The organism is Nocardia sp. NPDC003183 (genome assembly GCF_053590715.1).
Genome location: NZ_JBSFTG010000007.1, coordinates 1 through 227,105 on the forward strand (window position 1 = coordinate 1; position 227,105 = coordinate 227,105).

A 227,105-nucleotide genomic window follows, 5' to 3' on the forward strand; every position below is an offset into this window, starting at 1 on the left:
ATCAGGTGCCGTTGCGTAGGCGACGAAGGAGCAAGCAACGGCACCTGATCGACGGGACCGGCGGGGCCGCGAACTCGAGCGCGCCAGCGCTCCAAAAATAGAGCTCTCAATCGCCGACGGTGATGGCCTGTGCTTCCTCGATCGAGTGGGGGGCCGGGTCGTGGTCGTCGATGTGGGCCAGGGCGCCGCGGCCGATGTAGAGGACCGCGACCGCGGCGGCCGTGCAGACCGCGCCGAGCCAGAACGGCAGCGACATGTTGTGCTCGCCGAGCTTGCCCGCCACCCACGGGGCGGCCGCACCGCCACCGAATCGGACGAAGCTGTACGCCGCCGACGCGGTCGAGCGCTCGACCGGCGCCGAGATCATCACGGCCTCGGTGATCAGCGTGTTGTTCACGCCGAGGAACGCACCGGCGATCACCACACCGACGATCAGCACGACCTTGTGTTCGGTGAACATCCCCATCACGGCCAGGTCGATCGCGAACAGGCCCAGCGACAAGGCCATCATCGGCAGCGAACCGAAGCGCGCCTGCAGTTTCGGGGCGAGGAACACCGAGGACAGGGCGAGCAGGATGCCCCAGCCGCAGAAGATGAAGCCGATCGCGTAGGTGCCCATGTCCAGCGGGAACGGGGTGAACGCGAGCAGGGTGAAGAAGCCGAAGTTGTAGAGCAGCGCGGTGATGCTCACGGTGAGCAATCCTCTGTGCCGCAGGGCTTTGAACGGCGCGGTGATCGAGGTGGGGTGCGCGGCCTTCGGCGTTTCGGGCAGCAGCACGACGATCGCGATGAAGGCGACGGCCATCAGCACCGAGACTCCGAAGAACGGTCCGCGCCAGCTGATTCCACCGAGCACGCCACCCAGCAGCGGGCCGGTCGCGATGCCGATGCCGAGCGCGGCCTCGTAGAGAATGATCGCCTTGGCGACGCCGCCGGTGGCCGCGCCGACGATGGTGGCCAGCGCCGTCGCGATGAACAGGGCGTTGCCCAGACCCCAGCCCGCGCGGAAGCCGATGATCTCGCCGATGCTGCCGGACATGCCCGCCAGCGCGGCGAACACGATGATGATCGCCAGCCCGGACAGCAGCGTCTTCTTCGCGCCGAAGCGGCTCGAGATCACGCCGGTGACCAGCATGGCGACGCCGGTGACGGCCATGTAGCTGGTGAACAGCAACGACACCTGGGACGGCGTCGCGTTCAGCTGTTCGCCGATGGGCTTGAGAATGGGATCGACCAGGCCGATGCCCATGAACGCGATGACGCTCGCGAAAGCGACGGCCCACACGGCTTTGGGCTGGGAGTTGGTGGTTGCGGCGTTGTCGTCGCGAGTCAGCTGGGGGGTGCTCACTGGCGCTCCTGTTTGCATCACTGATGACCGCGGGCAACCGAGCGAAGGGCTGTCAGCAGGTCGTTCATGTCGGTATCGAGGCGGATCAGCCGATCGAGATCGAAATCGGCCAGTCCGGGTGCCATGGCGGCGGCGAACGCGCGTCTGGCCTCGGTGAGGCGGGACCGGCCGGCCGGGGTGAGCTCGATGAGCACTGCCCGGGAGTCGTGCGGGTCTTTGGTGCGGGATGCGAAGCCGTCGGTGACGAGTCGACCGATCAGCGCCGTTGCCGCCGGTTGGGAACATCTGTCGATCCGGGCGAAATCGCTGACCCGCAGCCCGCCGTGCTCGTCGAGCACGGAAAGGGCCCGCAGGACCGCACGGGGCAGGTCGTCGTTGCTGATCGCCCCGGCCAGTCGGGTGAGCCGACCAGCGGTGACCAACAGGTCGACCACGATGTCGTCTGCCGATGGCTGCGCTGTCTGCTTCACAGGAGATTATATTACATAAGCTAATTATCTAAATCCAGACCGGTCCGCGCCCAAGCTCGGTGAAATGGCGCACAGCATGCCGAAAGCCCTGGTCGCGGAGCTGCGACCAGGGCTTTCGATGAATACAGCTAGGCCGCGACCGGACGACGCCCGGTGCCGAACAGCTCGGCGGTGGCGTGCGCCCGCTTGAAATAGAGGTGGGCGTCGTGTTCCCAGGTGATGGCGATGCCGCCGTGCAACTGGATGGTCTCGGCCGCCACCGTGGAGAAGGTCTCGGTGCAGTGCTTGCGCGCGACCCACACGTCCTCCGCGGCCGACGGACTGTCCTCGGCCACCGCGAGTGCGGCGGCCAGCGCCGCCGATTCGGCCGACTCGACCAGCACGTACATATCGGCCATCCGGTGCTTGAGCGCCTGGAAGCTGCCGATCGGACGACCGAACTGCACGCGCGAGGCCGTGTACTCCACCGTCATCTCGAGGCAGCGCCTGGCCGCGCCGACCTGCTCGGCGGCCAGTGCCGCCCAGGCGATCTCGCGCAGCCGGCGGCGCAGCGCGGCGGGGTCGCCGGTGCCGATCCGGGTGGCGGGGGCATCGGTGATGGTGATGGTGGCGAGCTTGCGCGTGGGATCGAGCGCGGGGGTCGCGGTGACAGCCACGCCGGGGGCGTCCGCTGTCGTCTCGAACAGTCCGTCATCGGTCAGCACCAACAGCAGGTCGGCCTGAGCGCCGTGCAGCACGTAATGGGCCGCGCCACTGAGCTTTCCGCCGGTCGCGCTGACCCCGGCCGCATCCCACCCGGTGGCGTCCGCCCAGCACAGGGCCGCCGTGCGTGACCCATCCGCCAGATCGGGCAACAGCCGGGCGCACGACTGCTCGTCACCGGCCAGCAGAATCGCCTGCACCCCGAGCACCGCTGACCCGAGCATCGGCACACCGCTCAGCGTCCGCCCCAATTCGCCGACGACCATGAGCGATTCGACGAGCCCGGCGCCCGCGCCACCCCACTCCTCCGGTACCGCGAGCGCGGCGACCCCGACCTGCTCGCACAGCATCCGCCACAACTTCGGGTCGTACCCGAGGTCGGTGTCCATCGCGGTACGCAGCGCGGCCGACGTGGCGTGCTTGCCGAGCAGGGCCCGCACGGAGGTCCGGAATTCGAGTAGTTCATTCGATGACATGGGGTTCCTCGTAAGGCTCGGTGATGGCGGCGGCGGTGGGAGAGCGTCGGCTGCGGTTCGGCGGGACTCGGCTGCCACCGCGACACAGACCCGCGCGGCATTCGGCCGGTGTCGTCGGTGGCATCGCGGGTCTCAGCTCGTTGCGGCCGCAGGTTCGGCGGCGCGTAGCGCGTCGGCGATTCTGCCGCGATGGAAGTCGGCGGTGCCCCACGCAGTTCGAAGGGCCGCGACCTTGGTCAGCCACAGCGACAGGTCGAATTCCGCGGTGTAGCCGATGGCCCCGTGCACCTGAAGCCCGGCACGCGCGGCACGATGGGCGGCGTCGCCGCAGGTCACCAGGGCTGCCGAGACATCGCGAGCGCGGTCGTCCGAATCCAGTGTGAGGGCCGCGCGGTACACCAGCGGCTCGGCCAGATCCAAGGCGATCAGCACGTCGGCGAGTTGCTGTTTCACCGCCTGGAATTCACCGATCGCACGACCGAACTGCTTGCGCTGCTTCGCGTAAGAGGTGGTCTGCTCGAGAATCGAGCGGCCCGCACCGAGGAGCTGTGCGGCACAGGCGAGAACACCGATGTCGAAGGCGTAGTCGATGGCGGCTTCGGCCTCGGGGCCCTCGGCGATCACTTCCTCGGCCCGCACGCGAAACAGCTTGCGGGCGGGGTCGATCGAGGTCACCGAATCCGTCGGCGCGACGCCGAGTGTCAGTCGGCCGTCGGCGGCGACGAGGACCGGCTCGGCGATGTCGGCGTCGAGGGCGATGCCGCGCTGCGCCTCGAAGGTGATGGTGCCGAGCGCCTCGCCGCTCGCGAGCGCGGGCAACCATCGCTGGGCGGGTGCGTCGTCCGGAAGACGTTGCAGCAGAGCGGGAATCACGGCGGCGGACTCGATCACGGGCCCGGGCGCGGCGCCGCGGCCCAGTTCGATCAGCGCGACCACGAGATCGACGGTGGTGGCGTCCGCCCCGTCGTACTTCTCGTCGACGATCAGACCGAAGACGCCCATGTCGGCGATCTGCCGCAGCAGGGCGCGCCCCTTGGTGGTGTCACCGTCGGCCCAGGCACGCACCGCTGCGGGCACCTGTCCGGCATCGAGAATCTTGCGCAGTTCGGCGGCGAAGTCGAGCTGTTCGGTACTGAGCGCGAATCTCATCGCAGACCTCCTGTGTTCGCAAGGGCGATTCGGCCCGAGAAATTGACGTTCATCGCTTGCTCTCGCGGGGCAGTCCGAGGATGCGTTCGGCGATGATGTTGCGCTGGATCTCGTTGGTGCCCGCGTAGATCGGGCCCGAGAGCGAGAACAGATAGCCGTCGGTCCAGGTGCTGCGCTGCTCGGCGGCTGAGCCGAGCAGGTCCAGCGCCGTCTCGTGCATCGCGATGTCGAGCTCGGACCAGTACACCTTGGTGATCGACGACTCCGCGCCGAGCTGGCCGCCGTCGGTGAGGCGGGTGACGGTGCCGAAGGTGTGCAGGCGGTAGGACTCGGCGCCGAGCCAGGCGTCGACCACCGAGTTCCTGGCCGCGGTGTCGCTCGGGTCGGCGGTCTCGCGCCACAGGTCGATGAGGCGCTGCGCGGTGGCGCTGAACCGGCCGGGGCTGCGCAGCGAGAGGCCACGTTCGTTCGACGAGGTCGCCATCGCGACCCGCCAGCCCTCGTTCACGCCGCCGATCACGTCGTGGTCGGGCACGAAGACGTCGTCGAGGAAGATCTCGGCGAAGCCGGGTTCGCCGTCGAGCTGGGGGATCGGCCGCACGCTCACGCCCTCGGCGGTGAGCGGGAACATCACGTAGGTGAGTCCGTGGTGGCGCTGTGCCTCGGGATCGCTGCGGAACAGGCCGAACGCCCAATCGGCGAACGACGCACGCGAACTCCACGTCTTCTGGCCGTTGAGCAGCCAGCCGCCCTCGGTGCGCCGTGCGGTGGAGCGCAGGCTCGCGAGGTCGCTGCCCGACTCGGGTTCCGACCAGGCCTGCGCCCAGATGTCGTCACCGCGCGCCATGCGCGGCAGGATCCGCGCGAGCTGTTCGGGGGTGCCGTGCTCGAACAGCGTCGGCGCGAGCAGGAAGATGCCGTTCTGCGCGACCCGACCCGGTGCGCCCGCGGCGTAATACTCCTGCTCGAACAGCACCCACTCGAGGATCGACGCGTCACGCCCGCCGAACTCGCGCGGCCACGAGACCGCGGACAGCCGGGCCTGCGCCAGCTTCGCTTCCCATTCCCGATGCGCGGCGAAGCCTTCCGCGGTATCCATCGACGGCAACGGCTCCGCCGGTACGTTGGCGGCGAGGAACTCGCGCACCTCCAGCTGGAATTCCCGGGCAGCCGGGTCGATCTCGAGATCCACTTACTTCGTCCCGTTCTGTTCGGTAGAGGTGGCGGTGGCCTTCATCGAGCGGGCGTTCATCCCGCCGAGTGAATCGGCGCCGACCTCGGCGTTGTGCGCGTGTGCGAAATGATGCAGCCCGAAGACCGAGTCCATGCCGGAGCGCATGCCCATCAGATCCTCGGCCTGGTTGACAGCCTTCTTGGTGAGCGCGAGCCCGAATTGCGGCATGGCGGAGATCTTCTCCGCGAGCCCCATCACCTCGGCCTCCAGCTGCTCGCGCGGCACGACCCGGTTGACCATGCCCCACTCTTTGGCCTGGGCCGCCCCGAACCGGTCGCCGGTGAACAGGAACTCCTTGGCCGCGCGCGGCCCCATCACCCACGGATGCGCGAAGTACTCCACACCCGGAATGCCCATCCGGACCACCGGATCGGAGAAGAACGCGTCATCGGAGCAGACGATCAGGTCGCACACCCAGGCCAGCATCAGCCCGCCCGCGATGCACGCGCCCTGCACCATCGCCACCATCGGCTTGGGGATCTCCCGCCAGCGCCTGCACATGCCGAGATACACCTCGGACTCGCGCGCGAAGCGCTGGTCGCCACCGGGGCGATCGAGGTGGTCCCACCACAGCGCGGCCTTGTTCTCGTAGTGCACGTCGTGGTCGCGGCCCGGGGTACCGATGTCGTGGCCTGCGCTGAAGTGCTTTCCGTTGCCCGCCAGCACGATCACCTTGACCTCGGGATCCTCGACCGCGCGCACGAAGGCGGCATCGAGGGCATAGGTCATCTTCGAGTTCTGCGCATTGCGGAAATCGGGCCGGTTCATGGTGACGACGGCGACCGATCCGCGCACCGCGTAGGTGACGACCTCGGTCTCGGTTTCGGAACTCACGACTTCTCCTCACGTAGCTCACGCTTGAGCACTTTGCCCGCGGCGCTGTAGGGCAGCTGGTCGCGGAACTCGACAAGCCTGGGCACTTTGAAGTTCGCCAACTTGCCTGCGGCGAAGGCGATGACCTCGTCGGCGGTCAGCGTCGATCCGGCCTTGCGGACGACGACGGCCTTGCCGACCTCGCCCATCCGCTCGTCGGGCACGCCGATCACCGCCGACTCGGCGACGCCGTCGAGCCGGGCCAGGGTCTGTTCGATCTCGGCGGGGTACACGTTGAACCCGCCGGTGATGTACATGTCCTTGAGCCGGTCGGTGATCTTCAGATAGCCGCGCTCGTCGACGATGCCGATGTCGCCGGTGTGCAGCCAGCCGTCGGCGTCGATGGCCTCGGCGGTGGCCTCGGGGTCGTCGAGGTAGCCGAGCATCACGTTCGGTCCGCGCAGCAGCACCTCACCGGCGTCGGACAGGCGCAGTTCGAAGTCGGCGATCGGCCCGCCGCAGGTGTTGGCGATGGTGGCCGCGTCGTCGGACGGACGGCACATGGTGCCGAAACCGGCCGTTTCGGACAGGCCGTAGGCGGTGATCACCACCTCGAACGCGAGATCGTCGCGCATTCGCTCGATCAGCACCACCGGCACGGTCGCCGCGCCGGTCACCGCCACCCGCAGCGAGCTCAGGTCACGCTCGGTGCGCTGGGGATGCTCGAGGATGGTCTGGTAGATCGTCGGTGGCCCGGTGAGCACGGTGATCCGCGCGGACTCGATGAGCGCGAGCGCGGCGGGCACGTCGAAGGTGGCCTGCGGCACGATCGTGGCCCCGGTGACCAGGCACGCGAGAATGCCCGCCTTGTAACCGAAGTTGTGGAAGAACGGCGGGATCACCAGGTAGCGGTCGCCCGCGCGCAGGGTCGAGCACTCGACCCAGCCGCGCACCACCCCCAGCGCCTGCCGGTGCGCGACGAGGGTGCCCTTGCTGCGGCCGGTGGTGCCGGAGGTGAACAGGATGTCGGAGATGTCGTCGGGGGAGACCTGGGCCGCCCGCTCCTCGCCGATTTCTTCGGACACCGTCGCGGCCTGTGCGAGCAGCTCGTCCCACGTCACCGTCGTGCGTGCGGGCTCGGCCGTGGCCGGAGCCGCCTCGCTCTCGATCGGAATGACGACGACGGTCCCGATACCCAGTTCCGGCGCCGCCGCCGCGAGTTCCGCCGCCCGATCGCGACCGAGGAACGGACCGGCGACGAACAAGGCCTTCGCGTCGACGCGGGCCAGCACGTCGACGGCCTCGGCCGCCACGTAGCGGGTGTTCAGCGGCACCAGCGCGGCCCCGGCGGAGTGCGCGGCCAGGGCGGCGATCACCCAGTGATAGGTGTTCGGCGCCCACATCGCGACCCGGTCGCCGGGGGAGATGCCACGGGCGATCAGGGCGCGGGCGGCCACCCGGACCTGGTCGAGTAGCTCGGTCCAGTCCAGGCGGATCGCGCCGTCGATCAGGGCAGGCTCGTGCGGATGCGCCGCTGCGATGTGGCGCAGCGCCTGCGGAGTGGTTTGTGCAGGGGGTGTCACGGGGTCCTCACCGTTGTGCGGTTCGCTGTTCTTCCGAAGCAGCTAACAAAGCAAGTGCTTGGTAGGTTATCCTACCGAGGTGGGCGTGATCCAGACCTCAGATTCCGATACCGCGACTTCCGACGCGGAGTTTCGCGCGGAAATACGCGATTGGCTCGCCGAAAATCTTTCGGGCGAGTTCGCTGACCTGCGCGGCACCGGTGGACCCGGCCGCGAACACGAATTCTTCGACGAGCGGCTGGCCTGGGACCGCCACCTCGCCGCGGCGGGCTGGACCTGCCTCGGCTGGCCGGTCGAATACGGCGGTCGCGGCGCCAGTGTGCGTCAGCAGGTGATCTTCCACGAGGAATACGCCAAGGCCGACGCGCCGGCGCGGGTCTCGCACGTGGGCGAGGAACTGCTCGGCCCCACCGTGCTGGCCTTCGGCACCGAGGAGCAGAAGAAGCGCTTCCTGCCGGGCGTGCGTTCGGTCGGCGAACTGTGGTGCCAGGGCTATTCCGAGCCCGGCGCCGGTTCCGACCTGGCCGCCGTCTCGACCACCGCGCGCCTGGACGGCGACAAGTGGGTGATCAACGGCCAGAAGATCTGGACCTCGCTCGCGCACGTCGCCGACTGGTGCTTCGTCATCGCCCGCACCGAGCGCGGCTCGAGCCGTCACAAGGGCCTGTCCTATCTGCTGGTCCCGATGAACCAGCCGGGCATCGAAGTGCGGCCGATCGAACAGCTCACCGGCACCTCCGAGTTCAACGAGGTCTTCTTCGACGATGCCGTCACCGACGCGGACCTGGTGGTCGGCGCGCCGGGCGACGGCTGGCGAATCGCGATGGGCACGCTCACCTTCGAGCGCGGCATCTCCACCCTCGGCCAGCAGATCCGCTTCGCGCGCGAGCTCGCCGACATCGAAGACCTGGCCCGGCGCACCGGCGCCGCCGACGACCCGCTGATCGCCGATCGCCTCGATCGCGCCTGGGTGGGACTGCGGGTGCTGCGCGCGCACGCGCTGCGCACCATGAGCGAGGACCACGACGACGCGGGCGGCGCCTCGGTGTCGAAGTTGCTGTGGGCCAACTGGCATCGCGACCTCGGCGAACTGGCGATGGCCGTCCAAGGCGCGACGGGCCTGCTCACCGGCCCCGACGACATGACCGCATGGCAGCGGCTGTACCTGTTCAGCCGCGCCGACACGATCTATGGAGGTTCGAACGAAGTGCAGCGCAACATCATCGCCGAGCGTGTGCTCGGTCTCCCGCGAGAGGCACGCCCGTGACCGAGCAGACCTATTCGGGCGCGAACAAGTCCCTGTCGATCGCGCCGGCTTCGATCCCCGGACACGGCCTGCTCGCGGGCCGGACGGCCGTGATCACCGCCGCCGCGGGCACCGGCATCGGCTCGGCGACCGCGCGCAGGCTCCTCGAAGAGGGCGCCGACGTGGTCGTCTCCGACTGGCACGAGCGCCGGTTGACCGAGACCGCCGAGCTGCTGGCCAAGGAGTTCCCCGAGCGCCGGGTCGGTGCCGTGGTCTGCGATGTCCGCGACACCGCGCAGGTGAATCAGCTGCTGGCCGACGCGGCCGCCGAACTCGGCCGGATCGACATCATGGTCAACAACGCGGGCCTCGGCGGTGAGACCCCGGTGGTCGACATGACCGACGAGCAGTGGGACCAGGTTCTCGACATCACCCTCACCGGCACCTTCCGCTGCACCCGTGCGGCGCTGGGGTACTTCCGCGGCGCGGGCCACGGTGGCGTGATCGTGAACAACGCCTCCGTCCTCGGCTGGCGTGCCCAGCACGGCCAGGCGCACTACGCCGCCGCCAAGGCGGGGGTGATGGCGCTGACCAGGTGCAGCGCGGTCGAAGCCGCCGAATTCGGGGTGCGGATCAACGCCGTCGCGCCGAGCATCGCCCGCCACCCGTTCCTGGACAAGGTGAGCTCGACCGAGTTGCTCGACTCGCTCAGCGAGCGCGAGGCCTTCGGTCGCGCCGCCGAACCGTGGGAAGTAGCGGCGACGATCGCCATGCTGGCCAGTGACTACACCTCGTATCTGACCGGCGAGGTTGTCTCGGTGAGCAGCCAGCGCGCATGATCGCCGTGGCGGGTTCTCCGAAACCAAGCAAGTGCTTGGTTGTACGATGACGGGTGTGACCGCACCCGACACCGTGAAACGCACCCGCCGCGCCGAACTCCTCGACCTCGCCGCCGACCTGTTCGCCGAACGTGGACTGCGCGCCACGACGGTGCGCGATATCGCCGACTCGGCGGGCATCTTGTCGGGCAGCCTGTATCACCATTTCGACTCCAAGGAATCGATGGTCGACGAGATCCTGCGCGGATTCCTCGACGACCTGTTCGGTCGCTACCGCGAGATCGCGGGCGCGAGCATGAGCTCGCGAGACACCCTGGAGTCCTTGGTGATCGCGTCCTACGAGTCGTTCGACCGCCATCACGCCGCCGTCGCGATCTACCAGGCCGAGGCCAAGAACCTGCGCGACGCCGAGCGGTTCGGCTATATCCGCGACTTCAACACCGAGTTCCGCGACCTATGGCACCGCGTGCTCGCCGCCGGCGTGGCCGACGGCAGCTTCCGGCCCGAACTCGACGTGGAACTGGCCTTCCGCTTCCTGCGCGACACCGTGTGGGTCGCGGTCCGCTGGTACACCCCCGGTGGCCCGATCACCGTGCAAAACCTTGCCCAGCAATATCTCACCATCGTGCTCGACGGGCTGACCCTGCCCGGGAGCACCGCGAAATAGGAGTTCCATCATGACCGCATCCGCCGAGCGCCGCCCCTATGCCCCGTTGCGGGAGGCCTATGTGATCGATGCGGTGCGTACCGCGGTCGGCAAGCGCGGTGGCGCGCTGGCCGAGGTGCATTCCGCCGATCTCGGCGCGGCCGCGCTGCGTGGGCTCGTCGAGCGCACGGGCATCGACCCGGCCGTCGTCGACGACGTGATCGTCGGTTGTGTCGACAACCTCGGCCCGCAGGCGGGCAATATCGGCCGCACCATGTGGCTGGTCGCGGGATACCCCGAAGAGGTCCCCGGCGTCACCGTCGACCGGCAGTGCGGTTCCAGCCAGCAGGCGATCAACTTCGGCGCGCAGGCCATCATGAGCGGCACCGCCGAGGTCATCGTGGCAGGCGGCGTGCAGAACATGAGCGCCATCCCGATCGGCGCCGCCATGCTCGCGGCCAAGCCCTACGGCTTCGAGTCCTCGTTCATCGGCGCCAAGGGCTGGGACTCGCGCTACGGCACCGGCGAGGTCTCCCAGTTCAAGGGCGCCGAGATGATCGCCGAGAAGTGGGGCATCAGCCGCGAGGACATGGAGCGCTGGGCGCTGCAGAGTCATCAGCGCGCCAAGACCGCCATCACCGAGGGCCGCTTCGACAACGAGATCGTGCCGGTCGGCGACTTCACCGTCGATCAGGGTCCGCGCGAGACCAGCCTGGAGAAGATGGCGTCGCTGCAGCCGCTGTCGGAGGGCAGCCCGCTCACCGCGGCGGTGGCCAGCCAGATCTCCGACGGCGCCAGCGCCACCCTGCTCGCCTCGGAATGGGCGGTCAAGGAATACGGCCTCACCCCGCGCGCCCGCATCCATCACGTCAGCGCGCGCGGCGCCGACCCGATCTTCATGCTCAGCGCGCCGATCCCGGCCACCCAGTGGGCGCTGGAGAAGACCGGCCTCACCATCGACGACATCGACGTCATCGAGATCAACGAGGCCTTCGCCCCCGTGGTGCTGGCCTGGATCAAGGAGATCGGCGCCGATCCCGCGAAGGTGAACGTCAACGGTGGGGCCATCGCGCTCGGCCACCCGCTCGGCGCGACCGGCGCCAAGCTGTTCGCCACGCTGCTCAACGAGCTCGAGCGGGTGAACGGCCGCTACGGCCTGCTCACCATCTGTGAAGGCGGCGGCACGGCTAACGTCACGATCATCGAGCGTCTCGACGCCGACAAGAAGTAGCTCCGCCGTTCGAAAAATGGTGGTCCTCGGCGGGTTTCGCCGGGGACCACTCTTCGTTCGCCACCATTGGGTCGCCACATCCCAGCGCCGCAGCGCGGCGGGCACGTCCGGCCCCGGCGGGGGTGATTCATCCCACCTATGATGGCCTGGTGAAGGTGCTCGGTGCATGCCCGCTCGATTGCCCCGACGCGTGCTCGTGGGTGGTGACCGTCGAGGACGGGGTGGCCACGGGGCTGCGCGGGAACAAGGACCATCCGGTCACGCGCGGTGCGCTGTGCGTGAAGGTGAACCGGTATCTCGAGCAGGTCGGCGCGCCGGGCAGACTCCGGTATCCGATGCGCCGGGTGGGGCCGAAGGGGTCGGGCCAGTTCGAGCGGATCAGCTGGGACGATGCGCTCGACGAGATCGCCACGCGCGTCACCGGCATCATCGACGAATTCGGTGGTGAGGCGGTCTGGCCGTTCCACGGCACCGGCAGCCTGGGCTATATCCAAGGGCTGGAAGGCTTTCCGGGGCGCAGGATGTTCAACCTGCTCGGGGCGTCGCATCACGCGCCGACCATCTGCTCGGTCGCGGGCGGCACCGGCCTGCGCTACACCCTCGGCACCTCCGGCGGCATGGACCCCGAGGACTTCGCGCAGTCGAAACTGATCCTGCTGTGGGGCACCAACCCGCTCACCTCCGGCCATCATCTGTGGAAGTTCGTGCAGGACAGCGGCGCGTACCTGGTGTCGATCGACCCGGTGCGCACCAAGACCTCCGAACGCTGCGACGAGCACATCGCCCCGCTGCCCGGCACCGACGCGGCGCTGGCGCTCGGCCTGCTGCACGTGATCGTCTCGCTCGGCGCGCAGGACGAGGAGTTCATCGCCGAACACACCGAGGGCTGGCCCGAATTCCGGGACCGCATCACCGAATTCACGCCGGAACGCACCGCGGCGATCACGGGCGTTCCCGAAGATCAGATCGTCGCGCTCGGTGCGCGGATCGCGCGCACCAGGCCGACCGCGATCCGCGCCTCCCAGGGCATGCAGCGCCACGCCGGCGGCGGGATGGCCCTGCGCGTGCTCGCCTGCCTGCCCGGTGTCACCGGCGACTGGGCGATACCCGGTGGGGGACTGCACTATTCGACCAGCGGGCACTTCCGGCTCGACGAAGCCGCGCTGACCCGCGACGACCTGCTGGCGCACCCGGTCCGCACACTCTCGATGACCAGACTCGGCGAAGCCCTGCTCGAGACCGATGAGCCGCCGGTGAAGGCACTGTTCGTGATCGGGGCCAATCCGGTCGGCTCGAATCCCGACCAGCGTCGCGTGATCGAGGGGCTGTCGCGCGAGGACCTGTTCACCGTGGTCCTCGAGCACTTCGGCACCGACACCGTCGACTACGCCGACATCGTGCTCCCCGCCACGATGCAACCCGAGCACCTCGACGTGCTCGCCGGCTACGGCCACCTCTACCTGATCTGGAACGAGCCCGCCGTCGAGCCGCCGGGCGAATGCCTGTCCACGACAGAGACTTTCCGCAGACTCTCGCATCGGCTGGGTCTGACCGAACCGGCGCTGTACGACTCCGACGAAGAATTGGCCGGCCAGCTGCTGAAGGGCTACGACCTCGACCGGCTCAGGGCCGAGGGATTCCTCAAGGTGCAGGCCGGTCCGGTGCCCGCCGGCAAGCTCCAGTTCGTTTCCGCCAGAGCGGAATCGGCGGGTCACGACCCGCTGCCGGACTACACACCCCCCGCCGATTCAGGCGACGGCCTGGTGCTGATCTCCGCCGCCTCGCACTACTTCCTGAACAGTTCCTTCGGCTCCAACCCGGAATTGCGGCGTCGCGCAGGCGAATCCAGCATCACCCTGCACCCCGGCGACGCCGCCGCGCGGGGCATCGCCGACGGCGCCGCGGTGGTCGTCTCCAACGATCGCGGCTCCTTCGAGGCCGTCGCCGAGGTATCGGACCGGGTGCGGCCCGGAGTCGCAGGCACCACCAAGGGCCGCTGGGCGAAGTTCACCGGCGGTGCCACCGTGAACGCCACGATCGCCGAACGAGATTCGGACTACGGCGGTGGCGCGGTGTTCCACGACAACCGCGTCGAGGTGCGCCCCCGCTGATCGCCGCGTTCAGAACTCGACGGCGTCGCGGATCAGCGGACAGGTCATGCAGTGGCCGCCGCCGCGGCCGCGGCCGAGTTCGGCGCCGACGATGGTGATCACCTCGACGCCTTCCTTGCGCAGGGCCGCGTTGGTGTGGGTGTTGCGGTCGTAGGCGAACACGACGCCGGGTTCGACCGCGACCAGGTTGTTGCCGCTGTCCCACTGCTGGCGTTCGTTGGCGTAGTAGCCGCCGCCGGTCTCCACCACCCGCAGCTTCGGCAGGTTCAGCGATGCGGCCACCACGTCGAGGAACGGCGCGGTCTCCTCGGTCACCTCGACACCGGGTGCGCGGTCGCTGGGCCGCAGGGAGAACGGGTGGATGTTGTAGACGATGTCGGGATACACCGTCACCAGGTCGCGGTCGGCGAAGGTGAACACGGTGTCGAGGTGCATGGCCGAGCGCAGCTTCGGCATCCCCGCCACGATCACGCGCTCGGCGGCACCGGCGGCGAACAGCGACGCGGCGACCTGGGTGATCGCCTGCCGGGACGTCCGTTCGCTCATCCCGACCAGCACCACCCCGTTGCCGACCGGCATCACATCGCCGCCCTCGAAAGTGGCCAGCCCCCAATCCTGTTCGGGATCTCCCCACCAGACCTTCGCGCCGGTGAAGTCGGGATGGAACGCGTAGATCGCCGCCATCAGCAGCGTCTCGTCGTGCCGGGCGGGCCAGTACAGCGGATTGAGGGTGACGCCGCCGTAGAGCCAGCAGGTGGTGTCGCGGGTGTAGAGCGTGTTCGGCAGCGGCGGCATCAGATACTCACGGACCCCGGCCTGCTCGCGCGCCAGCGCCAGGTAACCGGAACGGAATTCGGCGGGCAGGTCCGCGGTCGCGAGTCCGCCGATGAGGTAGGTCGCCAGGGTCCGGTCGTCCACCGAGTCCAGGTAGGCCCTGGTGTCGTCGATCAGCCCGAGCCCGACTTCGTTGGCCACGATCTTGCGGTCGAGAATCCAGTCCTTCGCGCCGGGCACGGCGAGGGTCTCGGCGAGCAGATTGTGCAGCTCGACCACCTCGACGCCACGGTCGCGCATCTTCGTCATGAAATCGAAGTGGTCGCGCTTGGCGTTCTGCACCCACAGCACGTCGTCGAAGAGCAGGTCGTCGCAGTTGGTCGGGGTGAGCCGTTCGTGCGCCAGGCCGGGCGCGCAGACCAGCACCTTGCGCAGTGTGCCGACTTCGGAATGGACGCCGAACGCGGTGGCGGGGGTTCCGGTCATTTCTGCTCCTCGAAAGATCGGGCGGACTCAGATCGAGATGGCGCCGGTCGCCAGGCCGACGATGCCGACAACGGCGCCGAGGGCGACGGCGCCGAACAGGACCGCCTCCCAGAGCGAGAAGATCCGCTTGCCCGCCTCGCGACGGGTCAGGGCGAACAGGATGGTGCCGGGCGCGTAGATGATGCACGACAGCACCAGGAATTCGAGGCCGGCCGCGACGAGCATGAACGCGGTGTAGAAGGTGGCGACGAACGCGATGACGAGCTCTTTGGTGCGGTCGCCCGGCTGGATCCGCTCGTAGGTCTCCCTGGTGTAGGCCAGCTTGAGCGCGTAGGCCGCGGCCAGCAGGTACGGCACCAGCGACAGCGAACTGCACAGCTTGAGGGTGAAGGTGAACGCGTCGTCGGAGAACAGCGTGGTGACCAGCACGATCTGGATCAGCACGGTGGTGAAGATCAGCGCGACCACCGGCACATTCGCGGCGTTGACCCGAGCCAGGAACGACGGCATGTCCCGGTCCTTCGCCGCCACGAACAGCACCTCCGCGGCCATCAGCGTCCAGGCCAGGTAGGCGCCGAGGACCGAGATGATCAGTCCGATACTGATGAACCAGGCACCCCAGGTACCGACAGCGGATTCGAAGACCGGCGACATCGACGGCTGCTGCGCCACGGCGAGTTCGTCACGCGGCATGATGCCGAACGACACCATGGTCACCGACGCGAAAATAGCCAGCACGCTGAGGAAGCCGAGCACGGTGGCGCGACCGATGTCCTCGCGCTTGCGCGCGTACCTGGAGTACACGCTCGCACCCTCGATGCCGAGGAACACGAACACTGTCACCAACATGGTCGAACGCACCTGTTCGACCAGCGATTCGGAATACGCGTCGCCGCCCCAGAAGTTGTCCGCGAAGACACCGGGGTCGAAGTAGAACAGCAGCACCACGATGAACACCAGGATCGGCACCAGCTTGGCCACGGTGACGATCTGGTTGATGGTGGCGGCTTCCTGGATCCCGCGCAGCACCATGAAATGGAACGCCCAGATGCACACCGTCGACAGCAGGACCGCGGGAACGGTGTTGCCCTCACCGAAGATGGGCAGCACCTGCCCGAGGGTGGACTTGATCAGCACCCAGTAGCTGACATTGCCGACACAGGCGCTGGCCCAGTACCCGAACGCGGAGAAGAAACCGAGGTACTCACCGAAGCCGGCCTTCGCGTAGGCGTAGACACCGGCGTCGAGGTCTGGTTTGCGCACGGCCAGCGTCTGGAAGACGAACGCCAGCATCAGCATTCCGGTGCCGGCGATCGTCCAGGCGATGATCGCGCCGAATCCGCCGGTGGCCTGGCCGAAGTTGCGCGGCAGCGAGAAGACGCCCGCACCGACCATGGAGCCGACCACCATCGCCGACAAGGTCAGCAGCGGCATCTTCTTGGTCGCGGTCTGTTCCGAGGCTGTCATCGCGCTACTCCTGCGGGTCGGTGTGGCGATGGGGCGGACACGGGCCGAAGGGCGCGGCGAGGAGGGTGGCAATCATCGCGCATACCGGCACCGTAGAGTCGTGGACCTGCCGTGAGAACTCGGCGTCCATGCGACCTCCCGGTGCGATGTCGATGTCCGGCAAACTTTAGGCGACCGGGCACCGTCGGGAGCGGGTTCGAGCGCGTGTCGCGACCACGAGACGCCCTGAACCGAAAATGCACCGGACCCGATGCGCACCTCGTGAGTGCGGCATCGGGTCCGGTGCTCGATCGCCCCCGTGGGACCGACGGTTGGCTCAGGGCCGTCGATCGGGGCGAGTTCGTGGCGGGAGCCGGGTACGGCTCCGGGTCAGTGGGCTTCGGCGGCGGACTCGACGGTGAGCGCCGAGACCGCCTCGATCCGGACGATGGCGTCGGCGACGATCCCGTCGATCAGCTCCGCCACCGTCGGCAGGCTGTCGATGATGCCGGTGACCTGGCCCGCGGGCAGCACGCCCGCGTCGGTGCGACCCTCGACGAGACCGGCCTTGGTCAGCATCGCCGAGTTCGCCGCCATCACGACCTGAGACCAGCTGAGGTCCTTGGTCTTTCGCATGGCCAGACCGTCACGCATCAGCGTCGACCATTTCATGCCGGTCATGCTCTTGAACTTGGCCGCGTTCGACACCGCCGCCGACAGGCCGCGCCAGCCGCCGGAGTGCTCGAGCTTGGTCACCAGTTCGGTGTTGAGCATCCGATGCGGCATGCCGTCGACCTTCACCGACACCACCGTGTCCCCGAGGCCGCGCGCCAGGTACTCCTGCTTCACGGCCTCGGGAACGGTGCTCTCCTGGGTGAGCAGGAAGCGGGTGCCCATCGCGACACCGGCCGCGCCGTAGGACAGCGCGGCGGCCAGGCCGCGACCGTCGAAGAAGCCACCCGCCGCGATCACCGGGATATCGACCGCGTCGAGCACCGACGGCAGCAGCAGCGTGGTGGCGACCGGGCCGGTGTGCCCACCGCCCTCACCGCCCTGCACGATCACCGCGTCGGCGCCCCAGGACGCCACCTTCACCGCGTGCTTGGCGGCACCGATCGACGGAACTACCACGACACCGGCGTCTTTGAGCCGGGCGATGAGTTCCTTCTTCGGCGCGAGCGCGAAGGACGCGACGCGTACCTGCTCGCGGATGAGCAGCTCGATGCGCTCGCCCGCGTCGGTGGCGTCGGCGCGGATGTTCACGCCGAAGGGTTTGTCGGTGAGCGACTTGGTCTTGGCGACCGCCGCCTCGAGCTCCTCGAACGTCATCGTCGCCGAGGCGAGAATGCCGAGTCCGCCCGCGTTGGCGGTGGCCGCGACCAGTCGGGGGCCGGCGACCCAACCCATGCCGGTCTGTACGACCGGGTGCTCGATGCCGACCAGCTCGGTCAGCGGAGTCCGCAAGCGCGCGCTCATGCCGCTACTTCCTTCTCCCGGAAACCCTTGGGATCGAGCACGGTTCGGATGATCCGCAGCTCTTCCTCGGTCGGCAGCCTGGTCTCGCCTGCCGAACCCAGCTCGGCGATCTCGAAGGAGGTGTTCTCCGCGACCTCGGCCGCGCTCACGCCCGGGTGCAGCGACAGCGCGCGCAGGGTGTGGTCGGGACCGTTGAAGTCGAACACGCCCAGGTTGGTCACCACCCGGTGCAGATGATGGAAGCGGTACGCGGGATTCTCGGGATCGATTCTGTCGTAACCGATTCCGGAGATGATGTCGACCTTCTCGACGAACACCCGGTTGTTGTGGCGGGGCACGAAGTAGCTGGTCGCGTGGTTGATGGTGTTGCCTGGCGCGCCACGCACACCGAACATCTGCCTGGTCGGCTGCTGGAGCGGACCGAAGGCCGACAGGTTCTGGTTGCCGAACCGGTCGATCTGGTTGGCGCCCATCACCACATGGCGACGGCCCGAGGCGACCACGTCGAACACCCGGGAGAACGGAATCCAGCCCTCGACAGGGGCTTTGGCCCCGATCGCCGGTACCTCGGCGAAGAACAGCGCCTCGCCGTCGGACAGCAGCAGGTCGGGTTCGAAGGTGAGCCGGGCCAGCCGGGCGCCGATGGTGGTGACTGTCGACATCGGGCTGGCCATGATCTCACCGGCCCCGCGGAAGATCTCCGCGGCGGCGACGACGCAGACCTCAGCACGAGTAATTGTCATAGCTTCTGCTCCTCAGCGAACGCGGCTACCGCGGACTGGTATTCCTCTTCGGAGACATCCAGGTAGCGGGCCTTGAACTCGGCCCACGACTCCGGCGTCTTCGCGGCCGCCACATAGTGCTTCTGAAACTTCTCGTCGCGCCCGTAGCTGCCGGAGAAGGTGAAGTGCGCGCCACCGGGTGACTCCACCACACCGTCGACCAGCATGCGGTTGAGGATGATCGACTGTTGCGGAACGGCTTTCACCAGTTCCTCGGTCTCGACGATGCGATCCACCGAGACGTAGCGACGCTCCGCCGCCAGGCAGTACAGATCGTCGAAGTACGGGTCGACGCCCGTGTAGGCGGCGTTGCCGTGCTTGTCGGCCAGATCCAGGTGCACGAACGACGCGTCGAGATTCAACGCCGGCATCGCGACCAGGGTCTCGACGCGACCGTCGGCGGCGGGATACGGCGACGCGACGGTCTTCAGCTCGCCCTCCCAGAAGTCGAGCACCGCCGATCCGAGCCCGGCCCGGATCGGCAGGAAGGGCAGTCGCGCGGCGGCCGCTTGCAGCCCGCACTTCACCATCCCCTCGTCCATCTCGCGCACGGTGATCGCGCCCTCGGTGCGCGCCTTCGCGAACCACGGGTCGTAGAACGGCGCCGAATCCAGCGACACGAATCCGTAGTACGCCTTGCGGACCTTGCCCGCCGAACACAGCAGACCCAGGTCGGGGCCGCCGTAGGTGACCACGGTCAGGTCGGTGACGTCGGAGCGCAGCAGGGCGCGCACCAGCGCCATCGGCTTGCGTCGTGAACCCCAGCCGCCGATCCCGATGGTCATGCCGCTGCGCAGCTCACCGACCACCTCGTCGAGGGTCATTCTCTTGTCGCGCATGGCTTTCAGCTCTCCTTCTTCTGCGCGGCGAGATCGTCGTCGAAGCGCGCCCTGATCTCGTCGGCGACACCGGCGAGGTTGAGCTCCATCGTGAAGCCCTGCTCGTAGCGGTAGGAACGGTGCACGTCCTGCACGTCGATGCCGTTGAGCGCGCGTTTGGCGGCGCGGATCACGCGGCCGTCCTTGTTCGCGATGTTCTTCGCCACGTCCATCGCGGCGGCGTCGAGTTCGGCGCGCGGCACCACCTTGTACACCGAGCCGAAGTGGTGCAGCTGCTGGGCGGTGAGCTTGCCCGCGGTGTAGAACATGGTGCGCATCAGGTGCTGGGGGACCAGCCGGGACAGGTGCGTGGCGGCGCCGAGCGCGCCACGGTCCACTTCGGGCAGGCCGAAGGTGGCGTCGTCGGAGGCGACGATGACGTCGGAGTTGCCGACCAGGCCGATGCCGCCGCCGAGGCAGAAGCCGTTCACTGCGGTGACCACGGGCACCTCGCAGTCGTAGACCGCGGCGAAGGCGTCGAAACAGCCGTGGTTGGCGCGGATCAGCGCGGTATGGCCGACGTCGGCGTTCATCTCCTTGATGTCGACGCCCGCGTTGAACCCGCGGCCCTCCGCGCGCAGCACGACCACCCGGGTCTCCTGGTTGCGGCCCGCTGCCCGGACGGCGTCGGCCAGTGCGAACCAGCCGTCCGAGGGCAGGGCGTTGACCGGCGGGTAGTCGACTGTGACGACCTCTACCCCGTCGGCTTCGGTGTGACGGTTTATCCCCATCGCGATGTCTCCTCGTGCGCGCCCCGGCGAACCCGAGACAAAGCAAGCAATTGCTTGGTAGGTTAACACGGTGGCTGTAGAAATCGACCTTTCCGAGCAGATCGTTCTGGTGACGGGTGGCGTCCGAGGTGTCGGCGCCGGAATCAGCCGGGCCTTCCTCGCCGCGGGCGCGACGGTGCTGACCTGCGCACGCAGACCGGCCGACGAGCCGATCACGGTAGGGGACCGCGGCACCGAACACCTCACCTGCGATGTGCGCGATGTCGACGCGGTGCCGGCGATGTTCGCCGAGATCGTCGCCAGGCACGGCCGGATCGACCATGTGGTGAACAACGCGGGTGGTGCGCCGTTCGCGATGGCCGACGCCGCGAGCCCCAAATTCCACGCCAAGATCGTGGAGCTGAACCTCCTCGCGCCGCTGCTGATCTCGCAGCAGGCGAACGCGTTGATGCAGAAGCAGGACGCGGGCGGCTCGATCGTGATGATCACCAGCGTCAGCGGCCACCGCCCCTCACCCGGCACCGCCGCCTACGGCGCGGCCAAGGCGGGCCTGGACAACCTGGTCTCCTCACTGGCCGTCGAATGGGCCCCGAAGGTCCGGCTCAACTCCGTCGTCGTCGGTCCGGTGGAAACCGAACTCAGCCACCTGCACTATGGCGACGCCGACGGAGTCGCCGCCGTCGCGAAGACCGTCCCCCTCGGCCGCCTGGCCAACCCCGCCGACGTCGGCAACGCCGCGCTGTTCCTGGCCTCCCCCCTGGCCGCCCACATCAGCGGCGCCGCCCTGCTCGTCCACGGCGGCGGCGAACGCCCCGCCTTCCTGGACGCCGCCAACACGAACAACTAGCCGCCGATGCGAACCCGCAGTAGTCATCCCGTCCAGCGACTGAACATTCCCCACCTGCCGCAACCAACGCCACCCACCCAACCCAACCACCACGATTTTCGGCCGCCTCGCATCCGAAGGGCGAGACGGAACGCCGAAGGCGCAGTATCGCCCTTCGGATGTGAGGCCCTCAGGGCCGAAAATCCCGCGGCGCCAGCCGCCAATAAACACAGGAGCTACACATGACTGACCAGGTGATCTGCGCAGGCCGCATCGTAATCGTCACCGGCGCAGGCCGCGGAATCGGCCGCGCCCACGCCCTGGCCTTCGCCGCGGCGGGCGCCCGCGTGGTGGTCAACGATGTCGGCACCGCGCTCGACGGCGCAGCCACCACGGAAACCCCCGCTCAGCAGGTCGTCGACGAGATCGTCGCGGCCGGTGGCGAGGCCGTCGCCAACTACGACGACGTCGCCGACTGGGAAGGCGCCCGCCGCCTGATCCGTCAGGCCGTCGACACCTTCGGCGGCCTCGACGTGCTGGTCAACAACGCGGGCTTCGTGCGTGACCGCATGCTGGTGAACCTCGGCGAGGACGAGTGGGACGCTGTCGTACGCGTGCACCTCAAGGGCCACTTCGCCACCATGCGGCACGCGGCCGAGTACTGGCGGGGCGAGTCGAAGGCGGGCCGCCCGGTGGACGCCCGCGTGATCAACACCAGCTCCGGCGCCGGTCTGCAGGGCAGCGTCGGCCAGGGCAACTACGGCGCCGCCAAGGCGGGTATCGCGGGTCTCACACTGACCGCGTCGGCCGAGTTCGGGCGCTACGGCGTGACCGTGAACGCCATCGCTCCCGCCGCCCGCACCCGGATGACCGAGACGGTCTTCGCCGACACCATGTCCGCCCCCGATGCGGGCTTCGACGCGATGGCTCCGGAGAACGTCTCACCGCTGGTGGTGTGGCTCGGCAGCACCGAATCCGCCGGGGTGACCGGCCGGATGTTCGAGGTGGAAGGCGGAAAGGTGGCGCTGGCGCAGGGCTGGATGCACGGCACTCCGGTCGATCGCGGCGCTCGCTGGAACCCCGCCGAACTGGGTCCGGTTGTCAAGGAACTGATCGAGAAGAGCACCCCGCCGGAGCCTGTGTACGGTGCATAGCAAACTTTGAGGCGTGCGGCCGGGGAAATGTCCCCGGCCTGCACTTATGGCATGTCACACACGTCCAGGGGGCTGGACGACTCTTGCTCTCTTCTGCGGTCCCGGGACCGTGGGTTTACTATGGGCTACTGTTCGTCGATCCCGGAATGTGTCGCGACCGGGGGTAATTCTGCGCTGAATAACTAAGGGGATGATCTAGCGCATGGCCATTGGTCGCATGTTGCGCGTGTTTGCCGCTGCGAGTGTGCTGGCCGGCTGTGCGTTGTTAGGGCCCGCGGTCGCCATGGCCGCCCCGGAAAAGCCGCCGACGCCTGCCGCGCAGGCCCCCGGCAGCGGAAGCTCGGGGCAGGGCAACGGCAGCGGTGGCAACGGCGGTCAGAGCACTCCGACTCCCAAGCCCGATGAGCTCAGCCTGCCCGGTCAGGGGCAGAACCAAGGCAACGGCAACGGTCAGGCGACCAACCCGGCTCCCGGTACCGACCCGGTTGCTCCGCAGGCGGGCGCCCCGGTCGCCGGTGAAGGCGAATGGACCCCGCTCACCATCCCCGGCCAGTCCAGCGCTGACGTTCCCAAGAAAGAAGTCGCGGGCCCGCTCTCCGGATCGGCCGCCGCGGGTTCGGCCGCGGCAGGCGCGGGTTCGGCCGCCGCGGGCGTGGTCCTCGGTACCGGTTCCGCGGGGCTCGGAGTGCTGCTCGGTACCGGTTCGGCAGGTCTCGGGGTGGTTCTCGGTACCGGTTCCGCTGGCGTGGCCGCCGTCCTCGGCACCGGCTCGGCAGGCGCCGCCGCAGTGCTCGGCACGGGTTCGGCCGGTGCCGCGGCGGTACTCGGCACGGGTTCGGCCGGTGCCGCGGCGGTACTCGGTACCGGCTCGGCCGCAGTCGGCTCGGCCGCCGCGGGTACCGGTTCGGCCGCCCTCGGCGCGGGCTCTGCTGTCCTCGGAACAGGTTCTGCCGCAGTGGGTTCCGCTGCCGCCGGTTCCGCCGCAGTAGGTTCCGCGGGTGCGGGCTCGGCCGCTGTCGGTTCCGCCGCTGTCGGTTCGGCGGCGGTCGGCTCGGCCTCGCCCCTGCTGTTGTTGCTGATCCCGATCCCTTCGGTCCCGGCCGTTCCGGCGCTTCCGTCGATCGCGATCCCACCCACTCCCGCGGTCCCCGGTGTCCCGAATATCGCTGTGGCAGTACCCATTCCAGCCGCCGCACCACCGGCGGCCGAGGCTCCGGCCCCCGCCGCACCACCCGCCGCGGCGGCACCGGCACCGGCGGCCAAGCCGAACCACGAGTTCAAGCCGACCAGTGACAACAGCGGCCTGCCCGAACCCGAACTCCTGTCGGTGATCGGCGGCCTGATAGCGCTCACACTGGCCGGAACCGGTTCGGGCGCAGTGAGTTTCCAAGGTGCCGCGGCAGCCCAAGCGCGGGTGAACGCGGCGCGTGCCGAGTTCTTCGGACCGAGGTCGTGAGGGGATCTTCGATGAGTAAGAGCAAGACCCAGAGCACCTCCCGGTCCTATCGCCGCGTCGCCGCCGCCGTCGACGCGGTGTGCGCGGTGGCCGCCGACTCCGACGCCACCAGCCTCGACGAGGTGGTCCATGCCATCTCGCTGGAGCGCAAACGCGAAATCGAGATCACCAGCGCGAACCTCGGCCCCGGCGTGTGCGGTCAGCGCCGGTTCTACCCCGAACGCGACATCATCGTGCTCGCCGACGCTCTCCCGAGTCGCGATCACACCCTCGCCCACGAACTCGGCCACATCGTCTTCGACCACGAGGGCGCGCCCGCGGTGGAGACGACCCTCGAGGTCAGCGACGATCTGATCGCCTACATGCTCAGCCAGCGCGCCCACGCGCAGATCGTCGACGACGGCGCCGACGATCTCGCCGAATGGGAAGCCGAGACCTTCGCGGCCATGCTCATGACGCGCCTGCGCGTATTCAGCAACCGGGGCGCAGGCGTCTCGGTCCTTCGATTCGATGAGGCACTCGGATGACACTCTGGTTGACAGCCCTGCTGGTCTGGGTTGCCGCGGGTGCGCGAGTGGGTCGCGTGCTGGTGAAGCCCGCGACGACCGCCCGCGTGGCCATCGTCGTCGCGGTCGCCGCCGTGGCACTCGCGGTCACCGTCGCCATACCCGAGATGGCTGTTGCCATCGACAACCTGATGAAGGGCGGTGTGCACAGCGGCTGGCTGTCCACCGGTCTCGTGATCTCCGCCTGGATCCTGTTCACCACGGCCACCTCGGTGGTGGCCTCGGCGGCGTGGCCGGTGGTCTCGCGGCGCAACCTGCGCCAGGTCGCGATGGTCGTGTACGGCGTCGGCGCGGTGGCCATCGCGATCACCCTGGCGTGGTCGTTCACCTTCGGCTGGATCGCCGTCGCGCTCGGCGCGGTGTTCATCGTCACCACCGGTCTGCGCAACCTGGACTGGACGATCCTCGGTCGTGGCATCGCCATCTACATCACGGGCACCGCGATGGTCGCGGTGCTCGCGGTCGCCAATGTGGGCCGCGCGTTCCAGAATGCCGCGCCGACGCCGCCCAACGAACCGCTGTGGGGCTGGGCCGCGTGGGAGATCGCGGCGCTGCTGATCGCGCTCGGTGCCGTGTCGATCGTGATCGAGCTGTGGTGGCGGGCCAAGCTCCTGCTGCGCAAGATCCGTCCGCTGCACCAGTTGATGGTCGGCCGGTTCCCCGAGGTGGTCGCGCCCGAACAGAACGCCACCTCGGCCCAGCTCAAGGCTTCCGATCACATGGCACAGGTGATGGACGCGCTGTATCTGCTCTCCGGCAGCGGCATCGTGATCCCGGCGGCCGGTGAGCCGCCGAGTTCGGTGCCGCAACGGGCCGCGGTGGTGGCCGAGTGGGCGCGAAATCCGTTGGGGGACTTGTTCGTCGACGCGCGATGGATCGCACCGCCGCCCGGCATCAGCCCCCGCGGCTGGGTGCTGGCGCTGTCGAATCAGTACGAGTACGCGGTGGCCGACGCGAAGACGGCACCGCAGAACGCCGCTTCCTCGACCTAGGTCGGATACGCAGAAAACGGGCCTGAGCTGGTGATTTACACCGTCTCAGGCCCGTTGTCTGCGTATCCGACCTATTTACGGCCGTACCCAGGACACCATCAGGTGCGTCAGGCCGGCCGCTGCGTGGATCCTATTCTGTTCCGTCCGGAGGAATTTCGGGCAAGCCTTCGCTGGCCCGTAGCTTCTCCGCCATCGAGGTGAGCAGATTCTGTGATTCTTCGGACAGGTCGAATGCCCTACTCGACAGTCGACGAAGTCCATAACCCTGCAGCTGCGCGAGCAGCTCCAGGTCGTGATCGATCTTGGCCGCGTAGATATCGTTGAAGAAGTAGTCAGGCTTGACCTTGAAGAACTTCGCCAGGGCGGCCACCGTCTCGTCGGACGGATTCGTTCGTTGTCCCGACCGCAACTGCGAGAGATACGGCTTCGAGATCGGATGCCCGGAGGCAGTCAGCGCAGCCGCAACCTCTGCGTTGGTGTGCGGCTTGCGCCCCGGGGGATGCACGGTTTCGAACAGCTTGTTCAGCCGCGCCGCGAAATCAGCCATTGTGAGCCGCCCAATTCCCTTCACTGTACTAACAGTCGTTATCTCGGATACGTATCATTGATATTAGCGGCTCAGTAACTGAAAACCTACGCCTGATTGGGGATTTCTCTACGATTTCCGACGCTCACCTGCGTGCAGGGGCGGCGGCGGTCGCGTTTGCGGGTCGCGCCAACGACTCTTGTGGAGCGCTGGGGTGCCCGGGTTCGTGCCCGTCGCGGGGTTCTTCCACCATGCCCTCATGATAGCCCAAAGATAGCTGACATCTCATGATCCCCCTGCCCCCCGTGACTTTGTGGCGTACGACACGTTCCGGGCGCCCTGGGATGAATGTTCAACCTGGGCGCCCGGTTTCGGTAAGGGCCAGTCTACAGGCGCTCGATGATGGTGCCCGTCGCCAGTGCGCCGCCGGCGCACATCAGCACCATGGCAGTGCCCTGACCTGTGCGTTCGAGTTCGTGTAACGCGGTCGTGATCAATCGGGAGCCGGTAGAGCCCACAGGATGCCCGATTGCGATCGCGCCGCCGTTGACATTTACCCGTTCCATGTCAGGTTGATGTACGGCAGCCCACGAAAGTGCGACCGACGCGAATGCTTCGTTGATCTCGAATAGATCGATATCGCCAATCGTCATTCCGGAGCGCTCGAGCAGTCGGGTGCACGCCTGCACCGGACCGTCCAGATGGAACTCCGGTTCGGCGCCGACGAGTACCTGGGTGTGAATCCGGGCGCGCGGACGCAAACCCTTTCGGCGCGCGACGGTTTCGTCCATCAGCAGCACGGCGGCGGCGCCGTCGGAGATCTGCGACGAGGTGCCCGCGGTGTGGATGCCGTCGGCCACGACCGGTTTCAGCGCCGCCAGCCCTTCGCGGGTGGTCGCCCGCAGGCCCTGGTCGCGGGCGACCTCCACCTTTTCGCCGGTGGCCACGCCCTCGCCATCGAGTACCGGCGCCGAGACCGGAAGTACCTCGCGGTCGTAGCGGCCCTCGGCCCACGCCTTGGCCGCCAATTGCTGGGAGCGCAAACCGAATTCGTCGATATCGGACCGGGTGATCCCGCGCCTGCGGGCGATGCGCTCGGCGGCGCCGAACTGGTCGGGCAGATCGATCGACCACGACGCGGGCCGTCGCGGCCCCGCCTCGGTGCCGACATTGGCGCCGAGCGGCACCCGGCTCATCGCCTCGACGCCGCACGCGACGCCGACGTCGATCGCGCCGGTGGCGATGAGGCCCGCGATGAGGTGGTTGGCCTGCTGGGCCGAGCCGCACTGGGCGTCGATCGTGGTCGCGCCGGTCTGCCACGGCAGGCCCGCGTGCAGCCAGGCGACGCGGGTGACGTTGTTGGATTGCTCGCCCGCCTGGGTGACGCAGCCGCCGATCACCTGCTCGACCTCGGCCGGGTCGAGACCCGCCCGGTCGAGTAGTCCGCGCTGGGCCAGGCCGAGCAATTCGGCGGCGTGCAGTCCCGAAAGTTGCCCTCGACGTTTGCCGATGGGGGTCCGCACGGCCTCGACGATCACGGGTGTGCCCATGTGATTCTCCCTTATAACTGCAACAGGTTCTGATCTTGAGCTCAGGGTAAAACCGCGAGGTTCTTCCGTCGCGGCGACCGCTATGCTTGAATGATTATAGAACGTGTTTCAGTTTGTCGAAGGAGACATCTGGTGGTAGATCCGAGCACCGCACACGCCGGCCCCGTGACGGGTGCCCGGCCGAACCTGCCGGACGGGTTCGACGTTACCGACCCGGCGATCTACGCCGAGCGGATTCCGGCCGAGGAGTTCGCCGAACTGCGTCGTACGGCCCCGATCTGGTGGAACCCGCAGTCGCCCGAGGTGGGCGGGTTCCATGACGACGGCTTCTGGGTGGTGAGTAAGCACGCCGACGTCAAAGAGGTGTCGCGCCGCAGCGATGTGTTCTCCACCTTCGAGAACACCGCGATCCCGCGCTTCAACGACGACATCCAGCGCGAGCAGATCGAACTGCAGCGCTTCGTCCTGTTGAACAAGGACGCCCCCGAGCACACCAAGTTGCGCAAGTTGATCGCCAAGGGCTTCACCCCGCGCGCGATCAACGGCCTGCGCGCCGAACTCTCGGCCCGTGCCGAGGGCATTGTGAAGCGAGCCCTCGAGTCCGGCAGCGGTGACTTCGTCACCCAGGTGGCGTGTGAGCTGCCGCTGCAGGCGATCGCCGAACTGATCGGTGTGCCGCAGGAGGACCGGATGAAGGTCTTCGACTGGTCCAACGACATGACCAGCTACGACGATCCCGACAGCACCGCCGATCCGGTCGCCGCGTCGATGGAGATCCTCGGCTACGCCTACCAGATGGCCGAAGCCAGGAAGGCCTGTCCGGCCGACGATCTGGTGACCACGCTGATCGAGGCCGACGTCGACGGCGAGCACCTCACGCCGGAGGAATTCGGCTTCTTCGTGATCGTTCTGGCCGTCGCCGGCAACGAGACGACCCGCAACGCCATCACCCACGGCATGATCGCCTTCATGGAGAACCCCGACCAGTGGGAGTTGTTCAAGAAGGAGCGCCCCGCCACCGCGGCGGACGAGATCATCCGCTGGGCCACCCCGGTGACCTCCTTCCAGCGCACCGCGCTCGAGGACACCGAACTCGGCGGCGTGCAGATCAAGAAGGGCCAGCGGCTCGTGATGCTGTACCGCTCGGCAAACTTCGACGAGGACGTGTTCGAGAACCCGGAGACGTTCGACATCACCCGCGCCGACAACCAGCACCTGGCCTTCGGCGGCACCGGCGCCCACTTCTGCGTCGGCGCGAACCTGGCTCGGCTCGAGGTCGATCTGATCTTCAACGCGATTGCTGATCATCTGCCCGATATCACGCAAATCGGTGATCCGAAGCGGCTGCGTTCGGGTTGGCTCAATGGGATCAAGGAGCTGCCGGTCGATTACAAGCCCGCCGGCTGCCCCGTCGCGCACTGAGTCGCTGACAACGAGAACAGCCCGAGACCGAAAGGTCCCGGGCTGTTCTCGCGTTTACTGCTAGACGACGGGACGCGTGGTCGCGACCGCGCGGTCCACTTCCCAGAACGCGCGCAAAGCGGCGATCTTCCCGTCGGCATCGACCTTGTAGGTGAACACGCCCTCGGCGTCGATGACGTGGCCGGCCATGGTGGTGCGGATCAGGCCGGTGAAGGCGATTTCGTTCCCGCAGGCGAAGGAGTCCTCGAAGCGGAATTCGATGGATTCGGTCAGGGCGATGGCCTTGTCCCAGAAGGCGCCGATGGCCTCGTGGCCGCGGTGGCCGACGCCCTCCGGATCGAAACCCGAAGGACCGACGGGATCTTCGACGATGCCGTCCTCGGCGAACAGGGCGACCCAGGCCGCCCGGTCCTTCGCCCTGACCGCGGCCTGAGATGCCAGGCCCGCGGCACGGGCGGTGCGTTCGATGGTGGTCATGGCTGCACCTTCGCGATGATGGGGTCGGCGATGTACTTCTCGGCGAACTTGCGCAGCGAGTCCTGCTTGGCCGCCAGTTCGCCGTCGAACCCGATGCCGTCGGCCAGCCACGGCACCACGATGTTGTCGGTGACGCCCGCGTCGGCCAGGTCCTGATAGCCGTCGCGGCCGAACTTGTCGATGCAGACGGACTGGATCTCGAAGGGCTCCTCGGACCGGCCGTATTCGGCACGCAGATCGCGCAGCGTGCCGATGGTGGTGACCAGGTCGTCGAACTTCATCATCGCCGAGGTCCAGCCGTCACCGATGCGGGCGGCCCGGCGCAGCGCCGGGCCGGTGTGCCCGCCGATGTAGAACGGCACCCGCTCGCTCGGCGCCGGGCTCATCTGCAACTGGTCGAAATCGAAGAACTCGCCGTGGAATTCGACCATGCCGCCGTCGAGGACGAGCCGGATGACCTCGATCATCTCGTCGACTCTGGCGCCGCGACGCGCGTACGGGACACCGCACCATTCGAATTCCTCAGGTGCCCAGCCGATCCCGACGCCGAACCCGAACCGGTTGCCCGACAGGTTGGCGATCGAGCCGACCTGTCGGGCCAGCAGCAGCGGATTGCGCGAGCCGAGCTTGAGGACATTGGTGTAGAAGCGCAGGTTCGTGGTGACCGCGGCCATGGACGCGGCGGCGATCAGCGGATCCACCCACGGAGTCTCCGGCCCCCAGAAGCGGCTGCCGTCCGGGGTGTACGGGTAGTCGGCGGCCTGTGACTTCATGTAGAACAGCGAATCGGGCAGGCCGATGGAGGTGAACCCGCATTCTTCGGCCGTCTTGGCCAGCTCGGTGAGCTGATCCAAGGGGCTCAGTGCGACACCGAGGGTGAATTTCATGCCGGACGCTCGCTTCCCACGACCCACATCGAAAAGTACTGGGAGCCACCGCCGTACGCATGACCGAGGGCCTTGCGCGCGTTCGGCACCTGGTACGCGCCCGCGCGGCCCATCACCTGCTTGGCCGCTTCGGCGAACCGGATCAGGCCGGAGGCGCCGATCGGGTTGGACGAGAGGACGCCGCCCGACGGGTTCACCGGAATGCGCCCGCCGATCTCCGTCTCACCCTTGTCGGTGAGCTTCCAGCCGTCGCCCTCGGCCGCGAAGCCGAGATTCTCGAGCCACATCGGCTCGAACCAGGAGAACGGCACGTAGATCTCGGCGACGTCGATCTCTTCCAGGGGATCGGTGATCCCGGCCGATTTCCACAGGGCCGTGGCCGCGTCCCGGCCCGCCTGCGGATTCACCTGGTCGCGACCGGAGAAGGTGGTCGGCTCGGTGCGCATCGCGGTGCCGTGTACCCAGGCCACCTTCTTGCCCTCGGCTTCGACCACCGCGGCGGCCTCGGCATCGCCGATCACCACGGCGCACGCGCCGTCCGACGACGGGCAGGTCTCGTCGAAACGGATGGGATCCCAGAGCATTTGGGAGGCCAGCACCGACTCGAGGGTGATGTCGGGCTGATGCAGGTGTGCGAGCGGGTTCTTCGCGCCGTTGCGTCGATCCTTCACCGCCACCATCGCGCCGATGTGCAGTGGCGCGTTCGAGCGACGGATGTAGGAGCGCACGTGGGGGGCGAAGTAGCCGCCCGCGCCCGCGCCGACCGGCATGGTGAACGGCACCGGAATCGACAACGCCCACATGGCATTCGACTCCGACTGCTTCTCCCAGGCGATGGCGAGGACGCGCTTGTGCACCCCACCCTGCACCAGGTTGGCGGCGACGACGCCGGTCGAGCCGCCGACCGAGCCCGCGGTGTGCACGCGGATCAACGGCTTGCCCGCCGCACCGAGCGCCTCGGCCATGTACAGCTCGGGCATCATGACGCCCTCGAAGAAGTCGGGGGCCTTGCCGACGACGACAGCGTCGATGTCGGCGATGGTCAGACCCGCGTCATCGAGTGCGCGATCGATGGCCTCACGACACATGCCCGACATGGACACGTCCGTACGTTTTGTCACGTGATGGGTTTGGCCGGTGCCGAGCACCGCTGCGGGGAAGCTCACTTGACCTCCATGACGGCGACCAGATTCTGTTGCAGCGCAGGGCCGCTGGTCGCATGAGCGAGGGTCCGGTTCGCGGTGCCGGACATGATGGCTTGGGCGGCGCTGCCGATTCGTTCGAGACCCGCGGCGAACATCGGATTGGCGGCGAGGGCGCCGCCGGAGGGATTGATCCGGGTGTCCGCGGACAGCCCGATCGCTTCCGCGAGGATCAACTGCTGGTGACTGAACGGCGCGTGCAGCTCGGCGACGTCGAAGGTGGTGTTGCCGCCGGTCGCCACCGCGGCCGCCTTGGTGGTGGAGGGGGAGCGGGTCAGGTCGCGACCGCCGAGCGCCTGGGCGTCGATGTTGTGCGCGATTCCGGTGATCCACGCGGGCCGCTCGCAGAGCTCGCGCGCACGGTCGCCGACCGCGAGCACGATCGCGGCCGCGCCGTCGGTGATCGGCGCGATGTCGTGGGCGCGCAGCGGGTCGGCTACGTAGGGTGCGCCGAGGTCACCGCCCGCGACCGCCGCCATGTCCTGCTCGGTCCACCGGCCGGAGTCCAGGCCGGCACGTGCCTGCAGACCCGCGATCGAGACCGCGTCGGGCCACATCGGTGCGACCAGGTAGGGGTCGAGCTGCATGGTCAGCACCTGGCGCAGCGTGCCTGCCGACGACTTGCCGAAGCCGTACACGAGTGCGGTCTGCGCCTGTCCGGAACGCAGCTTCACCCACGCTTCGTAGAGGGCCCACGCGGCGTCCATCTCCACGTGCGATTCGTTGATCGGCGGGACGGCGCCGATCGCATCGATCGCCGAGATGAACGAGAACGCGCGTCCGGCGAGGAAGTCGGAGGACCCCGAGCACCAGAAGTCGATATCGGACTTGGTGATGCCGAGATCGGCGTAGAGCTGCTGGAAGCACGGCACGAGCATCTCGACGCCGTTGGTGGTGCCGTGGGTTTCGGGTACGTGTGGTGCGTGGGCGAAGCCCACCACCGCGATCTCGGGCAGGCTCGCGTCGCTGCCGGAGGATGCTGATGTGGTCAACGTCGCCTCTCTAGAGGTGGTGCTGGTAGGACTCGTAGGGAGCGTCGGGCTCCCCGGTGGGCCGGAAGTGGTCGATATTGGCCAGCGTGTGGCCCCACTCCTCGCGGGGTTTCCACACCGCCTCGACCTGCATGCCCATCCGCACCTCGTCGGCCTCGCAGCCGAGGATCAGGTGCAGGACCGGGATGTCGGCGCCGTCGAGGAGCACATAGGCGGCCACGTACGGCGGCTTGATCCGCTGGCCGAGGAACGGCACGTTGACGATGCAGAAGGTGGTCACCGTGCCCTTGTCGGACAGCTCGACCAGATCGTCGGTGGGTCTGCCGTCGGTCGGGTTGGCGCCGCGCGGCGGGAAGTACACCCGACCGCCCGCTTCGGAGCGGCCGCCGATGAGCTTGCCTTCGGCCAGCCCGCGCAGATAGACGCTCTCCTGCGGAGAGGCCGTGTGCTTGTAGTCGAGGTCGACGGGCGTGGTCAGGATGGTGATCGGTGTTTGTTCGGAGTAGTCGGCGGGGCTGGTGCGCTCGCCGGGTTCGAAGCAGGCGATGTCCTGGATGCGGCCGGAACGCTCGTCGGCCCAGCGGGCACTGACCCGCATTCCGGTGCTGAGTTGTCCTGGGTCGGTCACGTCCAGGGCATGCAGCAACGCCGTGTCGGCGCCGTCGAGCTGGATCAGCGCCCATGCGAACGGTCGGTCGAACGGCTGGCCGGGCAACGGCTCGGACACCCACGTCCAGGACGTGACGGTGCCGGTCGCCGCGACCTCGACCAGTTCGGCCAGCGCCGCGCTGGTGTGTGGATCGTATTCGGGCGGTGGCACGAGTATTCGCCCGTCGCTGCCGCGCGCGCCGAGTATCCGGCGTTCGCGCAGTCCGGTCAGAAATGCGCCGATGATGGGTCCGACGGACCTGGTGTAGTCGAATCGCACCCTCAGGGGTGCACTCAATACTTCCACTGCGGTATTCCCCTGGGTCACGATATCGAGTAGAACAGGTTCTTATTCTGCTCGCAAGGATTCGCCGAAAGGGCGCCGATCATGAAATTCGGATTGCAACTCGGATACTGGGGCGCGCAGCCGCCCGCCAACGCAGGCGAGCTGGTGGTCGCGGCCGAGGAAACCGGCTTCGACGCGGTGTTCGCGGCCGAGTCGTGGGGCTCGGACGCCTTCACCCCGCTGGCCTGGTGGGGGTCGTCCACCGAGCGTGTGCGGCTGGGCACCTCGGTCGCGCAAATGTCGGCCCGCACTCCCGCGGCGGCCGCGATGCACGCGCTCACGCTGGATCACCTCAGCGGCGGCCGGGCCGTTCTCGGCCTCGGCGTCTCCGGACCGCAGGTGGTGGAGGGCTGGTACGGACAGCCCTTCGCGCAGCCGCTGCGGCGCACGCGCGAGTACGTCGACATCGTGCGCAAGGTGCTGGCCCGCGAGGCGCCGGTGACGTCGGACGGCAAGCACTACGGCCTGCCCTACACAGGTCCCGCAGCGACCGGGCTCGGCAAACCGCTCAAGCCGATCGTGCATCCGCTGCGCGCCGATCTGCCGATCTGGCTGGGTGCGGAGGGTCCGAAGAACGTCGCACAGACCGCTGAGATCGCCGACGGCTGGCTCGCGATCTACTACGCGCCCCGACTGGCCGGGATGTACAACGAGTGGCTCGACGAGGGCTTCGCGCGGCCGGGCGCGCGCCGTTCGCGCGACGACTTCGAGATCGCGGCGAGTGCGCAGGTGGTGATCACCGACGATCCGGCCGGCGAGATCGAGCGGATGCGCTGGGTGAGCGCGCTCTACATCGGCGGCATGGGCGCGCCCGAGCTGAACTTCCACGCTCAGGTGTACAAGCGGATGGGCTACGCCGCCGAGGTCGACGAGATCTCCGCACTGTTCCAGGCGGGACGCAAGGCCGAGGCCGCGGCGGCGGTGCCCGACGAGCTGATCACCGACACCGCGATCTTCGGCGACGAGGCCCATGTCCGCTCCCGGTTGAAGGAATGGGAGGACGCGGGCGTGACGATGATGCTGATCTCGGTCTCGGATGCCGAACAAATGCGTCGGCTCCAACCCCTTGTCACCATGTAGAACACGTTCTAAATTCGAGGGGTGAGCCAGCAGACAACGGAAGTCCTCGGACTGTGGAATATCGCCGAGGCCGATCCCGAACGGATCGCCCTCGTCGACCCGGACGGTAGAGAGATCAGCTATCGAGAATTGGCCACCCTCGCCAACCGGTACGCCAACGGGCTACGCGGCATCGGATTGCGCACCGGCGACGTGGTGGTCAGCATGCTGCACAACGGGGTCGAGGCCATCGCCGCGTACTTCGCCGCCTACCAAGCCGGTTTCTATATCGTCGCGGTGAACTGGCACCTCACCGCGCCGGAGATCGCCTACATCCTCGGCGACAGCGAGGCGTCGGCGTTCCTGGCCAGCGAGCGGTTCGCCGACACCGCGGCCGAGGCCGCCGACCTCGCGGAACTGTCCGCCGACGCCCGTTTCTCGGCGGGCACCATCCCCGGCTTCCGGCCGGTGTCCTGGCTCGGCGCCGCCGACACCGGTCGTCCGGACGAGCGGTCCATCGGCGCGCCGATGCTCTACACCTCGGGCACCACCGGTCGGCCCAAGGGCGTTCGCCGCCCGCTGACCGGCGCGGATCCCGATGTCGTTCCCGCGGCGAACCAGGCCTACTTCAGCCTGTTCGGCCTCGGTCCCTACGACGATCACGTGCACATCTGCGGTTCGCCGCTCTATCACACGGCCGTGCTGAACAACTCGACGATCTCGATCCAGATGGGGCACAAGCTCGTGCTGATGGATCGCTGGGACGCCGAGGGCATGCTCGCGCTGATCGAGAAGTACAAGGTCACCCACAGTCACATGGTGCCCACCCAGTTCAACCGGCTGCTGGCCCTGCCCGACGAGGTGCGGGCCCGCTACGACATGTCCTCGCTGCGCAGCATGATCCACGGTGCGGCGCCGTGCCCGCCGGACACCAAGCGACGCATGCTCGAGTGGTGGGGACCGGTCGTCACCGAGTACTACGCCGCGACCGAAGGCGGCGGCACGGTGATCACCGGCGCCGAGTGGCTGGAAAAGCCGGGCTCGGTGGGCAAGGCGTGGCCGTGGTCGGTGGTGAAGGTGCTCGACGAGCAGGACGGCACCGAACTGCCCGCGGGCAAAGAGGGCCTGATCTACATGAAGATGGGCGCATCCAGCTTCGAGTACCACAAGGCCAAGGAGAAGACCGAGGAGTCGCGCGTCGGTGAGATGTTCACCGTCGGCGACATCGGCTACTTCGACGCCGACGGTTATCTGTTCCTCTGCGACCGGCGTTCGGATCTGATCCTGTCCGGTGGGGTGAACATCTACCCGGCCGAGATCGAGGGCGTGCTGATGAGCCACCCGAAGATCGCCGATGTGGCGGTTCTCGGTGTGCCCGACCCGGATTGGGGTCAGCAGGTGAAGGCGTTCGTGCAACCGGTGCCCGGCACCGAGGGCAGCGACGAACTCACCACCGACATCCTCGAATTCGCCGCGAGCCAGCTCGCGAAGTACAAGCTGCCCCGCACGGTGGAATACCGTGCGGAGCTGCCCCGCGATCCCAACGGGAAGCTGTACAAGCGCCGCCTGCTCTGAATTTCGTTCCCGCTCAGACGGGCTCGCGCCACTCCGGCTCGAGCCCGAAGAGCGGGAACAGGCGCTGGGTGTCGAGGAAGAAGTTGAGGCCGGCGATGGTGTCGCCCTCGAGTTCGAGCACCGTGATCGACCACGGCACCCAGACGCCGGGCTCCTCGCTCGGCTTGTAGTGGCCGAAGGCGGGCGAACCGTTGGCGCCGACCAGCGGCACCATCCGCGAATTGCGGCACGCGCTGCCCGTGCTGAGCATGAACGCGGCCACGTTCTCCGGGCCCGAGATCCAGAGATCGAACGGCGGCATCGACAGCGCCACATCGGCTTTGAGCAGGGTGGTGAGCGCGTCCATGTCGTAGGCCTCGAACGCCTTGACGAAATCGTCGATCAGTTTGCGCTGATCCGGATCGGTCTCGTCGAAGCTGTCGGACACGGTCGGCTGCACCTTCGACATGGTGGCCCTGGCCCGCTGCAGCGCGCTGTTCACCGACGCCGGCGACATCATCAGCGCCTCGGCGGTCTCACCCGCGGAGAAGCGCAGCACCTCACGCATGATCAGGATCGCGCGCTGAGTGGCGGGCAGGTGCTGGCAGGCCGCGACGAAGGCCAGGCGCAGCGTGTCCCTGGTGGAGGCGTGGTCGGCCGGGTCTGCGCCGAAGGCCAGCGCGTTCGGGATCGGCTCGATCCACACGTAGTCGGGCTGGGGCATGGGCAGCGGTGAATCCGGGCGGCCCGGCCCGTTGAGATCCATCGGTCTGGCACGACTCTGGGGACGGTCGAGCATGTCCAGACAGATATTGGTGGCGATCTTGTAGAGCCACGAGCGCAGGCTCGCGCGGCCCTCGAAGGAATCGTAGGAGCGCCAGGCGCGGGTAAAGGTTTCCTGCACTGCGTCTTCGGCCTCGAAAGAGGACCCGAGCATCCGGTAGGCATACGCGCACAACTCGCGCCGATGCGTCTCGAATTCGGCGAGTACAGCGGGATCGGGGCCGGTGGTGGCGGTTGTGGCGTCGCTCATAGTTTCACGATGCCACAGGGGTCCGACAGCCGACAGAGGCGAAAACGGACTATCGCGATTTCGCGAACTTCGCGCCGCTGCGATGAATCCGCGTCGACCGCCACGTCTACATGTTCGAGACCGCAACGACGCCCCGAAAGGCTGAATCCCATGAGCAACAAGATGATCTTCATCAACCTCCCCGTCGCCGACCTCGACCGCTCGAAGAGCTTCTACGAGGCGCTGGGCTGGAAGGTCAACGAGGATTTCACCGATCAGAACGCGTCGTGCATCGTCATCGACGACAACATCTGCCTGATGCTGCTGACCAAGCCGTTCTTCTCGACCTTCAGCACGCGTCCGATCGCCGACACCATCAACACCGCCGCCGCCGGGTACGCGCTGTCGCTGGCCAGCGCCGAGGAGGTCGACGCGCTGACCGGCGCCGCAGTCGCCGCGGGCGCCACCGAGCAGACCAACGAGGACAAGCGCGCCCAGGAGGCCCAGGTCGGCATGCACGGCCGCACCTTCCTCGACCCCGACGGCCACCAGTGGGAGCCGTTCTACATGAACTACCCGGGCGCGTAGGCCCCACCGCCATCAGGCCGCCGGGCACCGAGCCCGGCGCCCGGCGGCGTGTCAGGAGCCGGTGAAGTTCGGCTTGCGCTTCTCGGCGAAGGCTCGCGGCCCTTCCTTGGCGTCGGCTGATCGGAACACCTCGATGCCGATCTTCGCCTCGATGGGAAACGCCTCGTTCTCCGGGATGGCCTCGGTTTCACGCAGGGTGCGCAGCATCGCCTGGACGGCGAGCGGGCCGTTGTCGGCGATCTGGCCCGCCAGTGCCATGGCCTTGTCGAGGGCGGTTCCGTCGGGGACGACGTGTCCGATCAGGCCGATCTCCTTGGCCTCGGCAGCGGTGATGTGCCGACCGGTCAGCAGCAGATCAGCGGCCACCGTGTACGGGATCTGCCGGGCCAGCCGCACCGCGGAACCACCCAGTGGGAACAGGCCCCAGCGGGCCTCGGAAACGCCGAACTTCGCGCTTTCCCCGGCCACGCGCAGGTCGGTGCCCTGCAGGATCTCGGTGCCACCGGCGATAGCGGGGCCCTCGACGGCCGCGATCAGCGGCTTGGCCAGTCGCCGTCCCTTCAGCAGCGCGGGGAGGTAGGCGGGGTCCCAGCTGCCGGAGGAGGCGGTGTCCCCGGGATGCTGCGAGCTCATCGCCTTCAGATCCATTCCCGCGCAGAAGGCCCCGCCCGCACCGGTGAGGATCGCGACGCGGATGTCGGGATCGCTGTCCACCTGGTCCCAGGCGTCGCGCATGATCGCCATCATCTCGCCGGAGAGGGCGTTGCGCGCCTCGGGGCGGTTCATGGTGACGATGAGGACATGGTCGCGTTTCTCGACCAGGCAGTGGGCCATTTTCGTACTCCTGACAAGTTGAGTCTTGTCAGAAACAGTAACACGTTCTATTTTTGTCCTTGTGAGCTACAACATAGCCGATCTCGTCGAACATGCCGTCGACTTGATGCCCGACCGGATCGTGCTGGTCGGCGAACATCGAGAGTCGACCTACGCCGAACTGGAGGAGCGGGCCAACAAGTTGGCCCACTACCTGCTGGAACAGGGTGTGCGTCCCGGCGACAAAGTCGGAATCTATTCCAGGAACACCGTCGAGGCCGTCGAAGCGATGGTTGCCGTCTTCAAGGCGCGGGCGGTGATGATCAACGTCAACTTCCGCTACGTCGAGAACGAGTTACTGCACATCTTCGACAACTCCGACATGGTCGCGCTGATCCACGAGCGCCGCTACACCGACAAGGTGGCGGCGGTTCGGGAGAAGGTGCCCGCCCTGAAGACGGTGATCGTCGTCGAGGACGGCACCGATGGGCCCACCGGCGCGGACACTGTGGAGTACGAAGCGGCCTTGGCCGATTCGTCGGGTGAACGTGACTTCGGGGAGCGCTCGCCCGACGACATCTACATGCTCTACACCGGCGGCACCACCGGCCTGCCCAAGGGCGTGATGTGGCGGCACGAGGATGTCTGGCGGGTGCTCGGCGCCGGCATCAACTTCGTCACCGGCGAGTACACCAAGGACGAGTGGGAGCTGGCCAAGGTCGGCGCGGCCAACCCGCAGATGGTGCGCTTCCCGATTCCGCCGATGATCCACGGCGGCTCGCAGTGGGCCACCTTCCACAGCCTGTTCGGCGGTGGCAAGGCCGTGATGATTCCCGAGTTCAGCGGGCACGGAGTGTGGCAGGCCGTCGACAAGCACGGCATCAACCTGATCTTCATCACCGGCGACGCGATGGCGCGCCCGATGCTCGACGCGCTGGCCGAAGGCAACCCGGAAACCGGTGAGCCCTACGATCTTTCGACCCTGTACGTGCTGGCCAGCAGTGCGGCGCTGTTCTCGCCGTCGCTCAAGGACAAGTTCCTCGAGGTGCTGCCCAACCGGATGATCTCCGACTCCATCGGTTCCTCGGAGACCGGTTTCGGTGGACTCTCCCTGGTCGCCAAGGGTGCCACCCACACCGGTGGTCCCCGGGTGAAGATCGACGCGGCCACCCAGGTGCTCGACGAGGAAGGCAATCCGGTCGAACCGGGTTCCGGCGTCGTCGGCCTGCTGGCGCGCAGCGGGCACATCCCGCTCGGTTACTACAAGGACGAGGTCAAGTCGGCCGCGACGTTCAAGGAGTTCAACGGCGTTCGCTTCGCGATCCCCGGCGACTACGCGCGCGTCGAGGAGGACGGCTCGGTCACCATGCTCGGCCGTGGTTCGGTGAGCATCAACAGCGGTGGCGAGAAGATCTACCCCGAAGAGGTGGAGGGCGCCCTCAAGGCGCACCCCGAGATCTTCGACGCGCTGGTGGTCGGGGTCGAGGACGCCCGCTGGGGCCAGCGAGTGGTCGCCGTCGTCCAGTGTCGTGGCGAGAACCGCCCCACCCTGGCCGACCTGAAACCGGTACTGGCCCAGGAGATCGCGTCGTACAAGCAGCCACGCAGCCTGTGGTTCGTCGACGAGATCAAGCGCTCGCCCGCGGGCAAGCCGGACTACCGCTGGGCCAAGTCGCAGACCGATGAGCGGCCTGCGGACGAGCACGCGGAGGCGGGCTCGGCGTAGTACCCGCACGATACGAACAAGCCCGCCCGGCATCGTCGCCGGGCGGGCTTTCGTCGTGTTCGGAATCGGTGGTGGGGAAACGGGTTCCGGTCAGCGGTTGCCGAGTTCGGAGAGTTGGTAGGCCAGCTTGGCGCGCACCGCGGGGATGCGGGTGAGCAGGCGGAAGGCGGTGTTGCGGGCGGTGCGTGCCGGGGCGGACTGGAGGGTCGCCATCGAGGTCATGCGGTGGGTGAAGGCGACGACGTCGAGGGCGATGGGCCTGCGGGTGGTTTCGTAGGTGTCGAGAATCGAATCCGGTTCGCCTGCGTCGACTTTCGCCAGCAGAGAGCCCAGGAGCGCCGCGTCCTGGATGCCGGTGTTCATGCCCTGGCCGCCTGCGGGGCTGTGGACGTGGGCGGCGTCGCCCGCGAGGAGGACGCGGCCTGCGCGGTACTGGTCGGCTACGCGGTGGTGGACCCGGAATCGGGAGCTCCACAGCACCTCGTCCACGTGGATCTCGCCCGCTGGGCCGCGGGTGTTCAGCAAGGTCTGGATATCGGTGCGGGTGGGGTGTTCCGGGGCGTCGTCGACGGTGGCGACGACGCGGTAGCGGTTGTGCGCGTCGTCGGGGAGGGGCGCGACCACGGTGACGCCTTCGGGGGAGAGGTGCAGCGACACTTCCGAACGCGGGGTAGGCCAGCTCATGCGGACGTCGGCGAGGACGAAGGATGCGGGGTAGGTATCGCCCGTGAAGCCGATGCCCACTTGCTCGCGCACGACGCTGTGCATGCCGTCGGCGCCGATGACATAGTCGGCCTCGATCTCGCCGCGCTGGTCGTTCTCGTCGACGTATTCGACAGTGACGCTGTCGTTCTCGTCGCTGATCCGGGTGACGGTGAGCGGCCGGTGTACCGTGCCGCCCAGCTCGTGCAGCCGGTCCAGGAGCACCTGCTCGGTGACGTCCTGCGGCACCATCAGCGTGTACGGGAAGGCGGTGGGGAGATCGCCGAACTCGATGGTGGCCAACGTCTTCGCGCCGTCGTGGAGCTTGAAGGTGGGCACCTGGATTCCGAGTTCGACGAGCTTGCTCGTGATGCCGAGCCCGTCGAGCACCTCGAGCGTCCTGGCGTGCACCACCGCGGCCCGAGAAGTGTTGGCGCCCTCGCCGAGTCGATCGATGAGCACATGGTCGACGCCGGCTTCGGCGAGCACGATCGCGGCGGTGAGCCCGGCGGGACCCGCGCCGACGATGACGACGGAGGTGGCTTCGGGAAGTGAGGTGGCGGGCATTTCGACTCCTGGTCAACGCTTGTTTGCCAACGCTTGTAGGCATAACGGTAGACCCGCTTGTGGATGAAAGTCAACAGTTGTTGGCCTACAATCGTTGACATGCCTGACCAGGAGATTCCCACCCGTCGTTCCGACGCGACGAAGGCCGCCATTCTCGAGGCCGCTCGCGCCCGCTTCGCCGCCGACGGCTACGCCAAAGCCACGATCCGCGCGATCGCCGCCGACGCCGAGATCGATCCCTCGATGGTGATGCGCTATTTCGGCAGCAAAGACGGCCTCTTCGCCGTCGCCGCCCAGATCGACCTCGATCTCCCCGACCTGAGTGCCGCAGACCCGAACACCATGGGCGAGTTGATGATCCGCCGCTTCCTCGAGATCTGGGAGGGCAACGACAACACCGTTCTGCTGATCCTGCTCCGCTCTTCGATCACCGACGAGGCGGTCGCGGCCCGCTTCCGCGAGATCTTCGCCGACCAGGTCCTGCCCGCCGTCCTCCGCTTCGGCACCCCCGCAGACGCCCCGCGTCGTGCCGCGCTTATCGTCACTCAACTCCTGGGCCTGGCCCTGTGTCGGTACGTCCTGCGGCTGCCGCCGGTAGTCGCGCTTACGCCACAGCAGATCGTCACCGACCTCGCCCCCACCCTGCAGCGCTACCTGACTTCGGGGTTGGATCTCCATCGGTAGGCAGGAGTGCATCGGTGCCTGCGACGCCATTTGAGGCGCGGCCGGCCTACGGCGTCAAGAGTCGGTGAGAACCGGTGGTCAGTGCTTCAAAGCGGTAGCGAGACGGGATGCGATCTCGGGAACATCGATCACTGCGCCACTGGCGACGTCGATCATGAGGTTGTACGTGAGGTCTTCGTCGAGAGAGCTCGTGTCGATGCCGTTGTAGGCCAGGAAGACGATCGCGCCAGCGATGGCAAGACGCTTGTTGCCGTCGACGAGTGGGTGGTTGGCTGCGATCGAATGCAGGAGCGCTGCGGACTTCTCCCAGATGCCGGGGTAGGCGTCGGTCCCGAACACGGTGGTTGCCGGGCGCGCGGCCGCCGAGGCGAGCAGTCCCGCGTCGCGTACGACGTACGGCCCTGCCACATCCTCGGCGATTGCTCGCAGGTCGGCGACCGTGAGGTAGTAGATCTCCGCTTCGCTCACTCGGCGAGCCTGTCGAGCAGGCTCCTGTGACGCTCGGCGAATTGTCGCGATAGTGCGCGGACTTGGCTGTTTGCGGTCTCGGCCATCGAATCCGGCACCACGGCCGCTACGCGGCGGCCATGACGGGTCAAGTGCACGACGGTGCCGCTCTCGGCGGCCGCAATCACCTCGGCGAGGCGCTCCCTGGCTTCACTTACCGGGAGTTCCCAGTTCTCGGGCGAGGGGGCTGCAGTCATGCTTTGAATTGTACATCTTGGCCGACAGTTCGTACGAACTGTCGGCCAAGAGTTAGTTCGCCAGTTCCGCGCCGAGGGCGAGGAGGTGGGGAGTTGCGCCGCCGAGGGCGAATTCGTGGTGCTTGGCGGCGGTGAAGTAGTTGTGGGTGATGTGGTCGCGGTCGATGCCGAGGCCGCCGTGGACGTGGACCACGGTGTGGGCGACCTTGTGGCCCGCTTCGGCTGCCCAGAACTTGGCGATGTGGATGGCCTCGGCGGCGGGCAGGTCCTCCGACAGGCGCCAGGCGCCCTGGGTGACGGTGAGGCGAAGGCCGCCGATGTCGATGTAGGCGTCGGACAGGCGCTGGGCGACCGACTGGAACGAGCCGATCGGCTTGCCGAACTGCTCGCGGGTACGGGTGTGCTCGGCGGTCAGCTCGAGTGCGCGCTCCAGCGTGCCGAGTTGCAGGGCCGACAGGCCGAGCCAGGCGTGTTCGCGCAGCCAGGTGAGGATGTCGGCACCCGCCTCGATGCTGCCGAGCAGTTCGGCGGGGGTGGCGGCGAGGTCGACGGCGAACTCGGGGCTCAGGTCGACGACCTGCTGGGCGGTGCGGGTGACCGAAGCGTGCTCCGGATCGACCACGAACACGCCGACACCGGTAGAGGTGATGGCGGGCACCAGGATTCGTTCGGCACGATCGGCGACGGCGACCGTGGTCGCGGTACCGGTGAGCGTCCATCCGGCGCCGGCGGCCTGGGCGACGATCCCGGGTGCGTCGGTGGTGGCGCGCAGTTCCTCGGCCAGCGCGGCGGTGAGCACGATCTCGCCCGCGCCCGCGCGCGCGGCCAGCTGCTGCTGGTCGGCATTGCCGAACTTCGCCAGCGCGCCCGCGCCGAGGACGATCGACCACAGGTAGGGCACCGCGGCGACGACGCGGCCGAGTTCACGCAGGATCGCGGTCTGCTCGAGCATGCCGAAATCGCTGCCGCCCAGGGCTTCCGGCAGCGCGGCGGCCAGCACGCCGGTCTCGGCGAGCGACTTCCAGAGCTGCTCGTCGAAGCGGGCGGCGGTGTCGAGTTCGCGCAGCCGATCGGCAGTGACCAGCTTGGCGCAGATCTCGCCGGTCAGCCGGGCGAGATCGGTCTGGGCTTCGGTGGGAGTGAAATCCATGGGGAGATACCGGCTTTCGGAATCAGCGGGCGGACGCGGGCTGGCGCAGGGCGGTCATGGCGATGATGTCGCGCTGGACCTCGTTGGTGCCGCCGCCGAAGGTGAGAATCAGTGCGGCGCGGTGCATCCGCTCGAGCCGGCCGAGCAGTGCGGCACCGGGGGAGTCCTGGCGCAGGTACGCGTGCGGGCCGACGACCTCCATCAGCAGGCGATAGGCCTCGGTGGAGAGTTCGGTGCCGTAGACCTTGCAGGCGGAGGCGTCCCACGGCTTCGGCGCGGCCTCGCCGCCCTGATCGGCGCGGCTGGCGATCTCCCAGTTCAGCAGCTTGAGGTATTCGACCTTGGCGTGCACCCGAGCCAGGTTGAGCCGGGCCCATTCCTGGTCGATCACGCGCTTGCCGTTGGGCAGGGTGGTTTCCCGTGCCCACTCCACGGTCTGGGCGACCGCGAGGCTCAGCGGACCCGCCGAGGTGAGGGCGACCCGTTCGTGATTGAGCTGATTGGTGATGAGCGACCAGCCGCCGTTCTCGGGACCGACCACCGACGAGGCGGGCACCCGCACGTCCTGGTAGTAGGTGGCGCTGGTGTCGGGCCCGGCCATCGTGTGCACCGGCGTCCAGGAGAACCCGTCGACATCGGTCGGCACGATGAGCATCGTGATGCCCTTGTGCTTCTTGGCGGCCGGATCGGTGCGCACGGCCAGCCAGATGTAGTCGGCGTAGGCGATGAGGCTGGTCCACATCTTCTGGCCGTTGATGACGAAGTCGTCGCCGTCGCGCACCGCGGTGGTCCGCAGCGAGGCCAGGTCGGTACCGGCGCCCGGCTCGGAGTAGCCGATGGCGAAGTGCAGCTCACCGGAGGCGATCTTGGGCAGGAAGAACTTCTTCTGCTCCTCGGTGCCGTACTGCATGATCGTCGGCGCCACGGAATTGAGCGTCAGGAAGGGAACCGGCGCGCCCGCGATGGCCGCTTCCTCGACGAAGATCAGCTGATCCATCGTGGTGCGGTCCTGGCCGCCGTACTCCTTGGGCCAGCTCAGGGTGAGCCAGCCGTCGCGGCCCATGTCGCGCACGACCTCGCGGTACACGTTGCCGGAGCCGTATTCGCCGGTCGTCATGCTCAGCGCCGCGCGACGTTCCGGTGTCATCAGCTTCGCGAAATATTCGCGCAGCTCGGCGCGCAATTCTTCCTGCTGCGGCGTATACGCGACGCGCATGCTTCCTACCTCGGTGTCGAGCTGAAAGGGCGGGTGGCGGGGCGCAGGGGGTGAGCCCCGCCGAAACCGATCATTGCATATGAACTGGAACATGTTCCAGTATTGATGGTGATTCGGTGCCTGTTCCGCTTCGGGGACCAGGCTGTCTGGGTTAGTGTCGCGAAGACCGTGTGGAAGGAAGTTCTCATGAAGATCATCGTCGATTTCGACCGATGTGAAGCGAACGGCGTCTGTGTAGGAATCGCCCCTGACATGTTCGAACTTGATGACGACGACATGTTGACCGTCGCCGAGGGCGATGTCGCGCCCGATCGCCTCGCCGACGCGGAGGAGGCCGTGGCGCAGTGCCCCAAGGCCGCGCTGAGGTTGGCGTGATCCGCTCTTGTCGGATGGTGGAACACGTTCTAGAGTCGGCCGAATGAGTGTGACGCAGATTTCATTGGAGGGCCGGGTCGCCATCGTGACCGGTGCGGGCGCCGGGCTCGGCAGGGCCGAAGCTCTCGCGCTGGCGTCGGCCGGTGCGGCGGTGGTCGTCAATGACCTGACCGAGGACGCGGCGGCCGAGACCATCGCCGCCATCCGCGAGCTCGGTGGCAAGGCGGAATTCGTCGGCGGCTCCATCGCCGAGCGCTCGACGGCCGACGCGCTCGTCTCGACCGCGCAGGAATCGCTGGGCGGGCTCGACATCGTCGTCAACAACGCGGGCATCACCCGCGACCGCATGCTGTTCAACATGTCCGACGAGGACTGGGACGCGGTGATCGCGGTGCACCTACGCGGACACTTCCTGCTCACCCGCAACGCGGCCGCCTACTGGCGCGCGGCATCCAAGGCGGCGGGCGAGCCGGTCTACGGCCGGCTGGTCAACACCTCCTCGGAGGCGGGCCTGCTCGGACCGGAAGGCCAGGCGAACTACGGTGCGGCCAAGGCCGGCATCACCGCCCTCACGCTCACCGCGTCGCGCGTGCTGTCCAGGTACGGCGTGCGCGCCAACGCGATCTGCCCCCGGGCCAGGACCGCGATGACCGAGGCGGTCTTCGCCGACGCGCCCGAAGGCGCGGTCGACCCGCTGGCGCCCGAGCACGTGGCCAAGCTCGTGGCCTACCTCGCCTCGCCCGCGGCCGACGCCGTGAACGGTCAGGTCTTCGTCGTCTACGGACCGATGGTGGCGCTGATGGCGGCGCCGACGGTCGAGCGGCGATTCGATGCCGCGGGTGCCGAATGGTCCGAGGCCGACCTGGCCGCCACCCTCGGTGGCTACTTCGCAGAGCGCCCCGCGGATCACACCTTTTCGGCGCGCGACCTCCGCGATCTGGGCTGAGCAGTCCAGTCCGCGGTTTGCCTGATGTTGGCTGACCGCATACCCCGCCGGATTTGTCTCGCCTGTCGTGTTGATCACCAGTCCAGGTATTGGTAGACATGACCGTCGGGGTGTGTGCCGCCTCACAGGAAGGTCGCCGAATTGAATAAGTATCCGTTTCAGTTTTGACAGCGTTTTACGAGAAAAAGTCCTGCTCTGAGTCTACGAATATGGCAGACATTAGTAGGAACATGTTCTAGTCTTTGGGCAGTCTTCAGATCGGGGTGGCGGTGAAGTACGGGTACGCGGACACATCGGTCCGCCCGTCGAAAGAGGAGGATTCGGTATGAACAACCTCCTTGCTGTCCCGTTGCGGGCGGTCGGCGGATTCTTCGAACTCGGCGCGGAAGTGGCACGCGCCACCGTCCGTAAGCCATTTCAATGGCGCGAATTCATCGACCAGGCCTGGTTCGTGGCTCGCGTCTCGATCGTGCCGACGCTGTTGGTCGCCATCCCGTTCACGGTGCTGGTGGTCTTCACGCTCAACATCCTGCTGCGCGAGATCGGCGCCGCCGACCTCAGCGGCGCGGCCGCCGCGTTCGGCGCCGTCACCCAGGTGGGACCGATCGTCACGGTGCTGATCGTGGCGGGCGCGGGCGCCACCGCGATCTGCGCCGACCTGGGCGCACGCACGATTCGCGAAGAGATCGACGCGATGAAGGTGCTCGGCATCGACCCGGTTAGCCGACTGGTCGTGCCGCGCGTGTTCGCCTCGATGTTCGTGGCACTGATGCTCAACAGCCTGGTGTGCACCATCGGCATCGCCGGCGGCTTCGTGTTCTCGGTCTTCCTCCAGGGCGTGAACCCCGGCGCGTTCGTCAACGGGATTCCGCTGCTGACGAATCTGTCCGAGCTGATCATCTCCGAAATCAAGGCGGGCCTGTTCGGCTTGATCGCCGGAATGGTCGCCTGTTATCTCGGGCTCCAGGTCAAAGGCGGACCCAAGAGCGTCGGTGACGCGGTGAACCAAACAGTGGTATTCGCGTTCATGGCGCTGTTCGTGGTGAATGTCGTTGTCACCGCGATCGGCCTGAAATTCACGGTGCGGTGACCACGATGGCATTCATAGTTCGCAGTAAGTTCCCGCGCACGGTCCGCCGTTTCGACCGAATGTCGAAATCGGTGGATTCCCTGGGCGATCAGGCCATCTTCTACATCAAGGCGCTCGGCTCGGTGCCGCGCGCGCTGGTGCACTACCGCACCGAGACCATCCGCCTCATCGCCGAGATCAGCATGGGCAGCGGCGCTTTGGCCGTGATCGGCGGCACCGTGGTGATCGTCGGCTTCCTGACCCTCATGGCAGGCGGCACCATCGCGGTGCAGGGCTACAGCTCGCTCGGCAATATCGGTGTCGAGGCCCTGACCGGCTTCTTCGCCGCCCTCATCAATGTGCGCATCGCGGCACCGGTGATCTCCGGCATCGGTCTGGCCGCCACGATCGGCGCCGGCGCGACAGCGCAGCTGGGCGCGATGCGTGTGGCCGAGGAGATCGACGCGCTGGAATCCATGGCGATCCGGCCGATTCCGTTCCTGGTCGGCACCAGAGTGCTGGCGGGCATGATCGCGATCGTGCCGCTCTACGCGCTCGCGGTGATCGCCTCGTTCATCGCCAGCCGGTTCGCGACCGTCGTGATCTACGGGCAGTCGGCAGGCGTCTACGACCACTACTTCTCGACCTTCCTCATCCCGAGCGACATCCTGTGGTCGTTCGCGCAGGCGATCGTGATGGCACTGGCCGTGATGCTCATCCACACCTACTACGGTTTCCACGCCGCGGGTGGTCCGGTCGGCGTCGGCATCGCGGTCGGTAACGCGGTGCGGTCGTCGCTGATCGCTGTCGTCACAGTGACGCTGCTGATCTCGCTGGCGATCTACGGCACCTCCGGCAACTTCCACCTCTCGGGATAGCGTGATGGACACTTCACGGATCGTTGCCGCATTGCAGGGCGGGCTCGGGCGCAAGCTCGCCGCGCTCACGATGGTCGGCTTGCTCGTCGGGCTCGCGGCCTTCGCGTTCGCCCTCTTCCAAGGTGCGTTCACCACCACCGCCAAGGTGCTGGTCGACGCTCCCCGCTCGGGCCTCGTGCTCGACCCCGACGCCAAGGTGAAGGTGCGCGGCGTCGAGATCGGCCGGGTCGCCGAGATCAACCTGCGCGACGACGGCGCGCAGATCATGCTCGAGGTCGACCCCGAACAGCTGAAGCTGGTGCCGTCGAACGCGGGCGTCGACATTCGCTCGACCACGGTGTTCGGCGCCAAGTACGTGAACTTCGTTGTCCCCGAACAGCCGTCGTCCAGTCCGCTGAAGCCGGGCAGCACGGTCGCGGCGACGTCGGTGACGGTGGAGTTCAACACGCTGTTCCAGCACCTGTCCGATGTGCTCGCCCAGGTGGAGCCGGAGAAACTCAACGCCACGCTGACCGCGCTCGGCACCGCACTGCAGGGCCGCGGCGACAAGTTCGGCGACCTGCTCGTCCGCTCGGATCGCTACCTGCGCGAAATCAACCCCTATCTGCCCACGCTGCAACAGGATCTGGACAAGACGGCCCAGGTGACCAATATCTACGCCGATGCCTCCGGCGCGCTGCTGCGGACCGTGGACAACGCCACGGTCACCGCGAAGACGCTGTCGGAGATGCAAGCCGAGCTCGACAATGTGCTGGTGAACGTGATCGGGCTGTCGGATACCACCGGTTCGGTGCTGCGGGAGAACGAATCCGACCTCGTCACCGCGCTCGACCTGCTGCGGCCGACGACCAACCTGCTGTTCGAGTACGCGCCCGCGCTGAGCTGCATCATCAACGGCCTCGGCCCGCTGATGCCGTTGGCCGAGGAGGTATTCGGCGGCGTGCTGCCCGGCGTCGGTATGAACGCCTCGCTCATGCCCGGCTCCAAGCCCTACACCTACCCCAAGGACCTGCCCAAGGTGAACGCCACCGGCGGACCGCATTGTGAGGGCGTGGTCACCCGCGCACCGGACAGCCACTCGAACTATGTGGTGACCGATACCAGTCAGGGCACGGTGTACACACCCAGTACCGCGCCGCTCGCGTTGAACGACAGCGCACCAAAGGTTTTCCAGCTCTTGCTGGAAGGACTGCCGGGAGTGACACGGTGAGAAACACGGCGACGACAGTCAAGCTCGCGATCTTCACCGTGGTGATGACGCTGGTGTTCGCCGGCTTGGCGATCGTGCTGAGTCAGGCACGGTTCTCCAGCGAGAACGGGTACAAGGCGGTGTTCACCAACTCCTCGGGCATGCTGCCGGGGTCGAAGGTGCGGATCGCGGGTGTGCCGGTCGGCTCGGTGACCTCGGTGAAGGTCGGCGACGACGATCTCGCCCATGTCGAGTTCGACGTGGACACCAAATACTCGGTGCTCTCCAGCACCCGCCTGGCGATCAAGTACGAGAACCTGGTCGGTGACCGGTACCTGGAGCTGAAGGAAGGTCCGGGCTCGGCCCGCGAGCTGCCCGCCGGCGCCACCATCGGCAAGGAGCAGACCACGCCAGCACTGGATCTGGACCTGCTGCTCGGCGGCTTCAAGCCGCTGCTGCGTGGGCTCGATCCCGGTCAGGTCAACGACCTGACCTCGGCGCTGCTGCAGATCTTCCAGGGCCAGGGCGGCACCCTGGTCTCGCTGCTCAACAGCGGCGGCAGCTTCGCCAAGACCCTCGCCGACCGTGATGCCCTGATCGGCAGCGTGATCGACAACCTGAACACCGTGCTGGCCACCATCGACGATCGCGACGAGCAGTTCGCCACCACGATCGACGAATTGCAGCGCCTGGTCAGCGGATTGGCCGCCGAACGCGACCCGATCGGCGCCGCGCTACCGCGGATCGCCGGTGCGACAAAGGAACTCAACGACCTGCTGACGACCGCCCGCCCCGACCTGCGCAACACGATCGAGCAGACCGGCAGGCTGGCCACCAACCTCGACAACGGCTCCGACCACCTCCAATGGGTGCTCGAGAAGCTGCCGCAGACCTACAAGCAACTCGTCCGCGTCGGCGCCTACGGTTCGTTCCTGCAGCTGTACATCTGCGGCACCAACTTCGTTGTCGACGGCCCGAACGGTCAGCCGATGGAAGTGAAGGCGCCGGGCCTGCAGGCGACCGGAAGGTGTACGCCCAATGAGTGAGAAGAAGTCGTCGGCCGTCACCATCGGCATCGTCGGCATTGTGCTGGTGGTGACGATCTCGCTCGCCACCCTGCAGTACACCAAGCTGCCGTTCATCCGCTCCGGCGCGACCTTCACCGCGTTCTTCGTCGACGCGGGCGGGCTGGTGCCGGGCGACCCGGTGCACGTGGCCGGTGTGCGTTCCGGTGAAGTCGACCAGGTCTCGCTCGACGGTCCCAAGGTGCTGGTGAAGTTCACCCTCGACGAGTCGATCGTGCTGGGCCAGAAGACATCCGCCGCGATCAAGACCAACACGGTCCTCGGTCGCAAGTCCCTGGATGTGGTGCCGACCGGACAGGGCGCGCTGCGTACCTCCGACACCATCCCGCTCGACCGGACCACCTCGCCGTACTCGCTCAACGAGGCACTCAGCGACCTCGGCGCGACCGTCCGCGATCTCGACATGGATCAGGTCGACAAGACCCTGGATGTGCTCTCGGCCGCCTTCGCCGATACACCGGGCCCGTTGCGCAACGCCCTCGACGGCGTTACCGCGCTCTCGCGCAGCATCAATACGCGCGACCAGGCGCTCACCGATCTGCTCGGCCGGGCGCAGAACGTCACCAAGGTGCTGGCCGACCGTAGTTCGCAGCTCAACGCGCTCCTGCTCGACGGCAACAACCTGCTCGGCGAACTCGACAACCGCCGTGCTGCCATCAATCAGCTGATCGTCTACGTCGACTCGGTCGCCAAGCAGCTCTCCGGGCTGGTCGCCGACAACGAGGCGCAGATGAAACCGACACTGGACCGGCTCAATTCGGTGCTCGGCCTGTTGCAGCGCAACAAGGAGAACCTGTCGGAGGCGCTGGAGGGTATCGGCCCCTACGCCTCGGCACTCGGCGAGCAGGTCGGCAACGGTCCGTGGTTCAACGCCTACGTGGTGAACGCGACGAGTACCGAGCTGCGTCCACTGGTGGACGCGCTGGTCTGGCCCGAGCACCTGCCGCAGGACCTGATCGACATCTTCACGCACCCGGCGCCGCCGAGCATCGTGCCGACCGAGGAGGATCCGCCGCGATGAGTGGTATCGCATCGAAAGTCCGTGGCGTGCCGCGTTGGACGCTCGCGGTCGCCGTGGTGGTGATCGTCGCGCTGGTCGCGGTCGGGGTCTACACCACCCTCGGCATCGGCAAGACCAAGATCACCGCCGCCTTCACCTCGACCACCGGCCTGTACGCGGGCGACGAGGTGCGGATGCTCGGAGTCAAGATCGGCAAGATCGACTCGATCGAGCCCGGCGAGGGCCGGGTACAGGTGCGGATGTCGGTCGACCGCGGCATCGACCTGCCCGCCGACGCGCGCGCCGTGCTGATCGCACCTTCGCTGGTGTCGGCCAGGTTCATCCAGCTCGCGCCCGCCTACGACGGTGGCCCGAAGATGGCCGACGGCGCGCAGATCCCGATCGAGCGCACCGCGGTCCCGGTGGAGTGGGACGACATCAAAGCCGAACTCTCCAATCTCGCCACCGCTCTCGGTCCGGTCGGCGACGACCAGCAGGGCTCGTTCGGGCGTTTCGTCGACACTGCCGCGAACAACCTCGACGGCAACGGACAGAAGTTCCGTGACACCCTGCACGAACTGTCGGCGACGCTGAATACCTTGTCCGACGGGCGAACCGACCTGTTCGGCACCATCCGCAACCTGCAGAAGTTCGTCGAGGTGCTCTCGGCGAGCAACGAGCAGATCGTGCAGTTCGGCGGCCGCCTGGCCTCGGTGGCCTCGGTACTCGCGGGTGCGTCGGAGGAGCTGGGTGCGGGGCTGGACAGTCTGGATGTGGCGCTCGCCGATGTGAAGCGCTTCCTCGAAGGCAGTGGCGCCGAGCTCACCGACGGTGTCGAGCGGCTCGCCGATGTCACCCAGACGCTGGTCGACAAGCGGCCGGAGATCGAACGGCTGCTGCATTCCGCGCCGACCGCGCTGGTGAACTTCTACCAGATCTACAAGCCGGCTCAGGGTTCGCTCAGCGGCTCTGTGTCACTGAACAATACGTCCAGCCCGCTGACCTTCCTCTGCGGTTCCATCCGCGCGCTCGAGCACAACGACTCGGACCGGTCGGCGGATCTGTGCGCGGAATTCATCGCTCCGGTGATCAGTTCGCTGGCGATGAACTACGTGCCGATCATGCTCAACCCGGTCGGCGGCACGCAGGCCCTGCCCGGCCAGTTGACGTACAGCCCGCCGAGTTTGGCCGCGGAGGTGCCGGCCGCGCCTGCGTCCCCGGCGACGGCTCCGATCACCGTGCCGAACGGTCTCGCCGGACTCGCGGTTCCAGGAGGACAACGATGACGCCCCAACGCATGCTCGCCGGGTTGGCGGTGGGTGTCGCCGTGACGCTCGGCGCGACCGGCTGTCAGTGGGACGGGCTGAACTCGCTACCCATGCCCGGCTCCGAGGGCTCCGGCCCCGGTTCGTACACGGTGCGGATCCAGATGCCCAATGTCACCACGCTGACCCGGAATTCGCCGGTGCGCGTGGACGACGTCGAGGTCGGCAATGTCACCGGGATCGACGTCGAGGGCTGGCACGCGCTGGTCACGGTATCGCTGAATCCCGAGGTGAAACTGCCCGCCAACGCGATCGCCAAGATCGGGCAGACCAGCCTGCTCGGCAGCAATCACGTCGAACTGTCCGCCCCCACCAATACGCCCGCCGTGGGGCAACTGCGAAACAACGACGTGATCCCACTCGAGCGGGCAGGCGCCTACCCGACCACCGAGCAGGTGCTGTCTTCGCTGTCGGTCGTGCTCAACGGCGGCGGCATCGCCCAGCTCGAGACCATCACCAGGGAGATGAACGCGGCGCTCAACGGTCGCGAGGCCGAGATCGCCGACCTGCTGCCGCAGCTCAACGAGCTGACCACCGGCCTGGACAGGCAGACCGGCAACATCATCGCCGCGATGGAGGGCCTCGACCGGCTGGCGGGCAACTTCGCCGACCAGAAGGACGTGCTGGCCCGCGCGATCGACGATATCCACCCGGCACTGACCGCGCTCGCCGACCGCACGGCCAACATCACCAGGGCGGTCACCGCGCTGGGTGAGCTCAGCGATGTCACCGAACGGATCATCCAGACCAGCGGTGACGATCTGAAGGCCAACCTGGCCAGCCTCGGCCCGGTGCTGGAGACCCTGGCGAACACCGGCACCAACCTCGTCGACGCGATGGGCATCATTCCCTCCTTCCCGTTCCCGATCAAGAACATCGGCAACGCGATCAAGGGTGACTACCTCAACCTCTACATCACCTTCGACCTGACCGGTAAGCGCTTGGACAGCAACTGGCTCACCGGTACTCCGCTCGGCGGCCGCTTCGGTGGGGTCGAGGGCGTGCTCGGTAGTTTCGCGCCTACGACGGCGACCGACGCGGGCGATCCGACGAAGCTCCCGCAGGCACCCGCACCCAGTGCGGCGCCGACGCCGACCCTGCCCGGACTGCCGTCCATTCCCGGCCTGCCCTCCATCCCCGGAATCACCGTGCCGCTGCCCGGCCAGGAAGGGGCGGGACGATGAAACTCACCAGGTTCGTCCACGTTCAGCTCGTGATCTTCGCGGTACTCACCGTGGTCGGTCTCGTCGTGATGGGCGGGACATACATCCAGCTACCCGCGATGTTCGGGATCGGCCGCTACGGGGTGACGGTCCAGCTCGCCGCCACCGGCGGGCTGTATCCCACCGCCAATGTCTCCTACCGCGGCACCAATATCGGCAAGGTCGAGGCGGTGCGGCTCACCACGGCGGGGGTCGAGGCGGACCTGTCGATCGACAGCGATTACAAGGTGCCGTCGGACTCGATCGCCTGGGTGCGCAGTGTTTCGGCGATCGGCGAGCAGTACGTCGACCTGGTGCCGGAGGCGAATTCCACCTCGGGCGACCTGCGCGACGGTTCGGTGATCCCGGTGCAGCGCACCAGGCTGCCTCAGGACGTGGGCTCGCTGCTCGACCAGACCGACAAGCTGCTCTCGACCGTCGCCGATACCCGGCTGCGCCAGGTGATCGACGAGGCGTTCCTGGCGTTCAACGGCGCGGGCCCCGACCTGCAGCGGTTCATCGACTCGGCGGCGCTGCTGGTGCAGCAGGCCGAAACCGATGTGGAACCGACGAAGAAGCTGCTCGATCAGATCGGTCCGCTGCTCGACACCCAGGTCCAGTCCGATGCCAATATTCGTTCCTGGACAACAGATCTCGCGACCCTCACCGATCAGCTCCGCGAGTCCGACCCGACCTTGCGGAACCTGTTGCGCGACAGCCCGTCCGCGATGCAAAAGGTGACCGAGCAGTTCCAGAGTCTGCGTCCGACGCTGCCGCTGCTGGCGGGCAATCTGGTGAGCCTCGGCCAGGTGGGGGTGACCTATCACGCTGGTCTCGAACAACTTCTGGTCGTCTTCCCGCCGTTGATCGCGGCGTTGCGGACGGTCCTGCGCGGACCCACCAAGTACGGCGCGATGGTCGACTTCATGACCGTGGTCCACGACCCGCCCGCCTGCACCACCGGCTTCCTGCCCGCCGACCAGTGGCGTGAGCCGAGTGATTTCAGCCCGATCGACACTCCGGAAGGGCTGTACTGCAAGGTAGCTCAGGATTCTCCGATCGAAGTGCGCGGTATTCGCAACAGTCCGTGCATGGAGTATCCCGGCGTCCGGGCGCCCACTCCCGAACTGTGCCGGACGGGGTACGTGCCGCAGGGCACGAACCCGCCGTTCGGCGCGCCGCAGCCGGTAGCCCCGGCCTCGGCCCCCACCGGCGCGTCCACCGGCGGAGTCACCCCCGCCGCCGCGCGCCCCTATGATCCGTCCACGGGTAGCTATCTTGGCCCGGACGGACGCATGTACCGCCAAGGTGATATCGCCTCCGACGGCTCGGGCACTGTCCCGGCCAGCTGGCAGGCGATGTTGGAGGAGCAGCAGAGATGAGTGAAAGCAACAACGGCCGCCCGCGTCGGCGGGCAGCTAGGTCGGCGGGTCCGCCGGTGGAGGATGTGCAGGTCGTCGACGTGACAGTCGACGCGGGTGCGGTCGAATCGGCCGAGGTGGCCGATGCCGAGGTGGCTACGGCCGAGGAAGCCACCGTAGTCGCGGCTCCCGTCGAGTTGACGAAGGCCGTGGTGGTGGACGAGGAGGCCGATGATGATTCGGCCGAGCTAGACGAAGAAGATGCGAAGCTGACGCGGCTCGGGCAGATCATCGGGCTCGCCGCCGCCGCGGTGCTGGTGTTGGCTCTGGTCGTCGGTGCCACGTTCACTGCGCTCGCGGCACGGTCGGGCAATCAGGACGAGGATCTGCGCGCGCAATACACCCAGACCGCCCGGCAGGCGGTCATCAACCTGACCACCATCCGCGCCGACTCCGCCAAGGAAGACATCGACCGGATTCTGGCGGTGGCCTCGGGCGAGTTCAAGAACGAGTTCGACGGTCGCGTCGACCCGTTCATGGATGTGGTGAAGCAGGCGAAGGTGGTCTCCACCGGCGAGGTCGTCGAGTCGGGGATCGAGTCCGTCGACGAGAACTCGGCCAAGGTGCTGGTGGCCGCGAAGCAGATGGTGAGCAACACCGGGTCGGCCGAACCGCAGTCGCGCCAGTATCGATTCCGGATCACCGTGTCGAAGGGCGATTCCGGGATGACCGTGTCGAAAGTGGAGTTCGTGGGATGAGCAAGCGAATCAAGATCGTCTTCGGCGCCCTCGCGGCGGCTGGTGTGATCGCGGCCGTCATCCTGGGCGTCAGCGGGTATCAGCTGTGGCAGCAGGACAAGACCGAGCAGGCGCGCACCGACGCGATGAGCACCGCGAGCCGGACGGTGAGCGCGATGTTCACCTATGAGCCCGCCACCGTCGACACCGAGTTGCCGAGGGCGGCCGACAATCTCACCGAGTCGTTCCGGGCCGACTACCTGAAGCTGATCGAGCAGGCCATCGCGCCGGGCGCCAAGGAGAAGCAGCTCACCGTCAAGGCCACCACCCAGGCCGAGGGCGTGGTCTCGGCGGATCCGGAACACGCCGTCGTCCTGCTGTACCTGAACCAGCTGACCACCAGCAAGGACTCACCTGAGGGCGCCACCTCGGGCAGCCGGGTGCGGGTCACCCTGGACAAGGCGGACAACCGCTGGCTGGTCGCTCAGGTCACGCCGGTCTGATCGATGCACGCCGCGACCAGCCGGCTCGGTGCTCACGCTGAGCCGGCCTGGTCGCCGCGTGGCAGCCGTACGGCGAAGGTCGCGCCGCCACCCGGAGTGGCCTCGACCTGAACTGTGCCGCCGTGGGCCGCGACGAGTGCCGCCACGATCGACAGGCCGAGTCCGCTGCCGCTCGTCATGGTGGCGTTGCTGTCGCTCGTGCCGCGGCGGGTCCGGGAGATATCCGCACGGTAGAAGCGTTCGAAGACGTGGTTCGCGTCTTCGGTGGTGAGGCCGGGGCCGGTGTCGACGACCTCGAGGCCGACCTCGTCGGTGGCTGGGGTCAGGCGGACGGTGATCGAGGTGCCGTCGGGGGTGTGGGTGCGGGCGTTGTCGAGGAGGTTGGTGAGGACCTGGCGCAGGCGGTGTTCGTCGCCGCGGACTTCCAGGGTGCCGGTACCTTCGGCGATGTCGAGGGTGATCGGGTGGTGTCGGCCCGCGGCGGCTTCGACCGCGCGGGCGCTGTGCACCGCGTCGCCTGCCACGGCCAGCAGGTCCACCGGGCCCAGTTCCACGGGGCGCTGGGCATCGAGGCGGGCGAGCATGAGCAGGTCTTCGACCAGCAGGCCCATGCGCTGTGCCTCGTGTTCGATGCGGTTCATGAACATCGCGGGGTCGGTGGTCGCGCCCTGGCGGTACAGCTCGGCGAAGCCGCGGATCGTGGTGAGCGGGGTGCGCAGTTCGTGACTGGCGTCGGCGACGAAACGGCGCATCTTCGCCTCGGAAACGCGCGCGGCGGTCTCGGAGGCCTCGGTGGCGGCGAAGGCCTGCTGGATCTGGGTCAGCATGCTGTTCAACGACTGTGACAGACGATCGACCTCGGTGACGTTGCCGTGCACCGGGATTCGATGATGCAGTTCGCCCCCCGCGATCGCCGCCGCTGTCGCCTCGACCCGGTGCAGCGGTCGCAGACTGCCGCGCACCACGAAATAGGCCGCGATGGCCAGCGCGATCAGCACGATCGCGCCGACGATCAATTGCAGCACAACGAGATTGCGCACCGTCTCGATGTTCTCGGCCAGCGGCCACGCGACCGTCGCCGTGGCGCGATGACCGTTGACAGTGAGCACCCGCCACTGATCGCCCGAATCGTCCGTCGAGCCGACCGTAATCGGCTGTAGCGCGGGCGGATCGGGTAGGTCGGGCTGGGAATCGGTACCGAAGACGTTGTCGAGGCGCACTTTTCGGGTGCCGTCCGTGCTCTCGGCGGTCACGAAATATCGCCCGGGCGGCTGTCCGGACTCCGAGGAGGGCGGCGGCAGATTCGGCGCGGGCAGCCCCACCCGCCGCTCCCACTCCATCGCCGCGTCCTGCAACTGCTGATCGGTGCGGTTCTGCAGCGAGTTCTCCATCGCCTTGGTCACCACGAAACTCGAAGCGACCAAACCGAATCCGGCCAGCGCGACCAGCATCAACACCAGCGTCACCCGCAGGGGAAGTCTGCTCACCGCGTCGGCTCACGCATCACATAGCCGACACCGCGCAGCGTGTGGATCAGCCGCTGCTCGCCGGTGTCGACCTTCTTGCGCAGGTAGGACACGTAGGTCTCCACCACGCCCACCTCACCGCCGAAGTCGTAGCGCCACACGTGATCCAGGATCCGGGGCTTGCTCAGCACGCTGCCCGCGTTCACCATGAAATAGCGCAACAGCGTGAACTCGGTGGGGGACAAAGCCACCGGCTCGCCCGCCTTCCACACCTCGTGCGTGTCGTCGTCGAGTTCGATATCGGCGAAGCGCAACCGGGTGCTCGCCTTCTCGGGTTCGGCGTGGCCCGCGCGGCGCAGGATCACCCGCAGCCGCGCCACCACCTCCTCCAGGCTGAACGGCTTGGTGACGTAGTCGTCGGCACCGAGGGTGAGCCCGGTGATCTTGTCGTCCACCTCGTCGCGCGCGGTCAGGAACAGCACCGGCGCGTCGATCCCGTCGGCGCGCAGCCGGCGCAGCAGGCCGAAGCCGTCCATGCCGGGCATCATCACGTCGACGATCAGCGCCTGCGGGCGGAACGTGCGCGCCCGATCCAGCGCCTCGGCGCCGTCGGCCGCCGTCGCCACCTCGAACCCCTGGTAGCGCAGGCTCACCGCCAGCAGCTCGACGATCATCGGCTCGTCGTCGACGACGAGTACCCGCGCCTCGGGCACATCAGGCACACCGCTCATGCCCCTATGCTCCACCACCCCGCTGGGAAGTGGCTGGACCGACGCTGTGAGGTCGCTGTGTGCCGCTAGCGTTGGTCGGCGGGGTAGGTCTGCTCGTCGCTCATCAGCGCCGAACCCGCCACATTGCCCTGCGACAGCGCGTCGAGGAACGCGCGCGCCCAGCGTTCGACATCGTGGGTGAGCACCTGGCGACGCAGGGACCGCATCCGGCGGCGCTTGGTGTCGCGATCGTCGTCGAGGGCGCCGATGATCGCGTCCTTCACGCTGTCCAGGTCGTGCGGGTTGCACAGGTAGGACTGACGCAGCTCGGCCGCGGCGCCGGTGAACTCGCTCAGCACCAGGGCGCCGTTGAGGTCGCTGTGGCAGGCCACGTACTCCTTCGCCACCAGGTTCATGCCGTCGCGCAGGGGCGTCACCAGCATGGCGTCGGCGGCGATGAAGAAGGCGATCAACTCGTCGCGGGGGATCGGGCGGTGCAGGTAGTGCACGACCGGGTAGCCGACGCGGGCGAATTCACCGTTGATCCGGCCCACCTGACGTTCGATGTCGCCGCGCATCTTGATGTAGCTCTGCACGCGTTCGCGGCTGGGGGTGGCCAGCTGCACCATCACCGTCTCGGTCGGGTCGACGCGGCCCTCCTCGAGGAGTTCCTGGAGCGCGTTGAGCCGGATGTCGATGCCCTTGGTGTAGTCGAGGCGGTCGACGCCGAGCATGATGTTCTTGGGATTGCCCAGCTCCGCACGGATTTTCGCGGCTCGCTCGCGCACTGAACGACGCCGCGACGACTCGTCGAGTTCGGCCGAATCGATCGAGATGGGGAACGCGCCGACGCGCACCGTGCGGAAACCGACCTGCACGACACCCAGTTTCGAGCGAACCCCGATCGTGCCGCGGGAGGTGGGCTGGCCGGCCAGTCTGCGGGCCAGGTAGAGGAAGTTCTGCGCGCCGCCGGGCAGGTGGAAGCCGATCAGGTCGGCGCCGAGCAGGCCCTCGACGATCTCGGTGCGCCACGGCATCTGCATGAACAGTTCGACCGGCGGGAACGGGATGTGCAGGAAGAAGCCGATGGTCAGATCGGGGCGCAGCATGCGCAGCATCTTGGGAACCAGCTGCAGCTGGTAGTCCTGCACCCACACCGTGGCGCCCTCGGCGGCCACCTTGGCGGTCTCCTCGGCGAAGCGCCGGTTGACCTCGACATAGGCCGCCCACCACGCCCTGTCGTACACCGGGCGCACGATCACGTCGTGGTACAGCGGCCAGAGCGTGCCGTTGGAGAACCCCTCGTAGTAGTCCTCCACCTCCTGCGCCGTGAGCGGCACCGGATACAGCTCGAGCCCGTCTTCGATGATCGGCTCGACCTCGACATCGGGCACACCTGCCCAGCCGACCCAGGCGCCTTTGTTGCTGCGCAGCACCGGTTCCAGCGCGGTCACCAGCCCGCCGGGGCTGCGCTTCCACCTGGTGGTGCCGTCGGGCAGGCGCTCGAGGTCGACCGGGAGCCGGTTGGCGACGACAACGAATCCCGAACCAGCGCCGTTCGGCACGAGGGTTTCACTGTTTTCGGACGGACGGTCGTTGGACGGTTGATCGATCATTTGGTCCACTCACGCATCCTTATGCGTCGCAGGGGTGCGCTGTGTCAGGCGGGGGCGATGCCGAGCATCGACAGCAGCATGCGGCATTCGTCGGCGTCTTCGGCGTGTGCCGCGACGACCTTCTGTGCCTGGCGGGCGGTCTCGTCGGCAAGCGGCTCGAGTTCGTCGTCGGCGATGTCGTTGGCGGTGCTCTTCGCGGCCATAATGGGTTCGTCCTCCCGGTTTCCCTGCGCTCTACCTGCGAGTGATCAATACTATCGGGCGCCGGCGCACGGCCGATGAAGTAGCGACGCGTAACACCCCGCCCCGGTGCCGTGTCGTGGCGGTCCCGTTACCGTGGGGCAGTACACGATCGACCCCGCAGAGAGGTTTCTTTCATGCCACTTGCCACGGTGAACGGCATCGCACTGAACTATCAGGTCAAGGGCGACCGTACCAAGGGCACCGACGTCAAGGGCGGTGGTCCGCTGGTGGTGTTGATCATGGGAACGGGCTCGCCGGGCCGGGTGTGGGAGCTGCATCAGGTTCCCGCGCTGGTCGCGGCCGGTTACCGGGTCTGCGTGTTCGACAACCGTGGGATCGCGCCGTCGTTCGAGGCCCCGGGTGGGATGCGGATCGAGGAGTTGGTCGCCGATACCGCCGCGCTCATCGAGTTCCTCGACGAAGGCCCCGCGCTGGTCGCGGGCACGTCGATGGGTGCGCGGGTGGCGCAGGAGCTGGCGCTTGCCAGGCCCGACCTGGTGCGCAAGGCCGTGTTCATGGCCGGACACGGCAGGCTGGATCAGTTCCAGAAGACGTTGTCGGTGGGTGAGCAGGAGCTCGACGCCTCGGCGGTGAAGCTGCCCGCGAAATTCGAGGCGGCGTTGAGCGCGGTGATGAATCTGTCGCCCGCGACGATGGCCGACACCAACGCCGCGCGCGACTGGCTCGATCTGTTCGAGTTCAGCGTGGGGACGCCCTCGGCCGGTGTCCGGGCCCAGCGAGCGATGGATCACGAATTCGATCGGGTCGCCGCGTATCGTTCGATTACGGTGCCCTGCTTGGCAATTGGGTTCGCCGATGATCGGATGATTCCGCCGTACCTCTCGCGTGAGGTCGCCGAGGCCATTCCCGGCGCCCGCTACCAGGAGGTCCCGGATACCGGTCACTACGGCTACCTGGAGCAACCCGAGGCGATCAACAAGATCTTGCTCGACTTCTTCGCCGCCTGACCGCCGTGACCGGGGCAGCATCGGGTAACTCCCTACCAGTAACGTATGCCTTGCTAGGGTCGACACAACGCTCGTGGCTTCGCGGCCGCGCAGTGATCCTGTACACAGCGCCAGTATCCAGTGAGGTGAAATGAGCACCAACCCCTTCGACGACGAGGACGGCCGCTTCTTCGTTCTGGTCAACGATGAAGAGCAGCACTCCCTGTGGCCCGCGTTCGCGGAGGTCCCGGCGGGCTGGCGTGTCGTGTTCGGCGAAGAAAGCCGGGCAGCGTGCGTCGAGTACGTCGAGAAGAACTGGACCGACATGCGGCCCAAGAGCCTGCGTGACGCGATGGCCGCCGACGACGCAGCCCGCGCCCAGTCCTGATCTCCTCCGCCACCGCGTGACACCCATCCGGTGTCGCGCGGTTGGCGTGCGCGGCTAAGATAGTCGCGCACCACCCGCCTCCTTAGCTCAGTGGTAGAGCACCGCTCTTGTAAAGCGAAGGTCGTCAGTTCAATCCTGACAGGGGGCTCGACAAGGACCTGACCTGTGAAAGCAGGTCAGGTCCTTTTTCGTCTCGTGACCATTGTGGCAGTGGCCGGTTAGGGTCGGTGGATGGTTCCGCTGTCTCATGCGGCGGCATTCGTGGTTGCCGCGTTCGTCATCATCGTGATTCCGGGTCCGAATGTGCTGTTCGCTATCGGGCGGGCACTCACCCTGGGGCGCAGGCAGGCGATTCTGTCGGTGATCGGCGCGGTGGCCGGCTCGGGGGTTCCGCTGGTCGCGGTGGCCTTCGGGTTGGGGGCGGTGTTGATGGCTTCGTCCGCGCTGTTCCTGATCGTGAAGGTCGCCGGCGCCGGTTACCTCGTCTACTTGGGCGTCGTGACGATTCGGGATCGGAAGAAATTGGTGACAGCGCTTGAAGCGGAGGTGCCGAACACCACCGGTCGGCGGGTGCTGTGGCAGGGCTTCGTTGTCGGCGCGACCAACCCCAAGACGATGGTGTTCTTCGGTGCGGTCCTGCCGCAGTTCACGGTGCCGGAGGCGGGCGCACTGCCCGCCCAGCTGCTGGTGCTCGGGGCGATCTTCCTCGTGATTCAGATGGCTTCGGACAGTGCTTGGGCCTTGCTAGCGGGCACCGTGCGGACGTGGTTCGCGCGATCTCCGCGCCGACTCGAGGCGGTCGGCAGCGTGGGTGGGGCGATGATCATCGGAGTGGGCAGCAGCGTGGCGTTCTCCGGGGCCAACTGACCGGTGCGGTGGCGTTATGGGCGGTCGTAGATTCCGTGGTCGCCGATTCGTCGCCAGACCAGGATCGGCTCGCTCTCGTTCGTCTTCTCCAGGTGCAACGTGGCCCTACCGTCCGGTGAGGTGAAATTCCACGTGAGTGAGTAGACCTCGCATTTGCTCAGTTTGTGAATCCGCAGGTGTGTCGGCCAAGGTGGTGAGCCCGCGAACGCTCCGGCGTCGATGGCCGGCAGGAAGAGTGAGCGTAGGGCTTGCTGAAACATGCGTTGATGTTCAGCGGGCAGACGTCGCAAGTCTCGATCGAACGATGCAAGCGTCCGGTATTTCACTCCACCGCCTCGCTGGGCCCCGACGCCAGAGTGTCGAGGTGCGCCAAGAACGATTCGGCGTTGTCGAAAGTGCTGTGTCGCCCAGCTTCGACATCGGCTTCGGCCTCGCGTTCAGCTGCCTGGTGGCCCTCGCTCCAGAACCAGATCTCATCGACTGGGACCGGCAATGTGGGCCGAAGCTCGATCACGCCGTCTTCGCGTTCGGTGATCTCCAGCTGCGCACCTGGCTCGTCCAGCCGGTACTTCTTCCGAAGCTCGGCGGGCAGCGCGACCGTGCCACGTCCCTGGATTGCCGCGTATCCGCGAAAATTGCCCATCGCCCCACTATCCCATTGGGCAGTAAAGCGGTCAAGCAGCAAAGCTGCTATCCCGGAATGCTCGGGGCTCGTGGATCGATGCGCCCATTTCGGAGAAGATTCGGGGGATCTCGTCGAGAGTTGTCGTATCCGGGTCGGCCCGTTCGTGGTGTGGGTAGAGGCAGCCGATCGGCGGCCACCGAGGAAGGGAAATCGCCATGACTCAGTACCTGCTTTCCGTTGTTGTCGAACCGAGTGTTTATGACATTCCGCAGGAGGAGGCGCAGCCGCAGTACGAGGCGACGGGGAGGTTCAACGACGAGCTCAGGGCCGAAGGGGCGTGGGTCTTCGCGGGTGGGCTCGGACGGATCGATGAGGCCACCACGGTCGACAACACCGGTGCTGACGTGGTTGTCACCGACGGGCCGTATGCCGAGACCAAGGAATGCCTCGGTGGGTTCTGGGTCGTGGAGGCGCCCGACCTCGATGCCGCGCTGAAGATCGCCGCCAGGGCGTCGAAGGTCTGCGAGCAGAAGATCGAGATCAGGACGTTCGACGGCGCATGAGCGACGACACTCGCGCCCGGATCGATCGGATCTACCGCGAGGAGTACGGCCGGGTGGTCGCCTCGCTCGCTCGACGGTTCGGCGATCTCGACATCGCCGAGGACGCCGCGGGCGAGGCCCTGCTCACCGCCATCGAACGGTGGCCGGTCGACGGCATACCGCCCAACCCGGGCGGCTGGCTGACGAAGACCGCGGGCAACCGCGCGATCGACCGGATCCGCCGGGAATCACTGCGCGACGCGAAACACCAGGCAGCCATGATCATCGACGATCACACACCGCACGAACCGACCGGACCGATCAACGACGACCGTCTCCGGCTCGTCTTCACTTGTTGCCATCCGGCATTGGCGCCGGAGGCGCGAGTCGCGCTGACACTGCGCCTGCTCGGCGGGCTCACCGTCGGCGAGATCGCTCGTGCGTTTCTCGTTGCCGAAACGACCATGGCGCAACGCATCACCCGCGCCAAGGCCAAGATCAAAGCCGCGCACATCCCGTTCCGCGTGCCCGATCGCGATGACGTCACCGACCGGCTCGGCGGTGTGCTCGAGGTCATCTACCTCATTTTCAACGAGGGGTATCTGGCAGGCGCGCAATCTGTTCGGGCCGACCTGACGGCCGAGGCCGTTCGGCTCGGCCGCATCATGCGCGATCTGCTGCCCGAGGACGGCGAGGTTGCCGGGTTGCTCGCGCTGATGTTGCTCATCGACGCCCGCAGCGCGGCACGTTTCGCGGGCGGGGAGCTGGTGACGCTCGACGAGCAGGACCGCGGCGGCTGGGACCACACCCTCATCGCCGAGGGACACGCGCTGGTCCGCGAATGCCTGCGCCGAGTCGCGGCAGGCGGCGACCCACCTGGTCGCTATCAGATCATGGCGGCGATCAACGCGGTCCACACCGACGCGGCCGACCCCCGCGACACCGACTGGAACCAGATCGTCGCCCTCTACGACCAGCTCTACACCGTCACCCCGACCGCGATCGTCGCCCTCAACCGAGCCGTCGCCATCGCCGAACTGGACGGCCCCAATGTGGCGCTGGCACAGATAGATTCACTGCCACTCGACGGCTATCATGCCTGGTACGCCGCCCGCGCCGACCTGCTCCGCCGGTTGGGGCGCAGCGCCGAGGCGAGATCGGCCTACGACGCCGCGATTGCCGCCACCCAGAACCCCGCCGAGCGCGCGTACCTGAGCAGGAGGCGTGAGCATCTTGTGTAGAACTGCTGTGACTTCCGGCATGGACTCGCTTGGTCAGCGCGGCCCGTTCGTGTTGAGGTAGAGGACGGGGCCGTCGCCGAATGCGCCCTGTTCGTTCATCGCCAGCAGCGCCGCCATGGCCTTGGCGGTGTAGACCGGTTCGAGGTGCAGGTGCTCGCGGTCGCCTGACAAGGTTTGGGCGCGTTCGCCTTCCGACGTGGGGTGGCCGTAGCCGCTGCCGAGCCAGTCGGTGACGATATCGATGTCCTCGCCTCGCGGTTCGAGATCGGACAGGTCCGCGCCTCGCTGACGCAGCAGGCGCGCGGTACGGCGGGCGAGCCGGGTGATCGTCGCCGGGTCCAACCGCAGCGTGTCGTTGACGACGACACCGACTGCCCGGGTCGTCAAGCCCGCCATCCGCAATCCGAGCTGCAGCCCCGCGATCGTGCCGCCGGATCCGACAGCGGTCACGAGGTGGGTGGGCTCGGGTAGCTCGCCGCGGTCTACTTGTCCGGCCAGTTCGAGCGCGGCCTCGACGTAGCCGAGGACACCGACCGGCGAGGACCCGCCGGGCGGCAGGAAGTAGGGCAGATGCCACCCACTGGTGTGCCGGGCGAGCAGCATCGGCGCGGTGAGGATGGTCCGCGTCTTCGAATGCGTGAAATACAGCGCGGCGCCACAGTTCTCGAGTCGGCTCAGCTGGGCACGAACGTGCTCGTCCACGGGCTGATCGACGAGGGCGAGCGCGGTGCCGAGCCCGTGATCGCGTGCGTACAGGGCGACGGCCAGTCCCCAGTTCGTCCCCAATCCGCCGACGGTCAGGATGGTCCGGGAGCCGCGCCGGTGCGCGTCGGGCAGGATCCATTCCAGCTTGCGGACTTTGTTGCCACCCCACCCGCCGTCACCGAACGCGCCGTCGTCCTTGAGCCAGACCGGCGCGCCACCGATAGGCAGCGCATCGAGCCTACGGACCGGTGTCGGGCCGGAGCTCAGTCCGATATGCGGCAGGGATTCGCGCAGGCGTGGAAAGCGTTGGTGCAGAAGCGGAGTATTCATCGGCCGGTGTCGCGGAACCAGTCGCCGATCCGTGGGCGCGGCACATTTTCCTCCTCGGATTCGCTACTGCCTACCGTATCGAATCCGCTCCGCGCGCTCACCGAAATCGCCGCCGTCCATGCCGTGACCGAGCGACCGGCTCGCTACGAAATCCTGCTGCCCGTGGCGCGAACGACGGTGCCGCTCGATGATCCGCCGGGCTGACGAGCGCTACGACACGTAGAGGTCTGCGCCGGAGCACTGCATGGTCTGGCCCGCGGACAGACCGGAGGTGCCTACCGCACCGGTCAGGCGGACGGTGCCCCAGCCGGTGTTCACGTCGAAGCTCGGCATGTCGGCGCCGACGGTGCCGTCCTGGGCGACGACGCCGGATTCGCCGGTGTCGAGATTGGTCCAGTTCACGGTCGCGTGATAGCCGAAGGGGCCGAAGTTCGAATCGCCCCGGGGCTGAATCGAAATGGTGCCGGGTCGGTCGTCCGATGAGGTCGCCACCAGCGACAGATAGAACGGGTACAGGTGGAAGTTCGCGTTCGAACCGAGGCACTGAATCTTCGCCTCGCGTACCTCCGCCGACGCTGTGCCTGCCCCGAGTAGGGATATCGCGACGACGGTGGTGAGTCCAACGGTCAAACGCATCTGCGAAACCTTCCGATAGGAACGAACCGGAGCCCAGTACATCGTTTCCTGGGCGAAAGAACAAGGGCGCTCGCCGACACCGGCCCATGGCTGAGCAGAAAGAACTTCGCCGAGACCTGTCGTATTCGGCCGGGCCTGTTCGTGGAACTGAGGAGAGGCGGCAACGGGCTGCCCACACCACACGGGAGTACGACATGACCACCTCCGCTTACGCCGCGCCCACTGTCCGCAGCAACTCCGCCTTCTGGCGTCCGGCAGCACTGGCGGCCGTCGGCGCCGCGGCTGCGACAACGGCCGTAGCCGCCGTCGCCCACGCCGTCGGCGTTTCCCTCGCAATCGCAGGCGAACAGATCCCACTCGCCGGATTCACCCAGCTCACCTTGATGTTCGCCGCGATCGGCGTCCTCTTCGCCGCCGCCCTGCGCACGTGGGCACGAAGCCCGCGCACGGTGTTCGTACGCACCACGATCGCACTGACCGCGCTCTCGCTCGTCCCCGATCTGATCGTGAACGCGGCCGCCGACACCAAGCTCACCCTGATGCTCACCCACCTCGTCGCCGCCGCGATCGTCATCCCGGCGGTCGCCACCCGGCTCGATGCCTAGCCTCGGCTGGGTGAGCGGCCATGGAGAACTGGGCTACCGCGGAGACCGTGTGCAGACACCCCGGGCTGTACACGATTTCCGCTGTGGATGTTTCCACCAGTGCTGTTGGCTACCAGGCTGATTGGCGGGTGCCGGCCGTGGCTTTCTCGATCAGGTGGTGGAGGTGGGCTTCGATTCGGTCGGGGGTGGTGGGGGTTACTTCTACTCGTTCGCCTTCTTGGATGAGGTAGCGGCCGTCGTCGGTGTAGTCGACCAGTTGGAGGGTGGTGCCGCCTTCTTGCCAGCCGTCCAGGGCCGGGCCGGTTGCTACGCGGAATTCCGCGTAGGTGGTGAAGGGGCGTTTGAGGAATTTGAGGGCTTGTTCGGCGGGGGTGCGGTGGCGGGCGTAGGGGTCGGGGGTGGTGGTGAAGTCGTCGCGGTGGACGTTGAAGCCGCCGGTGGTGCCCGCGGGAGTTTTCGGGAGGATCGCCAGCAGGCGGGTGACGATGGCGTGGGCCGGGCGCAGGGTGATCAGGATGTTGCCGCCCTGGCCGTATTCGGGACCGGGGAGCTGGGCGGCGACTACGCCGTTGCTCGCCTCGGTGGTCGCGCAGGCGCGGACCATCCGGGTGCGGCCGTCGAAGCGGTGCCCGAACAGTTCCACCCGGATTTCGGGGTGCGCGAGGGCGTGCAAGGCGTGGTACAGCGATTCGTCGGTGCCCATTTTGGCGATCAGCGAATCCGCGGCACGACGGCACTCCCGGTCGAACTCGACCTGCGTTTCGACACCTGCCGTGAAGGTGAGGGGCCAGGGCATACGGTCGCGGCCGAGCGTTTCCCAGGCGACCCAGAACTCGAACGGGGTCAGCTCCCAGGTGTCGGTCATGCGTCGCCGCCGATCACCGGCGGGACGTGCAAGCGTTCGGGGCCGAGCAGTTCTTCGTGAACGCCGCGCAAGTAGTCGGGGGCCTGGTGCTCGTTCTCGTCGTCCTTGCCGCCGCCGCGCGCGCCGGGGGCGCCCATTCCGCCCATGCCGGACATACCCGAGCGGCCCGACGACGCACCGGAACCCGTGCCCGTGCCCGCACCGGCGCCCTGCTTCTGACCGGCGGTACCGGGGACTGCCGCACCGGGTGTGCCCGCGCCTGCTCCGGCACCCGCGCCAGCGCCTGCTCCGCCGCCGGAGCCGAGTCCGCCGGGGGACGTGCCGGCCGGAGTCGTGCCAGGGCTGGTGCCTGACGGGGTAGTGGTGGTGGGGGTTTCCGGAGTTGTCGTGGCCGCGGTGGTCTCGTCGCCGGTGGTGTCGTCAGTGGTGCTGTCGTCGGTGGTGTCGTCGTCACCGGGGTCGGTGGTGGTGGGGGTTTCCGGCTCCGTGGTGGACGGGGTGGTGTCGTCGGTGCTCGGCTTGGTGGTGGTGCCGGTGGGCTTGTCGGTGGTGGTGCCCGTCGGCTTGTCCTTGTTGGTGTCGCCGGTCGGCTTGTCGGACTGGGGTTTCGCCGGCGTGGGGACCTTCGGTACCTGGGTGTCGGACTGTTGCGCGACTGGCTTGTAGACGGTCTCCATCACCTGGCGAGCCGCGGCTTGGGCGGCATCGGAGCGGCCTGCGCTGGTGCTGTCCATGACGAAATTGGTTACGGTGCCGAGCCCGGGCGCGACCGCGTTCGAGAGCGTGGTGGCGACTAATCCTGCGACGGTGCTGCTCTGTTGGTCGGACTCGTGCGGTACCGAGTACTTCACCTGGTTGAAGCCGGAGTAGGCCTCTTCCATCTTGTTGCCGATCAGGGAGGCAGCCTGGTCGACCTTGTGCACGTCGGCGAGATAGCTTTTGGTGCTCGCCAGCGCTTGACTCGCTGCGCTTCCCGACCAGCCCCGTTCCATTTCCTTCTGGATATTGTCGTGGAAGGCAGTGGCTTTCGTTGTTGTGTCGGTCGCCAATTGCCGCCAGGCTTGAACGCTGTTGCTCATCGTTGCGGGGTTGATCGACTCGACAAACTTCATGATGTCCGAATGGCTCATCGTAAGGAACGGTTCCATTACGGGCGGCACGACCTGGGGGGTGAACTCACCGGAAAAGCCAGTGGCGAGGCTGGAATTCTCGGCGTAGATGCGAGACCGTGCGCTGTTGCCCGCAGCTTGGGCGTCTAGTTCGGACTGCGTGGCGGAGATGTCGGAATCGAACAACGAACCGATTCGGTCTCCAATTCTGGACGGGCTCGATGCTGTCAATGCAACGCTGCCCAGTTTGCTCATGAAATCTGAGAAAGTCATTTATCCCCCCGGATTCAGTCTAGTTTGTTGGTCTGTTGCTTGACGGCGAGCTGGGTGGCCTCATCGCAGTTCTTGTATGCGGCACCGGCTTTGCGATACATGTCGGCCATCTGTGTGAGTATCTCGATGTGCTGCCGGGCTGCGTCGAGGTAGGAACCAGTGCCTTCGCCGCCATCGGCTAGATCGACGAACTTCTTCGCGAGGGTCTTGGCGGAGTTGAGATTGCCGAAGGAGTCGGCGTCGACCATCCTCCTGGTGCGCAAGGACAGGTTTCGTAGATCGTTGATGTAGTCGTCACACCACTTCGCGCAGCGCTCCGCCGCGTCATACTCGATAATAAGTCGGCCCGAAGCCGCTTCGCCCGCTAAAGTCTGGAAGTCTTTTGCTAGTGCATTCATCTCTGCCATCGCAGTAACTATCTCCCCGGTAGATACGGCCCACGACTAGCGTGGAATGGAACCCACGAAATGCGGGGCGGCATTCGTGACTAAAGTACATGGATCGGTCGTTGATTTACTGTCCACGAATTTGCTCGCATTGACGAGTGCCCTACCCTGGGTGGTATCGAACGCTATTTCGCATTCTACCGGGGGTGTCTCGTTGCCAATATAGAACTGGAGGCCATCCCGATCGCTGACTGTTACATTTTTGAAGTCGTGGTATCGGTTGTTCGAGCGTATTTCATCAGTGGTGTAAACCGTTGACATGAACGATATGAAGTAGCCATCCGCACGCCACCCGCATCCCTTCCACTCGGCGCGGGGGACCGAGAACAGATTGCTGTCCTTCGACGCCGGGTCGAGGCCCGCCGCCTGCAACACACTGTCCGACACAGCACACGGATCGAACAGCTGCTCCTTGGTCAGCGGAGCCCCGCTGGCCTCAGGCTGCCCGTCGACCGCTGTGGAACATCCGGCGAGCGCCACTACAGCGCACACCCCGGCGGCAAAGCCAACCACTCGCATCGTCTCTCCTCTTTCGCACACAACGACCACTCGATGTCTTAGACGCGCGCCCGGTCGTTTCGGTTCCATCCAGGGCAGAACTCAGGCTGGGACGTTCGCTTCGTGGCCGAGGTCGCGGAGGGCGGCCTTGATCTTGGTCTGGGCTTCGTCGAGGGATTCGGGGGTGGGGTCGGTGTTCGCGCCCGAGATGTCGAAGTCGCCCATGGTGTAGGCGGGGAAGACGTGGGTGTGCAGGTGGGGGACCTCGAGGCCGGCGATGAGCAGGCCGGCGCGGGGGGCGTCGAAGGCGACGCGAACGGCCTGGCCGATCTTCTGGGCCACGCCCATCATCCGGGCCATCACGGCGGGATCCACGTCTTGCCACTGGTCGATCTCCGCGCGCGGGACGACGAGGGTGTGGCCCTGGGTGACGGGGCCGATGGTGAGGAAGCCGACGAACTCGTCGTCTTCCCAGACGAAGCGGCCGGGGATCTGACCTGCGATGATCGCGCTGAAGACGGATGCCATACCGGTGAGCGTAGCTAGATCGACACGAAATGCGACAGGATGCCCTGCACCTCGTAGATGTCGACCTGACGGTTGAAACGCTGCTTGACCGGCTCGTCGCCGCTGCCGATCCAGATGTAGAGCTCCGCGTCGAGGTCGAAGGTGCCCGCGGTTTCGACGGCGAAGTGACTGATCGACCGGTAGGGGATGCTGTGGTAGCTGACCTTGCGGCCGGTGACGCCCTGTTTGTCGACCATGATCAGGCGGCGATTGGTGAACAGCATCGCGTCGCGGACCAGGATGAACGCGGCATACACCTGCTCGCCCTGCCCGAACAGCTTCGCGTATTCCTGCTGGGCGGCGGCCGGATCTATGCGACCGGCATTGCCCATCATCCCGTCGAGCAGGCCCATGGCATTCCCCCGTTTCGGTGGCGGCTGCCGCGCCACGCCTGGTCCCATTGTGGCGCAATCGAACCCGAGCCGCGAGGGCCGAGCCGCATCGCGACAGCCCGATCGCCGGCCCGAAGCGCCCTCGCGGGGGTGACGATCGCGCTACCCGATCGCGGACCTTGTATCGGAACGGGGCGTGCGAAGTACGCGCGAAGTACGCGACTAATCTAAGGCCGTGCGCGTACTCGTCATCGGTTCCGGAGCCCGTGAACATGCCCTCGTCCTGGCGCTGCGCCGGGATCCGTCCGTGACGGCGGTGATCGCTGCCCCGGGCAACCCCGGCATCGGCCAGCACGCCGAGCTACGCCCGGTCGATCCCTGCTCCGCCGACGACGTCGCCGCGCTGGCCGGTGAAGTGGCCGCCGACCTGGTGGTGATCGGCCCCGAGGTGCCGCTGGTGCTCGGCGTCGCCGACGTCGTGCGCGCGGCCGGATTCCCCGTGTTCGGCCCGTCGGCCGACGCGGCGCGGATCGAGGGGTCGAAGGCGTTCGCGAAAGATGTGATGGCGGTGGCCGGGGTGCGCACCGCGCACAGCGAGATCGTCGACAGCCCGGCCGAGCTGGACGCGGCGCTCGACCGCTTCGGCCCGACCTGGGTGGTCAAGGACGACGGGCTCGCCGCGGGCAAGGGCGTGGTGGTGACCGCCGACCGGCGCGCGGCCCGCGATCACGGCGCCGAACTGCTCGAGCAGGGACATCCGGTGCTGCTGGAGTCGTTCCTCGACGGTCCGGAGGTGTCGCTGTTCTGTCTGGTCGACGGTGAGACCGTGATCCCGCTGCTGCCCGCACAGGACCACAAGCGGGTCGGCGACGGCGATTCCGGCCCGAACACCGGCGGCATGGGCGCTTACACGCCGCTGCCGTGGCTGCCCGCGGAGACGCTGAACGAGATCGTCGACGACGTGGTGAAGCCCGTCGCCGCCGAGCTGGTCGCGCGGGGCAGCTCGTTCTCCGGCCTGCTGTACGCGGGTCTGGCGATCGGTACGAACGGCCCGGCTGTCGTCGAATTCAATTGCCGCTTCGGTGATCCCGAGACCCAGGCGGTGCTCGCGCTGCTGGACAGCCCGTTCGCCGAACTGCTGCACGCCACCGCGACCGGGCGCCTCGCCGAGGTCGACGCACCGCGCTGGAAAGACGGTTCCGCGATCACCGTCGTGCTCGCCGCCGAGAACTACCCGGCGCGACCGCGCACCGGCGATGTGATCACCGGTGCCGATGACGGCGCGCTGGAGGGCGAAACGCTGGTGCTGCACGCCGGTACGGATCAGCGCGCCGACAAGGCGCTGGTGTCGGCGGGCGGGCGTGTGCTGAACGTGGTCGGTGTCGGCGCGGACCTCGCGCAGGCGCGGGAGCGGGCCTACGCGCGACTCGCGGGAATCAAGCTCACCGGCAGTCATTTCCGGACTGATATCGGCGCGACCGAAGTTGTTGTCCCGGAACGCAACAGCGTCGCGGGGTAATTCGCGCGATCGGTGATCAGCGGTGCGCGACCGCTGATCACGATCGAGCGGGAAACGGTGGCGCAGCACGTTGCGCGGCTGCGCCGATCAGGCGGTGAGGTCGAGGACCTGGGCGTTCGGAGCATTCGTCTGGATGGAGGCGATCCCCTTCTTGGCGCCTTCCTTGCTTTCGTATCCCTGACTTTCGAGGACGATTTCGCCGTTGCCGGCCTTGAGGTGGAAACGGAACTTTCCCGCCTTGTCCTTGAATACCTCGAACTTGCCTGCCATGGTTGCCTCGCTTCGGTTCGGAGGAAAACACTCGACAGGTCTCACATTAACGTTCCCGTGATGTCGGTGGTCTCGACGCGATGTCAATCGAGACGCAATCCATGCACAGCGAGCCAGGCCTGCGGATCCACATGCTGACCGTTTTGCACGATTTCGAAATGCAGGTGCGGGCCGGTGGAATCGCCACGGTTGCCGATGCGCGCGATCTGCATTCCGGCGGGGACGCGCTCGCCCTGGGAGACGAAGAAGTCGTACATGTGGCCGTAGATGCTGATGGTGCCGTCGTCGTGGCGGATGCGGACCCAGAGGCCGAAGCCCTGCGCCGGGCCTGCCTCGACCACGGTGCCGTCGGCGACGGCGTAGATGGGGCTGCCGATGGGGCCCGCGATATCGATGCCGCGGTGCATGGTGCCCCAGCGGGAGCCGAAACCGGAGGTGAACGCGCCCTTCGCGGGCAGGCTGAACCCGCCGACGGACGGGGTCGAGCCGGGCACCGGCACCATCGCGCCGGGGACCACCGGGGCGCGCTGGCCCATCCAGTCCTGCCATTCACCCGATGCCGCGGCCGCCGCCTCCGCTTTCGCGCGTTCGAGCGTGGAACGGGCCGCCGCGGCGACCACTTGTGCCTCGCGACGCTTCTCACCTGCGTCGATGGCAGCGAGCATGCGGGTCGCCGACTGTGGGTTGGGGAGCAGTTGCGGGGGATAGGCGACGGCCACGTGGATCGCTTCGCCGGGTGCGAGCGGGGCACCGTCGACGACGGCGCCGAACTGTCCGTCCGCTGCCACGAACACCGCCACCGCGGCCATCGCGGCGATGAGTACGCGCCGTTCGACCAGCACCTGACGCACCCGATCGCGACTCGGCCGCCGTGCCCACAGGTCTTCGGCTTGCGCCTTCGGCCGCCGCCAGAAGACCTTGCGCATCTCACCGCTACGCAGCTCACCGGCGATCTCCCCGACCACCGGGTACCGTGCGGCCCACTCCGTCATACGGTCGCGCGCCGCTCCCTTCGACGGCAACTGCTCCCGCCAGTTCGCCTGCAAGATACGGCCATTGACACTGACAGCCCGACGGTTCGCACCAGTTCTCGATCGCGTCGACTCGGCTGACCCGCTTGCCGTCGCAGTGTCTCCCGCCGACCCGCCCGCCGCTGTCGAGTCAGCGTCCCCGCCGGCCGGGCGAATGTCGGCGGTGAGCTGTCCGGATTCGGTGTCCACGCTCTCCTCGGGGGTGCCCGCCCGCACGTCCCGTGCCGTCCCTGTCCGCTTCATCCCGCCCCCGCGCCCCGGCCCCGACGTGACCACAGAGGTCGCGTCGGTGGCTGCGTATTCGCTGTCGGAGCCATTGTGCCGACCATATCTGTGAACGCCCGCAATCGGGTGCTCTACCGTCTCTCGGGTGTCCAGAGAATCGCGCCGGTCGGCCATCGCCCCTTTCTACGTCATGGATGTGTGGAAAGCGGCCGCTGAACGCGCCAGGTCGCACGGCGATGTGCTGGTGCTCGCGGCGGGGCAGCCGTCCACGCAGGCGCCCGCGCCGGTGTTGCGGGCTACCAGGGCGGCGATCGATCACGAATTGCTGGGCTACACCGAGACATTCGGCATTCTGCCGCTGCGCGAGGCCATCGCGGGGCACCACAGCGAGACCTACGGTTACGACGTGCACCCGGACGAGGTGGTGGTGACGACCGGGTCGTCGGGCGCGTTCACACTGATCTTCCTGGCCGCCTTCGACGTGGGCGACACGGTGGTGGTGGCGCGTCCGGGCTATCCCGCCTACCGCAACACGCTGTCCGCGCTCGGCTGCGAGGTCGTCGAACTGGACTGCGGCCCGCAGACCAGATTCCAGCCGACCGTGGCGATGCTCGAAGCGCTGCCGGAGCCGCCGAAGGGTCTGGTGGTGGCCAGCCCGGCCAACCCGACCGGCACCATGATCGACCCCGCCGAACTCGCCGCGCTGGCCCGCTGGTGCGAACAGCACGGCACGCTGCTGATCTCCGACGAGATCTATCACGGCATCACCTACGCGGGCGCGAGCACACCGACCTCCTCGGCGTGGGAGTTCTCCCGTGAGTCGGTGGTGATCGGTTCGGTGTCGAAGTACTTCTCGATGACCGGCTGGCGGCTGGGCTGGATGCTGGCCCCGGCCGACCTGCGCCCGGCGCTGCAGCGGCTGGCGTCGAATATGACGGTGTGCCCGCCCGCCATCTCCCAGTACGCGGCCGTGCACGCCTTCGGGCCGGAAGCCAAGGATGAGCTGGACGGGCATGTGCGCCGGTACGCGCGCAACCGGGCGCTGCTCCTGGAGGGTCTGCCCGCGATCGGAATCACCGATCTCGCGCCCGCCGACGGCGCCTTCTACGCCTACGCCGATATTGGTCATTTGACCGATAATTCGCGCGCCTGGTGTGCCGAGGTGCTCACCGAAACCGGAGTCGCGCTGGCGCCCGGACTCGATTTCGACACCACAAATGGAAACCACACGGTCCGTTTTTCCTTCGCGGGTGCCACCGACGACATCGCCGCAGCACTGGAGCGTCTGGGACGGTTCCTGAAGGGCTGATCTGGACACTTGTCAACAGTGATGTGCGACAACAACTTTGCGTAGTACGAACACATCTGTGCCGGGATACGGTAAAACTCAGTTATCCCGAATTCCCAGTGTTTCCCCGATGACGATTGCGCACGGTTGAACTGATGATGACTGGCACGTTGGCACGGTGACCACCGCAACGACCCCGAAAGGCGAACGACGTCGGCAGGCTCTGGTGGCTGCGGCGGCTGAGCTGTTGCTCGAAGGCGGCTTCGACGCCGTGCGACATCGTTCGGTGGCCTCGCGAGCCGATCTTCCACTCGCGTCGACCACCTACTACTTCGAATCGCTGGAGGATCTGATCGCCCGCGCCGTCGAGTTCAGCGGCGCGATCGAACTCGACGCGATGCGCCGCCGGGTCGGTGAGGTCAGTCATCGCAGGCGCGGCACCGAGGCGACGGTCGAGCTCGTGCTCGACGTGCTCGTCGGCCCCGACGACGGCGACCTCGACGCCCGCGGCCAGCTCATCGCCCGCTACGAGCGGTCCGTGGCGTCGGCCCGTCACCCCGAGTTACGTGAGGTCCAGCTCCGACTACGCACCCAGCTCGAAGAACTGCTCGCCGACGTGCTGCGCCGCTCCGACCGAGTGGTGCGCCCCGAGCAGTTACGCAGGCTGGTGGCCGTCGTCGACGGTGCGGTGGTCGCCGCGCTGATCGAAGGCCACCCCGAACCTCGCCGACCCGCCAGGGCCGGTCTGCTCGAAATGATCGACATCGTCGCCCCGCCCGTGGTCCCCAACATGATGCCCCAGCAGGCCGAACGGGTGCGGCAATTAGACTGAGTGCTCGTGAGCCTCGTCCCGAATGTCCTCGCCACCCGATACGCCAGCCCGGAGCTCGTAGCGCTCTGGTCGCCCGAGAACAAGATCGTGCTCGAGCGCCGGCTGTGGCTGGAGGTGCTGCGTGCGCAGGCCGAACTCGGAATCGATGTCCCCGCAGGGGTTGTCGATGATTATGAACGCGTCATCGACCATGTCGACCTGGCCTCGATCGCCGAGCGTGAGCGGGTCACCCGCCACGACGTGAAGGCGCGGATCGAGGAATTCAACGCGCTCGCCGGGCACGAGCACGTGCACAAGGGCATGACCAGCCGCGACCTCACCGAGAACGTCGAGCAGCTGCAGATCCGGCTCTCGCTCGAGCACGTGTACCGCCACGGCATCGCCATCGCGGCGCGCCTGGCCGAGCGGGCCGCTGAGTACCAGACCCTGGTGATGGCCGGGCGCTCGCACAATGTCGCCGCGCAGGCCACCACGCTGGGCAAACGCTTCGCCTCCGCCGCCGACGAGATGCTGGTCGGGCTGGCGCGCGTGCGCGAGCTGATCGACCGCTACCCGCTGCGCGGGATCAAGGGCCCGATGGGCACCGCCCAGGACATGCTCGACCTGCTCGACGGTGACGCGAACAAGCTCGCCGCCCTCGAGCAGCAGGTGGCCACTCACCTCGGCTTCGCGAACGTGTTCACCAGCGTGGGTCAGGTGTACCCGCGCTCGCTCGATCACGATGTGCTGTCCGCGCTGGTACAGCTGGGCGCGGGGCCGTCGTCGTTCGCGCACACGATCCGGCTGATGGCCGGTCACGAGCTGGTCACCGAGGGTTTCCAGCCGGGCCAGGTCGGTTCGTCGGCGATGCCGCACAAGATGAACACGCGCTCGTGTGAGCGGGTGAACGGCCTGCAGGTGATCCTGCGCGGCTACGGCTCGATGGCCGCCGAGCTGGCGGGCGCCCAGTGGAACGAGGGCGACGTGTTCTGCTCGGTGGTGCGCCGCGTCGCGCTGCCCGACGCGTTCTTCGCCATCGACGGGCAGATGGAGACCTTCCTGACCGTGCTCGCCGAGTTCGGCGCCTACCCGGCGGTGGTCTCGCGTGAACTCGACCGGTACCTGCCGTTCCTGGCGACCACCCGCATCCTGATGGCGGCGGTGCGCGCGGGCGTCGGCCGCGAGACCGCGCACGAGGTCATCAAGGAGCACGCGGTGGCGGTGGCGCTGGCCATGCGCGAGCAGGGCCGCGAACCCGATCTGCTGGATCGTCTCGCCGCCGATGCGCGGATGCCGCTGGACCGGGCCGGACTCGACGCGGCGCTGGCCGACAAGGCGGCGTTCATCGGCGCGGCATCGGACCAGGTCGCCGAGGTCGTCGCGCAGGTGCAGAAGCTGGTCGAGGCGAATCCGGACGCCGCGCGCTACACGCCGTCGCCGATTCTGTAGTCCCGTGCGAATCAGCCCGCCACTGCCGCCTTTTCGGCGCCGGTGGCGGGCTTTCGTGCGTCGGGGTCGATACCGTGGTCGGGTGAATCCGTACACGATCTTCGCCGATATCATCGCCGGGGCCGCCCCGTCCTCGAAGGTGTACGAGGACGACGAAGTCCTCGCCTTCATGGATATTCGTCCTGTGACGCCGGGGCATGTGCTCGTGGTGCCGAAGGTGCCCGCACCGAGTCTGGCCGATCTCGATCCCGCGTTGGGCGGCAAGCTCTTTCAGGTCGGGCAGCGGATCGCCGCCGCGTTGCGCAGCAGTGAAGTGGGGGCCGACGGGGTGAATTTCTTTCTCGCCGACGGGGTTACGGCGGGGCAGGAGGTCTTCCATGTGCACCTGCATGTGATCCCGCGAAGGCCCGGTGACGGCTTCGGTCTGCGCGCGCGGCCCACATCGCCCGCGCGGGCGGATCTCGACTATCTGGCCGGTTCGATCCGGGGCGCCCTCACCCGCTGACCCGAAATTCCGGCGAAGCGGTCATTGCAAACCGGAAAGTTTGCTGAAGAAACGCCGAACCGCCGAATGCTTCCGATTCGTTCGCCTGTGGGTTATTTTGGACTGTCATTGGCATGCGGTTATGGAGGGTAGATCGTGCGTCGTACAGGTGTTGCTACTGCAGTGCTGGCCCTTGCTCTCGGTGTCATCGGACCGGCGGTGGTTCACCCCACGACGGCGTCCGCCGCGCAGATCATCGGAGTCAGCGAACTGACTCCGCACCGGACGGCGATCACCGTCACCTCGCCCGCGATGGGCCGCAACGTCGATCTCCAGGTCCTGCACCCCGCTGGCGGTGGCGCGCGGGGCACGTACTACCTGCTCGACGGCCTCGACCCCGGTATCGGCCAGAGCACCTGGACCAACGCCACCGACGCCGAAGCCTTCTTCCGCGACAAGAACGTCAACGTGGTGATGCCGATGGGCGGCCAGGCCAGCTACTACACCGACTGGGTCACCGACGATCCGCGTTTCGGCCGGTACAAGTGGGAAACGTTCCTCACCCAGGAACTGCCCGGCCTGATCGACGGTCAGTTCAACGGCACCGGCGTGAACGGCATCGGCGGACTGTCGATGGGCGGCAACGCGGCCTACATTCTGGCCGCCCGCCACCCCGGCCTCTACCGGGCCGTCGCCGGTTACAGCGCCTGTCCGGACATCGCCATGGCGGCGGGCGCGATGATGTTCTCCATCGTCAACCGGGGCGGCAATCCCGGCAACATGTGGGGCGCGCCCGGCAGCCCCGAGTGGGCGGCGCACGACCCGGCCCTGATGATCGATGGGCTGCGCGGCAAGGCGCTGTACATGTCGACCGGCACCGGCATCCCCGGACCGCACGAGGCCGAACTCAAGCCCACGCTGGCCGAGAACATCTTCCTCGGCGGACCCATCGAGCTCGGCGTCAACACCTGCATGGTGGCCTTCGACCAGCGCCTGCGCGCCGCGGGCATCGGCGCCAAGATCGACTACCACCCGGTGGGCACGCACTCCTGGTCCTACTGGCAGGACGCCCTGCACGCTTCGTGGCCGGTCATCGGACCCGCGCTCGGGGCCTGAGAATTCCCGCACGGGTCGTGGTGCGTTCGGACTACCTCGCGGACCGTCGACGCAGGACCACGCTCGCGATCACGCCGATCAGTGACAGCCCGGCGACGATCAAGACGTAACCCGCGGGCAGACCGAGGATCTCGACGTATTCCTTGCTCACCACTCGGTCACGCACGGGGACGTTCTCGGCGGCGGGACCCAGAAGGAAATCGCTGGTGATCGTCGCCGGGTGGGGGATGTAGATCGAGAGTTCGGTGAGGTAGTTGCCGCTCGCCGCAAGCGCTTTCAGGTCCGGATCGCTGGGTTCGCCGACCGGAGAGGCGAATTCGGTGGTGACGACGTGGGGTTCGGTATCGGGATCGATGCGTGCCACCCGGTGGTCGCTGAAGACGTACAGGTGGACCGATTGCGGTGTGGTCGCGGCGGCCGACATGCGCATCGGGTACACGAGGCGGTCGGAGTCGAAGGTGAGGCGGACCGGGTCCAGGGCGCCGGCGAGGGGCTTCGCGCTGGTGAGGCGCATGGCGACGAAGGACCAGCCCTCGCGGAGATAGGGGTCGAGCGTGGCGCTCACCTCGGGCCGGAGCTGATAACCGTTGGTGTCGAGCCACTCGCGCACACCGGTGAGATCGCCGCCGCGCAAGGTGGTCGCCTCCAGCGGGCCCAACTGCACTTGGCTCAGCACGTCGGGACCCGAACCCGGAGCGGCGCCGGATGCGTCGCCGCCGAGCGAACCGCTGCCGAACCAGTCGTATTCGGTGACCCGCTCGGGTGCGGTCATGCGCGACAGCTCCCTGAACGAGTCCGGACTGCCCGCCGAGACGGTCGCCGGCGTCGGCGTCGGCACGATCAGGGCCGCGTCGGCACCGGTGAACTGCATCCCCAACCGCATCAGCACGGTCTCGCGCCGCCCGTCCCAGCCCACGACCGCGGACTCGTTGTTCACCCGCGCCGAACTGTCCGCGCTCACCACGCCGCCGCAGGCGCACGCGTTCGCCGGCATCACCGCTCCCGATCCCGCGGCCAAGGCCACCCCGGCAGTCACGACCAACGAACGCATTGCGTACCGCATCCCCATGCGGGTCAGGCTACGCACAACGGGCCTGCGGCAGATGCGCAGAAATACTCACTCAGCCGGCGCGAGCCCGCTGCCGCCGGCCGCCGACGGCCGAGTTGGCGGGCCCGGTGGGAGCGGGGCGGCTACGGTGGACCAATGGCTGGCGAGAATGAGACCGTGTCGGCGCCGATCGCGAAGAGGGCGCCCGTCGAGCGGGTCCACCACGGTGACACGTTCGTCGACGACTACGAGTGGCTGCGGGACAAGGAAGACCCCGAGGTCATCGCGTACCTGGAGGCGGAGAACGCCTTCACCGCGGCGCAGACCGACCAGCTGCAGCCCCTGCGGGACAAGATCTTCGACGAGATCAAGGCCAGGACGCAGGAAACCGATCTCTCGGTCCCGACGCGGCTGGGCGACTACTGGTACTACTCGCGCAGTTTCGAGGGCAAACAGTACGGGGTGCACTGCCGCTGTCCCGTCGACGCGAAAGCCGAGGGTATCGACGCCTGGACGCCGCCACAGCTGGAGGTCGGCTCGGCGATCGAGGGCGAGCAGGTGCTGCTCGACAGCAATATCCTCGCCGAGGGGCTGGACTTCTTCGCGCTCGGCGCGTTCTCGCTGAGCCACGACGGCAACCTGCTCGCCTACTCCGTGGACAGCTCCGGCGACGAGCGCTACACGCTGCGGATCAAGGATCTGCGCACCGGTGAACTGCTGGCCGACGAGGTGGCGGGCGCGGCGCCGGGGGCGACCTGGTCGCTGGACGGCACGCACATCTTCTATCAGACGGTCGACGAGTCGTGGCGGCCCGACACCGTGTGGCGCCACCGCGTCGGCACCGGTTCCGACGCCGATGTGACGGTGTTCCACGAGCCCGACGAGCGCTACTGGGTGAGTGTCGGCGCGACCCGCTCCGAGAAGTACCTGATGGTCTGGCTCGGTTCCAAGATCACCACCGAGGGCTGGGTCTTGGAGTCGGACAATCCCGAGGGCGAGTTCCGGGTGCTGCTGCCGCGCCGCGAAGGCGTGGAGTACTCGGCCGAGCACGCGGTGATCGCGGGCGAGGACAAGTTCCTGATCCTGCACAACGACGTGGTCGACGGCGTGAAGGCGGAGAACTTCGTGCTGGCCGTCGCACCCGCCACCGACCCGTCGGACATGACGACCCTGATCGGGCATCGCGAGGACGTGCGGCTCGAGGACATCGACGCCTTCGCCACCCATCTGGTGCTCGGTTACCGGCGCGACGCGCTGCCGCGCCTGTCGGTGTGGCCGCTCACACCGGAGGGCTTCGGTGAACTGACAGAGCTCGACTTCGGCCTCGAGTTGTTCTCCGCCGGTGCGGGTTCGAGCCCGGAGTGGGAGCAGCCCACCTTGCGCGTGGGGGTCGCCTCGTTCATCACGCCGATGCAGGTGTTCGACTATGTGCCCGCCACCGGCGAGCTGCTGCTGCGCAAGGAACAGCCGGTGCTCGGCGGGTACGACGCCGATGACTATGAGCAGCACCGCGATTGGGCCATCGCCGCCGACGGCACCCGCATTCCGATCTCGATCATCAAGCGCAAGGGTCTGGCCGACGGGCCGAAACCCACCCTGCTGTACGGATACGGCTCCTACGAGGCCAGCATCGATCCGTCGTTCTCGGTGTCGCGGCTGTCGCTGCTCGATCGCGGCATGGTGTTCGCCGTGGCGCATGTGCGCGGCGGCGGGGAGATGGGCAGGCTCTGGTACGAGCACGGCAAGACGCTGCTGAAGAAGAACACCTTCACCGACTTCGTCGCCTGCGCGAGTCATCTCATCGATACCGGTGCCACCGCACCCGACCGCTTGATCGCCGACGGCGGCAGCGCGGGCGGGCTGCTGATGGGCGCGGTCGCCAACCTGGCGCCGGAACTGTTCAACGGCATCCTCGCCAATGTGCCCTTCGTCGACCCGCTCACCTCCATCCTCGATCCGTCGCTGCCGCTGACGGTGATCGAATGGGACGAGTGGGGAAATCCCTTGGCGGACAAGGACGTCTACGAGTACATGAAGTCGTACTCGCCCTACGAGAACGTCGAGGCCAAGGACTACCCGGCCATTCTGGCGATCACCAGCCTCAACGACACCCGTGTCCTGTACGTGGAACCGGCCAAGTGGGTCGCCAAGCTGCGCGCCACCAAGACCGGCGACAACGAGGTGCTGCTCAAGACGGAGATGACCGCGGGTCACGGCGGTGTGAGCGGCCGCTACGAGAAGTGGAAGGAAGTCGGCTTCGAGTACGCCTGGGTCCTCGACCGAGTGGGTCTCGCGGACGCCTGATGCGGTGGGCCCCGGCTTCGGCCGGGGCCCTTTTTTGTGTCAGGGCCGGGGTTCGGTGATGAGTAGCTTGCCGAGCAATGTGGTGAGTTGGGTGCGTTCGCTGGGGGTCAGCGCGGCGAAGGTGTCGTCGAGGAAAGCGGGGGTGGCGGCTTCGGCGCCGCGTAGGCGGTCGCTGCCCGCCGGGGTCAGGGTGACGGCGTAGGAGCGGCGGTCGAGCGGGTTGCGTTCGCGCCGAACATACCCGGATGACTCGAGGTCGTCGCAGACCGTCACCATCACGCTGCGGTCGATGCGCAGTTCCTCGGCCAGTGCCTGCTGGGAGCAGGCGCCGACCTCGGCGAGCATCTTCAGGACCAGGTGCTGGCCGACGCCGAGGCCCTGCGCGTTCGCGTGTGCTTCCGCCGCGCGGGCGACCGCTGCCGAGGCCCGGCACAGGGCGATGTCGGGTCGTTCGGCGGCGAGCTGGGGGAAGTAGGTGGGCTTGGGCGGCATGCGACTCCTCGGGTCCGAGCCTCCATTAAATCATCTGTGCACAGATTGTTTGACGGCAGATGGTTGGCGCTCTAACGTCATAATCGTCTGAGCACAGATTGTCCGGTGCCAGACGATTCCTGCGTGGCACGAGGAGCGCCCATGACTCTCGATCTGACCCCGGACCAGTTGCTGTCGACCACCCGCGCGGTTCGCAAGCGGCTCGACTTCGATCGGCCGGTGCCCCGGTCGCTCATCGAGGAGTGCGTCGATCTGGCCACGCAGGCGCCGACCGGGCGCAATCGGCAGCGCTGGCACTTCCTGGTCGTCACCGACAAGGCCCGCCGTGGCGAGCTGGCCGACATCTTCCGGCGGTCGCTGCCACTGAGTCAGGGGACGCCGCTGACCGCGCGCGACGCGGAGCGGATGAACGTCTCCCCACGCTCCACCGAGCGGGTTTTCGACGGCTTGCGCTATCTGACGGCCAATATCCACCGGGTGCCCGCGTTCGTGATCCCCGCCGTGGAAGGCCGCACCGACCGCGCCTCGGTGGAAGTCCAGGCGGGCACGTGGGGCTCGATCCTGCCGTCGGTGTGGAGCTTCATGCTGGCCGCGCGAGCCCGCGGACTCGGCACCGTATGGACCACCGCGCAGGCGCCCCTGGAACGGGAACTCGCTGCGGTACTGGGTGTTCCGTACGACAAGGTCATGCTGGCGGCCTTCCTGCCGCTGGCGTTCACGATCGGCACCGACTTCAAACCCGCGGTGCGGGTGCCGCGCGAACAGGTATTGCACTGGCAGGGATGGTGAGAAGTGCGGCGGAATTCGTCGTGGCGTCATCGGGGTAGCACGCCGGCGTCACCTCGAGCTGTCACCGTAGGTGCATGAACGCTGAGTTGATCGTTTCGGTGTCGGGGATCCGGGATACGACTCGCGATGCCGCGATCGAGTTCGCCGGAGAGATGGACGCGCGAGGTGTGCGCCTGTCGCTGCTGGTCGCGCCGCGATTGAAGGGCAAGTACCGGTTGGTCGACGATCCGGCGACGCAGTCGTGGCTGCGCGGGCGGCGCCTCGAAGGCGACGCGATCGTGCTGCACGGCTACGACCAGGCCGCCACCAAGGCGCGGCGCGCGGAGTTCGCCGATCTGCCCCGGCACGAGGCGACGCTGCGGCTCAAGGCCGCCGATCGGGTGATGGAGCGGGTGCAACTGCGCACCCGGCTGTTCGCCGCGCCGCGCTGGGACGCCTCGAACGGTGCGCTGGCGGCGTTGCCCGACGTGGGCTTCCGCATGGCATTCGGGCTCACCACCATGCTCGACCTGGAACGCGATGTCGCCCAGCGCGCTCGGGTGTACGGGATCGGCGAGGGCTTCCGGGCCGAGCCATGGTGGTGCCGGGCGCTGGTGATGGGCGCCGCGCGCACCGCTCGACGCGGCGGCGTGCTGCGGTTGGCGGTGTCGGCGGCGCAGTTGCAGCGGTCGGGTCCGCGCCAAGCCGTGCTGGACGCGGTCGACCTCGCGCTCTATCACGGCGCCCACAGCGACGTATACCGCTGGGAGCCCTACCCGGCTGTCCGAGCCGCCTGACCGCCACCGCCGCGCGCGTAACCGGCGATCAGCGCGCGGCGGTGGCCCCGATAGCTTCCTGCGCGATTTATCATTCATCAGTTGATCGAGTGGTTTCCGCTAGTTGTGTGAACACAGCAGGAGGCAGCGCTGATGACGGGCACTTCGACGAAAGTCGCGACGACGACGAAATATATGTCCTGGGTGACCTTGGCGCTGATGACCACGAGTTCGGTGGCGAGTCTGCGATCAGCGCCCACCATGGCCGTATACGGATTGGCCTGCGTATTCCTCTATGTCATTCCCGCGATTCTGTTTCTGATGCCGACCTCGCTGGTCGCCGCGGAACTCGCGTCGGGATGGCAGGGCGGCGTATATCAATGGGTCAGTCAGGGGTTGAGTAAGCCGCTCGGATTTCTTGCCGTCTGGTGCCAGTTCGCCATGACGATCTTTTACTATCCGAGCCTGCTCGCTTATGTGGCAAGCACTTTCGCGTACATCATTCATCCGTCGCTGGCCTCCAACGGCCTGTATGTGGCGATCGTGATCATCACCGTCTACTGGGCGGGTGTGTACGTGTCCTCGCAGGGCACCAAGACCGTGGCCGGGCTGTCGAGTATGGGCCTGATCATCGGCACGCTGATCCCGGGCACCTTGCTGGTCGTGCTCGGTCTGGTCTTCCTGGCGCAGGGCAATCCGTCCGCGGCGCCGATGGATTCGTCGCACCTGCTGCCGGCCTGGGCGGGGTTGGCGAGCCTGGTGCTGATCGTGAACAACTTCCTGTCCTACGCGGGTATGGAGATGAACGCGGTGCACGTGTCGTCGCTGAAGAACCCGGCCAAGGAATTCCCGAAGGCGATGTTCCTGGCTATGGCCCTGGTGCTGGTGATCTTCATCCTGCCCGCGCTGGCGATCAGCTGGGTCGTCCCCGCAGCGAGCCTCAGCCTCACCGCGGGTGTGATGCAGGCCTTCGACGCCTTCTTCGCGCACTTCGGAATCGGCTTCCTCACCCCGATCGTCGGCATCGCGTTGGTGGCCGCGGCCGTCGGCGGCATGCTGACCTGGCTGGCCGGACCGTCGAAGGGGCTGTTGCTGATCGGGCGCAGCGAGGGGTATCTGCCGCCGTTCCTGACCCGGCTCAACAAACACGGCGTGCAACAGAACATGCTGGTGGCGCAGGGCGTGTTCACCACGTTCATCGCGTTGCTCTACGCCTTCATCCCCGATGTCTCGAGCGCGTACTGGATTCTGTCGGTGATCACCACGCAGGTGTATCTGATCATGTACGTGCTGATGTTCGCCGCGGCCGCCAAGCTGCGTCGCGACGATCCGGATCACCCGCGCGGCTACCGGGCACCCGCGCTGATGGCGCTGTGCGCGCTCGGCGCGGCCTCCTCGATCGCCGCGTTCACGATCGGTTTCGTGCCGCCGTCACAGTTCGGCTCGGGCAGTCCGTGGGTGTACGTGCTCATCGTGGGTGGCGGCCTCGGCATCGTCGGGCTGCTCATTCCGTATCTGTTCTACCGAAATCGCAGGGACAGCTGGAAATTCGCCGTACCGGAAGGGCAGCAGGCATGACGACCGGAGACGCCCCCGCCCACAAGCGACGCTGGATCTACATCACGTCAGGTGTGCTGCTCGCGGTGTTCGCCCTGATCGGGCTGTTCACCTTCACCGCGATCCGCGAGAACACCCAGGCGAGCGCGAAAGCCGAACAGCTGCACAACAGTCTGGTCGCGGCCGGTCTGCCCGCACCGGAGGCGAATGTGATCGCCGACGCGCTCGGCGACGACGGCGGGTCGGTCTGCCAGGACCCGACTTCGCCGATGATCAAGGCGAAATACCAGGCCTCGATCACCAACGGTGCGGCCGGACCCGGACAGCGTCCGGTGATCGGCCCGCGCGCGACCGCCGAGGCGGTGGCGCTCACGATCGCCACCTACTGCCCGGATCGCTTGCAGGACTATCTTTCTCATCTCGAGACCCTGAAGCTCGACGACACGACGAAGTGAGGCGCGAAGAGATGACTGACGATGTGACGGCGCTGCGCGGCAAGGTTTCCGGGCTGATGGGTCAGGCGAAAAAGGATCTGGCCCAGCTTGTTTCGTTCAAATCCGTCGCCGATCCGCGTCAGTTCCCGCCGGAAGGGTGTGCGCAGACCGCGCAGTGGGTGGCCGACGCGTTCGCCGCGGCCGGGTTGACCGAGGTGGGCCTGCACGAGACGCCCGACGGCAGCAAAGCCGTCATCGCGTCGAAGCCGGGGCCGCCCGGCACGCCGACGGTGCTGCTGTACTGCCACTACGACGTGCAGCCCCCGCTCGACGACGCCGCGTGGAAGACACCGGTCTGGACGCTGACCGACAAGGACGGGCGCTGGTACGGGCGTGGTGCGGCCGACTGCAAGGGCAATATCGTCACGCATCTGACCGCCCTGCGCGCGATCGGACCCGACTTCCCGATCGGGATCACGGTGGTGGCGGAGGGATCGGAGGAGCAGGGCACCGGCGGCCTGGAGAAGTTCGTCGTCGCCAATCCCGCTCTGCTGCAATCGGATGCGATCCTGGTCGCCGACTGCGGCAATTTCGCGGTCGGGGTGCCGACGTTCACCCAGACCCTGCGGGGGATGGTGAATGTGGTGCTGACGGTGACAACGCTGGAAGGGCCGATGCATTCGGGAATGTTCGGTGGACCGGCGCCCGATGCGCTCGCCGCGATGATCCAGCTGCTGTCGTCGTTGCGCGATGCCGAGGGCAACACCACGATCGACGGACTCACCGGCGATCAGAAGTGGACCGGCGCGCAGTATCCGCCGGCGGACTTCCGGTCGGACGCGGGTGTGCTCGACGGTGTCGGCCTGCTCGGCAACGGAACCGTGTCCGACATGCTGTGGGCGCGGCCCGCGCTGACCGTGCTGGGGATGGACGTGCCCGCGGTGGTCGGGTCGTCGGCGGCGATCCAGCCGAGCACCAGGGCCAGGCTCAACCTGCGCATCCCACCGGGCACAGACCCCAAGCAGGCCTACGACCTGCTGGAGAAGCACCTGCGCGCGCACGTGCCGTGGAACGCCGAACTCGACATCGAGGTCGAGGCGCTCGGCGAACCGTTCGTCGCGTCCACGCAGGGCCCCGCCCGCTCGGCCATGGAAAAGGCGATGGCGACCTCCTACGGCCGCGACGTGACCACCGAGGGGCAGGGCGGGTCGATCCCGCTGTGCAATGTCTTCGCCGATACCTACCCGAAGGCCGAGATCATGCTGATCGGCGTCGAAGAGCCGAAATGCTTGATCCACGCGCCCAACGAGAGCGTCGACCCCAGCGAGATCGAGCACATGGCACTGGCCGAGGCGCTGTTCCTGACCAGCTACCGCTGATCAGAACTGGCCCTGGTCCTCGGGTTCGAGTACGCGGAACTCGGTGCCTGCCGGGGCCATCTCGGTCAGCCTGCCGAAGTAGATGCCCTGGGCGGAAGGGGTGATGATGCCGTGGTGGATGGGCACCGCGGTGCGGGGGTTGACGGCGCGTAGATAGTCGACGGCCTCGGCGATGCGCATCCACGGGGCGACGGCCGGGATGGCGAGCACGCCGACCGGGACCGGCGGCACCCACAGCGAGTCGCCGGGGTGGACCAGCTGGGCGGGGTCGGCCTCGGTGCCGAGCTGGAAGACGGTGTTGTCGATCACCGGGATCTCCGGGTGGATCACCGCGTGCCTGCCCCCGCCGCCGGTGATCTGTAAGTCACCGATATCGAGCACCTGACCGGCCGACACCGGCTCCCAGCCCTCGCTGCGCTGCTGTGCGGTCTGCGGATCCGACAGCAGCCGGGCGGTGGGGTTGTTCTCGATGAGATCGCCGATCCGATTCGGATCGATGTGGTCGGGGTGCTGGTGGGTCACCGCGATCGCGTCCAAGCCGGTGATGCCCTCGAACCCGTGCGCGAAGGTTCCGGGGTCGAACAGCACTTTCACGCCGTGCAGTTCCACGAGGATGCAGGAATGACCGAAGTGGGCGATGCGCATACCCGATGCTAAGCCGCCGTGACCCCGGAACGCGGGCACGACGGCCCGGTCAACTAAGATTTCCGAGGTAACCCCCACATCACTTGAGGAGCAACGCGTGGCACGAGTCGTGGTCGAGGTCATGCCGAAGGCCGAGATTCTGGACCCCCAGGGACAGGCCGTGGTCGGCGCGCTCCCGCGTCTGGGATTCGCTGGAATCTCGGATGTGCGGCAGGGCAAGCGATTCGAGCTCGAGGTGGACGACAGTGTGTCGGACGCCCAGCTCGAGCAGATCGCCGAGGCGCTGCTGGCGAACACGGTGATCGAGGACTGGAAGGTCGTTCGGGTCTCGTGAGCGCACGTATTGGCGTTATTACCTTCCCCGGCACGCTCGACGATGTCGACGCCGCTCGCGCGGTGCGGTTGGCCGGCGCCGAGGCTGTGAGCCTGTGGCATGCCGATGCCGATATCAAGGGTGTCGACGCGGTGATCGTGCCCGGTGGGTTCTCCTACGGGGACTACTTGCGGTGTGGCGCGATCGCACGGTTCGCGCCGGTGATGGGCGAGGTCGTTCGCGCCGCCGGGCAGGGTCTGCCGGTGCTCGGTATCTGCAACGGATTCCAGGTGCTGTGTGAGGCCGGGCTGCTGCCGGGTGCGCTGACCCGCAACGAGGGACTGCACTTCATCTGCCGCGACGAGTGGTTGAAGGTCGAGGCGACCGATACCGCGTGGAGTTCGCGGTATGAGCCGGGCGCCCAGATTCTTGTCCCGCTGAAGTCGGGCGAGGGGCGTTTCCAGGCTTCGGAGAAGGTGCTCGACGAGCTCGAAGGCGAAGGTCGCGTGGTGTTCCGGTACGCCGGTGACAACCCGAACGGTTCGCAGCGCGGGATCGCCGGGATTTCCTCGGCCAACGGGCGGGTTGTCGGTTTGATGCCGCACCCCGAGCACGCGACCGAGGCATTGACCGGACCCAGCGACGACGGTCTCGGCATGTTCTTCTCGGTGATCGATAGTTTCGTCAAGGCCTGACAGCCCCGCATCGGCACTAGAGCGTGTCGATGATGTCGAAGTCGACCCCGTTCGCCGTTGCCAGGTGGGCGGGGCCTACTGCTTGATTGCCCAGGAAACCCCGGCGGGTGGCCGGGCCGTCCAGCACCAGGCCCGTTTCCGCCGCGGCGATGATCGTTTTCACGTCGAGGGTGCCGGTGGTCTCGGCCAGGGTGTTCAGCAGGTGGATCGCCTCGTAGGTGGAGTTGCTGAAAGTGGTCAGCGCGGGGGCGAATCGACCCTGATGCCGGTGATAGCGGGCGCGGCGGGCACGACCTTCGGCGCTGTGGTTGTCGATGAAGAAACTCGACGCCACATAGAGGTTGGCGTTCGCTGATGGCCCCGCGCTGAGCAGGACGTTCTCGTCGACCGCCGGGCTGAGCCGGGGCATCATGGCGGGCAGGCCGGTGGCGGCGAACTGGCGATTGAAGCGGGCGGTGTCGGCGCCGACCATGAGGATCAGGACCGCGTCGGCCAGCAGCAGCGTCGGGTTGCCGAGGAAGTCGCCGAAATCGGCGGTGCCGAGCGGCACGTAGTGCTCGACGATGATGTCGTACGGATTCGGCAGGGACCGGCGCAGGGCTCGGGCGGTTCGGCGGGGCCAGATGTAGTCGTTGCCGATAACGGCCCAGCGGCGCACTCCCAGTTCGCGGGCCATCCACGCGGCCGCGGGAACTGTCTGGTGGTCGGGATGTTCGCCCACCAGCAGGACGCCGGGGCGTTCGTCGGGCAGGCCCTCGTGGTCGGTGGCATACAGGTAGGGAACGCGGGCGTCCACGGCCTCGGCGACTGCTCGACGTACCGCGGAGGTGTGCCAACCGGTGATCGCGCCGACCATTCCGGTGGCCAGGAAGGCCGCTACTTCGGCGGCGACTTCGTGTGGTTCGCGGCCGCCGTCGAGGGTCGTGAGACGAATTTCACGGCCCAGAATTCCTGTGCCGCTATTGATTTCGTCTACTGCCAGGGAAATGGCCGCGGTACACGATGGCGCGATGATGCCGCCAGGGCCTTGTGTGGGCACGATCGAGAGAATCTCGATCGTTTCATCCCGGCTCTGGTCCAACGAGGGCATTCTGTACTCTATCGCCTAGCGCGAACAGGATTGTTCGAATGAATTTCTCGGCAGGTGGGAATGCAATCGGTGTCCATCATAAGTGGGTATTCCACGCTGCACGGCGCCCTGCGCTCCGCGGAGCGCAACTGGGTAGGCCGGCTCGAATCGGCGCTGTCGGCTGACAATCTCACGGCCGACCACTGGGCGATCCTGTCGCAGCTGTCCACCGACGACGGGATGACGATGTCGGAACTGGCCGCCCAGGCGCGGCTGGCCCCGTCGTCGGCCACCCGGCACGCGGACAATCTCGCCGAACGCGGATTGATCTTCCGGGTCGCGGCCACCGACGATCGTCGCCGGATCCTGATCGGCTTGAGCAGTCTCGGGGCCAAACTGGCCGCCAGGATCCGCGCGCAGGAAAAGCTCGCGGAGGAAGAATTACGCTGCCGCCTGGGGAATCGCCGCTACGGCGAGTTACTGGCCGCGCTCGCGGTGATCGCCGAACGCGACGACTGATCCGAGCGCGGTATTCCGGGGCGGGGTGCCGGGGCACGGCATCGTGCCTAGGATCGCAGGATGCCGGTTTCCTTGACAGCGGCCACGGCCAGCGGATTGTGTGCCTTCATCGATGCGTCACCCTCGCCCTTCCATGTGTGCGCGACGGTGGCGGCCGAGCTGGACGGCAACGGTTTCACGCCGTTGACGGAGGCGTCGGCGTGGGACGACGCGGGCGGCAAACACTATGTGGTGCGCGGTGGTTCGCTGATCGCGTGGGCTGACTACGACGCCGTCCCCGCTGCTCCGTTCCGGGTGGTCGGCGCGCACACCGACAGCCCCAACCTGCGCGTGAAGCAGCATCCCGATCTGGCAGGGGCGGGGTGGCAGCTCGTCGGGCTCGAGCCGTACGGCGGGGCTTGGCTGAACTCCTGGCTGGACCGCGAGCTCGGTCTGTCGGGGCGGCTCAGTGTGCGCGAGGGCGCGCGGATGCGCGATGTGCTGGTGCGGATCGACGAGCCGATCCTGCGGGTGCCGCAGTTGGCCATCCACCTGTCCGAGGACCGGCGCGGGGTCACCCTCGACCCGCAGCGGCACGTGAACGCGATCTGGGGGATCGGCGACGCGCCCGCCTCGTTCCTCGACTTCGTCGCCGAGCGGGCCGAGGTCGACGGTGCCGATGTGCTCGGCTGGGAACTGATGACCCATGACCTCGCGTCGAGCACGATCGTCGGTCGCGACCTCGACCTGGTGAGCGCGCCGCGGCTCGACAACCAGGGCACCTGCTACGCCGGACTGCAGGCCTTCCTCGCGGCCGCCGACGAGCCGGGTGCGGCGACGGCGGTGCTGGTGATGTTCGACCACGAGGAGGTCGGGAGCCAGTCCGATCGTGGGGCGCAATCGGATCTGCTGCCCGCCGTACTGGAGCGGATCGTGCTGGCCCGTGGCGGTGGGCGCGCGGATTACCTTGCCGCGCTTGCCGGTTCGGTGGTCGCCTCCGGCGATATGGCGCACGCGACGCACCCGAACTACCCGGACCGGCACGAGCCCGCGCATCGCATCGAGGTCGGCGGGGGGCCGGTGCTCAAGGTGAATCAGAACCTGCGCTACGCCACCGACGCGGCGGGCGCGGGCGCGTTCGCCCTGGCGTGTGCGCAGGCCGGCGTGCCGCTGCAACGGTATGTCCACCGGGCCGACCTGCCCTGTGGCTCGACCATCGGCCCGATGACGGCGGCTCGCACCGGCATGTCGACCGTCGACGTGGGCGCACCCCAGCTCGCCATGCACTCGTGCCGCGAACTGATGGGTGCCGCCGACGTGCCCGCCTACGCTTCGGCCCTCGCGGCCTTCCTCACTCCGGAAGCGGCGGACTGACGGCGGCGGGGGATCGGCTCGGCCTCGATGGCCGCCGAGGTCAGGCCGACGCGAGTTCCGGTGCGGCCGCCGACTTTCGGCTGGGGTGGTAGGTGAGCACCGCGTAGACGATCACGGCGAACGTGGTCCACACATAGCTGCTGCCGATGATCTGCTGCCACCAGGCCCAGGCCAGTTCCTTGTCGCCCGAATGTGGCAACACCCACTGCGGGCCCACGATGAACATCACCGTGAACAGAGCGACGAGGGTGGTGAAGCCGCGAGAGCGGCGAGACACGGCCAGGCTGACCGCGACGACCAGCGCGGGCGCGACCCAGACCCAGTGATGCGACCACGACACCGGTGAGACCAACAGCACCGCCGCCGCGTTCACCAGCAGCGCGCCGACCTCGTTGCCCACGCCGATCAGGCGGTACATCCACACCGCGGCCAGCGCGATGGTGACCGCCGACAGACCGAGCCACAGGCCCGTCGCCAGCGATTCGTTCAGGCCGAGGCGGAACAGCGTGCCCTTGATCGACTGGTTGCCCGCGAAGTAGGGCGTGCCGATGCGGCCGGTGTCGGAGACGGTGTGGAACCAGTATTCGACCGAGTCCTTGGGGAACAGCAGGAAACCGACGCCCACCGCGCCCGCGGCCGAGACGACCATGGTGGCCGCGGCCTTCCAATCCCGGCGCAGCAGGAAGTACAGCAGATAGCCCGCCGGAATCAGCTTGATCGACACCGCGATGCCGATCAGCATCCCGCGCGGCCAGAACGGCTTGCGCACGAGAATGTCGAGGGCGACCGCGGCCATCAGGATCAGGTTGATCTGGCCGAAGTTGAAGGTCTGGCGGACCGGTTCGAGGTACTGGGCGAGGCCGAGCCCGGCGATCAGCACGGTGAGCACAGAGATCCGGTCGAGTTCGGGGCGCACGCGAACCAGCACCAGCCACAACACGATTCCCAGGCTCGCCAGCGAGGTAAGCAGCACGACGACCTCGGCGACCACCAGCGGCATCAGCGCCAGCGGCACGAAGAACATCGCGGCCAGCGGGGGGTAGGTGAACGGCAGGCCCAGCCCGTACACCGGCGGCATCGGGCCGTAGAGGTCGCCGCCGTCGAGCCACACCCGCGCGCCGTTGCGGTAGACCTGCAGGTCGATGAACCCGTGCCACCAGTGCGCCAGCAGTGCGACGGCGGCGGAGACCACGAACAAACCGATGGCGGCGGTCAGCCAGCGTCGTTGGCGGTCCGGGTTGTCGGAATCGGGAATACGCGGCTCGACCTGCTCGGCAACCCCCGGACTTTCGTTCACAGCGCCAGAGTAATGGGTACCCCAATGGCCCAACCGCAAGTGTGACCAGACCGAATCCGGCCGCCTCCCCAGCGTGAGGGCAGGACGGGCGGCAGGCGGTTACCCCGCAACCATTAGACTCTGCAGATCAAGTTCCCCCCGGCCGAAAGGACCCTGGTCTCCCGTGACACTGCAGGTCGACACCGTCGCTACCGCCGCAGCCACCCCGGATGCTCCGCAGCCGTACAAGGAACTCGGTCTCAAAGACGACGAGTACGCCCGCATCAAGGAGATTCTGGGCCGTCGGCCCACCGATGCCGAGCTGGCGATGTACTCGGTGATGTGGAGCGAGCACTGCTCCTACAAGTCCTCCAAGGTGCATCTTCGCTACTTCGGTGAAACCACCACCGACGAGATGAAGGCCTCGATGCTGGCCGGGATCGGCGAGAACGCCGGCGTGGTCGACATCGGCGACGGCTGGGCCGTCACCTTCAAGGTGGAAAGCCACAACCACCCGTCCTACGTGGAGCCCTACCAGGGCGCGGCCACCGGCGTCGGCGGCATCGTGCGCGACATCATGGCCATGGGCGCGCGCCCGATCGCGGTGATGGACCAGCTGCGCTTCGGTGCGGCGGACGCCCCCGACACCCGTCGCGTGGTCGACGGCGTGGTGCGCGGCGTCGGCGGTTACGGCAACTCGCTCGGCCTGCCCAACGTCGGCGGCGAGACCGTGTTCGACGCCTCCTACCAGGGCAACCCCCTCGTGAACGCGCTGTGCGCGGGCGCGATGCGCGTGGAAGACCTGCACCTGGCCTTCGCCTCGGGCAACGGCAACCGGATCATCCTGTTCGGCGCGCGCACCGGCCTCGACGGCATCGGCGGCGTGTCCGTGCTCGCCTCGGACTCCTTCTCCGGTGACGAGTCCGGCACCGGCCGCAAGAAGCTGCCCGCCGTGCAGGTGGGCGACCCGTTCACCGAGAAGGTACTCATCGAGTGCTGTCTCGACCTGTACGCGGCCGGGCTGGTCGTCGGCATCCAGGACCTCGGCGGCGCCGGTCTGTCCTGCGCCACGTCCGAACTCGCCGCGGCGGGCGACGGCGGCATGCACATCGACCTGACCAAGGTCCCGCTGCGCGCCGCGCACATGACCCCCGCCGAGATCCTGTCGAGCGAATCGCAGGAGCGCATGTGCGCGGTCGTCACGCCGGAGAACGTGGACGCGTTCATGGCCGTCTGCAAGAAGTGGGACGTGCTGGCCACCGACATCGGTGAGGTCACCGACGGCGACCACCTCGTCATCACCTGGCACGGCGAGACCGTGGTGGACGTACCGCCGCGCACCGTCGCCCACGAGGGCCCGGTGTACGAGCGTCCCGTGCAGCGCCCCGACACCCAGGACGCGCTGATCGCCGACACCACCGCCACCCTGACCCGGCCCAAGACCGGCGACGAGCTGCGCGAGACCTTGCTCACGATGATCGCCAGCCCGCAGCTGTGCAGCCGCAAGTGGATCACCGAGCAATACGACCGTTACGTGCGTGGCAACACCGTGCTGGCCGAGCACGCCGACGCGGGCGTCGTCCGCATCGACGAGTCCTCGGGCCGCGGCATCGCCCTGGCCACCGACGCGTCGGGCCGCTACACCAAGCTCGACCCGTACACCGGCGCGCAGCTGGCGCTGGCCGAGGCGTTCCGCAACGTCGCCACCACCGGCGCCACCCCCAAGGCCGTCACCAACTGCCTGAACTTCGGTTCGCCGGAGGATCCGGGCGTGATGTGGCAGTTCCAGCAGGCCGTGCGCGGCCTCGCGGATGGTTGTGCGGCCCTGGGCATTCCGGTGACCGGCGGCAACGTGAGCTTCTACAACCAGACCGGTAAGGACGCCATCCTGCCCACCCCGGTGGTCGGCGTGCTCGGCGTGATCGACGATGTGCACCGCCGCATCCCGACCGGCCTCGGCCTCGAGCCGGGCGAGTCGCTGATCCTGCTCGGCGAGACCCACGACGAGCTGGACGGCTCGATCTGGTCGCAGGTCACCCACGACCACCTCGGTGGCGTGCCGCCGCGCGTCGACTTCGCCCGCGAGCAGCTGCTCTCGGAGGTGCTCACCTCGGGTTCGCGCGACGGCATGATCTCCGCCGCGCACGACCTGTCCGAGGGCGGCCTGGCACAGACCGTCATCGAAGCGGCGCTGGCAGGCGAAACCGGTTGCCGCATCGTGCTCCCCGAGGGCTCTGACCCGTTCGTGCAGCTGTTCTCCGAGTCGGCCGGCCGGGTGCTCGTCGCCGTGCCGCGTTCGGAGGAGACCCGGTTCACCAAGATGTGTGACGCGCGGCAGCTGCCGTGGGTGCGCATCGGCGTGGTCGACCAGGGCTCGGATTCGGTCGAGGTGCAGGGGCAGTTCTCCGTGACACTCGCCGAATTGCGCGAGGCATTCGAAGGCACGCTGCCTAAGCTGTTCGGAGCGCACACCGCCTGATCGGACAGAGGAGTCGAGCTTGTGACCACTGAGGATACGAGCTCGGCTTCTCCACCGGCAGTTCGCGAGAACCTCTTCATCAGGGGAATTCACCTGGTGGAGAGGTTTTTTCATCCCAACTACGCCGGCTTGATCGTGGCGACGTTGTTCTTCGGGTTGTCGCTGACACCCTCGCTGCTGCCGCGTGACTGGTTCTTCCAGGGGCTGGTCAGCGGCATCAACGCGACGATCGGCTATGGGCTCGGTTGCTTGCTGGCGTGGGCCTGGCGCAAATGGGTCGCGCCGCGGATCACCTGGCCCGAGCAGGTGCGCACGGCATGGGCTCGGCGCCCGAGCTGGCTGGTGGTGGCGCTGCAGAGCGCGATCGTGATGGCGTGCCTGATCTTCGCGGTGCTGATGAGTATCCAGTCCTCGAAGTGGCAGCGGCAGATCACCGATCTGATGGGGATGGAGCCGGTGTCCGACGCGGGGTATCCGCGGACGGTGCTGGTCGGCGCGGTGGTGGTCGGACTGCTGATCTGGATCTCGCGTCTGGTGGTGCGATTGGTGCGCGCGGTGACGCGGGCGCTGAACCAGTGGGTGCGGATTCCGGCGGCGTTCGCCCGGCCACTCGGGGTGATCGTCGTGCTGGTGGCCGCGGTGCTGCTGTTCAACGGTGTGCTGGCGAAAGGCTTTTTCGCCGTCGCCAATTCGGCGTTCAGCGCGCGCAACAGTCACACCTCACCGAACGCGGTCCAGCCGACGCTGCCCGAACGTTCCGGCAGCCCTGAGTCGCTGGCCAAGTGGGACACGCTGGGTTCGGAGGGCCGATGGTTCGTGGCGAACGCGCCGACCGCTCTCGCGATCGGGCAGGTCACCGGAAAGCCCGCGCGCGAACCGATTCGGGTCTACGCGGGGCTGGAATCCGCGGACGGGGTCGAGGCGCAGACCGATGTGGCCATCGCCGAACTCGACCGCACCAAGGCCTTCGAACGCGAAGTGCTGGTGGTGATCAGCACCACCGGCACCGGCTGGGTCGATACCGTCAGCGCCGAGGCGATCGAGTTGATGTTCGGCGGCGACACCGCGCTGGTGGCGACGCAGTACTCGTATCTGCCCAGCGCGCTGTCGTTCCTGTCCGATCGGGACAAGTCGATGACCATGGGGCGCACGCTGTTCGACAAGGTGTACGAACGCTGGTCGGCGCTACCCGAAGACGCCAGACCCAAGCTGCTGGTCTACGGCGAGAGTCTCGGTTCGCAGGGGTCGGAGGGTGCGTTCTCCGGTCTGGCCGACATTCGCAATCGCACCGACGGCGTGCTGTGGGTGGGACCGCCCAACTCCAACCGGTTGTGGTCGGAATTCGTGACCCGACGTGACCCCGGCACCGACGAGATCACCCCGATCTACGCCGACGGGATGTCGGTGCGGTTCGCCGCCGACGACGATCAGCTGGCCCGGCCGACGCCGGCTTGGAACGACCCGCGCATCACCTACCTGCAACACGCCTCCGACCCGGTGGTGTGGTGGTCGCCGGATCTGCTGTTCAGTCAGCCGGATTGGTTGCGGGAGAAGCGCGGACCCGATGTTTCACCGGCCATGTCGTGGTATCCCATCGTCACGTTCTGGCAGGTCGCCGCGGATCTGCCGCGCGCGCAGACGGTGTCGGACGGGCACGGCCACAACTACGGCAACCTGGTGCCCGACGCGTGGGCCGCGGTGGCCCAGCCACCGGACTACACACCAGAATCGGCTGCCAGGATTCGGGTGTTCCTCGAAGAATCCATGGCTACCGAACGTCAGTTGAAGTGACGAACCGGGGGCGCCGAACCCCTCGATCGGCGCCGCCCGGCTCGGCTCACGACACCGATTTGAACGGATTGTGTTCGGCGATCAGCTGTTCCAGCCGCGCCTCGTCGATCCGCCCGATCAGTGACTGAGTCTCCTGCTGGTCGCGCACGACCTTGGCGAGGGTGAAGCAGCTGGTCACCAGGAACAGGCCCGACATCGCCAGGAACGCGCGCTGCCAGCCGTCCAGCGGCAGATAGGCGATTCCGGCGCCGGTCCCGAACAGGCTCACAGCGAACGCGATCGCGGCCTGGGCCATGTAGGCCGAGGTGTTCTTCGGCTTGGTGTTTGTGCTCATGGCTCTCAGTGTGCTGATCCGCGGTGTCGCGATCGCGCGTACAACTACTCGAGTGCGGTACGTAGTTTGTGAGCGGCTCCGCAGTCACAAATCCGGTGATTGTCGGTACCGGCCGCCATACTGGGGCGGTGACCGAGCGCGCTTCGACTACCGCGATGCTGCGTGCGCGCGGCGCCGTGGTCTTGCGGCGCGTCGAGGTCGTCGTCGATCTGAATTACGTCGGATTGGTGCTGGCGACGCTGTTCTTCGGGCTGTCGGTGACGCCTTCGCTGGTGCCGCGTGACTGGCTGTTCCAGGGGCTGATCAGCGGGATCAACGCCGCGATCGGTTACGGGCTCGGATGTGTGCTCGAGTGGTTGTTCCGGCGGTGGGTGCGGTCGCGGATTCCGATTCCGAGCCCGTCCGATCGGTTGCGATACGCGATCAAGGCGACCGTGCTGGTGGGGTGTGCGCTGGTGGCGGCGCTGATGCTGGTGCAGTCGGCGCGGTGGCAGCGCGAGATCACCTCGCTGATGGGGATGGCGGGCACCACCACGCCCGCCTATCTGCGGACCGGACTGCTCAGCATGGCCGTCGGGGTGGCGGTGGTGGCCGCGTATCGGACGGTGCGCGTCATGGTGCTCGGCCTGGCTCGCCAGCTCAATCGGTGGGTGCGGGTGCCGCGCGAAGTGGCGCCCGCCGCCGGGTTGCTGGTGCTGGTCGTGCTCGCGGTGACGATCTTCAACGGCGTCGCCTCGCGGGCGTTCTTCGCGGTGGCCAACTCGGCGTTCAGCGTGCGCAACGATCGGGCCACGCCGTACGCGGTGCAGCCGATCGCGCCGGAGCGTTCGGGGAGTCCGGGATCGCTGGCGTCGTGGCAGTCGCTCGGGTTCGAGGGGCGGTGGTTCGTGTCCAACGGGCCGAGTGCCGCCGCGATCACCGAGGTGACGGGAAAGACCGCGCGCGAACCCATCCGGGCCTATGTGGGGTTGGAGTCGGTGACTCGGGACCAGACCGCCGCGCAGCTGGCCGTCGCCGAACTGGAGCGGACCGAAGCCTTCGAACGCGAGGCGATGGTGGTGGTCACGACGACCGGGACCGGGTGGGTCAACGGGATGGCCGCGGGCGCCGTGGAATACCTCTACGGCGGGGATACGGCGATCGTGGCGACCCAGTTCTCGTATCTGCCCAGCGTGCTCTCGTTCCTGTCGGACCGGGACAAGGCGGCCGCGGCCAGCCGGGAGCTGTTCGACGCGGTGTACGAGCGGTGGTCGGCCCAGCCGGAGGGGCATCGGCCCAAGCTGTTCGTCTACGGGGAGAGCCTGGGTTCGCAGGGGTCGGAGGAGGCGTTCGACGGGCTGGCCGATCTTCGCGAGGAGGTCGACGGCGCGTTGTGGGTGGGGCCGCCGAATTCGAATCGGTTGTGGCGGCAGTTCGTCGACCGCCGCGATCCGGGGACGCCCGCGGTGGCGCCGGTGTACGCGGACGGGCTCGTCGTCCGATTCGCCGATGACGCGGCAGATCTCGATCGCGCCGAGCCGTGGCGCGAACCCCGCATCGCCTACCTGCAACATCCGTCCGACCCGATCGTGTGGTGGTCGGCCGATCTGATCTTCACCCGGCCGGATTGGTTGAGCGAACCGCGCGGTCCCGATGTGTCGACACAGATGCGGTGGGCGCCGTTCGTGACGTTCTGGCAGGTCACGGCCGATCTCACCAACGCGCAGGGGGTGGTCGACGGGCACGGGCACCGGTACGGGAGTTTGGTGCTGGACGGGTGGTTGGCCGTCGCGGCGCCGCCGGGGTTGAACGGTGATGTCGTCGAAAGCATCCGGGCCGCACTGGAATCGGCGGAAACCTACGAGCGGGAGGTGAAGTGAGAAGGCTCGAAGCCGTTGCCGCGCTGGCCCTTCCGCTGCTGTGGAGCAACCGGGTTCTTCCTGCCCTCGATCTTGCGTTGCGGGGCCGCACCGTGGCGAACATCGCCTTCGCGGCGGGCTACACGAAACTCTTTCGGGGTAACCCGAACTGGTTGTCGCCCAGTGGCTTCCGCTGGGGTTTCGGCAGCGCGGCCGTCGTCGTCGCCGGCTACGCCGTCGCCCTGTCGATCCCGTCCCTGCGACGGCTCCCGCTCGAGATCGCTGTTCGCGCACCGGAGACATCGACCCTCGAATGGATCGGCCTGCACATCCCCGTGGGCACCGTCCTGGCCGAGGAAGCCGTCTTCCGCGGAACCCTCGACCCGGTGCTCGCCGAGAGCGCCGGGTCGCTCGCACCCGTGATCAGCGCCCTCGATTTCGGCCTCTGGCACATCCGACCGGCACGGGTCGCGGGCGATCCGGTTGTCCCCACGGTGCTGGCCACCACCCTCGCCGGTCTCGTTTTCACCGAACTCCGGCGCCGGTCGGGTAGTGCCACCGCGCCCGCGCTCCTGCATCTGGCGATCAATGCCGGCGGAGCGCTCGCGCCCGCCGCCGCTCGGTGGGTGGACGGGCTGCGGCGGTAACCCCGCTCAGGCAGTCGCGACGAAATCGGCGACGGCCTCGGTGAAGGCGTCGTTGTCGTCGCCCGCGGCGGTGTGGGCCGCGGCGCTGATCTCGGCCAGGCGGGCGTGCGGTGTGAGCGCCAGGAATGCCGCGGCGCCCTCGTCGCTGACCACGTCGGACTTGCCGCCGCGGATCAGCAGGACCGGGATGGTGAGCGCCTCGGCGGCGGCTTCCATCTCGACGATGCGGGCTTCCGGGTCGTCGTTGACGTCGCTGATCAGGTCCGGGTCCCAGTGCCAGTACCAGCGGCCGTCCCGCTGACGCAGGTTGCGCAGGAGACCGTCGGCGTTGTCGGGACGCGGGCGGTGCGGCAGGTAGGCGGCGACCGCGTCGGCCACCTGGTCGAGGGTGTCGAAACCGTCGCGGTGCCTGCCGAGGAAGTCCATCACGCGCGCCACGCCCGTGGACTCCGAGCGGGGCACGATGTCGACCAGCACGAGTGCGCGGATCGCGCTGCCACCCGGCGTCGCGGTGGCGAGCAGCCCGGTGATCCCGCCCATGCTGGCCCCGACCACCACAGCGCCCGCGTCCCGCGTCGCACCGAGCTGTTCGAGCACGGTGTGCAGGTCGGCCACCATCACGGTCCTGGAGTAGTCCGCCTCCGGTGACCAATCGCTGTCCCCGTGTCCCCGCGCGTCGACGGCGACAACCCGCATGCCCGCCGCGGCCAGCGCCCGTCCCGTCCGCTTCCACGAATGCCGGTTCTGTCCGCCGCCGTGCAGCATCACGACCAGCGGGCCGCCGTCCGCGCCGAAGCTGTCCGCGACCAGGGTGAGCCCGTCGGCAGCGCGCAATCGCAGCGTTGTCGGCTCGAGGGGATCGGTGACACTCATAGGACGAATGTACGACGAGTCCCACCGATCGGCGCCGTCGGGCGTTCGATCGGCCGTCGGGGCGCTGCCATGAGCCTCTGTCTCAGCTGTCGGACCTGGTCCAGGTCAGGTACTCGGCGTCGCGGGACGGTGTGCCGTTCCACGGGTGCTCGGGGAAGTCCTCGTCGCGCACTTCGGTCCGGCCAGGGAGGTGGGCGCACACGCAGGCGATGGTCAATGTGTCTGTGCGGGAGCCGAGTTCGTCGGCCTTGAGCTCGTGAGCCAGGTCGGTGGCGACCGGGAGGAGGTCGTTCATCGTCGCGGTGCCCGGCAGGCAGAGGTCGAGGTACAAGTCGACCGAGCCCGGTCGCTCGGGCGAGACGGCCGATCTTCCCGCGGCTATGCGGACATCCGGTGGCAGGCGGGTGCGCTGCATGAATTTCGACAGGTCGAATCCGGCGATCGTTTGTGGGCCGGTCACGTATTTGCCCTGGCACGCCAGCACGGTCTGTGGCGGATCGGGCGGGGTGGTGTCGTCGGGCGTCTGGCAGGCGGCGATCAGCGCCGCCGCGGGGATCGAGATCAAGGCTGTCGCGCGTCTCATCGGGAGTCACGCTAGCGGGTGTTCGACGTTCGGGTCACGGAGTCGGCTCGGGTGACCGGAATGTCGGTGAACGTCGGTAGCGTCTCGCGGTATGGCTGGACGGAATGTGGTCGACCCCGCGCAGGTGCGGGCGGCTGTGCTGGGTGTGGGGGAGTGGTTGCGGGATCCGGCGTTGCCGGTGCCGGGGCGGGGGGAGTTGGGGGCCGCGGTGAAGGGGACGGCGCGGGCCCTGGCGGGGAGTGCGCCGGGGCATTCGGTGGAGGTACGGGTGCCGCCGTTCGTGGCCGTGCAATGCATCGAGGGGCCTCGGCATACCCGGGGGAATCCGCCGAATGTGGTGGAGACGGATGCGCGGACCTGGTTGTTGCTGGCTACCGGGCTGCTCGGATTCGACGACGCGGTGCGGGCGGGGGTGGTGAGCGCCTCGGGGACAAGGGCGGGGGAGATCGCGGGGTGGCTGCCGATCGTGCCGTTGCCCGCGCGGGACGACCCGGCTGCCGAGTAGCGGCAACCGGGTCGCCGGCTCACGCGGCCGCGGTGTGCTTGCGGTGCAGGCCCTTGTAGTCGTAGTAGCGGGTGATGATCGTGCCGAGGACGACGGCGATCGCGATGCCGAGCAGCGACATCCAGATGCCGCGATCGAGACCCGCCGCATAGCTGGCGTCGAAGTACAGGATCGAGCGGACACCGAGGAACACCTGGTGCATCGGCTCGAATTCGGCGAGCCACGCGAGGTAGGTCGGCGTCGCCTCGATCGGGACGGTACCGCCGGAGGACGGCAGACCGAGGATGACGAACAGGGTCAGGTTCACCAGCAGACCCGCGGTGCCCAGGGCGGCCAGCGTCATCAGCGCGGTCCAGCCGACCGCGATCATGGCGAGCACCGAGAACAGGAACAGGGCGAGCGGATTGTCGACCGGCATGCCCACCACCTTCGCCACCAGCAGGAACACCAGCGAAACGATCACCGCGACCAGCGCCGAAACCCCCCACTTGATGAGCAGGGTGTGAAAGCGCGAGATCGGGGTCGGCGGATAGTGCACGGACCAGGGGCCGTATTCGGTGGGCATGAAGCCGAGCTGGGAATCGACCATCGTGTGGATCACCATCGCCCCGACCATCCCGGCCAGCAGCAGGAGCAGGGAGAAGAAGAATGCCGTCAGGCCGATCCCGGTGCCGCTCGGCAGCGGACGGAATTCCTGCGCGACCACATCGATCGGGCTCTCGAGGGTGATCATGGCCGCGCCGGACACCTGCGGCGGCGGTGCACCCGCCGGTGTTTCGGCCAGGGTCGCCCGTACCTGCTCGGTCAGTTGGAGCCCGACCTGCTTGTCGACCTCCGACAGCGCCCGGTCGCCGATGCGCTGCACGATCCCGACGCCGTAGGCGCCCATGCGCGGGTTGGTCTGCAGGGTGATGATCGGCCGTTCCATCTCGCCGGGCACGATGCTGCCCGTGCCGAGAATGCCCAGGCGTTTGCTGAAATCGCCGGGGATGATGATCGCGCCGTACACCTGTCCGGTGCGCAGCAACTGCTCGGCCTCCGATTTTCCGACGACGCGCAAGTCGATCTGATCGGCGGGAACGCCCGCGACGAGCGCATCCGCGATCTGCTTGCCGAAATCGACCTGCTTGCGCTGATCGCCTGAACCCATGACATCGCCGACGTCGGAATCGACGAGCGCGATCGGGAAGTCGTGCAGATTCTTCTCCGGGTCGGCGATATAGCCGAGGTACATGAAGCCGAGCAGTGCGGTGAGCACGGTCAAGACCGCGGTCGGCGCGAGCACGATGCGAGCCCAGTGACGCCGATTCAAGTTCGGTGTGGCGAACGTCGCTTCGCCGAGAGGTTTCTGGTCGGAATCAATCGGCTCCGCACCGGTGTTGTCGCTATGCGACCCGGTTCCACCGGCTGCAACGTGTGCACTGTCGTCCGTCGTCACGATGCGCACCGTAACAGCTCTGTGTGGCCGATCGGCGGGTTCGTGACCAGTGGATTGCTGCCGGGATGCGAGCGCGCGTACTACCCGCTGCGGATGACCCGTAGACTGACTAGTGCCCCCAGCCCGCCCGAACAGGGAGCAAACGGTGACCGACGTCGATCCCACGATCGTCCCCACGCCCAATACCCCCGACGAGATCGAACACGACCCTCGCGAGGAGTGTGGCGTCTTCGGCGTCTGGGCTCCCGACGAAGACGTGGCGAAGCTCACCTACTACGGCCTGTACGCCCTGCAGCATCGCGGGCAGGAGGCGGCCGGAATCGCCGTTTCCGACGGCTCCCAGATCCTGGTCTTCAAGGATCTCGGCCTGGTCTCCCAGGTCTTCGACGAGCAGACGCTCGCGGCAATGCCGGGGCATATCGCCGTCGGGCACTGTCGCTACTCCACCACCGGTGGCGTCACCTGGGAGAACGCGCAGCCGATCTTCCGCACCACCTCCGTCGGCTCCGGCCTCGCTCTGGGCCACAACGGCAACCTGGTGAACACCGCCGAATTGGCCGGTCGCGCACGCGAACTCGGCCTGATCGGCGCCGGTGTGATCGATGGCCGCCCGCAGATGACCGGCGCCACCTCCGACTCCGACATCGTCACCGCGCTGCTGGCCCACGCCTCGGCGGACTCCAGCATCGAGGCCGCCGCGATGGAGCTGCTGCCGCAGCTGCGCGGCGCGTTCTGCCTCACCTTCATGGACGAGCACACCCTCTACGCCGCGCGTGACCCGCACGGCGTGCGCCCGCTGGTGCTGGGCAGGCTCGACCGTGGCTGGGTCGTCGCGTCCGAGACCGCCGCGCTCGACATCGTCGGTGCCGCGTTCGTCCGTGAGATCGAGCCGGGCGAGCTGCTGGCCATCGACTCCGAGGGCGTGCGCTCCATGCGCTTCGCCAATCCCGAGCCCAAGGGTTGCGTCTTCGAGTACGTGTACCTGGCGCGCCCCGACACCACGATCGCCGGTCGCTCGGTGCACTCCACCCGCGTGGAGATCGGCCGCAAGCTGGCCAAGGAGCATCCGGTCGAGGCCGACCTGGTGATCCCGGTGCCCGAGTCGGGCACGCCCGCCGCGGTGGGTTACGCCCAGGGCTCCGGCATTCCGTACGGCCAGGGCCTGATGAAGAACGCCTATGTGGGCCGTACCTTCATCCAGCCCAGCCAGACGATCCGTCAGCTCGGCATCCGCCTCAAGCTCAATCCGCTGCGCGAAGTGATCCGGGGCAAGCGACTGATCGTCGTCGACGACTCCATCGTGCGCGGCAACACCCAGCGCGCGCTGATCCGCATGCTGCGCGAGGCCGGTGCGCTCGAGATCCACGTGCGCATCGCGTCGCCGCCGGTGAAGTGGCCCTGCTTCTACGGCATCGACTTCGCCTCGCGCGCGGAGCTGATCGCCAACGGCACCGGCGCCGACGACAGCTACGCCGACATGGTCGAGAACGTGCGTCGCTCCATCGGCGCCGACACTCTCGGCTACGTCTCCACCGAGGGCATGATCGCCGCCACCGAGCAGCCGCGCTCGCGACTGTGCACCGCCTGCTTCACCGGCGACTACCCGATCGAACTGCCGCCGGAGGCCGCCATCGGCAAGAACGTGCTCGAGGGGATGCTCTCGGGCAAGGCCGAGTCGAAGCTGCTCGGTGAGAACGCCAACGTGGACGCACTGAGCCGTCCATAACACGTGTCGGCGGTAAAGACACGTCGCACTACGCCGCACCAGAGGGGCCGGACAGGATAAACCTGATCGGCCCCTTTTGTGTTGTGTACGAGAGTAATTCCGGTAACCGGCAATTTCGTAAGATTAGTTCATAACATGGCGGCAATAATTCGGACCATTTGAAACTGGGCGGTAATGGTTCACCTGTACGGTCCCTCGATATATCGCTAGCTCACCATGTAGTCGTCGCCCCTGTGATCCGGGTGCGACGGCTGCGCGGCGTTCGAGAATGGGACCTGATGTTGAACAAGGCACGAAGTATGCGCGCGAAACAAATTGCCGCAGTGGGTATTACCGCCGCTGTCGCCGCCGCGCTGGCCGGTTGTGGCTCCGGCCGCACCGATGAGGCGGGCTCCGGTGCGGGCCTGGTCGTTGGTACCACCGACAAGATCTTCTCGCTCGACCCGGCCGCGGCATACGACAACGGTTCGTTGCTGGTGGAGAACCAGATCTATTCGTATCTGCTGAACTTCGCACCGGGCGATACCACGCCCAAGCCCGATGCGGCGGAAAAGTGCGAATTCACCACTCCCACTGTGTACACCTGCAAGATCAAGTCCGGGCTGAAATTCGCCAGCGGTAACCCGCTGACCGCGAAGAGCGTGAAGTTCTCCTTCGACCGGATGGTGAAGATCAACGATCCGCACGGTCCCGCGTCGCTGCTCGGCAATCTCGAGAAGACCGATGTGGTCGACGATCTCACCGTCGCGTTCACGCTGAAGGTCGCCAACGATCAGACCTTCCCGACCATCCTGCCGACCCAGGCGGGCCCCATCGTCGACGAGGCGGTGTTCCCGGCCGACAAGGTGGCCACCGACGACGAGGTCGTCAAGGCCAAGGGCTACTCCGGCCCGTACACGATCTCGAGCTACGACAAGAACAAGCTCGTCGAGTACCAGGCCAACCCCGAATACCAGGGCATCCTCGGCACGCCGAAGACCAAGACGGTGTCGACCAAGTACTACGCCACCTCCGACAACCTGAAGCTGGACCTGCAGAACGGCGCCATCGACGTCGGCTACCGCTCGTTCACCCCCACCGACATCGACTCCCTGCGGGCCGATTCCAAGGTGAAGGTCACCGACGGCCCCGGCGGCGAGCTGCGCTACGTGGTGTTCAACATGAACACCATGCCGGGCAACACCCCGGAGCAGAAGCTGGCCGTACGCAAGGCCTTCGCGTCCTCCGTCGACCGCGAAGCACTGGCCAACGGCGTCTACAAGGGCACCTATCAGCCCGCCTTCGGCTACGTGCCCGCCGGCATGGCGGGTGCGGCCGAGCCGCTCAAGGACCTCTACGGCGCCAAGCCGGACAAGGCCGCGGCCGCGAAGTTCCTCGCCGACGCGGGCGTGACCACCCCGGTGACGCTGAACCTGCAGTACAACCCCGATCACTACGGCTCGAGCTCCTCGGAGGAGTACGCGGCGGTCAAGTCGCAGCTGGAGGCCTCGGGTCTGTTCAAGGTGAACCTGCAGTCCACCGAGTGGGTGACCTACCAGAAGGAGCGCGCCTCCGACGGTTACCCGATGTACCAGTTCGGTTGGTTCCCGGACTTCCCGGACGCCGACAACTACCTGACGCCGTTCTTCGGCCCGAACAACTTCCTGCAGTCGCACTTCGAGAACCCCGGCATCAATGCCCAGCTCACCGCCGAGACCACCGAGGGCGACCCCACCAAGCGGGCCGAGTTGCTGAAGAAGATCCAGACCGATCTGGCGCAGAACTTCCTGCCGACCCTGCCGCTGCTCTCGGGTAAGCAGGTCGCGGTGTCGAAGCCGGGCGTCGACGGTGTCGATCAGACCCTCGACGGCTCCTTCAAGTTCCGGTTCACGGTTCTGAGCAAGTGAGTGACGTTGCTGCTGCGCCCGGATCACCGATCCGGGCGCGGCGTTTCAGGTGGATGCGCGGCGGGGGTTCCCGCCAGGTGGCTTTGCTGCGGTACCTGCTGATTCGGCTGTTGCTGATTCTGCCGACCGCGTGGTTGCTGGTGACAGTGGTGTTCTTCCTGATGCGGGTGATCGGTGACCCGATCAGCGCGGCCATGGGTGGCCGGCTGACCCAGGACCAGATCGAAGACCGCAAGGAAGCCGCAGGGCTCAATCGCCCTATCCTGACGCAGTATTGGGAGTACATCACCGGCTTCCTGCACGGTGACTTCGGACGGACCCAGGACAACCAGGCGATCAGCGATGTGGTGATCACCTACGGTGCCGCCACCTTCGAACTGGTCTTCTGGGGTCTGCTCGTGGCGTTCGCGGTCGGTGTTCCGCTGGGCAGATACGCCGCGACACACCGGGATACGCCCTCGGACGCGTTCCTGCGGTTCTCCGCGGTGCTGGCCTACGCGGCACCGGTGTTCTTCGTGGGCATGCTGCTCAAGCTGATCTTCTCGGTATGGCTGGGCTGGTTCCCGGTCGGCGGGCGCGCCAGCACCGACGTAGAGCTCGCGCTGCAACATGTCTCGCCGAAGACGAACATCCTGATCATCGATTCGATCCTCTACGGCGAACCGTCCTATGTGCTCGACGTACTCGAACACGCGGTGCTGCCCGCGGTGGCCCTGGGGCTGCTCACCGGCGGCATCTTCCTACGGCTGGTGCGGGTGAACCTGATCCAGACGCTGCGCAGCGATTTCGTCGAGGCGGCGCGGGCGCGCGGATTGTCCACGCGGGTGGTCACCGGTAGGCACGCGGTGCGCAACGCGCTGATCCCGATCATCACGGTGATGGGCATGTGCATCGCGATGATGCTCGGCGGTGCGGTGCTCACCGAGACCACGTTCGAATGGAAAGGCCTGGGCTATCAGCTCGCCGAGTATCTGCGGGCGCGCGACTTCATCGCGGTGCAGGGCATCGTGGCGTTCATCGCGCTGGTCGTCGCGGTGATGAGCTTCGTCGTCGACGCCATCGTCGCGCTGATCGACCCGAGGGTGAGGTTCTGATGACTACCGCTGTGAAACGCCGGCGTCTGCCCGGCGCCGAACTGTTGTCGAAAACCTCGGGGCTGCAACGGGTCACCCTCATCACCGGCTTGGTGCTGGTCGGTGTGTTCGTGTTCGTGGCGGCGTTCGCGCCGTTGCTCGCGCCGTACGGGCTGGCCCAGAATTCCGCTGACGGAGTGGCTTTCGTGCCGCAGCAGGGACCCTCGGCCGAGCACTGGTTCGGTACCTCGGTGCGCAGCGAGGACGTGCTCTCGCGGGTGCTGTTCGGCGCGCGCACCGCGCTGCTGGTGATCGCGATCTCGGTGACGCTGTCGCTGCTGATCGGCGTGCCGCTGGGGCTGCTGTCGGGGTTCGTGGGGCGCTGGGTGGACAAGACGCTGGTGCTGATCATGGACGCCATCTACGCGTTCCCGTCGCTGCTGCTGGCGATCGTGGTGTCGATCGTCGTCGCGGGCGGCACGTCGAGCAGTCTCGGCGGCATGCTGTCGGCGGCCATCGCGATCACGGTTGTCTATGTGCCGCAGTACTTCCGGGTGGTGCGCAACGCGACGGTCGCGGTGAAGACCGAGCCGTACGTGGACGCCGCCCGGGTGACCGGCGCATCGACGACGCGAATCATGTTCCGCCACATCCTGTCCAATGTCACCGGCTCGCTGCCGGTGATCGTCACGATCAATGCCGCCGACGCCATCCTCACCCTCGCCGCGCTCGGCTTCCTCGGGTTCGGCATCGAACCCACCCAGGCCGCCGAGTGGGGCTACGACCTGAACAAGGCGCTCAACGATGTCTCCAACGGCATCTGGTGGACCTCGATCTTCCCCGGCACCGCGATCGTGCTGGTGGTGCTCGGGATGACGCTGGTCGGCGAGAGCCTCGACGAAACACTGAACCCGCTGCTGCGCACCCGGCGTGCGGTCACCTCGGCAGACAAGGAAACAGTCGATGAGTGAAAAGACTGCCGCACTGGCTGTTTCGGGGTTGTCGGTCACTTTCTCGACCGACAGCGGGCCCGTGAACGCGGTACGCAACGTGTCCTACGAGGTGTTCCCCGGTGAGGTGCTCGCCATCGTCGGCGAGTCCGGGTCGGGCAAATCGGTGAGTTCGCGCACCGCCATCGGACTGCTGCCGCATTCGGCGTCGGTGCGCGGGCTGGTGACCATCGGCGACCGGCCGGTCACCTCGATGACCGAACGTCAGCTCACCGCACTGCGCGGTGGCGAGGTGTCGATGGTGTTCCAGGAACCGGCGCGTGCGCTGGACCCGCTGTTCACCGTCGGTTTCCAGATCTGTGAAGCGCTGCGCGCGCACAGCGGGATGGGCCGAAAAGCCGCCAAGGCCAAGGCGATCGACTTGTTGCGCCTGGTCGGGCTGCCCGATCCCGAGCATCGCGTCGACTACTACCCGCACCAGCTCTCCGGCGGGCAGAAACAGCGCGTGATGATCGCGATCGCCATCTCGTGTGAGCCGAAGGTGATCATCGCCGACGAGCCGACCACCGCGCTCGATGTCACCGTGCAGGCCGAGATCCTGGAACTGCTGCGCGATCTGCGCGATCGGCTCGGCAGCGCGATCGTGCTGATCACCCACAACATGGGTGTCGTGGCCGACCTCGCCGATCGGGTGGTGGTGATGCGCGCGGGCGAGGTGGTCGAGCAGGCGCCGGTGCACGAGCTGTTCGCCAGCCCGAAGGCCGACTACACCAAGGCACTGCTCGATGCCGTTCCGCATCTCGGTGCGGCGACCATCGAGCGGCCCGTGATCGACCGGACCGTCGAGCCCGTGCTCGATGTGAAGGATCTGGTCGTCACGTTCCCCGGGCCGTTCGGCCGGCCCGCCTTCCGGGCCGTCGACGGCGTCAGCTTGCAGATCAGGCCGGGGGAGACCCTGGGGCTGGTCGGCGAGTCGGGGTCGGGCAAGTCGACCATCGGGCGCTGCGTGGCCGCGTTGCAACGGCCGAGCGAGGGGCACGTGCTGATTCGCGGGCAGGACATCGCGGATCTGTCCCAGCGCAAGCTGCGGCCGATCCGGCGGCGGTTCGGGTTCGTGTTCCAGGACCCGGCCGGATCCCTCAACCCCCGCCTGACCGTCGGCGAATGCGTCGCCGAGCCCCTGGTCGTGCACGGCATCGGTGACAAGGCGAGCATTCGCGCGCGGGTCAGGCACATGCTCGACGACGTGCAGCTGCCCGCGGGCACCGAGAACCGGTACCCGCACGAACTGTCCGGCGGGCAGCGTCAGCGGGCGAGTCTGGCGCGCGCGCTCGTGCTCGACCCCGATCTGCTCGTGGCCGACGAGCCCACCAGCGCGCTCGATGTGTCGGTGCAGGCGGCGGTACTCGAGCTGTTCGCCGAGTTGCAGCGTGGTTGCGGTTGGGCGTGTCTGTTCATCAGCCACGACCTCGCCGTCGTCGACCAGCTCGCGGACCGGATCATGGTCCTGCGCGAGGGATCTTGCGTCGAGGAAGGCGACAACGAACAGATCCTGCGCAACCCGCAGCACGAGTACACCCGCCGCCTCGTTGCCGCCGTTCCGGTCCCCGACCCGGTCGAACAGCGGCGGCGTCGCGCCGAGATCGCCGCCACATTCGCCACCGAACTGGAACAATGAGGTAGGAGCCGCACGACACCTGGACTGGCGGATCACATAGAGTTACTAGGCATCTATCCGCCGATTCGGTTTGGAGCTTTCCCCCACAATGACTGAACAGACACCCAGCGGTGCAGGCGCTTCCTACGCTGCGGCGGGCGTGAGCATCGAAGCCGGTGACCGCGCCGTCGAATTGTTCGGACCATTGGCCAGGAAGGCCAGCCGACCCGAGGTGCAGGGCGGTATCGGTGGCTTCGCCGGGCTGTTCGCGCTCAAGGGCGGATACCGGGAGCCGCTGCTGGCCGCCTCCACCGACGGTGTCGGCACCAAGATCGCCGTCGCCCAGGCCCTCGACAAGCACGACACCGTCGGCCTCGACCTGGTCGCCATGGTCGTCGACGACCTGGTGGTGTGTGGCGCCGAGCCGCTGTTCCTGCAGGACTACATCGCCATCGGCAAGGTCATCCCGGAGAAGGTCGCCGAGCTGGTCTCCGGCATCGCCGAGGGCTGCATCAAGGCCGGTTGCGCGCTGCTCGGCGGCGAGACCGCCGAGCACCCGGGTCTGATGGATCCCGATGACTACGACCTGTCCGCCACCGGCGTCGGCGTCGTCGAGGCCGACGCGGTCCTCGGCCCCGACCGGGTGCGTCCCGGCGACGTCGTGATCGCGATGGGCTCCTCGGGCCTGCACTCCAACGGCTACAGCCTGGCGCGCAAGGTGCTGCTCGACATCGATCGGATGTCGCTCACCGGGTACGTCGAGGAGTTCGGCCGCACCCTCGGTGAGGAACTGCTCGAGCCGACCCGCATCTACGCCAAGGACTGCCTCGCGCTGATCGCCGAAACCGATGTGCGCACCTTCTCGCACGTCACCGGTGGTGGCCTGGCCGCCAACCTGGCTCGGGTGCTGCCCGCAGGTCTGGTGGCCGAGCTGGATCGTGGCACCTGGAACCCTGCGCCGGTGTTCAAGATGATCGCTCAGCGCGGCCGCGTCGAGCGGATCGAGATGGAGAAGACGTTCAACATGGGCGTCGGCATGGTCGCGATCGTGGCGCCCGAGGACGCTGACCGTGCGCTGGCGGTGCTCACGGCCCGCCACATCGACTGCTGGACGCTGGGTCAGGTCAAGAAGGCCGCCGATGTCGAAGCGCCGCGTGCGGTGCTGCTGGGCGATCACCCCAGGTTCTGATCTCCGCTGCGCACGAGAGCCGGGTCGCGATGGTCGCGACCCGGCTCTCGGTGCGTTCAGGGTTTGTTCAGGCCACTGAGTGGTTAACCCATACCCGGAGGGTTTTGACCGTCGGCTCGGGGTGGTCGGGGCCTCGAGGCGGCGAACACGACGAGCGTCCTGTGCATCGCACAGGACGCTCGTCGCGTATTCAGGTATTCGCCGTAACTGCTACTGCGAGCCTGTCGTCACTCACCTGAGAACGGCTGGAAGGGGGAGGCCGGTCGGCCTCCCCCTTCGTCGCTGTCAGGTCAGCGGCGCCAGCTGTCGTAGCCGTCGTCCTCGTCGTTCCAACGAGACGGCGACTCGTCCGCATCATGCTCATCGGACAGCACTGCACTACTCCTGGGTTGGGAGTAGGGCGAAGCATCGCTATCCGACAGCTCGCGCTGAAGGCTCGCGAAGTCCGTCGGCGCGGAGCTGTACTTGAGCTCACGTGCGACTTTGGTCTGCTTTGCCTTAGCCCGGCCACGGCCCATGGCTGACCCCCTCGCGTCACTGCGGGGCGGCCTGGGGTTTGTTGGCGGCCCCGTTCGAATTAATACTCTTCCTGACAGACACTTTAGCGTGTGTCAGGGCGTCGCGCTCCCAGGAGTGGGTGAAGACCTGTCGAAGCGCCCCGGTTTGCCCCTTCTTCGCCCAGACCGCCCGGTCTCAGATGACTCCCGGAATCGCGCGGATCACCCCGACTCTGGCGTCGCCGCCGAACACCGCGGTGGCCGCGAGCTGAGTGTGCTGATCGGTCCACTCGACGCCGAGTTCGCGCAGAATCGCCAGCGTCAGAGGCATCCGGGCCCGATCGTGACCGTCTTCGATCTTGTACGCGAAGGCCCTTCCGTCGGGTAGCGCGCCCGCGTGCACGCCGTCGGCGCCGATCTTGCAGAACAGTCCAGGGGTCGCCGACATGGCCAGCAGATCCGGGCCGCTCGTGCCGGAAATCACTCGTGGATTCGCCCGAACGGCATCGGCGATCCGGCGCGGCGCGGTGCCGGACTCGGCCGTGGTGAAGCCGGCGAAGGCGCGCGCGAGGTTGATCAGCGAGACGGGCACGATCGGCAGGCCGCAGCCGTCGATGCCCAGATCGGTCTCCGGTTCGCCGGTGACGTCGGCGACGGTGGCCAGGACCGCTTGCTGCAGCGGGTGCTCGATCTCGAGGTATCCGGTGCGCGGCCAATCGTTGATCGCGCAGGTCGCCAACATCGCGGCGTGTTTGCCGGAACAGTTCATGTACAGCGGGCTCGGACCCGCGCCGGTGATCGCGGCGGCGCGGGCCTTCTCCTCGAAGGGCAGGTCGGGTGGGCAGGCGAGGTCGCCGGCGGTGCAGCCGAAGCGATCGAGCAGGCGGCGGACGAGGGCGATGTGGTCGGGTTCACCGAAGTGGGAGGCGGTGGCGATGGCGAGTTCGTCGTCGTCGACGGGATCGAAACCGTTGCGCAGCAGGGCCAGTGCCTGCATCGGCTTGTTGGTGGAGCGCGGGAAGATCGGGCCGTGGATCTCACCGAGTTCGAGGGTGGGGGTGCCGAAGGCGTCGAGGATGACGACGGATCCGCGGTGCACGCACTCACGGAAGCCGGATCGGACGACTTCGACCAGTTCGACACTCATGCGGTCTCCCTCGGGCATGTGGTTACGCGAGCTGCCGCCTCCGCGCGCTGACCGCTCATGCCTCGACCTCCACGGCGACGGTTCGGGTTCGGGTGTGGCGGTCGATCTGCATGCGAACGTCGGCGGAGATGGTCGGCTCTTCCGCGCGCAGGCGTTCCAGGCGCACGGGGTCGGCGCCGGTGAACAGATCGCGCACGGTGATGCCGTGTTCGGGAACGTGCACGACGCGGACTTCGTCGCCCGCGCCGATCGTGCCCTCGGTGAGCACCCGGAAGTAGGCGCCGGTATCGGATCGCAGCGCGAACCGTTTCACCCACCGCTGCTCGCCCGACCACTGCTGGAAGGTCGCGCAGGGCACGCGGGGTGCGCTGACCTCGAGCAGGGTGTCGCCGATCGCCCAGTGCGCGCCGAGCACCGCGTCGCTGACCGGCAGGCCGGTCAGGCGCAGGTTCTCGCCGAACCAGCCCGCAGGCAGTTCGCGGTCGAGTTCCTTCGCCCAGCGGCGGGCGTCTTCGTCGGCGTAGGCGTAGACAGCCTGGTCGATGCCGCCGTGGTGGGCGGTGTCGCAGACGTGGTCACCGTGCAGACCGAGGGCGGCCACGGCTACCCGACCGTCGACCGGACGCTTGTCGATGGCCGTGCGACCGACACGGGTGCGCACCTCGATCTCGGCGTGGACGACGCACACGGCCGCGACGCGGCCGGTATCGCCGACGCGCATGACCGGACGGTTCATCGCCCGCGCAACCGGTTGACGGCGGCGCGCCCCGCCTGCTCGGTGTCGTCGGCGGGGACCGAGTCGGGGTCGATGGCCGCGGCCATGCTGCCGACCACCAGTTCGGTGCCCGCGGGGACCGAACGCTTGATCAGAGCCAGGGCGATCGGGCCGAGTTCGTAGTGGTCGACGACAGTGCCGAGGCGGCCGACGGTGCGGCCGCCCGCGGTCACGTCGTCACCGGTGGCCGGGCGCTCGTCGGCCGAGCCGTCGAGGTGCAGCAGCACCAGATTGCGCGGGGGCTTGCCGAGGTTGTGGACCCTGGCCACGGTTTCCTGGCCGCGGTAGCACCCCTTGTTGAGGTGGACGGCCCCGTGCTCGTCGATGCCGCCGATCCAGCGGGCCTCGTGCGGGATGGTGCGTTCGTCGGTGTCCACGCCGATGCGCGGCCTCAGTGACGCCACGCGCAGCGCCTCGTAGGCCCACATACCCGCCGGTGCGGCACCGCCTTGGGTGAGCTCGGTCCACCAGGCCGAGAGCTCGGCCCGGGGCACGATCAGATCGAAGGAGTGCGGCATCCGCCGCAGGAAGCCACCACCGGGCAGCGCGACCGCTCCGTAGATCTCTGGCAGTTGCGCGATGCCGAGAGCATCGAGCAGCGTGTCCACTCGCGGGCCCAACAGGCTCAGCACGGCGTGATCCGGCGCGTCCTCGGGCTTGGCGTCGGCCCAGAAGACCATCTTCTGGAGGAACGCCAGCAGCTCGGCGCCGCGGTCGGCCTCGGTATCGAGCCACAGGGTGCCGTCGAGGTCGGTGAGAACGAAGTGATTGAGGACCCGGCCGTTGAGATCGAGGTCGAGAGTCTCGGCGCTGTGCCCGTCGGGTAGCGCGGCGATGTGCTGACTGGTGATGGTGTGCAGCCAGCTCAGGCGCTCGGCGCCGGTGATCGTGGCGACGCTGCGATGGGAGCGATCCACGACCGCGACCCGCTCCGCGGCGGCCTTCTGCTCACCGAACGGATCACCGTAATGCCAGGCGACCGCGGCGTCCGGGGTATCGGGTGCACCCGCGACGGCACCCGGAGTATGGAGAACAGGACTGGGGGAGACGACCTGTGACACGACACCCACTGTAGGCGCGTCTGCCGACACGCGCCGCACGTGGTCGTCTTCGCGGCGCGCGTCGCGAGCTCGATTCGGAGCAGCCATAGGCATAACAGAGCGATAACGCCTACGCTCGGCGCATGGGAGAACGGGTACTTGTGACACTCGACGGGACGGTCGCTGACGCGAACGTGCCGTCGCTCTATGCCGACGACATCGGCGCACTTCGCGGCGATGGCGTATTCGAAACGATTTTGGTGCGCGGCGGCACGGCCACCGCGCTGGAATTCCACCTGGCGCGGCTGCGCCGCTCGGCGCAGGCACTGGAACTGCCGGAGCCGGGCCTGTCGAGGTGGCGCACCGCGGTGGAACTGGCCGTGAAGGAATGGGGCTCGGAAGAGGAAGGAATGTTGCGGCTGATCTACACGCGCGGCCGCGACTCGGAATTCGACGCGCCGCGCTCGGAGCTGGCACCGGAGGATCCGCAACCCACCGCGTATGTGCTCGTCTCCCCGGTACCCGCGCGGGTCGCGACGGCGCGCGCCGAGGGCGTGAAGGTGATGTCGCTGGCCCGCGGCATCTCGGTCGACCTCGCGCAGGCGGCGCCGTGGCAGCTGCTCGGCGCGAAGACGCTGTCGTACGCGACCAACATGGCCGCGCTGCGGTTCGCGCGGCGGATGGGCGCCGAGGACGTGATCTTCCACAGCACCGAACACAAGGTTCTCGAGGGCCCGCGCTCGACGGTGGTGATCGCTCGCGGCAAGCAGCTGATCACCGTGCCCGCCAAGAGCGGCGTCCTGCCCGGCGTCACGCAGCGTGCGCTGTTCAACGTGGCGGAGAAGTCCGGCTGGGAGTGCAAGTACCAGACACTGTTCACCGCGGACCTTTTCGACTGTGACAGCATCTGGCTGCTGTCGAGCATCACCCTCGCCGCTCGAGTGAACCAGCTCGACGGCATTCGCTTGTCGGCGCCCGACAACGCTCAGGAGATCATCGACATGGTCGACCTCGGGATCGACCGGCCGGGGACCATCGGAGACTGGTGATCCGTGTGTGGGGCACGGGTGGGCGTGCCCCTGCGGGAAGGGTTTCCGCGGGCCGTGGCGGTTGTCACGCTCGAACGGGGTGATTCCGGGCGTACGATCTACTACAAGTCGTCGTAGTAGATCGGTGGAGGTCGGATGGACACCCTTGATGTCTCCCGGTGGCAGTTCGGGATCACGACCGTCTACCACTTTCTGTTCGTTCCGCTGACCATCGGACTCGCGCCGCTGATCGCGATGATGCAGACCGCGTGGGTGATCACCGGCAACGAACGCTGGTACCGGCTGACCAAATTCTTCGGCAAGCTGTTCCTGATCAACTTCGCCCTCGGCGTCGCGACGGGCATCGTGCAGGAATTCCAGTTCGGGATGAACTGGAGCGAGTACTCCCGCTTCATCGGCGACGTCTTCGGTGCGCCACTGGCGCTGGAAGCGCTGATCGCCTTCTTCATGGAGTCGACGTTCATCGGGTTGTGGATATTCGGGTGGACCCGGTTGCCCAAGCTGGTGCATTTGGCGACCATCTGGATCGTCGCCATCGGGGTGAACGCGTCGGCGTATTTCATCATCGCCGCCAATTCGTTCATGCAGCATCCGGTGGGAGCCCGGTACAACCCCGAGACCGGACGCGCTGAGCTGGAAAGCATTGCGGCGCTGCTGACCAACAACACGACATTGGCCGCGTTCCCGCATGTGGTCGCGGGCGCGTTTCTCACCGCGGGCACTTTCGTGGCGGGTATCGCCGGCTGGTGGATGGTGCGCAACGCGCGCAGCGGCGATGCGGTGAAACGCGAAGAGGCGCGGACGATGTGGCGGCCGGTAGGGCGATTCGCCCTCGTGGTGGTGGCGCTCTCCGGCGTCGCCTTGATCTTCACCGGCGATATTCAAGGCAAGCTGATGTTCGAACAGCAGCCGATGAAAATGGCTTCGGCGGAATCGTTGTGCCACACGGCGACCGACCCCGATTTCTCCGTTCTCACCGTGGGTACGCACAACAATTGCGACGGTGTGATCCACGTGCTCGAGGTGCCGTATGTGCTGCCCTATCTCGCCAAGGGCGAATTCAGCGGGGTGACGCTCGACGGTGTGGTGGATCTGCAGAAGACCTACAACGTCGCGTACGGGCCAGGGGACTACCGGCCCAACCTGTTCGTCACCTACTGGTCCTTCCGCGCCATGATCGGGCTGGCAGGCGGGTCGGTGCTGCTGCTGTTGGCCGGGTTCTGGGTGACGCGCGGTGGCCGGGTGCCGGATCAGCGATGGTTCTCCTGGCTGAGCCTGCTCGCGATCCCCACACCGTTCCTGGCCAACAGTGCGGGCTGGGTGTTCACCGAGATGGGCCGTCAGCCGTGGGCGGTGGTGCCCAATCCGACCGGCGATCCGAATATTCGAATGACGGTGCAGCAGGCGGTCTCCGAACACTCGGCCGGGACCGTGATGTTCTCGCTGGCGGTGTTCACGCTGCTCTACGGTGCGCTCGCGGTGGTGTGGTTCTACCTGATGCGACGGTATGTCGTCGCCGGGCCGGACACCCACGTGCACGCCGACAGTTCGGACAGCACGGACACTCCCCAACTTTCCTTCGCGTACTAGGAGCCGACGATGGATCTGCAACAGTTCTGGTTCCTCCTGATCGGTGTGCTGTTCACCGGCTACTTCGTGCTCGAGGGATTCGACTTCGGTGTCGGCATGCTGATGCCGATTCTCGGCAAGGGGTCCGATACCCGCAGGCGCGTCGTGCTCAATACGATCGGCCCGGTCTGGGACGGCAACGAGGTGTGGCTGATCACCGCCGCCGGTGCGCTGTTCGCGGCGTTTCCCGAGTGGTACGCCAGCATGTTCTCCGGGTTCTATCTGGCGCTGCTGCTCCTGCTCGTCGCCTTGATTCTGCGGGTGTGCGCGATCGAATACCGGGGCAAGATCAACGATCCGACCTGGCGGGCCTGGTGCGATATCGGGATCGGGATCGGGTCGTGGATTCCCGCACTGGCCTGGGGCTGGGTGTTCGCGAACATGGTGCGGGGCGTGCCGTTGAACGCGGACCGGCAGATAGCCGGTTCGGTCGCGGATCTGCTCAGCCCGTACGCCTTACTCGGCGGGCTCACTACCGCTGTTCTCTTCGCGCTGCACGGTGCGGTGTTCCTGGTGCTCAAGACAGCGGGTGAGGTTCGCGCCGATGCCTTGCGGATGGCCAGGTTGCTGCTGATTCCCACCGCGGTGGTGGTCGGCGGATTCGGGCTGTGGACGCAGCTCGCCTACGGCGCCGGGTGGACCTGGATCGTGCTGGTGACCGCCGTGCTCGGGCTCGCGCTAGCCGCGGTGGCGAATTTCGCGGGGCGTGACGGCTGGGCTTTTGTCGGCACGACGCTCGGTGTGGTCTCGGCGACGGTGCTGATCATCGGGTCGATGTATCCGAATGTGCTGCCGTCGACCATCAGCCCGCTCTACGACCTCACCATCCACAATGCGTCCTCGTCGCCGTATACGTTGAAGGTGATGAGCTGGGCGGCGTTGCTCGCTACGCCGGTGGTGTTGATGTATCAGGGGTGGACCTATTGGGTTTTCCGGCAGCGGATTCGGGTGGAACAGATTCCGCCGCCGGTGGGTCTGCCGCGCAGCGGTAAGGGCTGACAGATGGCGTCGGCCCCGTCTCGGGAAATCGTCGCTCGCGAAAGGTCGGACGCTGTGGTGTCGGAGAGCTTGTCGCAGGAGGGACCCGAGCCGGGCGCGGTGACGCCGACACGGTCGAGGCGCGGCCCGGTGGATCCCCGGTTGTGGCGGTACGCGCGGTCGGCGCGGCCGCATCTGGTGATCGCTGTCGCGCTGGCGCTGGTGATCACAGCGACGATCGTGGTGATCGCCATTGTGCTGGGGCGGGTACTCGCCGGGGTCATCACGGATCCGGGCAAGCGTGAGTTCGGTACGTGGACCACGGAATTGGTGGTTCTTGCGGTGGCCGTCGCGGTGCGGGGGCTGGCGAGTTGGTGGCAGGCGCGGTTGGCTCATCGGGCCGGAAGCGCGGTGGTCGCGGAGCTCGAGACGGCGGTGCTGCGGGCCGGCGCCGAGCTGCCGCCACGGGACCTCGACGTGCGGCGAACGGAGATCGCGGTCGTCGTCGGCAACGGTCTCAGCGGATTGCGTGGGTGGTTCACCGGCTATCTGCCCGCGCTGTTGCTGGCCTGTCTCGTTCCGCCGGTGGTGCTGGTGGTCATCGCCCTGCACGACCGGACCTCGGCGCTGATCGCGGTGATCACCGTGCCGTTGATCCCGGTGTTCATGGTGCTGATCGGGCTGCTCACCCAGGGGCGAGCCGAGGCGACGCTCGCCGCGACCACGCGGTTGTCGGACCAGATCCTCGACCTTTTCGCGGGCATGCCCACCTTGCGCGCGCTCGGGCGTGAGGGTGCGGACGGGCCCTCGATGGTTGATCAGGTGCAGGCCCTCGGCGATTCGCTGCGGCAGCGGACCATGCGCGCGCTGCGGATCGCGTTCCTTTCCTCGATGGTGCTGGAAAGTCTCGCGACGCTGAGTGTCGCGTTGATCGCGGTCGCGATCGGGCTGCGGTTGGTGTTCGGCGAGATGGCGTTGTACAGCGGCCTGGTGGCGTTGATTCTCGCGCCGGAGGTGTACTGGCCGCTGCGGCAGGTGGGGGAGAAGTTCCACGCGGCGCAAGACGGAATGGCAGCCGCTGACCGGGCTTTCGCGGTACTCGAACCGGCCCGGCGGGCCGAGTCGGCGCCTCCTCGTGCCGCCTGGGGCGAGGTCATCGCCTCCGGTAGCCGCACGGCGGACGTGGCCGAACTGACTGATGCGGGTGTCGGGCCGGCGCGAATCAGCTTGCGTGGGCTGTCTGTTGCCGCCAGAACGGGCACCGCGCCCGATCGATTGACGGCCGTGCTCGAACCCGGAATGGTGACCGTCCTGACCGGGCCGAACGGGTGCGGGAAATCGACTACGCTGCAGGCGATTCTGGGGCTGGTCGAACCCGACGAAGGCGCCGTCTTCGTCGACGGCACCGATGTTCGTGAACTCGACCTCGACAGCTGGTGGAGTCGGATCGCCTGGTTGCCGCAGCGGCCGGTGCTGGTTCCCGGGACATTGCGCGAGAATGTCGAGTTGCTCGGGGCCGTCCCGGACCCGACCGTCGATGATCTTCGAGCCGTCAGTGCCGCAACGGGATTCGAGAGCGTGCTGGCCGAGCTCCGCGACGGCTGGAACACCGTCGTCGGTCAGAACGGCACCGGCCTGTCCCTGGGCCAACGCCAACGCCTCGCCCTCACCCGCGTCCTCGCCGCCCACCGCCCGATCCTGCTGCTCGACGAACCCACCGCCCACCTCGACCCCGAGAGCGAGCAGCGCGTGCTCACCACCCTGCGCGAACACGCCGCCGCCGGTGCGACCGTTGTGGTCGTCGCCCACCGTCCGACCGTGCTGGCAGCGGGCGATGTGGTGATCGACGTCGTCGCGGCGCACACGCCTGCAGCGGTCGCTCCGGATTCGGAGGCTACGGGCAACTCCGCACCTGTCACCGACACCGACACCAGCCGACCGGCTTCTGCCCGCACGGTCGACGCCTCAGATCCCGTGGCAGCGAGCGGACCCCCGCCTGGTGCCGACTCGGAACCACAGCGCGCGGTGGGCTCCTCCGGTAAGTCGGCCGGTCGCGTGTACGGAGTGGAGGTCTCATGATCGGCGATCTGCGGGAGATGTGGCGGCTGCTCGCGTTGTCGCCCGCGCGGGTCGCGGTGGCGATCGCCTGGGGCGTGGCGGCGTTGGGCAGTGGGCTCGGGTTGGCGGCGCTGGCCGCGTGGTTGATCGCGCGGGCCTGGCAGATGCCGCCGGTGCTGGATCTGAGCGTCGCGGTGGTCGCGGTGCGGGCGCTGGGCATCTCGCGGGGGTTGTGCCGGTACCTGGAGCGGCTGGCCACCCACGATGTGGCTTTGCGGGCCATGACGACAGCTCGCACGTCGGTGTATCGCACACTGGCGCAGTCGGATGTCCGGTGGTGGCGAGACCGGAGCGGCTCGTCGGTTGCGCCGACCGGTGTGGCGGACCACGCGGGCCCTGTCGGCAGCACGGGGCGTGCGCTGCGGCGCGGGGATGTGCTTGTCCGGACCGGCGCTGACATCGACGATCTCGGGGCGGTGGTTGTCCGGGTGTTGGTGCCCGTGGCGGTCGCGGTGGTGTTGTCGCTGGCCGCGGTGGGGCTGATCGCGATCATTTCGCCCCTGGCCGCGGTGATCTTGGCTGTCGCGCTGGCGGTTTCGGGGATCCTCGCGCCATGGCTGTCGGCGGCGGCCGCGCGGGAGGCAGAGCGGGCGGTGCGAGCCGATCGGGCCGAGTTCGCCGCCGGGGCGCTCACGGTACTCGATCACGCTGCCGAGCTGCGTGTCGCGGGGCGGCTGGATGCGGCACTCGCCGTGGCGGACAGGGCTTCTCAGCGGGCGGTGAGCGCGGAGGATTCGGCTGCCTCGCGCAGCGCGTGGGCGGCCGCGGCCACTCCGCTGTCGATCGGGGTGAGCGCGTTCGGTGCGCTGCTGGTCGGCATCGCCGCCTACGGGTCGACCGGCGGACTGCCCGGCGGCATGACTCCGATGGCTTTGACGATTCTGGTGCTGGTCCCGCTGTCGGCCTTCGAAGCCGTGGGCATGCTTCCCGCCGCCGCGACCACCCTCACCACTTCCCGTGCGGCCCTGCACCGCCTCCGTGGCATCTCGGCAGGAACCCGCGGCACTGCCGGTGCCGACAGTGCCGGGAGTGAGCGCCGCGAGTGGGCGGCGGTCGAGCCTGCTCCGGCTGACCTCGACTCCGCGGGAGTTCGAGAACGCGCGCGGTCGGTGGTTCCCGGGGGACCGGTGACGAGTCCATGGGCCACGGCCCGGCGGACACCGATGCCCGAAGGGTCGCGGGTGGTTGTCGTCGGGCCCAGTGGGGCGGGGAAGACAACGTTGCTGATGGCATGGGCGGGCCTGTTCGATACGCCCTGGGACGGTGTCACGTTCTTCGCGGAGGACGCGCATCTGTTCGGCACCTCGATTCTCGAGAACCTGCGAGTCGCGCGTGGCGACCTCACCCTCGACGAGGCCGAAAGCGCTCTGCGCACAGTCGGTCTCGGGCCGTGGCTGGATACGCTGCCGGACGGTCTGCACACCTCGCTCACCGCGGGCGCGGCCGCCGTATCCGGTGGTCAGCGCCGCCGCATCCTGCTGGCCCGCGCCCTCGTCGCCCCCGCGCACACCCTGCTCCTCGACGAGCCGACCGAACACCTGGCCGCCGCCGAAGGCGATCAACTTCTGCTCGACCTCCTCGACGCGGACAGCGGTCTCGTAGCTGCGGATCGCACCGTTGTCGTTGTCACCCACCAACTCCCGCGCGGGCACAGAGCCGGCACCGTCGTCACCGTCGATGCGACCGGCACCTGCCACATCGAGCATCATCACGCCACGACATCTTCGGCAACCTGACGCATTCACCCAGGTCAGAACCGCAATTAAATCAATTGCCGAGCGCGCCGAGCGCGGATAGATTCATCAGTACACAAGAGAGGAGGTGGTCTGAAGAATGTATGTTCATCGGATGCGTGAGGTGGCTGCCCGCTAGCAGCTCCACTGCGGGAGATTCCCCAGCGGTGCGCTGAGCGAATCCCAGGCAGTCACCCGACCCCCGAGCCCCCGGAAGATCCAACCGGGACCATCGCGTTCACAGATCGCGGTGGAACGGCTCGGGGGTCGCTCCATTTCCCGACGAGAACGGCCCGCCCAGAGTGATCTGGGCGGGCCGTTCTCGAAGAATCTCAGCCGATGTAGCGGACCAGCCGCGCCGACAGGCGGGGGACGAGCGCGCCGTCGGGGTCCACGCGTTCTTCCACGTAGGCGAGGTCGCCGTTGTCGACGATGCCGTAGAGGCGTTTGGCGCCGCCCACCACCGCGCCGGAGGTGCTGCGGATGGAGACGTCGGTCGCGAGCTCCCAGGAGGCCTGGTTGCGGGCCTTGCCGTAGTACAGCTCGATGACGCCGTTGCTGTGGGTGAGCAGGAGTTCGAGCAGCTCGTCGGTGCCCTCACCGCCGACCCGCCAGTAGCCGCTCTCGCGCAGGTCCGGGCCGGTGTACTTGCCGTCCGCGTCGAGCTTCCAGGTCTGCGATTCCCAGGCCAGGTAGTCGCCGCCGTCGTGGGAGACGATGATCTGCTGGCCGAAGCGGTAGTCGCCCTCGGCGGGGTGGTGGCCTTCGCCCTCGCCGCGCCACACGCCGACCAGCGGCAGCAGGGCCAGCATGGCGTGGTTCAGATCCGGGCCGAGGCGCAGATTGGCCGTGTCCTCGGGCAGGGGGAGGCCGGGCAGCACCGGAATGTTTCGGGCGCCGGTTTCCTTCGCCCGTTCGGCGGCGACGTTGACTGCTTCGTCGCCGCTACGACGCTCGGCCGGAGCGTCTTGCTCTGTGCTCGCTCGCTCGGCCGGTTCGTTACCTTCGCCAGCGAGCCCGCTCATGACTCGGTGAAGAGCCGGTAGAAGACGTACAGGCCGAACCAGCCGATGAGAATCGACACGGCGACAAGGAGTACCTCGAAGAAGATGACCACAATCGGAGTCTAGCCAGTCCTCGTAACAGATACGAAAACGGCCCTGGTAGTTCCCGCACAGGAACTACCAGGGCCGTTGTGAGCTTCTTACTTGGCGACCGCGACGTCGACGGCGTGAATGCCGGCGCCCTCGGGGCTGATCTCGGCGGAGCCGTTGCCCGACGAGCTCAGCGCGCGCAGGGTCCACGAACCCGGCGCGGCGAAGAAGCGGAAATCACCGGTGCCGGAGGCCACGACCTCGGCGGTGAAGTCACCGTTGCCGTCGAGCAGACGCACGAACGCGCCGCCGACGGGCTGGCCGTCGGTGCTCAGGACACGGCCGGTGATGACCGTTTCCTTCTCCACATCGACGCCGGCCGGAATGGCCTGACCCTGGGTAGGTGCTGCACACATATTGATTACGCTCCCAACTCGATAGGCGCTCCGACGAGGGAACCGTATTCGGTCCAGCTGCCGTCGTAGTTCTTGACGTTCTGGTGGCCGAGCAGCTCCTGCAGCACGAACCAGGTGTGCGAGGAACGCTCGCCGATGCGGCAGTAGGCGATGGTCTCCTTCTCGCCGTCCAGGCCCGCGTCCTTGTACAGCTCGGCCAGATCGGCGTCGCTGCGGAAGGTGCCGTCCTCGTTCGCGGCCTTGCTCCACGGCACGTTGATCGCGCCTGGGATGTGGCCGGGACGCTGGCTCTGCTCCTGCGGCAGGTGCGCGGGGGCGAGGATCTTGCCCGAGAACTCGTCGGGGCTGCGCACGTCGACCAGGTTCTTGGTGCCGATGGCCGCGATGACCTCGTCACGGAACGCGCGGATGCTCAGGTCGGGAGCGGCGGCCTTGTACTGGGTGGCCGGGCGCGCGACCGCGTCACGCGAGAGCGGACGACCGTCGAGCTCCCACTTCTTGCGGCCGCCGTCGAGCAGCTTGACGTCGTTGTGGCCGTACAGCTTGAAGTACCAGTAGGCGTAGGCCGCGAACCAGTTGTTGTTGCCGCCGTAGAGCACCACGGTGTCGTCGTTGCCGATGCCACGCGCCGAGAGCAGGTCGGAGAACTGCTCCTGGTTCACGAAGTCGCGACGGACCTGATCCTGCAGGTCGGTCTTCCAGTCAAGGCGGATGGCGCCTTCGATGTGGCCACCCTCGTAGGCGGAGGTGTCCTCGTCGACCTCGACGAAGACGACGCCGGGGGCGTTGAGGTTCTCTTCGGCCCAGTCAACGGAGACCAGGACATCGGAGCGAGCCATGTTGTTCCTTTCAGAGACGTGCAAGGGGGTCAGTTCGGTGCCGGGGCTGGTGACCGGCGGAAGCGAGCTACCAGCGGATAGATCTGGCAACCCAGGCAGACCCCGAACGCCGCGTTCAAGAACGCCGCGAACAGGGCGAAGCCGGCGAACACCGCGCCGACGATCGAGGAGCCGAGCGCGAAGCCCAGCAGGGAGAGACCGGCGAACACGAAGCCGAGCGCTTGCGCGAAACGCAGCGGCGGCACGGGCTCGGTCTCGGTGGGCGGACCGTTGCGCGGCGCGACCAACGCGGCGTAGATCCGGCCGTAAGGGTGCTTGGCGGGGCCGCTGATCGCGCCGATCGCGAAGACGACGGCCTGCAGGCCGATCAGGATCGCGGCCGCGGCGGTCGAGAAGGCGGCGACGAGAAGCACGAGAACCAGCACGCCGGTGGTGATCCAGGCCACGAAACGCGGCCCGCGGACATCGACGCGAGGGGGAGATTCAGAGGAACGGGTCATTGTGCGAACTCCTGGGCTTTGTGTAAGTCAGGGGGATCTGCCTGGTCACCGGGGGATCCAGAGGATCACTCGCACGGCGGGCATAGATCGACGTCAGAAATCTCGGGAGAGAAAAAGCCGATCGGTCAGCAGCACAGGCAGCAACAACCACCGAGGCGACACAGATCAACTGTGCGGCGTCGGGTGAGCATCAGCTCGTGGTCGGTTTGCACGAGAAGTAGTTTACCCGGTCTCACCGGAGAATGTCTCGGCCCCCCTGGATATGGGGCTAGATCACACCGTCAGGGGCTCGAGGGCGGTGCGCAGGTCGCCCGCCTTGGGAACGCCGGAGATGCGGAAGCGCTCCTTGCCCTCGGCGTCGAAGACGAAGGTCGTCGGCAGCGAGAGGACATTGAGCTCGCGGGCCAGCGCGGGATCGGCGTCGATGTCGATCTCGATGTCGCGCGGGGCATTCGGGGACTCCGACAGGTCGGCGGTGACGCCGGCGACGACCCGGCGGACCGCGTCACACGGGCCGCACCAGTCGGCGGAGAAGTGCAGCACCGCGGGGGCCGCACCGGTCACGCCTGCGGCGTCGAGCAGGCGGGCGCGCTGATGGGTCTCGGGGTCGAGGGTGGCGGGACGAACCTGCCCCTGCCTGCGCGACAGGTAGAACCCGACCGCGACGGCGGCCGCGATGACGGCGGCCAGAATGACGATCTCGATCATGGTTGCTGCAATCGGTCCAGGTCGATGGTGACGTTGCGGCCGACACCCTCGACGACGATCTGGCCGCCGAGCGCCGACACCTCGGTCGGTGCGACACCGAACGGCAACTCCTTGATATCGATCGTACGGCTGAAGCGGGCGAGCACTGCGGCGTGATCGGTCTCGGGGATCTTCGAATCGGTCTTGACCGCGGCGGTGGTGTCGACCGTGCTGGTGGTGTCGGTGTAGAAACCGGTCGCCTGGATCCGGACCTTGTCGCCCTCGAGCAGCAGGTCGGCCTGGATCTGCACCGGCACCCGGGTCGCGGAACTGGACGGGGTGACACCGGCGGGCAGGACGCGGCCGTTCGCCGCGGTGGGCAGGGTGCCCTTGAGGACGAGGACGCCCGCGGTGGTCATTCCGGACCCGCCGGAGCCCCCCGTGCCGTCGGACTTGTCGGCCGGCGGGGTGTGGACCTGCAGGTCCGGGATGCCGAAGAGTTTGCCGAGTTCGGTGGGCTCGAAACGCATCAACGCGTCGATCCGGTCGACCTGCGCCGTGCGCGCCGCGCCGTCGAGCAACTCGCTGGCCGTGGCGTGCAAGCCCTGCAACTTGGCCTCGATGCCGACCTCGCCGGGGATGTCGGGCCGCACGGCGCGGGCACGGATCGTCACGTCGTCGTAGCGGCCGCTCATCGCCTGGGCGGCGAACGGGAATCCGTGGAACGTGACCTCCGGGTCGGCGGACAGATCCGCGCCCGCCCGCAGTTGACGGGAGACGTGGTACTCCGAATAGGCGGCGGCGCCGAAATCGATGACCACCGCCAAACCGGCCAGGCAGAGAAGCCCGATGATCAGCTTGCGCATGCTGTGACACTAGCGGCTGGCGCCGCGGGTCGCGGGCCCCTGGTCCCTCCGAGGCGAGGGCGAAGAACACAAAACGGACGCCGTGTTGCGAGGTAGTGGCTGTAGAGGCGCTAATGTTGCACACGACTTAACCTGTGTTTCGGCGACGTAGCTACGCGGCTGCTGTCGTCCGCGGAGCAACGAGATAGGAGGAGAGCCCCATGGAGCTGCTCCTACTGACCTCCGACCCCAACCCCGACGCGGTCCTGCCGTCGTTGACGCTCCTGGCGCACAACGTCCGGCCCGCGCCGACCGAGGTGTCGTCCTTGCTGGAGGCGAGTAGCGCCGATGTCGCGCTGGTCGACGCCAGAACCGACCTGGCCGCCGCGCGCGGTCTGTGCCGACTGCTGGGCAGCACGGGGTCTTCTGTTCCGGTGGTCGCGGTCCTGACCGAGGGCGGCCTGGTGGCCGTGAACGCGGACTGGGGCCTGGACGACATCCTGCTGCCCGGGACCGGCCCCGCCGAGCTCGACGCGCGCCTGCGGCTGCTGGTCGGCCGCAACGGCGGGGTCGCCAGCCCGGAGAACACCGGCAAGATCACCCTGGGTGAGCTGGTGATCGACGAGGGCACCTACACCGCGCGCCTGCGTGGCCGCCCGCTCGACCTCACCTACAAGGAATTCGAGCTGCTCAAGTACCTCGCGCAGCACGCGGGCCGGGTGTTCACCCGCGCCCAGCTGCTGCAGGAGGTCTGGGGCTACGACTTCTTCGGTGGTACCCGCACCGTCGACGTGCACGTGCGGCGCCTGCGCGCCAAGCTCGGCACCGAATACGAGTCGCTGATCGGGACCGTGCGCAACGTCGGTTACAAGGCGGTGCGCCCCGCCCGGACGGCCACCGCCAAGGGGGAGCCCGCGGTGACCTTCGTCGACGAGGACATCGACGGCGACGACTCCTTCGCCCCGCTCAACGGCACCGCGCAGTAGCAGCGCACCCAGGAGGATGGCGATGCCGGATACAGCAACCTTGACCTGGGCTGCCCAGATCGAGCCCGGCACCGCGAACACGGTGCGGGCCCTGCTCGAACGCGCGGCCGACCTCGACGGTGTCGCTCCGGTCTCGGAGCAGGCGGTGCTGTCGCTCGCCGAAGCCGATCCGTCGACCCGGCACGTGCTGGCGCTACGCGGGGGCGAGTTGGTGGGTTACGCGAATCTCGTTGCGGCACATGACGATCACCCCGCGATGTCCGAGGTCGCCGTCGACCCCGCCGCTCGTGGCGCAGGTATCGGCGCCGACCTGGTCCGTGCAGCATTGGCCGAGGGTGGCACGGGCACCAGGGTGTGGGCGCACGGTGACCTGCCCGCCGCCAAGGCACTGGCGACCGGCCTCGGGTTGGTCACGGCTCGCGAGCTGTGGCAGATGCGCCGCTCGCTGGCAACCCCGGAGCTACCGGAACTCGAGCTTCCGGAAGACCTCATCCTCCGCACCTACGCGGGCCCCGTCGACGACCTCGAGATCCTGCGGGTGAACAACGCGGCTTTCGCCTGGCATCCTGAGCAGGGCGGCTGGACCGAGCGCGACATCGCCGCTCGCCGCGCGGAATCGTGGTTCGAACCGGCCGGTCTGTTTCTGGCGTTCGACGTCGCCGACCCGGACCGCCTGCTCGGTTTCCACTGGACCAAACAGCATCCCGACGCCGCTCCCGCCGGTGAGGTGTACGTGGTCGGGGTCGACCCGTCCGCGCAGGGGCGTGGCCTGGGCAGACTGCTCACCCTGGCCGGTCTGCGACACCTGCGCGCGGCCGGCTCCACGGAAGTCCTGCTCTACACCGAAGCCGACAACACCGCCGCCGTGAACACCTACACCAAACTCGGATTCGCGCCCGCCCACATCGACGTCGCGTACTCCCTGCCCTGATGCGAGTCACCTCACATTCGAGGTGAATTCTGGTGCGCGAGGAGAATATTGCGCGGATGACCGGGTAAGCGCGAGTAAAACTGGGGCTAACGTCACATTCGCGGCATTGATCGCGCCGGGCTGTTCATTCTCCGTTAACCCACATCGGGCCAACTGTCAACCGGACGACCTTAGGTTACTTCTGGGCGGCACAGTCGTCGCCTGGTGCGCGCATTCCTCGGGGATAGCGAGCACCGGCCAGCCTCGCTCGGGCCGGTGAGGGACCGAGTGAGACACCCAGCATTGTCGGAGGAAAAGTGAACTTCAAGCGCACCAGTGCCCTGGTCGGCGTCTTCGCCGTGGGCGCCATGACCCTGGCGGCCTGTGGCAGTGACGACAACGCCACCGGTGGCGATGCGAGCAATGCCGCCAACACCAGCGTTGCCTGTGGTGGCAAGAAGGCGCTCAAGGCGTCCGGTGCCTCCTCGCAGAAGAACGCCATGGAGCGTTTCGTCGCGGCCTACGAGAACAACTGCGACGGCTACACCCTGAACTACACCTCGAGTGGCTCGGGCGCCGGCGTCAACGAGTTCCTCGGCGCCCAGACCGATTTCGGTGGCTCCGACTCGGCGCTGAGCTCCAAGAAGGAAGAGCCGGCCAAGGCCGCGGAGCGTTGTGGCGCCCCCGCGTGGAACCTGCCGACCGTCTTCGGCCCGATCGCCATCACCTACAACGTCGACGGCGTCACCGACCTGGTGCTCGACGGCCCGACCGCCGCCAAGGTGTTCAACGGCTCCGTCGCCACCTGGGATGCCCCCGAGATCAAGGCGCTCAACCCCAACGCCAAGCTCCCCTCGGAGAAGATCGCCGTGATCTTCCGCTCCGACGAGTCGGGCACCACCGACAACTTCCAGCTCTACCTCGACGCGGCCTCCGACGGCGCGTGGGGCAAGGGCGGCGGCAAGACCTTCAACGGTGGCGTCGGTGAAGGCGCCAAGGGCAACGAGGGCACCTCGGCCGCCATCAAGAACACCAAGAACTCGATCACCTACAACGAGTGGTCCTTCGCCAAGGCGCAGAACCTGTCCATCTCGCAGATCATCACCTCCGCGAGCAAGGACCCGGTCAAGCTGTCGGCCGAGTCGGCCGCCAAGGCCATCGACGGCGTGAAGATCAAGGGTGAGGGCAACGACCTCGTCCTCGACACCAGCTCGTTCTACAAGCCGACCGCCGCCGGCTCGTACCCGATCGTCATGGCCACCTACGAGATCGTGTGCTCCAAGTACGCCGACGCCGAGACCAGCAAGGCCGTCAAGGCCTTCCTGACCTCGGCCGTCACCAACGGCCAGACCGGTCTGACCGAGGCGGGCTACGTGCCGCTGCCCGACGCGTTCAAGACCAAGCTGACCACCGCGATCAACGCCATCTCCTGATCGCTTCCTGGCCATGACCATGCACCCCGAGGTGACCGCAGTGGGCTCGTCGAATTCGACGAGCCCACGGGCGGCCGGAGATACTGCGAATATGCCGACCGAACCGAAAATCGACAAGGCCCCTGACGGGGGTCGTACCGGCCGCCTGAACGCCGAGACGATCTTCCGGTGGACGGCCACCGCGGCCGGCGCGACGATCGTCGCGGCCATCGCGTTGATCGCGCTGTTCCTGCTGATCCGCGCGGTCCCCTCGATCAGGGCTGACGAGGTCAACTTCTTCACCAGTACCGAATTCTCGACCGGTGACGCGAACAACCTGCGCTTCGGTATCCGCGACCTGTTCATGGTCACGGTGCTGAGCTCGGTGTTCGCGCTCATCGTCGCGGTGCCGATCGGTGTCGGTATCGCGCTGTTCCTGACGCACTACGCGCCGTCGCGGCTGGGCAGGCCGTTCACGATGCTGATCGACCTGCTCGCCGCGGTGCCGTCCATCGTGTTCGGTCTGTGGGGCTTCCTCGTGCTGGCGCCGCAGATCGCGCCGGTGCAGGAATTCCTCAACAAGAACCTGAGCTGGTTGTTCCTGTTCTCCGACGGCAACGTCTCGATCGCGGGCGGCGGCACCATCTTCACCGCCGGTGTCGTGCTCGCCGTGATGATCCTGCCGATCATCACCTCGGTGGCTCGCGAAGTGTTCGCACTCACCCCGCGCGCCCACATCGAAGCCGCGCAGGCACTCGGCGCCACCAAGTGGGAGGTCGTGCGGATGACCGTGCTGCCCTACGGCCGCAGCGGTGTGATCGCGGGCTCCATGCTCGGTCTCGGCCGTGCGCTCGGTGAGACGATCGCGGTGCTCGTCGTGCTGCGTACCGCGAGCAACGCGGGTAGCTGGTCGCTGTTCGACGGCGGCTACACCTTCGCCTCCAAGATCGCCTCGGCGGCCTCGGAGTTCAGTTCACCGCTGCCCACCGGCGCCTACATCGCCGCCGGCTTCGTTCTCTTCGCGCTGACCTTCATCGTCAACGCGCTGGCCCGCCTGGCTTCCGGCGGAAAGGTGAACGGCTGATGACCACCACGACGACCCTCGACAAGCCGCTCAAGGCGCCCACCTTCCGGCACGTCAGTACCGGCAGGCGGATCAAGAACAACATCGCGACCGGCCTGGTCACGCTCTGCTTCGTCATCGCTCTGATCCCGCTGGTGTGGGTGCTCGGACTGGTGGTGAGCAAGGGCTTCACCGCGATCATCTCGTCGGACTGGTGGTTCAACTCGCAGAAGGGCATCCTGCCCGACCAGACCGGTGGCGGTGTCTACCACGCTATCTACGGCACCATCGTGCAGGCGGCGGTCGCCTCTGTCATCGCGGTACCGCTCGGCATCATGGCCGCAGTCTACCTGGTCGAATACGGTCGCGGCCGGCTCGCCAAGGTCACCACCTTCATGGTCGACATCCTGGCCGGTGTGCCCTCGATCGTCGCCGCGCTGTTCATCTTCGCGCTGTGGATCGCCACCTTCGGCATGCCGCAGAGTTCCTTCGCCGTCTCGCTGGCGCTGGTGTTGCTGATGCTGCCGGTGGTCGTGCGCAGCACCGAGGAGATGTTGAAGCTCGTCCCCGATGAGCTGCGCGAGGCGTCCTACGCGCTCGGCGTGCCGAAGTGGAAGACCATCCTGCGGATCGTCGTTCCCACCGCGGCTCCCGGCATGATCAGCGGCATCCTGCTCTCGCTCGCTCGCGTGATGGGCGAGACCGCACCGGTGCTCGTGCTGGTCGGATACTCGAAGTCGATCAACCAGAACATCTTCGACGGCAACATGGCCTCGCTGCCGCTGTTGATCTACCAAGAGCTGGCCAACCCGGAGGCCGCGGGCCGCGAACGTGTTTGGGGTGCGGCACTCACGCTGATCCTGATGATCGCGGTGCTGTACCTGGCTGCCGCCGGCGTCAACAAGCTGCTCACCCGGAACCGATAGAAGCGAACGGAATACTCAGATGGCCAAGCGGATCGACGTCAAAGATCTCAACATCTATTACGGCAGCTTCCACGCCGTGGCGAATGTGGAACTGACCGTGCTGCCGCGCAGCGTCACCGCCTTCATCGGTCCCTCCGGCTGTGGCAAGTCCACCGTGCTGCGCTCGCTCAACCGCATGCACGAGGTGACCCCGAACGCCCGCGTCGAAGGTGCCGTGCTGCTCGACGGCGAGGACATCTACAGCTCCTCGATCGACCCGGTCGGCGTGCGGCGCACCATCGGCATGGTGTTCCAGCGTCCGAACCCGTTCCCCACCATGTCGATTCGCGACAACGTGGTGGCCGGGCTCAAGCTGCAGGGCGTGCGCAACAAGAAGGAGCTCGACGAGGTCGCCGAGCGCTCGCTCAAGGGCGCCAACCTCTGGAACGAGGTCAAGGACCGGCTCGACAAGCCCGGCGGCAGCCTCTCCGGTGGTCAGCAGCAGCGTCTGTGCATCGCCCGCGCCATCGCGGTCTCGCCCGATGTGTTGCTGATGGACGAGCCGTGTTCGGCGCTGGACCCGATCTCCACCCTGGCGATCGAGGACCTGATCACCGAACTCAAGAAAGAGTTCACGATCGTCATCGTCACCCACAACATGCAGCAGGCCGCGCGGGTGAGTGACCAGACCGGTTTCTTCAACCTCGAAGCCCAGGGCAAGCCCGGTCGCCTGATCGAGATCGACGACACCGAGAAGATCTTCTCCAACCCCACCCAGCGCGCCACGGAGGACTACATCTCCGGCCGCTTCGGGTAAGAGCACAGGGAAAAGCCCCGCACTCCTTCTGAAAGGAGTGCGGGGCTTTCTCGTTACAGCGGCACGGAACCTAGCGCTGCTGTACAGCCGCCGGCGCTATCAGGCGATGATCCATCCGTACGAGCCCTGGCCGTATGAATAGCACAGCCACTTCGTCGCGCCCTCGTACTGAACGTCGCCGACGTGATACGCATCGCACGGCGCTGTCGGCGCAGCCGCAGCTTGCGGGGCGAGCAACACCGCGGTCAAGATCGTGGCGGCGCCGACCAATGCACCGGAGAGCAATCGTTTTGCCATTGCGAAACCTCTTTCATTTCAGTAGATCCCCACAGAGGTTGCGCTGTTCGAACCCCCCTTGTTACGTAGGCTACCGAACTGTGTTGGCGGAAACAATGGCTGTCGACCATCGAAATGCTCAGGGCAGCAACAGAATCCGGCCAAGAAGAAAGCCCCCGCAGTGAGCGGGGGCCGACTCCTGATTCTCAGCTGGTTTCGAGGTCCTCGTCGCCGGGCAGGACACCCGTTACCAGGAAGATCACGCGACGGCCGATCTCCACGGCGTGGTCGGCGAAGCGCTCGTAATAGCGGCCTAGCAGGGTGACGTCCACCGCGGCGGCTACGCCGTACTTCCAGTCGCGGTCCATCAGGAGGGTGAACAGGTGGCGGTGGAGGTCGTCCATCGCTTCGTCGTCCTGGTTGAGCTGGGCGGCGCGCTCGGGGTCGCGGGACTCGAGTACCTCTTTGGCGCCCGCGCCCATGTTGACCGCGATGCGGCCCATCTCCGCGAAGTAGCCGTTGACCGACTCGGGCAGGGCGTGGGCGGGGTGGCGGCGGCGGGTCACCTTGGCGACGTGCAGCGCGAGCGCGCCCATCCGGTTGACGTCGCCCACGATCTGGATCGCGCTGACGACCTGGCGCAGGTCGCCCGCGACGGGGGCCTGCAGTGCGAGCAGCGCGAAGGCCTTCTCCTCGGCCTCGGTGATCATCACCGAGATCCGATCCTGCTCACCGATGACCTGCTCGGCCAGACCCAGGTCGGCCTGCAGCAGTGATTGGGTGGCCTGTTCCATGGCCTGGCCAGCGAGACCGGCCATCTCGCCGAGGAGGTTGGCGAGGTCGGCCATTTGCTCGTTGTAGATGACACGCATGATTGCAGACCCTAGTGGGTACCCGGATCCCTGTCACCCAACGCCGGGTTAATGCCACATGGCAGTGTCGTGGCAGGTCAGCGGCTGTGCCCTACTTGCACGTGTCGTCGGCGGCGTTCATGTGCTCGAGGTCGGAGGGCAGCGCGACCGGGGCCGCGCTGTGCGGCTGGCCCATCGGCACCGTCGGCAGTTCCGTGCCGACCGGTGTCGCCGTGCGGACCGTGCCCGCGAAATCGGTGCCGACCACTACTTCGATGATGCTGCCCAGCTCGTTGGCCTGCTCCAGGACCGCGCCGGGGATCGCGCTCGCCACGGTGGCGGCCTCGGCTTCCAGACCCGCGGCGTAGCGGATCGTCGAGGTCGACGCGGTACCGCCGGAGTAGTTGCCGGTGTTGTAGATCCCGAAGCCCTGGTAGCTGAGCTTGGAGGCGACCGTCTTGGCCGCGCCCACCGTGCCCGAACCGTTGGACACCAGCAGCGACATCGTGCTCGGGGCCACCGCGTACTGCTTGGGCGCGGCCGGGGCCGGCGACGGCGCCGAACTCTGCACCTCAGGTGCCTTGGTCTCACCCGGCAGCGGCTGGTCGTCGATGACGGCGCGGAAGATGGCCTTGATGTCGGATTCGCGCGGAATCTCGTTGCCGTAGGAGGTGGTGCCCGCCGTGGGGATGGTCAGGAACGTCACCGCGCCCGCGTCCATCTTCTGCAGGGAACGGCCGAGCAGCAGGAGGTCCTGCGGTGTCACCTTGTCGACGAAGGTGTGGGCGGTGAAGGCCTGGATGAACCCGTTGAGCTTGCCCGGATCGAAGAGCACCTTGCTCGATAACGCCCCACGCAACAGCGACGCGAGGAAGCGTTGCTGGCGGTTGATCCGGTCGTAGTCGCTGCGTTCCTCACCGACCACGTGCCTGGCGCGCACGTAGTTGAGCGCGGTCTCGCCGTTGACCCGCTGCTTGCCCGAGGTCTCGAGCACCGGACCGAGGACGCCGTCGATGATCGGCTTGGTCGAGCACACCTCGACGCCACCGATCTGGTCGACCATGGCCTCGAAACCGGCGAAGTCGATGCCGATGAAGTGGCCGATGGTCAGGCCTGACATCTTGCGAATCACGTCGACCAGGCACTTGGGCCCGCCGCGGGCGTAGACGGCGTTGAGCTTGTCGCTCATGGCCGACGGGAGTTTCTGGTCGGTATAGGTGGCCGTGTCGTTGTCCCATTCCGAGCACACCGGACGGGAGACGTCGAGGTCGCGCGGGAACGACACGACCACCACGCGCGAGCGGTTCTTCGGGATGTGCACCAGCATCGCCGTGTCGGCGCGGGCGCCCTCGGTGTCGGCGGCGGAGCCCGCGCCCATGTCGGCGTTGACGCCCGCTCTGGTGTCGGTGCCGACGATGAGGTAGTTCTCGTCGCCGAGCTGCATATCACCGTCGAGCACGTCGCCGGTGGCGCCGCCGCCGAGTGCATCGACCTGGGTGAAGCTGCTGTTGGTGGCTTGGAGGTAGCTCCAGCCGCCGCCGGTGATCACCAGCGTGAGCACCGCGACGAAGGTGAGCGTGACGCGCCCTGCCATCCGTGCCTGCTTGTTCCGGCGCTCTCCTGTGCCCGCACGGCCGTCCGGACGACGTGGCGGTGCCGCGGACGCGGTTTTGACCGGCCGGGCGCGCTCGGGCTCGGCGGCGGGGTTCACCGTGGGCAGGATGTCGGTGGGCGGATCGACCGGACCGCCCACCCGCCGTGCCGGGACGGCGGTGCGGACCGGCTCCTTCGACTGGGCGGGCAGCGCGGTGGTCGCGGTGCGGTCGGCGGGGGATTCGGCGCGATGGGGTGGGGTGCCCGCGATGTCGTCGACGACGGGGGAGCCGTCGGTGCGGGGGGCGATGTCGGGACGTGGGGTGGGGCGCGGTGCCTGTTCGCGGGCGCGGCGGCCCGCGCGTGAGGCGGGCTCGGCGCTCTCGGCGGGCGGAACGCGTCTGCCGCGTCTGGTGCGTTCGCTGTCGACCCGGTTCACCAGGTCGGCCACCGTCAGCGGTGCGGAACCGGCGTCCTGCGTCGCGTCGGCGTGACGCGAACGTCGCGAGCCGTTTTCCGGTTGCTCGGTGGGTTCGGCCGTCGGGTATCGCTCCCAGGGGGCGCGATTTCCGGGCCGGGGCGTACGCCCGCGCCGATCGTCACCCACCAACGAACCTCACTTCTCTATCTGGCGCAGCCTGCGCGTCACCGCCCGGCTCCGATTCGAACCAGAGTCGAACGATCCCGCAATGATAACGATTCCGCCACGAGTGGCCACTCCAGTGCACACGGGAATCGCTGACGATGTGATGACGAAGCTCGAATCGCCGACGAAAAGCCCTGCTCGAGACGGTGTGATCGGAGGAAACCGCAGCGGCTTACGAATTGATGTCGACCCGTTATCGGTGGCTGGTCAGCCGCCGCTGTGCATCACATCGGCCGCGGCCGGGACGGTGTCGTCCTCCGGATCGTCGAGCCAACCCTCTGGAAGTACCACCTTGGTCTGCGGCGAACCCTGCCGTCCGCGCGGTCCGAGCGCGTCGGTGGGGAACGGCACGGCCGGGTCGAGCTGCCCGACCAGGTCCTCGATCTGCGACAGCTTCGACACGGTGGCGAAGCTGCGCCGCAGCTGCGAGCCGACCGGGAAACCCATCAGGTACCAGGCCATGTGCTTGCGGATATCGCGCATGGCCTTGTCCTCACCGTCGTGCTCGGTGAGCAGGGTGGCGTGGCGCACCAGGATCTCTCCGACGCGGCCGAGCGTCGGCCCCTCCGGGATCGGTTCGCCGCGCAGGGCCGCGCTGAGTTCGGCGAACAGCCACGGCCGGCCGAGGCAGCCGCGGCCGACGACCACGCCGTCGCAGCCGGTCTCGTTCATCATCCGCAGGGCGTCGTCGGCGGTGAAGATGTCGCCGTTGCCGAGGACCGGGATGGAGGTGACGGCTTCCTTGAGCCGGGCGATGGCCGACCAGTCGGCCGCGCCCGAGTAGAGCTGGGCCGCGGTGCGCGCGTGCAGCGCCACGGCGGCGGCGCCCTCGGCCTCGGCGATGCGGCCGGTGTCGAGATAGGTGTGGTGGTCGTCGTCGATGCCGATGCGGAACTTGAAGGTCACCGGAACACCGGCCGGTTCGGCCGCGGCCACCATCTCACGGACGATATTGGCGAAGAGCCTGCGCTTGTAAGGCAGCGCCGAACCGCCGCCGAGCTTGGTCACCTTGCGGACGGGGCAGCCCAGATTGAGGTCGATGTGGTCGGCCCAGCCCTCGCCGACGATGATCCGCACGGCCTCGCCGAGCGTCTTGGGATCCACCCCGTAGAGCTGCATCGAGCGCGGATGTTCGTCGGCGTCGAACGACATCATGTGCAGCGTCTTCTCGTTGCGCTCGACCACTGCGCGGGCGGTGATCATCTCGCACACGTAGATCGAGGTCGCGCTACCGAACTCCCGGCACAGCCTGCGGAAGGCACGGTTGGTGATGCCCGCCATCGGCGCGAGCACAACCGGCGGATCGACCGGGTAGGGCCCGATCCGCAGCGCAGTGGGCGCCTGGGGCAGCGTGGTAGTCACGCACACGATTGTCTCATCCGCCCCGATGTGATCGATCTCGCGTCCTGATGCTTATCCGCGGGTCATCGCCGCCGCTGCGACCGAGATGACACCGTTTACCTGCTACGCCGTGTCCGGAACAGGTCCGCGACGTCAGTAGCCTTACTCTGCTGGCATCGTCGCCTCCGGCGGTGCGCTGTCCCCACGTAATCGGAGAAGACCCCCATGGAAGACGCCACCGACCTGACGAAAACCCCTGCCACGCCCGACAAGGGCACGGTCGCCGTGCGCGTCTCGTCGCTGGTGGGCGGTGCCGTGATCGCCGTCCTCGCGATTCTCGCGCTGGTGCTCGGCGTGCTGCTCGGCTCGGCCCGTTCCGAGATCTCCGACATGAAGGACCAGGCCGCCGACGACGCGAAGGCCGAACAGATCGCCCTCGACTACTCCGTCGGCTCGGCGACCCTGAACTACCAGGACGTCAACGCCTGGGTCGCCAAGCTGAAGGCCGGAACCTCACCCGAGCTGTCGAAGAAGTTCGACGCCACCGGCGCGAAGCTCGAGCAGATCATCATCCCGCTGAAGTGGACCTCCACCGCCACGCCGATCACCGCCAAGGTGCTCTCGCACGAGGGCGAGGTCTACAAGGTCGCGGCGTTCGTGGACGTGAGCACCACCAACGCGCAGAACCCCGACGGCCTGCGCAACACGGTCACCTACAACATCACCGTCGACGCGGGCAAGGACTGGAAGATCACCGACGTCGGCAGCGCCGACGGCGCCCTCCCGATGAAGTAGTCCCCACACAAAAGCGCCGCCCACCTTCGATCGAGGTGGGCGGCGCTTTTCGTAGGAAGTGTTAGACGCTCACCATTTCGCGGCGCTTGGCTTCGCGAGCGAGCATCTTGTCGCGCTGCTCCTCGAACTTCAGCACGTCCTGGCCCAGCTTCTCCAGGAAGCCTGCCAGCCGCTCACGGGTGGCCTCGCCACGCGCGGTGAAGTCGGTGCGGTCGAAGACGTTCCACTTCTTGAGCACCGGCTGCACGACCTCTTCGAGGTGCTGGCGCAGGTCGTAGATGCCGTGCTTGGCCATCAGCACGCCGTTGCGACGGAAGTTCGGCATGCCCGCGCCGGGCATCTGGAAGTTCTCGACGATCATCGAGATGGCCTCGATGGTCTGGTCGGGGCTCAGGTCCATCGCCGCGCCGCAGAGGTTGCGGTAGAAGATCATGTGCAGGTTCTCGTCGGCGGCGACGCGCTGCAGCATGCGGTCGGCGATCGGGTCGTCACAGACCTTGCCGGTGTTGCGGTGGCTCACGCGGGTGGCCAGTTCCTGGAAGGTCACGTAGGCGACCGAGTGCAGGAAGCCCGCGTCGACCTCGGTGGGGGAGGCGAAGCCGTTGGTCATGTGGATCATCCGCGCCTCTTCGAGGGCGACCGGGTCCACGCCGCGGGTGACAACCAGGTAATCGCGCATCACGATGCCGTGCCGGTTCTCCTCGGCGGTCCAGCGACCCACCCAGGTGCCCCAGGCGCCGTCCTGGGAGAAGTTCTCGGCGATCTCACGGTGGTAGGACGGCAGATTGTCCTCGGTGAGCAGATTGGTGATCATGGCCGCCTTGGCGACCTCGCTGAGCTTGGACTGCTCAGGATCCCAGTCGATGCCGCCCATGGCGGCGAAGTTGCGGCCCTCGTCCCACGGGACATAGTCGTGGGGGTGCCACTCCTTGGCCAGCGACATGTGCCGGTTGACGTTTTCCTCGGCAACCGGCTCCAACTCCGTGAGCAGTTCGAGTTGAGTCAGATCCCTTGCCATGTAAAAACCCTTCGCTGTCGTGCTTGCGGTCGAACGTCGCGATGCGGCCATACCTTACGGCACCGTAGGTGTGATGCGAAACGCAACAGAGCGGTTTTCCGACGATGTTGAGCAACGCCACAACTCGTCAGTAGATCCGATGGTCGTGCTGACGAGTCTAGGTGCTCGGCCCGCAGCATAGGGACTATCGCTGCGGGCCTCGCGACGTTAACTACAGGTAGATGAACATCTCAGCGCTTGCCGCCGAGCAGGCCGCCGAGCACGCTGCCCAGCGCACCTCCCGCGTTCTTCGACAGGGCGTCGCCGATCATGCCGCCGAGCCCGCCGGTGTTGCTGCTGCCGCCGAGCAGGCCGCCCAGCAGATCACCGAGACCGCCGCCGGAGGCCTGCGTCTGCTGCGGTGCCGGAGCCGCGGCGCCGCCACCGCCGGTGAGCTGTTTGGCCACGTAGGCGAGCACGATCGGGGCGAGAATCGGCAGCAGCTTGCCGATCAGGTCGTTGCCGCCGGTGCCGCCGCCCGCGCCGAGTGCGCTGATGACGGTGTTCTTCTCGTCACCGAAGACGTTGTCGACGATCTTCTCGCCGTCGCCGACGTCCACCTGCCGCAGATCCACCGCGCCTTCGCCGTCGACGAGGCCGCCGTGGTTGTCGAGCGCGCCGAGCAGTGAAGCCGCGCCCTGCGGCTGGGCGGCGTTGGCCTGGAGGCCGCCGAGCAGCGTCGGCAGCGCGGCCTGCACGGCCGTGGTGGCGGTCGCCTGGTCGACGCCGAGCTGGTCGGCGATCTGGGCGATGGGTACTTGGGAGAGCAAATCGTCGAAGGAAGTCATCTCACTCCGCCTGAGGTCGTGGGCGCCCGGGAGCCCGGGTCGCGCTCAGGGTAGGTGAATCCGCGCACCGAACCCCCGGTTTCGGCGGCGTCTGCGGTTGGCGCGTCGCCACGTGACGATGGTCACGGTAGTAGTCGTGGTGCCCCCTGTAGGACTCGAACCTACGACCTAGTGATTAAAAGTCACCAGCTCTACCAACTGAGCTAAAGGGGCGCGCAGCGGAGTCTAGCGGACGCTGTGCCGAAGGACCGAACAGTCCCCCCGGGTCGAGTCGCGGGCGGCTGATCGCCGCTGGTGGCGGCCGGTAACGACGTGGACGTGCGCGACGATTTCCGGTAAACACCCGGTGCCCCAGCGGTGTTCGCGTTACGAGTTGCGTATGGTCATCGAATACTGTTGTATCGCAACATCTTTCGACAAGCAGGGGTGCAGCAGCGATGGAGAGGTCCAAGGTGGGCGCCGGTCTCGCGACCGTTCGGCGAACGTCGGCGGTGCCGGCGCGGTGGTCAACCGGGCTGCGCGCCTATGGAATTCGTACCCGAAGTAACCATTCCGGTTGCGCTCCGTTTGCTGGTTTGGATAACCGGATCGGATGTTCGGATGGGTACTCCAATCGCCGCGTGTCGACTCGCGAATGCGGGTACGGTGATCGCCTGGTGAATTTCGAAACAATCACCGGTACCGCGTTTTCCGTGGCTCCGGTGCAGGGTGTGGCGTTTCGGGAATTCACCGGCGGATCGCAGGCCGAGGTGATCGCGATGGGTGCGCGAACTCCCGGCAAAGGGGTAGTCGTTACCGCAGGAGGAGGCGGTTCTCACTGGTGGCGGGGCCGCTGTGCGAGGCACCGCGAGTCTTTCATACCGAAAGTTTGAATTAAAACCACAATTCGCACCAACGGTCTGTATTCGACCGTCGGCGTCGAGAAGGTTCGGAGGCGTTTCGAGCATGGCACGGCAGCAAGAGCGGGCGCGCCGGACACGCGCGGCGATAATCAAGTCCGCGGCCGTCGAGTTCGGGAAGAGCGGATATGCCGCGGCATCGCTCAACCGCATTCTGGAAGGTTCGCGCGCCACCAAGGGGGCGATGTACTTCCACTTCGACTCCAAGGAAGACCTGGCGCGCGCGGTGCTCGATACCGCGGTCGAGCGGTACCGGATCTGCGCGGAGCGCTGGCTCGCACGCGCCGACCTCGGTCCGCTCGACGTGCTGCACGGCATGGTCGACGAGATCGCCCTTCGCCTGGAACACGACACCATCGTGCAAGCCGAGTACCGCCTCGTGATCGAACCCGACTTCCATCGCGACAACGGCAACGGCGGCGGACGGATCGTCGGCCGCGCCACCCGCGTGCTCGCGGTGCGCGCCATCGACGACGGTCACCTGCGCGCCGACGCCGACCCCGACCGCTTCACCCGGACCCTGTCCGCGGCGCTGGCGGGCCAGCGCTATCTGGTCGACCCGATCTCCAACGGTTCCGCCGCCGACCTGCGCGCCCGCTTCGCCGAGGTGCTGGAGGTTATCGTGGAGGCGATGGCCACCCCGCTGTGGATCCAGAACTTCCGCACCGAGGGCTGGCGCGAGCAGGCACGTCTGGATGACCTCGGTTTGGGCGCCTGACCAGGCGATTTGGAACTCTGAGCACACCTGTCATAAGCTATGCGAGCTCCCAACGGAAACGTTGAAGCCGCCCCGGAGAGATTCGGAACGAGCCCCCTTCGTCTAGCGGCCTAGGACGCCGCCCTTTCAAGGCGGTAGCGCGGGTTCGAATCCCGTAGGGGGTACAGTCTTAGGACTGTGTCTAGCAGTACTGCAGAAGCATGGCCCTGTAGCGCAGTTGGTTAGCGCGCCGCCCTGTCACGGCGGAGGTCGCGGGTTCGAGTCCCGTCAGGGTCGCACGTAGTACCAGAGCAATCCGGTACTTCCGGCCAGGTAGCTCAGTTGGTACGAGCGACCGCCTGAAAAGCGGTAGGTCGCCGGTTCGATCCCGGCTCTGGCCACCTTCGATCCCCTCACCAGACAACTCGGTGAGGGGATTTTTTCGTTCGACCGCGCCGGTCAGTTCTTCAGCGGCATCCGCAGCGCGTTCGCCCAGAGCCGGGTCACCGTGTAGACGAGCTCCTCGATCGGGAGCGGCTTGCCGTCGAGGAGACCGTCGCCGGTGACGAAATAGTTGAAGGCCAGCCTGCTGACCATCCCTGACAGCGCCCGTGAGGACAGCATCGGATCCAGCTCGGGATCGGCGAGACCGCGCCGCTGGAGATCGGCGATGCTGCGGGCGTTGCGGCGGATGAACGCGTCGGCCCGTTCCTGGCGGAGCTTGCTGAACTCGGGATCGATGTTGGCGACCTGTTCGAGCAGCCCCATCAACTTCGCGTTGCGCTTGTAGGCCTCGAAGTACGCCAGATTGCTGGCCTCGATGATCGACACGGGATCGTCGTCACCCGTCACACGCTCCATCCCGGGATGCATCATGTCTTCCTGGGCGTGCTCCAGGATCGCCGCGAAGATCTCCTCTTTGCCGGCGAAATAGGTGTAGAAGGTGCCCGAGGAGCATTTGGCCTCCTGGGTGATGTCCACGAGCCGGGTATCGAGATACCCCGTGCGCTCGAACACCTTCCGTCCCGCGTCGATCAGCGCTGTCCTGGTGCGCAGCCCGCGCGGCGTGGCGGGCAGCTCGCGCAGCAGCGAGGTGCGCGCCATCGAGGGTGGCGCGCTGTCGCCTGCGGTCTCCGCACGTCGTTCCATGCCCTATTTATAGCCGGGGGTGGAACACGAGCCTGCCGACGGTGTCGCCGTCGCCGAGGCGGCCGAGGCCGTCGGGGACGTCGCCGAGCGAAAGGCGTTCGCTGATCAGTGGTCTCACCTTGCCCGCCGCGGCCAGCCGCGACAGCTCGGCGTGGCAGTCGGCGATCGCCTGCTGGTTGTACTGCTTGTAGAGCCCCCAGTGCAGGCCGATGATCGAATAGTTTTTGATCAGCGCGTGATTGAGCGCGGGCTGGGGGATCGTGCCGCCCGCGAAGCCGATCACCAGGATGCGACCTTCGAAGGCGATGCATTTGGTGGACTTGGCGTAGGCGTCGCCGCCGACCGGGTCGTAGATCACGTCGGCGCCACGGCCGCCGGTGAACTCTTTGACGATCGGCACGAAATCCTCTGTGCGCCGGTCGATCACGAGGTCGGCGCCGAGGCGGCGGCAGTAGTCGGCCTTCTCCGGGCCGCCGACGACACCGATCACCCGCGCGCCCGCCGCCTTGCCCAGCTGCACGGCGGAACTGCCCACGCCACCGGCGGCGGCGTGCACCAACAGCGTCTCGCCGGGTTGCACCCGAGTGCGCCGGTGCAGGGCGAACCAACTCGTCTGATAGCCGATGACCAGTGCGGCGGCCTCGGCATCGTCGAGGGAGTCCGGTGCGGGAAACGCGCTGTCGGCATCGAGCACGGCCAGCTCGGCGAACGCGCCACCGGGCAGGTTCGTGGTGCCGACGATCCGGTCACCGACCGCGAAATCGGCGCCGTCGCCGACCGCCACCACCTCACCGCACAGTTCGACGCCGGGCGTGAACGGCAGCGGCGGCTTGACCTGGTACTGCCCACGACACAGCAGCACGTCGGGGAAGTTGGCCGGCGCCGCGAGGACACGCACCAGCACCTGCCCCGGACCGGCCACCGGATCGTCGATGTCGTTGAACTGCAGTACTTCCCGCGGTTCGCCGAGTTCGGTTACCTGCCATGCTTTCATCGTCGATCAGTCCTTCGGTCCGCCGGCGAGGTAGTGACCTGGCCGGCGGCGGTCTCGGTTGCGGTGCGAGTCATGTCTGGATGTGTTCGGTGAGATCGAGTGCCTTGTGCACGATCGCGTCGATGCGTTCGACGGTCGGGGTGCCCGCGGCGGCCCTGTTCTGCGGCGTGTCCCGCGCTCGGCGCAGCACGCCCTCGGCGATGACGGCGAGCTTCCACAGCCCGAAGGCGTGCCAGTAGCGCAGGGCGGCCGGGTCGCGCCCGGTCAGCGCGAGGTAGGCCGCCGACATCTGCGCGCGGTCCGGGAAACCGGGCAGTGCCGACGCGGGAAAGTCGCCGCCGGTGTTCTCGCCCGGTTCCGTCCAGTAGGCGAGCAGGCTGCCCATATCGGCCAGCGGGTCGCCGAGGGTGGACAGTTCCCAGTCCAGCGCGGCCACGACTTCGCCGGTGTCGTGCGCGGTGATCACGTTGCGCAGGTGGAAGTCGCCGTGCACGAGGGTCACCTCCCGCTGCTCCGGGATGTCGGCGGTGAGCCTGCGGGTGAGCTCGTCGAGCTCCGGCAACTCCCGGGTCTTGGATTGCTCCCATTGCCCGCCCCACCGTTTGAGCTGGCGGACGGCGTAGGGCCGGTGACTCGCCAGATCGGCGAGGCCGACGGCGGCCAGGTCGACCGCGTGGATCTTCGCCAGCGTGCGCGGAAGCGATTCGGCGATGGCCCGACGACGCTGTGGGGTCAGCGATTCCACGATCGCCATGGTGTCGACCACCTGCCCGTCGACGAATTCCATCAGCACCATCGGTACCTCCGACACCGCCGGATCGTCGACGACACCGAGAATCCGTGGCGCCGGGACATCGGTGGATTCGAGCGCCGCCATGATCCTGGCCTCGCGCACCACATCGTGCGCGGAGGCGAGCAGGTGCCCCAGCGGCGGCCTGCGCAGCACCCACCGGCGGTCCGCGTCGTCGCGTACCAGATAGGTCAGGTTCGATTGGCCGAGGCCGATCCGGTCGAAACGCAGTGGCGCGGTGTGCTCGACGCCGACCGCGGCGAACCATCTTCCGATGGCGACCGGGTCGACGCCGACCACCTCGTGCGCGTCAGGCACCGACCGAGGCTCCGCTCCGGAACGGGGCGACGTCGCCGAGCCGCTGGCCGCCGTCGATCACCATGGTTTCGCCGGTGATCCAGCTCGCCGCGTCGGAGACCAGGAAGGCCACCGCGGCGGCGACGTCGTCGGGCTCGCCGATCCGGTCCAGTGCGGTCGAGGCCGAGAGCTCGCGCTCCTGCTCCTGCCACAGCGCTTCGGCCAGCTTGGTCCGCACCACGCCCGGCGCGATCGCGTTGACGCGCACCTTCGGCGACAGTTCCATCGCCAACTGCTTGGTCAGGTGGATCAGCGCCGCCTTGGACGCGTTGTACAGCCCGATGTTGGGCTCGAGACTCAGGCCGCCGATCGAGGTGGTGTTGACCACGGCGCCGCCGTGCTCGCCCATCCACGCGCGGGTGACCAGCTGCGTCCACAGCACGGGAGCCCACAGATTCACGTCGAAGATCTTCGCGAAGCGGGCGTGATCCTGGTCGATCGTCGGGCCGAACGCCGGGTTGGTGCCCGCGTTGTTGACCAGGATGTCGACGCTGCCGAACCGCTCCACGGTCAGCTCGACGCAGCGCCGTGCGGCGTCTTCGTCGACGACGTGCGCGCCGACCCCGATCGCGGTGCCGACGATCTGGGCCGCGGCCGTGTCCGCGGATTCCTGTGTGCGCGCGGTCAGCACGACGTTCGCGCCCGCGGTGGCCAGCGACTGGGCGATCGCCAGTCCGATGCCGCGGGAGGCGCCGGTGACGATGGCGGTGCGGCCGGTGAGATCCAGTCCGGTCATATCAGTTGCTCTCCTTGTACTTGCGCAGTTCCTGCCGTGCGATGGCACGCTTGTGCACTTCGTCGGGGCCGTCGGCGAGCCGCAGTGTGCGCAGGTGCGCCCAGGCGGCCGCGAGCGGGAAGTCGTCGGTGACACCGCCGGCGCCGTGTACCTGAATGGCCCGGTCGACGACCTTCAGCGCGATGTTCGGCGCGGCCACCTTGATGGCGGCGATCTCGGTGCGCGCGGCCTTGTTGCCGACGGTGTCCATCAGATGCGCGGCCTTGAGCGTGAGCAGCCGGATCATCTCGATCTCGATGCGCGACTCGGCGATCCAGTCCCCGATGTTGGCGTTGTCGGCGATGGGCGCGCCGAAGGTGACCCGCGCCTGCGCGCGCTTGCACATCATCTCCAGCGCGCGTTCGGCCATCCCGATGCTGCGCATGCAGTGGTGGATGCGGCCGGGTCCGAGCCGGGCCTGGCTGATCGCGAAACCCTCGCCCTCACCTTTGAGCACGTCGGTGACGGGCACGCGCACGTCGGCGAAGTCGATCTCGGCGTGGCCTTCGCGTTCCTGGTAGCCGAAGACCGGCAGCCCGCGCAGGATCGTGACGCCCGGTGCGTCGATCGGGACCACCATCATGGTCTGCTGACGGTGCGGCGCCGCGGTGGGATCGGTCTTGCCCATCACGATCATCACACGACAGTTCTTGTGCAAGGCGTTGGTGGCGAACCACTTTCGGCCGTTGAGCAGGTAGTCGTCGCCGTCGCGCACCATCGACAGTTCGATATTGGTGGCGTCGGAGCTGGCCACCCGCGGTTCGGTCATCGCGAACGCCGACGCCATGGTGCCGTCGAGCAGTGGCTTCAGGTACTTCTCTTTGTGCTCCTCGGTGCCGAACAGCTCGAGCACTTCCATGTTGCCGGTGTCGGGGGCGTTGCAGTTGCAGGCCTCGGCGGCGAGGTGGCTGCGGCCCATGATCTCGGCCAGCGGCGCGTACTCGAGGTTGGTGAGGCCGGGGCCGCGCCCGGGGTGCGGGTGGAAGAGGTTCCACAGGCCGCGCCGTTTGGCCTCGGCTTTGAGCTCTTCGAGGACGGGCGGCTGGAAATGGGGGTCGCCGGATTCGCGCATCTGCGCCTCGTAGACGGCCTCAGCCGGGTAGACGTGCGCGTCCATGAAGTCGAGCAGGTCTTCGGAATACTTCTTCGCGCGATCGCTCAGATCGAACAGTGACATGGCTTTGTCTCTCGCTCAGTGGGTTTCGGCCAGCAGCGACGACTGGTAGCGGCGCATGCCGCGCAGCCAGCGGTCGTAGTCGGCGCCTTTGTGGCGGTACATGTCCAGCACCTGTGGATGCGGCAGGATCAGGAAGTCCTCGGCGTCGACGGCCGTGAGCACGATGTCGGCCACGTCGGCGGGTTCGAGGACCTCGCCCGCCGCGACGACGGCGCGGGTCGCTGTGGCGCCGAGCTCCTCGCCCGAATTCTGGCCCTCGTACAGCAGTTTCGTGTTGACGCCCATCGGGCACAGGCAACTGACGCGCACGCCCTGGTCGCCGTAGGTGACACTGAGCCACTCGGCGAACCCGACCGCGGCGTGCTTGCTCACCGAGTAGGTGGCCGAACCGATCTGGGTGAGTAGTCCCGCGGCCGATGCGGTGCTGACGAAGTAGCCCGCACCGCGTTCGACCCACTCGGGCACCAGCAGCCGCGCGGCACGGATGTGGGCGCGCAGGTTCACGTCCAGCGAGCGGTCCCACTCGTCGTCGGTGACATCGAGTCCGGCGGCGCCGACGATGCCCGCATTGGCGAAGTACAGATCGACGGGCCCGAAGTGCTGCTGCGCCACCGCGATCAGACCGCGGATCTCCTCGGTGACGGCGGCGTCGGCGCCGACTCCGACGGTTGTGCCGGGGTGATCGGCGTTGATCTGCTCCGACACCGCCAGCGCGGCGGGCTCGTCGAGGTCGGCAACCACCACCTTCGCGCCCGCCGCGGCGAGTGCGGCGGCCAGCGCGGCGCCGATGCCCGCGCCGCCACCGGTCACGATGGCCACTTTGTCGGCAACTCTCACGAGAATTCCTTCCGTTCGTTCCGTACCGGCTGGGTTCGCAGACCTGCTCGCCGGCCGGGTTCGATCAGCGATGGCTGCTCGGTGATCCGCAGGTCTGAATCTATTGAAAGTTGACGTCAACTTCAAGTCTGGACGCGTGCGCGGTGCGACCGGCTGGAAATATGCCGTAAATCACACCGGGAGCGAAGGTGGTATCAAGTGCCCGAGCTGCCGCACGACCCTCCGCGCGCCCGGCTGTCGGCGAGGGTGGCGATCCAGGTGCGGGTGTCGGCGGGGTCGATCACATCGTCGAGCTCAAAACCGGTGGCAGCGGTGAGCGCCTTGCCCGCCTGGTAGCCCATGGCGAGCAATTGCTGGAACAGCGTCTCGCGCTCGTCCGGATCCGTCACGGCGGCGAGCTCTTTGCTGAAGCCGAGGCGAACGGCGCCCTCCAGCCCCATGGGCCCGATCTCGCCGGTGGGCCAGGCGACGGTGAACCGCGGCGCGTGGAAGTGGCCCGCCGCCATCGCCATCGCGCCGAGTCCGTACCCCTTGCGCAGGATGATGGTGCCGAACGGCACGCTCAGTTGCGCGCCGAGCACGAACAACTTGCTGAACCGGCGCACCGTCGCGGTCTTCTCCGCCTCCGGTCCGACCATGAAACCCGGTGTGTCACACAGGGAGACGACCGGCAGGCCGAACGATTGGCACAGCGTGAGGAACTCGCCCATCTTGTCGGCGGCCTCGGCATCGATCGCGCCGCCCAGGTGGTGGCTGCTGTTGGCGATCAAGCCGAACGGTTCGCCGTGTACCCGCACCAGCGCGGTGACGACGCCGACCCCGTAGTCCGCCCGCAGCTCGAGGGCCGAGCCCACGTCGACGATCGCGTCGATGGCGCGGTGGATGTCGTAGGCGCGCAACCGGTTCTCCGGCACCACATGCCGGGCCAGCCGTGGATCCGGTGCCTCGAATTCGTCGACCCGGCCCTGGAAGTAGCCGAGATACTGCTTGGCCAGTGCCACCGCGTGCGCCTCGTCGCGGGCGACCAGGTCGACGACACCGTTGCGTCGCTGCACCTCGATCGGACCGATGTCCTCGGGGCGGCAGGCGCCGAGCCCGCCGCCCTCGATCATCGCCGGTCCGCCAATGCCGATATTGGCGTCCGGCGTCGCGATGATCACGTCGCAGACACCGGCCAGGGCGGCGTTGCCCGCGAAGCAGCGGCCCGACACGATCGTCACCAGCGGCACCTTGCCGCGGAGCGCGCCGAGCGCGCGGAAGGTCGTCACGTCCAGGCCCATGCCGGTCCCGTCGGTGTCGCCCGGCCTGCCGCCGCCGCCCTCGGCGAACAGCACCACCGGAATCCGCTTGCGTTCGGCGAGTTCGAAGGCGCGGTCGGTCTTGGCGTGGTTGTTCTTGCCCTGGGTGCCGGCGAGCACGGTGTAGTCGTAGGAGACCACCACCGCCTCGGCGTTGTCGAAGCGGTCGGCGCCGATGGTCGCCAAGCCGGTGACCAGGCCGTCGGCGGGGGTGTTGGCGATCAGGTCCGCTTCGGCGCGTCTGCTGCGTTGTGCGGCGAGCGCGAGTGCGCCGTATTCGACGAAGCTGCCCTCGTCGACCAGGTCGGCGATGTTCTCCCTGGCGGTGCGGCGACCGAGCCGGTGCCGTTTGGCCACGGCCGCCGGGCGGGACTCGTCCAGCGTCACGAGGTGCCTGGCGCGGATCTCGTCGACATCGGCGCGAACGCGGTCGGGATCCAGCTCGGTGTGCGCGCCGCCGGATTCGTCCGCGCCGGTGCGGGTGATGATGACCAGCGGATCGCCCGGCGCGACGACCTGGCCGGGGCGGACCAGCACCCGGACGGTCCTGGCGGCATCGGGCGCGCTGGCCACATGCTGCATCTTCATCGCCTCGAGCACGGCGAGCTGACCGCCGGCGCCGACGTCGACACCCTCGTCGGCTACCTCGACCACCGTGCCCGCGAGCTGAGCGCGCACCGCCTCCTGCCCTGGATACAGCTCGACCGCGGTGACCGTGGCCTCGGGCTGACCGGTCTGTACCGCCGCGACCAGTTCGATCAGCTGCTCGGTGAGAAAGCTGGTGGTGGCGAGCCCCGACTGGAAGGTGCTGTCGGCGAGGATCTCTCGCAGGAACGAGAGGTTCGTGCCGATGCCGGTCACGGTGAACTCGGCGAGTGCGGTCGCGGCCTTGCGGGCGGCGGCGGGGAAGGACTGTCCGCGGGTGCGGGTGATCACCTTGGCCAGGAGCGAGTCGTAGCGCGGGCTCGGAGTCAGCCCGGCGCGACCGAAGGTGTCGACCCGCACGCCGGGGCCGGCCGGGGGTGCGAAGGTGATCAGGGTGCCCGCGGCCGGCACCGCCGAACCGTCGGCCGTCATCGTTTCCATGTTGACCCTCGCCTGGATCGCGATACCGTCGGCGGCGGCGGGTTCGCCGGTGGATCCTGTTCCAGTGGAGACGATTCCGCTCGGCAACTCCAGTTCGTCGAAGGGTGTGCCCTGGGCGATCGCCAGCTGCACGGCGACCAGATCCACGCCGGTGACCTCCTCGGTCACGGTGTGCTCCACTTGGATTCGCGGATTCACCTCGAGGAACACGAACTCGGCGTCGGAGACCAGGAATTCGACGGTGGCCAGCCCGCGATAGTCGACATGGGCACACAGCCGGGCCGCCGCCGCGTGGAGTTCTCTGCGCCGGGTGTCCGAAAGTCCCTGCGCGGGCGCGATTTCGAGCAGTTTCTGGTGCCTGCGCTGCACACTGCAATCGCGATCGCCCAGTGCCAGCGCTGTGCCGCCGGTGGCGACGATCTGCACTTCGATGTGCCGGGCGTTCTCGAACAGCGTCTCGGCGAAGACCGCCGGATCGCCGAAACCGAGACGCGCTTCCGCGGCGCACTGCCGGTACGCGTCGTCGATCTCCTGCGCGCTCCGCACCACCCGCATGCCACGGCCGCCGCCACCGGCCAGCGCCTTGATCATGATCGCGCCGGGGCGCGTGCCGAAGAACGCGTGAACCTGTTCGACGGTGGTCGGTCCCTCGGTCGCGGGCAAGACGGGGACGCCGGCGGCCACGGCGGTCGCGCGGGCCGAGGACTTGTCGCCGAACAGGTCGAGCGCCGAGGGATCGGGGCCGACGAACGTGACGCCGTCGGCCGCGCACGCGCGGGCGAATTCGGCGTTCTCGCTGAGGAATCCGTAGCCGGGATGCAAGTAGTCGGCGCCGGATTCCTTGGCGGCGGCGAGGATCGCGGCGTGGTCGAGGTAGGCCGTCGCGCCGGTGCCCGCCAACCGGATCGCCTCACCCGCCGCGTGCACATCGGGATTGTCGGCGTCGTCCTCGGCGTACACCGCCACGGTGTCGATGCCGAGCTCGGCGGCGGTGCGCAGGACGCGCAGGGCGATCTCGCCGCGGTTGGCGATGAGCAGCTTCACGGGATGTCCTCGGATTCGGTGGTGGCGCGGGTCGGGCCGGTGAAGCCGATCAGTCGTTCGGCGATGGCGATGTGTTCGGTGATGAACTGTTCGCGCCGGTCGCGGTCGGCTCCGGCGAGCCGGGAGGCGCCGATCAGCAGTGCGTCGGCGAGAGTCTCGACGATCCGCGACGGCGGGGCGCACGGATCGATCCCGCCGCGCACCTCGGTGCGTTCGAGAAACGCGGTGAATCGCTTGCGTAGACGAGTGCGCACCTGCGACCACTGCGCGCCGATCGCGGGATCGATCCCCGCCCGGTGCTCGATCAGCGCCACCAGCGCGCCGTTGGCCAACACGGCTTGCGCGAACGCTCGCGTCGTGGCACCGATGACCTCGGCGGGCGCGGTGACCTCGACGTCCACCACGAGTTGCGCGGCCAGGAACTGCGCGCACACCCGCTCGGTGATCGCCCCGAACACCTCGTCCTTGGACGAGAAATACGCGTAGAACGTCGCCCGGGAGACTCGCGCCCGCGTGGTGATCGTCTCCACCGAGGTCTGGTCGTACCCGCACTCGGCGAAACACCGCGCTGCCGCATCCAGCAACTCGCCGCGGCGCGGACCGGCGCTGTCCTTGCGCGCCGACCTGGCCCGCTCCTGCGCCTCGCTGGTGGTCACCGCCACAAGTGTTGTTGACGTTGACGTCAATGTCAACGCCCGATCCACCACCTGACCTGTTCGGTTACCGAAACCGATGCCCACCGGGTAATATCCCCCGACGTAACGAAGCAAGGCCCTGTAGCGCAGTTGGTTAGCGCGCCGCCCTGTCACGGCGGAGGTCGCGGGTTCGAGTCCCGTCAGGGTCGCAACACAGCAAAGTCCCCCACACCGATCCCGGTGCGGGGGACTTTCGCGTTCGAAAACGTGTTCAGATGCGGTGGTCGATGCTGGTGATGCGGTGGCGGCCGGGGGCCACCTCGGTGGTGCGCATGACCTGGTTGATTTTCTCGGTGGTGGCGTCGCCCGGCCATTTCTGGTGGATGGTGACATTCCAGAGGGTGGCGTCGGCGGCGTCGGCCTTGGTGATGTGGACGCAGTATTTGACGTCGAGGGGCAGCGAGCCGATGCCTTCGGCCAGGGCGGAGGCATTGCCCACATGCGCGTTGTCGGTGACGAAGGAGCGGGCCTTGGCGGCGTCGCGGTCGACGTAGTAGCTGTATTCGAAGCCGAGGATGGCGCCCTCGGGGCTGGCGGTGTCGCCGCGCTCGGCGCTGATGGTGATCGAGGGAGTGCGGAAGGACTCGCAGCCGGACAGGGCGTGGGCGGGCAGTGGGGGAACCACGGTGGAGGTGGTCGCCCGCGAGCCGGGGACGGCGGCCTGGGTGGTGGTGCTCGTCTTGTCGGCGGGGCCGAGAAAGATGGTGGCGGCCACGCCGAGCACGACGACGAAGGCGAGCGCGCCGACCACGCCCTTGATCGCGGCGGCGGCTTTCGCCCGGCCGCCGCTGTCGTCGTAGCGTTCGTCGTCGAAGTTCTTGCGGGGGCGCCGCGCGACCTGGCCGCCGCCGCCGAAGTCCTTGAGGCGCGGCAACACCGGCATCTCCACGTGGTCGCCGCTCTGTTCGGTGGCGGTGGCGGTGGCCCAGTCGTTCCAGTCGACATCGTCGCCGCGCTGCGTCTCGACCGGCGCGTCGCCGTCGTTCCAGTCGTTCCAGTCGCCGGTGAACCCGTCGTCGTCGGCGGGGTTTCGATATACCGGCTGGACGGGTGCGGGCTCGAACGGGTCGTTGTTGTCGAACGGTTCCGGGTCGGGCGGCGGCCAGGTCTCGGGGTTCGTGCCGATCGTCTGCGGCTCGGCCTCGCGTCGCCGCCTGCGTCGCCGTTTGCCCTGCGGGCGACGGCGACCGGGCGTCGTGGCATCCGGCGACGTGAAGTAGGCACCGAACGGATTCTCCATCCGGGGGTCCTATGCCGGCGCCGGGACGACTCCCGGTTGACCGTGTTTAGGTGCGGCGGAGGGTTTTTCGGTCTCCTGATCCTGCTGCGGACGACTGCCGGGCGGAACCACCCCGCCTTGCATCGGCTGCTGGGCGGGCGCCGGTGTGCTCGGAGCCTGTTGGGGCTGTTCGGTTTTCGGCGCCTGGTTGGACTGGAACGGCGCGGACGGCGCGGGGGTATCCGGCTTCGCCGACGCGCCACTGTCGCTGTTCGCCCCGGTGCCGGTGCCCCCGCCGGTGCTGGTGCCGCCACCCAATCCGCCGAACAGGGTGTTCGTGCCGGTGCCACCACCATTGGTCGACGGCGAGGTGGGTGCGGTGCCCGCGGGGGTGGTGGAGGTGGCGCCCTCGGTGCCGGTGGCATTCGCGGCGAGAGTGTCGATTCCGGTCGTCGCCAGCTCGGAGCCCGCGTCGATCCCGTGCATCGCGACTTCGGCGATCTTGTCGATCAGATGCGTGCCGAAGGTGACGCCGGCATCGATCGCCGCGGTTCCCAAGGACACCCCACCGTCGATCAAGGCCTCCTGCAACGCGATCTGCGCCGCTGTGGCCGGATCGATGTTGTCGTCCTCGTCATCCCACGAGGAGTCGTCCCACGACGACGTATCGGACCCGCCGGTGCCGAGCACATAGACCCCGGGCGCCACCTCCGTCGCGCCGGTGGGCACGGTGACCCCGTTGGTCCCGCCGAGATCGCTGGTGAGCCCCTTGGTGTCGCGGGTGTACTGATCCATCTCGGTGCTGGCGTTGCCCACCACCCCGACCGCTTCCGAAATGGCCTCTTCGGCCAGCTCGACGATGGCGTCGAGGTTGTTCTCGTTCACCGCGGGCGCGGCCTTCTTCGCCTTGGCCCGGAAGTCGGCGATGATCGCGTCGACCTTGGCGGCCGCGGTCGACTGTGTCGAATACGCCTGCCCGAGCAGCGAGCTCAAACTGGTCCCGCGATCGGCCGCGGCCGAGACCTCGGTGGCGGTCTGCCGCAGCGCGGGGGTGGCCGGCGCCGCGGTCTCGGTCGACTCGAGCGCGTACAGCCCGAGCCGATGCGGGTCTTCGGTAGCCGTGGTCGCGGCGGATGCCGACGTGAGCGCGGCGACCACGGACGCGTCGGGATCGGCGGAAGTGTTGCTGCCCAGCGATCTCCGCAACTCGAGCAATGGAACTTCGAGCAGCGCGATCACCGGCTCGATCTTCGCCTCGGCCTCGGCGGGGGTGATCGTGCTGACCGTGGTCTCGGTGACCAGCGACTTGGAACGCATCACGCCACCTCTCCCTCGGCTGCTCGCAGATCGCCCGCCAGCCCGGAATCGATCCCGGTCACGCTGGCGCCGAAGCGATTCAAGATGTCCTGATAGGCGGTGACCAGGTTGCCCGCCGTGCTCAGCGTCGACGCGTGGTCGCCCGCGGCCTGTGTCCAGGCGGCGGCGAATTCACGCCCGAGCACGCCGAGCCCGGACAGGTCGACCCCGGCCGCGGTCGTCGTCTCTGTGGCCGCTGTGCCAAGAAGTTCGGAAACCCGAGCTGCCGCACGCTGATAAGCGTCGAGCGCTGACGGGTCGAAAGACATTTCTGCCACGATGTCTGCCCCTTCACGATCGCGGATCCCGGCACGGCCGGTGCTCAAAAGCGTAACCACCGAGCGCCGTTTGCGGGGGAGTCCAGTCCAGATGGCAGGATCGATTTCGAGACCGCGCAGGTCAAGGACTTTCGCCGCGGGATTCGGGTGGTGCTGGTGTGACGAACGGGTCGGCGATCGAAATATGACCGGCGAGTAGGGTCAGCCATGTCATGGATGGGTATCGACTGTTGGCCCTGCTCGGGTTCGCTCTGCTCGACGCGCTCGATGTGCTGCTGGTGGCGATCACCACGGCCGTGGTCGCCGACGCCAGGCTGACCCGGCGCTCGCCGATGACGGGTGTGCTCAGCTTCCTCGGCGGCGTTTTCGCGATCTCCGTGGTCTTCGGCGTGTGCACCGTACTCGGCATCGACTTCCTGGTCCGGCTCCTCGACTTCGAGTTGACCCCGGCTCTGCGGTACTGGGGCGAGCTGGTGATCGGCCTGGTGCTGATCGCGGTCGCCGTGCTGCCGGTGGACACCACCGCGCCCACCGGTGGTCGCTGGGTCGAGCCGGTGCGTAAGCATCCGTGGCTGATGGGCGTGCTCGGCTTCACGCTGGGTTTGGCGAAGGTGCCGACCTCGGTGCCCTACCTCGCGGCCCTGGCCCTGCTGTCCGCACAGCGCCCGCTGCCGGTGGTGTGGCCGGTGATCGTGGCCGGTTACTGCGCGATCGCCCTGATCCTGCCGCTGGTCGTGCTCGCTGTCGCCATGCGGCGGACACCGCGCGCGCGGCGGGTATACCGCCTGCTCGTGCGGGGCATCACCCGCTTCGGGCCGCCGGTCATCAGGGTGCTTTTCGTCGTGTTCGGCCTCGGATTGATCATCGACGCGCTGGTCCACGCGGGTCGGCTGTGGTGAGCGCCCGCACGGCCACTCAGGAAAGCGTCAGGACCATCGAGTACCGTCATAACGAATCGATGACATGCCCCGTGCCCGCATCCTGGGCCGCGGGGCTATCCAGGTGAGCAGGGAGGGCGACCCTTGAGGGTTACCGTTGTTGTGCCGACCTACAACGAGCGGGAAAATCTGCCGGTGGCGGTGGAGCGGCTGACGGCTCTGCCGGTGTCCGATCTGCACGTGCTGGTGGTAGATGACAATTCACCCGACGGCACGGGTGATGTCGCCGACAAACTGGCCGCTGAGCTGCCGAATGTGGTGAGCGTGCTGCACCGCACCGAGAAGGACGGTCTCGGCCGCGCCTACATCGCGGGCATCACCGCGGCGCTCGACGAGGGTGCCGACGTGGTGATCCAGATGGACGCCGATCTGTCGCATCCCGCCGAGGTGATCCCGTCGATGCTCGAGAAGCTGAGCTCCGACGACGTCGGCGTGGCGCTGGGGTCGCGCTACGTGCCCGGTGGTTCCACCGCCGCGGAGTGGAAGTGGTACCGCAAGGCCCTGTCGGCCTGGGCCAACTTCTACGTGAACCTGATCCTGCGCCTGGGCGTGAAGGACGCGACTGCTGGTTTCAAGGCCTGGAAGGCCGACACCCTGCGGGCGATCGACGTGGCGTCGATCCGCAGCAACGGCTATTCGTTCCAGGTCGAGATGAACTACCGCGCGATCAAGAAGGGCTACACGATCGCCGAGGTGCCGATCCGCTTCGAGGAGCGCACCGTCGGCGCGTCGAAGATGAGCCTGAAGGTGCAGCTCGAATCGGCGCTCATGCCGTGGAAGCTGCTGTTCGGCCGCTCGGTCTAGAACTCGGCACGCGAAAGGCCCCGCCGTTTCTCGGCGGGGCCTTCGCTGTGTGTTCGGGTCACTTCGCGGTGATGCCGCGACGCACACCTTCCAGCGCGATCACCATGACCGGCACCAGCACCACGTGCATCACCGACAGGGCGATGGTGGAGGCGGTGTCGAAGTCGGCGGCCACGGTCAGCCCGATGGTCGCGATCGACAGCACCGATCCGACCACGGCGGCGGTCCGCAGCACGCCGGTCCACACGTAGGACAGCAGCACGGCGACGGTGAGCCCGATCAGCACCGGCACCGCCGACATCATGATCACGCCGCCGGGTGCGGCATCGGTGACCTTGCCGTCGGCGATCGTGGTGAACGTCCCGCCTGCGGCGGCGCCGACGGCCCAGACGATCAGGTTCAGCACCACGGCGGTGGCAGCGGCGCCCAGCACGGCCACGGGCCGGTTCAGTGCGGGAACGGTGTAGGTGGCGGGGGCGGTGGTGGTGGTCATGATGTTCTCCCTCATTCGGTGGTGAGACCATCATCAAACCCAAACAATGGTTAAGGTCAAGTCTTTCTTCGGAATTCGGCTGCGGCACCGATGAGACGCCGGTCATACGCCCTGATCCCGTTGTCTACGACACGTAGTCGTAGCATGGCTCTGTGCGTTCACCGACGGATCACACCGCGCGCTTACGCGGCGCGGCGGTGGGTGCCGCGTCCGGTGCGGTCGCTGTGCTCGCGCACGGCCTCGGTGGCGCTACCGCCCTTCCCGCCGGCTCGTCGATGGCCCTGCTTTTCGCCGCCTGCGCCCTGATCGGTGTCGTGGTCTCCGCGCTGCCACGCGGGCACAGTCCGGTCTCGACCATGGCGGTGCTGGCCGTCGGCCAGGGCGTCGGGCACACCGCGATGTCGCTGGGACATGTCCAGCACCATCCCCTTTCGGCCGCGATGGTGCTCGCGCACCTGGTCGCGATCCCGGTCGGGGCGATCGCGATTCGCGCCGCCGAAGTCGGAGTACGCCGGGCGATCACCAGCGTGCGTCAGCTGGTCCTCGTGCTGGCCGGGGTCGTGCGCCCCCTCGCGCGAGCGGTCCGCCGACCCGCCGCCGACGAGCGCGCGGTGCTCCGGCAACTCCTCCTACGACCGGACATCGGGCTGCGTGGCCCGCCCCGAACGGGCGCGACCACACTCACCCCCGTTCCGGCGTAGCTCCACGCCGGCGAAATCCGCCGTCCCGGTGGATGATTCGCTGTGCCGACAGGCCGGTCCGGGGTCCATTCCATCCCGATGATCGGAGTTCCCCATGTCCGCGTACACGCGTACCCACCTGCGTTCACCCCGCGTCGCCCGCCGTCTCGGTGCCGCGACCGCACTGTCTGTCCTCGCCCTCTTCTCCACCGCCTGCTCGGGTTCGGAACCCGCGCCCGCTGCCCCCGCGTCGGCGGGCGACCGGATCACGATGAGCGACCAGTGGATCAAGGCCGCCGACTCCGGCATGTCCGCCGCCTTCGGCAACCTGCGTAACACCGGGGACGTGCCGGTCACCCTGGTCGCCGCGACCAGCCCGGCCTCGGACCGGGTCGAGATCCACGAGGTCGTGCCCGACAGCACCGGGGCCAAGACCATGCGGCCGAAGGAGGGCGGCATCACCATCCCGGCGCACGGTGAAGTGACACTGAAGCCCGGCGCCGAGCATCTGATGTTCATGGATCTGTTGCAGCCACTGCGCACCGGCGCGGAAACCTCGCTCACCCTGACCTTCTCCGACGGCTCGAGCACTGTCGTCAGCGCCCAGGTGCGCGATTTCGCGGGCGGCAAGGAGAATTACACGCCGGGCTCCGAGAACCCGACGCACGGTGGCTGATCCGCATGCCGGACTCTCCCGCCGCCGGTTGCTCGGCGGGGGAGCGGCGGCAGCGGGTGTCGTCGGTGCGGCCGGAATCAGCTGGGGCGCAGCCGGTCTCCGGGATCGGGAACGAGAACCCGGCGAGGGGCTCGACGTTGTTCCGTTCTACGGCACGCACCAGGCCGGCATCGAGACCACGCCACCCGGCCACGTGGCCTTCGCCGGTTTCGATCTCGCGCCCGGCGTCGGACGCGAGGACGTCGTCGGATTGCTCCGGATCTGGACCGACGACGCGTCGCGGCTCACCCAGGGCGTTCCCGCGCTGGCCGACACCGAACCGGAACTCGCGGCCCGGCCTGCCCGGCTCACCGTCACGGTCGGTTTCGGTCCCGAGCTGTTCACCGTCACCGGTCTCACGGCACGACGACCGAGGTGGCTGCGGCAGCTGCCGCCGTTTCCCGTCGACCGGCTGGAGCCCGCCTACACCGGCGCGGACCTGGTGCTCCAGGTCTGCGCTCAGGAAGCGACGACGGTAGCGCACGCGGTGCGGGTGCTGTCCAAGCATGTGAAGTCGCTGGTGACGGTGCGGTGGGTGCAGCGCGGCTTCCGGGACGCGCCACGCGGCCAGACCATGCGCAACCTCATGGGCCAGGTCGACGGCACCGTCAACATCGCCCCGCGCACGGTCGACTTCGATCGTCTGGTGTGGGACGACGGAGCGTCGACGCCGTGGCTGACGGGCGGCACCTCGCTGGTGCTGCGCCGGATCGCCATGGATCTGGACCGCTGGGACGAACTCGACGCCGACGGCCGGGAACTGACCGTGGGCAGAAAGGTCAGCACCGGTGCGCCGCTCACCGGCACCGCCGAGCACGACGAACCCGATCTGGCGGCGGTGGACCGCAACGGCATCCCGGTGATCCCGCCGTCGTCGCATGTCGCCCGCGCCAGGCACACGCACGACGGTGAACGGTTCCTGCGGCGCGGTTTCAACTACGACGAGGCGCCCGCCCCGGGGCAGCTGTCGAATTCGGGACTGCTGTTCGTCGCCTACCAGCGCGACGTCGATGCCCAGTTCCTGCCTGTGCAGCAGCGGCTGGCGGAGTTCGACGCGCTGAACGAGTGGACGACTCCGGTGGGCTCGGCCGTGTTCGCGATCCCGCCCGGCGTCCCCGCGGCCGGGAACTACCTCGGGCAGCAGTTGTTCGAGAGCTGAGGGAGTCCGGCCGGGCGCACCACCGTGCCCGGCCGGATCTCAGTCGGGTTCCGGCCAGTTCAGCAGGGTGGTTTCGAACAGCTGCCGAACGCCTTCCACCTCGGCGTCCATGTCGGCCGGGTCCCAGCCGGAGACGTCGATCGGCGCCAGCACCGCCACGTCGACGATGCCGGGGCGGGCGATCGGTGAATCCCGCCAGGCGATCTCGCCGGCATTGCGGACCACCACCGGGATCACCGGCACGCCGGCCTGGATGGCGATATGGAAGGCGCCCTTCTTGAACGGGCCGACACCGGGGGTGAACGAGCGCGTTCCCTCCGGGGCGACCGCGATCGAGAGCCCGTCGCGCAGGGTCGAAACGACCGGGGCGAGTGCGGCTTTCGCGCGTTCGGTGTCGGTGCGGTCGATGAAGGTGACCCCGACGAACCGCATCAGCGGGCCGAACAGGGGGTGGTTGGCGAGTTCTTTCTTGCCGATGCCGGTCACCGCCCCGTCGAGCACCTTCGGGACGATGATCACGTCGAACTGGCTCTGGTGGTTGAACAGGAACACCGCGGGCCTGGGTGCGCGGGCGTTCTCAGCTCCGACCACGCGCAGCTGTACGTCGATCGCGCGCAGGGTGGCGGTGGTGGCGTCGTGCATGAGCGCGTCGGCCATCGTCTGGCGTTTGCCGGTGTGGGACTTGCGAAGTACGCCGATCAGCGCACCGCCGATGAGCCCGGCGAAGCCGGCGATGGTGCGCAGGTAGTCGACGGGGCGTGGAGCTCGGCGCAGCCGGAATGTCAGGGTGGGCCAGTCGTTGCCGATGGCGATCGCGGCCAGCGCGGGGTCCGGGTCGATCACGGTCGGCCGGGTGGCGAGTTCGAGCAGGGACAGGTCGGTCACGCTGTCGGCATAGACATAGCCGACCTCCAGGTCCGCGGCGAATTCGGCTACCGTCGTGGCTTTTCCGGTGCGCCACAGCGGTGCGCCCGCCGTGTGGCCCGTGAGAACGCCGTCTCGGACGGCGAGTTCCGTGCACAGTACGTTGTCGATGCCGAGCCGCTCGGCCACGGGCCGGACCTGGAATCGGGTGAGCTCGCTGACCATGATCACGGTGTGCCCGGCCAATTGGTGCGCGCGGACGAGCTGCCACGCCTCGGGAAACAGTCGCCCGTAGATCTGCTCGGCGAAAGCCTTGCGGCCCAGCTGCTCGAGCTCGGACTCCGAGGCACCCGCCCAGGTCTGTTCCACGGCTTGCAGGAAGCGTCCGTAGTCACCATCGCTGCCACCGCGCTGGATACCACCGAGCAGGGTGGCCCGGCGGCCGTCGCCACGACGGAACACCTTGCGTGCCAGTCCCCGTCGCGGCAGGCCGTCGACGACGGTGCCCCCGAAATCGAACACCGCGGCGATCCGCGCGCCCTGCGGACCCGACCGGATCGCGGACACTGCTTCGGCGAGTGTGCTCATCAGTTCGCGTTCCTGTTCGATGGATCGAGCGAGGCCGCCCGCGCGATGCGCTCTCCGAGATCACGCAGCTGGTCGGCGAATTCCTGGCGCTTGCCGATCAATTCGGCTTCGGCCCCCGCGGCGGCGGGTGCGATGAGGCCGTGGTTGTCGGCCAGTTTCCAGGCACTGGTGAACAGTTCCGACGACACCGATTCGGGGCTGTGCAGCCGCTGCTGCAACAGCATCTGCTTGCCGACCGCCACGCATTCGTCGATGAATTCCTTGCGATCGATCGTCGCGTCGGCAGCGCGGGCGACCAGACGCTCGGCCACCACCAGCTGCGCGTCGAAGAACGATCGCAATACCCGATGGGCCATCACGAACCCGGATTCGGTGACGGCGCCGAGGAATTGGCGATCCAGCCGGTCGTCGGGGGTGTGCTCGTCCCATTCGGGCACGATGAGGCGCACTTCCTCGATGATCTGCTCGGCGAACTCCTGCCGTTCCGGGAAGAAGAACTCGAACTTGAGCAGATCGCGCAGCGCGAAGGCCGCCTTCCACGCCGCCCGCAGCGGATCGTCACCCGGCTGTTCCACCGCGGTCAGGGCGGCCAGCTCGAGGATGGCCCGGTTGACGAACCAGTGCACCGCGCTGTTGCGGTAGAACGCCGCCTCGAGGTGAACCCCGGGTTCGATCGCGTACACCGGCTCCAACCCGCCGCGGTACACGGTGACAACACCCGCGAGCGCGAGCTGCTCGAGCACCACCCGCAGGCCCTGTTCGTCACGCAGCGTGGACAATTCGCCGCTCGGTAGCCCGCGCACGGTGATGTAGCCGAGCACCGGATCGAGCACCGTGCGCACCTGCCCGAGGGTGAGCGCCCGTTCGTGCACGCCCAGCAAGGCCAGGGTGACCAGCGCGTTGACGGTGATCGGGGTGACCTCATTGATGCCGACCGCGATGTCGAAAGCCAAGCGCTGCACCGCTTTGTGCTCGGCGTCGGCCACGGCTTTCTCATCGGGAACCGTGGCGGAACCGGTCTCGGTATCGCGCAGCGGAATGGTCACCGGGCGCTGATCGAGCGGATCGCCGTGCACGCCGAGACGCTCGCGTGCCGAAAGCGCCTCGCCGAAGCGCACATACACCCGGCCCGCCGAGTGCTGCTGCAGCCGAACATATTTCGCGAGCCAGCCGATGCCCTCGGCCTTCTTCGTGCCGCCCGCCTGTTCGCTCGCGATCGCCCCGAGCTCGTTGAGCCGCTCGTAGGTGATCGAGACCGGCACCAGCATCACGTCGTCGACGCGCCGCGAACGGACCGCGGCGGCAAGGTAGTTGAGTAGTCCGTACCGCGGCGGGCGAAGCTTGCCCGTCCTGGTGCGTCCGCCCTCGAAGTACCACTCCATATTGAATCGCTTGGCCAGCAGGTAGGCGAAGTACTCCTCGACGACCGCCTTGTAGACCTCGTCGTCGCCGAAGCTGCGCCGGATGAACACCGTGCCCGTGCGTCGCGCGATCGGTCCCATCGGCCAGAAGTTGAGGTTCGCGCCGCCGATCACGTGGTTGGGTGGAAAGTCGTTGCGCGCCAGCACGTCACCCAGGACGAACGCGTCGACATAGGAACGGTGCGAGGGCAGGAACACCAGCGGGTGCTTGCGGTTGAGCTTGCGCAACGCGTCGAGGCCGCGCAGATCGGTGTCGACCTTCCAGGTCGAGGCGTGGACCGGTCGCATCGCCTGGGTGAACAGGTCCGAGACCAGCCGGCTCTGGGCGGCGACCAGCTCGCGTAGCGCCTTCTCCGCGTTGCGGTACACCTGGTCGGGTTCGGAGCCGATCTCGTCGGCGATGTAGTCGAGCTTGCGCTGGAATTCGGGGGAGTCGAGGATCTCCTCGGCCACCAGCTGGGGCACCTTGTAGCGATCGCCGATGACGGTGCGTTCGGCGCGTTCGAGCGCGACCACGGCGGCGCGTACGACCGCGCGCGCGAACGGATCCGCCGAGCCCGCGCGCAACAGCGCCGCGGCCTCGGGATTGTTGGTGCGCAGCGCGCTGAGCCGGGCGGGTGCGCCGACCAGCACGCGGTGGCGGTCGGGTTCGGTGCGCAGCAGCCTGCGCTGGACGAGCCGGTTGGGTTTGCGCGGATTGGTGAGCATCGCCAGGTCGGCGAAGGTCACCCGGCGCACGCCGTCGCGTTCGGGCGGCAGCCACAACACCCGGACGGGCACCACCAGCGGGTCGTCGTGCCTGCCGACAAGGCGTTTGGTGATGGCTTTGGCGTCGAGGTCGAGCTGGGTCACCGGGGCCGTGGAGTCGATCTCCCTACCGAGACCGCCCTGGGCGATCCAGTCGCCGATCACCGCGCGTTCGACGCCGGAGGCCGCGTCGACCAGGGCGACCACCGAGTCTGCCTGCGGGCCGCGCCGCCCACCTTTGTCGATCATTGCTCCATTCAAGCCGCAGATCTGCTTCGGCGCACCGAACTCGGTCCACAGCGCGTTGCGCGACGCGCGAACAGCGGGGGATGTCCGGTGGGGTGCGACAGTGCCAGCGGTTTGCTCGGTGGAACGGAAGTGGCGAAGAATACCCAACACGGGTCTGGTCAAACGGCGAGGTAATGCTAACCTAACCAAGCAAAGTTAGGTCAGCTTTACCTTGGAGGATCGTTGTCGTCGACGGAACAACCCGTACGGGTGGAGTATGTGACCGACCCGGCGGCAGCGATGTCACGTCTGGCCGTCTCGGATCGATTCGGTGAGTACGTGATGTACGAACAGCCCGGTGTGTGGGTGTTTGCCGCCGATCCGCTCGGCAGCGTAGAGCTCGACGCCGGTGAGCTGCGCACTGTCTGGGGTGGTGAGACCACCGCTCGCGCCTGGACCGGCAGCCCGGCCACCGCCATCGATGCCGCGCTGGCCGACCTGCCGCTCGACGGCCGCAACGCCTACGGCTGGATCGGCTTCGAATTCTGCGCCTACTCGCTGTCGGCGACGCACTATCTCAATCCGCTCACCTCGTTGGCGCACCTGATGATTCCGCGAATCGAGGTGCGCGTCGACGCCACCGGCGTGCGGATCAGCGGCGCCACCCCGAGCGAGGCGTGCGACATCCACGATCTGATCGCCGGCTCGCAGGGCGTGGACCTGCCGGTGCCGACGCCGGTCGACGTGCGATCCGACTCGACGAACTACGAACAGCGCGTGGCCACGGCGGTCGCCGAAATCCGTTCCGGCAGCTACCAGAAGGTGATTCTGTCGCGCAAGGTCGAGCTGCCGTTCCCGGTGGACGTGCCCGCGACCTATCGCCTCGGCCGGGCCAGCAACACGCCCGCCCGCTCGTTCCTGCTGCGGCTGGGCGGGCTCGAAGCGGCCGGGTTCAGCCCCGAGCTGGTGGCCTCGGTCGACGACGATCGCATCGTCACCACCGAACCGCTGGCGGGTACGCGGGCATTCGGGCTCGGTGCCGAAGCCGATGATGCCGCCCGCGCCGACCTGCTCGCGGACCCGAAGGAGATCGTGGAGCACGCGATCTCGGTGCAGACCTCCTTCGCCGAGATCGCGGAGGTGGCCGTGCCGGGCACGTCGGCGGTCTCCGATTTCATGGCCGTGCGCGAGCGCGGCAGTGTGCAGCACCTGGCGTCCACCGTGCGTGGCACCCTGGCCGCCGACCGCACCGCGTGGGACGCGCTCGAGGTGCTGTTCCCGTCGGTGACCGCCTCCGGTATCCCCAAGCGCGCGGGCGTCGACTCGGTGTTCCGCAACGATCACGACCCGCGTGGGCTGTATTCCGGTGCGGTGGTCTGTGTTTCGCCGACCGGCGCGCTCGAGGCGACGCTGGTACTGCGGGCGATCTACCAGACCGGTGAGGGTGCGTGGTTGCGCGCCGGTGCCGGAATCGTGGGGCAGTCGCGCCCCGAGCGTGAGTTCGAGGAGACCTGCGAGAAGCTGGGCAGCGTAGCGCCTTACGTGGTCAAGGCTTACAAAGCCTGATCCTCGGAGTCGAACGGCGGCCCACCCTTCGCGGGGTGGGCCGCCGTTTCGCGTATCAGCCGTGCAGGGCTCGCAGCGCCTTCTTGTCGATCTTGCCGACCGCGGTGATCGGCAGGGCGTCCGCCTGCCGGACCAGGTCGGGGAGCTTGTAGGTGGCCAGGCCGCGTTCGGTGAGGAAGGACTTGATCTCCCCGAGGGCGGGTAGCTCGCCGGTGACTACCAGGACCACGCAGGCCTTTTCGCCCAGCGAGGCGTCGGGCAGGCCGACCGCGGCGGCATGGCGGACGGCGGGGTGGGCGAGCAGGTGCTCCTCGAGCTCATCGCAGGAGATGTTCTCGCCACCGCGGTTGATCACGTCCTTGATCCGGCCGCTCACGACGAGGTGGCCGCTGGGCAGTCGGCGGACGAGGTCGCCGCTGCGGTAGAAGCCGTCGGGAGTGAAGGCGCGCGCGTTGTGCTCGGGCGCACGGTAATACCCGCGCAGCGTGTAAGGGCCACGGGTGAGCAGTTCGCCCTCTTCGCCCTGGGCGACGTCGTTGCCGTCGGCGTCGACGACGCGCAGTTCGTCGGCGGGGGAGAGCGGGCGGCCCTGGGTGGTGTACACCAGCTCTTTGTCATCGTCGAGACGGGTGTAGTTGAGCAGCCCCTCGGCCATCCCGAACACCTGCTGCAGGGTGCAGCCCAGTGCGGGCTCGACATCGCGGGCGTTCACCTCGGCCAGTCGCGCGCCGCCCACCTGGAGCAAGCGCAACGAGCTCAGGTCGGCGTCTTCCCAATCCACGGCCGCACTCCACAATTGGGCCAGCGGCGGCACGACGCCGGTGACGCTCACCCGGTGCTTCTCGATCGCGGCGAAGGCGGCCTCGGGGCTGGGGTCGAGGGTGAAGGCGATGGCGCCGCCGGTCGCGACGGTGCCGAGGATGCCGGGGCAGGCCAGCGGAAAGTTGTGCGCCGCGGGCAGTGTCGTGAGGTAGACGTCGTCGGGGGTGAGCTCGCAGACCTGCGCGCTGGCGGTCGCGTTGTAGACGTAGTCGTCGTGGGTGCGCGCGATCAGCTTCGGCAAGCCGGTGGTGCCGCCGGAGACCAGCATCACCGCGATGTCGGACGGATCGATCTCGGGCAGCGAATCACCGTCGCGAGCAACCGAATCCAGCGCGACGAATCCGGATGCCGTGCCGTCCCCGTTGTCAGGATCTCCTGCTACCAGTACGTGGCGCAGGCTCGGCACCGCTTGCTGCACGGTGGTGGCCAGCTCGCGGTAGTCGAAGTCGCCGAGGTGGTCGGGGATGAGGTAGGCGACCGCTTCGGACAGCGCGGCCAGGTGCTCGATCTCGGCGCGGCGGTGCGCGGGCAGGGTGAGGACGGGGATGATCCCCGCGCGCAGCACGCCGAACAGGGCCGTCGCGAACTCGGGGATGTTCGGCAGCTGCACGATCACGCGGTCACCGGGAGCGATGCCGAGGGCCAGCAATCCGTGCGCCATCCGATCGGCGGCGGCATCGAGTTCGGCGTAGGTCTGCGCACCGGCGTCGCTGAGCACCGCGGGTCGCTGTGGCTGGGTCCGCGCGGTGTCGCGGAGGAGGTCGCCGAGCGTTCGCCCGGTCCAATAGCCCGCGGCCCGGTACTCCTGCGCGGCGGCTTCGGGAAAGGGGACGTAGCCCTCGTGGTGGCCGGTTGCCGATGTCGACGTCACGTACTGCCTCACTGAATTCTCGGCGGCTGGTGCCGCGGGTCCGACCGCATAGAATGCTGCATAGGTTAGGCAACCCTATCTCAATGGAGTAGGCTGCCGCCGGGCAGTACCGAATCCGTCCCGGCTGGGCGGCGAGCAAGGAGTGATCGGCAGATGGAGACAGCACCCGCAGGCGGCGCCGGGATCGACCGCGCCGAGATCCGTGCCGCGATCGCCCGCCATCTCGACATCACCCCCGAGGCCGTCGCCGAGGCCGACGACCTGATCCAGCTCGGCCTCGACTCCATCCGCACCATGAAGCTCGCGGGCGCCTGGCGCAAGCGCGGCATCGCCGTGAACTTCGCCCTGCTGGCCGCCCACCCCACGGTCGACGCCTGGCACGCCCTGCTCAACGGGGCGGACCCCGAGGACCTCGCGGCACGTGGCGGCGTGCCGGACGCCGTCGAACCGGCCACCGGGGAATCCGCCCGCGAGCTCGACACGTCCGCGAGCGAACCCCAGATCGTTCCCGACGACGGCACGCCGTTCGCGCTCGCGCCGATGCAGCACGCGTACTGGATCGGGCGCTCCGACGCGCAGGAACTCGGCGGTGTGGCGGCACATCTCTACGTCGAATTCGACGGCGCCGACGTGTATCCCGAGCGGCTCGAGCAGGCGGTCGAGCAACTGCTGTCTCGCCATCCCATGCTGCGCACCAGGTTCCTGCCCGACGGCACCCAGCAGACTCTCGACCGGCCCGGCCGCGCCGTGTTCGGCGTGACCGATCTGCGCGAGGCCTCCGCCGACGAAGCCGAGCAGCGGCTGGCGCAGTTGCGCAGCGCGCGGACGCATCAGCGGATGGCGGTGGAAGACGGCCAGGTGATCGATATCGCGCTGACGCGCCTCGCCGACGGCCGCACCCGCCTGCACCTCGATGTCGACATGCTCGCCGCCGACGCGATGAGCTACCGCATCCTCATCACCGACCTCGCCCGGCTCTACCACGGCGAACAGCTTCCGCCGCAGGACTACACCTTCCGTCAGTACCTGGCCGAGCACCGGCGCGACAGCGCCGCGACCCACGGTTCGGACAACGCCGCCGCACCGCAGCCTGGCGCGGCCGCGGGCCAGGGGCAGGGTGCGCGCGCCCTCGCCGACGAGCGGGCCCGCGACCGCGCCTGGTGGCAGGATCGCCTGAGCGAGCTGCCGGGTGCGCCGGAACTGCCGTCGGCCCAGCACATCTCGGATCCCAACCGCACGATCCGCCTGCACCGCTGGCTCTCCCCCCAGGCCAAAGCGCAGGTCTTCGACGCCGCCCACGCCCGCGGCATCACCCCGGCGATGGCCCTGGCCTCGGTGTTCGCCGAAACCATCGGCGGCTGGTCGGCCCAGCGCCGCTTCCTGCTGAATCTGCCGCTGTTCCACCGTGAACCGGTGCACCCGCAGGTCGACGGTGTCGTCGGCGACTTCACCTCCTCGGTCCTGCTGGAAGTCGATGTCACCGCGCCCGCCACCGTCGCCGACCGTGCCCGCGCCCTGCAGCAACGCCTGCACGAGGCAGGCGCGCACTCCGCGTACTCGGGCCTGGAGGTCCTGCGCGACCTCGGCCGTCATCGCGGGGAACCGGTCCTGGCTCCCATCGTCTACACCAGTGCCCTCAACCTCGGCGAACTCTTCCCCGACACCGTCACCGACACCTTCGGCGACCCCGTCTGGATCATCTCCCAGGGCCCGCAGGTTCTCCTCGACGCCCAGATCACCGAGGTCCGCGGCGGTCTGCTGCTGAACTGGGACATTCGCGAATCCGCCTTCCCCGCCGGCGTCGTCGACGCTATGTTCACCCGCTACATCGAAGCGATCGAACGTCTCGGCGGCCGGCCTTCCGAACTCGCCGAGGCATCGGCCGATTCGTCGGAGTCCGGCGGTGCGCAGCCGACAGCAGTCGAGCCCGCTGGGGCCGAGGAGACCTCGCCGGTGGTGCCCGCGGACGCTGCCGCGGTGTCGGCCGGGCGTACGCGATTCGCCGGGGGAGCGGGGTGGCAGGCCGAGGCCGGTGTACGGATTCCGGTGGAGCAGGCCGCTACTCGGGCCCGTGTGAACGCCACCGCGGGGCCGGTGAGCGGCGGGCTGCTGCACACCGGGTTCTTCGCGAACGCGGCCACGAATCCGTCCGCGCCCGCCGTGCTGTGGGAGCCGACCGGGCAGCTGACCTATGGCGAGCTGGCCGCCGACGCGCTGGCGGTGGCCGGTGCGTTGCGGGAAGCCGGTGTGACGCCCGGTGATTCGGTCGCGGTACAGCTGCCGAAGGGCCCCGACCAGGTCGTCGCGGTGCTCGGTGTGCTCGCGGCGGGTGCGGTGTACGTGCCGATCGGGTTCGATCAGCCCGCCGCTCGTCGCGCCGAAATCCTCAGCACCGCAGACGCTGTCGCCGTGCTCACGGTCGGCGGTGCGCGGATTCCCGACGCCCGCGCGATCGACCTCGCCGAGGCTCGCACGCACGCGGAACCGTTGGCGCGCCCCGTCTTCGGCGATCCGGAGAACACCGCCTACGTGCTGTTCACCTCCGGCTCCACCGGCAAGCCCAAGGGCGTCGAGGTGCCGCATCGCGCCGCGATGAACACGATCGACGACCTCAACGAGCGCTTCGACCTCGGCCCGGCCGACCGGGCGCTGGCCCTCTCGGCGCTGGAATTCGACCTCTCCGTCTACGACATCTTCGGTCTGCTCGCCGCAGGTGGCGCGGTGGTCACCGTCGACGACGCGCAGCGTACCGATCCCGCCGTCTGGGTCGAACTCGTTCGCCGCCACCAGATTTCGCTGCTCAACTGTGTACCGAGCCTGCTCGACATGCTGCTCACCGCCGCCCCGGCGTCGCAGCTCGACCCGGGCACCGGATCCACTACCGCCACGCCGTCCGGGCCCCTCACCTCACTTCGCGCGGTGATCCTCGGCGGTGACTGGGTTGACGTCGCCCTCCCCGCACGTCTGGCCGCAGTGGCCCCGAACAGTCGTTTCGCCGGTCTCGGCGGCGCCACCGAAACCGCGATCCACTCCACCATCTGCGAGGTCGTCGACGCGCGGGTTCCCGTCGAATGGACCGCCGTCCCCTACGGCACCCCGTTGCGCAACGTGCAGTGCCGCGTCGTCGGCCCGGCGGGCAACGACTGCCCCGATTGGGTCAGCGGCGAGCTGTGGATCGGTGGGGACGGTGTGGCCACCGGTTACCGCGGCGACCCGGATCGCACCGCCGACCGTTTCGTCACCCACGAGGGTCTGCGCTGGTACCGCACCGGCGACCTGGCCCGCTACCTGCCCGACGGCGGCCTGGAGTTCCTCGGCCGCGCCGACCACCAGGTGAAGATCCGGGGCTACCGGGTGGAGCTGGGTGAGGTGGAGAGCGCACTGCGCGCCGTGCCCGGTGTTCGCCACGCGGTCGCCGCGGTGGTCGGAACGGCCGCCCCGAAACTGGTCGCGCTGGTGGTGCCGACCCCCGGCACGGTCCTCGACGTCGACACGGTGCTCGCCGCGACCGCCGAGCTGGTCCCGGTCTACATGGTGCCGACCCGGCTCGAACTGCTGGCCGAGCTGCCGCTCACCTCGAACGCCAAGCCGGACCGCAAGGCCATCCGCGCGGTCCTCGACAAGGGCGAGGGCACCGAGGAATTCGTGGCGCCGCGCACCGATCTCGAACGCGCGCTCGCCGCGGTCGTCGCCGAGGTGCTGGTCACCGACCAGATCGGTGTCACCGACGACTTCTTCGCCCTCGGCGGCGATTCGGTGCTCGCCACCACCGCGGTGGCCCGCATCCGCGAATGGCTCGATGCCCCCGACACCATCGTCGCCGACCTGTTCACCGCCCGCACCATCGAAGGTCTCGCGGCACGGATGTTGCGGCGGGAAGCGGAATCCGGTGCCGCCGGCAGGCTGGACGCGGTCGCCGGCATGTATCTGGAAGTCGCCGCGATGACCGACGACGAGATCCTCGCGCAGTCCTGATGCCGACACCTGACGCTGGGGCGAACCCCGCACCGGCCCTTGCCGATTCGCGCATTTCCCCAGCGTCGTTAGACTTTCACCAGTGAGCAAGTGGACTACCGCGAACCTGCCGGACCAGACCGGCCGCACGATTATCGTCACCGGTGCCAACAGCGGTCTGGGCGCCGCCACCGCGCGGGCGCTGTCCGAGGCGGGTGCGCGCGTGATCCTGGCCTGCCGCGACACCGCCAAGGCCGAGCGGGTGGCCGCGGGGCTGCGCGGTGCGACCGAAGTCCGTGAACTCGACCTGGCGAACCTGAACTCGGTGCGCGCCTTCGCCGATTCGATCGAGCGCGTGGACGTGCTGATCAACAACGCCGGTGTCATGGCTCTGCCGTTGCGTCGTACCGCCGACGGTTTCGAAATGCAGTTCGGCACCAACCATCTCGGCCACTTCGCGCTCACCAACCTGTTGCTGGATCGCCTCACCGATCGGGTGGTGACGGTGTCGAGCGTCGCGCACCGTATCGGCAGGATCGATCTGGCCGATCCCAACTGGGAGCAGCGCCGCTACGACCGCTGGCTCGCGTACGGCCAGTCCAAGCTGGCCAATCTGATGTTCGCCTTCGAGTTGCAGCGCCGCCTGGCCGGTGAGGGCGCCGCGGTGATCTCGGTGGCCGCGCATCCCGGTTACGCCGCGACCGAACTCATGTCCCACACCGAGTCCATCCAGGACGCGATCATGTGGCTGGGTAACCGCACGCTCGCTCCCACCGCGCAAGAGGGTGCGCTGCCCACGCTGTTCGCCGCCACCGCCGATGTAACGCCCGGCGCGTTCTACGGCCCCGACGGCTTCCTCGGGCTGCGCGGCAACCCTGCCCTCGCGGGCAGTGCGCGCTCGGCGAAGGATCGCACGGTCGCCTCCGAACTGTGGGAGCTCTCCGAGAAGCTCTGCGGCCTGATCTGATTCGGTGATCGGCGTCACACGCGCCGATGTCACACCGTGCGCGGCTGCCTCGTCGTCTCTGTGAACCCCACGACGAAGGAGTCATCATGGAAGCGCGCTTCAACCTCTACGGCAACGCCATCACCGCGAGCTTCAGCAAGCGAATGGTCATGGCGGGCAAGGTCATCGACGATTCACCGCTGCCCAAGGCCACCTATGAACTGGTGAAGATCCGGGCTTCGCAGATCAACGGCTGCAGCTACTGCGTCGACATGCACACCAAGGACGCCGCCCACGCGGGCGAGACCGCGGTGCGGATCAACCTGGTCGCCGCCTGGCGGGAGACCAATGTCTTCACCGAGGCGGAGCGGGCCGCCCTCGCCCTCACCGAGGAAGCGACCCGCACCGCCGACGGCGGCCACGTCTCCGACGACACCTTCGCCCAGGTCCGCAAGCACTACGACGACGACCAGATCGCGGGTCTGATCGCCGCCATCGCGATGATCAACGCCTGGAACCGGCTCAACGCCATCGCCCACACCCCCGCCGGTGACTACGTCCCCGGTCAGTGGAGCTGATCAAGCGAACCGGTGCCCGTGCTCGGCCGCCCACTGCGCGAAGGTGCGCGCGGGTCGGCCGAGTACCTGTTCCACCGTCGGGTCGACCGTGTACGACTCAGGACTCGACTCGGCGTACCAGCCGATCACATAATCGGCGTCGGCCTGCGAGACCCCGGTCGCAATCAGCCGTTCGACCGCTTGCCGATGGGTGATCGTGGCGAAGGCGATCTCGCGGTCCGCCGCGTGCCCCAGAATCGCGAGCCGCTCCGGCGGTGTGAGCGCCTGGGGGCCGGTGAGGTTATACGCGCGGCCCGCGTGCCCGTCTTCCAGCAGTGCGACGGCGGCCACCGCGCCGATATCGGCCTCGTGCACCAGCGCGCTCGGATGGGCGTACGGCTCCCGCACCACGCCGTCGGTCCGGATCGGCTCGAGCCAGGTCAGCGTGTTCGACATGAACTCCTGCGGCTCGAGCCGCGTCCACTCCACGCCGGACTCCGCGATCGCCTGCTCGACCGGGCCGACCCCGCCACCCCAGACGACGGTGATGCGGCGCACGCCGGCGTCGATGGCCTTGCCGATCAGCTCGGCCCCCACGTCGGCGAGACCGTTGGTCACCGTCACATGCAATCGGTCGACGCCGTGCCACGCATCGTCGAGCGTCGACGGCACGTTGTGGGTCCCGGTGAACAGTTCCACCTCCGGGCCGAGGAGTGCGCGTGCGGCGTCGGCGTCGCGGGTCACCGCCCTGACCTTCTCGCCACGGCTGACGAGTTCCCGTACCACCTGGCGGCCGGTGTTGCCGGTCGCGCCCGTAACCAGTGTTGTCACAGTCGTTTTCCTTTCCTCGACCATCGACGCTAGAAGCTCGAGCAAGGTAGAGGTCAAGGGCTTCGCGCCGGTTCGGCGGAGGGGCGCGATGTGATGGTCCACACGTCGGGCAACCATGGCTCACCTTTCGGCGTTTTACCGGTGGTACAGTCCACGGCATGCAGCGCGCATATTTCTGGTTTAGCTATCCGGCCCTGGGTGGGCCGGTCTGCGACCCTGCGCGCTGACTTCCTCCACCTCGAGCCGGATAACGCCCGGCTCGACGGTAGCGATTTCCGTGGGTCGGCCTCTTAACGAAAAGGACCCACATCTCATGACCACCGCAGCCGATGTCGACTCGCGGCATTCTGATCTCGACGACCAGCGCACCCTCAGCGTGAGCCCTCTGCGCTCGCCCGCCGAGGTCCGCATGGTCCACCAGATCACCGACGCCCTCGCCGACACCGTCCGTTCGGGCCGCAAGGCCACCGTCGACGTGCTCAACGGCGACGACGACCGCCTCATGGTGATCGTCGGCCCGTGTTCGGTGCACGACCCCGCCGCCGCGCTGGAATACGCGCGCAAGCTGGCCGAGAAGGCCGCCGAGCTGAGCGACCGCCTGCACATCGTGATGCGCGTGTACTTCGAGAAGCCGCGCACCACGCTGGGCTGGAAGGGTCTGATCAACGATCCGCACCTGGACGGCTCGTTCGACGTGAACACCGGCCTCGGCATCGGCCGCAAGGTGCTCGTCGACATCACCGCCCTCGGCCTGCCGGTCGCGTGTGAGTTCCTCGACCCGATCACTCCGCAGTACATCGCCGACCTGGTCTCCTACGGCGCGATCGGTGCCCGCACCGCCGCCAGCCAGGTGCACCGGCAGCTGTCCTCGGCGCTGTCGATGCCGGTCGGCATCAAGAACGGCACCGACGGTGACGTGCAGGTCGCGGTCGACGGTGTGCGCGCCGCCGCCGCCAGCCATGTCTTCCCCGGCACCGACCTCGACGGCCGCTCCGCGCTGATCCGCACCTCGGGCAACCCCGACTGCCACGTCATCCTGCGCGGCGGCAGCAACGGCACCAACTTCGACGCCGCGTCCTGCGCCGAGGCCAAGCTGCGCCTGGAGAAGTCGTCGCTGGCCCAGCGCCTGGTCGTCGACGCCAGCCACGGCAACAGCAACAAGGACCACAACAAGCAGGTCGACGTCGTCACCGACATCGCCGACCGGATCGCCGCGGGCGAGCAGGGCGTGGTCGGCGTGATGCTGGAGTCGTTCCTCGTCGCGGGTCGCCAGGACCTGACCCTCGGCAAGGCCGCCGACCTGACCTACGGCCAGTCCATCACCGACGCGTGCATCGACTGGAACACCACCGCTACCCAGCTCGACCGTTTGGCCGACGCGGTGGCCACGCGCCGCGGGTAATACCGTCGACCGACAGTGCGGGCCTCGGATTCCGGGGCCCGCACTGCTGTGTCTACTGGTTCTGTACCGCGAGGCGTCCCGCGAGGGCGACGAAGGAGACACCGAACACCCGCCGCATCCACCGGACCACCACCGGTCGCGACAGCACATAGGTGCGCATCGCGGCGGCGACTGCCCCGTAGCCCGCGAACACCACGAACGTGGCCAGCATGAACAGTCCGCTGAGCTCGAGCATGCGACCCAGCGCGTTCGGTGCGCCGGTCGGCACGAACTGCGGCAGGAACGCGAAGAAGAAGATCGTCAGCTTCGGGTTCAGGATATTGAGCAACACCGCCGAGGTGACGACCTGCCGCGCCGAGGGCTCCACCGCAGTGCGTTGCTCCGGAATCGCCAGTGCGCCCTTGTCCCGCAACGTATTCCACGCCATGTACAGCAGATACGCGACACCCAGGTACTTCAGGGTCTGGAACGCGACCGCGCTGGTGTTCAACAGCGCGGCCAGCCCCGTGATCGCCGCGATCATGTGCGGAACGATCCCCAACGTGCACCCGAAGGCAGCGATCACGCTCGCCCTCGTCCCTCGGGAAAGCCCCGCCGCCAGGGTGAACAGAACGCCGGTACCGGGCGTGGCGACGATGACGAGCGTGGTCAACGCGAACTCGATGCTCATCTCCCGCAGGGTAACCAGCGATCGCGGATCGGGAAATACCTTTCCGGCAGACTGGTCGGTGATGAAGCTTCCCGAACTGCCTGACCTTCCGGTGCGACCGGCGCTGGACCGGATCACGTCGACGCTGGCCGAGCGCGGTGTCGCGGTGCTGGTCGCGCCGCCCGGCACGGGCAAGACCACATTGGTGCCGTTGGCGCTGGCGGCCGGGTCGGCGGGGAAGATCGTGGTGGCCGAGCCGCGACGGTTGGCGGCACGGGCGGCCGCGGCGCGGATGGCGGCATTGTTGGGGGAGCGGGTGGGCGAGACCGTCGGGTACGCGGTCCGCGGGGATCGGAAGGTCGGCGCGCGGACGCGGATCGAAGTGGTGACCTCGGGGTTGTTGGTGCGACGGTTGCAGAGCGACCCGGAGTTGGTGGGGGTCGCCACGGTGGTGCTCGACGAATGTCACGAGCGGCATCTGGACGCCGATCTGCTGTTGGCGCTGCTGCTCGACGCGCGGTCGGGGTTGCGACCGGATCTGCGGGTGCTGGCAACGTCGGCGACAGTGGCCGCGGATCGTCTGGCACAGCTGCTCGGCACGGGGGAGCCCGGGCCCGGAGATTCGCGTGCCCCGGTTCTGGAAGTACACGGGCGGACCTATCCGGTCGAGGTGGACTACCTGCCCGCCCTGCCCCGCGAGCGGATCGAAGCGCAGGTCGCGCGGGCTACCCGCACGGCGCTGGCCACCATCGACGGTGATGTGCTCGTCTTCCTGCCCGGTGTCGGCGAGATCAACCGCACGGCAGGGCTCTTGCGCGAGCTCGACGGGGTCGACGTAGTCCCGCTGCACGGCAGACTCGCGGGTGCGGCCCAGGACCTCGCGCTCCGGCCGGGATCGCGGCGGCGAGTCGTCTTGTCCACTGCCGTAGCCGAATCCAGCCTCACCGTTCCCGGCGTGCGCGCTGTCGTCGATTCGGGCCTGTCCCGCGTCTCCCGTGTCGATCACCGGCGCGGCCTTTCCGGTCTTGCGACAGTGCGTGTCTCGGCTGCCGTGGCCGAGCAGCGCGCGGGCCGCGCCGGCCGCGAAGCGCCCGGCCACGCGTGGCGTTGCTGGCCCGAATACGAACACCAAACCCTGCCCGCCTATCCCGAACCCGAGATCCGGACCGCTGAACTCACCCGTCTCGCACTGGAATTGGCCTGCTGGGGCACCCCCGACGGCGCCGGCCTCGCCTGGTGGGACGCCCCGCCCGAAGGTGGCCTCGCGGCTGCCCGCGCCGTCCTGCGCGCCCTCGGCGCCCTCGATGATGCCGACCACATCACTGCGCGCGGCAAGGCCATGGCCGAGCTCGGCCTTCACCCCCGCCTCGCCCGCGCGCTCCTCGACGGCGCCGCCCGAGTCGGTGCGAGAGCCGCCGCGGAAATGGTCGTGCTGATGGACGACGACTCCCTCGCCGACACCGCCGACGCGGCGGCAGCCCTGCGTACCCTCCGCAGGGGACGCCCACCCCGCTGGACCCGCGAAGTTCAGCGCCTGACTCGACTCGTCACGAACACGTCATCCGGCGACGAGACCCGCCAACCGCTTGCCGGCGGCACACAGGCTGACGGCTCGCGTGGGGCATCTCGGCGCGCGGGGTCGAGCTCCGGCGGGGCGCGGGTCGATGCCTCGTCAGAGGTATCGAACTCGGGCTCGGTGGCCGATCGACCGGGTGATGGTGACTCCGGAACGGAGGTCGCGGCGCTGTTGATCGCGCTGGCGCAGCCGGAGCGGTTGGCTCGACGGCGGGCGAGCGGGTCGTCCATCTTTCTCATGGCGGGCGGTACCGCGGTGACGCTGCCGCCGGGGTCGGGGCTGGCAGCGGCGGAGTGGCTGGCGGTGGCGGTGGCCGATCGTGATCCCGGGCGGGCCGAAGGCCGAATCCGGCTGGCGGCCGTCGCCGATGAGGATCTCGCTCGGGAAGCCGCGCCGGGGTTGGTGGTCGTGGCCGATGAGGTGCGGTGGGACGGCGGTGATGTGGTGGCCCGGCGGGTGGAGCGATTGGGCGCGATCGTCCTGTCGGAGAAGCCAATACGTCAGCCCGAGCAGGCGCTGGTGGAACAGGCTGTGCGGCAGGGGATTCAGGCCGAAGGATTGGGCCTGCTGCGCTGGAGCGAGGACGCGCGCAGTCTGCGTCAGCGTCTCGGTTTCCTGCATCGCACGCTCGGCGCGCCGTGGCCCGCCGTCGACGACGGCGCACTCCTCGCCGACCTCGATGTCTGGCTCGGCCCCGAATTGTCCACCGCCCGCCGCCGTGCCGACCTCGCCCGCCTCGACGCGGGCACCGCGCTGCGTCGCCTGCTCCCGTGGCCCGCCGCCACCCGCCTGGACGAACTGGCCCCCGAACGCCTGGAAGTCCCCTCCGGCAGCCGCGTTCGCGTCGACTACTCCGCGGATCAGCCGATCCTCGCGGTCAAGGTCCAGGAGATCTTCGGCTGGACCGACCCGCCCACCCTCGCCGACGGCCGAGCCCCCATCCTGCTGCACCTGCTGTCCCCAGCTCAGCGCCCCGTCGCCGTCACCGCCGATCTGGCCTCCTTCTGGAAAAACGGCTGGCCACAGGTCCGCGCCGACCTTCGCGGCCGCTACCCCAAACACGCCTGGCCCGAAGACCCCACCACGATCTCCGCTCACCGGGGAACGGCTCGCCGAGCCACCGACCGCCCGAACTGATCGTTCACCACAGGGCTCGTGCGGTTGGTAGCCGGCGGCGTTCGGTGAGTTGCGCGGTGGGCGGGGTGTCGGCGAACCGGTCGAACCGCGCGTTATCGGCCGTCGGCACCGGCCTCGGTGGGCCACCCGTCGACCGGCACGGCGGGGTCGGTGGGCAGGCGCGCCGCGACCCATTCGTCGACCCGCGCTCCGCGCTGCACCCCGCCCGATCGAGCCATCCCCTCGTAGTGGAAGCCGTTGCGGCGGACGGCGGCGGCCGAGGCGACGTTGCCCACGATCGCGCGCCACGTGATCCGGTCGAGGGCGAGACCGTCGGCGTCGAAACCGAAGTCGCAGACCAGGTTGATCGTCCGCGACATCAGCCCGCGGCCACGGTGCGCTGGGGTGAGCCAGAAGCCGATCTCACAGGTGCCGGGCCCGCGCGTATGCAGGCCGACCATGCCCTCGACCCGGCCGTCCTCGGCGGTGCGGATCGCCCAGACCGGCGCGTTGTCCGCCCAGCCGGGGGCCACGACCCGGTCGAGGAATTCCTCGGTATCGCAGCGGTGATACGGGACGGGGACCGTGGTCCAGCGCTGCACATCAGGGTCCTGACAGCACTCGACGATGCGGTCGATATCGGCCCCGGTCGGGCGGGTGAGCCAGACGGTTCCGTCGGTGAGCGTGTGCTCGTACATCCGGCCATCCTGACAGTCGACGCCGAGAATCTCGCCGGATTTTCACGGCCCGCCCGCGCCGAGCCGGTCGGCGACCCGCCGCACCTCACCGGCAGGTGCGACGCGCGCGATGAAGCCGGGCACGAACTTCCCACCGGGGAAATCGTGTGCGAAATCACCGGCGCCGACCCGTGGGGCGGAGCGCGAGTGGGTACTCCGTAGGATCTGACTCGATGGTTTCCCCGTTTCTCGCCGACCTGTTCGAATCGCATCGACCGCACTTGCTTTCGGTCGCCTACCGGCTCACCGGAAGTGTCGGCGATGCCGAGGACGCGGTGCAGGAGAGCTGGCTGCGGATGGCCGGCGTGCACCAGTCCGAGATCGACGATCTGCGCGCCTGGCTGACGACCGTGGTCAGCCGAATCTGCCTCGACCACTTGCGAAGCGCCGCCGTGCGCCGCGAAACCTACGTGGGGCAGTGGCTTCCGGAACCGATCGTCTCGGCGGCCTCGTCGTCGCGCACACCCGATCCCCTGGACGTGGTGGTGCGCGATCAGGACAGCCGGATGGCGGCGATGGTGGTGCTCGACGCGTTGACGCCGCAGCAGCGGGTGGCGCTGGTGCTCCACGAGGGATTGTCGGTGCCCTTCGACGAGATCGCCGAGATCCTCGGCGTCTCCGCCGATGCCGCAAGACAATTGGCGGTCCGCGCGCGCCGGGCGGTGGCCAGAGCGCCGGAACCGGTCGCCGACGATGTGCACGATCAGGCGGTGCGGCGGTTCCTCGCCGCACTGGCCACCGGTGATGTCGCCGCTGTAGCCGCCACGCTGCATCCGGACACGACATTCACCGCCGACGCGGGCGGCACCACCAAGACCGCACTGAATATCGTTGCCGGACAGGAGAAGGTCGCCCGACTGGCGCTGGGCCTCTGGCGCAGGCATCAGGAAGAATCCGGGCTGGAATTGGGCGCCGCCACGGTGAACGGGCAATCGGGGCTGGTGATCACCGACCCGAACTCGCCGTTCGGACGACCCGTGCGCGTCCTCGCCTTCGCAGTGCGAGACGGAAAGATCTGGGCGACTTACGATTTCGCCAACGTGGCGAAACTGTCGGGCGCCCGCCTCCGCTGACCCCACAGCACCGTCGAGGCCCTGCGAGGTCAGCGGTTCACTTCACAGCGCTGAGCTGATCGGTGTAGCGATGCGGACCAGCGCGCATCGCGGACGTTCTACGGGTAGGTGGAGCCCCAGTTGTGATCGCCGGTCGACGATCCGAGGTTGAAGTCCCCCGTCGAGGAACCCATGTTGTTGTCCGGCGTCGCCGAACCGGTGAACCAATCGACGATCGGACTGGCGACGAGGTGATCGTGGATGAATTGCCACGCCGAACCGGCTACCTCCGACGCAGCCGGTTGCAGGATGAAGTCGAGCAGAGGTGAGGCCATGCGAGCCCCTTTCGATATACCACCACGCAGTGGTGTGTGAGGTAGAACACGGCGAGGCTAGCTGAGGTTGGGGAAACGCACAATAGCGCAGGTCAAAGCGGGAAAACGTTTGTGAAACATACGTGTTCGCTATCGCTGGGCAACGTCGCCGAATAGTGGGATACGCTGCGGAGATGCCGCCTGTGCCGCCCACCGTCGCCCGCCTGCGCCCCTTCGGATCGACCATCTTCGCCGAGATGACCGAACTGGCCGTCCGCCACGACGCGGTGAATCTGGGCCAGGGCTTTCCCGATACCGACGGACCCGCCGGCATGCTCGAGGTGGCGCGCGCGGCCATCGCCGACGGCCTGAATCAGTACCCGCCCGGCCGCGGGATGCCGGTGTTGCGGCAGGCGATCGCCGACGACCGCGCCCGCCGATACGGCACCGCCTACGACCCGGCCACCGAAATTCTGGTGACCGTCGGCGCGACCGAGGCGATCAGCGCCGCCGTGCTCGGTCTGGTCGAGCCCGATCAAGAGGTGGTGCTGATCGAGCCGTACTACGACTCCTACGCCGCCGCGATCGCGCTCGCGGGCGCGCGGCGACGAACAGCTCGCCTGGTGCCCGACGGTGACCGATTCGTGCTCGACCTGGACAGTCTGCGGGCCGCGCTCACCTCGAAAACCCGCATGTTGATGATCAATTCGCCGCACAATCCCACCGGCGCCGTGCTCGACCGCGCCGACCTCACCGCGATCGCCGAGTTGGCTGTCGAGCACGATCTGCTCGTGCTGGCCGACGAGGTGTACGAGCACCTCGTCTACGACGGCACCGAGCACATCAGCATCTCCACGCTGCCCGGGATGCGTGAGCGGACGGTGGTGGTGTCCAGCGCGGCGAAGACGTTCAATGTCACGGGGTGGAAGATCGGGTGGGCGTGCGCGCCCGCGCCGCTGCTCGACGGTGTGCTCGCGGCCAAACAGTTCCTCACCTTCGTCGGCGGCGGGCCGTTCCAGCCCGCCGTCGCGTACGCGATCAACGAGGAATCGGACTGGGTGCTCGCCCAGCGTGCCGGGTTGGCGGACAAGCGAACGCGGCTTTCGCGGGCGTTGCGCGACACCGGTTTCACGGTCTCGGCCAGCGACGGCGGCTACTTCGTCTGCGCCGACATCCGAGCGCTCGGCGCCGACGATGGACTGGCGTTCTGCCGCGAACTCCCGGCCCGGCTCGGCGTCGCCGCCGTGCCGGTGAGCGTCTTCGCCGATCGCCCCGCGGACTGGAAACACCTGGTGCGCTTCACCTTCAGCAAGCGCGACGAGACGATCGACGAAGGCATCCGCCGGCTCCGCGCCGACACCACGGTGCCCTGACCCGGTGCCGTCGATGAGCCGCTCCACCGGGAAACGACCGGCCGACGGGACGGGTCAGTCGCGCGCGTGGCGGGCCAGCGGTGCGTGCCACTGATAGCGCCGGGCCAGCAGCCGGAACCCCACCGCCGCCGCTGCGGCGAGGAGCCCGGTCCAGGCTCGGTACAGGTCGAACGAGAGCAGCGCGGCGGTCGCGGCCGCGCCGAACAGGGCCGGAATCGCGTAGAGGTCCTGGTCCGGGCGTAGGACGGTGGGCACCTCGCCACTGAGCACATCGCGGATCACGCCGCCACCGATGGCGGTCGTCATGCCGAGCAGGGCGGCGGTGGGGGCGCCGAGCCCGGCCGAGTCGGCGATCACGGTCCCGGTGACGCAGAACAGCCCGAGCCCGATCGCGTCGGCGATCTCGAGCGGTCCCTTGGTGAGCCGGCGCGAGGGCGCGATGAAGTACAGGACCAGCGCGGTGACTATCGACGCGGACAGATAGGTCAGGTCGGTGAACGCGGCCGGGGGAGTTCGCCCGATCAGCAGGTCACGCACGATGCCGCCGCCGAGCGCGGTCGCACACGCCAGCACCACCATCCCGAACAGATCGAGTCGCTTGCGCACCGCGACCAGCGCACCCGACGCGGCGAAGGAGATCACCCCCATCATCTCGCCGCCCCGATGCACCGCGTTCACGGCCGAGTCCAGCTCGCTGACCGAAGGCCCGGCCAACGCCGCCACCAGCACACCAACGCTCACCACGCAATCCTTCCGCCTCGCTGCTCCGAAGCAGCGTGACACGCAGGCGCGCGGCGACGGCGACCGGCCCACCCGCTGGTGGCGATCCGATTTCGCGTGGGGATGCGGCGGCGGCACGCACCTCAGGCGGGGGTGGGGCGGGCCTTGTCGGTGGCGAGCAGGACGGCGATGGTGCCGAGAGCGGTGCCCATGAGGTAGCGCTGGGTGCGCAGCCAGAGCGGGCGGGCGGTGAGGAAGGTGGCCAGGCCCGCGGCACCGAGCACGATCATGGCGTTGACCGTGAGGGCGACCGTGATCTGGATGGCGCCCAGCGACAGGCTCTGCAACCAGAGGGCGCCGCGAGCGGGGTCGACGAACTGGGGGATCAGCGCCATGTACATGATCGCGATCTTCGGATTGAGCAGGTTGGTGGCCAATCCCATCGTGAACAGGCGCCGTGCGGGGTCGTGCGGCAGGTCGGCGGGCGCGAACACCGACACCCCACCCGGCCGGATCGCCTGCCAGGCCAGCCACAGCAGATACGCCGCTCCTGCCAGCTTCACCGCCAGATACAACCCGGGAACAACAGCGAACACCGCCGTGATCCCCGCCGCGGCCGCCATCAGGTACACACCGAAGCCCGCCGCGACCCCCATCAGCGAGATCATCCCCGCCCGGCGACCCTGCGCGACGGTGCGCGAGACCAGATACATCATGTTCGGTCCCGGCGTCAGCACCATGCCGAGCGCCGCCGCCGCGACCCCGAGAACCGCCGTTGTCTGAAGCATGCACCGAGTTTGCCCCGGTCAGCGATGCTGTGTCGCGGTCCAGTCGGCACCTGCTGGACCCGTCTCACCGCTCGCGCGCAATCGCCGTACCGACCATGTCGGACCGGGTCCGTACAATCGAACGAGCCGCCCATCAGGGCACGGCACACCAACTCAGAGCATCAAGGCCGAACGCAACCCCGCACAGGGCGAGTCTTACGAGCCCGTTCGGGGCCGCCCCCTCGATCAGCGCTCGAAGCGCATGCGCCGCAGGCGCGAGTCTCGAGTGCTGAATCGAGGGGTTACAGGCGCCCCGAACCCGCGGCCCCGGCCGCAAAGGAGTCCAGTGACCGACGGTCCGCTGATCGTGCAAAGTGACAAGACTCTGCTGCTCGAGGTCGACCACGAGCTGGCAGGTAACGCCCGGCAAGCCATCGCGCCGTTCGCGGAGCTGGAACGCGCCCCCGAGCATGTGCACACCTACCGGATCACGCCGCTGGCGCTCTGGAACGCTCGCGCGGCGGGCCACGATGCCGAGCAGGTCGTCGACGCGCTGGTGAACTTCTCGCGGTACGCCGTGCCCCAGCCGCTGCTGGTCGACATCGTCGACACGATGGGCCGCTACGGCCGGTTGCAGCTGGTCAAACATCCCGCGCACGGGTTGTGCCTGGTCAGCCTGGATCGTGCGGTGCTCGCGGAAGTGCTGCGGCACAAGAAGATCGCACCCATGCTCGGCGCCCGCATCGACGACGATACCGTGATCGTGCACCCGTCCGAGCGCGGCCACATCAAGCAGATGCTGTTGAAGATCGGCTGGCCCGCGGAGGACCTGGCCGGTTATGTGGACGGCGAGGCGCACGACATCGGCCTCGACTACACCGAGGGCAAATGGCACCTGCGCGACTACCAGGAGATGGCCGCCGATTCGTTCTGGGCGGGCGGTTCCGGCGTGGTCGTGCTGCCGTGCGGCGCGGGCAAGACGATGGTCGGCGCGGCCGCGATGGCCAAAGCCAAGGCGACGACGCTGATCCTGGTCACCAATACCGTGGCGGGCAGGCAGTGGCGGCGCGAGCTGCTGGCGCGGACCACGCTCACCGAGGAGGAGATCGGCGAATACTCCGGCGAGCGCAAGGAGATCCGTCCGGTCACCATCGCCACCTATCAGGTCATCACGCGCAAGTCGAAAGGCGAGTACAAGCACCTCGAGCTGTTCGACAGCCGCGACTGGGGCCTGGTGATCTACGACGAGGTGCACCTGCTGCCCGCGCCTGTCTTCCGGATGACCGCCGACCTCCAGTCGCGCCGCAGGCTCGGTCTCACCGCCACGCTCGTGCGTGAGGACGGTCGCGAGGGCGATGTGTTCTCGCTGATCGGCCCGAAGCGCTACGACGCGCCGTGGAAGGACATCGAGGCGCAGGGCTGGATCGCACCGGCCGACTGCGTCGAGGTGCGGGTGACGCTCACCGACGCGGAGCGGATGGCCTACGCCACCGCCGAGCCCGAGGAACGCTACAAGCTGTGTTCCACCGCGCGCACCAAGATCCCGGTGGTCGAGTCCATCCTGGCCCGGCACCAGGGTGCGCCGACCCTGGTGATCGGCGCCTACCTGGATCAGCTCGACGAGCTGGGCGTCGACCTGAACGCCCCGGTCATCACCGGCGCCACCAAGAACAGGGAACGCGAGGCGCTGTTCGACGCCTTCCGCTCCGGTGAGATCCCCGTGCTGGTGGTGAGCAAGGTCGCCAACTTCTCCATCGATCTGCCGGAAGCCTCGGTGGCGGTGCAGGTTTCGGGCACCTTCGGTTCCCGGCAGGAAGAGGCTCAGCGCCTCGGCCGGCTGTTGCGGCCGAAACAGGATGGGGGACAGGCGCATTTCTATTCGGTGGTCGCGCGCGACACGCTCGACGCCGAATACGCCGCGCACCGGCAGCGCTTCCTGGCCGAGCAGGGCTATGCCTACCGCATCGTCGACGCCGACGACCTGCTCGGCCCGCCGATCGGGGACGGCGTGTAGCACTGTTCGCCAGGTCAAAGGGGGGTAGCGTGCGGTGTGTGATCCCCTCGGCAGATAAGTGGAGGCAATTCCTCCGCAACTTGTGCTAGGAAGGAAGGCGTGCGCCGCTTCGAATTCGTGGTCGACCGTGAACACGCTCATGCGGTGAACGAGACGTTCACCGGATTACGCAGGTTGCGCCTGGTGGCCCTGCTGGTCGCCGGTCTCGCCGTCGCGGCCACGGTGGCGCTGGTGTGGAGCGGACAGGCGTGGGGATTTCTGCTCGCGGTGGTGTGCGTGCTCATCGCGGGCATCGCGCTGTGGGTGGCGTTGTGGACGCCGCATCGCTCCAGCATCGAAAAGCTCTACCACGACGGTGTGCTCGTCCCCGCCGTCGTCAGCGATGCCGAACCGGGCGCCATCGTGTTGCTCGCCCTGGTCGATATCGCCGAACCCGCTGCGCCGGAGCGCAGTTGGGCCCTGATCACCCGCAAGGTGCGCACGCTGCCCGGACACGCGCCGCGGCCGGGTGAACGGGTGCCCGCCGTCGCGGTGCGCACCGACCGTGCTCCGCGTCAGGTCGGCGAACGCTGGCAGCTGGTCACCGCCATGCCGATCGCCTGGGGCACGCGCGACGACGCGGTGATCGAGCGGGCGTGCGACGCCATCAACGAGGTCGAATGGCGGCTGCTCACACAGAACCTGGCGCTGGCATCGCGGGTGAAACGCACCGCGACCAAGCGCCTGCTGCTCGACCCACAGCACCTGCCCTCCGACCTGGGCTAGCCGCGCACCTGCGACGATGGTTCGGTTCGTGCGATCCGGTCGACGAAAGGTGTCCGCGACATGCGCTGGTCGGCCGGGTTGTGTGTGGTGTTCGCGCTGGTGGCGCTGGGAGTTCCGCCGGTAGCGGCGGATTCGGCCCTGATCGGGGCTCCGGGACTGGGTGATCCGTACTATCCGCTCGACGGGAACGGCGGCTACGACGTCACCCACTACGACGTGTCGATCGACTACGAACCCGGTGCCCACCATCTGCGCGGCACGGCCCGCATCGACGGCCGCGTCACCCAGCCGCTGGCACAGTTCAACCTCGACTACAGCGGACCCGAGGTGCTGATGGTGACCGTCAACGGTCAGCCCGCGGGGTTCGCGCACGACGGTGAGCACGAGCTCGTGGTCACGCCACTGCTACCGCTGCCGCCGGGTCTGCCGATGCGGGTCATCGTCGACTATGCCGGCGCGGCCGCCGACACCGAGGGCGAAGGGTGGACGCACGCGCCCAACGGTGGTGCGTTCGCCGTCGGCGAGCCGCACAGCGCGAGCACCTGGTACCCGCTCAACGACACCCCCTTGGACAAGGCGACCTTCACGCTGCACGCCACGGTGCCCGCCGACTGGGAGGTCATGTCGATCGGCGACCGCACCGAGCACGTGGTGCGCGACGGTCGGTTGCACACCACGTGGGAGACACGACAGCCCACGATCGGCTATCTGACCACGGTCGCGGTGGACCATTTCAGCTTCCTCGAACAGCGGCGCGCGAACGGCACCGCGGTGCTGAGCGCGTTCGCGCCGGAATCCGACGGCAATCGCGAAGACGAGCAGCGGCTGCCCGAAATCCTCGACTTCCTCGAAAGTCTTTACGGTCCATACCCGTTCGATGTGGCCGGGGGGATCTATGTGGATACCGAGCTGCCGTTCTCGCTGGAGACCCAGACCCGGCCGACCTACGCGCCGTGGACCGATCTGAACACCGTGGTGCACGAGCTGGCCCATCAGTGGTGGGGCGACACCATGTCGGTGCGGCACTGGTCCGACATCTGTCTCAACGAATGCTTCGCCAGCTACACCGCCGACTACCTGTGGCCGGAGCGGATCGACCATGCCGATGTGGACACCGAGTATCGCGAGACCATCGCGCAACACCTCGACGATCCCAAGTTCTGGAAGATCGCGCTGGCCGCGCCGGGCGCGGGCGACGAATTCACGTCCGTCTACTATCGCGGGCCGCTGTTCCTGCACGCCCTTCGCAAGTTGCTCGGTGAGGACGTGTTCTTCGCCGCGATCAAGGATTTCGTGAACGCGCATCGCGACGGCCATGCCTCGATGCCGGAGTTCCGGGAGTTCCTGCAGAGCCGGACCTCGATGCCGCTGGGCGAGTTCCTGGCCGAATGGCTGGACGGGACGAGACCGCCGCGCGACGCGTTCCTCTACCCGGGCACCCTGCACCCCTAGTCGTCGGTGAGCCGAGCGCGGGCGCGCTCGACCCAGCGCTGCATGCGATCGAATTGACTACGCGCGGCAGTGAATTCGCCGCGCGCTCGATGTTCGGCGGTGTGGGCGAAGTGGCGTTGCTGCTCCGCGTGCTCGAGTTCGGCGCGGAGTTCGGCGATGCGGGTTTCGATCTCGTCGAGGTCGGACTTCGCCTGCGTGGCAGCGGCTTCGGCCTCCTCGCGATCGGTGCGGGCGGCTGCCAGGCCGGATTCGGCGTCGTCGAGTTCCTGCTGGGCCTGCGCGCGACGCTCGGCTTCGGTGTCCTTCGGGGCCGAGCGGGGTTTGCTCGCACGCTTGGGGGTGGCCTTGCCGCCGGTGATCGCGACCAGACCGGCCGGGCCGAAGCCGTCATAGGTGACCGTGGTGGGCAGCACTCCGGCGCGAACCAGATCGGCGACATCGGGGTCGGCCAGCGCCGCGGTGAGGGTTTGACCGACCTCGCGCAGCACCTGCTCACTCGCCGGGCGATCGTGCTCGGCGGCCAGTTCGGCGGCGCGCTTGGTCATCGCGTTCACGACCTGTTGACGCTGGGTGCCCAGGGCGCGCAGCTTGTCGCCGGAGAGCTGACGCTGGGCCGACCGCAGGGCGTCGCCCAGATCGAGCAGGGCGGCGATCTCCTGCGGTGCGTGCCGGGCCAGCAGGTTGACCGTCCAGGCCGCGACCGTGGGTTTGCGCAGGGCGGTGATGGCCTCGGCCAGGTCGCGGTCGCCGTCGGCGCGGGCCTGGGCGGCGCGTTCGGCGCGGGTCGACACGAAGTCGCCGGGGTCGAGGGTGTACAGCTCGCCTGCGACGTCGTCGAGGGTCATCTTTGTGATGGTAGACAGGTTGCGCCACGGGGGAGCGCGGGCGCGGGGCACTTGGGTATCGTCACCGGCGGTTGTGTTCACCCTGAACCGTTCGGTGAGTGAGGTTTTCAGTGATTTTCCCGGAGAAGCGGCTGTTGGCGCGGATCGTGCTCGGGCCGGTGGCCGCGATGGCCCTGGTCGGAGCGGTGGTTTCGTGCTCCTCCGATGATTCGTCGTCGGCCGGTGCTGTCGCGGTGGGGTCGTGCGTGGAGGTCAGTGACAACGCTGCCGACGCGATGAAGGCGACGGTCGGCGACTGCTCGTCGGCGAAGTCGAACTACCGGATCGTGAAGGTCGGGGCGGACTGCGCCGCCGACAACGCCGCGTTCAACGGCACGGTCGGGGACGCGAAGAGCACGCTGTGCCTGGCGCCGAATTTCGCCGAGGGCAGCTGCTACGCGGAGGCGGGGAAGCGGCCCGCGGAGTCGGTCGACTGTACGGCGGCCGAGGCTTCGTTCAAGGTGGTCAAGCGGATCGACGGGCAGACCGACGAACTGCTGTGTGGCGCGGACGCCACGCAGTTCCGGACGGTTCCCGACCCGAAGACGACCTTCTGCCTGGCCAAGCCCTAATCGAGCAGGGCCACCGACGCGATGCGGTGGAGGGTGAAATGGCGGGTCGCCCCGCTCACCGGGTCCACCGCGTCCAGTTGGCCGTTGCCTACCCGCAGCGGCTCGACCACCCGCTGGGTGGCCACGCCCTGGGCGTCCACGTAGCCGATGTTCACCGGTCGGCCGACCCTCGCCGCCAGCTGGAGCAGCGCGAGGGTGGCCGCGGTGCCGGTGCGGGTGCCGTCGGTGCGCACCGAGCGACCGGTGCGAGCGCCCGCGGCGCGTTCGCCCGCGCGGAGTTCGGTGACCAGCTGGGCGAGCTGGTCGTCGTTCGGCGGGGTCGGGCGGTAAGGCCTGCGGGCCAGCGGGCGGACCGAAATCCGCGCGCCGCGGGGACGCAGGTCGACGATGGTGCCGCCGGAATCCTCGCCCGCCGGGGCGAAGCCCGCCTTGCGGAGCTGGTCGAGCATCTCGGCCAGGGGCGCCAGGGCAATCGCCACGGTGGGGGCGATAGCGCGCAGCGCCAGGGTTTCGGCCACGGGCGCGGCGAGGACCTGGGCCAGCAGCGCCGGATCGTCGCTGCGCAGGAACGACTGGGCCATGCCCACCCTGAGCTGGCCGTGGCGACGCGCGACGTCGTCGATGAGATAGGTCAGCGACTGCGGCACGGGAGTGCGGGAGTGGGTGGCGAACAACGCGTGCAGTTCGGCGGCGGTGAGGCCGGCGTCGAGCGCGCGGCGGACCGTGGCGTCGCTGACCCGGTACACGGTTGCGGCGCCCGCTGATTCGACATCGGCGACCAAGGCGATCTTGGCGCGCAGTTCCGGTACCAGCGGACCGGGGGCGATCACCGTGAGGTCGGCCTGGACCAGGACGTGGTCGACCGGTTTCGGCAGCGCCGCGGCCATTTCCGATTCGGCGTCGGCGACAGAACCGTGCAGCAGGGCCCGGCCCGCCGAGTCGAGGGCGCCACGGCCGAGCAGGCCGACGACTGCCGCCTCGGCGAGGGTCGCGGTGACGGCATCGAGGCGGAAATGCCTGCGCCGGCGTGGCATTCGCCAAGCCAGCAGTTTGCCGATGTCGGCGGGAGTCACCGCGGTGCCGGTCGGGTACTCGGCGAGCAGGCCGAGGATCGCCGCACGATCGCGCACCGCATGGGGCACGCGCAGCTCCGCGGACAGGGCCGCGATCGGCTTGTCGGCGGCGTCGCGCAGGCCGATCATCCACGGCATCCGATCCAGCTCCAGCCACGCCTGCGCGAGTGTCACCCAGCGGGTCGCGGGCGGGGCGTCGAGCCACGAATCCGCGGCGGGCGTCGGGGCCCAGAAGTCGTCGGTGGAGTCGAGGTCGGGGGTCGGTTCGGGCAGGCCCTTCTCGACGAGTTTCGCGGCGGCCAGCAATTCGAGCAGCAGGCCGGTGCGTTGTTCGTCGATGCCGGTCTGCTTGGCCAGCCTGCGCAGTTCGCGCACGCCGAGTCCGCCCGCGCGCAGGGCGGGGGCGGGCAGCGCGCCGAGCGCGTCGATGAGGTCGCCCGCATCGCGCAGCAGTTCGCCGACCTCACCCGCGCCGACGGCGTTCACCTCGGTGGCGGCGTTCTTGACGAGCGTGGGTTTGGGTGGGGCGAGCGCGTGCGGGTCGGTGACGGGTTCGCCGCGCAGAATCTGGCCCACGGTGACGGGCAACTCCACGGTCTCGTCGTCGATCCGGTGCAGCAGCCGGGCGGCGAGCAGGCGCGGCACGGGCCGGGCAGGATCGGTGCCGGGTGCGGCGTCCCTGGTGCGACCGCGGGGGCCGGTGGTGGCGAGTTTGTCCAGCAGCGCGCGTTCGGGCGGGCTCGCCGTAGCCAGCGCGGCCGCTACCTCGGGCTCGGTGAGCGCGTCGGGCAGCGCTGTCGTCGCGCCCAGCGGCCAGGGCAGGGCTTCGGCGGCGCTGGGTGTGAGGTCGAGGTCGTCGCCGATCTGCCACACGAGGGCGCGGTCGAGCAGGCGGGTCAGCGCGGCGGTGAGCGCGGTCTTGGTGACGCGATCCTTGAGCTGCGCGTGCAGGGTGGTGCGAGTCAGCGGCGTGAGTTCGGCGCCGATCGTGCGGGCGTCCTCGTTGGCCGTCAGCGCCTCGATGATCGCGAACTCGAGGGTGTCCAGATCGTCGGCGGCACGCAACACCGATGCGCGCTGCTGAGCGCGCACGGCGAGCACCGACATCGACGCGGGCAGTGGTACCGCCAGGTCGGGCCGCAACTGCAGCAATTTCACCAGCTGGGCATCGGTGCGCGCACCGAGCCAATCGGCGAGAGAGTCTGTCGCGATCACCGATCGAGCCTACGTGGTTGGGTATGCCAGAATGAGCCGGTGGTGAACAAATCGAAGAAACCCTACGTCGACAACGGCTGGCCCGAGGTGGCCGACGGCGAGCACGCCGTGACCGAACTGTCGTCGACCCGCGCCGGTAATCTCTCGCCTTTCGGTGAGGACACCGAGTTTCCCGTCCCGGCCGCGACGCTGCCGTACGTACACCCCCAGACCACCATCAACCGGGTGTAATTCGGACGAGAAAGACAAGAGCCCGCATCCTCGAGGATGCGGGCTCTTGTTGTGTATGCGGGCGATCAGGAGGGCAGCAGACCCTTGTTCGCCTGGAAGAAGTCGATCACGGCCGGGTCCAGCTGAGAACCCTTGGCGGAGTTGACGAAGTCGAGAGCCTGCTGCGGCACGGCGATGCCCTGCTGCTGCACGACGGTGAGTGCGCGGTCGACGGCCGAGAACACTTCCTGGCTCGGATCCTGGACCTGCGGCACGGTGACCTGAGGAGCCCAGCTCGGCGCCGAGGGAGCGACACGCTCGGACGGTCCGCTGCTCAGACCCAGCTGCGAGGAGCAGGAGGGCCAAGCGCCCCAACCCTGGGAAGCGAGAACCTTTTCGGCGACCACGATCTGCTGTTCGCGGGTGGCCTGGTTGGCGGAGGCGGCGTACTCGCCACCGCCGTGTGCGGTCCAGGTGGAGGGCGAGAACTGCAGCCCACCCTGGAAACCGTTGCCGGTGTTGATACCCCAGTTGCCGCCGGCTTCACACTGTGCGAGGCGATCCCAGTCGGAGTCAGGGGCCGCGCTGGCGTTTCCTGCGAGGGCAGCGGCTGCGGTGCCGAAGATCGCGCCGGTGACGGCGACCTTGGCAGCAGTGCGCCCGGTGGAAGTCGGCTTGCGGTGGCGTCCACTCATATCGGGTTTCTTCCTCTCGTTCGCACCTGCATGTGGCCCGGACTGAGAGGTCTCCCGGTCCGCCCTCATCCCTTGTTTCCAATCGGGGTCCGGTACCCGCGGGGTGAGGTTCGGTGCGGCGGGCCGGTGGTTCCGGGGGTTACCCCGGCTGAGAGAAACGGTACGACGGTCAGCGGCGAATGTCACTATTTGGTAACCGGCGGGTCCCGGTGGGTCTCGGGGTCGTCTCAGGGTGATCCCTGATGTGTCCGCGCAGGTAGTCGCGGTGCCGAATGTGCGCGACAGCTGTGCGCTCACTTCGTGACCGCGCCGTTATGTGACGAAGGTCACATGTTTGGCTGGATGATATTCGGTGGGGTATTCGGTTGACGCGTCAACGCGCGCGTCGGCCCGACCACAACGCGAAAACCAGCGCGAGCAGGAAGCCGACGGGTGCGAGCATCGCCAGGCCGTAGAGCCACAGCCCCGGATCACTGTCGGACACGATCGGCGTCACGAAGATCGCGATCACCGCCAGAATTCCGGTACCGAACAGGACGAGGGCCACGTGCAGCAGGCGATCGCCGGAGCGTCGCGGACCGGGCGAGGCCGGATCTGGTGAATTCGTCACCGATGAACCGTAAAACTGATGTGCTCGCGATATAGCCACCGGGGTAGACTCGCAGCACATCGCGTCCCGCCTTGTTGGGGGGCGCGTTCTTTTCGCGACAAGCAAGATTGTGTAACCCGGGCCACAAGGGTTCGGGTGCCGAATGATGAACGGGTGAGCGCAGTGCCGACCGGCCGGGTGAAGTGGTACGACGTCGAGAAGGGCTTCGGCTTCCTGTCTCAAGACGAGGGCGAGGACGTCTATGTCCGCTCGTCCGCGCTGCCCGAGGGCGTCGAGGGACTCAAGCCCGGACAGCGTGTCGAATTCGGCATGGCCGCCGGTCGCCGCGGGCCGCAGGCGCTCAGCGTGACGGTGCTCGAGGCGCCGCCGACCGTCGCCCGCGATCGTGACCGTGGGCAGGCGCCCGCGCGCAAGGACGCCGGGCCGCGCAAGTCGCCCGACGAACTGCACGGCTTGGTCGAGGACATGATCACGCTGCTGGAGAGCACCGTGCAGCCGGATCTGCGGCGGGGCAAGTACCCGGATCGCAAGATGTCCCAGCGTATTTCCGAGGTCGTGCGGGCCGTGGCTCGCGAACTCGATCACTGACGGTTTCGCGAAACCGGCCCCGAACGAATGTCGTTCGGGGCCGGTTCCGTTTCGGGCTCAGGACTCGCGAGGTTCGGGCTCGGGAGTGACGATCGACCAGGCGGCGTGCGGGATATAGCTTTCCTGCCCGGTGGCGATGTCACGGGCCAGGATCGGCAGCTGCACTTCGATGCCGATCAGGCGCAGGTCCGGTTCCGGCTTCGACTCGATGGTGAGTGCCCTGGCACGGTCCGGGTAGTCGGCGAAGCTGAGCACCCGGTCCAGCTGCTCGCCGCTGGGGCGCTGGTAGATCAGCTGGATGAGCCAGGGCGATTCGGCGACCGCGTCGGGCAGCGAGAGCTGTACGGGTTCACCGGCGGGGACCTCCAGCGGCGTGGTCTCGCCGTACCGGCAATTCTCCATCCGCACCGTGCAGTACATGAACGGGTCGACAGTGATGGTCGTGCCGTGCGCGTACGCGGTGAGCTGCGGGGTGTGCGCGGGCGCCTTCGATACCGCCACCCCCACCCACACCGCGGTCACCGCGACGACCGCGAACAGTCCGGCCGCGACCAGCGCGACGATCGTTCGAGCGTTGAGCTTGCTCACCAGGTGGGGTCTCCTGTCCCTCTCGGATGGGTGTTGGGCACTTCCTGCTCGACGTGCTGGGGGCGATTGCCGCCCAGACCCGGCAGCAGCGAGTGCCCGGTATAGCTGACGAACGTCTGGAGCAGTCCGGCCAGCAGGATCACGCTGATCAGGGCGAAACCCTTCCAGTATTCGATCGGCATCAGCACGCCGGCCGCCCCGCCGACGACCCAGCTCAGTTGCAGCACGGTCTCCGAGCGCCCGAACCCGGACGCGATCGATTCCGGCGGGAGATCGTCCTGGATGGCGGCATCGAGGGAGACCTTCGCGAGCGCGCTGGCCGCGGAGGCCACCAGTGCGGCTACGGCGGCGCCGAACAGATTCCCGGTGAACGCGGCGAACAGCGCGACCACCGCGCACGCGCCGGTGCAGCCGAGCACCACCGGCGACGGCCTGCCCAATTGCAGCCGGGCGCCGGTCGCGTTGCCGCCGAAATTGCCGATGGCCGCCGCGGCGCCGACCAGGCCGAGCATCGCAGCCTGTTCGCTGGGACTGCCGCCCGATCCCTTGGCGACGAAGGCGATGTAGAAGGTGAGGAAGCCGGTGAGCACGCGAATCGAGCTGTTGCCCCACAGGCCGGTCACCACGGCGCGGCCCAGCGGCTGACGCCGTTTGCGCGGCGGTACCGCGGACTGCTCGCCGCGGTGGATGACCTCGGTGTGCGCGTCGGGGCCGTGGTAGGTCAGCGTCGCGGGGACCTCTCCCTCGGTCACCTCGACCCAGCGCGGAATACGCAAGCTGAGGAGCACCCCCGCGACGGCGATGCCGGTGGCGAAGATCAACGCGCCGGTGGAACCCGCGATCAGGGCGGTGAGCGCGGCCAGGGCGCCCGCGCCGATGGTGCCGCCGACCAGGCCGAACACGGTCAGCCGGGAATTGGTACGCACCAGGTCGATATCCGGTGGGAGCACGCGTGGCGTCACCGCGCTCTTGAGCACGGCGAAGGATTTCGAGCCGACCATCATGCACAGGGCCAGCGGATACAGGCCCCAGGTGTCGATGTTGAAGATCAACAGCAGCGCGAAGCCCGCGCGCAGGCCGAAGGTCGTCGCCAGCGCGAGCCTGCGTCCGCGTTGCAGCCGGTCGAGCAGCGGGCCGATCAGCGGCGCGATCAGCGCGAACGGCGCGATGGTGATCAGCAGGTACAGGGCCACCTTGGTTTTGGATTCGGCGGTGGCGCTGGCGAAGAACAGGGTGTTGGCCAGGGCGACCGCGATCGCGGCGTCGAGCGCGAAGTTCGCCATGGTGGCGTAGGTGAGCGCGGTCAGGCCGGACTGGTCGGCGCCGTCGGCCTTGGCGGCGCGCTGGAAGGTGGCGATGCCGCGTTCGGTGAGTTCGCGGCTGCGCATGGCGGCTACGCGGGTGACGGTGAGTTTCCGGGGGACGCGCTGGTTGACCTGGTCGTCGACGCCTTCGTCGCGAGGAAAGGGACGGGTACCCGCCGGGCCGGTGTCGTCCCCGGGGAGGTCGGAGCGTCCTTGCTCGTCGCGGGGTGCCGGGGGTCGGCCCCGATCGTCGACCGGCGGCCCGTCGTGCGGATGCTCGGCGCGTGGTGCGGCCGGTCGGCCCCGATCGTCGAAGGGCGGACGCCGCTTCGGGTAGTCGTCCGGTGTGCGTCCGGCGGGCGCCGCGTTCGGCACGGGCGCGGTCGGGGCGGCCGGGTCGACGGGGCGGTGGCGTCGGAACAGGCTTTTCGACCGGACCGTCGGCGGCTCGGCGGGCAGCGGCCGTTCGGGCCGGGGGAAGACCTTGCGCGGTGCGCGCGGCGGGTACTGCCCGTAGCCGGGGTGTGGGTCGGCGGCAGTACCGTCCCGGCGACCACGGTCAGGACCGGATGGATCGCGGGGCGTAGTCACAAGTCCAATTCTGTCGCACTCGGGCGGCGCGTGTTCACTCGCGCCGCGGCAATGTCGGCCACACCCGGGTTATTTCCCGACGAAACGCACTTCGAACATGCGCGGCCAGTACTTGCCGGTCAGCAGGAACCGATCGGTGCCGGGCAGGTGAGCGATGCCGTTGAGCACATCGGTGCCCGCCCGTTCGGCGGGGGTGAGCAGTCCGCCCGCCTCGATGACGGCGAGAATCCGGCCGGTCTCGGGATCGATGTGCAGAATCTCGTCCGTCGGGTAGTTGTTCGCGTAGACCGTGCCGTCTTCCGCGCAGTCCAATTCGTTCGGCTTCGGATCGCGGTAGCCGGACAGCGTCACCGAACCGGTCTGCGCGAAGGTCACCGGGTCGCGGAAGGTGAGCGTGCCGGTGCCGTCGCTCATCACCAGCCGCTGTGGCTGTGCGCACAATCCCCAGCCCTCACCCTGATAGTCGGCGCGACCGGTCTCGGCCAAGGTGACCGGGTCGCGGGCGATGGCGAAACCGTCCTGCCAGGTCAACTGCCACACGATCGCGCCCGCCCTGGTCATGCCCTCGCCGAACACGCGACCAGGCAGGTCGACGCGCGCTGTTTCGGCGCCCGTGCGCTGGTCGGCGGCCCGCGCGGTCGACACGCCCCACATTCCGGTGCTCTCGTAACGGACGCCGTCGACCACTTCCAGACCCTGGGTGAAGGCCTGCGGATCGTGCGGTGACGAGCCGATCACTTCGACTCGTAACCGCGTCGGTCCGGGCTCCTCTGGACCGCTACAAGCCCCCGCGCCGAGCACACTGACCAGCACTGCGACGGCCAACGAACTGCGATTGCACTTCATACGGCAAAATGTATGCCGTGAGCGCAGTATCTGTTTCGGAGTCCGGCGTGCGTCCCGTTCTGGCCGACGCGGCCGAGGTCGCACGTCGTGCGCTCGTCGCGTTGGAACCCGACGGGGTAGGAGTCCATCTGGGGGTGAGCGCCGAGGACGACACCGCGGCCACCCACCGGTTCGAGGCGACCCTGCCCGGCTACCGCGGCTGGCAGTGGGCCGTCGTGGTCGCCGCGCCCCCCGGCGCCGACCACGCGACGGTGAGCGAGTCGGCGTTGCTGCCTGCCCTCGACGCCCTGATCGCCCCCGACTTCGTCCCGTGGGAACAGCGGGTCCGCCCCGGCGACCTCGGCCCCGGCGACCTGCTCGCCGCCCCCGCCGACGACCCCCGTCTCGTTCCCGGCTACGTCGCCACCGGCGATCCGGTGATCGACGAGGTGGCCCGCGAGGTGGGCCTCGGCCGCGTCCAGGTGCTCAGCCTCGAAGGCCGCGCCGACGCCGCCCAGCGCTGGTTCACCGAGTTCGGCCCCGACACCGAGATGGCCAAGGCCGCCCCCGGCACCTGCGGCATGTGCGGCTTCTACCTGCCGCTGGCCGGCGCCCTGCGCGAGTCCTTCGGTGTCTGTGGCAATGCGATGGGTGCCGACGGCCACGTCGTCCACATCGAATACGGCTGCGGCGCCCACTCCGACGTGGTGGCACCCAGCGGCAACGGATCCCCGCTGTACGAGGCATTCGACGACCACGCGGTGGATTTCGTCGAGATCGTCCGCCCGGCTGTCGAGGACGCGATCGACAAGGCCACATCCCAGGCCGCTGGCGCGGACTCGGCAACAGAGGCCGCGGCGGAGATGTCTGCTGACGCCCCGGCATCAGCGGTCCCGACGACCGGCGCTGACTCGGCATCAGCGGCTGCGGCCCCGGCGACCGGTGAAGACTCCGCGTCGGAGACCGCGTCCCAGGCGACGGCCGAAGTGTCGGCCACAGTGGTCGACCAGGTCGAGGCCGAGCCTGCCGGCGCCGACCCCGCGACGACGGTCGTGGAGGTTGTCGCCGAGACTTCCGCCGACCCGGCGATCGAGGTCGTGGAGGTAGCGGCCGAAACGGTCGCCGCCGTCCCGCCCACCTCGGACCCCGAGACCGAGCCGAGTTCCGCGGACTCGCTGACCGAGGTCGGCGAAGCCGCGGCGGAGCGGGCAGGCGACCGGCAGGAAACCGCCGAGGCCGAAGCGGTCGCCGCCGCAGACGCTGAGCGTCACGCGCTCACCGAAGGCGCCCTGCCGGAGTCGGCCGATGAGGTCGTCACCGCCGAAATCGCCTCGGACACCGGGGTTCTGACCGAGACTGTTTCGGCCGAACCCACCGTCGAGGCAGAACTCGCCGTCGGCGACGAATCAGCCACCGCTGAGACCTCGGCCGCTTCGGATGCCGAGAGCTCTTCGGGCGCATCGGACGAGGTAGCGACTGCTGCCGACGCGGTCGCGGAGGCTGCACCTGCCGCCGAGACTGTGTCGGGCGTGGAGGCTTCCGTCGAGGGTGAGGCTGCTATGTCGGGCGTGGAGGCTTCCGTCGAGGGTGAGGCTGCGGTGTCGGATGCGGAGGCTTCCGCTGAAGGCGAGGCCGCGGTGTCGGGCGATGCGGGATCCGGTGAAGCGGCGGAGTCGGCTGATCTGAGCGAGCACGGATCGTCGGTGTCGCGCTGAACGGAGCGGGTGACCCGTTCGGTACCGCGGAGCTGCGGGCCGGAGTACTTGCCGCGTGGCGGGATTCGCCGACGCGGTTACGCGAGGACAGTGCCAGCGAGGCGGATCTGGTGGCCGCGGGCTACCGGGACCGGCTGCTCACCGAACTCGCGCAGAACGCGGCCGACGCCGCGGCCAAGGCCGGTGTCGCGGGTGAGCTGATCGTGCGGGTGCTGGACGGGCGGCTGCACGTCGCGAACACCGGTGCGCCGCTGAGTGTTTCCGGTGTGCACGCGCTGACGGCACTGCGTGCCTCCGGAAAGGCGGGTGCCGCCCAGGTCGGTCGCTTCGGTGTCGGCTTCACCGCGGTGCGGTCCGTGGGCGACGAGATCGAGGTCCGCTCGACGACCGGATCCCTGCGCTTCTCCCGCGTCGCCACGCTGAACGCCTTGCACGACACGGGCATCGGCATCCCCGACAACCTGACGACAATCGCGCCCCCGGTCCTGCGCCTGGCCTGGCCGGTGCCGACCACCCCACTCGCGGGCACCGACACCGAGATCGTCGTACACCTGCGCGACGACATCGACCCCGCGGCCCTCCTCGACGCCATGCGAGCCGAGGCCCCCGACCTCCTCCTGGAACTACCGGCCCTGCAGCGCATCCGTATCGACACGGACGAATTCACCAGCGCGGTAACTGTTCTCGCCACCAACGCCCAACCTGCTGACGCTATTCGTTCCAACGCCGCCCAGACAACCGACGCTACTGCCGCCGCCTCCACAGACGCCGCCGCCGTTGACGCCGCCGCCGTTGACGCTGCCGTCGATGCGACCGCCACAGCTGTGGCCGCAGACGCCGCTGCCGCTGCCGTCGACGCCACAGCCACAGCCGCGGCCGCAGACGCCTCCGCCGCTGCCGTCGACGCGACCGCCACAGCCACAGCCACGGCCGCGGACGCCGCAGCCGCAGCCGCAGCCGACGGACGTGACGCCCCACGCGAGCTCGACGCCAACGTGTCCCACGCCGACCGCCCCGGCACCCTCTCCCAGCTGACGATCACCCTCCCGTCCGGCGCGCGCCGAGTGTGGTGGCAGTACCGCTCTCCCCGAGCCCGCTGGCTACTCCCACTCCGTCACGGTCGCCCCGTCGCGACTGCCCCGGATGTCCTGCGCGCCCCGACTCGATCCGACGAGGAACTCTCTCTCCCCGCGATCCTGGTCGCCGATATCCCGATGCAGCCCGACCGCCGCCGCCTCCTTCCCGGCGCCCGCATCGCCGAATTGGCCTCCGGATACGCGGATTTCGCCCGCGCGCTGCCGCCCCGGGACCGTCTCGTCCTGGTCCCCACGCCCGGCTTCGCCCGCAGCGAAGCGGACGCGATCCTCCGCGAAGCCGTGATCGCCGAGCTTCGTACCAACCCTTGGCTCCCGGTGTGCGCCACGCGCGAGCAGGCCACAGCCGATCCGTCGGACTTCCCGGAGCCCGGCTCGCCGGCTTCATCTGAGAATCTCCACCCGCCAGGACACTTCGGAACCGACGATGCCGGGCAGAACAGCGCTCCCGACCTCGGGGACCTCTTCGCGTCGGACGAACCAGGCACACCCGGCCATGGCGTCACGACACGATCAGGGCGCGGCGCGTCGGCTTCGGATGACCTGCCGGATCTGGCGGCTCTCTTCGCATCCGACGATGCCGAAGCGACCGGCGGCGATGGATCCCCTCTCGCCTCGGGCGAATCCGCACCGCACAGCGATCCTTTCGCCCCGGAAGAGCCCACCTACGAACCGGTCGCAGCGGACGCGCCGTGCAGCACACCGACCCGCGCGAGCGTATTTCCCGATCTCACACCGGAATTGGCCGCGATCCTCGCCGAGATCACCGGACCGCTGGTGATTCCGGAGCTGTCCGGCCGTGCCGGTCAGGACAAGCTGGCGGTGCTCGATGTCCATCGGCTCGGACCGGCCGCGGTGGCCGAGCGGACGAGCGGACTGGAACGTGAACCACGGTGGTGGCGGCGGTTCTACGCCGCCCTGGAACCGTTCGTCGTCGACACCAGGACCGCCGAGGAATTCGGCGCGCTGGCCGTGCCGCTGACCGACGGGCGGCTGGTCACCGGTCCGCGGACCGTGGTGCTCGATGATCAGCTCACGGTGGCCGTGCCGGTGCACTGGGCGCGCCTGGTGCACCCGGACGCCACGCACCCGCTGCTCGGTCGGCTGGGGGCCCGCAGCGCGAGTTCGGATGACCTGCTCACCGATCCGGCCCTGCGCGATCTGCTCGAGCAGGATCCGGCCGACCCGGACACGGTCGCCGCGGTGCTCCAGCTGGCGCCCTTCGCCTCCCACGGCTCGCTGCCCGACTGGCTCGGCCTGCTCGAATTGCCCGACGAAACAGGCGAGCTGAGCCCCGCCGACGAACTGCTGCTGCCCGGCGCCCCGCTCGCCGAGGTCCTGGCATCCGACGCCCCCTTCGGCACCGTCGCCGACGCCGCCGTCGCCGAGTACGGCGAGCAGGCCTTGCGCGCGATCGGTGTCGGCTGGGGTTTCGCGGTGCTCACCGATCCGGAACCGGTCGGCCCCGATCACGACCTCGACGCCGAACAGTCCTGGTGGGACAGCCTTTCCGAAGACCCCCGCGAGCTCGTCGCGGTCCGCGATCTCGACCTGGTCGACGAAGACCGCTGGCCGCAAGCGCTGCGCCACTTGCTGTCCGAGCCGCGCACCCGTGCCCTGCTGGCCGATCGCGACGGCTACACCGCCTGGTGGTTGCACCGCCACGCCCAGATCGACGGCATTCCGTTGGGCCGGCTCCACCACCCCGACGACGACGAATTCGACGGACTTCTACCGGTATTCGCGGCTGTCGGCATCGAAGGCCCCGATCTCGATGCGCTGCGCCCCGTTCTCGTGCGCCCGGACATCATGTCCGCCGCGCTGGCCGAGGAACTCCTCGACGCGCTGGCCGATCCGTCGAAATCCCCTGCCCCCGAGGTGATCGCCCGAACCAATGCCCGTCTGGCCGCCGCGGTCGCGTCCGGCGTCCTCGATCCGCGCGAACTGGATCTGCCCGAGCAGATCCGCGCACTGTCCGGCGACGTCGTCGACGCGAGTACCGCCATGGTTCTCGACCAGCCCTGCTTCGGCCTCGTTGTCCCGCCGGAACGCCTCGTGGTCGGCGACACGGCACACGCGGACGCGTTGGCCACCCTGCTCGACCTTCCGCTGGTCTCGGCGGAGGTCAGTGCCGAGGTGCTCGGCACCGGTCGCCGAAGTACTTGGGCCGCAGAGCCTTTGGGTGTGGTGCTGCGTCAGCTGTGGTCGCCGCAGGACGTCACCGGGGAGCTGGTGCTGCACGAAACCCTCGAAGTGCATCTGCGCGGGGCGATCTCGGGCACTGTCCACGTCCCGTGGTGGTGCGAGGGCGACGTGACCCACGTACAGGCGCCGCGCGGCTGATCTATTCCGCGTGCGTGGCGACCATCTCGGCGAGCAGATCGAGCTGAACCTGCACGGACTCGCTGTCGTCATCGACCAGCCACCGCAGCACGATCCCGTCGATCACATTGAGGATGAACCGGCTCAGCGTCGCCACCGGGGTGTTCCATCGCGTCTCGGTCGCCTCGCTGCAATGGTTGATCACATCGGCGACGGTGCTGTCGTTGAACCCGTACTGCTCGCGGGCGATCGCCAGCTTGGCCGGCGTCGATTCGCCCTCGCGCAGCGCGTAGGTGGTGGTCTCGTAGGTCAGCAACTGCCGTTCGGGAGTGGCTTCGATGTTGCGCCACATCAGTTCCAAACCGCGGCGCACCAATTTCTGAAGTGCTTCTTTTCCTGTTCCTGCGTCTTCCCATACCGTTTCATCGGCATCGACGGAATCGCGCAATTCCATCGAGAGCGCTTTGACCAGCTCGGTCATCAGCGCGTCCTTGTTTTCGAAACAGTAATGCACCACACCTAGCGAGACGCCTGCCGCTTGGGCGACATCGCGCGTGGTCACGCCCGCCACGCCCTTTTTCTCGGCGAGACCGATCGCTGCCTCGATCAGGTGGGCTCGTCGTTCTTCGACGCTCAATCGGGAGGACACTGTGCGAGTTAAGCGCTCACGCCACGAACAGTCAATTCGCCGGTCCGCCAGAAAATCCTGGACATTTGACCAGTTGATGTGGTTGTCTCCGAAATGGAAGTTGCGAAGGAGTCGCCCGATGTCCCTGTCCCGCCGCACTATGCTCACTGTCTCGGCACTGGGTGCCACGGCACTGCCCGTCATCTCGCAGAGGGGAATGCCGGTCGCCCACGCGAATCCCGAGGGATTCGAATTCGGGCTCGGTAGCGCCGATCTCACGGGCCCGGCCGCGGAATGCGGCATGATGGGCTACTCCCAACTCGAACAGACAACAGCGGGAATTCATCTGCGCCCACGCGCGCGTGCGTTCGTCATCGGTGCGCGCGGATTTCGGATCGCGTTCGTCGCGGTGGAGAACGGCGCGGTGTTCGCCTCGGTGCACGGCGCGGTGCTGCTCGCGCTCGCCCGCCGTTTCGGTGACCGGTATTCCGAGCGGAATGTCGTTCTCACCTCCACGCACACCCACGCCAGTTGTGGCGGTTCCGCGCACGACTACGCCTACACGCTGGCGACGCTGGGATTTCAGCAGCAGGTCTTCGACGCCGAGGTCGACGGAATCGTCGAGGCGATCGTGGCGGCCGACGCGGACTTCGCGCCGGGTGCCATCAGCCTGGGGCGCGCAGAACTCCACGACGCCAGTGTCAACCGCTCGCGCGTGGCCTTCGAGCGCAATCCGGCCGCCGATCGCGCGGTCTTCCCCGACGCGATCGACCCCGCGGTGACCACGTTGGTGTTCGCCAGACAAGGTCGTCAGGTCGGCGCGCTCACCTGGTTCGCCACCCACAACACCTCGATGACCAACGCGAACCGCCTGATCAGCTCCGACAACAAGGGCTACGCGAGCTACGCCGCCGAGCACCTCGAGCACGGCGTCCGCCACCTCGACGGCGCCGGCTTCCTCGCCGCGTTCGCGCAGACCAATGCCGGTGACATGTCGCCCAATCTCGGCCTCACGCCCGGCAACGGACCGACCACCGACGAGTTCGACAACACCAGGATCCTGGGCGAACGCCAGCATCACGCGGCGAAAGAGGCGGCGGCGCAGGCCGCCGTACAGCAGGCCGAGGTCGCCTCGATGCTCTGCTACATCGATCTCGCCGCGCTCACGATCGACGGCCGCTTCACCCCCGACGGCGCCCCGCGACGCACCTCCCCGGCCGCGGCGGGCGTCTCGCTGGCGGCGGGCAGCGTCGAGGACGGTCCCGGCCTGCCCGGCGGCCCGATCCCCGAAGGCGTGCGCAATCCGATGGTCGACTTCCTCGGCGGCATCGACCACCCGCACCCCGCCTGGCTCGCCGACGCCCAGGCGCCCAAGGCGATCTTCGCCCCGCTCGGGCTGATGCCGCCCGTACCGTGGGTTCCGAATGTGGTGCCGATCCAGCTGATTCGCATCGGTGACCTGTATCTGGCCGCCGCGGGCGCGGAATTCACGATCGTCGCCGGGCTGCGCGTGCGCCGCGCGGTGGCGGCGGCGCTCGGCGTCGAGCTGGAACAGGTACTGCTACAGGGCTATTCGAACAGCTACCACGAATACGTCACCACCCCCGAGGAATACGACTCGCAGCAGTACGAGGGCGCTTCGACGCTGTTCGGCCGCTATACGCTGTGCGGGTATGTGCAGGAATTCACCAGACTGGCAGCGGCGTTCGCCGCGGGTCAGCCGGTCGGGCGCGGTCCGGCGCCGCGCGATGTCTCCGCGCTGCAACCGAACTTCGCCGCCGCGCCAGGGCCCGACGCGACCCCGCCCGGCCGTGGTTTCGGTGACGTCCTGATCCAGCCGGCAGCCTGTCGACGCGGCGAACAGGCGGCTGTCGAGTTCGTCTCGGCCCATCCGAAACACAATCCGCGCCGCGGTGACACCTTCCTGCACGTGCAGCGAAAGACCTCGACGGGCTGGGATCGGGTGGCCAACGAAGGTGAATGGGACGTCCGCTTCCACTGGCGCACAGCGGGCGCCTCGGTCTCGATCGCCCGCTTCACCTGGGATATCCCCGCGACGGCCGAACCCGGCGTGCACCGATTCGTGCACTACGCCGACGCACTGGGCGCCGACGGCACGCTTCGCCCGGTTCTCGGGACCAGCGACGAATTCGCGGTGAGCTAGTCGGTGTCGAGGCCCACCTGGGCGCCCTTGTCACCGCGCCGCGCGGAACGCCGCTGCAACAGGAAGATCGACGACCCCAGCACGCCCACCACGAGCCCCATCAGGCACACCGGACGGGCATCGGCCCAGCTCGCGTTCATCCACACGACCGCGGTCGCGATGACCCACAGAGCGAAGCCACCCAGCACCACGGGGCGTGGGTCGACCAGGAATCGGGGCAGTTGCGGTATCTCGGGACTGACAGGTCCGGCGTCCATACCCAAACAGTAGCCGTGTGAAACCCGTCAGCACAGCCGGATTTACCGTAGAGTTCTGCACTGTGACAATGCCATCGGACGTCCGTGCCCTGGCCGGTGATCTTTCACTGGCCGTCGTGCGGCTCACGAGACACCTGCGCGGACGCCGTTCCGATGCGCAGATCTCGCTTACTCAGCTGTCGGCTCTGGCGACGCTGGCTCGTGATGGCGCGATGACGCCCGGCGCGCTGGCAGGCAAAGAACGCGTGCAACCACCGTCGATGACCCGTGTCATCGCCTCGCTCGCCGATCTCTCCCTGGTCCAGCGCCGCCCGCACCCGACCGACGGCAGGCAGATCATCGTCTCGCTCTCGCCCGCCGGTCGCGCGCTGATCGCCGACGAGACCAATGCCCGCGAGGTGTGGATGACCGGTCAGCTCGCCGGACTGCGCCCCGAGCAGATCGCGGTGCTCGGGGAAGCCGTCGGCATCATGAACCAGATCGTCGCCGAATCGGAGTGATCAGCTCGATTGCCGCGCCGCGTCGGCCGAGACCACGTCATGGCCGAGCGGGAACAGCGACAGCGGCACCAGCTTGAGATTCGCCCAGGCGAACGGCAGACCGATGATCGTCACCGCCAGCGCGATGCTGGTGAACACATGGCCCAGCGCCAGCCACCAGCCCGCGAAGACGAACCAGATCACGTTGCCGATCAGCGAGCCCGCGCCCGCACCGGGTTTGTCGACGACGGTGCGGCCGAACGGCCACAGCACGTACCCGGCCAGGCGTAGCGAGGCGATCCCGAACGGGATGGTGACGATCAGGATGAAACAGATCAGTGCCGCGAGCAGGTACCCCAGTGCCATCCAGAACCCGCACAGCACCACCCAGAGCACGTTCAAGATCAACTGGACAATCTTCATGCTTCCAGCATGCCAGGATTAGCCGGTGGCCGAAGTGATCGATATCGACGACCCCACCGACCCGCGCGTCGACGACTTCCGTGACCTGTCCAATGCCGACCGCAGGCCGGATCTGCCGGGCCGAAAAGGCCTGGTCATCGCCGAGGGCGTAGTGGTCGTGCAGCGGATGCTCGACTCGCGTTTCGCGCCCAGCGCCCTGCTCGGCGTCGGGAAGCGCTTCGAGACCCTCGAAGGCGATCTGGCCGATCGCGATCTGCCGTACTACCGCGCGAGCGCGGAGGTGATGGCCGAGGTGGTCGGCTTCCATCTCAATCGCGGCGTACTCGCCGTGGCGCCGCGTCCGGCGGAGCTCACCGTCGACGAGGTGCTCGACGGCGCCCGCACGGTGGCGGTCCTGGAGGGCGTCAACGACCACGAGAACCTGGGTTCGATGTTTCGCAACGCCGCCGGGCTCGGCGCGGACGCGGTGCTGTTCGGCGACCGATGCGCCGATCCGCTCTATCGGCGGGCGGTACGGGTGTCGATGGGACATGTGCTCCGGGTGCCCTTCGCGCAACTGCCGCAGTGGCCGGCGAGCCTGGACCTCGTGCGGGACAAGGGTTTCCAGATCATCGCGTTGACGCCGAACCCCGCGGCGGTGAATCTGGCGACGGCGATGACGGGGGAGAAGGTGGCGCTGCTGCTCGGCGCCGAAGGGCCCGGCCTGACCGAAGAAGCCATGCGCGCCACCGATGTTCGCGCGCGCATCCCGATGTCACCCGGAACCGATTCGCTCAACGTCGCGACCGCGGCGGCGATGGCGTTCTACGAACGAGTGCGCACGTCATGAGCAAGGAATGTGAGGGACCGTATCGGGCGCAAGCGGATTCGGTGCCATGGGCGGCCGGCTGCACCGTGGTCGTGCTGGTCGCGTTGCTCGGCGGGGTCGCGGTCTACGCCTTCGGCTGCGCGCTGGCCGCGGTCAATCCGCTGCTGGCGATCGGGGTGAACGTGGTGGCGGCGATCGGGGTGGCGCCGACCGCGTGGCGGTGGCGGTTCACGCCGGTGGTGCGGTGGGTGCTGGCGGGTGCGGCCGCGGCGGTGGTGCTCGGCTGGATCGCCGTGATCGTCTACCAGCTCAGCTGACGCTCACAGCACCCGATCGGCACCGCGCAACCACCCGAAGAGCCCGCGCTCGCGCCGCGTCGCCGCCCCGGGACGACCGACCGGCACGCGCTTCTGCTCCGGTGCCTGGCCTTTCGGATACAGCGTGAAACCGCAGACCGGCAGGTCGCCGGGGGTGAGTCGGCCGGAAGCGGCCGGGGTCAGGTAGCGGAAACCGAGCCATTCGTCATTGGCGGCGTCGGCGAAATCCGGTGGATCGAACGGCAGCGACTGGGGTTCGGGATGGTCCGAACCCCGCCACGGCACCGGATGCTCGCCCGCCCAGAAGGTGCGCTCCCACACCATCGGGAGCCCTTCGTTCTCGAGAATGTCCACCCGGGTGGAACTGAACGACCGCCGGAATTCGCCACGTTCCCAATGCGCGAACGCGCCCCAGTGCAGTGTCGTGTCGTAGGACACCAGGTAGGTGTGCTCGGAAGCGAGCGGGCGCACCAGCAGATCGGGCAGCTTCGTCGGATGGACCAGCGCGGCCTCGGCCGTACACACCACGGTCAATCCGGGATAGCACCCGATATAGACCTCGTCCCGATCCGGTGCGGCGCATCCGGCGAGCGTCCCGACCATGTGCGGCCGAACGTCGTGGTCGCCGTACAACTGCCCGGCCAACGCCGCCGCCGCGACAGGATCGGACTCGATAGTTCCGGTCAGCACCGCCACCGGATCAGGCGTATCGACATACCAGAGCGTAGAAGCCACTGTCCCGCCTCTCTGTCCCGCCTCTCCGTGTATTCAAGCCAGACTCAGGTGGGTGGCTCGATGGCGTCGGCGGCTGACGGTTGGCGGACGTGGTACGTCAGTTCGTTCCCGGCGAGTTACCCATGTTCTTGCGAGATATGGCGACCGGGCCCGTGACCGTCCGCAAGCTTTCAGTTGCCGGAGCTGCGGACGCCCAGCAGAACGTCTTCCCAGGACGGCATGGGCGCCTTGCCGCGCTTGGTGCGCGCGGGCTTCGGTGCGGGCTTCTCGGCTACCGGTTCCTCGGCGGGCTTGTCCGCTTGCGCCGCGGGCTGGCTCGGCGTGGCGGGAACAGCGGGCTTCGGGGCGGCGGGCTTGGGCGCGGCGGGGATCGGTGCCGCGGGGATGGGTGCGGCCGGAATCGCCGCCGTGCCACCGCCTGCGGCGACCTGACGCTGCTCGTAGTACTCGTCCACGTTCGGCGCGGGCCGGCTCTGCGGACGCGCCGCGGGCGCGGCGATCTGCTCGCGCGGACGCGGCTCCACCGGGGTCGGCGGTTCGAGCACCGGCGAGGCGGCCGGAACCGGCGTGGGCAGGATCGTCGCCAGCCCACGCAGCGCGCGGCCGAAGTCGGGATCGATCAGGTCGTTGGCCGGGTCGTCGAGCGGCGACACCGAGCCGCCGTGCGCGTCGGGCTGGTAGCGCCAGTGCGCGGCGATCTCGGAGTGACCGTGGCGCCACTGCAATTGGGCGACCCAGAAACCCTTCTCGTCTTTCCAGGCATCCCACTCGGCCTGTTCGATGGTGTGGCCGCGCTCGGCGAAGGCCGCCGTGACGATCTCGTGCAGCGTTTCCACCGAGGGGCCGTCGGGACGCACCGGGTGCGCCTTCTGCGCCAATTCGGCGGCGCGCGCACGCTCGAGCAAGACGGGGTAGGCGAATCGTTCGACTTTGGATTCCGGCATGCCGGACTCTGCCGTGACCTGCTCGACGGACGCTCCAGCGCGAATACGGGCCTGGATATCGCGAGGACGCATAGTCGCCTCCGTTTCGATCTCGATCTGGCCGAATCGTGCGAGGTCGCCGCGCGCCGCCGCGCGGAGCTTGTCGTCGGCGGGCAACCGGAACTTGGTACCGGACTCGGTGTCGCTGCACACGATGTGCGTGGAGTCGGGCGTCACCCCGATCACTCGAAGTTCACGCACCGTTACCTCCCTATCGCGTCGGCTACGACACCGCCCACTTTCCTAGACAGTAGTGCACATTACTTGGCCGCCGCAGCAGACACGCACGACTTAAATCGCGCACCAGCCGTGCCCAGGGGGCTAATCTGAGCGGCTCACCACCCGAATTCAGCTTGTGTACAGGGGTTTTGGTGATAGATCAACATCAAATATCGATACCGAGATCTGTCGAAACTCGGCGAATATTGCGAATGTGTGCAGTCCGAACAAGAAGGGCCGGTGCGCGGCGAACCGAATGGGTTCACCGGGCACCGGCCCTATCGCGGTCTTATCTCAGAGCTGACCGACGACCCAGTCGATCGAACGGGTCAGCTGCGAAACATCTTCCGGGTCGATCGCCGGGAACATGCCGACGCGCAGCTGGTTACGGCCCAGCTTGCGGTAGGGCTCGGTGTCGACGATGCCGTTGGCGCGCAGGATCTTGGCCACCTGGGCCGCGTCGATCGCGTCGTCGAAGTCGATGGTGCCCACGACCTGCGAGCGGTGCGCCGGGTTCGACACGTACGGGGTGGCGAAGGAGCTCGACTCGGCCCACGAGTACAGCCGCGAGGACGAATCCAGGGTGCGCTTCACGGTCCAGTCGAGGCCGCCGTTGGCGTTCATCCACTCGATCTGGTCGGCGAACAGCAGCAGGGTCGCCAGCGCCGGAGTGTTGTAGGTCTGGTCCTTGGAGGAGTTGTCGACCGCGATCGGCAGCGAGAGGAACTCCGGGGTCCAGCGACCCGATTCCTTGATCTCGGCGACGCGGGCCAGCGCGGCCGGGCTCATGATCGCGATCCACAGGCCACCGTCGGCGGCGAAGCACTTCTGCGGGGCGAAGTAGTACACGTCGGAGTCGGCGATGTTCACCGGCAGACCGCCCGCGCCCGAGGTGGCGTCGATGGCGATGAGGGCGTTCTCCGAACCGACCGGACGCGACACGGGGATGGACACACCGGTGGAGGTCTCGTTGTGGGCCCAGCCGATGAGGTCGACCGAGGGGTCGGACACGGGCTCGGGCGCGCTGCCCGGCTCGGCCTTGACGACGATCGGGTCGCCGATGAAGGGGTTGCCCTTGGCCACCGAGGCGAACTTCGAGGAGAACTCGCCGTTGGTCAGGTGCAGCGAACGCTCGCGGATCAGGCCGAAGGCGGCGGCATCCCAGAACGCGGTGGTGCCGCCGTTGCCGAGCACGACCTCGTAGCCGTCGGGCAGGGAGAACAGCTCGCGCAGGCCGTTGCGCACGCGCGCGACGACGTCCTTGACCGGCTTCTGGCGGTGCGAGGTACCGAACACCGAGGCGCCGACAGTCACCAGGGACTGCAGCTGCTCCGGGCGGACCTTGGACGGGCCGCAGCCGAACCGTCCGTCGGCGGGCTTGAGGTCGGCGGGAATGGTCGGGAACGCACTGGTCATGGGGGCGAGTTTAGTGGTCGGCCGAAGCTCGTACGCGCACGGGGGCGGGGTCGGGAACCGGCTGTGAGACGGCCCACTCGTGTTCGCCGGGGGATCCTCAGGACACGCCGGTCATGAAGTCGACCAGCCCGAACGGCGCGCTGTCGCCGATGCACAGGTCGAGGATGCGGTGCGCGTCCGAGGCCGCCCTCGCGCTGCGGGGGAACAGGGCCGCTTCGTAGGCGGTGAGTGCCGCTTCCCGGTCGCGGGGGTGCGCGGCGAGCGCTGCGGCGAGTTCGGCACCGTCGAGCATGGCGAGATTGGCGCCCTCGCCCGCGGGTGGCGCCAGGTGCGCGGCATCGCCGAGCAGGGTCACGCCGGGCACACGGTCCCAGCGGTGGCCGGTGGGCAGCGTGTTGATCGTGCGCGCGACCGGCGGGGTGTCGCCGTCGGTGATCAGTGCGGTGAGCTCGGGCGCCCATCCGTCGAATTCGGCCGCAACCCGGGCGAGCGCGGCGGTGGGGTCGGTGAAGTCGATGCCGTCGAGCCAGTCGGCGGGGCGGGCGAGTTCGGCGTAGGTGTGGATGACATCGCCCGCCTCGCGGTGCGCGGAGATGCCGTTGCCCGGTGCGAGCGCGAACATGCCACCGTCGCCGACCACCGCTGCCGCCGCCGGGTGCCGGTTGTCCACGTCGTAGAGGTAGGTCTCGACGAAGACGGCGCCCGCGTATTCGGGTCGCGCCGTCGAGAGCAGCGGGCGGATCCTGGACCAGACGCCGTCGGCGCCGACGAGCAGCTCGGTGCGCACGATCGAACCGTCGGCGAACGTCAGCTCGTGGTGGCCGTCGCCGAGAGCGGCGACTTCGGTCAGTTTCCGGCCCCACTGGACCGTGTCCGCGGGCAGGCTGTCGAGCAGGACGCGTCGCAGATCGCCGCGCAGGACTTCGGGCCGTCCGGTGCCGCCGTCGTCGGGCTCGTCGAGGAGCAGCTCCCCGTGGCGGTCGAGGATCCGGGAGGCCGCGCCGCCCTCGTGGATGATCGCGCGGAACTCGGCGGTGAGGCCCGCCGCGGCGAGTGCGAATTGGCCGTCGTGTTCGTGGATGTCGAGCTGGCCGCCCTGGGTGCGAGCGCCCGCCGACGGCTCGGCCTCGTAGACCGTCGCGGCGATGCCGTGGACGTGGAGGACTCTGGCGAGCGTGAGGCCGCCGAGGCCGGCGCCGATGATCGTGACCGGTGTCGTCATAGCGATTTCCTTTCCGATTCTGGAACGGCGTTCCATCGACCTAGTTTGGAACGATGTTCCAGAAGTGTCAAGATGGTGTGCATGGCGACACGTCCCCCACGGGCCACCCGACGCAGCGACGCGCTGTCGAAGCAGCGGATCGTGGACGCCGCGATCGAGATCCTCGACGCCGGTGGCGAGCGCGCGCTCACGTTCCGTGCACTGGCTTCGCGTCTGGAGACCGGCAGCGGGGCGATCTACTGGCATGTCGAGAACAAGAGCGATCTGCTCGCCGCCGCGTCCGGCGGCGTCATCGCCCGTGTCCTGGCGAGCTCGGACGACAGCGCGGAGCCCTTCACCGCGATCCGTGCCGTCGCGCTCGGGATGTTCGACGCGATCGACGCCCATCCGTGGGTGGGCGCCCAGCTCGTCCAGGAGCCGTGGCAGCTGGCGATGGTGCAGATCTACGAGCGCGTCGGCGCGCAGTTGCGGATACTCGGCGTCCCCGAGCCGTCGCTGTTCACTGCCGCGTCGGCGCTGGTGAACTACATCCTCGGCGTTGCCGGGCAGAACGCGGCGAACGCTCGACTCGCTGTGCACGAGGGCGACCGCTCGGCGTTCCTGCGGTCCGTCGCCGCCCGCTGGACACAGCACGACCCGGCGGAATTCCCGTTCGCCCATCAGATCGCCGAGCAGCTGCGCGAGCACGACGATCGCGAACAATTCCTCGCCGGAATCGACTTCGTTCTCGCCGGGATCGCCGCCCTCGGCTGACCGCGTGGATGCGGTGAGTGCGAGGAATTTGCCCTTGTGCGAAGGGTGTTCGCATTACCCTTCTGCCATGAGCCTCGTTGTGGCCGACTCGGGTCGGACCCTGCTCGACCGGTGTGTGTGGGCCTTCGGCCGGCGGCCGGGGTTGCTGTCCGAGGGAGCGCGGCGGGAACTACTGATCAGGGGGCTGCCCGCGATGGCGAGCGTGCTGTCGATACGGACGCGCCGGGGGGAGGGTGGCTATCGGTTCAGCGTGCGGGTGTCGGTGCCGGGGGAGCTGGCCTACGACGCGCGGGTCCGGCAGCGGGTGCGTAGCCAGGACCTGGAGTGGATGCAGACCGGCGACGTGGTCGGCTGCCGGGTGGACCCGGGGGACCGGGAGCGAGTGGTGCTGTTCGTGCCAGAGGCGCCGGAGTCGGGGCGCAAGGCCGCGGCCAAGATTCTGGCCAACGGGCGGCGAGCGGAGGCCATCGTGCTCGCGGTGGCGCCCATCGCGGCGGATTACACCGGACGCGACGATCCGGTGCTCCGGCTCGATCTCGAGATGCGGGCCTGGGACGAGCCGTTGCCGTGGCGGGTGCGGTTGATTCAGCCGGTGCCGCTCGCGGCGGTCGGCCAGATCGAACTCGGAACGCGCTTGGAGGCGGCGTTCTTCACCGTCGACCGAGGGGCCTCTGTCGCGATCGATTTCGCGGCGTTGACGCGCTGAACGCGCCGGCCGCGCGACGCTGCGCGGGCGGCGTCCGCTACAGGTGGACGAACGTGAAACCCGCTGCGCGCAGGGCCGGTAGCGCCGCGGCCATTCCGGCCGCGGTCCCCGATCGAGGACGGTGCAGATGCGCGAGCGCGATACCGCCGGGAGTGGCCGCGCTCATCGCCCGCTGCACCTGTGCCGCCGACGCGGTTGCCCCGAAGTCGGCATTGACGGTGAAACCCAGTGGGGTCTCGCCCAATTCGTTCACGATCGCGACCGCCACCTCGTCGTAGTGCGCGGTGCCCGCGCGAAAGAATCGCGGCGCGCGGCCGGTGAGCTCGATGATCCGCTGGTGGTTGTCCCAGACCTCGTACGCGGCCTCCTCGGCGGAGGCGGTGCCCGCAACCTTGTAGGCGGACCGGCCCGACACCGAGAGCGGCTTGTGCGCGCCACCGTGATTGGCCAGTTCGAACAGCGGATTCGCCGCCAGCCGCTGGACCCGAGCCGGATCGGCGTCGACCCAGCGTTTGTTGAGGAACAGGGTGGCCGGGATCTGTTCGGCGATCAGCAGGTCGATCAGGGCCTGGTCGAGGTCACTGTTGCCGGGACCGCCGCACGCGTCGAACGTGAGCGCGAACCGCTTGCCGCCCGTGGGGAAGCCGCTGGTGATGCCGGGCAGATCGACGCCCCACTGATGCGGGACGGCGCCCGCGTGCCGGGCGGCCACCTGGGCGGGAAAGGGGGTCGGCACCGCCTCCGGGGTGGCGATCGGGTGCGCGCTCACCGGCGAGGCAGGCAGCCCATCGGTGCGGCCGGTTGACTCGGGTGCGGCCGAATCACCTTGTGCGACAGCGCATCCTGTGGCAACCGCAGTGGTGAGAGCAGCGCAGGCGCCGAACAGCCGACGCCGCGACAAACCATTGCTGTACACGATCCACCCCTCACGAACATATTCGCTGGGATGTTATCGCCGAACCGGTCGCGGTGCTCGTCGAACACGTTCTAGCAGGTGAATCATTAGACACCGCAAATAGCTGAGAATGAACCGGGCGCCGAGATCGCGGCGCCCGGTTCGACGACTCAGTGCTGCGAGATGGTGGACCAGCCCGGAACCTCGTCCGGGGTGCGGGGGCCGGGCCCGGTGTAGATCGCGGCGGGGCGGACCAGCTTGCCCAGCTGCTTCTGCTCGAGGATGTGGGCACACCAACCGGCGGTCCGGCCACAGGTGAACATCGCGGGCATCATGTGCGCCGGAACCTCGGCGAAGTCGAGGATGACCGCGGCCCAGAACTCGACATTGGTCTCGATGGCGCGATCCGGGCGACGCTCGCGCAGCTCGGCCAGCGCGGCCTGCTCCAGCGCGGCGGCCACCTCGAAGCGGGGGGCGTCGAGGCGCTGGGCGGTGGCGCGCAGCACGCGGGCGCGCGGGTCCTCGGCGCGGTACACGCGGTGGCCGAAGCCCATCAGCTTCTCTTTGCGGTCCAGGATGCCCTTGACCAGCGCCCGGGCGTCACCGGACTGCTCGACGGCCTCGATCATCGGCAGCACGCGCGCCGGGGCGCCGCCGTGCAGCGGGCCCGACATGGCGCCGATCGCGCCGGACAGCGACGCCGCCACATCGGCGCCGGTGGAGGCGATGACGCGGGCGGTGAAAGTGGAAGCGTTCATGCCGTGCTCGGCCGCGGACACCCAGTAGGCGTCGATGGCCTCGGTGTGGCGCGGGTCCGGGTCACCCTTCCAGCGGGTCATGAACCGCTCGGTGACGGTGTCGCACTCGTCGATCTTGCGCTGCGGAACGGCGGGCTGATAGATGCCGCGGGCGGACTGCGCCACGTACGACAGCGCCATCACCGAGGCGCGGGCGAGGTTCTCGCGGGCGGTCTCGTCGTCGATGTCGAGCAGCGGCTCGTAGCCCCAGATCGGGGCGAGCATCGCGAGGCCGGCCTGCACGTCGACGCGCACGTCACCGGTGTGTACCGGCAGCGGGAAGGGCTCGGCGGGCGGCAGGCCGCGACCGAACTCACCGTCGACCAGCAGGGCCCACACGTCGCCGAACGTCACCTGATCGGTGACCAGATCCTGGATGTCGACGCCGCGATATCGGAGGGCGCCACCGTCCTTGTCCGGCTCGGCGATGTCGGTGGTGAAGGCCACCACGCCTTCCAATCCGCTGACGAAATCCTGTGGTACCGAGCTGGTAGTCATGGTGACTCTCCTTGCAGGGGCATGCCGATATTTCTGAACCCTAGACCCGGACATACCGCGGAGTAATCTCGCCCCTATGCGTGACCTGGACCCCGCCGCGACCACCGCGCCCGACCTCGCCGCGATGCGTGTCGACTACGGCAATCCCCTGATCGTCGCTGCCACCGAACCCGATCTCGACGAGACCTGGGTGGCCGGTGGCTGGGAACCGTTGCTGCGCAGCTGGATCGAGCAGGCGCGCGGCGCCGGAGTCGCCGAACCCAACGCGATGGTGCTGGCCACGGTCTCGCTCACCGGCCCCGCGCCGCGACCGGTGGCGCGCACGGTCCTGTGCAAAGGACTCTCGCCCGAGGGCGTCACCTTCTATACGAACTACGACTCGGCCAAGGGCACCCAGCTCGCCGCCGACCCGTACGCGGCGGCAAGTTTCGTCTGGCCCGCGCTCGCCAGGCAGGTGCACGTGCGCGGCGTGACCGAGCGGGTGTCCGCCGCGGTGACCGCGGCGTACTGGGCGGCGCGGCCGCGGGAGTCGCGGCTGGGCGCGTGGGCTTCGCAGCAGTCGCAGCCGGTGGCCACGCGGGCCGAACTCGATCGCGTGCTGGCCGAGACGACGGCCCGTTTCGCCGATGTCGACGACATTCCCGTGCCCCCGTTCTGGGGCGGTTACCTGCTGCGACCCGACGAGGTGGAGTTCTGGCAGGGTCGGCGCGGCAGGCTGCACAACCGCATCGTGCTGCGGATCGACGGGCACACCACAACGGTCCAACGTTTGCAGCCGTAACGAGCGGTGGGCTATGTCACTGCGCCTAAACATGGGATGACCGGGCCGCAGTGGCTAATCTGCGCTGAGTGAAGCTGCTCGCCGACACCGAACCCCTGCGTAATCGCGACTATCGCAGACTGTGGACGACCAATATCGTCACCGTCATCGGCGCTCAGCTCTCGGTGGTCGCGGTACCGCAGCAGATCTTCCAGATCACCGGCAGTTCCGGCTACGTCGGGCTGGCCGGTTTGTTCGGACTGGTTCCGCTGGTGGTGTTCGGGCTCTGGGGCGGCGCGCTCGCCGATGTGATGGACCGGCGCACCCTGCTCGTCATCACCACGGCGGGCACGGGCCTGACCGCGGTGGCGTTCTGGGTGCAGGCCGCGCTCGGGGTGAACAATGTGTGGCTCGTCCTCGGGCTGTTCGCCACCCAGCAGGCGTTCTTCGCGGTCAATCAGCCCACTCGTAGCGCCCTGATCGCCCGGTTGCTGCCGCCGGAGCTGATGGCCTCGGCCAGTTCGCTGAGCATGACGGTGCAGAACGTCGGCATGATCGCGGGACCGGTGCTGGCCGGTGTCCTGATCCCCGTGATCGGGTTGCCGATGCTGTATCTGATCGACTCGATCGCCCTGCTCGCGACGCTGTGGGCGGTGTGGCGGCTGCCCGCCTTCCCGCCGACCGGCGAGCAGCGCCGGGCCGGGCTGCGCGCCGTACTCGACGGATTCCGCTATCTCGCGGGTCAGCGCATCCTGCTCGCGTCGTTCGTCGTCGACATCATCGCCATGGTGTTCGGCATGCCGCGCGCGCTGTTCCCGCAGATCGCGCACGAGACGTTCCACGATCCGGCCGAAGGCGGGGTGGCGCTGGGCCTGTTGTTCGCGGCCATCGCGGCGGGTTCGGTGATCGGCGGCGTGTTCTCCGGGTGGATACCGCGGGTGCGCAGGCAGGGACTGGCGGTGATCGTGTGCATCGCGCTGTGGGGTGTGGCGATGGTCGGCTTCGGGCTCGCGGTGGGGTTGGCCGGGCACTGGTTCGGACTGGGCGTGTGGCTGTGGATCGCGGTGGCCTTCCTGGCGTTCGGCGGCGCGGTCGACATGGTCTCGGCGGCGTTCCGCACGGCCATGTTGCTCAATGTGTCCACCGACGAGATGCGGGGACGGTTGCAGGGCGTGTTCATCGTGGTCGTCGCAGGTGGGCCGCGGATCGGTGACGTTGCCCACGGTTTCGCCGCGGCGAGCATGGGTACTGCTGTAGCGGCTGCCGGTGGCGGCGTACTGGTGGTGATCGGCGTGGTGCTCGCCGCGCTGGCCTTCCCCGCCTTCGTGCGCTACCGGGTCACTCGCGCGCACTCCGCCGTGGCCATGAATTGACTTGCGCGGCAAGGGGATTCGGGAACCGGATCCGTGTGCTCGGCAATCGTCGGGCACCGCCGCGCTGATGGTGTGGAAAACGGGATCGGCGCAGGTCCCCGGCCTTGCGCCGACCTCACCGCCGCACGTGACCGGTGTGAGAACAGGACAGGACAACCCTGATTGCTCGTCCTGACCGAACAACAGCTAGCGTTAGCGCAAGCGCACCTGTGCCGACCGCACCGGTGCCTACGGTTCTAGCCTGAGAGGGATCCTTCCGTGCCCGCTGAGAACATCACCAACGTCACCGAAGACGCCAAGGCGGTACTCCAGTACCCCGGTGGCGAGTTCCCGATCTCGGTCACCAAGGCCGCGGAGGGTAACGACGGGCTCGACTTGGGCAAGCTGCTGGCCAGCACCGGTTACGTCACCTATGACCCCGGTTTCATGAACACCGCGTCGACCAAGTCGGCCATCACCTACATCGACGGTGAAGCGGGCATCCTGCGCTACCGCGGCTACCCGATCGACCAGCTGGCGGGCCGCTCGACCTTCATCGAGGTCAGCTACCTGCTCATCTACGGCGAGCTGCCGACCCAGGCCCAGCTCGACGACTTCACCGATCGCATCCGTCGCCACACGCTGCTGCACGAGGACCTGAAGCGGTTCTTCGACGGCTTCCCGCGCAACGCGCACCCCATGCCGGTGCTGTCGTCCGCGGTGAACGCGCTGTCGGCGTACTACCAGGACTCGCTGGACCCGCGCGACCCCGAGCAGGTCGAGCTGTCCACTATCCGCCTGCTGGCCAAGCTGCCCACCATCGCGGCCTACTCGTACAAGAAGTCGGTCGGTCAGCCGTTCCTCTACCCCGACAACTCGCTGTCGCTGGTCGAGAACTTCCTGCGGATGACCTTCGGATTCCCGGCCGAGCCCTACGAGGTCGACCCCGAGGTCGCCGCCGCGCTCGACATGCTGCTGATCCTGCACGCCGACCACGAGCAGAACTGCTCCACCTCGACCGTGCGCCTCGTCGGCTCCTCCGACGCCAACCTGTTCACCTCGGTATCGGGTGGCATCAACGCGCTGTGGGGCCCGCTGCACGGCGGCGCCAACCAGGCCGTGCTCGAGATGCTCGACGAGATCAAGGCCAACGGCGGCGACGTCAAGGAATTCATCCGCAAGGTCAAGAACAAGGAAGACGGCGTGAAGCTCATGGGCTTCGGACACCGCGTCTACCGCAACTACGACCCGCGCGCGACGCTGGTCAAGCAGGCCGCCGACAAGATCCTGTCGAAGATCGGCGGCGACGACCAGCTGCTCGACATCGCCAAGCAGCTCGAAGAGGCCGCCCTCACCGACGACTACTTCGTGTCGCGTCGTCTGTACCCGAACGTCGACTTCTACACCGGCGTCATCTACCGGGCCATGGGCTTCCCGACCCGCATGTTCACCGTGCTGTTCGCGATGGGCCGGCTGCCCGGCTGGATCGCGCACTGGCGTGAGATGCACTCCGAGCCGCTGAAGATCGGCCGCCCGCGCCAGATCTACACCGGTTACGGTGAACGCGACTACCGCGCGATCGACAACCGCTAGTTTCGATCCGCCGTTGTCGGCAACTTTGTTGGGTACAGCAATCTATCGAAGGGGATAGCCCGCATGACCAAGCCGGAGATCGAATTCCAGGAGGGCCCCGCGCCCACCGAGCTCGTCATTACCGACCTCATCGAGGGCGAAGGCAAAGAAGCGGTGGCCGGTGGCACCGTCGAGGTGCACTACGTCGGCGTCGAGTTCGACAACGGTGAGCAGTTCGACTCCTCCTGGGATCGCGGCGAGTCCCTCACCTTCCCGCTGCGCGGCCTGATCCAGGGCTGGCAGGACGGCATCCCCGGCATGAAGGTCGGCGGCCGTCGTCAGCTGGTGATCCCGCCGGACCTCGCCTACGGTGCCGCGGGCGCGGGCCACGCGCTCTCCGGCAAGACGCTGGTCTTCGTGATCGACCTGCTCAACGCGAACTGATCTCACCGCATTTCGGCCCGTGCCTCCTCAGGGAGGCACGGGCCGTTGCTGTTTCAGGGGTAAGGCACCCGCCTCGCGAGCCGCGGGGTAATGTGCCCCGCGTATGACGGAGCCCAACGGCTCCCGTGTGATTCGTTTCCAATGCGTTGTCCATGACAGTGACTTGTTCGATTCGCCCGGGGCCGGGTTCTTCGGGGGTTTCGGGAGGGAGATTCTCGATCATGTTCCAACACAAGGTTGTTCGCCGTGCGCTGGCCGTGGCGCTGCCCATCGCCGTGGCGGTGAGCGTGGCCGGGGTCGCGTCTGCGGAGGTCGACCAGCAGACGCAGTACGCGGCGGGATTGTCGAGTGCGGAGCAGGGCTACCGCACCACGGTCGCACCGGACCTGCGCACCGTAGCCGCCTCGGTGGAGGAGGGCCGGTTCCTGCTCGCACCCGACCGGGCCCGGGTCATCGTCGAGTCCGCGACCGGCGATCCGATCGGGGAGGTCCCCACCTCGTTCACCACGGTCAGCGGCAATGTGATCGCCCTGGCGACCGAGATCGCGGCCGACGGGCGAAGCATGACGGTGACACCGCGGCCCACCGCGGAGGCGAGCGACGAACTGAAGACCATCGCGACCACCCCCACCGCGCAATTCCCCGACCCGGTCCAGAACGCCGCCGCCATCGGCGCCGGCATCGGCGCGCTCGTCGCCGCCGTCGTGTGCATCCCGATGATCACCACGATGATCCTCTACCTGCCGTGCGTCGGCCTGGTAGGTCTCCCGAACGCGTTGATCGGCGCGTTGATCGGCGCCGTGGTCGGCGTGGCCGCACCGCACATCATCCCGCAGGTCCTGCCCTGACCCTGAAAACCCCTGCGGCCCGGTCGAAACCGACCGGGCCGCGTTGGTTCAGCGAGTGAGCTCGGCGAAGGCGATGTCCCCGACGATCACGTGTTCGAGCCGGAGTAACCCGTCGCGGTGGATCTGGTGGAGCCGATACTCGCGGGCGTGCGCGTCGAGCCGGAACTCGAGCACCTCCGCTATCGCGAATTTCGGGTCGAGCATGACGACGAGGTAGAGCGGAATACCGACTCGCGCGTACTGCGCCTTCTTGTCGAGCAAGTCCTCGGCCGCTGTCGACGTCGACGACACCTCGACCACGATCAGTGCGTCGCCTGCCTCCGGCTTGTCTCCCGGCTGTTGCAGGCATCGGTATACCGTGACATCGGGACGGCGGAAGGTGAACTTCGGAACCCGCCAGAGCACCACGTCGATGTCGGTCTCGGCGCGGATGCACGGTTCGGTGCTCGGCAGGTCTTCCATGGCGCCTGCGAGGCGTCGGTCGATGCGGTTGTGCTCAGGTGACGGTGATTCGCAGAGGATGACGTGCCCGTGCACTACCTCGATCTCCCTGGAGACGTCCTCGGGGAGCTGACGGTACTGCTCTTCCGTCATCTGATGGGGTAGCGAGTCCACGGCCTGGATCGTCATGGGCCGAGCTTACCGACCGTGTTGCCGCCTCGACACTGTTCGTCGACGACTACCGAAGGCGGTTGGTGGTGGGGTCACTCCCGGACGACTTCGACGGGGTCGGTGAGGGCGAGGGCGAGGGCGGATTGCTGGGACTGGCCTCGTGGGGGGAGGGCCTCGAGGGCCTTGCCGGTTTGGGTGTTGAGGTTGCCGACGATGTTCTGCAGGGCGCCGACGCCGCCGGTGAGTTGTTCGACGGCCGAGAGGAGTTGGGCGCCGCCCTGTTCGGCGAGGGTGGGCAGGCCCTTGGCGAGTTCGGCGCCCTGGGTGAGCTGGTCGCGGGCGCTGTTGAGGCGGGCCACGACGGTGCGCAGGAGGGTGCCGAGGTCGGTGTTGGGATCGACTGCGGCGCCGGTCAATTCGCTGAGGCCGTCGAGTTGGGTGCCTGCCTGGGTCGATACGCCGCGTAGCGCTTCGAGTTTGGTGATGATGTCGGCGAGCTGCGGGTCGCCCGCGAAGGGGAGGGCTTTCAGAAGGGGCAGGATCTGGTCGAGGCCGGAGCCCATGGCGGCCGCGCTGCTCTGGACGCTGGCGATGGTGACGCCGGTGGCGCCGAGGGCATCGGCCAGCTGGGTCGCCTGCTTCGCCGCGCCGTCGACGGTCTGGTTCAGCAGCTCGATCGCCGAAGTGAGCTGGCCCGCTCCCTCTTTCGCGTAGTCGAGGAAGCCGAGCATCTGCTCCGCACCGCCACTGAACTGGCTCGCACCGTCGGCGGCGGCGTTCACGCCCGCGCTGAGCAGCTGGGCGGTGAACTGGACCGAGGTCATCTGGTTGCGTGCCTGCGAGACCGCGGCCAGCGCCGCGTCGACGCCGGACGCGCCGATCCGGTGCGTCACCACATCGACCGCGCCGTTCACCGTGTTCGTGTCGGCGCCGTCGTGGGTGGCGACGGTCACCTTGGCGCGCTTGGGTTCCGGGGTGGCGAGGGTGGCCATCGACGCGGTGAGGTCGGCGGGCAGGGTGATCACGGCGGCGTAATCGCCTGCGTCGATCTCACCGGGCTTCGCGACGGTCCACTCATAGCCACCCGCATCCTGCACCGCCTTGGCCACACGCTCGCCGGTCGGCCCGGAATCAGCGTTGACGAGCGCGATCCCGGTCGGTGCGGCATCCTTGCCGGAACAGGCGACAGCACCGCCCGCCAGCGCGAGGGCAGTGGTGAAGCAGAGCAGGCGAGCGCGTTTGTCGATCACATCGGCGACGGTATCCCGGAGTTCGGTGCCGGACGTGGGAGATGTCTGAGAGTTCGTTGAGGAAGGGCTGTTCGAGGTAGCTGCCGGTATGCCGGTCGAGTACTGCGCGCGATCGCCGATCGATAGCTACCTGTTCAAACTATGCCTTGTGTCACAACATATTCCACAACACCGTAGTGGTTCGGTACAACTCTCGAGTCAATCGACATCGAGATTTTTTCGATTCGTCCGGGGGGTTCGGGGATTCTTCGGAAGCATCGGGAGGGAGAACCGAACATGTTCAGCCACAACATCACTCGCGCGGGTCGCCGTGCGGTCTTCGCCGCACTGCCGCTGGTCGTCGCGGCGTCGCTCGTCACCACGGGCACCGCGGCCGCTGACGTCACCGTCGCGCGTCAGGCCGAGATCGCCGCCGGGCTGGCAGGCGAAGGCGCCGCCGACGGCGTCGGCTACAAGACCACCGTCTCGCCGGACCTGCGCACCGTCTCCGCGACCGTCGACAACGGCCGCTTCGTGCTCTCGCCCGACTCCACCAACGTCGCGGTCATCTCCGCCACCGGAGACAAGGTCAGCGAGCTGCCGCTGACGTTGACCACCGTCGGTGGCAACAACATCGCGCTGGCTTCGGTCGTCTCCGAGGACGGCCGCACGCTGCAGATCGCCCCGCAGCTGTCCGCCGCCACCACCGACGAGCTGAAGAGCATCGCCACCAACCCCGAGGCCGGTAACCACGACCCCGTTCAGAACGGTGCGGCCGCCGGTGCCACCATCGGCTTCCTGACCGCGGCGATCCTGTGCATCCCGGGCCTGGCCGCGTTCATCATCGGCTACTTCCTGTGCGCGTTCACCTCGGGCGTCTCCTTCGCGATCACCGGCGCGGTGCTCGGCGCGGTGATCGGCCTGGTCATCCCGGAGTCGATCCCGCAGGTTCTCCCCTGATTCCAGCTTCAGTCGCTGGTTGTTAACTGTGCGGTATTCTCGCGAGTGTCTTCACCCCGCGCCGATCAGGCGCGGAACTCACGAGAGTGGAGGTTCGATGTCCGACACCGACGATGTCAAGGCCAAGGCCAAGGCCGAGGGCGAGAAGATCGAGGCGGAAGCGAAGAAGGCAGCGGCCAACGTGAAGGAAGCTGCCGAGCGCGCGGCGGGCAGAGTGAAGGACGCTTTCAAGAGCGACAAGTAGCAGCGAGCTCGGCCCCGCATCCACGACCATCGTGGGTGCGGGGCTTTCGTGTTTCTACCGGGCCGGTCGCGCGGGCAGGTCGATGACGAGGCGGGCGCCGCCGAGTGGACTCTCCTCGAAGTACGTCAGCCCGCCGTGCAACTGGGCCTGCTGGGCCACCAGCGCGAGGCCGAGGCCCGAACCGCCCTTGGCGGCGTTGGCGCCGCGGGCGAACCGCGCGAAGACCGCCTCGCGTTCGCCGGGCGCGACGCCGGTGCCGTTGTCGTCGACGGCGATGACGATCCGGCCGTGCGCGGTGCGATGCGCCGACACGACAGCGGCGGTGGCGCCGCCGTGCTTCACCGAATTGGTGAGCGCGTTGTCGACGGCCAGCCGCAGGCCTGCGGGCAGGCCCCGGGTCACCAGCTCGGCGTCGGTGTCGATGCGCACCGCCAGGCCGGGGTTGTGGCGCATGGCGTCGTGGGCGGCCTGGTCGCACAGGTCGGCGACATCGGTGGGGACGTGATCGGCCTCGGCGGTGAGATCGCCGCGGGCGAGCCGTTCCAGCGCGGACAGGGTGGTTTCCACCCTGGTCTCGTTGCGGGCGAGGTCGTCGAGGATCTCGCGACGCTGGTCGTCGGTGAGGTCGAGGGTGCGCAGGACCTCGAGGTCGGTGCGGATCGCGGTGAGCGGGGTGCGCAGTTCGTGGGCGGAGACGGCGGCGAAGTCGCGGGCGGTTTCCAGCGCGGCGGCGGTCTCGGCCTGGGCCTGGTCGACGCGGGCCAGCATGGTGTTCACCGCGTCGGCCAGCTTCACCGCTTCGTCGACACCGGAACCGTCGACCGGGCGGTCGTGCTCGTCCGGCCCACCGCCCGTGCTGCGGGCCGACACCTGCTTGGTCAGCTTCACGATCGGGCCGACCGCACGCCCGGCGAGCAGCCAGCCCAGCGCCGCCGCGGCCGCCACCGCGATCGCCGCGCCCGCGAGGACCCAGCGTTGCTGGTCGTCGGTGGCCTTGGTGGCCTCGGTGGTGGGAATGGCCAGCGAGACAGTGCGACCCGCGGGCTGGTTCTCGGTGGTGGTGAGCACCCGATAGGGCTGGTCGTTCAGCTCGACGGTCTGCGAGCCGGGGGGCAGATCCGGCAGCTGGGTCGAGCTCGACGCGGTCACCTGGCCGTCGTCGCGCACCGTGAGCGCCATGGTGTTCTGCAATCCGGTCAGGTTGACGAACCCGGTTGCCAGCACCGGCTCGATCAGCACGATGCGCGAAGCGATTTCCAGTTGCTGATCGGTTTGGGTGACATTATTGCGCTCGATTGCTTGAAAACCCACGAAAGCGGCGATCGTGACGATGATGACGGCGCCCGCCGCAGCCGCCCCCGCGACTCTTGTCCGGAGCGAAAACGATTGTCTGCGACGACGTTTCAGCGGTTGTTCGGAGATCATTTCGATTCCCGGAGTACGAAACCCACCCCGCGAATCGTGTGCAAAATCCGTGGCGTGTCATCTATTTCGAGTTTCCTGCGCAGGTATCCGACGAACACGTCCACCACATTCGTATCGGCTATGAAATCGTAACCCCACACCAATTCCAGCAGCCGTTCTCGCGTCAACACCACACCGGCATTCCGGGCGAGCGTCGACAGCAATTCGAATTCCCTTTTGGTGAGCTCGATTTCGCGCCCGTGCAGTAGTGCGCGATACCCCGCGACATCGACCAGCAACGGCCCGACCGTCAGCGCGCCGGGCGCCACGGGCTCGGGTGTGTCGGTGCGGCGGCGCAGCAGGGCCTTGATCCTGGCCACCAATTCGGCCAGCTCGAACGGTTTCACCAGGTAGTCGTCGGCGCCCGACTCGAGACCCGCGATCCGGTCGTCCACCGAAGCACGGGCGCTGAGCACGCAGATGGGCACGTCATTGCCCATTGCCCGCAAGGCCGTGACCACCCCGGCACCGTCGAGGACCGGCATGTTCATGTCGAGGACCACCGCGTCGGGCGCCTGCTCGGCGACGGCGCGCAGCGCGGCACCACCGTCGCGCGCGACCAGCACCCGGAAACCGGACAGTCGCAGGCCGCGTTCGACCGAGGCGAGAACGTCCTCGTCGTCATCGACGACGAGAACGGTAGAGGAAGTCACGTGGTGAGCTTATATTTCTGGCAACGCGGGCGCCGCGGGGTCTCGGCCTGGTGGCCTCGATCTTCCCTCCCGGCGGGCACTCCTTCGTCGCGCCCTCTGGTCAGTCCGGAT

At 68.0% G+C, this 227,105-nt stretch carries 216 protein-coding genes, 6 tRNA genes and 1 pseudogene; 114 read left to right on the forward strand and 109 right to left on the reverse strand.

Going from position 1 to position 227,105, the window contains the following annotated elements:
* Positions 1–106: 106 nt before the first annotated feature.
* The 7 genes from ACWDXS_RS21140 to ACWDXS_RS21170 all read right to left on the reverse strand — a co-directional run bounded on the left by ACWDXS_RS21140 (position 107) and on the right by ACWDXS_RS21170 (position 7,775).
* Complete coding sequence (locus tag ACWDXS_RS21140; protein WP_449967971.1) at positions 107–1,348, reverse strand: MFS transporter; 1,242 nt, start codon at positions 1,346–1,348, stop codon at positions 107–109.
* A 17-nt stretch (positions 1,349–1,365) separates the two neighbouring features.
* Positions 1,366–1,818, reverse strand: a complete 453-nt coding sequence (locus tag ACWDXS_RS21145; protein WP_378990677.1) for a MarR family winged helix-turn-helix transcriptional regulator — start codon at positions 1,816–1,818, stop codon at positions 1,366–1,368.
* Between the two features lie 128 nt (positions 1,819–1,946).
* Positions 1,947–2,996: an acyl-CoA dehydrogenase family protein gene (locus ACWDXS_RS21150; RefSeq protein ID WP_449967977.1), complete on the reverse strand. Its 1,050-nt coding sequence runs from the start codon at positions 2,994–2,996 to the stop codon at positions 1,947–1,949.
* Between the two features lie 132 nt (positions 2,997–3,128).
* Positions 3,129–4,145 (reverse strand): acyl-CoA dehydrogenase family protein, encoded by a 1,017-nt coding sequence (locus ACWDXS_RS21155; RefSeq protein ID WP_449967980.1) that lies wholly within the window; start codon positions 4,143–4,145, stop codon positions 3,129–3,131.
* Between the two features lie 49 nt (positions 4,146–4,194).
* On the reverse strand, positions 4,195–5,337 hold the full coding sequence (locus tag ACWDXS_RS21160; protein ID WP_449967983.1) for an acyl-CoA dehydrogenase family protein: 1,143 nt from the start codon (positions 5,335–5,337) through the stop codon (positions 4,195–4,197).
* A complete protein-coding gene (locus ACWDXS_RS21165; RefSeq protein ID WP_378990671.1) occupies positions 5,338–6,213 on the reverse strand; it encodes an enoyl-CoA hydratase in 876 nt (291 codons plus the stop codon).
* Positions 6,210–7,775 carry a FadD3 family acyl-CoA ligase gene (locus tag ACWDXS_RS21170; RefSeq protein WP_378990670.1) on the reverse strand — a complete coding sequence of 522 codons (1,566 nt, stop codon included), beginning with the start codon at positions 7,773–7,775 and terminating at the stop codon, positions 6,210–6,212. The genes ACWDXS_RS21165 and ACWDXS_RS21170 overlap by 4 nt, the downstream gene beginning before the upstream one ends.
* Positions 7,776–7,854: 79 nt before the next feature.
* On the opposite strand from ACWDXS_RS21170, the gene ACWDXS_RS21175 reads away from it, so the two are divergent.
* The 5 genes from ACWDXS_RS21175 (at position 7,855) to ACWDXS_RS21195 (ending at position 13,848) form a co-directional block, all read left to right on the forward strand.
* Complete coding sequence (locus ACWDXS_RS21175; protein ID WP_449967987.1) at positions 7,855–9,042, forward strand: acyl-CoA dehydrogenase family protein; 1,188 nt, start codon at positions 7,855–7,857, stop codon at positions 9,040–9,042.
* Positions 9,039–9,860 (forward strand): SDR family oxidoreductase, encoded by an 822-nt coding sequence (locus tag ACWDXS_RS21180; protein ID WP_378631644.1) that lies wholly within the window; start codon positions 9,039–9,041, stop codon positions 9,858–9,860. The genes ACWDXS_RS21175 and ACWDXS_RS21180 overlap by 4 nt, the downstream gene beginning before the upstream one ends.
* Positions 9,861–9,906: 46 nt before the next feature.
* Positions 9,907–10,527 carry a TetR/AcrR family transcriptional regulator gene (locus tag ACWDXS_RS21185; RefSeq protein WP_378990668.1) on the forward strand — a complete coding sequence of 207 codons (621 nt, stop codon included), beginning with the start codon at positions 9,907–9,909 and terminating at the stop codon, positions 10,525–10,527.
* Between the two features lie 46 nt (positions 10,528–10,573).
* Complete coding sequence (locus ACWDXS_RS21190) at positions 10,574–11,737, forward strand: acetyl-CoA C-acetyltransferase (RefSeq protein WP_378990805.1); 1,164 nt, start codon at positions 10,574–10,576, stop codon at positions 11,735–11,737.
* 149 nt (positions 11,738–11,886) lie between these two features.
* The gene (locus tag ACWDXS_RS21195) at positions 11,887–13,848 is read left to right on the forward strand and encodes a molybdopterin-containing oxidoreductase family protein (RefSeq protein WP_387446258.1); all 1,962 of its coding nucleotides are present in this window, start codon (positions 11,887–11,889) and stop codon (positions 13,846–13,848) included.
* A 9-nt stretch (positions 13,849–13,857) separates the two neighbouring features.
* On the opposite strand, the gene arcA is transcribed toward ACWDXS_RS21195, so the two are convergent.
* The 6 genes from arcA to ACWDXS_RS21225 form a co-directional block, all read right to left on the reverse strand.
* Positions 13,858–15,108 (reverse strand): arginine deiminase, encoded by a 1,251-nt coding sequence (gene arcA, locus ACWDXS_RS21200; RefSeq protein WP_378990664.1) that lies wholly within the window; start codon positions 15,106–15,108, stop codon positions 13,858–13,860.
* Positions 15,109–15,135: 27 nt separating this feature from the next.
* Entirely contained in the window at positions 15,136–16,575 is a 1,440-nt protein-coding gene (locus ACWDXS_RS21205) for a basic amino acid/polyamine antiporter (RefSeq protein ID WP_449967993.1), read from the reverse strand.
* A 369-nt stretch (positions 16,576–16,944) separates the two neighbouring features.
* A complete protein-coding gene (locus tag ACWDXS_RS21210) occupies positions 16,945–18,030 on the reverse strand; it encodes an NAD(P)H-dependent flavin oxidoreductase (protein WP_378990662.1) in 1,086 nt (361 codons plus the stop codon).
* The gene (locus ACWDXS_RS21215; RefSeq protein ID WP_378990661.1) at positions 18,027–18,773 is read right to left on the reverse strand and encodes a CoA-transferase subunit beta; all 747 of its coding nucleotides are present in this window, start codon (positions 18,771–18,773) and stop codon (positions 18,027–18,029) included. Before ACWDXS_RS21215 ends, ACWDXS_RS21210 begins: the two co-directional genes overlap by 4 nt.
* Positions 18,770–19,660 carry a CoA transferase subunit A gene (locus tag ACWDXS_RS21220; protein WP_266297857.1) on the reverse strand — a complete coding sequence of 297 codons (891 nt, stop codon included), beginning with the start codon at positions 19,658–19,660 and terminating at the stop codon, positions 18,770–18,772. The genes ACWDXS_RS21215 and ACWDXS_RS21220 overlap by 4 nt, the downstream gene beginning before the upstream one ends.
* Positions 19,657–20,421, reverse strand: a complete 765-nt coding sequence (locus tag ACWDXS_RS21225) for an enoyl-CoA hydratase family protein (RefSeq protein WP_056818882.1) — start codon at positions 20,419–20,421, stop codon at positions 19,657–19,659. Before ACWDXS_RS21225 ends, ACWDXS_RS21220 begins: the two co-directional genes overlap by 4 nt.
* 70 nt (positions 20,422–20,491) lie before the next feature.
* Here ACWDXS_RS21225 and ACWDXS_RS21230 point away from each other — a divergent pair, with 70 nt between their 5' ends.
* The 5 genes from ACWDXS_RS21230 (at position 20,492) to ACWDXS_RS21250 (ending at position 25,415) form a co-directional block, all read left to right on the forward strand.
* Complete coding sequence (locus tag ACWDXS_RS21230) at positions 20,492–21,268, forward strand: SDR family oxidoreductase (protein ID WP_379314553.1); 777 nt, start codon at positions 20,492–20,494, stop codon at positions 21,266–21,268.
* A 221-nt stretch (positions 21,269–21,489) separates the two neighbouring features.
* A complete protein-coding gene (locus ACWDXS_RS21235; protein WP_449968000.1) occupies positions 21,490–22,401 on the forward strand; it encodes an SDR family oxidoreductase in 912 nt (303 codons plus the stop codon).
* A gap of 202 nt (positions 22,402–22,603) precedes the next feature.
* On the forward strand, positions 22,604–23,857 hold the full coding sequence (locus ACWDXS_RS21240; RefSeq protein WP_387446264.1) for a hypothetical protein: 1,254 nt from the start codon (positions 22,604–22,606) through the stop codon (positions 23,855–23,857).
* Between the two features lie 11 nt (positions 23,858–23,868).
* Positions 23,869–24,384 (forward strand): ImmA/IrrE family metallo-endopeptidase, encoded by a 516-nt coding sequence (locus ACWDXS_RS21245; RefSeq protein WP_378631659.1) that lies wholly within the window; start codon positions 23,869–23,871, stop codon positions 24,382–24,384.
* Complete coding sequence (locus tag ACWDXS_RS21250; RefSeq protein ID WP_387446265.1) at positions 24,381–25,415, forward strand: hypothetical protein; 1,035 nt, start codon at positions 24,381–24,383, stop codon at positions 25,413–25,415. Before ACWDXS_RS21245 ends, ACWDXS_RS21250 begins: the two co-directional genes overlap by 4 nt.
* Before the next feature lie 130 nt (positions 25,416–25,545).
* Here ACWDXS_RS21250 and ACWDXS_RS21255 read toward each other — a convergent pair whose 3' ends face one another.
* Together ACWDXS_RS21255 and ACWDXS_RS21260 are read right to left on the reverse strand one after the other, a co-directional pair.
* Positions 25,546–25,962, reverse strand: coding sequence for a helix-turn-helix domain-containing protein (locus ACWDXS_RS21255; protein WP_019044759.1), 417 nt, complete (start codon positions 25,960–25,962; stop codon positions 25,546–25,548).
* 365 nt (positions 25,963–26,327) lie between these two features.
* Positions 26,328–27,491, reverse strand: a complete 1,164-nt coding sequence (locus ACWDXS_RS21260; protein WP_378990655.1) for a steroid 3-ketoacyl-CoA thiolase — start codon at positions 27,489–27,491, stop codon at positions 26,328–26,330.
* Between the two features lie 132 nt (positions 27,492–27,623).
* Between ACWDXS_RS21260 and ACWDXS_RS21265 the strand changes: the two genes are divergently transcribed.
* A complete protein-coding gene (locus ACWDXS_RS21265; protein ID WP_378990654.1) occupies positions 27,624–28,913 on the forward strand; it encodes a cytochrome P450 in 1,290 nt (429 codons plus the stop codon).
* A gap of 60 nt (positions 28,914–28,973) precedes the next feature.
* On the opposite strand, the gene ACWDXS_RS21270 is transcribed toward ACWDXS_RS21265, so the two are convergent.
* From ACWDXS_RS21270 to ACWDXS_RS21290, 5 genes are read right to left on the reverse strand one after another with little or no spacing between them, the layout of a single operon-like run.
* Positions 28,974–29,390 (reverse strand): nuclear transport factor 2 family protein, encoded by a 417-nt coding sequence (locus ACWDXS_RS21270; protein ID WP_378990652.1) that lies wholly within the window; start codon positions 29,388–29,390, stop codon positions 28,974–28,976.
* On the reverse strand, positions 29,387–30,277 hold the full coding sequence (locus ACWDXS_RS21275; protein ID WP_449968007.1) for a TIGR03619 family F420-dependent LLM class oxidoreductase: 891 nt from the start codon (positions 30,275–30,277) through the stop codon (positions 29,387–29,389). Before ACWDXS_RS21275 ends, ACWDXS_RS21270 begins: the two co-directional genes overlap by 4 nt.
* Entirely contained in the window at positions 30,274–31,443 is a 1,170-nt protein-coding gene (locus ACWDXS_RS21280; protein WP_378631669.1) for a thiolase domain-containing protein, read from the reverse strand. The genes ACWDXS_RS21275 and ACWDXS_RS21280 overlap by 4 nt, the downstream gene beginning before the upstream one ends.
* A complete protein-coding gene (locus ACWDXS_RS21285) occupies positions 31,440–32,435 on the reverse strand; it encodes a thiolase domain-containing protein (protein ID WP_378632448.1) in 996 nt (331 codons plus the stop codon). The genes ACWDXS_RS21280 and ACWDXS_RS21285 overlap by 4 nt, the downstream gene beginning before the upstream one ends.
* 46 nt (positions 32,436–32,481) lie before the next feature.
* Positions 32,482–33,447, reverse strand: coding sequence for a Zn-ribbon domain-containing OB-fold protein (locus ACWDXS_RS21290; RefSeq protein ID WP_379313560.1), 966 nt, complete (start codon positions 33,445–33,447; stop codon positions 32,482–32,484).
* Positions 33,448–33,507: 60 nt separating this feature from the next.
* On the opposite strand from ACWDXS_RS21290, the gene ACWDXS_RS21295 reads away from it, so the two are divergent.
* Entirely contained in the window at positions 33,508–34,545 is a 1,038-nt protein-coding gene (locus ACWDXS_RS21295; RefSeq protein ID WP_378658154.1) for an LLM class F420-dependent oxidoreductase, read from the forward strand.
* A 21-nt stretch (positions 34,546–34,566) separates the two neighbouring features.
* Entirely contained in the window at positions 34,567–36,099 is a 1,533-nt protein-coding gene (locus ACWDXS_RS21300) for an acyl-CoA synthetase (RefSeq protein ID WP_378631673.1), read from the forward strand.
* A 13-nt stretch (positions 36,100–36,112) separates the two neighbouring features.
* On the opposite strand, the gene ACWDXS_RS21305 is transcribed toward ACWDXS_RS21300, so the two are convergent.
* Positions 36,113–37,111, reverse strand: a complete 999-nt coding sequence (locus tag ACWDXS_RS21305; protein ID WP_378990649.1) for a sigma-70 family RNA polymerase sigma factor — start codon at positions 37,109–37,111, stop codon at positions 36,113–36,115.
* Between the two features lie 150 nt (positions 37,112–37,261).
* Between ACWDXS_RS21305 and ACWDXS_RS21310 the strand changes: the two genes are divergently transcribed.
* Positions 37,262–37,678, forward strand: coding sequence for a VOC family protein (locus ACWDXS_RS21310; RefSeq protein WP_449968013.1), 417 nt, complete (start codon positions 37,262–37,264; stop codon positions 37,676–37,678).
* Positions 37,679–37,729: 51 nt separating this feature from the next.
* Here the strand turns inward: ACWDXS_RS21310 and ACWDXS_RS21315 are convergent, their stop codons facing one another.
* Positions 37,730–38,512: a crotonase/enoyl-CoA hydratase family protein gene (locus ACWDXS_RS21315; RefSeq protein ID WP_449968015.1), complete on the reverse strand. Its 783-nt coding sequence runs from the start codon at positions 38,510–38,512 to the stop codon at positions 37,730–37,732.
* 61 nt (positions 38,513–38,573) lie between these two features.
* Here ACWDXS_RS21315 and ACWDXS_RS21320 point away from each other — a divergent pair, with 61 nt between their 5' ends.
* Positions 38,574–40,217 (forward strand): acyl-CoA synthetase, encoded by a 1,644-nt coding sequence (locus ACWDXS_RS21320; RefSeq protein WP_378990646.1) that lies wholly within the window; start codon positions 38,574–38,576, stop codon positions 40,215–40,217.
* Positions 40,218–40,307: 90 nt separating this feature from the next.
* Here the strand turns inward: ACWDXS_RS21320 and ACWDXS_RS21325 are convergent, their stop codons facing one another.
* Entirely contained in the window at positions 40,308–41,486 is a 1,179-nt protein-coding gene (locus tag ACWDXS_RS21325) for an FAD-dependent oxidoreductase (protein WP_449968018.1), read from the reverse strand.
* 99 nt (positions 41,487–41,585) lie between these two features.
* Between ACWDXS_RS21325 and ACWDXS_RS21330 the strand changes: the two genes are divergently transcribed.
* Positions 41,586–42,170, forward strand: coding sequence for a TetR/AcrR family transcriptional regulator (locus tag ACWDXS_RS21330; protein WP_449968021.1), 585 nt, complete (start codon positions 41,586–41,588; stop codon positions 42,168–42,170).
* Between the two features lie 78 nt (positions 42,171–42,248).
* Here ACWDXS_RS21330 and ACWDXS_RS21335 read toward each other — a convergent pair whose 3' ends face one another.
* From ACWDXS_RS21335 to ACWDXS_RS21350, 4 genes are read right to left on the reverse strand one after another with little or no spacing between them, the layout of a single operon-like run.
* On the reverse strand, positions 42,249–42,638 hold the full coding sequence (locus ACWDXS_RS21335) for a type II toxin-antitoxin system death-on-curing family toxin (RefSeq protein ID WP_379315298.1): 390 nt from the start codon (positions 42,636–42,638) through the stop codon (positions 42,249–42,251).
* Positions 42,635–42,874: a type II toxin-antitoxin system Phd/YefM family antitoxin gene (locus ACWDXS_RS21340; RefSeq protein WP_378990641.1), complete on the reverse strand. Its 240-nt coding sequence runs from the start codon at positions 42,872–42,874 to the stop codon at positions 42,635–42,637. Before ACWDXS_RS21340 ends, ACWDXS_RS21335 begins: the two co-directional genes overlap by 4 nt.
* 52 nt (positions 42,875–42,926) lie before the next feature.
* Positions 42,927–44,024 carry an acyl-CoA dehydrogenase family protein gene (locus ACWDXS_RS21345; protein ID WP_378990640.1) on the reverse strand — a complete coding sequence of 366 codons (1,098 nt, stop codon included), beginning with the start codon at positions 44,022–44,024 and terminating at the stop codon, positions 42,927–42,929.
* A 22-nt stretch (positions 44,025–44,046) separates the two neighbouring features.
* Positions 44,047–45,240: an acyl-CoA dehydrogenase family protein gene (locus tag ACWDXS_RS21350; protein ID WP_378990639.1), complete on the reverse strand. Its 1,194-nt coding sequence runs from the start codon at positions 45,238–45,240 to the stop codon at positions 44,047–44,049.
* Positions 45,241–45,426: 186 nt separating this feature from the next.
* On the opposite strand from ACWDXS_RS21350, the gene ACWDXS_RS21355 reads away from it, so the two are divergent.
* The 12 genes from ACWDXS_RS21355 to ACWDXS_RS21410 all read left to right on the forward strand — a co-directional run bounded on the left by ACWDXS_RS21355 (position 45,427) and on the right by ACWDXS_RS21410 (position 56,910).
* Positions 45,427–45,615 carry a ferredoxin gene (locus ACWDXS_RS21355; protein ID WP_056819344.1) on the forward strand — a complete coding sequence of 63 codons (189 nt, stop codon included), beginning with the start codon at positions 45,427–45,429 and terminating at the stop codon, positions 45,613–45,615.
* 43 nt (positions 45,616–45,658) lie between these two features.
* Positions 45,659–46,561: a 3-oxoacyl-ACP reductase gene (locus ACWDXS_RS21360; RefSeq protein WP_378990638.1), complete on the forward strand. Its 903-nt coding sequence runs from the start codon at positions 45,659–45,661 to the stop codon at positions 46,559–46,561.
* Positions 46,562–46,886: 325 nt separating this feature from the next.
* A complete protein-coding gene (locus tag ACWDXS_RS21365) occupies positions 46,887–47,651 on the forward strand; it encodes an MlaE family ABC transporter permease (protein ID WP_358180900.1) in 765 nt (254 codons plus the stop codon).
* Between the two features lie 5 nt (positions 47,652–47,656).
* Positions 47,657–48,508, forward strand: coding sequence for an MlaE family ABC transporter permease (locus ACWDXS_RS21370; protein ID WP_056819342.1), 852 nt, complete (start codon positions 47,657–47,659; stop codon positions 48,506–48,508).
* Positions 48,509–48,512: 4 nt separating this feature from the next.
* Positions 48,513–49,718, forward strand: coding sequence for an MCE family protein (locus ACWDXS_RS21375; protein ID WP_378990637.1), 1,206 nt, complete (start codon positions 48,513–48,515; stop codon positions 49,716–49,718).
* On the forward strand, positions 49,715–50,743 hold the full coding sequence (locus ACWDXS_RS21380; RefSeq protein WP_378990635.1) for an MCE family protein: 1,029 nt from the start codon (positions 49,715–49,717) through the stop codon (positions 50,741–50,743). The genes ACWDXS_RS21375 and ACWDXS_RS21380 overlap by 4 nt, the downstream gene beginning before the upstream one ends.
* The gene (locus ACWDXS_RS21385) at positions 50,736–51,803 is read left to right on the forward strand and encodes an MCE family protein (protein ID WP_378631693.1); all 1,068 of its coding nucleotides are present in this window, start codon (positions 50,736–50,738) and stop codon (positions 51,801–51,803) included. Before ACWDXS_RS21380 ends, ACWDXS_RS21385 begins: the two co-directional genes overlap by 8 nt.
* Positions 51,800–53,068: an MCE family protein gene (locus ACWDXS_RS21390; RefSeq protein ID WP_449968030.1), complete on the forward strand. Its 1,269-nt coding sequence runs from the start codon at positions 51,800–51,802 to the stop codon at positions 53,066–53,068. The genes ACWDXS_RS21385 and ACWDXS_RS21390 overlap by 4 nt, the downstream gene beginning before the upstream one ends.
* The gene (locus tag ACWDXS_RS21395; RefSeq protein WP_378990632.1) at positions 53,065–54,291 is read left to right on the forward strand and encodes an MCE family protein; all 1,227 of its coding nucleotides are present in this window, start codon (positions 53,065–53,067) and stop codon (positions 54,289–54,291) included. Before ACWDXS_RS21390 ends, ACWDXS_RS21395 begins: the two co-directional genes overlap by 4 nt.
* Positions 54,288–55,691, forward strand: coding sequence for an MCE family protein (locus ACWDXS_RS21400; protein WP_387446285.1), 1,404 nt, complete (start codon positions 54,288–54,290; stop codon positions 55,689–55,691). The genes ACWDXS_RS21395 and ACWDXS_RS21400 overlap by 4 nt, the downstream gene beginning before the upstream one ends.
* Positions 55,688–56,428 (forward strand): hypothetical protein, encoded by a 741-nt coding sequence (locus ACWDXS_RS21405; RefSeq protein WP_449968034.1) that lies wholly within the window; start codon positions 55,688–55,690, stop codon positions 56,426–56,428. The genes ACWDXS_RS21400 and ACWDXS_RS21405 overlap by 4 nt, the downstream gene beginning before the upstream one ends.
* On the forward strand, positions 56,425–56,910 hold the full coding sequence (locus ACWDXS_RS21410; protein ID WP_378631700.1) for a h domain protein: 486 nt from the start codon (positions 56,425–56,427) through the stop codon (positions 56,908–56,910). Before ACWDXS_RS21405 ends, ACWDXS_RS21410 begins: the two co-directional genes overlap by 4 nt.
* Positions 56,911–56,942: 32 nt before the next feature.
* Here the strand turns inward: ACWDXS_RS21410 and ACWDXS_RS21415 are convergent, their stop codons facing one another.
* The 4 genes from ACWDXS_RS21415 to ACWDXS_RS21430 all read right to left on the reverse strand — a co-directional run bounded on the left by ACWDXS_RS21415 (position 56,943) and on the right by ACWDXS_RS21430 (position 60,905).
* Positions 56,943–58,361: a sensor histidine kinase gene (locus tag ACWDXS_RS21415; protein ID WP_449968335.1), complete on the reverse strand. Its 1,419-nt coding sequence runs from the start codon at positions 58,359–58,361 to the stop codon at positions 56,943–56,945.
* A gap of 32 nt (positions 58,362–58,393) precedes the next feature.
* Positions 58,394–59,107: a response regulator transcription factor gene (locus ACWDXS_RS21420; RefSeq protein ID WP_378990627.1), complete on the reverse strand. Its 714-nt coding sequence runs from the start codon at positions 59,105–59,107 to the stop codon at positions 58,394–58,396.
* Between the two features lie 65 nt (positions 59,108–59,172).
* Positions 59,173–60,702, reverse strand: coding sequence for an alpha,alpha-trehalose-phosphate synthase (UDP-forming) (locus ACWDXS_RS21425; RefSeq protein WP_378990802.1), 1,530 nt, complete (start codon positions 60,700–60,702; stop codon positions 59,173–59,175).
* A 44-nt stretch (positions 60,703–60,746) separates the two neighbouring features.
* Positions 60,747–60,905 (reverse strand): hypothetical protein, encoded by a 159-nt coding sequence (locus tag ACWDXS_RS21430; RefSeq protein ID WP_165610244.1) that lies wholly within the window; start codon positions 60,903–60,905, stop codon positions 60,747–60,749.
* A gap of 174 nt (positions 60,906–61,079) precedes the next feature.
* Here ACWDXS_RS21430 and ACWDXS_RS21435 point away from each other — a divergent pair, with 174 nt between their 5' ends.
* The 4 genes from ACWDXS_RS21435 to ACWDXS_RS21450 all read left to right on the forward strand — a co-directional run bounded on the left by ACWDXS_RS21435 (position 61,080) and on the right by ACWDXS_RS21450 (position 63,147).
* Positions 61,080–61,913, forward strand: coding sequence for an alpha/beta fold hydrolase (locus tag ACWDXS_RS21435; RefSeq protein ID WP_449968039.1), 834 nt, complete (start codon positions 61,080–61,082; stop codon positions 61,911–61,913).
* A gap of 130 nt (positions 61,914–62,043) precedes the next feature.
* A complete protein-coding gene (locus ACWDXS_RS21440) occupies positions 62,044–62,280 on the forward strand; it encodes an MbtH family protein (protein ID WP_022565839.1) in 237 nt (78 codons plus the stop codon).
* Positions 62,281–62,356: 76 nt separating this feature from the next.
* Positions 62,357–62,428: transfer RNA gene (locus tag ACWDXS_RS21445), tRNA-Thr, on the forward strand.
* A gap of 83 nt (positions 62,429–62,511) precedes the next feature.
* The gene (locus tag ACWDXS_RS21450) at positions 62,512–63,147 is read left to right on the forward strand and encodes a LysE family translocator (protein WP_387446292.1); all 636 of its coding nucleotides are present in this window, start codon (positions 62,512–62,514) and stop codon (positions 63,145–63,147) included.
* Between the two features lie 322 nt (positions 63,148–63,469).
* Here the strand turns inward: ACWDXS_RS21450 and ACWDXS_RS21455 are convergent, their stop codons facing one another.
* Complete coding sequence (locus tag ACWDXS_RS21455) at positions 63,470–63,790, reverse strand: AbrB/MazE/SpoVT family DNA-binding domain-containing protein (protein ID WP_378990624.1); 321 nt, start codon at positions 63,788–63,790, stop codon at positions 63,470–63,472.
* A 197-nt stretch (positions 63,791–63,987) separates the two neighbouring features.
* On the opposite strand from ACWDXS_RS21455, the gene ACWDXS_RS21460 reads away from it, so the two are divergent.
* Entirely contained in the window at positions 63,988–64,335 is a 348-nt protein-coding gene (locus tag ACWDXS_RS21460) for a YciI family protein (protein ID WP_387446296.1), read from the forward strand.
* A complete protein-coding gene (locus ACWDXS_RS21465; RefSeq protein WP_449968042.1) occupies positions 64,332–65,555 on the forward strand; it encodes an RNA polymerase sigma factor in 1,224 nt (407 codons plus the stop codon). Before ACWDXS_RS21460 ends, ACWDXS_RS21465 begins: the two co-directional genes overlap by 4 nt.
* Positions 65,556–65,588: 33 nt before the next feature.
* Here the strand turns inward: ACWDXS_RS21465 and ACWDXS_RS21470 are convergent, their stop codons facing one another.
* Complete coding sequence (locus ACWDXS_RS21470) at positions 65,589–66,590, reverse strand: 1-aminocyclopropane-1-carboxylate deaminase/D-cysteine desulfhydrase (RefSeq protein ID WP_449968045.1); 1,002 nt, start codon at positions 66,588–66,590, stop codon at positions 65,589–65,591.
* Positions 66,591–66,596: 6 nt separating this feature from the next.
* Between ACWDXS_RS21470 and ACWDXS_RS21475 the strand changes: the two genes are divergently transcribed.
* Entirely contained in the window at positions 66,597–66,794 is a 198-nt protein-coding gene (locus tag ACWDXS_RS21475) for a hypothetical protein (protein WP_449968047.1), read from the forward strand.
* 6 nt (positions 66,795–66,800) lie between these two features.
* Here the strand turns inward: ACWDXS_RS21475 and ACWDXS_RS21480 are convergent, their stop codons facing one another.
* A complete protein-coding gene (locus ACWDXS_RS21480) occupies positions 66,801–67,226 on the reverse strand; it encodes a hypothetical protein (RefSeq protein ID WP_378990619.1) in 426 nt (141 codons plus the stop codon).
* 194 nt (positions 67,227–67,420) lie between these two features.
* On the opposite strand from ACWDXS_RS21480, the gene ACWDXS_RS21485 reads away from it, so the two are divergent.
* A complete protein-coding gene (locus tag ACWDXS_RS21485) occupies positions 67,421–67,831 on the forward strand; it encodes a DUF6069 family protein (RefSeq protein WP_449968050.1) in 411 nt (136 codons plus the stop codon).
* A 109-nt stretch (positions 67,832–67,940) separates the two neighbouring features.
* On the opposite strand, the gene ACWDXS_RS21490 is transcribed toward ACWDXS_RS21485, so the two are convergent.
* From ACWDXS_RS21490 to ACWDXS_RS21515, 6 genes are all read right to left on the reverse strand, one after another.
* Positions 67,941–68,696 carry an ESX secretion-associated protein EspG gene (locus ACWDXS_RS21490; protein WP_449968053.1) on the reverse strand — a complete coding sequence of 252 codons (756 nt, stop codon included), beginning with the start codon at positions 68,694–68,696 and terminating at the stop codon, positions 67,941–67,943.
* Positions 68,693–69,826: a PPE domain-containing protein gene (locus ACWDXS_RS21495; RefSeq protein ID WP_379312199.1), complete on the reverse strand. Its 1,134-nt coding sequence runs from the start codon at positions 69,824–69,826 to the stop codon at positions 68,693–68,695. Before ACWDXS_RS21495 ends, ACWDXS_RS21490 begins: the two co-directional genes overlap by 4 nt.
* A gap of 266 nt (positions 69,827–70,092) precedes the next feature.
* Entirely contained in the window at positions 70,093–70,485 is a 393-nt protein-coding gene (locus tag ACWDXS_RS21500) for a hypothetical protein (protein WP_449968056.1), read from the reverse strand.
* Between the two features lie 36 nt (positions 70,486–70,521).
* Positions 70,522–71,043, reverse strand: a complete 522-nt coding sequence (locus tag ACWDXS_RS21505) for a DUF3558 domain-containing protein (RefSeq protein ID WP_379312197.1) — start codon at positions 71,041–71,043, stop codon at positions 70,522–70,524.
* 81 nt (positions 71,044–71,124) lie between these two features.
* Positions 71,125–71,550, reverse strand: coding sequence for an HIT family protein (locus ACWDXS_RS21510; RefSeq protein ID WP_449968060.1), 426 nt, complete (start codon positions 71,548–71,550; stop codon positions 71,125–71,127).
* Between the two features lie 14 nt (positions 71,551–71,564).
* Positions 71,565–71,942, reverse strand: a complete 378-nt coding sequence (locus tag ACWDXS_RS21515) for a PH domain-containing protein (protein ID WP_378966914.1) — start codon at positions 71,940–71,942, stop codon at positions 71,565–71,567.
* Between the two features lie 214 nt (positions 71,943–72,156).
* Here ACWDXS_RS21515 and purD point away from each other — a divergent pair, with 214 nt between their 5' ends.
* Positions 72,157–73,440, forward strand: a complete 1,284-nt coding sequence (purD, locus tag ACWDXS_RS21520) for a phosphoribosylamine--glycine ligase (RefSeq protein ID WP_378990613.1) — start codon at positions 72,157–72,159, stop codon at positions 73,438–73,440.
* 87 nt (positions 73,441–73,527) lie between these two features.
* Here purD and ACWDXS_RS21525 read toward each other — a convergent pair whose 3' ends face one another.
* Positions 73,528–73,710 carry a YegP family protein gene (locus ACWDXS_RS21525; protein WP_194825705.1) on the reverse strand — a complete coding sequence of 61 codons (183 nt, stop codon included), beginning with the start codon at positions 73,708–73,710 and terminating at the stop codon, positions 73,528–73,530.
* A gap of 83 nt (positions 73,711–73,793) precedes the next feature.
* Complete coding sequence (locus ACWDXS_RS21530; RefSeq protein WP_449968065.1) at positions 73,794–74,702, reverse strand: M23 family metallopeptidase; 909 nt, start codon at positions 74,700–74,702, stop codon at positions 73,794–73,796.
* Between the two features lie 409 nt (positions 74,703–75,111).
* On the opposite strand from ACWDXS_RS21530, the gene ACWDXS_RS21535 reads away from it, so the two are divergent.
* From ACWDXS_RS21535 to ACWDXS_RS21555, 5 genes are all read left to right on the forward strand, one after another.
* Positions 75,112–76,275 carry a pyridoxal phosphate-dependent aminotransferase gene (locus ACWDXS_RS21535; protein WP_378990610.1) on the forward strand — a complete coding sequence of 388 codons (1,164 nt, stop codon included), beginning with the start codon at positions 75,112–75,114 and terminating at the stop codon, positions 76,273–76,275.
* 157 nt (positions 76,276–76,432) lie between these two features.
* Positions 76,433–77,086, forward strand: coding sequence for a TetR/AcrR family transcriptional regulator (locus ACWDXS_RS21540; RefSeq protein WP_378631736.1), 654 nt, complete (start codon positions 76,433–76,435; stop codon positions 77,084–77,086).
* Between the two features lie 6 nt (positions 77,087–77,092).
* Positions 77,093–78,514 carry an adenylosuccinate lyase gene (gene purB / locus ACWDXS_RS21545; RefSeq protein ID WP_378990608.1) on the forward strand — a complete coding sequence of 474 codons (1,422 nt, stop codon included), beginning with the start codon at positions 77,093–77,095 and terminating at the stop codon, positions 78,512–78,514.
* 82 nt (positions 78,515–78,596) lie between these two features.
* The gene (locus tag ACWDXS_RS21550; protein ID WP_449968069.1) at positions 78,597–79,019 is read left to right on the forward strand and encodes an HIT family protein; all 423 of its coding nucleotides are present in this window, start codon (positions 78,597–78,599) and stop codon (positions 79,017–79,019) included.
* Between the two features lie 135 nt (positions 79,020–79,154).
* A complete protein-coding gene (locus tag ACWDXS_RS21555; protein WP_449968072.1) occupies positions 79,155–80,114 on the forward strand; it encodes an alpha/beta hydrolase in 960 nt (319 codons plus the stop codon).
* A 31-nt stretch (positions 80,115–80,145) separates the two neighbouring features.
* Here ACWDXS_RS21555 and ACWDXS_RS21560 read toward each other — a convergent pair whose 3' ends face one another.
* Positions 80,146–81,165, reverse strand: coding sequence for a DUF2330 domain-containing protein (locus ACWDXS_RS21560; protein WP_449968075.1), 1,020 nt, complete (start codon positions 81,163–81,165; stop codon positions 80,146–80,148).
* A gap of 153 nt (positions 81,166–81,318) precedes the next feature.
* Between ACWDXS_RS21560 and ACWDXS_RS21565 the strand changes: the two genes are divergently transcribed.
* Positions 81,319–83,466, forward strand: coding sequence for a S9 family peptidase (locus ACWDXS_RS21565; RefSeq protein ID WP_387446317.1), 2,148 nt, complete (start codon positions 81,319–81,321; stop codon positions 83,464–83,466).
* A gap of 39 nt (positions 83,467–83,505) precedes the next feature.
* Here the strand turns inward: ACWDXS_RS21565 and ACWDXS_RS21570 are convergent, their stop codons facing one another.
* Complete coding sequence (locus ACWDXS_RS21570; protein ID WP_449968078.1) at positions 83,506–83,958, reverse strand: MarR family winged helix-turn-helix transcriptional regulator; 453 nt, start codon at positions 83,956–83,958, stop codon at positions 83,506–83,508.
* Between the two features lie 141 nt (positions 83,959–84,099).
* Between ACWDXS_RS21570 and ACWDXS_RS21575 the strand changes: the two genes are divergently transcribed.
* The 5 genes from ACWDXS_RS21575 (at position 84,100) to ACWDXS_RS21595 (ending at position 88,872) form a co-directional block, all read left to right on the forward strand.
* Positions 84,100–84,747 (forward strand): nitroreductase family protein, encoded by a 648-nt coding sequence (locus tag ACWDXS_RS21575; protein WP_378990602.1) that lies wholly within the window; start codon positions 84,100–84,102, stop codon positions 84,745–84,747.
* A 74-nt stretch (positions 84,748–84,821) separates the two neighbouring features.
* Positions 84,822–85,523 (forward strand): DUF2334 domain-containing protein, encoded by a 702-nt coding sequence (locus ACWDXS_RS21580; RefSeq protein ID WP_378658062.1) that lies wholly within the window; start codon positions 84,822–84,824, stop codon positions 85,521–85,523.
* Positions 85,524–85,655: 132 nt separating this feature from the next.
* Entirely contained in the window at positions 85,656–87,080 is a 1,425-nt protein-coding gene (locus ACWDXS_RS21585) for an APC family permease (protein WP_378990601.1), read from the forward strand.
* Complete coding sequence (locus tag ACWDXS_RS21590; protein ID WP_449968083.1) at positions 87,077–87,514, forward strand: hypothetical protein; 438 nt, start codon at positions 87,077–87,079, stop codon at positions 87,512–87,514. Before ACWDXS_RS21585 ends, ACWDXS_RS21590 begins: the two co-directional genes overlap by 4 nt.
* Before the next feature lie 11 nt (positions 87,515–87,525).
* A complete protein-coding gene (locus ACWDXS_RS21595; RefSeq protein ID WP_378990598.1) occupies positions 87,526–88,872 on the forward strand; it encodes a dipeptidase in 1,347 nt (448 codons plus the stop codon).
* On the opposite strand, the gene ACWDXS_RS21600 is transcribed toward ACWDXS_RS21595, so the two are convergent.
* Complete coding sequence (locus ACWDXS_RS21600) at positions 88,873–89,517, reverse strand: MBL fold metallo-hydrolase (RefSeq protein WP_378990597.1); 645 nt, start codon at positions 89,515–89,517, stop codon at positions 88,873–88,875.
* A gap of 97 nt (positions 89,518–89,614) precedes the next feature.
* Here ACWDXS_RS21600 and purS point away from each other — a divergent pair, with 97 nt between their 5' ends.
* Both purS and purQ read left to right on the forward strand, forming a co-directional pair.
* The gene (purS, locus tag ACWDXS_RS21605; protein ID WP_056818769.1) at positions 89,615–89,851 is read left to right on the forward strand and encodes a phosphoribosylformylglycinamidine synthase subunit PurS; all 237 of its coding nucleotides are present in this window, start codon (positions 89,615–89,617) and stop codon (positions 89,849–89,851) included.
* The gene (purQ, locus tag ACWDXS_RS21610; protein ID WP_378631755.1) at positions 89,848–90,525 is read left to right on the forward strand and encodes a phosphoribosylformylglycinamidine synthase subunit PurQ; all 678 of its coding nucleotides are present in this window, start codon (positions 89,848–89,850) and stop codon (positions 90,523–90,525) included. Before purS ends, purQ begins: the two co-directional genes overlap by 4 nt.
* A 16-nt stretch (positions 90,526–90,541) precedes the next feature.
* Here the strand turns inward: purQ and ACWDXS_RS21615 are convergent, their stop codons facing one another.
* On the reverse strand, positions 90,542–91,615 hold the full coding sequence (locus ACWDXS_RS21615; RefSeq protein ID WP_387446325.1) for a substrate-binding domain-containing protein: 1,074 nt from the start codon (positions 91,613–91,615) through the stop codon (positions 90,542–90,544).
* A 60-nt stretch (positions 91,616–91,675) separates the two neighbouring features.
* Between ACWDXS_RS21615 and ACWDXS_RS21620 the strand changes: the two genes are divergently transcribed.
* Both ACWDXS_RS21620 and ACWDXS_RS21625 read left to right on the forward strand, forming a co-directional pair.
* Entirely contained in the window at positions 91,676–92,113 is a 438-nt protein-coding gene (locus ACWDXS_RS21620) for a MarR family winged helix-turn-helix transcriptional regulator (RefSeq protein WP_378631758.1), read from the forward strand.
* Positions 92,114–92,173: 60 nt separating this feature from the next.
* Positions 92,174–93,466: a M18 family aminopeptidase gene (locus ACWDXS_RS21625; protein WP_449968089.1), complete on the forward strand. Its 1,293-nt coding sequence runs from the start codon at positions 92,174–92,176 to the stop codon at positions 93,464–93,466.
* Between the two features lie 40 nt (positions 93,467–93,506).
* Here ACWDXS_RS21625 and ACWDXS_RS21630 read toward each other — a convergent pair whose 3' ends face one another.
* A complete protein-coding gene (locus ACWDXS_RS21630; protein WP_449968092.1) occupies positions 93,507–94,763 on the reverse strand; it encodes a glycosyltransferase 87 family protein in 1,257 nt (418 codons plus the stop codon).
* Between the two features lie 163 nt (positions 94,764–94,926).
* Here ACWDXS_RS21630 and purL point away from each other — a divergent pair, with 163 nt between their 5' ends.
* Both purL and ACWDXS_RS21640 read left to right on the forward strand, forming a co-directional pair.
* Positions 94,927–97,221, forward strand: coding sequence for a phosphoribosylformylglycinamidine synthase subunit PurL (gene purL, locus ACWDXS_RS21635; RefSeq protein WP_378990593.1), 2,295 nt, complete (start codon positions 94,927–94,929; stop codon positions 97,219–97,221).
* A gap of 21 nt (positions 97,222–97,242) precedes the next feature.
* Positions 97,243–99,012 carry an alpha/beta hydrolase gene (locus ACWDXS_RS21640; protein WP_449968095.1) on the forward strand — a complete coding sequence of 590 codons (1,770 nt, stop codon included), beginning with the start codon at positions 97,243–97,245 and terminating at the stop codon, positions 99,010–99,012.
* 46 nt (positions 99,013–99,058) lie between these two features.
* Here ACWDXS_RS21640 and ACWDXS_RS21645 read toward each other — a convergent pair whose 3' ends face one another.
* Positions 99,059–99,346, reverse strand: coding sequence for a YiaA/YiaB family inner membrane protein (locus tag ACWDXS_RS21645; RefSeq protein WP_056818759.1), 288 nt, complete (start codon positions 99,344–99,346; stop codon positions 99,059–99,061).
* Positions 99,347–99,474: 128 nt separating this feature from the next.
* On the opposite strand from ACWDXS_RS21645, the gene ACWDXS_RS21650 reads away from it, so the two are divergent.
* On the forward strand, positions 99,475–101,205 hold the full coding sequence (locus ACWDXS_RS21650; protein ID WP_449968098.1) for an alpha/beta hydrolase: 1,731 nt from the start codon (positions 99,475–99,477) through the stop codon (positions 101,203–101,205).
* Positions 101,202–101,831, forward strand: a complete 630-nt coding sequence (locus ACWDXS_RS21655) for a CPBP family intramembrane glutamic endopeptidase (RefSeq protein WP_449968101.1) — start codon at positions 101,202–101,204, stop codon at positions 101,829–101,831. Before ACWDXS_RS21650 ends, ACWDXS_RS21655 begins: the two co-directional genes overlap by 4 nt.
* Positions 101,832–101,837: 6 nt before the next feature.
* Here ACWDXS_RS21655 and ACWDXS_RS21660 read toward each other — a convergent pair whose 3' ends face one another.
* Both ACWDXS_RS21660 and ACWDXS_RS21665 read right to left on the reverse strand, forming a co-directional pair.
* Entirely contained in the window at positions 101,838–102,704 is an 867-nt protein-coding gene (locus ACWDXS_RS21660; protein WP_449968104.1) for an alpha/beta fold hydrolase, read from the reverse strand.
* A gap of 82 nt (positions 102,705–102,786) precedes the next feature.
* Positions 102,787–103,287 (reverse strand): hypothetical protein, encoded by a 501-nt coding sequence (locus ACWDXS_RS21665; protein ID WP_449968107.1) that lies wholly within the window; start codon positions 103,285–103,287, stop codon positions 102,787–102,789.
* 91 nt (positions 103,288–103,378) lie between these two features.
* On the opposite strand from ACWDXS_RS21665, the gene ACWDXS_RS21670 reads away from it, so the two are divergent.
* A complete protein-coding gene (locus ACWDXS_RS21670) occupies positions 103,379–103,792 on the forward strand; it encodes a sterol carrier family protein (RefSeq protein WP_387446336.1) in 414 nt (137 codons plus the stop codon).
* A gap of 19 nt (positions 103,793–103,811) precedes the next feature.
* On the opposite strand, the gene ACWDXS_RS21675 is transcribed toward ACWDXS_RS21670, so the two are convergent.
* Complete coding sequence (locus ACWDXS_RS21675; protein WP_379311936.1) at positions 103,812–105,077, reverse strand: YhgE/Pip domain-containing protein; 1,266 nt, start codon at positions 105,075–105,077, stop codon at positions 103,812–103,814.
* 298 nt (positions 105,078–105,375) lie between these two features.
* Between ACWDXS_RS21675 and purF the strand changes: the two genes are divergently transcribed.
* The 6 genes from purF (at position 105,376) to purM (ending at position 113,711) form a co-directional block, all read left to right on the forward strand.
* Positions 105,376–106,956, forward strand: a complete 1,581-nt coding sequence (purF, locus tag ACWDXS_RS21680; protein ID WP_378631779.1) for an amidophosphoribosyltransferase — start codon at positions 105,376–105,378, stop codon at positions 106,954–106,956.
* A 299-nt stretch (positions 106,957–107,255) separates the two neighbouring features.
* Positions 107,256–108,842 carry an ABC transporter substrate-binding protein gene (locus ACWDXS_RS21685; RefSeq protein WP_449968112.1) on the forward strand — a complete coding sequence of 529 codons (1,587 nt, stop codon included), beginning with the start codon at positions 107,256–107,258 and terminating at the stop codon, positions 108,840–108,842.
* Between the two features lie 53 nt (positions 108,843–108,895).
* Positions 108,896–109,936 (forward strand): ABC transporter permease, encoded by a 1,041-nt coding sequence (locus ACWDXS_RS21690; RefSeq protein WP_358070928.1) that lies wholly within the window; start codon positions 108,896–108,898, stop codon positions 109,934–109,936.
* Positions 109,936–110,886, forward strand: a complete 951-nt coding sequence (locus ACWDXS_RS21695; protein ID WP_378990584.1) for an ABC transporter permease — start codon at positions 109,936–109,938, stop codon at positions 110,884–110,886. The genes ACWDXS_RS21690 and ACWDXS_RS21695 overlap by 1 nt, the downstream gene beginning before the upstream one ends.
* Positions 110,879–112,543 (forward strand): ABC transporter ATP-binding protein, encoded by a 1,665-nt coding sequence (locus ACWDXS_RS21700; protein ID WP_378990583.1) that lies wholly within the window; start codon positions 110,879–110,881, stop codon positions 112,541–112,543. Before ACWDXS_RS21695 ends, ACWDXS_RS21700 begins: the two co-directional genes overlap by 8 nt.
* An 88-nt stretch (positions 112,544–112,631) precedes the next feature.
* Entirely contained in the window at positions 112,632–113,711 is a 1,080-nt protein-coding gene (purM, locus tag ACWDXS_RS21705) for a phosphoribosylformylglycinamidine cyclo-ligase (RefSeq protein ID WP_101464588.1), read from the forward strand.
* Between the two features lie 290 nt (positions 113,712–114,001).
* On the opposite strand, the gene ACWDXS_RS21710 is transcribed toward purM, so the two are convergent.
* The 4 genes from ACWDXS_RS21710 to ygfZ all read right to left on the reverse strand — a co-directional run bounded on the left by ACWDXS_RS21710 (position 114,002) and on the right by ygfZ (position 117,191).
* A complete protein-coding gene (locus tag ACWDXS_RS21710) occupies positions 114,002–114,229 on the reverse strand; it encodes a DUF3073 domain-containing protein (protein ID WP_067448610.1) in 228 nt (75 codons plus the stop codon).
* A gap of 175 nt (positions 114,230–114,404) precedes the next feature.
* Complete coding sequence (locus tag ACWDXS_RS21715; RefSeq protein WP_378990581.1) at positions 114,405–115,355, reverse strand: asparaginase; 951 nt, start codon at positions 115,353–115,355, stop codon at positions 114,405–114,407.
* Positions 115,356–115,410: 55 nt separating this feature from the next.
* Positions 115,411–116,076 carry an MOSC domain-containing protein gene (locus tag ACWDXS_RS21720; RefSeq protein ID WP_449968119.1) on the reverse strand — a complete coding sequence of 222 codons (666 nt, stop codon included), beginning with the start codon at positions 116,074–116,076 and terminating at the stop codon, positions 115,411–115,413.
* 11 nt (positions 116,077–116,087) lie between these two features.
* Entirely contained in the window at positions 116,088–117,191 is a 1,104-nt protein-coding gene (ygfZ, locus tag ACWDXS_RS21725) for a CAF17-like 4Fe-4S cluster assembly/insertion protein YgfZ (RefSeq protein ID WP_449968122.1), read from the reverse strand.
* Between the two features lie 122 nt (positions 117,192–117,313).
* On the opposite strand from ygfZ, the gene ACWDXS_RS21730 reads away from it, so the two are divergent.
* The 5 genes from ACWDXS_RS21730 to cydC all read left to right on the forward strand — a co-directional run bounded on the left by ACWDXS_RS21730 (position 117,314) and on the right by cydC (position 124,680).
* On the forward strand, positions 117,314–118,219 hold the full coding sequence (locus ACWDXS_RS21730; RefSeq protein ID WP_378631794.1) for an aminodeoxychorismate lyase: 906 nt from the start codon (positions 117,314–117,316) through the stop codon (positions 118,217–118,219).
* A gap of 135 nt (positions 118,220–118,354) precedes the next feature.
* Positions 118,355–119,809 (forward strand): cytochrome ubiquinol oxidase subunit I, encoded by a 1,455-nt coding sequence (locus ACWDXS_RS21735; RefSeq protein WP_449968125.1) that lies wholly within the window; start codon positions 118,355–118,357, stop codon positions 119,807–119,809.
* Between the two features lie 9 nt (positions 119,810–119,818).
* A complete protein-coding gene (cydB, locus tag ACWDXS_RS21740) occupies positions 119,819–120,847 on the forward strand; it encodes a cytochrome d ubiquinol oxidase subunit II (RefSeq protein ID WP_449968128.1) in 1,029 nt (342 codons plus the stop codon).
* 3 nt (positions 120,848–120,850) lie between these two features.
* Entirely contained in the window at positions 120,851–122,905 is a 2,055-nt protein-coding gene (cydD, locus tag ACWDXS_RS21745) for a thiol reductant ABC exporter subunit CydD (protein ID WP_449968131.1), read from the forward strand.
* Positions 122,902–124,680: a thiol reductant ABC exporter subunit CydC gene (gene cydC / locus ACWDXS_RS21750; RefSeq protein WP_449968134.1), complete on the forward strand. Its 1,779-nt coding sequence runs from the start codon at positions 122,902–122,904 to the stop codon at positions 124,678–124,680. Before cydD ends, cydC begins: the two co-directional genes overlap by 4 nt.
* 329 nt (positions 124,681–125,009) lie before the next feature.
* Here the strand turns inward: cydC and ACWDXS_RS21755 are convergent, their stop codons facing one another.
* The 6 genes from ACWDXS_RS21755 to ACWDXS_RS21780 form a co-directional block, all read right to left on the reverse strand.
* Positions 125,010–125,702, reverse strand: coding sequence for an FABP family protein (locus ACWDXS_RS21755; RefSeq protein WP_387446345.1), 693 nt, complete (start codon positions 125,700–125,702; stop codon positions 125,010–125,012).
* A 179-nt stretch (positions 125,703–125,881) separates the two neighbouring features.
* Positions 125,882–126,187, reverse strand: coding sequence for a DUF1416 domain-containing protein (locus ACWDXS_RS21760; protein WP_056818727.1), 306 nt, complete (start codon positions 126,185–126,187; stop codon positions 125,882–125,884).
* Between the two features lie 5 nt (positions 126,188–126,192).
* Positions 126,193–127,026, reverse strand: coding sequence for a sulfurtransferase (locus tag ACWDXS_RS21765; protein ID WP_379315867.1), 834 nt, complete (start codon positions 127,024–127,026; stop codon positions 126,193–126,195).
* 29 nt (positions 127,027–127,055) lie between these two features.
* Positions 127,056–127,526, reverse strand: a complete 471-nt coding sequence (locus ACWDXS_RS21770; RefSeq protein WP_449968138.1) for a DUF4395 domain-containing protein — start codon at positions 127,524–127,526, stop codon at positions 127,056–127,058.
* Between the two features lie 273 nt (positions 127,527–127,799).
* A complete protein-coding gene (locus ACWDXS_RS21775; protein ID WP_378990570.1) occupies positions 127,800–128,234 on the reverse strand; it encodes a thioredoxin family protein in 435 nt (144 codons plus the stop codon).
* A complete protein-coding gene (locus ACWDXS_RS21780) occupies positions 128,231–129,079 on the reverse strand; it encodes an LmeA family phospholipid-binding protein (protein ID WP_378631811.1) in 849 nt (282 codons plus the stop codon). The genes ACWDXS_RS21775 and ACWDXS_RS21780 overlap by 4 nt, the downstream gene beginning before the upstream one ends.
* A gap of 200 nt (positions 129,080–129,279) precedes the next feature.
* Here ACWDXS_RS21780 and ACWDXS_RS21785 point away from each other — a divergent pair, with 200 nt between their 5' ends.
* The 6 genes from ACWDXS_RS21785 to pstB all read left to right on the forward strand — a co-directional run bounded on the left by ACWDXS_RS21785 (position 129,280) and on the right by pstB (position 135,151).
* Positions 129,280–130,044, forward strand: a complete 765-nt coding sequence (locus tag ACWDXS_RS21785; protein WP_101464573.1) for a winged helix-turn-helix transcriptional regulator — start codon at positions 129,280–129,282, stop codon at positions 130,042–130,044.
* A gap of 22 nt (positions 130,045–130,066) precedes the next feature.
* Positions 130,067–130,975, forward strand: coding sequence for a mycothiol synthase (mshD, locus tag ACWDXS_RS21790; RefSeq protein ID WP_449968143.1), 909 nt, complete (start codon positions 130,067–130,069; stop codon positions 130,973–130,975).
* Positions 130,976–131,271: 296 nt separating this feature from the next.
* Entirely contained in the window at positions 131,272–132,387 is a 1,116-nt protein-coding gene (gene pstS, locus ACWDXS_RS21795) for a phosphate ABC transporter substrate-binding protein PstS (RefSeq protein ID WP_378990567.1), read from the forward strand.
* A 91-nt stretch (positions 132,388–132,478) separates the two neighbouring features.
* Entirely contained in the window at positions 132,479–133,450 is a 972-nt protein-coding gene (pstC, locus tag ACWDXS_RS21800; RefSeq protein WP_378990566.1) for a phosphate ABC transporter permease subunit PstC, read from the forward strand.
* Entirely contained in the window at positions 133,450–134,355 is a 906-nt protein-coding gene (pstA, locus tag ACWDXS_RS21805) for a phosphate ABC transporter permease PstA (protein ID WP_378990565.1), read from the forward strand. The genes pstC and pstA overlap by 1 nt, the downstream gene beginning before the upstream one ends.
* Before the next feature lie 19 nt (positions 134,356–134,374).
* Positions 134,375–135,151 carry a phosphate ABC transporter ATP-binding protein PstB gene (gene pstB, locus ACWDXS_RS21810; protein ID WP_056818713.1) on the forward strand — a complete coding sequence of 259 codons (777 nt, stop codon included), beginning with the start codon at positions 134,375–134,377 and terminating at the stop codon, positions 135,149–135,151.
* 99 nt (positions 135,152–135,250) lie between these two features.
* On the opposite strand, the gene ACWDXS_RS21815 is transcribed toward pstB, so the two are convergent.
* The 4 genes from ACWDXS_RS21815 to dusB form a co-directional block, all read right to left on the reverse strand.
* Positions 135,251–135,448, reverse strand: coding sequence for a hypothetical protein (locus tag ACWDXS_RS21815; protein WP_378990564.1), 198 nt, complete (start codon positions 135,446–135,448; stop codon positions 135,251–135,253).
* A 185-nt stretch (positions 135,449–135,633) separates the two neighbouring features.
* On the reverse strand, positions 135,634–136,299 hold the full coding sequence (phoU, locus tag ACWDXS_RS21820) for a phosphate signaling complex protein PhoU (RefSeq protein ID WP_378658005.1): 666 nt from the start codon (positions 136,297–136,299) through the stop codon (positions 135,634–135,636).
* A 91-nt stretch (positions 136,300–136,390) separates the two neighbouring features.
* The gene (locus ACWDXS_RS21825) at positions 136,391–138,478 is read right to left on the reverse strand and encodes an LCP family protein (RefSeq protein ID WP_379315295.1); all 2,088 of its coding nucleotides are present in this window, start codon (positions 138,476–138,478) and stop codon (positions 136,391–136,393) included.
* A 246-nt stretch (positions 138,479–138,724) separates the two neighbouring features.
* Positions 138,725–139,879, reverse strand: a complete 1,155-nt coding sequence (gene dusB / locus ACWDXS_RS21830) for a tRNA dihydrouridine synthase DusB (protein WP_379315294.1) — start codon at positions 139,877–139,879, stop codon at positions 138,725–138,727.
* A 204-nt stretch (positions 139,880–140,083) separates the two neighbouring features.
* Here dusB and ACWDXS_RS21835 point away from each other — a divergent pair, with 204 nt between their 5' ends.
* Complete coding sequence (locus ACWDXS_RS21835; protein WP_379315293.1) at positions 140,084–140,653, forward strand: hypothetical protein; 570 nt, start codon at positions 140,084–140,086, stop codon at positions 140,651–140,653.
* A 61-nt stretch (positions 140,654–140,714) separates the two neighbouring features.
* Here the strand turns inward: ACWDXS_RS21835 and ACWDXS_RS21840 are convergent, their stop codons facing one another.
* The 3 genes from ACWDXS_RS21840 to ACWDXS_RS21850 form a co-directional block, all read right to left on the reverse strand.
* On the reverse strand, positions 140,715–141,671 hold the full coding sequence (locus tag ACWDXS_RS21840; RefSeq protein WP_378990561.1) for an acyl-ACP desaturase: 957 nt from the start codon (positions 141,669–141,671) through the stop codon (positions 140,715–140,717).
* Positions 141,672–141,901: 230 nt separating this feature from the next.
* Positions 141,902–142,498, reverse strand: coding sequence for a DUF937 domain-containing protein (locus tag ACWDXS_RS21845; protein WP_387446351.1), 597 nt, complete (start codon positions 142,496–142,498; stop codon positions 141,902–141,904).
* 137 nt (positions 142,499–142,635) lie between these two features.
* A tRNA-Lys gene (locus tag ACWDXS_RS21850) sits at positions 142,636–142,711 on the reverse strand.
* Positions 142,712–143,443: 732 nt separating this feature from the next.
* Between ACWDXS_RS21850 and ACWDXS_RS21855 the strand changes: the two genes are divergently transcribed.
* From ACWDXS_RS21855 to ACWDXS_RS21870, 4 genes are all read left to right on the forward strand, one after another.
* On the forward strand, positions 143,444–144,115 hold the full coding sequence (locus tag ACWDXS_RS21855) for a TetR family transcriptional regulator (RefSeq protein ID WP_378990557.1): 672 nt from the start codon (positions 143,444–143,446) through the stop codon (positions 144,113–144,115).
* 91 nt (positions 144,116–144,206) lie between these two features.
* Positions 144,207–144,279 (forward strand) — tRNA-Glu (locus tag ACWDXS_RS21860).
* A gap of 38 nt (positions 144,280–144,317) precedes the next feature.
* Positions 144,318–144,391: transfer RNA gene (locus ACWDXS_RS21865), tRNA-Asp, on the forward strand.
* Between the two features lie 30 nt (positions 144,392–144,421).
* A tRNA-Phe gene (locus ACWDXS_RS21870) sits at positions 144,422–144,495 on the forward strand.
* Between the two features lie 58 nt (positions 144,496–144,553).
* On the opposite strand, the gene ACWDXS_RS21875 is transcribed toward ACWDXS_RS21870, so the two are convergent.
* From ACWDXS_RS21875 to ACWDXS_RS21910, 8 genes are all read right to left on the reverse strand, one after another.
* The gene (locus tag ACWDXS_RS21875) at positions 144,554–145,243 is read right to left on the reverse strand and encodes a TetR/AcrR family transcriptional regulator (RefSeq protein WP_449968153.1); all 690 of its coding nucleotides are present in this window, start codon (positions 145,241–145,243) and stop codon (positions 144,554–144,556) included.
* Positions 145,244–145,250: 7 nt separating this feature from the next.
* The gene (locus ACWDXS_RS21880) at positions 145,251–146,237 is read right to left on the reverse strand and encodes an NADPH:quinone oxidoreductase family protein (protein WP_387446353.1); all 987 of its coding nucleotides are present in this window, start codon (positions 146,235–146,237) and stop codon (positions 145,251–145,253) included.
* Between the two features lie 70 nt (positions 146,238–146,307).
* On the reverse strand, positions 146,308–147,345 hold the full coding sequence (locus ACWDXS_RS21885; protein WP_449968157.1) for a phosphotransferase family protein: 1,038 nt from the start codon (positions 147,343–147,345) through the stop codon (positions 146,308–146,310).
* Positions 147,338–148,120 carry an SDR family oxidoreductase gene (locus ACWDXS_RS21890; RefSeq protein ID WP_449968160.1) on the reverse strand — a complete coding sequence of 261 codons (783 nt, stop codon included), beginning with the start codon at positions 148,118–148,120 and terminating at the stop codon, positions 147,338–147,340. Before ACWDXS_RS21890 ends, ACWDXS_RS21885 begins: the two co-directional genes overlap by 8 nt.
* 1 nt (position 148,121) lies before the next feature.
* Positions 148,122–149,336 carry an acyl-CoA dehydrogenase family protein gene (locus ACWDXS_RS21895; protein WP_449968163.1) on the reverse strand — a complete coding sequence of 405 codons (1,215 nt, stop codon included), beginning with the start codon at positions 149,334–149,336 and terminating at the stop codon, positions 148,122–148,124.
* Between the two features lie 15 nt (positions 149,337–149,351).
* Positions 149,352–150,173, reverse strand: a complete 822-nt coding sequence (locus ACWDXS_RS21900) for an SDR family oxidoreductase (protein ID WP_378990551.1) — start codon at positions 150,171–150,173, stop codon at positions 149,352–149,354.
* Positions 150,174–150,367: 194 nt separating this feature from the next.
* A complete protein-coding gene (locus ACWDXS_RS21905) occupies positions 150,368–153,601 on the reverse strand; it encodes a carboxyl transferase domain-containing protein (protein ID WP_449968167.1) in 3,234 nt (1,077 codons plus the stop codon).
* On the reverse strand, positions 153,598–154,263 hold the full coding sequence (locus ACWDXS_RS21910; protein WP_449968170.1) for a TetR/AcrR family transcriptional regulator: 666 nt from the start codon (positions 154,261–154,263) through the stop codon (positions 153,598–153,600). The genes ACWDXS_RS21905 and ACWDXS_RS21910 overlap by 4 nt, the downstream gene beginning before the upstream one ends.
* 108 nt (positions 154,264–154,371) lie before the next feature.
* Here ACWDXS_RS21910 and ACWDXS_RS21915 point away from each other — a divergent pair.
* Positions 154,372–154,445 (forward strand) — tRNA-Asp (locus ACWDXS_RS21915).
* Between the two features lie 62 nt (positions 154,446–154,507).
* Here ACWDXS_RS21915 and ACWDXS_RS21920 read toward each other — a convergent pair.
* The 3 genes from ACWDXS_RS21920 to ACWDXS_RS21930 are packed head-to-tail and all read right to left on the reverse strand — an operon-like array spanning position 154,508 to position 157,149.
* Positions 154,508–155,536, reverse strand: a complete 1,029-nt coding sequence (locus tag ACWDXS_RS21920; protein WP_449968173.1) for a hypothetical protein — start codon at positions 155,534–155,536, stop codon at positions 154,508–154,510.
* 9 nt (positions 155,537–155,545) lie between these two features.
* Positions 155,546–156,832, reverse strand: coding sequence for a hypothetical protein (locus tag ACWDXS_RS21925; protein WP_387446366.1), 1,287 nt, complete (start codon positions 156,830–156,832; stop codon positions 155,546–155,548).
* Positions 156,832–157,149: a hypothetical protein gene (locus ACWDXS_RS21930; RefSeq protein WP_378990544.1), complete on the reverse strand. Its 318-nt coding sequence runs from the start codon at positions 157,147–157,149 to the stop codon at positions 156,832–156,834. Before ACWDXS_RS21930 ends, ACWDXS_RS21925 begins: the two co-directional genes overlap by 1 nt.
* Positions 157,150–157,361: 212 nt before the next feature.
* Between ACWDXS_RS21930 and ACWDXS_RS21935 the strand changes: the two genes are divergently transcribed.
* On the forward strand, positions 157,362–158,048 hold the full coding sequence (locus ACWDXS_RS21935) for a GAP family protein (RefSeq protein ID WP_378990543.1): 687 nt from the start codon (positions 157,362–157,364) through the stop codon (positions 158,046–158,048).
* A 123-nt stretch (positions 158,049–158,171) separates the two neighbouring features.
* Entirely contained in the window at positions 158,172–158,891 is a 720-nt protein-coding gene (locus ACWDXS_RS21940; RefSeq protein ID WP_228536832.1) for a polyprenol monophosphomannose synthase, read from the forward strand.
* Between the two features lie 58 nt (positions 158,892–158,949).
* On the opposite strand, the gene ACWDXS_RS21945 is transcribed toward ACWDXS_RS21940, so the two are convergent.
* Positions 158,950–159,384 (reverse strand): DUF6069 family protein, encoded by a 435-nt coding sequence (locus tag ACWDXS_RS21945; RefSeq protein ID WP_378631873.1) that lies wholly within the window; start codon positions 159,382–159,384, stop codon positions 158,950–158,952.
* 152 nt (positions 159,385–159,536) lie between these two features.
* Between ACWDXS_RS21945 and ACWDXS_RS21950 the strand changes: the two genes are divergently transcribed.
* The 3 genes from ACWDXS_RS21950 (at position 159,537) to ACWDXS_RS21960 (ending at position 161,938) form a co-directional block, all read left to right on the forward strand.
* The gene (locus tag ACWDXS_RS21950) at positions 159,537–160,085 is read left to right on the forward strand and encodes a hypothetical protein (RefSeq protein WP_449968179.1); all 549 of its coding nucleotides are present in this window, start codon (positions 159,537–159,539) and stop codon (positions 160,083–160,085) included.
* A gap of 94 nt (positions 160,086–160,179) precedes the next feature.
* Complete coding sequence (locus ACWDXS_RS21955) at positions 160,180–160,740, forward strand: copper chaperone PCu(A)C (RefSeq protein WP_379315010.1); 561 nt, start codon at positions 160,180–160,182, stop codon at positions 160,738–160,740.
* Positions 160,733–161,938, forward strand: a complete 1,206-nt coding sequence (locus ACWDXS_RS21960; RefSeq protein ID WP_449968183.1) for a Dyp-type peroxidase — start codon at positions 160,733–160,735, stop codon at positions 161,936–161,938. Before ACWDXS_RS21955 ends, ACWDXS_RS21960 begins: the two co-directional genes overlap by 8 nt.
* 39 nt (positions 161,939–161,977) lie before the next feature.
* On the opposite strand, the gene ACWDXS_RS21965 is transcribed toward ACWDXS_RS21960, so the two are convergent.
* Positions 161,978–163,390, reverse strand: a complete 1,413-nt coding sequence (locus ACWDXS_RS21965) for an HAD-IB family hydrolase (protein ID WP_449968186.1) — start codon at positions 163,388–163,390, stop codon at positions 161,978–161,980.
* On the reverse strand, positions 163,390–165,807 hold the full coding sequence (locus ACWDXS_RS21970; protein WP_378990536.1) for a glycerol-3-phosphate 1-O-acyltransferase: 2,418 nt from the start codon (positions 165,805–165,807) through the stop codon (positions 163,390–163,392). Before ACWDXS_RS21970 ends, ACWDXS_RS21965 begins: the two co-directional genes overlap by 1 nt.
* Positions 165,808–166,056: 249 nt before the next feature.
* Between ACWDXS_RS21970 and ACWDXS_RS21975 the strand changes: the two genes are divergently transcribed.
* On the forward strand, positions 166,057–167,352 hold the full coding sequence (locus ACWDXS_RS21975) for a salicylate synthase (protein ID WP_449968189.1): 1,296 nt from the start codon (positions 166,057–166,059) through the stop codon (positions 167,350–167,352).
* Between the two features lie 55 nt (positions 167,353–167,407).
* Here the strand turns inward: ACWDXS_RS21975 and ACWDXS_RS21980 are convergent, their stop codons facing one another.
* Positions 167,408–169,045, reverse strand: a complete 1,638-nt coding sequence (locus tag ACWDXS_RS21980; RefSeq protein ID WP_378990534.1) for a (2,3-dihydroxybenzoyl)adenylate synthase — start codon at positions 169,043–169,045, stop codon at positions 167,408–167,410.
* Between the two features lie 153 nt (positions 169,046–169,198).
* Here ACWDXS_RS21980 and ACWDXS_RS21985 point away from each other — a divergent pair, with 153 nt between their 5' ends.
* The 3 genes from ACWDXS_RS21985 (at position 169,199) to ACWDXS_RS21995 (ending at position 174,523) form a co-directional block, all read left to right on the forward strand.
* Positions 169,199–173,020, forward strand: a complete 3,822-nt coding sequence (locus ACWDXS_RS21985; RefSeq protein WP_449968192.1) for a non-ribosomal peptide synthetase — start codon at positions 169,199–169,201, stop codon at positions 173,018–173,020.
* An 82-nt stretch (positions 173,021–173,102) separates the two neighbouring features.
* Positions 173,103–173,966: an oxidoreductase gene (locus tag ACWDXS_RS21990; protein WP_378990532.1), complete on the forward strand. Its 864-nt coding sequence runs from the start codon at positions 173,103–173,105 to the stop codon at positions 173,964–173,966.
* A gap of 86 nt (positions 173,967–174,052) precedes the next feature.
* Positions 174,053–174,523, forward strand: coding sequence for a carboxymuconolactone decarboxylase family protein (locus tag ACWDXS_RS21995; protein WP_378990531.1), 471 nt, complete (start codon positions 174,053–174,055; stop codon positions 174,521–174,523).
* Here ACWDXS_RS21995 and ACWDXS_RS22000 read toward each other — a convergent pair whose 3' ends face one another.
* Positions 174,524–175,333: an NmrA family NAD(P)-binding protein gene (locus tag ACWDXS_RS22000; protein WP_378990530.1), complete on the reverse strand. Its 810-nt coding sequence runs from the start codon at positions 175,331–175,333 to the stop codon at positions 174,524–174,526. It abuts the gene before it with no gap.
* A gap of 313 nt (positions 175,334–175,646) precedes the next feature.
* Here ACWDXS_RS22000 and ACWDXS_RS22005 point away from each other — a divergent pair, with 313 nt between their 5' ends.
* Positions 175,647–176,735, forward strand: a complete 1,089-nt coding sequence (locus ACWDXS_RS22005; RefSeq protein WP_378990529.1) for a 3-deoxy-7-phosphoheptulonate synthase — start codon at positions 175,647–175,649, stop codon at positions 176,733–176,735.
* A gap of 52 nt (positions 176,736–176,787) precedes the next feature.
* Here ACWDXS_RS22005 and ACWDXS_RS22010 read toward each other — a convergent pair whose 3' ends face one another.
* Positions 176,788–177,405 carry a LysE family translocator gene (locus ACWDXS_RS22010; protein WP_387446380.1) on the reverse strand — a complete coding sequence of 206 codons (618 nt, stop codon included), beginning with the start codon at positions 177,403–177,405 and terminating at the stop codon, positions 176,788–176,790.
* A 61-nt stretch (positions 177,406–177,466) separates the two neighbouring features.
* Here ACWDXS_RS22010 and ACWDXS_RS22015 point away from each other — a divergent pair, with 61 nt between their 5' ends.
* On the forward strand, positions 177,467–180,097 hold the full coding sequence (locus tag ACWDXS_RS22015) for an ATP-dependent RNA helicase (protein ID WP_449968199.1): 2,631 nt from the start codon (positions 177,467–177,469) through the stop codon (positions 180,095–180,097).
* Positions 180,098–180,189: 92 nt separating this feature from the next.
* On the opposite strand, the gene ACWDXS_RS22020 is transcribed toward ACWDXS_RS22015, so the two are convergent.
* On the reverse strand, positions 180,190–180,774 hold the full coding sequence (locus tag ACWDXS_RS22020; RefSeq protein WP_378990525.1) for a GNAT family N-acetyltransferase: 585 nt from the start codon (positions 180,772–180,774) through the stop codon (positions 180,190–180,192).
* A 212-nt stretch (positions 180,775–180,986) separates the two neighbouring features.
* Between ACWDXS_RS22020 and sigJ the strand changes: the two genes are divergently transcribed.
* Entirely contained in the window at positions 180,987–181,886 is a 900-nt protein-coding gene (sigJ, locus tag ACWDXS_RS22025; protein WP_449968202.1) for an RNA polymerase sigma factor SigJ, read from the forward strand.
* Between the two features lie 98 nt (positions 181,887–181,984).
* Here sigJ and ACWDXS_RS22030 read toward each other — a convergent pair whose 3' ends face one another.
* Positions 181,985–182,200 (reverse strand): hypothetical protein, encoded by a 216-nt coding sequence (locus ACWDXS_RS22030; protein ID WP_378990522.1) that lies wholly within the window; start codon positions 182,198–182,200, stop codon positions 181,985–181,987.
* Positions 182,201–182,373: 173 nt separating this feature from the next.
* Between ACWDXS_RS22030 and ACWDXS_RS22035 the strand changes: the two genes are divergently transcribed.
* Positions 182,374–183,552, forward strand: a complete 1,179-nt coding sequence (locus ACWDXS_RS22035) for a pyridoxal phosphate-dependent aminotransferase (RefSeq protein ID WP_449968205.1) — start codon at positions 182,374–182,376, stop codon at positions 183,550–183,552.
* A gap of 54 nt (positions 183,553–183,606) precedes the next feature.
* Here ACWDXS_RS22035 and ACWDXS_RS22040 read toward each other — a convergent pair whose 3' ends face one another.
* The gene (locus tag ACWDXS_RS22040; protein ID WP_379315316.1) at positions 183,607–184,203 is read right to left on the reverse strand and encodes a trimeric intracellular cation channel family protein; all 597 of its coding nucleotides are present in this window, start codon (positions 184,201–184,203) and stop codon (positions 183,607–183,609) included.
* A 212-nt stretch (positions 184,204–184,415) separates the two neighbouring features.
* Positions 184,416–185,060 carry a LysE family translocator gene (locus ACWDXS_RS22045; RefSeq protein ID WP_378657931.1) on the reverse strand — a complete coding sequence of 215 codons (645 nt, stop codon included), beginning with the start codon at positions 185,058–185,060 and terminating at the stop codon, positions 184,416–184,418.
* A gap of 325 nt (positions 185,061–185,385) precedes the next feature.
* Between ACWDXS_RS22045 and ACWDXS_RS22050 the strand changes: the two genes are divergently transcribed.
* The 3 genes from ACWDXS_RS22050 (at position 185,386) to ACWDXS_RS22060 (ending at position 189,270) form a co-directional block, all read left to right on the forward strand.
* Positions 185,386–187,053, forward strand: coding sequence for a DNA repair helicase XPB (locus ACWDXS_RS22050; protein ID WP_378990517.1), 1,668 nt, complete (start codon positions 185,386–185,388; stop codon positions 187,051–187,053).
* Between the two features lie 99 nt (positions 187,054–187,152).
* The gene (locus ACWDXS_RS22055) at positions 187,153–187,818 is read left to right on the forward strand and encodes a DUF3239 domain-containing protein (protein WP_378990516.1); all 666 of its coding nucleotides are present in this window, start codon (positions 187,153–187,155) and stop codon (positions 187,816–187,818) included.
* A 60-nt stretch (positions 187,819–187,878) separates the two neighbouring features.
* Entirely contained in the window at positions 187,879–189,270 is a 1,392-nt protein-coding gene (locus ACWDXS_RS22060) for a M1 family metallopeptidase (RefSeq protein ID WP_387446388.1), read from the forward strand.
* Here ACWDXS_RS22060 and ACWDXS_RS22065 read toward each other — a convergent pair.
* On the reverse strand, positions 189,267–190,115 hold the full coding sequence (locus ACWDXS_RS22065) for a hypothetical protein (protein WP_449968212.1): 849 nt from the start codon (positions 190,113–190,115) through the stop codon (positions 189,267–189,269). The two genes, ACWDXS_RS22060 and ACWDXS_RS22065, sit on opposite strands and share 4 nt — an antisense overlap.
* 98 nt (positions 190,116–190,213) lie before the next feature.
* Between ACWDXS_RS22065 and ACWDXS_RS22070 the strand changes: the two genes are divergently transcribed.
* Positions 190,214–190,726, forward strand: a complete 513-nt coding sequence (locus tag ACWDXS_RS22070; protein ID WP_378990514.1) for an LppU/SCO3897 family protein — start codon at positions 190,214–190,216, stop codon at positions 190,724–190,726.
* Here ACWDXS_RS22070 and ACWDXS_RS22075 read toward each other — a convergent pair.
* Positions 190,723–193,014, reverse strand: a complete 2,292-nt coding sequence (locus ACWDXS_RS22075; RefSeq protein WP_378990512.1) for a helicase-associated domain-containing protein — start codon at positions 193,012–193,014, stop codon at positions 190,723–190,725. The two genes, ACWDXS_RS22070 and ACWDXS_RS22075, sit on opposite strands and share 4 nt — an antisense overlap.
* 39 nt (positions 193,015–193,053) lie before the next feature.
* On the opposite strand from ACWDXS_RS22075, the gene ACWDXS_RS22080 reads away from it, so the two are divergent.
* The gene (locus tag ACWDXS_RS22080) at positions 193,054–193,245 is read left to right on the forward strand and encodes a hypothetical protein (protein WP_056818634.1); all 192 of its coding nucleotides are present in this window, start codon (positions 193,054–193,056) and stop codon (positions 193,243–193,245) included.
* A 65-nt stretch (positions 193,246–193,310) separates the two neighbouring features.
* Here the strand turns inward: ACWDXS_RS22080 and ACWDXS_RS22085 are convergent, their stop codons facing one another.
* Positions 193,311–193,919 (reverse strand): transglycosylase family protein, encoded by a 609-nt coding sequence (locus ACWDXS_RS22085; RefSeq protein ID WP_378708683.1) that lies wholly within the window; start codon positions 193,917–193,919, stop codon positions 193,311–193,313.
* Positions 193,920–194,292: 373 nt separating this feature from the next.
* Complete coding sequence (locus ACWDXS_RS22090; protein WP_378990511.1) at positions 194,293–194,529, reverse strand: hypothetical protein; 237 nt, start codon at positions 194,527–194,529, stop codon at positions 194,293–194,295.
* Positions 194,530–194,691: 162 nt separating this feature from the next.
* Here ACWDXS_RS22090 and ACWDXS_RS22095 point away from each other — a divergent pair, with 162 nt between their 5' ends.
* On the forward strand, positions 194,692–195,117 hold the full coding sequence (locus tag ACWDXS_RS22095; RefSeq protein WP_358071059.1) for a cold-shock protein: 426 nt from the start codon (positions 194,692–194,694) through the stop codon (positions 195,115–195,117).
* 57 nt (positions 195,118–195,174) lie between these two features.
* Here ACWDXS_RS22095 and ACWDXS_RS22100 read toward each other — a convergent pair whose 3' ends face one another.
* The 3 genes from ACWDXS_RS22100 to ACWDXS_RS22110 all read right to left on the reverse strand — a co-directional run bounded on the left by ACWDXS_RS22100 (position 195,175) and on the right by ACWDXS_RS22110 (position 198,446).
* On the reverse strand, positions 195,175–195,705 hold the full coding sequence (locus tag ACWDXS_RS22100) for a DUF2771 domain-containing protein (RefSeq protein ID WP_378990510.1): 531 nt from the start codon (positions 195,703–195,705) through the stop codon (positions 195,175–195,177).
* Positions 195,702–197,600: an MFS transporter gene (locus ACWDXS_RS22105; RefSeq protein WP_449968218.1), complete on the reverse strand. Its 1,899-nt coding sequence runs from the start codon at positions 197,598–197,600 to the stop codon at positions 195,702–195,704. The genes ACWDXS_RS22100 and ACWDXS_RS22105 overlap by 4 nt, the downstream gene beginning before the upstream one ends.
* A 69-nt stretch (positions 197,601–197,669) precedes the next feature.
* Complete coding sequence (locus ACWDXS_RS22110) at positions 197,670–198,446, reverse strand: glutaminyl-peptide cyclotransferase (RefSeq protein WP_449968221.1); 777 nt, start codon at positions 198,444–198,446, stop codon at positions 197,670–197,672.
* 8 nt (positions 198,447–198,454) lie between these two features.
* Here ACWDXS_RS22110 and ACWDXS_RS22115 point away from each other — a divergent pair.
* Positions 198,455–199,351, forward strand: a pseudogene (locus ACWDXS_RS22115) (DUF3027 domain-containing protein); the annotation flags it as partial.
* 821 nt (positions 199,352–200,172) lie between these two features.
* Complete coding sequence (locus ACWDXS_RS22120) at positions 200,173–203,577, forward strand: sacsin N-terminal ATP-binding-like domain-containing protein (RefSeq protein WP_449968338.1); 3,405 nt, start codon at positions 200,173–200,175, stop codon at positions 203,575–203,577.
* A 1-nt stretch (position 203,578) separates the two neighbouring features.
* Here the strand turns inward: ACWDXS_RS22120 and ACWDXS_RS22125 are convergent, their stop codons facing one another.
* Positions 203,579–204,343 carry a TetR/AcrR family transcriptional regulator gene (locus ACWDXS_RS22125; protein ID WP_378990507.1) on the reverse strand — a complete coding sequence of 255 codons (765 nt, stop codon included), beginning with the start codon at positions 204,341–204,343 and terminating at the stop codon, positions 203,579–203,581.
* Between ACWDXS_RS22125 and ACWDXS_RS22130 the strand changes: the two genes are divergently transcribed.
* Entirely contained in the window at positions 204,324–206,348 is a 2,025-nt protein-coding gene (locus ACWDXS_RS22130; RefSeq protein ID WP_449968224.1) for a neutral/alkaline non-lysosomal ceramidase N-terminal domain-containing protein, read from the forward strand. The genes ACWDXS_RS22125 and ACWDXS_RS22130 overlap by 20 nt on opposite strands.
* On the opposite strand, the gene ACWDXS_RS22135 is transcribed toward ACWDXS_RS22130, so the two are convergent.
* A complete protein-coding gene (locus tag ACWDXS_RS22135) occupies positions 206,345–206,605 on the reverse strand; it encodes a DUF2530 domain-containing protein (RefSeq protein ID WP_379313841.1) in 261 nt (86 codons plus the stop codon). The two genes, ACWDXS_RS22130 and ACWDXS_RS22135, sit on opposite strands and share 4 nt — an antisense overlap.
* Positions 206,606–206,673: 68 nt before the next feature.
* Between ACWDXS_RS22135 and ACWDXS_RS22140 the strand changes: the two genes are divergently transcribed.
* Entirely contained in the window at positions 206,674–207,105 is a 432-nt protein-coding gene (locus ACWDXS_RS22140; RefSeq protein ID WP_379295987.1) for a MarR family winged helix-turn-helix transcriptional regulator, read from the forward strand.
* On the opposite strand, the gene ACWDXS_RS22145 is transcribed toward ACWDXS_RS22140, so the two are convergent.
* A complete protein-coding gene (locus tag ACWDXS_RS22145) occupies positions 207,106–207,507 on the reverse strand; it encodes a YccF domain-containing protein (RefSeq protein ID WP_378631982.1) in 402 nt (133 codons plus the stop codon).
* Positions 207,508–207,532: 25 nt separating this feature from the next.
* On the opposite strand from ACWDXS_RS22145, the gene ACWDXS_RS22150 reads away from it, so the two are divergent.
* Positions 207,533–208,336 carry a TrmH family RNA methyltransferase gene (locus tag ACWDXS_RS22150; RefSeq protein ID WP_378990503.1) on the forward strand — a complete coding sequence of 268 codons (804 nt, stop codon included), beginning with the start codon at positions 207,533–207,535 and terminating at the stop codon, positions 208,334–208,336.
* On the forward strand, positions 208,333–208,632 hold the full coding sequence (locus tag ACWDXS_RS22155; RefSeq protein ID WP_378990502.1) for a DUF2537 domain-containing protein: 300 nt from the start codon (positions 208,333–208,335) through the stop codon (positions 208,630–208,632). The genes ACWDXS_RS22150 and ACWDXS_RS22155 overlap by 4 nt, the downstream gene beginning before the upstream one ends.
* Positions 208,633–208,635: 3 nt before the next feature.
* Here the strand turns inward: ACWDXS_RS22155 and ACWDXS_RS22160 are convergent, their stop codons facing one another.
* The 4 genes from ACWDXS_RS22160 to ACWDXS_RS22175 all read right to left on the reverse strand — a co-directional run bounded on the left by ACWDXS_RS22160 (position 208,636) and on the right by ACWDXS_RS22175 (position 213,207).
* Positions 208,636–209,367 (reverse strand): DUF6928 family protein, encoded by a 732-nt coding sequence (locus tag ACWDXS_RS22160; RefSeq protein WP_449968230.1) that lies wholly within the window; start codon positions 209,365–209,367, stop codon positions 208,636–208,638.
* Between the two features lie 170 nt (positions 209,368–209,537).
* On the reverse strand, positions 209,538–210,551 hold the full coding sequence (sepH, locus tag ACWDXS_RS22165) for a septation protein SepH (protein WP_378990500.1): 1,014 nt from the start codon (positions 210,549–210,551) through the stop codon (positions 209,538–209,540).
* 312 nt (positions 210,552–210,863) lie between these two features.
* Positions 210,864–211,985, reverse strand: coding sequence for a phosphoserine transaminase (gene serC, locus ACWDXS_RS22170; protein ID WP_378990499.1), 1,122 nt, complete (start codon positions 211,983–211,985; stop codon positions 210,864–210,866).
* Between the two features lie 97 nt (positions 211,986–212,082).
* Positions 212,083–213,207, reverse strand: a complete 1,125-nt coding sequence (locus tag ACWDXS_RS22175) for an FAD-dependent oxidoreductase (protein WP_449968233.1) — start codon at positions 213,205–213,207, stop codon at positions 212,083–212,085.
* An 81-nt stretch (positions 213,208–213,288) separates the two neighbouring features.
* Between ACWDXS_RS22175 and ACWDXS_RS22180 the strand changes: the two genes are divergently transcribed.
* Both ACWDXS_RS22180 and ACWDXS_RS22185 read left to right on the forward strand, forming a co-directional pair.
* Positions 213,289–213,960 (forward strand): TetR/AcrR family transcriptional regulator, encoded by a 672-nt coding sequence (locus ACWDXS_RS22180; RefSeq protein ID WP_378990497.1) that lies wholly within the window; start codon positions 213,289–213,291, stop codon positions 213,958–213,960.
* A gap of 67 nt (positions 213,961–214,027) precedes the next feature.
* Positions 214,028–214,666 carry a hypothetical protein gene (locus ACWDXS_RS22185; protein ID WP_378990496.1) on the forward strand — a complete coding sequence of 213 codons (639 nt, stop codon included), beginning with the start codon at positions 214,028–214,030 and terminating at the stop codon, positions 214,664–214,666.
* A 37-nt stretch (positions 214,667–214,703) separates the two neighbouring features.
* Here ACWDXS_RS22185 and ACWDXS_RS22190 read toward each other — a convergent pair whose 3' ends face one another.
* A complete protein-coding gene (locus tag ACWDXS_RS22190; protein WP_379317987.1) occupies positions 214,704–215,435 on the reverse strand; it encodes a polysaccharide deacetylase family protein in 732 nt (243 codons plus the stop codon).
* A gap of 296 nt (positions 215,436–215,731) precedes the next feature.
* Positions 215,732–216,856, reverse strand: coding sequence for a citrate synthase 2 (locus tag ACWDXS_RS22195; protein ID WP_378990493.1), 1,125 nt, complete (start codon positions 216,854–216,856; stop codon positions 215,732–215,734).
* A 76-nt stretch (positions 216,857–216,932) separates the two neighbouring features.
* Here ACWDXS_RS22195 and pdxH point away from each other — a divergent pair, with 76 nt between their 5' ends.
* The 5 genes from pdxH (at position 216,933) to ACWDXS_RS22220 (ending at position 221,832) form a co-directional block, all read left to right on the forward strand.
* Entirely contained in the window at positions 216,933–217,637 is a 705-nt protein-coding gene (gene pdxH, locus ACWDXS_RS22200; protein ID WP_387446404.1) for a pyridoxamine 5'-phosphate oxidase, read from the forward strand.
* A 68-nt stretch (positions 217,638–217,705) separates the two neighbouring features.
* A complete protein-coding gene (locus ACWDXS_RS22205; protein ID WP_449968239.1) occupies positions 217,706–218,989 on the forward strand; it encodes an MFS transporter in 1,284 nt (427 codons plus the stop codon).
* Between the two features lie 258 nt (positions 218,990–219,247).
* Positions 219,248–220,561, forward strand: a complete 1,314-nt coding sequence (locus ACWDXS_RS22210; RefSeq protein WP_101464504.1) for a citrate synthase — start codon at positions 219,248–219,250, stop codon at positions 220,559–220,561.
* A gap of 63 nt (positions 220,562–220,624) precedes the next feature.
* Positions 220,625–220,984 carry an FKBP-type peptidyl-prolyl cis-trans isomerase gene (locus ACWDXS_RS22215; protein ID WP_378990490.1) on the forward strand — a complete coding sequence of 120 codons (360 nt, stop codon included), beginning with the start codon at positions 220,625–220,627 and terminating at the stop codon, positions 220,982–220,984.
* A gap of 221 nt (positions 220,985–221,205) precedes the next feature.
* Positions 221,206–221,832: a hypothetical protein gene (locus tag ACWDXS_RS22220; protein WP_449968242.1), complete on the forward strand. Its 627-nt coding sequence runs from the start codon at positions 221,206–221,208 to the stop codon at positions 221,830–221,832.
* A gap of 48 nt (positions 221,833–221,880) precedes the next feature.
* On the opposite strand, the gene ACWDXS_RS22225 is transcribed toward ACWDXS_RS22220, so the two are convergent.
* Both ACWDXS_RS22225 and ACWDXS_RS22230 read right to left on the reverse strand, forming a co-directional pair.
* Positions 221,881–222,462, reverse strand: coding sequence for a Uma2 family endonuclease (locus tag ACWDXS_RS22225; protein ID WP_449968245.1), 582 nt, complete (start codon positions 222,460–222,462; stop codon positions 221,881–221,883).
* Positions 222,463–222,536: 74 nt separating this feature from the next.
* Positions 222,537–223,694, reverse strand: a complete 1,158-nt coding sequence (locus ACWDXS_RS22230; protein WP_449968248.1) for a hypothetical protein — start codon at positions 223,692–223,694, stop codon at positions 222,537–222,539.
* 276 nt (positions 223,695–223,970) lie between these two features.
* On the opposite strand from ACWDXS_RS22230, the gene ACWDXS_RS22235 reads away from it, so the two are divergent.
* On the forward strand, positions 223,971–224,633 hold the full coding sequence (locus ACWDXS_RS22235) for a hypothetical protein (protein WP_378632017.1): 663 nt from the start codon (positions 223,971–223,973) through the stop codon (positions 224,631–224,633).
* Positions 224,634–224,730: 97 nt separating this feature from the next.
* Entirely contained in the window at positions 224,731–224,877 is a 147-nt protein-coding gene (locus ACWDXS_RS22240; RefSeq protein ID WP_378990486.1) for a hypothetical protein, read from the forward strand.
* 54 nt (positions 224,878–224,931) lie between these two features.
* On the opposite strand, the gene ACWDXS_RS22245 is transcribed toward ACWDXS_RS22240, so the two are convergent.
* Both ACWDXS_RS22245 and ACWDXS_RS22250 read right to left on the reverse strand, forming a co-directional pair.
* A complete protein-coding gene (locus ACWDXS_RS22245) occupies positions 224,932–226,188 on the reverse strand; it encodes a sensor histidine kinase (protein ID WP_449968251.1) in 1,257 nt (418 codons plus the stop codon).
* Positions 226,189–226,298: 110 nt separating this feature from the next.
* Positions 226,299–226,994 (reverse strand): response regulator transcription factor, encoded by a 696-nt coding sequence (locus tag ACWDXS_RS22250; protein ID WP_101464499.1) that lies wholly within the window; start codon positions 226,992–226,994, stop codon positions 226,299–226,301.
* Positions 226,995–227,105 lie beyond the last annotated feature (111 nt).

Coding starts and splice junctions, on each gene's coding strand:
- ACWDXS_RS21415 (WP_449968335.1), bottom strand. CDS start 58,361: ATGCTGGTCGCGCTGGCCGGATTCGGTTTGGTCGCTTCGAGTTTCGTG.
- ACWDXS_RS21835 (WP_379315293.1), top strand. CDS start 140,084: ATGGAAGACGCCACCGACCTGACGAAAACCCCTGCCACGCCCGACAAG.
- serC (WP_378990499.1), bottom strand. CDS start 211,985: ATGACCAGTGCGTTCCCGACCATTCCCGCCGACCTCAAGCCCGCCGAC.
- ACWDXS_RS21425 (WP_378990802.1), bottom strand. CDS start 60,702: ATGATCGATCAACCGTCCAACGACCGTCCGTCCGAAAACAGTGAAACC.
- ACWDXS_RS21315 (WP_449968015.1), bottom strand. CDS start 38,512: ATGGCCCACTGCCTGGTCGAGAAACGCGACCATGTCCTCATCGTCACC.
- ACWDXS_RS21710 (WP_067448610.1), bottom strand. CDS start 114,229: ATGGGCCGTGGCCGGGCTAAGGCAAAGCAGACCAAAGTCGCACGTGAG.
- ACWDXS_RS21895 (WP_449968163.1), bottom strand. CDS start 149,336: ATGTCACTGTTCGATCTGAGCGATCGCGCGAAGAAGTATTCCGAAGAC.
- ACWDXS_RS21970 (WP_378990536.1), bottom strand. CDS start 165,807: ATGATCGACAAAGGTGGGCGGCGCGGCCCGCAGGCAGACTCGGTGGTC.
- ACWDXS_RS21385 (WP_378631693.1), top strand. CDS start 50,736: ATGAGTGAGAAGAAGTCGTCGGCCGTCACCATCGGCATCGTCGGCATT.
- ACWDXS_RS21670 (WP_387446336.1), top strand. CDS start 103,379: ATGGCTGGACGGAATGTGGTCGACCCCGCGCAGGTGCGGGCGGCTGTG.
- ACWDXS_RS22180 (WP_378990497.1), top strand. CDS start 213,289: ATGGCGACACGTCCCCCACGGGCCACCCGACGCAGCGACGCGCTGTCG.
- ACWDXS_RS22220 (WP_449968242.1), top strand. CDS start 221,206: ATGTTCCAACACAAGGTTGTTCGCCGTGCGCTGGCCGTGGCGCTGCCC.
- ACWDXS_RS22020 (WP_378990525.1), bottom strand. CDS start 180,774: ATGTACGAGCACACGCTCACCGACGGAACCGTCTGGCTCACCCGCCCG.
- ACWDXS_RS21395 (WP_378990632.1), top strand. CDS start 53,065: ATGACGCCCCAACGCATGCTCGCCGGGTTGGCGGTGGGTGTCGCCGTG.
- ACWDXS_RS22005 (WP_378990529.1), top strand. CDS start 175,647: ATGACCACCGCAGCCGATGTCGACTCGCGGCATTCTGATCTCGACGAC.
- ACWDXS_RS22235 (WP_378632017.1), top strand. CDS start 223,971: ATGTTCAGCCACAACATCACTCGCGCGGGTCGCCGTGCGGTCTTCGCC.
- ACWDXS_RS21985 (WP_449968192.1), top strand. CDS start 169,199: ATGGAGACAGCACCCGCAGGCGGCGCCGGGATCGACCGCGCCGAGATC.
- ACWDXS_RS22140 (WP_379295987.1), top strand. CDS start 206,674: ATGCCATCGGACGTCCGTGCCCTGGCCGGTGATCTTTCACTGGCCGTC.
- ACWDXS_RS21620 (WP_378631758.1), top strand. CDS start 91,676: ATGCAATCGGTGTCCATCATAAGTGGGTATTCCACGCTGCACGGCGCC.
- ACWDXS_RS22240 (WP_378990486.1), top strand. CDS start 224,731: ATGTCCGACACCGACGATGTCAAGGCCAAGGCCAAGGCCGAGGGCGAG.
- ACWDXS_RS21775 (WP_378990570.1), bottom strand. CDS start 128,234: ATGATCGAGATCGTCATTCTGGCCGCCGTCATCGCGGCCGCCGTCGCG.
- ACWDXS_RS21235 (WP_449968000.1), top strand. CDS start 21,490: ATGACTGACCAGGTGATCTGCGCAGGCCGCATCGTAATCGTCACCGGC.
- ACWDXS_RS21490 (WP_449968053.1), bottom strand. CDS start 68,696: ATGACCGACACCTGGGAGCTGACCCCGTTCGAGTTCTGGGTCGCCTGG.
- ACWDXS_RS21215 (WP_378990661.1), bottom strand. CDS start 18,773: ATGACAATTACTCGTGCTGAGGTCTGCGTCGTCGCCGCCGCGGAGATC.
- ACWDXS_RS22225 (WP_449968245.1), bottom strand. CDS start 222,462: ATGACGATCCAGGCCGTGGACTCGCTACCCCATCAGATGACGGAAGAG.
- ACWDXS_RS21595 (WP_378990598.1), top strand. CDS start 87,526: ATGACTGACGATGTGACGGCGCTGCGCGGCAAGGTTTCCGGGCTGATG.
- ACWDXS_RS22065 (WP_449968212.1), bottom strand. CDS start 190,115: ATGACCCTCGACGACGTCGCAGGCGAGCTGTACACCCTCGACCCCGGC.
- pstB (WP_056818713.1), top strand. CDS start 134,375: ATGGCCAAGCGGATCGACGTCAAAGATCTCAACATCTATTACGGCAGC.
- ACWDXS_RS21205 (WP_449967993.1), bottom strand. CDS start 16,575: ATGACAGCCTCGGAACAGACCGCGACCAAGAAGATGCCGCTGCTGACC.
- ACWDXS_RS21450 (WP_387446292.1), top strand. CDS start 62,512: ATGGTTCCGCTGTCTCATGCGGCGGCATTCGTGGTTGCCGCGTTCGTC.
- phoU (WP_378658005.1), bottom strand. CDS start 136,299: ATGCGTGTCATCTACAACGAGCAAATGGCCGACCTCGCCAACCTCCTC.
- ACWDXS_RS21780 (WP_378631811.1), bottom strand. CDS start 129,079: ATGCGCAAGCTGATCATCGGGCTTCTCTGCCTGGCCGGTTTGGCGGTG.
- ACWDXS_RS21390 (WP_449968030.1), top strand. CDS start 51,800: ATGAGTGGTATCGCATCGAAAGTCCGTGGCGTGCCGCGTTGGACGCTC.
- ACWDXS_RS21225 (WP_056818882.1), bottom strand. CDS start 20,421: ATGGGGATAAACCGTCACACCGAAGCCGACGGGGTAGAGGTCGTCACA.
- cydD (WP_449968131.1), top strand. CDS start 120,851: ATGGCGTCGGCCCCGTCTCGGGAAATCGTCGCTCGCGAAAGGTCGGAC.
- ACWDXS_RS21765 (WP_379315867.1), bottom strand. CDS start 127,026: ATGGCTCGCTCCGATGTCCTGGTCTCCGTTGACTGGGCCGAAGAGAAC.
- ACWDXS_RS21590 (WP_449968083.1), top strand. CDS start 87,077: ATGACGACCGGAGACGCCCCCGCCCACAAGCGACGCTGGATCTACATC.
- ACWDXS_RS21730 (WP_378631794.1), top strand. CDS start 117,314: ATGGGAGAACGGGTACTTGTGACACTCGACGGGACGGTCGCTGACGCG.
- ACWDXS_RS21365 (WP_358180900.1), top strand. CDS start 46,887: ATGAACAACCTCCTTGCTGTCCCGTTGCGGGCGGTCGGCGGATTCTTC.
- ACWDXS_RS21685 (WP_449968112.1), top strand. CDS start 107,256: ATGCGCGCGAAACAAATTGCCGCAGTGGGTATTACCGCCGCTGTCGCC.
- ACWDXS_RS21275 (WP_449968007.1), bottom strand. CDS start 30,277: ATGAAATTCACCCTCGGTGTCGCACTGAGCCCCTTGGATCAGCTCACC.
- ACWDXS_RS21325 (WP_449968018.1), bottom strand. CDS start 41,486: ATGCCCGCCACCTCACTTCCCGAAGCCACCTCCGTCGTCATCGTCGGC.
- ACWDXS_RS21755 (WP_387446345.1), bottom strand. CDS start 125,702: ATGAGCGGGCTCGCTGGCGAAGGTAACGAACCGGCCGAGCGAGCGAGC.
- ACWDXS_RS21995 (WP_378990531.1), top strand. CDS start 174,053: ATGGAAGCGCGCTTCAACCTCTACGGCAACGCCATCACCGCGAGCTTC.
- ACWDXS_RS21645 (WP_056818759.1), bottom strand. CDS start 99,346: ATGAGCACAAACACCAAGCCGAAGAACACCTCGGCCTACATGGCCCAG.
- ACWDXS_RS22215 (WP_378990490.1), top strand. CDS start 220,625: ATGACCAAGCCGGAGATCGAATTCCAGGAGGGCCCCGCGCCCACCGAG.
- ACWDXS_RS21270 (WP_378990652.1), bottom strand. CDS start 29,390: ATGACCACCATCGAACGCACCGCCCGTGCCGCGGGCCTGGCATCTCAG.
- ACWDXS_RS21505 (WP_379312197.1), bottom strand. CDS start 71,043: ATGCGAGTGGTTGGCTTTGCCGCCGGGGTGTGCGCTGTAGTGGCGCTC.
- ACWDXS_RS21770 (WP_449968138.1), bottom strand. CDS start 127,526: ATGACCCGTTCCTCTGAATCTCCCCCTCGCGTCGATGTCCGCGGGCCG.
- ACWDXS_RS21405 (WP_449968034.1), top strand. CDS start 55,688: ATGAGTGAAAGCAACAACGGCCGCCCGCGTCGGCGGGCAGCTAGGTCG.
- ACWDXS_RS21945 (WP_378631873.1), bottom strand. CDS start 159,384: ATGACCACCACCACCGCCCCCGCCACCTACACCGTTCCCGCACTGAAC.
- ACWDXS_RS21695 (WP_378990584.1), top strand. CDS start 109,936: ATGACTACCGCTGTGAAACGCCGGCGTCTGCCCGGCGCCGAACTGTTG.
- ACWDXS_RS21955 (WP_379315010.1), top strand. CDS start 160,180: ATGTCCGCGTACACGCGTACCCACCTGCGTTCACCCCGCGTCGCCCGC.
- ACWDXS_RS21420 (WP_378990627.1), bottom strand. CDS start 59,107: ATGAGCGGTGTGCCTGATGTGCCCGAGGCGCGGGTACTCGTCGTCGAC.
- ACWDXS_RS21925 (WP_387446366.1), bottom strand. CDS start 156,832: ATGCGTTCCAAGTCGCTGGTCACCGAGACCACGGTCAGCACGATCACC.
- cydB (WP_449968128.1), top strand. CDS start 119,819: ATGGATCTGCAACAGTTCTGGTTCCTCCTGATCGGTGTGCTGTTCACC.
- ACWDXS_RS21470 (WP_449968045.1), bottom strand. CDS start 66,590: ATGAATACTCCGCTTCTGCACCAACGCTTTCCACGCCTGCGCGAATCC.
- ACWDXS_RS21815 (WP_378990564.1), bottom strand. CDS start 135,448: ATGGCAAAACGATTGCTCTCCGGTGCATTGGTCGGCGCCGCCACGATC.
- ACWDXS_RS22195 (WP_378990493.1), bottom strand. CDS start 216,856: ATGACTACCAGCTCGGTACCACAGGATTTCGTCAGCGGATTGGAAGGC.
- ACWDXS_RS21455 (WP_378990624.1), bottom strand. CDS start 63,790: ATGGGCAATTTTCGCGGATACGCGGCAATCCAGGGACGTGGCACGGTC.
- purM (WP_101464588.1), top strand. CDS start 112,632: ATGACTGAACAGACACCCAGCGGTGCAGGCGCTTCCTACGCTGCGGCG.
- ACWDXS_RS21760 (WP_056818727.1), bottom strand. CDS start 126,187: ATGTGTGCAGCACCTACCCAGGGTCAGGCCATTCCGGCCGGCGTCGAT.
- ACWDXS_RS22030 (WP_378990522.1), bottom strand. CDS start 182,200: ATGGCCTCACCTCTGCTCGACTTCATCCTGCAACCGGCTGCGTCGGAG.
- ACWDXS_RS21465 (WP_449968042.1), top strand. CDS start 64,332: ATGAGCGACGACACTCGCGCCCGGATCGATCGGATCTACCGCGAGGAG.
- ACWDXS_RS21690 (WP_358070928.1), top strand. CDS start 108,896: ATGCGCGGCGGGGGTTCCCGCCAGGTGGCTTTGCTGCGGTACCTGCTG.
- ACWDXS_RS21600 (WP_378990597.1), bottom strand. CDS start 89,517: ATGCGCATCGCCCACTTCGGTCATTCCTGCATCCTCGTGGAACTGCAC.
- ACWDXS_RS21330 (WP_449968021.1), top strand. CDS start 41,586: ATGCCTGACCAGGAGATTCCCACCCGTCGTTCCGACGCGACGAAGGCC.
- ACWDXS_RS21310 (WP_449968013.1), top strand. CDS start 37,262: ATGAGCAACAAGATGATCTTCATCAACCTCCCCGTCGCCGACCTCGAC.
- ACWDXS_RS22135 (WP_379313841.1), bottom strand. CDS start 206,605: ATGGACGCCGGACCTGTCAGTCCCGAGATACCGCAACTGCCCCGATTC.
- ACWDXS_RS21495 (WP_379312199.1), bottom strand. CDS start 69,826: ATGAGCCATTCGGACATCATGAAGTTTGTCGAGTCGATCAACCCCGCA.
- ACWDXS_RS22110 (WP_449968221.1), bottom strand. CDS start 198,446: ATGAAGTGCAATCGCAGTTCGTTGGCCGTCGCAGTGCTGGTCAGTGTG.
- ACWDXS_RS21250 (WP_387446265.1), top strand. CDS start 24,381: ATGACACTCTGGTTGACAGCCCTGCTGGTCTGGGTTGCCGCGGGTGCG.
- ACWDXS_RS21510 (WP_449968060.1), bottom strand. CDS start 71,550: ATGGCATCCGTCTTCAGCGCGATCATCGCAGGTCAGATCCCCGGCCGC.
- ACWDXS_RS21965 (WP_449968186.1), bottom strand. CDS start 163,390: ATGAGCACACTCGCCGAAGCAGTGTCCGCGATCCGGTCGGGTCCGCAG.
- ACWDXS_RS21355 (WP_056819344.1), top strand. CDS start 45,427: ATGAAGATCATCGTCGATTTCGACCGATGTGAAGCGAACGGCGTCTGT.
- ACWDXS_RS21660 (WP_449968104.1), bottom strand. CDS start 102,704: ATGAGTGTCACCGATCCCCTCGAGCCGACAACGCTGCGATTGCGCGCT.
- ACWDXS_RS22040 (WP_379315316.1), bottom strand. CDS start 184,203: ATGATGGGGGTGATCTCCTTCGCCGCGTCGGGTGCGCTGGTCGCGGTG.
- ACWDXS_RS21565 (WP_387446317.1), top strand. CDS start 81,319: ATGGCTGGCGAGAATGAGACCGTGTCGGCGCCGATCGCGAAGAGGGCG.
- ACWDXS_RS21430 (WP_165610244.1), bottom strand. CDS start 60,905: ATGGCCGCGAAGAGCACCGCCAACGACATCGCCGACGACGAACTCGAG.
- ACWDXS_RS21875 (WP_449968153.1), bottom strand. CDS start 145,243: ATGGAACGACGTGCGGAGACCGCAGGCGACAGCGCGCCACCCTCGATG.
- ACWDXS_RS21720 (WP_449968119.1), bottom strand. CDS start 116,076: ATGCGCGTCGGCGATACCGGCCGCGTCGCGGCCGTGTGCGTCGTCCAC.
- ACWDXS_RS21340 (WP_378990641.1), bottom strand. CDS start 42,874: ATGACTGCAGCCCCCTCGCCCGAGAACTGGGAACTCCCGGTAAGTGAA.
- ACWDXS_RS21410 (WP_378631700.1), top strand. CDS start 56,425: ATGAGCAAGCGAATCAAGATCGTCTTCGGCGCCCTCGCGGCGGCTGGT.
- ACWDXS_RS21715 (WP_378990581.1), bottom strand. CDS start 115,355: ATGAGTGTCGAACTGGTCGAAGTCGTCCGATCCGGCTTCCGTGAGTGC.
- sigJ (WP_449968202.1), top strand. CDS start 180,987: ATGGTTTCCCCGTTTCTCGCCGACCTGTTCGAATCGCATCGACCGCAC.
- ACWDXS_RS21500 (WP_449968056.1), bottom strand. CDS start 70,485: ATGGCAGAGATGAATGCACTAGCAAAAGACTTCCAGACTTTAGCGGGC.
- ACWDXS_RS21515 (WP_378966914.1), bottom strand. CDS start 71,942: ATGGGCCTGCTCGACGGGATGATGGGCAATGCCGGTCGCATAGATCCG.
- cydC (WP_449968134.1), top strand. CDS start 122,902: ATGATCGGCGATCTGCGGGAGATGTGGCGGCTGCTCGCGTTGTCGCCC.
- ACWDXS_RS21440 (WP_022565839.1), top strand. CDS start 62,044: ATGAGCACCAACCCCTTCGACGACGAGGACGGCCGCTTCTTCGTTCTG.
- ACWDXS_RS21735 (WP_449968125.1), top strand. CDS start 118,355: ATGGACACCCTTGATGTCTCCCGGTGGCAGTTCGGGATCACGACCGTC.
- ACWDXS_RS21665 (WP_449968107.1), bottom strand. CDS start 103,287: ATGAGACGCGCGACAGCCTTGATCTCGATCCCCGCGGCGGCGCTGATC.
- ACWDXS_RS21615 (WP_387446325.1), bottom strand. CDS start 91,615: ATGCCCTCGTTGGACCAGAGCCGGGATGAAACGATCGAGATTCTCTCG.
- ACWDXS_RS21530 (WP_449968065.1), bottom strand. CDS start 74,702: ATGACGGAGTGGGCCGCACGGTACCCGGTGGTCGGGGAGATCGCCGGT.
- ACWDXS_RS21840 (WP_378990561.1), bottom strand. CDS start 141,671: ATGGCAAGGGATCTGACTCAACTCGAACTGCTCACGGAGTTGGAGCCG.
- mshD (WP_449968143.1), top strand. CDS start 130,067: ATGCCGGATACAGCAACCTTGACCTGGGCTGCCCAGATCGAGCCCGGC.
- ACWDXS_RS21255 (WP_019044759.1), bottom strand. CDS start 25,962: ATGGCTGATTTCGCGGCGCGGCTGAACAAGCTGTTCGAAACCGTGCAT.
- ACWDXS_RS21260 (WP_378990655.1), bottom strand. CDS start 27,491: ATGGGCACACCCGTGATCGTCGAGGCCGTGCGGACCCCCATCGGCAAA.
- ACWDXS_RS22010 (WP_387446380.1), bottom strand. CDS start 177,405: ATGAGCATCGAGTTCGCGTTGACCACGCTCGTCATCGTCGCCACGCCC.
- ACWDXS_RS22185 (WP_378990496.1), top strand. CDS start 214,028: ATGAGCCTCGTTGTGGCCGACTCGGGTCGGACCCTGCTCGACCGGTGT.
- ACWDXS_RS21435 (WP_449968039.1), top strand. CDS start 61,080: ATGCCACTTGCCACGGTGAACGGCATCGCACTGAACTATCAGGTCAAG.
- ACWDXS_RS21935 (WP_378990543.1), top strand. CDS start 157,362: ATGGATGGGTATCGACTGTTGGCCCTGCTCGGGTTCGCTCTGCTCGAC.
- ACWDXS_RS22175 (WP_449968233.1), bottom strand. CDS start 213,207: ATGACGACACCGGTCACGATCATCGGCGCCGGCCTCGGCGGCCTCACG.
- ACWDXS_RS22130 (WP_449968224.1), top strand. CDS start 204,324: ATGTCCCTGTCCCGCCGCACTATGCTCACTGTCTCGGCACTGGGTGCC.
- ACWDXS_RS21305 (WP_378990649.1), bottom strand. CDS start 37,111: ATGAGCGACGCCACAACCGCCACCACCGGCCCCGATCCCGCTGTACTC.
- ACWDXS_RS21345 (WP_378990640.1), bottom strand. CDS start 44,024: ATGGATTTCACTCCCACCGAAGCCCAGACCGATCTCGCCCGGCTGACC.
- ACWDXS_RS22015 (WP_449968199.1), top strand. CDS start 177,467: ATGAAGCTTCCCGAACTGCCTGACCTTCCGGTGCGACCGGCGCTGGAC.
- ACWDXS_RS21240 (WP_387446264.1), top strand. CDS start 22,604: ATGGCCATTGGTCGCATGTTGCGCGTGTTTGCCGCTGCGAGTGTGCTG.
- ACWDXS_RS22085 (WP_378708683.1), bottom strand. CDS start 193,919: ATGAGTGGACGCCACCGCAAGCCGACTTCCACCGGGCGCACTGCTGCC.
- ACWDXS_RS21360 (WP_378990638.1), top strand. CDS start 45,659: ATGAGTGTGACGCAGATTTCATTGGAGGGCCGGGTCGCCATCGTGACC.
- ACWDXS_RS22060 (WP_387446388.1), top strand. CDS start 187,879: ATGCGCTGGTCGGCCGGGTTGTGTGTGGTGTTCGCGCTGGTGGCGCTG.
- ACWDXS_RS21585 (WP_378990601.1), top strand. CDS start 85,656: ATGACGGGCACTTCGACGAAAGTCGCGACGACGACGAAATATATGTCC.
- ACWDXS_RS21560 (WP_449968075.1), bottom strand. CDS start 81,165: ATGCGTTCGTTGGTCGTGACTGCCGGGGTGGCCTTGGCCGCGGGATCG.
- ACWDXS_RS22045 (WP_378657931.1), bottom strand. CDS start 185,060: ATGCTTCAGACAACGGCGGTTCTCGGGGTCGCGGCGGCGGCGCTCGGC.
- ACWDXS_RS21580 (WP_378658062.1), top strand. CDS start 84,822: ATGAACGCTGAGTTGATCGTTTCGGTGTCGGGGATCCGGGATACGACT.
- ACWDXS_RS21700 (WP_378990583.1), top strand. CDS start 110,879: ATGAGTGAAAAGACTGCCGCACTGGCTGTTTCGGGGTTGTCGGTCACT.
- ACWDXS_RS21625 (WP_449968089.1), top strand. CDS start 92,174: ATGCCGGTTTCCTTGACAGCGGCCACGGCCAGCGGATTGTGTGCCTTC.
- pstC (WP_378990566.1), top strand. CDS start 132,479: ATGCCGACCGAACCGAAAATCGACAAGGCCCCTGACGGGGGTCGTACC.
- ACWDXS_RS21150 (WP_449967977.1), bottom strand. CDS start 2,996: ATGTCATCGAATGAACTACTCGAATTCCGGACCTCCGTGCGGGCCCTG.
- ACWDXS_RS21210 (WP_378990662.1), bottom strand. CDS start 18,030: ATGAGCGCGCGCTTGCGGACTCCGCTGACCGAGCTGGTCGGCATCGAG.
- ACWDXS_RS21485 (WP_449968050.1), top strand. CDS start 67,421: ATGACCACCTCCGCTTACGCCGCGCCCACTGTCCGCAGCAACTCCGCC.
- ACWDXS_RS21575 (WP_378990602.1), top strand. CDS start 84,100: ATGACTCTCGATCTGACCCCGGACCAGTTGCTGTCGACCACCCGCGCG.
- ACWDXS_RS21350 (WP_378990639.1), bottom strand. CDS start 45,240: ATGCGCGTCGCGTATACGCCGCAGCAGGAAGAATTGCGCGCCGAGCTG.
- ACWDXS_RS21155 (WP_449967980.1), bottom strand. CDS start 4,145: ATGAGATTCGCGCTCAGTACCGAACAGCTCGACTTCGCCGCCGAACTG.
- ACWDXS_RS21400 (WP_387446285.1), top strand. CDS start 54,288: ATGAAACTCACCAGGTTCGTCCACGTTCAGCTCGTGATCTTCGCGGTA.
- ACWDXS_RS21460 (WP_387446296.1), top strand. CDS start 63,988: ATGACTCAGTACCTGCTTTCCGTTGTTGTCGAACCGAGTGTTTATGAC.
- ACWDXS_RS21880 (WP_387446353.1), bottom strand. CDS start 146,237: ATGAAAGCATGGCAGGTAACCGAACTCGGCGAACCGCGGGAAGTACTG.
- ACWDXS_RS22155 (WP_378990502.1), top strand. CDS start 208,333: ATGAGCAAGGAATGTGAGGGACCGTATCGGGCGCAAGCGGATTCGGTG.
- pdxH (WP_387446404.1), top strand. CDS start 216,933: ATGCGTGACCTGGACCCCGCCGCGACCACCGCGCCCGACCTCGCCGCG.
- ACWDXS_RS21845 (WP_387446351.1), bottom strand. CDS start 142,498: ATGACTTCCTTCGACGATTTGCTCTCCCAAGTACCCATCGCCCAGATC.
- ACWDXS_RS21245 (WP_378631659.1), top strand. CDS start 23,869: ATGAGTAAGAGCAAGACCCAGAGCACCTCCCGGTCCTATCGCCGCGTC.
- arcA (WP_378990664.1), bottom strand. CDS start 15,108: ATGACCGGAACCCCCGCCACCGCGTTCGGCGTCCATTCCGAAGTCGGC.
- ACWDXS_RS21185 (WP_378990668.1), top strand. CDS start 9,907: ATGACGGGTGTGACCGCACCCGACACCGTGAAACGCACCCGCCGCGCC.
- ACWDXS_RS21570 (WP_449968078.1), bottom strand. CDS start 83,958: ATGCCGCCCAAGCCCACCTACTTCCCCCAGCTCGCCGCCGAACGACCC.
- ACWDXS_RS21855 (WP_378990557.1), top strand. CDS start 143,444: ATGGCACGGCAGCAAGAGCGGGCGCGCCGGACACGCGCGGCGATAATC.
- pstA (WP_378990565.1), top strand. CDS start 133,450: ATGACCACCACGACGACCCTCGACAAGCCGCTCAAGGCGCCCACCTTC.
- ACWDXS_RS22035 (WP_449968205.1), top strand. CDS start 182,374: ATGCCGCCTGTGCCGCCCACCGTCGCCCGCCTGCGCCCCTTCGGATCG.
- ACWDXS_RS22145 (WP_378631982.1), bottom strand. CDS start 207,507: ATGAAGATTGTCCAGTTGATCTTGAACGTGCTCTGGGTGGTGCTGTGC.
- ACWDXS_RS21375 (WP_378990637.1), top strand. CDS start 48,513: ATGGACACTTCACGGATCGTTGCCGCATTGCAGGGCGGGCTCGGGCGC.
- ACWDXS_RS21890 (WP_449968160.1), bottom strand. CDS start 148,120: ATGACCGGACTGGATCTCACCGGCCGCACCGCCATCGTCACCGGCGCC.
- ACWDXS_RS21480 (WP_378990619.1), bottom strand. CDS start 67,226: ATGCGTTTGACCGTTGGACTCACCACCGTCGTCGCGATATCCCTACTC.
- ACWDXS_RS21785 (WP_101464573.1), top strand. CDS start 129,280: ATGGAGCTGCTCCTACTGACCTCCGACCCCAACCCCGACGCGGTCCTG.
- ACWDXS_RS21525 (WP_194825705.1), bottom strand. CDS start 73,710: ATGGCAGGCAAGTTCGAGGTATTCAAGGACAAGGCGGGAAAGTTCCGT.
- ACWDXS_RS21920 (WP_449968173.1), bottom strand. CDS start 155,536: ATGGAGAATCCGTTCGGTGCCTACTTCACGTCGCCGGATGCCACGACG.
- ACWDXS_RS21370 (WP_056819342.1), top strand. CDS start 47,657: ATGGCATTCATAGTTCGCAGTAAGTTCCCGCGCACGGTCCGCCGTTTC.
- ACWDXS_RS21295 (WP_378658154.1), top strand. CDS start 33,508: ATGAAATTCGGATTGCAACTCGGATACTGGGGCGCGCAGCCGCCCGCC.